The sequence below is a fragment of the Sinorhizobium psoraleae genome (assembly GCF_013283645.1).
In the GTDB taxonomy this organism is placed as follows: domain Bacteria; phylum Pseudomonadota; class Alphaproteobacteria; order Rhizobiales; family Rhizobiaceae; genus Sinorhizobium; species Sinorhizobium psoraleae.
The window spans coordinates 1-225,156 of sequence record NZ_JABEKV010000006.1 but is presented as its reverse complement, the minus strand read 5'-3'; the positions used below and the strand labels follow the sequence as shown (position 1 = coordinate 225,156).

Annotated in this window: 212 protein-coding genes and 12 pseudogenes (1 of these 224 only partly in view); 100 read left to right on the top strand and 124 right to left on the bottom strand. The window is 60.8% G+C overall.

Going from position 1 to position 225,156, the window contains the following annotated elements; translation table 11 throughout:
* From wecB to ILFOPFJJ_RS27840, 8 genes and pseudogenes are all read right to left on the bottom strand, one after another.
* Positions 1–828, bottom strand: partial view of a non-hydrolyzing UDP-N-acetylglucosamine 2-epimerase gene (wecB, locus tag ILFOPFJJ_RS27875; protein ID WP_173513799.1) — the 5' portion only. 297 nt of this gene lie to the left of the window's left edge; only the first 828 of its 1,125 coding nucleotides appear in the window; the start codon lies at positions 826–828; its stop codon lies off the left edge, out of view.
* A 328-nt stretch (positions 829–1,156) separates the two neighbouring features.
* Entirely contained in the window at positions 1,157–2,491 is a 1,335-nt protein-coding gene (locus ILFOPFJJ_RS27870; protein WP_173513798.1) for a KpsE/RkpR family capsule polysaccharide export protein, read from the bottom strand.
* On the bottom strand, positions 2,492–3,151 hold the full coding sequence (locus ILFOPFJJ_RS27865) for an ABC transporter ATP-binding protein (RefSeq protein ID WP_173513797.1): 660 nt from the start codon (positions 3,149–3,151) through the stop codon (positions 2,492–2,494). It abuts the gene before it with no gap.
* Positions 3,148–3,918 carry an ABC transporter permease gene (locus ILFOPFJJ_RS27860; RefSeq protein ID WP_173513796.1) on the bottom strand — a complete coding sequence of 257 codons (771 nt, stop codon included), beginning with the start codon at positions 3,916–3,918 and terminating at the stop codon, positions 3,148–3,150. The genes ILFOPFJJ_RS27865 and ILFOPFJJ_RS27860 overlap by 4 nt, the downstream gene beginning before the upstream one ends.
* 5 nt (positions 3,919–3,923) lie before the next feature.
* Positions 3,924–4,788 (bottom strand): annotated as a pseudogene (locus tag ILFOPFJJ_RS27855) (capsular polysaccharide export protein, LipB/KpsS family).
* A 1,561-nt stretch (positions 4,789–6,349) separates the two neighbouring features.
* Positions 6,350–7,192: a type 1 glutamine amidotransferase domain-containing protein gene (locus tag ILFOPFJJ_RS27850; protein ID WP_173513795.1), complete on the bottom strand. Its 843-nt coding sequence runs from the start codon at positions 7,190–7,192 to the stop codon at positions 6,350–6,352.
* 57 nt (positions 7,193–7,249) lie between these two features.
* Positions 7,250–7,552 (bottom strand): putative quinol monooxygenase, encoded by a 303-nt coding sequence (locus ILFOPFJJ_RS27845; protein WP_173513794.1) that lies wholly within the window; start codon positions 7,550–7,552, stop codon positions 7,250–7,252.
* Positions 7,553–7,564: 12 nt separating this feature from the next.
* Positions 7,565–8,356: an SDR family NAD(P)-dependent oxidoreductase gene (locus tag ILFOPFJJ_RS27840; protein ID WP_173513793.1), complete on the bottom strand. Its 792-nt coding sequence runs from the start codon at positions 8,354–8,356 to the stop codon at positions 7,565–7,567.
* Between the two features lie 97 nt (positions 8,357–8,453).
* Here ILFOPFJJ_RS27840 and ILFOPFJJ_RS27835 point away from each other — a divergent pair, with 97 nt between their 5' ends.
* Positions 8,454–9,383 carry a LysR family transcriptional regulator gene (locus ILFOPFJJ_RS27835; protein WP_173513792.1) on the top strand — a complete coding sequence of 310 codons (930 nt, stop codon included), beginning with the start codon at positions 8,454–8,456 and terminating at the stop codon, positions 9,381–9,383.
* A gap of 387 nt (positions 9,384–9,770) precedes the next feature.
* Here the strand turns inward: ILFOPFJJ_RS27835 and ILFOPFJJ_RS27830 are convergent, their stop codons facing one another.
* The 6 genes from ILFOPFJJ_RS27830 to ILFOPFJJ_RS27805 all read right to left on the bottom strand — a co-directional run bounded on the left by ILFOPFJJ_RS27830 (position 9,771) and on the right by ILFOPFJJ_RS27805 (position 16,811).
* Entirely contained in the window at positions 9,771–10,817 is a 1,047-nt protein-coding gene (locus ILFOPFJJ_RS27830; RefSeq protein WP_173513791.1) for an ABC transporter ATP-binding protein, read from the bottom strand.
* Positions 10,818–10,840: 23 nt separating this feature from the next.
* Positions 10,841–12,562 carry a glycoside hydrolase family protein gene (locus ILFOPFJJ_RS27825; RefSeq protein ID WP_173513790.1) on the bottom strand — a complete coding sequence of 574 codons (1,722 nt, stop codon included), beginning with the start codon at positions 12,560–12,562 and terminating at the stop codon, positions 10,841–10,843.
* Between the two features lie 3 nt (positions 12,563–12,565).
* The gene (locus ILFOPFJJ_RS27820) at positions 12,566–13,459 is read right to left on the bottom strand and encodes a carbohydrate ABC transporter permease (protein WP_173513789.1); all 894 of its coding nucleotides are present in this window, start codon (positions 13,457–13,459) and stop codon (positions 12,566–12,568) included.
* Positions 13,452–14,393, bottom strand: coding sequence for a carbohydrate ABC transporter permease (locus ILFOPFJJ_RS27815; protein ID WP_173513788.1), 942 nt, complete (start codon positions 14,391–14,393; stop codon positions 13,452–13,454). Before ILFOPFJJ_RS27815 ends, ILFOPFJJ_RS27820 begins: the two co-directional genes overlap by 8 nt.
* 88 nt (positions 14,394–14,481) lie before the next feature.
* Positions 14,482–15,765, bottom strand: coding sequence for an ABC transporter substrate-binding protein (locus tag ILFOPFJJ_RS27810; RefSeq protein WP_173513787.1), 1,284 nt, complete (start codon positions 15,763–15,765; stop codon positions 14,482–14,484).
* 41 nt (positions 15,766–15,806) lie between these two features.
* Positions 15,807–16,811 (bottom strand): LacI family DNA-binding transcriptional regulator, encoded by a 1,005-nt coding sequence (locus tag ILFOPFJJ_RS27805; protein WP_173513786.1) that lies wholly within the window; start codon positions 16,809–16,811, stop codon positions 15,807–15,809.
* 902 nt (positions 16,812–17,713) lie between these two features.
* On the opposite strand from ILFOPFJJ_RS27805, the gene ILFOPFJJ_RS36280 reads away from it, so the two are divergent.
* From ILFOPFJJ_RS36280 to ILFOPFJJ_RS27755, 10 genes are all read left to right on the top strand, one after another.
* Positions 17,714–18,619 carry a helix-turn-helix transcriptional regulator gene (locus tag ILFOPFJJ_RS36280; RefSeq protein ID WP_173513785.1) on the top strand — a complete coding sequence of 302 codons (906 nt, stop codon included), beginning with the start codon at positions 17,714–17,716 and terminating at the stop codon, positions 18,617–18,619.
* A 136-nt stretch (positions 18,620–18,755) separates the two neighbouring features.
* Complete coding sequence (locus tag ILFOPFJJ_RS27795; RefSeq protein ID WP_173513784.1) at positions 18,756–19,661, top strand: helix-turn-helix transcriptional regulator; 906 nt, start codon at positions 18,756–18,758, stop codon at positions 19,659–19,661.
* 197 nt (positions 19,662–19,858) lie between these two features.
* Positions 19,859–20,767: an AraC family transcriptional regulator gene (locus ILFOPFJJ_RS27790; RefSeq protein ID WP_173513783.1), complete on the top strand. Its 909-nt coding sequence runs from the start codon at positions 19,859–19,861 to the stop codon at positions 20,765–20,767.
* 191 nt (positions 20,768–20,958) lie between these two features.
* The gene (locus ILFOPFJJ_RS27785) at positions 20,959–21,609 is read left to right on the top strand and encodes a hydrolase (RefSeq protein WP_173513814.1); all 651 of its coding nucleotides are present in this window, start codon (positions 20,959–20,961) and stop codon (positions 21,607–21,609) included.
* A gap of 86 nt (positions 21,610–21,695) precedes the next feature.
* Positions 21,696–21,986 (top strand): XapX domain-containing protein, encoded by a 291-nt coding sequence (locus ILFOPFJJ_RS27780; protein WP_173513782.1) that lies wholly within the window; start codon positions 21,696–21,698, stop codon positions 21,984–21,986.
* On the top strand, positions 21,986–23,968 hold the full coding sequence (locus ILFOPFJJ_RS27775; protein ID WP_173513781.1) for an amidohydrolase: 1,983 nt from the start codon (positions 21,986–21,988) through the stop codon (positions 23,966–23,968). The genes ILFOPFJJ_RS27780 and ILFOPFJJ_RS27775 overlap by 1 nt, the downstream gene beginning before the upstream one ends.
* 13 nt (positions 23,969–23,981) lie before the next feature.
* Complete coding sequence (locus ILFOPFJJ_RS27770; protein ID WP_173513780.1) at positions 23,982–24,440, top strand: DoxX family protein; 459 nt, start codon at positions 23,982–23,984, stop codon at positions 24,438–24,440.
* Positions 24,437–26,050: an MFS transporter gene (locus ILFOPFJJ_RS27765; RefSeq protein WP_173513779.1), complete on the top strand. Its 1,614-nt coding sequence runs from the start codon at positions 24,437–24,439 to the stop codon at positions 26,048–26,050. Before ILFOPFJJ_RS27770 ends, ILFOPFJJ_RS27765 begins: the two co-directional genes overlap by 4 nt.
* A gap of 173 nt (positions 26,051–26,223) precedes the next feature.
* Positions 26,224–27,198 (top strand): MBL fold metallo-hydrolase, encoded by a 975-nt coding sequence (locus ILFOPFJJ_RS27760; RefSeq protein WP_173513778.1) that lies wholly within the window; start codon positions 26,224–26,226, stop codon positions 27,196–27,198.
* A 122-nt stretch (positions 27,199–27,320) separates the two neighbouring features.
* A complete protein-coding gene (locus tag ILFOPFJJ_RS27755; RefSeq protein WP_173513777.1) occupies positions 27,321–28,151 on the top strand; it encodes an alpha/beta fold hydrolase in 831 nt (276 codons plus the stop codon).
* 91 nt (positions 28,152–28,242) lie between these two features.
* Here the strand turns inward: ILFOPFJJ_RS27755 and ILFOPFJJ_RS27750 are convergent, their stop codons facing one another.
* The gene (locus ILFOPFJJ_RS27750) at positions 28,243–29,136 is read right to left on the bottom strand and encodes a LysR family transcriptional regulator (RefSeq protein WP_173513776.1); all 894 of its coding nucleotides are present in this window, start codon (positions 29,134–29,136) and stop codon (positions 28,243–28,245) included.
* Between the two features lie 105 nt (positions 29,137–29,241).
* Between ILFOPFJJ_RS27750 and ILFOPFJJ_RS27745 the strand changes: the two genes are divergently transcribed.
* From ILFOPFJJ_RS27745 to ILFOPFJJ_RS27735, 3 genes are all read left to right on the top strand, one after another.
* The gene (locus ILFOPFJJ_RS27745; RefSeq protein WP_173513775.1) at positions 29,242–30,444 is read left to right on the top strand and encodes an MFS transporter; all 1,203 of its coding nucleotides are present in this window, start codon (positions 29,242–29,244) and stop codon (positions 30,442–30,444) included.
* A gap of 272 nt (positions 30,445–30,716) precedes the next feature.
* Positions 30,717–32,774, top strand: a complete 2,058-nt coding sequence (locus ILFOPFJJ_RS27740; RefSeq protein WP_173513774.1) for an adenylate/guanylate cyclase domain-containing protein — start codon at positions 30,717–30,719, stop codon at positions 32,772–32,774.
* Positions 32,744–34,186, top strand: a complete 1,443-nt coding sequence (locus ILFOPFJJ_RS27735) for an ATP-binding protein (protein WP_210267601.1) — start codon at positions 32,744–32,746, stop codon at positions 34,184–34,186. Before ILFOPFJJ_RS27740 ends, ILFOPFJJ_RS27735 begins: the two co-directional genes overlap by 31 nt.
* 924 nt (positions 34,187–35,110) lie before the next feature.
* Here ILFOPFJJ_RS27735 and ILFOPFJJ_RS27730 read toward each other — a convergent pair.
* The 7 genes from ILFOPFJJ_RS27730 to ILFOPFJJ_RS27700 all read right to left on the bottom strand — a co-directional run bounded on the left by ILFOPFJJ_RS27730 (position 35,111) and on the right by ILFOPFJJ_RS27700 (position 40,902).
* Positions 35,111–36,463: an adenylate/guanylate cyclase domain-containing protein gene (locus ILFOPFJJ_RS27730; protein WP_173513772.1), complete on the bottom strand. Its 1,353-nt coding sequence runs from the start codon at positions 36,461–36,463 to the stop codon at positions 35,111–35,113.
* A gap of 94 nt (positions 36,464–36,557) precedes the next feature.
* Positions 36,558–36,842 (bottom strand): copper-binding protein, encoded by a 285-nt coding sequence (locus tag ILFOPFJJ_RS27725; RefSeq protein ID WP_173513771.1) that lies wholly within the window; start codon positions 36,840–36,842, stop codon positions 36,558–36,560.
* Positions 36,843–36,861: 19 nt separating this feature from the next.
* Entirely contained in the window at positions 36,862–37,341 is a 480-nt protein-coding gene (locus ILFOPFJJ_RS27720) for a cupredoxin domain-containing protein (RefSeq protein WP_246299819.1), read from the bottom strand.
* Positions 37,342–37,380: 39 nt separating this feature from the next.
* A complete protein-coding gene (locus ILFOPFJJ_RS27715) occupies positions 37,381–38,730 on the bottom strand; it encodes a multicopper oxidase family protein (RefSeq protein WP_173513769.1) in 1,350 nt (449 codons plus the stop codon).
* A gap of 15 nt (positions 38,731–38,745) precedes the next feature.
* Complete coding sequence (locus ILFOPFJJ_RS27710; protein ID WP_173513768.1) at positions 38,746–40,206, bottom strand: TolC family protein; 1,461 nt, start codon at positions 40,204–40,206, stop codon at positions 38,746–38,748.
* Entirely contained in the window at positions 40,203–40,430 is a 228-nt protein-coding gene (locus ILFOPFJJ_RS27705; RefSeq protein ID WP_173513767.1) for a hypothetical protein, read from the bottom strand. The genes ILFOPFJJ_RS27710 and ILFOPFJJ_RS27705 overlap by 4 nt, the downstream gene beginning before the upstream one ends.
* Before the next feature lie 91 nt (positions 40,431–40,521).
* Complete coding sequence (locus ILFOPFJJ_RS27700) at positions 40,522–40,902, bottom strand: hypothetical protein (protein WP_173513766.1); 381 nt, start codon at positions 40,900–40,902, stop codon at positions 40,522–40,524.
* 209 nt (positions 40,903–41,111) lie between these two features.
* Here ILFOPFJJ_RS27700 and ILFOPFJJ_RS27695 point away from each other — a divergent pair, with 209 nt between their 5' ends.
* Both ILFOPFJJ_RS27695 and ILFOPFJJ_RS27690 read left to right on the top strand, forming a co-directional pair.
* Complete coding sequence (locus tag ILFOPFJJ_RS27695; protein WP_173513765.1) at positions 41,112–41,564, top strand: YqaA family protein; 453 nt, start codon at positions 41,112–41,114, stop codon at positions 41,562–41,564.
* A 198-nt stretch (positions 41,565–41,762) separates the two neighbouring features.
* Entirely contained in the window at positions 41,763–42,329 is a 567-nt protein-coding gene (locus ILFOPFJJ_RS27690; protein ID WP_173513764.1) for a cytochrome c, read from the top strand.
* Positions 42,330–42,344: 15 nt separating this feature from the next.
* Here ILFOPFJJ_RS27690 and ILFOPFJJ_RS27685 read toward each other — a convergent pair whose 3' ends face one another.
* Both ILFOPFJJ_RS27685 and ILFOPFJJ_RS27680 read right to left on the bottom strand, forming a co-directional pair.
* Positions 42,345–42,866, bottom strand: coding sequence for a hypothetical protein (locus tag ILFOPFJJ_RS27685; RefSeq protein WP_173513763.1), 522 nt, complete (start codon positions 42,864–42,866; stop codon positions 42,345–42,347).
* On the bottom strand, positions 42,863–43,042 hold the full coding sequence (locus tag ILFOPFJJ_RS27680; RefSeq protein ID WP_173513762.1) for a hypothetical protein: 180 nt from the start codon (positions 43,040–43,042) through the stop codon (positions 42,863–42,865). Before ILFOPFJJ_RS27680 ends, ILFOPFJJ_RS27685 begins: the two co-directional genes overlap by 4 nt.
* A 273-nt stretch (positions 43,043–43,315) precedes the next feature.
* On the opposite strand from ILFOPFJJ_RS27680, the gene ILFOPFJJ_RS27675 reads away from it, so the two are divergent.
* Positions 43,316–44,461 (top strand): acyltransferase family protein, encoded by a 1,146-nt coding sequence (locus ILFOPFJJ_RS27675; protein WP_246299818.1) that lies wholly within the window; start codon positions 43,316–43,318, stop codon positions 44,459–44,461.
* A 189-nt stretch (positions 44,462–44,650) separates the two neighbouring features.
* Here ILFOPFJJ_RS27675 and ILFOPFJJ_RS27670 read toward each other — a convergent pair whose 3' ends face one another.
* A complete protein-coding gene (locus tag ILFOPFJJ_RS27670) occupies positions 44,651–45,208 on the bottom strand; it encodes a Crp/Fnr family transcriptional regulator (RefSeq protein ID WP_246299817.1) in 558 nt (185 codons plus the stop codon).
* A gap of 69 nt (positions 45,209–45,277) precedes the next feature.
* On the opposite strand from ILFOPFJJ_RS27670, the gene ILFOPFJJ_RS27665 reads away from it, so the two are divergent.
* Positions 45,278–45,796, top strand: coding sequence for a hypothetical protein (locus tag ILFOPFJJ_RS27665; protein WP_173513760.1), 519 nt, complete (start codon positions 45,278–45,280; stop codon positions 45,794–45,796).
* A 116-nt stretch (positions 45,797–45,912) separates the two neighbouring features.
* Here ILFOPFJJ_RS27665 and ILFOPFJJ_RS27660 read toward each other — a convergent pair whose 3' ends face one another.
* Positions 45,913–46,134, bottom strand: coding sequence for a heavy-metal-associated domain-containing protein (locus tag ILFOPFJJ_RS27660; RefSeq protein ID WP_173513759.1), 222 nt, complete (start codon positions 46,132–46,134; stop codon positions 45,913–45,915).
* A gap of 122 nt (positions 46,135–46,256) precedes the next feature.
* Between ILFOPFJJ_RS27660 and ILFOPFJJ_RS27655 the strand changes: the two are divergent.
* Positions 46,257–46,712: pseudogene (locus tag ILFOPFJJ_RS27655) on the top strand (DUF411 domain-containing protein).
* 744 nt (positions 46,713–47,456) lie between these two features.
* Here ILFOPFJJ_RS27655 and ILFOPFJJ_RS27650 read toward each other — a convergent pair.
* Together ILFOPFJJ_RS27650 and ILFOPFJJ_RS27645 are read right to left on the bottom strand one after the other, a co-directional pair.
* Positions 47,457–47,951, bottom strand: a pseudogene (locus ILFOPFJJ_RS27650) (multicopper oxidase domain-containing protein); the annotation flags it as partial.
* A pseudogene (locus ILFOPFJJ_RS27645) lies at positions 47,950–48,163 on the bottom strand (glutaredoxin); the annotation flags it as partial. The pseudogenes ILFOPFJJ_RS27645 and ILFOPFJJ_RS27650, both read right to left, overlap by 2 nt.
* Positions 48,164–48,352: 189 nt before the next feature.
* Between ILFOPFJJ_RS27645 and ILFOPFJJ_RS27640 the strand changes: the two are divergent.
* Both ILFOPFJJ_RS27640 and ILFOPFJJ_RS27635 read left to right on the top strand, forming a co-directional pair.
* Positions 48,353–48,538 (top strand): hypothetical protein, encoded by a 186-nt coding sequence (locus ILFOPFJJ_RS27640; protein WP_173513758.1) that lies wholly within the window; start codon positions 48,353–48,355, stop codon positions 48,536–48,538.
* Positions 48,539–48,600: 62 nt separating this feature from the next.
* Positions 48,601–49,584 carry a LacI family DNA-binding transcriptional regulator gene (locus ILFOPFJJ_RS27635; RefSeq protein ID WP_173513757.1) on the top strand — a complete coding sequence of 328 codons (984 nt, stop codon included), beginning with the start codon at positions 48,601–48,603 and terminating at the stop codon, positions 49,582–49,584.
* Between the two features lie 62 nt (positions 49,585–49,646).
* Here ILFOPFJJ_RS27635 and ILFOPFJJ_RS27630 read toward each other — a convergent pair whose 3' ends face one another.
* The 9 genes from ILFOPFJJ_RS27630 to ILFOPFJJ_RS27590 all read right to left on the bottom strand — a co-directional run bounded on the left by ILFOPFJJ_RS27630 (position 49,647) and on the right by ILFOPFJJ_RS27590 (position 58,643).
* A complete protein-coding gene (locus ILFOPFJJ_RS27630) occupies positions 49,647–50,918 on the bottom strand; it encodes an ABC transporter substrate-binding protein (RefSeq protein WP_173513756.1) in 1,272 nt (423 codons plus the stop codon).
* A gap of 23 nt (positions 50,919–50,941) precedes the next feature.
* Positions 50,942–51,772, bottom strand: coding sequence for a carbohydrate ABC transporter permease (locus ILFOPFJJ_RS27625; protein WP_173513755.1), 831 nt, complete (start codon positions 51,770–51,772; stop codon positions 50,942–50,944).
* The gene (locus ILFOPFJJ_RS27620) at positions 51,769–52,680 is read right to left on the bottom strand and encodes a carbohydrate ABC transporter permease (protein ID WP_173513754.1); all 912 of its coding nucleotides are present in this window, start codon (positions 52,678–52,680) and stop codon (positions 51,769–51,771) included. The genes ILFOPFJJ_RS27625 and ILFOPFJJ_RS27620 overlap by 4 nt, the downstream gene beginning before the upstream one ends.
* Positions 52,673–53,839 carry an ABC transporter ATP-binding protein gene (locus tag ILFOPFJJ_RS27615; RefSeq protein ID WP_173513753.1) on the bottom strand — a complete coding sequence of 389 codons (1,167 nt, stop codon included), beginning with the start codon at positions 53,837–53,839 and terminating at the stop codon, positions 52,673–52,675. Before ILFOPFJJ_RS27615 ends, ILFOPFJJ_RS27620 begins: the two co-directional genes overlap by 8 nt.
* Entirely contained in the window at positions 53,836–54,672 is an 837-nt protein-coding gene (locus tag ILFOPFJJ_RS27610) for a metallophosphoesterase family protein (RefSeq protein ID WP_173513752.1), read from the bottom strand. The genes ILFOPFJJ_RS27615 and ILFOPFJJ_RS27610 overlap by 4 nt, the downstream gene beginning before the upstream one ends.
* Before the next feature lie 577 nt (positions 54,673–55,249).
* Entirely contained in the window at positions 55,250–55,942 is a 693-nt protein-coding gene (locus ILFOPFJJ_RS27605; protein WP_173513751.1) for a hypothetical protein, read from the bottom strand.
* Positions 55,939–56,568 (bottom strand): HupE/UreJ family protein, encoded by a 630-nt coding sequence (locus tag ILFOPFJJ_RS27600; protein ID WP_312032739.1) that lies wholly within the window; start codon positions 56,566–56,568, stop codon positions 55,939–55,941. The genes ILFOPFJJ_RS27605 and ILFOPFJJ_RS27600 overlap by 4 nt, the downstream gene beginning before the upstream one ends.
* Positions 56,565–57,119 carry a GcrA family cell cycle regulator gene (locus ILFOPFJJ_RS27595; RefSeq protein ID WP_173513750.1) on the bottom strand — a complete coding sequence of 185 codons (555 nt, stop codon included), beginning with the start codon at positions 57,117–57,119 and terminating at the stop codon, positions 56,565–56,567. Before ILFOPFJJ_RS27595 ends, ILFOPFJJ_RS27600 begins: the two co-directional genes overlap by 4 nt.
* Before the next feature lie 360 nt (positions 57,120–57,479).
* Complete coding sequence (locus tag ILFOPFJJ_RS27590; protein ID WP_173513749.1) at positions 57,480–58,643, bottom strand: S-(hydroxymethyl)glutathione dehydrogenase/class III alcohol dehydrogenase; 1,164 nt, start codon at positions 58,641–58,643, stop codon at positions 57,480–57,482.
* 231 nt (positions 58,644–58,874) lie between these two features.
* On the opposite strand from ILFOPFJJ_RS27590, the gene ILFOPFJJ_RS34725 reads away from it, so the two are divergent.
* The 3 genes from ILFOPFJJ_RS34725 to ILFOPFJJ_RS34715 are packed head-to-tail and all read left to right on the top strand — an operon-like array spanning position 58,875 to position 59,880.
* A complete protein-coding gene (locus ILFOPFJJ_RS34725) occupies positions 58,875–59,072 on the top strand; it encodes a hypothetical protein (protein ID WP_210267600.1) in 198 nt (65 codons plus the stop codon).
* Complete coding sequence (locus ILFOPFJJ_RS34720; RefSeq protein ID WP_210267613.1) at positions 59,069–59,524, top strand: AraC family transcriptional regulator; 456 nt, start codon at positions 59,069–59,071, stop codon at positions 59,522–59,524. Before ILFOPFJJ_RS34725 ends, ILFOPFJJ_RS34720 begins: the two co-directional genes overlap by 4 nt.
* A gap of 47 nt (positions 59,525–59,571) precedes the next feature.
* The gene (locus ILFOPFJJ_RS34715) at positions 59,572–59,880 is read left to right on the top strand and encodes a helix-turn-helix domain-containing protein (protein WP_210267599.1); all 309 of its coding nucleotides are present in this window, start codon (positions 59,572–59,574) and stop codon (positions 59,878–59,880) included.
* Here ILFOPFJJ_RS34715 and ILFOPFJJ_RS27580 read toward each other — a convergent pair.
* The 4 genes from ILFOPFJJ_RS27580 to ILFOPFJJ_RS34710 form a co-directional block, all read right to left on the bottom strand.
* Positions 59,825–60,124, bottom strand: coding sequence for a hypothetical protein (locus ILFOPFJJ_RS27580; protein ID WP_173513748.1), 300 nt, complete (start codon positions 60,122–60,124; stop codon positions 59,825–59,827). The two genes, ILFOPFJJ_RS34715 and ILFOPFJJ_RS27580, sit on opposite strands and share 56 nt — an antisense overlap.
* Positions 60,125–60,286: 162 nt before the next feature.
* Positions 60,287–61,654 carry a cysteine--tRNA ligase gene (cysS, locus tag ILFOPFJJ_RS27575; RefSeq protein WP_173513747.1) on the bottom strand — a complete coding sequence of 456 codons (1,368 nt, stop codon included), beginning with the start codon at positions 61,652–61,654 and terminating at the stop codon, positions 60,287–60,289.
* 145 nt (positions 61,655–61,799) lie between these two features.
* The gene (locus ILFOPFJJ_RS27570; RefSeq protein ID WP_173513746.1) at positions 61,800–62,771 is read right to left on the bottom strand and encodes a CobW family GTP-binding protein; all 972 of its coding nucleotides are present in this window, start codon (positions 62,769–62,771) and stop codon (positions 61,800–61,802) included.
* Positions 62,772–62,853: 82 nt separating this feature from the next.
* A complete protein-coding gene (locus tag ILFOPFJJ_RS34710; protein ID WP_246299816.1) occupies positions 62,854–63,060 on the bottom strand; it encodes a helix-turn-helix domain-containing protein in 207 nt (68 codons plus the stop codon).
* Between the two features lie 388 nt (positions 63,061–63,448).
* Here ILFOPFJJ_RS34710 and folE point away from each other — a divergent pair, with 388 nt between their 5' ends.
* The 5 genes and pseudogenes from folE to ILFOPFJJ_RS27545 all read left to right on the top strand — a co-directional run bounded on the left by folE (position 63,449) and on the right by ILFOPFJJ_RS27545 (position 68,102).
* A complete protein-coding gene (folE, locus tag ILFOPFJJ_RS27560; RefSeq protein WP_173513745.1) occupies positions 63,449–64,093 on the top strand; it encodes a GTP cyclohydrolase I FolE in 645 nt (214 codons plus the stop codon).
* Positions 64,090–64,573, top strand: a pseudogene (gene hisI / locus ILFOPFJJ_RS27555) (phosphoribosyl-AMP cyclohydrolase). Before folE ends, hisI begins: the two are co-directional and overlap by 4 nt.
* A 286-nt stretch (positions 64,574–64,859) precedes the next feature.
* On the top strand, positions 64,860–64,985 hold the full coding sequence (locus tag ILFOPFJJ_RS36045; RefSeq protein ID WP_282438702.1) for a hypothetical protein: 126 nt from the start codon (positions 64,860–64,862) through the stop codon (positions 64,983–64,985).
* 565 nt (positions 64,986–65,550) lie between these two features.
* Complete coding sequence (locus ILFOPFJJ_RS27550) at positions 65,551–67,179, top strand: ABC transporter ATP-binding protein (protein ID WP_210267598.1); 1,629 nt, start codon at positions 65,551–65,553, stop codon at positions 67,177–67,179.
* 59 nt (positions 67,180–67,238) lie between these two features.
* On the top strand, positions 67,239–68,102 hold the full coding sequence (locus tag ILFOPFJJ_RS27545; RefSeq protein WP_173513743.1) for a GNAT family N-acetyltransferase: 864 nt from the start codon (positions 67,239–67,241) through the stop codon (positions 68,100–68,102).
* On the opposite strand, the gene ILFOPFJJ_RS27540 is transcribed toward ILFOPFJJ_RS27545, so the two are convergent.
* From ILFOPFJJ_RS27540 to zigA, 4 genes are all read right to left on the bottom strand, one after another.
* Complete coding sequence (locus ILFOPFJJ_RS27540) at positions 68,099–69,343, bottom strand: asparagine synthase-related protein (protein WP_173513742.1); 1,245 nt, start codon at positions 69,341–69,343, stop codon at positions 68,099–68,101. The genes ILFOPFJJ_RS27545 and ILFOPFJJ_RS27540 overlap by 4 nt on opposite strands.
* Before the next feature lie 78 nt (positions 69,344–69,421).
* Positions 69,422–69,565: a lariocidin/triculamin family lasso peptide core domain gene (locus ILFOPFJJ_RS27535; protein WP_173513741.1), complete on the bottom strand. Its 144-nt coding sequence runs from the start codon at positions 69,563–69,565 to the stop codon at positions 69,422–69,424.
* Positions 69,566–69,810: 245 nt separating this feature from the next.
* Entirely contained in the window at positions 69,811–70,533 is a 723-nt protein-coding gene (locus tag ILFOPFJJ_RS27530) for a helix-turn-helix transcriptional regulator (RefSeq protein WP_173513740.1), read from the bottom strand.
* A 297-nt stretch (positions 70,534–70,830) separates the two neighbouring features.
* Entirely contained in the window at positions 70,831–72,063 is a 1,233-nt protein-coding gene (gene zigA, locus ILFOPFJJ_RS27525) for a zinc metallochaperone GTPase ZigA (RefSeq protein WP_173513739.1), read from the bottom strand.
* 132 nt (positions 72,064–72,195) lie between these two features.
* Here zigA and ILFOPFJJ_RS27520 point away from each other — a divergent pair, with 132 nt between their 5' ends.
* Together ILFOPFJJ_RS27520 and ILFOPFJJ_RS27515 are read left to right on the top strand one after the other, a co-directional pair.
* The gene (locus ILFOPFJJ_RS27520; RefSeq protein ID WP_173513738.1) at positions 72,196–72,756 is read left to right on the top strand and encodes an LbetaH domain-containing protein; all 561 of its coding nucleotides are present in this window, start codon (positions 72,196–72,198) and stop codon (positions 72,754–72,756) included.
* 835 nt (positions 72,757–73,591) lie between these two features.
* A complete protein-coding gene (locus tag ILFOPFJJ_RS27515) occupies positions 73,592–73,753 on the top strand; it encodes an MBT domain-containing protein (RefSeq protein ID WP_173513737.1) in 162 nt (53 codons plus the stop codon).
* A 342-nt stretch (positions 73,754–74,095) separates the two neighbouring features.
* Here the strand turns inward: ILFOPFJJ_RS27515 and ILFOPFJJ_RS27510 are convergent, their stop codons facing one another.
* Positions 74,096–76,018 carry a GGDEF domain-containing protein gene (locus tag ILFOPFJJ_RS27510; RefSeq protein ID WP_173513736.1) on the bottom strand — a complete coding sequence of 641 codons (1,923 nt, stop codon included), beginning with the start codon at positions 76,016–76,018 and terminating at the stop codon, positions 74,096–74,098.
* A gap of 103 nt (positions 76,019–76,121) precedes the next feature.
* Here ILFOPFJJ_RS27510 and ILFOPFJJ_RS36535 point away from each other — a divergent pair.
* Positions 76,122–76,196: pseudogene (locus ILFOPFJJ_RS36535) on the top strand (hypothetical protein); the annotation flags it as partial.
* Between the two features lie 206 nt (positions 76,197–76,402).
* Here ILFOPFJJ_RS36535 and ILFOPFJJ_RS27500 read toward each other — a convergent pair.
* A complete protein-coding gene (locus tag ILFOPFJJ_RS27500; RefSeq protein WP_173513735.1) occupies positions 76,403–77,506 on the bottom strand; it encodes a LacI family DNA-binding transcriptional regulator in 1,104 nt (367 codons plus the stop codon).
* Positions 77,507–77,741: 235 nt separating this feature from the next.
* Between ILFOPFJJ_RS27500 and ILFOPFJJ_RS27495 the strand changes: the two genes are divergently transcribed.
* The 7 genes and pseudogenes from ILFOPFJJ_RS27495 (at position 77,742) to ILFOPFJJ_RS27465 (ending at position 85,429) form a co-directional block, all read left to right on the top strand.
* A complete protein-coding gene (locus ILFOPFJJ_RS27495; RefSeq protein ID WP_173513734.1) occupies positions 77,742–78,734 on the top strand; it encodes an autoinducer 2 ABC transporter substrate-binding protein in 993 nt (330 codons plus the stop codon).
* Between the two features lie 124 nt (positions 78,735–78,858).
* Entirely contained in the window at positions 78,859–80,373 is a 1,515-nt protein-coding gene (locus ILFOPFJJ_RS27490; RefSeq protein ID WP_173513733.1) for a sugar ABC transporter ATP-binding protein, read from the top strand.
* Positions 80,366–81,367, top strand: coding sequence for an ABC transporter permease (locus ILFOPFJJ_RS27485; RefSeq protein WP_173513732.1), 1,002 nt, complete (start codon positions 80,366–80,368; stop codon positions 81,365–81,367). Before ILFOPFJJ_RS27490 ends, ILFOPFJJ_RS27485 begins: the two co-directional genes overlap by 8 nt.
* Complete coding sequence (locus ILFOPFJJ_RS27480) at positions 81,364–82,362, top strand: ABC transporter permease (protein WP_173513731.1); 999 nt, start codon at positions 81,364–81,366, stop codon at positions 82,360–82,362. Before ILFOPFJJ_RS27485 ends, ILFOPFJJ_RS27480 begins: the two co-directional genes overlap by 4 nt.
* 2 nt (positions 82,363–82,364) lie before the next feature.
* Positions 82,365–83,213: a sugar phosphate isomerase/epimerase family protein gene (locus ILFOPFJJ_RS27475; protein WP_173513811.1), complete on the top strand. Its 849-nt coding sequence runs from the start codon at positions 82,365–82,367 to the stop codon at positions 83,211–83,213.
* A 78-nt stretch (positions 83,214–83,291) separates the two neighbouring features.
* A pseudogene (locus tag ILFOPFJJ_RS27470) lies at positions 83,292–84,732 on the top strand (FGGY family carbohydrate kinase).
* A complete protein-coding gene (locus ILFOPFJJ_RS27465) occupies positions 84,725–85,429 on the top strand; it encodes a class II aldolase/adducin family protein (protein ID WP_173513730.1) in 705 nt (234 codons plus the stop codon). The pseudogene ILFOPFJJ_RS27470 and the gene ILFOPFJJ_RS27465 overlap by 8 nt, the downstream one beginning before the upstream one ends.
* A 70-nt stretch (positions 85,430–85,499) precedes the next feature.
* Here the strand turns inward: ILFOPFJJ_RS27465 and ILFOPFJJ_RS27460 are convergent, their stop codons facing one another.
* Genes ILFOPFJJ_RS27460 through ILFOPFJJ_RS27435 form a run of 6 tightly spaced genes read right to left on the bottom strand, consistent with a single transcriptional unit; the run spans position 85,500 to position 90,483 of the window.
* Positions 85,500–86,390 (bottom strand): SIS domain-containing protein, encoded by an 891-nt coding sequence (locus ILFOPFJJ_RS27460; RefSeq protein ID WP_173513729.1) that lies wholly within the window; start codon positions 86,388–86,390, stop codon positions 85,500–85,502.
* A 29-nt stretch (positions 86,391–86,419) separates the two neighbouring features.
* Positions 86,420–87,283, bottom strand: a complete 864-nt coding sequence (locus tag ILFOPFJJ_RS27455) for an MBL fold metallo-hydrolase (RefSeq protein WP_173513728.1) — start codon at positions 87,281–87,283, stop codon at positions 86,420–86,422.
* 6 nt (positions 87,284–87,289) lie between these two features.
* Positions 87,290–88,225: a phosphoglycerate dehydrogenase gene (locus ILFOPFJJ_RS27450; RefSeq protein WP_173513727.1), complete on the bottom strand. Its 936-nt coding sequence runs from the start codon at positions 88,223–88,225 to the stop codon at positions 87,290–87,292.
* The gene (locus ILFOPFJJ_RS27445; RefSeq protein ID WP_173513726.1) at positions 88,222–89,175 is read right to left on the bottom strand and encodes a shikimate dehydrogenase family protein; all 954 of its coding nucleotides are present in this window, start codon (positions 89,173–89,175) and stop codon (positions 88,222–88,224) included. Before ILFOPFJJ_RS27445 ends, ILFOPFJJ_RS27450 begins: the two co-directional genes overlap by 4 nt.
* On the bottom strand, positions 89,172–89,825 hold the full coding sequence (gene eda / locus ILFOPFJJ_RS27440; protein WP_173513725.1) for a bifunctional 4-hydroxy-2-oxoglutarate aldolase/2-dehydro-3-deoxy-phosphogluconate aldolase: 654 nt from the start codon (positions 89,823–89,825) through the stop codon (positions 89,172–89,174). The genes ILFOPFJJ_RS27445 and eda overlap by 4 nt, the downstream gene beginning before the upstream one ends.
* Before the next feature lie 28 nt (positions 89,826–89,853).
* Positions 89,854–90,483 (bottom strand): glucose-6-phosphate isomerase, encoded by a 630-nt coding sequence (locus ILFOPFJJ_RS27435; RefSeq protein ID WP_376741461.1) that lies wholly within the window; start codon positions 90,481–90,483, stop codon positions 89,854–89,856.
* A 204-nt stretch (positions 90,484–90,687) separates the two neighbouring features.
* Between ILFOPFJJ_RS27435 and ILFOPFJJ_RS27430 the strand changes: the two genes are divergently transcribed.
* The 8 genes from ILFOPFJJ_RS27430 to ILFOPFJJ_RS27395 all read left to right on the top strand — a co-directional run bounded on the left by ILFOPFJJ_RS27430 (position 90,688) and on the right by ILFOPFJJ_RS27395 (position 99,219).
* The gene (locus tag ILFOPFJJ_RS27430) at positions 90,688–91,659 is read left to right on the top strand and encodes a sugar ABC transporter substrate-binding protein (protein ID WP_376741460.1); all 972 of its coding nucleotides are present in this window, start codon (positions 90,688–90,690) and stop codon (positions 91,657–91,659) included.
* Positions 91,660–91,761: 102 nt separating this feature from the next.
* A complete protein-coding gene (locus ILFOPFJJ_RS27425) occupies positions 91,762–93,276 on the top strand; it encodes a sugar ABC transporter ATP-binding protein (protein WP_173513722.1) in 1,515 nt (504 codons plus the stop codon).
* Positions 93,273–94,256, top strand: a complete 984-nt coding sequence (locus ILFOPFJJ_RS27420) for an ABC transporter permease (RefSeq protein WP_173513721.1) — start codon at positions 93,273–93,275, stop codon at positions 94,254–94,256. Before ILFOPFJJ_RS27425 ends, ILFOPFJJ_RS27420 begins: the two co-directional genes overlap by 4 nt.
* 162 nt (positions 94,257–94,418) lie before the next feature.
* Positions 94,419–95,921: a xylulokinase gene (locus tag ILFOPFJJ_RS27415; protein ID WP_173513720.1), complete on the top strand. Its 1,503-nt coding sequence runs from the start codon at positions 94,419–94,421 to the stop codon at positions 95,919–95,921.
* Positions 95,918–96,601: an HAD family hydrolase gene (locus ILFOPFJJ_RS27410; RefSeq protein ID WP_173513719.1), complete on the top strand. Its 684-nt coding sequence runs from the start codon at positions 95,918–95,920 to the stop codon at positions 96,599–96,601. The genes ILFOPFJJ_RS27415 and ILFOPFJJ_RS27410 overlap by 4 nt, the downstream gene beginning before the upstream one ends.
* Position 96,602: 1 nt before the next feature.
* Positions 96,603–97,376 (top strand): SDR family NAD(P)-dependent oxidoreductase, encoded by a 774-nt coding sequence (locus tag ILFOPFJJ_RS27405; RefSeq protein WP_173513718.1) that lies wholly within the window; start codon positions 96,603–96,605, stop codon positions 97,374–97,376.
* Positions 97,367–98,458, top strand: coding sequence for a glycerol dehydrogenase (locus ILFOPFJJ_RS27400; RefSeq protein ID WP_173513717.1), 1,092 nt, complete (start codon positions 97,367–97,369; stop codon positions 98,456–98,458). Before ILFOPFJJ_RS27405 ends, ILFOPFJJ_RS27400 begins: the two co-directional genes overlap by 10 nt.
* Positions 98,459–98,472: 14 nt before the next feature.
* Positions 98,473–99,219, top strand: coding sequence for an SDR family NAD(P)-dependent oxidoreductase (locus ILFOPFJJ_RS27395; protein WP_173513716.1), 747 nt, complete (start codon positions 98,473–98,475; stop codon positions 99,217–99,219).
* Positions 99,220–99,713: 494 nt separating this feature from the next.
* On the opposite strand, the gene ILFOPFJJ_RS27390 is transcribed toward ILFOPFJJ_RS27395, so the two are convergent.
* On the bottom strand, positions 99,714–100,832 hold the full coding sequence (locus ILFOPFJJ_RS27390) for a histidinol-phosphate transaminase (protein WP_173513715.1): 1,119 nt from the start codon (positions 100,830–100,832) through the stop codon (positions 99,714–99,716).
* 130 nt (positions 100,833–100,962) lie between these two features.
* Between ILFOPFJJ_RS27390 and ILFOPFJJ_RS27385 the strand changes: the two genes are divergently transcribed.
* The 9 genes from ILFOPFJJ_RS27385 to ILFOPFJJ_RS27345 all read left to right on the top strand — a co-directional run bounded on the left by ILFOPFJJ_RS27385 (position 100,963) and on the right by ILFOPFJJ_RS27345 (position 110,515).
* Entirely contained in the window at positions 100,963–101,736 is a 774-nt protein-coding gene (locus ILFOPFJJ_RS27385; RefSeq protein ID WP_173513714.1) for an SDR family NAD(P)-dependent oxidoreductase, read from the top strand.
* 133 nt (positions 101,737–101,869) lie between these two features.
* Positions 101,870–102,991: an ABC transporter ATP-binding protein gene (locus ILFOPFJJ_RS27380; RefSeq protein WP_246299814.1), complete on the top strand. Its 1,122-nt coding sequence runs from the start codon at positions 101,870–101,872 to the stop codon at positions 102,989–102,991.
* Between the two features lie 33 nt (positions 102,992–103,024).
* The gene (locus tag ILFOPFJJ_RS27375; protein ID WP_210267597.1) at positions 103,025–104,140 is read left to right on the top strand and encodes an ABC transporter substrate-binding protein; all 1,116 of its coding nucleotides are present in this window, start codon (positions 103,025–103,027) and stop codon (positions 104,138–104,140) included.
* Between the two features lie 70 nt (positions 104,141–104,210).
* The gene (locus ILFOPFJJ_RS27370) at positions 104,211–105,155 is read left to right on the top strand and encodes an ABC transporter permease (protein WP_173513713.1); all 945 of its coding nucleotides are present in this window, start codon (positions 104,211–104,213) and stop codon (positions 105,153–105,155) included.
* Positions 105,152–105,952 (top strand): ABC transporter permease subunit, encoded by an 801-nt coding sequence (locus ILFOPFJJ_RS27365; protein WP_173513712.1) that lies wholly within the window; start codon positions 105,152–105,154, stop codon positions 105,950–105,952. The genes ILFOPFJJ_RS27370 and ILFOPFJJ_RS27365 overlap by 4 nt, the downstream gene beginning before the upstream one ends.
* 47 nt (positions 105,953–105,999) lie before the next feature.
* Positions 106,000–107,322: a histidinol dehydrogenase gene (gene hisD / locus ILFOPFJJ_RS27360; RefSeq protein ID WP_173513711.1), complete on the top strand. Its 1,323-nt coding sequence runs from the start codon at positions 106,000–106,002 to the stop codon at positions 107,320–107,322.
* An 11-nt stretch (positions 107,323–107,333) separates the two neighbouring features.
* Positions 107,334–108,392 (top strand): zinc-dependent alcohol dehydrogenase, encoded by a 1,059-nt coding sequence (locus ILFOPFJJ_RS27355; protein WP_173513710.1) that lies wholly within the window; start codon positions 107,334–107,336, stop codon positions 108,390–108,392.
* A complete protein-coding gene (gene hutC / locus ILFOPFJJ_RS27350; protein WP_173513709.1) occupies positions 108,389–109,120 on the top strand; it encodes a histidine utilization transcriptional repressor HutC in 732 nt (243 codons plus the stop codon). Before ILFOPFJJ_RS27355 ends, hutC begins: the two co-directional genes overlap by 4 nt.
* 156 nt (positions 109,121–109,276) lie before the next feature.
* Positions 109,277–110,515 (top strand): hypothetical protein, encoded by a 1,239-nt coding sequence (locus ILFOPFJJ_RS27345; protein ID WP_376741459.1) that lies wholly within the window; start codon positions 109,277–109,279, stop codon positions 110,513–110,515.
* A 419-nt stretch (positions 110,516–110,934) separates the two neighbouring features.
* Here the strand turns inward: ILFOPFJJ_RS27345 and ILFOPFJJ_RS27340 are convergent, their stop codons facing one another.
* Positions 110,935–111,348, bottom strand: a complete 414-nt coding sequence (locus ILFOPFJJ_RS27340; RefSeq protein WP_173513707.1) for a Fur family transcriptional regulator — start codon at positions 111,346–111,348, stop codon at positions 110,935–110,937.
* Positions 111,349–111,550: 202 nt separating this feature from the next.
* On the bottom strand, positions 111,551–112,540 hold the full coding sequence (locus ILFOPFJJ_RS27335) for a CobW family GTP-binding protein (RefSeq protein ID WP_173513706.1): 990 nt from the start codon (positions 112,538–112,540) through the stop codon (positions 111,551–111,553).
* 144 nt (positions 112,541–112,684) lie between these two features.
* Here ILFOPFJJ_RS27335 and aztA point away from each other — a divergent pair, with 144 nt between their 5' ends.
* The 11 genes from aztA (at position 112,685) to ILFOPFJJ_RS27280 (ending at position 124,323) form a co-directional block, all read left to right on the top strand.
* On the top strand, positions 112,685–113,470 hold the full coding sequence (gene aztA, locus ILFOPFJJ_RS27330) for a zinc ABC transporter ATP-binding protein AztA (protein WP_173513705.1): 786 nt from the start codon (positions 112,685–112,687) through the stop codon (positions 113,468–113,470).
* A complete protein-coding gene (gene aztB, locus ILFOPFJJ_RS27325) occupies positions 113,463–114,329 on the top strand; it encodes a zinc ABC transporter permease AztB (protein ID WP_173513704.1) in 867 nt (288 codons plus the stop codon). The genes aztA and aztB overlap by 8 nt, the downstream gene beginning before the upstream one ends.
* Before the next feature lie 20 nt (positions 114,330–114,349).
* Positions 114,350–115,321 (top strand): zinc ABC transporter substrate-binding protein AztC, encoded by a 972-nt coding sequence (aztC, locus tag ILFOPFJJ_RS27320; RefSeq protein WP_173513703.1) that lies wholly within the window; start codon positions 114,350–114,352, stop codon positions 115,319–115,321.
* A gap of 150 nt (positions 115,322–115,471) precedes the next feature.
* Positions 115,472–116,542 (top strand): CobW family GTP-binding protein, encoded by a 1,071-nt coding sequence (locus tag ILFOPFJJ_RS27315; RefSeq protein WP_246299812.1) that lies wholly within the window; start codon positions 115,472–115,474, stop codon positions 116,540–116,542.
* Entirely contained in the window at positions 116,539–116,844 is a 306-nt protein-coding gene (locus ILFOPFJJ_RS27310; protein WP_173513701.1) for a hypothetical protein, read from the top strand. Before ILFOPFJJ_RS27315 ends, ILFOPFJJ_RS27310 begins: the two co-directional genes overlap by 4 nt.
* Before the next feature lie 283 nt (positions 116,845–117,127).
* A complete protein-coding gene (locus tag ILFOPFJJ_RS27305; RefSeq protein ID WP_173513700.1) occupies positions 117,128–117,964 on the top strand; it encodes a MurR/RpiR family transcriptional regulator in 837 nt (278 codons plus the stop codon).
* Between the two features lie 27 nt (positions 117,965–117,991).
* Positions 117,992–119,113: an ABC transporter substrate-binding protein gene (locus ILFOPFJJ_RS27300; RefSeq protein ID WP_173513699.1), complete on the top strand. Its 1,122-nt coding sequence runs from the start codon at positions 117,992–117,994 to the stop codon at positions 119,111–119,113.
* 58 nt (positions 119,114–119,171) lie between these two features.
* Positions 119,172–120,917 carry an ABC transporter permease gene (locus ILFOPFJJ_RS27295; protein WP_246299810.1) on the top strand — a complete coding sequence of 582 codons (1,746 nt, stop codon included), beginning with the start codon at positions 119,172–119,174 and terminating at the stop codon, positions 120,915–120,917.
* A complete protein-coding gene (locus ILFOPFJJ_RS27290) occupies positions 120,914–122,014 on the top strand; it encodes an ABC transporter ATP-binding protein (RefSeq protein ID WP_173513698.1) in 1,101 nt (366 codons plus the stop codon). Before ILFOPFJJ_RS27295 ends, ILFOPFJJ_RS27290 begins: the two co-directional genes overlap by 4 nt.
* Positions 122,011–122,616 (top strand): histidine phosphatase family protein, encoded by a 606-nt coding sequence (locus ILFOPFJJ_RS27285; protein WP_173513697.1) that lies wholly within the window; start codon positions 122,011–122,013, stop codon positions 122,614–122,616. The genes ILFOPFJJ_RS27290 and ILFOPFJJ_RS27285 overlap by 4 nt, the downstream gene beginning before the upstream one ends.
* A gap of 30 nt (positions 122,617–122,646) precedes the next feature.
* Positions 122,647–124,323 carry a Na/Pi cotransporter family protein gene (locus ILFOPFJJ_RS27280; protein ID WP_173513696.1) on the top strand — a complete coding sequence of 559 codons (1,677 nt, stop codon included), beginning with the start codon at positions 122,647–122,649 and terminating at the stop codon, positions 124,321–124,323.
* 81 nt (positions 124,324–124,404) lie between these two features.
* Here ILFOPFJJ_RS27280 and ILFOPFJJ_RS27275 read toward each other — a convergent pair whose 3' ends face one another.
* The 12 genes from ILFOPFJJ_RS27275 to ILFOPFJJ_RS27220 form a co-directional block, all read right to left on the bottom strand.
* Positions 124,405–124,644 (bottom strand): DUF2274 domain-containing protein, encoded by a 240-nt coding sequence (locus ILFOPFJJ_RS27275; RefSeq protein ID WP_173513695.1) that lies wholly within the window; start codon positions 124,642–124,644, stop codon positions 124,405–124,407.
* Positions 124,641–125,837 (bottom strand): TraB/TrbI/VirB10 family type IV secretion system protein, encoded by a 1,197-nt coding sequence (locus ILFOPFJJ_RS27270; RefSeq protein WP_173513694.1) that lies wholly within the window; start codon positions 125,835–125,837, stop codon positions 124,641–124,643. Before ILFOPFJJ_RS27270 ends, ILFOPFJJ_RS27275 begins: the two co-directional genes overlap by 4 nt.
* Positions 125,834–126,865: a P-type conjugative transfer protein TrbG gene (gene trbG, locus ILFOPFJJ_RS27265; RefSeq protein ID WP_376741458.1), complete on the bottom strand. Its 1,032-nt coding sequence runs from the start codon at positions 126,863–126,865 to the stop codon at positions 125,834–125,836. Before trbG ends, ILFOPFJJ_RS27270 begins: the two co-directional genes overlap by 4 nt.
* On the bottom strand, positions 126,789–127,478 hold the full coding sequence (gene trbF, locus ILFOPFJJ_RS27260) for a conjugal transfer protein TrbF (protein WP_173513692.1): 690 nt from the start codon (positions 127,476–127,478) through the stop codon (positions 126,789–126,791). The genes trbG and trbF overlap by 77 nt, the downstream gene beginning before the upstream one ends.
* Entirely contained in the window at positions 127,475–128,830 is a 1,356-nt protein-coding gene (gene trbL / locus ILFOPFJJ_RS27255; RefSeq protein ID WP_173513691.1) for a P-type conjugative transfer protein TrbL, read from the bottom strand. Before trbL ends, trbF begins: the two co-directional genes overlap by 4 nt.
* 3 nt (positions 128,831–128,833) lie before the next feature.
* Complete coding sequence (gene trbK-alt / locus ILFOPFJJ_RS27250; protein ID WP_173513690.1) at positions 128,834–129,100, bottom strand: putative entry exclusion protein TrbK-alt; 267 nt, start codon at positions 129,098–129,100, stop codon at positions 128,834–128,836.
* Between the two features lie 10 nt (positions 129,101–129,110).
* A complete protein-coding gene (gene trbJ, locus ILFOPFJJ_RS27245) occupies positions 129,111–129,872 on the bottom strand; it encodes a P-type conjugative transfer protein TrbJ (RefSeq protein WP_173513689.1) in 762 nt (253 codons plus the stop codon).
* Positions 129,869–132,322 (bottom strand): conjugal transfer protein TrbE, encoded by a 2,454-nt coding sequence (gene trbE / locus ILFOPFJJ_RS27240; protein WP_173513688.1) that lies wholly within the window; start codon positions 132,320–132,322, stop codon positions 129,869–129,871. The genes trbJ and trbE overlap by 4 nt, the downstream gene beginning before the upstream one ends.
* Positions 132,323–132,335: 13 nt before the next feature.
* Positions 132,336–132,617 carry a VirB3 family type IV secretion system protein gene (locus ILFOPFJJ_RS27235; protein WP_173513687.1) on the bottom strand — a complete coding sequence of 94 codons (282 nt, stop codon included), beginning with the start codon at positions 132,615–132,617 and terminating at the stop codon, positions 132,336–132,338.
* Entirely contained in the window at positions 132,617–132,949 is a 333-nt protein-coding gene (locus ILFOPFJJ_RS27230; protein WP_173513686.1) for a TrbC/VirB2 family type IV secretion system protein, read from the bottom strand. Before ILFOPFJJ_RS27230 ends, ILFOPFJJ_RS27235 begins: the two co-directional genes overlap by 1 nt.
* Complete coding sequence (gene trbB / locus ILFOPFJJ_RS27225) at positions 132,946–133,929, bottom strand: P-type conjugative transfer ATPase TrbB (protein WP_173513685.1); 984 nt, start codon at positions 133,927–133,929, stop codon at positions 132,946–132,948. Before trbB ends, ILFOPFJJ_RS27230 begins: the two co-directional genes overlap by 4 nt.
* A gap of 1,230 nt (positions 133,930–135,159) precedes the next feature.
* Positions 135,160–135,327 carry a hypothetical protein gene (locus tag ILFOPFJJ_RS27220; protein ID WP_173513684.1) on the bottom strand — a complete coding sequence of 56 codons (168 nt, stop codon included), beginning with the start codon at positions 135,325–135,327 and terminating at the stop codon, positions 135,160–135,162.
* Between the two features lie 659 nt (positions 135,328–135,986).
* Here ILFOPFJJ_RS27220 and ILFOPFJJ_RS27215 point away from each other — a divergent pair.
* The 5 genes from ILFOPFJJ_RS27215 to ILFOPFJJ_RS27195 all read left to right on the top strand — a co-directional run bounded on the left by ILFOPFJJ_RS27215 (position 135,987) and on the right by ILFOPFJJ_RS27195 (position 141,449).
* Complete coding sequence (locus ILFOPFJJ_RS27215; protein WP_173513683.1) at positions 135,987–136,229, top strand: hypothetical protein; 243 nt, start codon at positions 135,987–135,989, stop codon at positions 136,227–136,229.
* 563 nt (positions 136,230–136,792) lie between these two features.
* Positions 136,793–137,146 (top strand): DUF1236 domain-containing protein, encoded by a 354-nt coding sequence (locus ILFOPFJJ_RS27210; RefSeq protein WP_173513682.1) that lies wholly within the window; start codon positions 136,793–136,795, stop codon positions 137,144–137,146.
* A 175-nt stretch (positions 137,147–137,321) separates the two neighbouring features.
* Positions 137,322–137,978 (top strand): ABC transporter ATP-binding protein, encoded by a 657-nt coding sequence (locus tag ILFOPFJJ_RS27205; RefSeq protein WP_173513681.1) that lies wholly within the window; start codon positions 137,322–137,324, stop codon positions 137,976–137,978.
* Positions 137,975–140,386: an FtsX-like permease family protein gene (locus ILFOPFJJ_RS27200; protein WP_173513680.1), complete on the top strand. Its 2,412-nt coding sequence runs from the start codon at positions 137,975–137,977 to the stop codon at positions 140,384–140,386. The genes ILFOPFJJ_RS27205 and ILFOPFJJ_RS27200 overlap by 4 nt, the downstream gene beginning before the upstream one ends.
* On the top strand, positions 140,376–141,449 hold the full coding sequence (locus tag ILFOPFJJ_RS27195; RefSeq protein WP_173513679.1) for a lipocalin-like domain-containing protein: 1,074 nt from the start codon (positions 140,376–140,378) through the stop codon (positions 141,447–141,449). The genes ILFOPFJJ_RS27200 and ILFOPFJJ_RS27195 overlap by 11 nt, the downstream gene beginning before the upstream one ends.
* A 237-nt stretch (positions 141,450–141,686) precedes the next feature.
* On the opposite strand, the gene ILFOPFJJ_RS27190 is transcribed toward ILFOPFJJ_RS27195, so the two are convergent.
* The 12 genes from ILFOPFJJ_RS27190 to ILFOPFJJ_RS27135 all read right to left on the bottom strand — a co-directional run bounded on the left by ILFOPFJJ_RS27190 (position 141,687) and on the right by ILFOPFJJ_RS27135 (position 152,191).
* Positions 141,687–142,121, bottom strand: coding sequence for a CopG family transcriptional regulator (locus tag ILFOPFJJ_RS27190; RefSeq protein WP_173513678.1), 435 nt, complete (start codon positions 142,119–142,121; stop codon positions 141,687–141,689).
* Between the two features lie 8 nt (positions 142,122–142,129).
* Complete coding sequence (locus ILFOPFJJ_RS27185; protein WP_173513677.1) at positions 142,130–144,115, bottom strand: conjugal transfer protein TraG; 1,986 nt, start codon at positions 144,113–144,115, stop codon at positions 142,130–142,132.
* A gap of 705 nt (positions 144,116–144,820) precedes the next feature.
* Entirely contained in the window at positions 144,821–145,858 is a 1,038-nt protein-coding gene (locus ILFOPFJJ_RS27180) for a Gfo/Idh/MocA family protein (protein WP_173513806.1), read from the bottom strand.
* A 7-nt stretch (positions 145,859–145,865) separates the two neighbouring features.
* A complete protein-coding gene (gene aroQ, locus ILFOPFJJ_RS27175) occupies positions 145,866–146,315 on the bottom strand; it encodes a type II 3-dehydroquinate dehydratase (RefSeq protein WP_173513676.1) in 450 nt (149 codons plus the stop codon).
* 33 nt (positions 146,316–146,348) lie between these two features.
* Entirely contained in the window at positions 146,349–146,717 is a 369-nt protein-coding gene (locus ILFOPFJJ_RS27170) for a 5-carboxymethyl-2-hydroxymuconate Delta-isomerase (RefSeq protein WP_015886723.1), read from the bottom strand.
* Between the two features lie 14 nt (positions 146,718–146,731).
* Complete coding sequence (locus ILFOPFJJ_RS27165; RefSeq protein ID WP_173513675.1) at positions 146,732–147,592, bottom strand: shikimate dehydrogenase; 861 nt, start codon at positions 147,590–147,592, stop codon at positions 146,732–146,734.
* Between the two features lie 18 nt (positions 147,593–147,610).
* Positions 147,611–148,384, bottom strand: a complete 774-nt coding sequence (locus ILFOPFJJ_RS27160) for an amino acid ABC transporter ATP-binding protein (RefSeq protein WP_173513674.1) — start codon at positions 148,382–148,384, stop codon at positions 147,611–147,613.
* Positions 148,385–148,391: 7 nt separating this feature from the next.
* Positions 148,392–149,216 (bottom strand): transporter substrate-binding domain-containing protein, encoded by an 825-nt coding sequence (locus ILFOPFJJ_RS27155; protein ID WP_173513673.1) that lies wholly within the window; start codon positions 149,214–149,216, stop codon positions 148,392–148,394.
* Between the two features lie 41 nt (positions 149,217–149,257).
* On the bottom strand, positions 149,258–149,908 hold the full coding sequence (locus tag ILFOPFJJ_RS27150) for an amino acid ABC transporter permease (RefSeq protein WP_173513672.1): 651 nt from the start codon (positions 149,906–149,908) through the stop codon (positions 149,258–149,260).
* Between the two features lie 9 nt (positions 149,909–149,917).
* Positions 149,918–150,586 carry an amino acid ABC transporter permease gene (locus tag ILFOPFJJ_RS27145; RefSeq protein ID WP_173513671.1) on the bottom strand — a complete coding sequence of 223 codons (669 nt, stop codon included), beginning with the start codon at positions 150,584–150,586 and terminating at the stop codon, positions 149,918–149,920.
* Positions 150,587–150,632: 46 nt separating this feature from the next.
* A complete protein-coding gene (locus tag ILFOPFJJ_RS27140; RefSeq protein WP_173513670.1) occupies positions 150,633–151,454 on the bottom strand; it encodes a sugar phosphate isomerase/epimerase family protein in 822 nt (273 codons plus the stop codon).
* Positions 151,454–152,191, bottom strand: coding sequence for a GntR family transcriptional regulator (locus ILFOPFJJ_RS27135; protein WP_173513669.1), 738 nt, complete (start codon positions 152,189–152,191; stop codon positions 151,454–151,456). Before ILFOPFJJ_RS27135 ends, ILFOPFJJ_RS27140 begins: the two co-directional genes overlap by 1 nt.
* A 253-nt stretch (positions 152,192–152,444) precedes the next feature.
* Between ILFOPFJJ_RS27135 and ILFOPFJJ_RS27130 the strand changes: the two genes are divergently transcribed.
* From ILFOPFJJ_RS27130 to ILFOPFJJ_RS27105, 6 genes are all read left to right on the top strand, one after another.
* Entirely contained in the window at positions 152,445–153,338 is an 894-nt protein-coding gene (locus ILFOPFJJ_RS27130; protein WP_173513668.1) for an intradiol ring-cleavage dioxygenase, read from the top strand.
* 24 nt (positions 153,339–153,362) lie between these two features.
* The gene (locus tag ILFOPFJJ_RS27125; protein WP_173513667.1) at positions 153,363–154,145 is read left to right on the top strand and encodes a fumarylacetoacetate hydrolase family protein; all 783 of its coding nucleotides are present in this window, start codon (positions 153,363–153,365) and stop codon (positions 154,143–154,145) included.
* A gap of 8 nt (positions 154,146–154,153) precedes the next feature.
* Positions 154,154–154,945 (top strand): 4-hydroxy-2-oxoheptanedioate aldolase, encoded by a 792-nt coding sequence (gene hpaI, locus ILFOPFJJ_RS27120; protein WP_173513666.1) that lies wholly within the window; start codon positions 154,154–154,156, stop codon positions 154,943–154,945.
* On the top strand, positions 154,932–155,615 hold the full coding sequence (locus ILFOPFJJ_RS27115) for a transporter substrate-binding domain-containing protein (RefSeq protein WP_173513665.1): 684 nt from the start codon (positions 154,932–154,934) through the stop codon (positions 155,613–155,615). Before hpaI ends, ILFOPFJJ_RS27115 begins: the two co-directional genes overlap by 14 nt.
* Before the next feature lie 1,167 nt (positions 155,616–156,782).
* Complete coding sequence (gene amrS, locus ILFOPFJJ_RS27110) at positions 156,783–157,925, top strand: AmmeMemoRadiSam system radical SAM enzyme (RefSeq protein WP_173513664.1); 1,143 nt, start codon at positions 156,783–156,785, stop codon at positions 157,923–157,925.
* A gap of 170 nt (positions 157,926–158,095) precedes the next feature.
* A complete protein-coding gene (locus ILFOPFJJ_RS27105) occupies positions 158,096–159,037 on the top strand; it encodes a Kelch repeat-containing protein (protein ID WP_173513663.1) in 942 nt (313 codons plus the stop codon).
* A 377-nt stretch (positions 159,038–159,414) separates the two neighbouring features.
* Here the strand turns inward: ILFOPFJJ_RS27105 and kduD are convergent, their stop codons facing one another.
* The 8 genes from kduD to bglB form a co-directional block, all read right to left on the bottom strand.
* Positions 159,415–160,173, bottom strand: coding sequence for a 2-dehydro-3-deoxy-D-gluconate 5-dehydrogenase KduD (gene kduD / locus ILFOPFJJ_RS27100; protein WP_173513662.1), 759 nt, complete (start codon positions 160,171–160,173; stop codon positions 159,415–159,417).
* On the bottom strand, positions 160,157–161,239 hold the full coding sequence (locus tag ILFOPFJJ_RS27095; protein ID WP_173513661.1) for an ABC transporter ATP-binding protein: 1,083 nt from the start codon (positions 161,237–161,239) through the stop codon (positions 160,157–160,159). Before ILFOPFJJ_RS27095 ends, kduD begins: the two co-directional genes overlap by 17 nt.
* A 10-nt stretch (positions 161,240–161,249) precedes the next feature.
* The gene (locus ILFOPFJJ_RS27090; protein ID WP_173513660.1) at positions 161,250–162,302 is read right to left on the bottom strand and encodes a carbohydrate ABC transporter permease; all 1,053 of its coding nucleotides are present in this window, start codon (positions 162,300–162,302) and stop codon (positions 161,250–161,252) included.
* Positions 162,299–163,327 (bottom strand): carbohydrate ABC transporter permease, encoded by a 1,029-nt coding sequence (locus ILFOPFJJ_RS27085; protein ID WP_173513659.1) that lies wholly within the window; start codon positions 163,325–163,327, stop codon positions 162,299–162,301. Before ILFOPFJJ_RS27085 ends, ILFOPFJJ_RS27090 begins: the two co-directional genes overlap by 4 nt.
* 158 nt (positions 163,328–163,485) lie before the next feature.
* Entirely contained in the window at positions 163,486–164,754 is a 1,269-nt protein-coding gene (locus ILFOPFJJ_RS27080) for an ABC transporter substrate-binding protein (protein ID WP_173513658.1), read from the bottom strand.
* Positions 164,755–164,842: 88 nt separating this feature from the next.
* The gene (locus ILFOPFJJ_RS27075; protein ID WP_173513657.1) at positions 164,843–167,326 is read right to left on the bottom strand and encodes a hypothetical protein; all 2,484 of its coding nucleotides are present in this window, start codon (positions 167,324–167,326) and stop codon (positions 164,843–164,845) included.
* On the bottom strand, positions 167,323–168,159 hold the full coding sequence (gene kduI, locus ILFOPFJJ_RS27070; RefSeq protein WP_173513805.1) for a 5-dehydro-4-deoxy-D-glucuronate isomerase: 837 nt from the start codon (positions 168,157–168,159) through the stop codon (positions 167,323–167,325). Before kduI ends, ILFOPFJJ_RS27075 begins: the two co-directional genes overlap by 4 nt.
* Positions 168,150–169,256 carry a beta-galactosidase BglB gene (gene bglB / locus ILFOPFJJ_RS27065; RefSeq protein WP_173513656.1) on the bottom strand — a complete coding sequence of 369 codons (1,107 nt, stop codon included), beginning with the start codon at positions 169,254–169,256 and terminating at the stop codon, positions 168,150–168,152. The genes kduI and bglB overlap by 10 nt, the downstream gene beginning before the upstream one ends.
* Before the next feature lie 114 nt (positions 169,257–169,370).
* On the opposite strand from bglB, the gene ILFOPFJJ_RS27060 reads away from it, so the two are divergent.
* Positions 169,371–170,423: a LacI family DNA-binding transcriptional regulator gene (locus ILFOPFJJ_RS27060; protein ID WP_173513655.1), complete on the top strand. Its 1,053-nt coding sequence runs from the start codon at positions 169,371–169,373 to the stop codon at positions 170,421–170,423.
* 108 nt (positions 170,424–170,531) lie between these two features.
* On the opposite strand, the gene ILFOPFJJ_RS27055 is transcribed toward ILFOPFJJ_RS27060, so the two are convergent.
* From ILFOPFJJ_RS27055 to ILFOPFJJ_RS27015, 10 genes are all read right to left on the bottom strand, one after another.
* Complete coding sequence (locus ILFOPFJJ_RS27055) at positions 170,532–172,271, bottom strand: relaxase/mobilization nuclease domain-containing protein (RefSeq protein WP_173513654.1); 1,740 nt, start codon at positions 172,269–172,271, stop codon at positions 170,532–170,534.
* A 243-nt stretch (positions 172,272–172,514) separates the two neighbouring features.
* Positions 172,515–173,057 carry a lytic transglycosylase domain-containing protein gene (locus ILFOPFJJ_RS27050; RefSeq protein WP_376741457.1) on the bottom strand — a complete coding sequence of 181 codons (543 nt, stop codon included), beginning with the start codon at positions 173,055–173,057 and terminating at the stop codon, positions 172,515–172,517.
* 226 nt (positions 173,058–173,283) lie between these two features.
* Entirely contained in the window at positions 173,284–173,616 is a 333-nt protein-coding gene (locus tag ILFOPFJJ_RS27045) for a DUF736 domain-containing protein (protein ID WP_173513652.1), read from the bottom strand.
* Positions 173,617–173,661: 45 nt separating this feature from the next.
* Positions 173,662–174,186 carry a S26 family signal peptidase gene (locus ILFOPFJJ_RS27040; protein ID WP_173513651.1) on the bottom strand — a complete coding sequence of 175 codons (525 nt, stop codon included), beginning with the start codon at positions 174,184–174,186 and terminating at the stop codon, positions 173,662–173,664.
* Positions 174,183–174,698 carry a DUF2840 domain-containing protein gene (locus tag ILFOPFJJ_RS27035; protein ID WP_173513650.1) on the bottom strand — a complete coding sequence of 172 codons (516 nt, stop codon included), beginning with the start codon at positions 174,696–174,698 and terminating at the stop codon, positions 174,183–174,185. The genes ILFOPFJJ_RS27040 and ILFOPFJJ_RS27035 overlap by 4 nt, the downstream gene beginning before the upstream one ends.
* A complete protein-coding gene (locus ILFOPFJJ_RS27030; RefSeq protein WP_173513649.1) occupies positions 174,695–175,810 on the bottom strand; it encodes a replication initiator protein A in 1,116 nt (371 codons plus the stop codon). Before ILFOPFJJ_RS27030 ends, ILFOPFJJ_RS27035 begins: the two co-directional genes overlap by 4 nt.
* A gap of 12 nt (positions 175,811–175,822) precedes the next feature.
* On the bottom strand, positions 175,823–176,104 hold the full coding sequence (locus tag ILFOPFJJ_RS27025) for a helix-turn-helix transcriptional regulator (protein WP_173513648.1): 282 nt from the start codon (positions 176,102–176,104) through the stop codon (positions 175,823–175,825).
* A gap of 135 nt (positions 176,105–176,239) precedes the next feature.
* A complete protein-coding gene (locus ILFOPFJJ_RS27020) occupies positions 176,240–176,620 on the bottom strand; it encodes a DUF2285 domain-containing protein (protein WP_312032738.1) in 381 nt (126 codons plus the stop codon).
* 10 nt (positions 176,621–176,630) lie between these two features.
* A complete protein-coding gene (locus tag ILFOPFJJ_RS35240; protein WP_246299809.1) occupies positions 176,631–177,014 on the bottom strand; it encodes a transcriptional regulator domain-containing protein in 384 nt (127 codons plus the stop codon).
* A 122-nt stretch (positions 177,015–177,136) separates the two neighbouring features.
* The gene (locus tag ILFOPFJJ_RS27015; RefSeq protein WP_173513647.1) at positions 177,137–177,400 is read right to left on the bottom strand and encodes a DNA -binding domain-containing protein; all 264 of its coding nucleotides are present in this window, start codon (positions 177,398–177,400) and stop codon (positions 177,137–177,139) included.
* A 94-nt stretch (positions 177,401–177,494) separates the two neighbouring features.
* On the opposite strand from ILFOPFJJ_RS27015, the gene ILFOPFJJ_RS27010 reads away from it, so the two are divergent.
* Positions 177,495–177,713 carry a helix-turn-helix domain-containing protein gene (locus tag ILFOPFJJ_RS27010; RefSeq protein ID WP_173513646.1) on the top strand — a complete coding sequence of 73 codons (219 nt, stop codon included), beginning with the start codon at positions 177,495–177,497 and terminating at the stop codon, positions 177,711–177,713.
* A gap of 112 nt (positions 177,714–177,825) precedes the next feature.
* On the opposite strand, the gene ILFOPFJJ_RS27005 is transcribed toward ILFOPFJJ_RS27010, so the two are convergent.
* The 8 genes and pseudogenes from ILFOPFJJ_RS27005 to ILFOPFJJ_RS26975 form a co-directional block, all read right to left on the bottom strand.
* Positions 177,826–178,074, bottom strand: a complete 249-nt coding sequence (locus tag ILFOPFJJ_RS27005; RefSeq protein WP_173513645.1) for a helix-turn-helix domain-containing protein — start codon at positions 178,072–178,074, stop codon at positions 177,826–177,828.
* A 192-nt stretch (positions 178,075–178,266) separates the two neighbouring features.
* Positions 178,267–178,590: a DUF736 domain-containing protein gene (locus ILFOPFJJ_RS27000; protein WP_173513644.1), complete on the bottom strand. Its 324-nt coding sequence runs from the start codon at positions 178,588–178,590 to the stop codon at positions 178,267–178,269.
* 365 nt (positions 178,591–178,955) lie between these two features.
* Positions 178,956–179,300, bottom strand: a complete 345-nt coding sequence (locus ILFOPFJJ_RS26995; protein ID WP_173513643.1) for a helix-turn-helix domain-containing protein — start codon at positions 179,298–179,300, stop codon at positions 178,956–178,958.
* Positions 179,301–179,314: 14 nt separating this feature from the next.
* Entirely contained in the window at positions 179,315–179,821 is a 507-nt protein-coding gene (locus ILFOPFJJ_RS26990) for a thermonuclease family protein (RefSeq protein ID WP_173513642.1), read from the bottom strand.
* Entirely contained in the window at positions 179,818–180,531 is a 714-nt protein-coding gene (locus ILFOPFJJ_RS26985; RefSeq protein ID WP_173513641.1) for an SOS response-associated peptidase, read from the bottom strand. The genes ILFOPFJJ_RS26990 and ILFOPFJJ_RS26985 overlap by 4 nt, the downstream gene beginning before the upstream one ends.
* A gap of 44 nt (positions 180,532–180,575) precedes the next feature.
* Positions 180,576–180,764, bottom strand: coding sequence for an EsV-1-7 cysteine-rich motif-containing protein (locus ILFOPFJJ_RS26980; RefSeq protein WP_173513640.1), 189 nt, complete (start codon positions 180,762–180,764; stop codon positions 180,576–180,578).
* Positions 180,757–181,204: pseudogene (locus ILFOPFJJ_RS35235) on the bottom strand (hypothetical protein). The gene ILFOPFJJ_RS26980 and the pseudogene ILFOPFJJ_RS35235 overlap by 8 nt, the downstream one beginning before the upstream one ends.
* Positions 181,205–181,499: 295 nt before the next feature.
* Complete coding sequence (locus ILFOPFJJ_RS26975; RefSeq protein ID WP_173513639.1) at positions 181,500–182,426, bottom strand: ArdC family protein; 927 nt, start codon at positions 182,424–182,426, stop codon at positions 181,500–181,502.
* 670 nt (positions 182,427–183,096) lie between these two features.
* Between ILFOPFJJ_RS26975 and ILFOPFJJ_RS35230 the strand changes: the two are divergent.
* The 3 genes and pseudogenes from ILFOPFJJ_RS35230 to ILFOPFJJ_RS36530 all read left to right on the top strand — a co-directional run.
* Positions 183,097–183,318, top strand: a pseudogene (locus ILFOPFJJ_RS35230) (FimD/PapC C-terminal domain-containing protein); the annotation flags it as partial.
* A 180-nt stretch (positions 183,319–183,498) separates the two neighbouring features.
* Positions 183,499–184,179, top strand: coding sequence for a hypothetical protein (locus ILFOPFJJ_RS35225; protein ID WP_246299837.1), 681 nt, complete (start codon positions 183,499–183,501; stop codon positions 184,177–184,179).
* Positions 184,112–184,501 carry a spore coat protein U domain-containing protein gene (locus ILFOPFJJ_RS36530; protein WP_376741456.1) on the top strand — a complete coding sequence of 130 codons (390 nt, stop codon included), beginning with the start codon at positions 184,112–184,114 and terminating at the stop codon, positions 184,499–184,501. Before ILFOPFJJ_RS35225 ends, ILFOPFJJ_RS36530 begins: the two co-directional genes overlap by 68 nt.
* Before the next feature lie 121 nt (positions 184,502–184,622).
* On the opposite strand, the gene ILFOPFJJ_RS26965 is transcribed toward ILFOPFJJ_RS36530, so the two are convergent.
* Positions 184,623–184,988 carry a phosphoglycerate kinase gene (locus tag ILFOPFJJ_RS26965; protein WP_173513637.1) on the bottom strand — a complete coding sequence of 122 codons (366 nt, stop codon included), beginning with the start codon at positions 184,986–184,988 and terminating at the stop codon, positions 184,623–184,625.
* An 873-nt stretch (positions 184,989–185,861) separates the two neighbouring features.
* Here ILFOPFJJ_RS26965 and ILFOPFJJ_RS26960 point away from each other — a divergent pair.
* Positions 185,862–187,559 carry an ABC transporter ATP-binding protein gene (locus ILFOPFJJ_RS26960; protein ID WP_246299807.1) on the top strand — a complete coding sequence of 566 codons (1,698 nt, stop codon included), beginning with the start codon at positions 185,862–185,864 and terminating at the stop codon, positions 187,557–187,559.
* Between the two features lie 18 nt (positions 187,560–187,577).
* On the opposite strand, the gene ILFOPFJJ_RS26955 is transcribed toward ILFOPFJJ_RS26960, so the two are convergent.
* The 4 genes and pseudogenes from ILFOPFJJ_RS26955 to ILFOPFJJ_RS26940 all read right to left on the bottom strand — a co-directional run.
* Complete coding sequence (locus ILFOPFJJ_RS26955; RefSeq protein ID WP_173513636.1) at positions 187,578–188,264, bottom strand: GntR family transcriptional regulator; 687 nt, start codon at positions 188,262–188,264, stop codon at positions 187,578–187,580.
* Positions 188,265–188,344: 80 nt separating this feature from the next.
* Positions 188,345–189,256, bottom strand: coding sequence for a LysR family transcriptional regulator (locus ILFOPFJJ_RS26950; protein ID WP_173513635.1), 912 nt, complete (start codon positions 189,254–189,256; stop codon positions 188,345–188,347).
* Between the two features lie 209 nt (positions 189,257–189,465).
* Positions 189,466–189,873 carry a Ros/MucR family transcriptional regulator gene (locus ILFOPFJJ_RS26945; protein ID WP_173513634.1) on the bottom strand — a complete coding sequence of 136 codons (408 nt, stop codon included), beginning with the start codon at positions 189,871–189,873 and terminating at the stop codon, positions 189,466–189,468.
* 98 nt (positions 189,874–189,971) lie between these two features.
* A pseudogene (locus tag ILFOPFJJ_RS26940) lies at positions 189,972–190,372 on the bottom strand (PACE efflux transporter); the annotation flags it as partial.
* 636 nt (positions 190,373–191,008) lie between these two features.
* Here ILFOPFJJ_RS26940 and ILFOPFJJ_RS26935 point away from each other — a divergent pair.
* Both ILFOPFJJ_RS26935 and ILFOPFJJ_RS26930 read left to right on the top strand, forming a co-directional pair.
* Positions 191,009–192,616 carry an asparagine synthase-related protein gene (locus ILFOPFJJ_RS26935; RefSeq protein WP_173513633.1) on the top strand — a complete coding sequence of 536 codons (1,608 nt, stop codon included), beginning with the start codon at positions 191,009–191,011 and terminating at the stop codon, positions 192,614–192,616.
* Positions 192,609–193,547, top strand: a complete 939-nt coding sequence (locus ILFOPFJJ_RS26930) for a phosphotransferase family protein (protein ID WP_173513632.1) — start codon at positions 192,609–192,611, stop codon at positions 193,545–193,547. Before ILFOPFJJ_RS26935 ends, ILFOPFJJ_RS26930 begins: the two co-directional genes overlap by 8 nt.
* A 179-nt stretch (positions 193,548–193,726) precedes the next feature.
* On the opposite strand, the gene ILFOPFJJ_RS26925 is transcribed toward ILFOPFJJ_RS26930, so the two are convergent.
* Complete coding sequence (locus ILFOPFJJ_RS26925; RefSeq protein ID WP_173513631.1) at positions 193,727–194,371, bottom strand: GntR family transcriptional regulator; 645 nt, start codon at positions 194,369–194,371, stop codon at positions 193,727–193,729.
* Between the two features lie 266 nt (positions 194,372–194,637).
* Between ILFOPFJJ_RS26925 and ILFOPFJJ_RS26920 the strand changes: the two genes are divergently transcribed.
* The 3 genes from ILFOPFJJ_RS26920 (at position 194,638) to ILFOPFJJ_RS26910 (ending at position 197,196) form a co-directional block, all read left to right on the top strand.
* Positions 194,638–195,528: a LysR family transcriptional regulator gene (locus tag ILFOPFJJ_RS26920; RefSeq protein ID WP_173513630.1), complete on the top strand. Its 891-nt coding sequence runs from the start codon at positions 194,638–194,640 to the stop codon at positions 195,526–195,528.
* An 893-nt stretch (positions 195,529–196,421) separates the two neighbouring features.
* A complete protein-coding gene (locus ILFOPFJJ_RS26915) occupies positions 196,422–196,772 on the top strand; it encodes a DUF2934 domain-containing protein (protein ID WP_173513629.1) in 351 nt (116 codons plus the stop codon).
* A 4-nt stretch (positions 196,773–196,776) separates the two neighbouring features.
* Positions 196,777–197,196, top strand: coding sequence for an HD domain-containing protein (locus ILFOPFJJ_RS26910; protein ID WP_173513628.1), 420 nt, complete (start codon positions 196,777–196,779; stop codon positions 197,194–197,196).
* A gap of 26 nt (positions 197,197–197,222) precedes the next feature.
* On the opposite strand, the pseudogene ILFOPFJJ_RS26905 reads toward ILFOPFJJ_RS26910, so the two are convergent.
* Positions 197,223–198,100: pseudogene (locus ILFOPFJJ_RS26905) on the bottom strand (tyrosine-type recombinase/integrase); the annotation flags it as partial.
* A gap of 98 nt (positions 198,101–198,198) precedes the next feature.
* On the opposite strand from ILFOPFJJ_RS26905, the gene ILFOPFJJ_RS36275 reads away from it, so the two are divergent.
* On the top strand, positions 198,199–198,549 hold the full coding sequence (locus ILFOPFJJ_RS36275; RefSeq protein ID WP_312032737.1) for a DUF1403 family protein: 351 nt from the start codon (positions 198,199–198,201) through the stop codon (positions 198,547–198,549).
* Between the two features lie 915 nt (positions 198,550–199,464).
* Positions 199,465–200,178, top strand: a pseudogene (locus tag ILFOPFJJ_RS26895) (calcium:cation antiporter family protein); the annotation flags it as partial.
* Between the two features lie 66 nt (positions 200,179–200,244).
* On the opposite strand, the gene fabI reads toward ILFOPFJJ_RS26895, so the two are convergent.
* From fabI to ILFOPFJJ_RS26875, 4 genes are read right to left on the bottom strand one after another with little or no spacing between them, the layout of a single operon-like run.
* The gene (gene fabI / locus ILFOPFJJ_RS26890) at positions 200,245–201,030 is read right to left on the bottom strand and encodes an enoyl-ACP reductase FabI (protein ID WP_173513626.1); all 786 of its coding nucleotides are present in this window, start codon (positions 201,028–201,030) and stop codon (positions 200,245–200,247) included.
* 17 nt (positions 201,031–201,047) lie between these two features.
* Positions 201,048–202,232 carry an acetate/propionate family kinase gene (locus ILFOPFJJ_RS26885; RefSeq protein WP_173513625.1) on the bottom strand — a complete coding sequence of 395 codons (1,185 nt, stop codon included), beginning with the start codon at positions 202,230–202,232 and terminating at the stop codon, positions 201,048–201,050.
* Positions 202,233–202,236: 4 nt separating this feature from the next.
* The gene (locus ILFOPFJJ_RS26880; RefSeq protein WP_173513624.1) at positions 202,237–203,193 is read right to left on the bottom strand and encodes a phosphate acetyltransferase; all 957 of its coding nucleotides are present in this window, start codon (positions 203,191–203,193) and stop codon (positions 202,237–202,239) included.
* Between the two features lie 22 nt (positions 203,194–203,215).
* Complete coding sequence (locus ILFOPFJJ_RS26875) at positions 203,216–205,414, bottom strand: DUF3141 domain-containing protein (protein WP_173513623.1); 2,199 nt, start codon at positions 205,412–205,414, stop codon at positions 203,216–203,218.
* 321 nt (positions 205,415–205,735) lie between these two features.
* On the opposite strand from ILFOPFJJ_RS26875, the gene ILFOPFJJ_RS26870 reads away from it, so the two are divergent.
* The 6 genes from ILFOPFJJ_RS26870 to ILFOPFJJ_RS26845 all read left to right on the top strand — a co-directional run bounded on the left by ILFOPFJJ_RS26870 (position 205,736) and on the right by ILFOPFJJ_RS26845 (position 217,727).
* Positions 205,736–206,407: a CBS domain-containing protein gene (locus ILFOPFJJ_RS26870; protein WP_173513622.1), complete on the top strand. Its 672-nt coding sequence runs from the start codon at positions 205,736–205,738 to the stop codon at positions 206,405–206,407.
* A 67-nt stretch (positions 206,408–206,474) separates the two neighbouring features.
* The gene (adhP, locus tag ILFOPFJJ_RS26865; protein ID WP_173513621.1) at positions 206,475–207,503 is read left to right on the top strand and encodes an alcohol dehydrogenase AdhP; all 1,029 of its coding nucleotides are present in this window, start codon (positions 206,475–206,477) and stop codon (positions 207,501–207,503) included.
* Positions 207,504–207,560: 57 nt separating this feature from the next.
* Positions 207,561–210,023: a phosphoketolase family protein gene (locus tag ILFOPFJJ_RS26860; protein ID WP_173513620.1), complete on the top strand. Its 2,463-nt coding sequence runs from the start codon at positions 207,561–207,563 to the stop codon at positions 210,021–210,023.
* 42 nt (positions 210,024–210,065) lie between these two features.
* Positions 210,066–213,938, top strand: a complete 3,873-nt coding sequence (locus tag ILFOPFJJ_RS26855) for a GH36-type glycosyl hydrolase domain-containing protein (protein WP_173513619.1) — start codon at positions 210,066–210,068, stop codon at positions 213,936–213,938.
* A 2-nt stretch (positions 213,939–213,940) separates the two neighbouring features.
* Positions 213,941–215,260, top strand: coding sequence for a glucoamylase family protein (locus ILFOPFJJ_RS26850; RefSeq protein WP_173513618.1), 1,320 nt, complete (start codon positions 213,941–213,943; stop codon positions 215,258–215,260).
* A gap of 118 nt (positions 215,261–215,378) precedes the next feature.
* A complete protein-coding gene (locus ILFOPFJJ_RS26845; RefSeq protein WP_173513617.1) occupies positions 215,379–217,727 on the top strand; it encodes an ethanolamine ammonia-lyase in 2,349 nt (782 codons plus the stop codon).
* 64 nt (positions 217,728–217,791) lie between these two features.
* On the opposite strand, the gene ILFOPFJJ_RS26840 is transcribed toward ILFOPFJJ_RS26845, so the two are convergent.
* The 3 genes from ILFOPFJJ_RS26840 to ILFOPFJJ_RS26830 all read right to left on the bottom strand — a co-directional run bounded on the left by ILFOPFJJ_RS26840 (position 217,792) and on the right by ILFOPFJJ_RS26830 (position 219,707).
* A complete protein-coding gene (locus tag ILFOPFJJ_RS26840; RefSeq protein WP_173513609.1) occupies positions 217,792–218,043 on the bottom strand; it encodes a hypothetical protein in 252 nt (83 codons plus the stop codon).
* A 369-nt stretch (positions 218,044–218,412) separates the two neighbouring features.
* Entirely contained in the window at positions 218,413–219,423 is a 1,011-nt protein-coding gene (locus ILFOPFJJ_RS26835) for a L,D-transpeptidase family protein (RefSeq protein WP_173513616.1), read from the bottom strand.
* A complete protein-coding gene (locus ILFOPFJJ_RS26830; protein ID WP_173513615.1) occupies positions 219,414–219,707 on the bottom strand; it encodes a hypothetical protein in 294 nt (97 codons plus the stop codon). The genes ILFOPFJJ_RS26835 and ILFOPFJJ_RS26830 overlap by 10 nt, the downstream gene beginning before the upstream one ends.
* On the opposite strand from ILFOPFJJ_RS26830, the gene ILFOPFJJ_RS26825 reads away from it, so the two are divergent.
* Positions 219,688–220,452 carry a DUF899 domain-containing protein gene (locus ILFOPFJJ_RS26825; RefSeq protein ID WP_210267592.1) on the top strand — a complete coding sequence of 255 codons (765 nt, stop codon included), beginning with the start codon at positions 219,688–219,690 and terminating at the stop codon, positions 220,450–220,452. The two genes, ILFOPFJJ_RS26830 and ILFOPFJJ_RS26825, sit on opposite strands and share 20 nt — an antisense overlap.
* 172 nt (positions 220,453–220,624) lie before the next feature.
* Here ILFOPFJJ_RS26825 and ILFOPFJJ_RS26820 read toward each other — a convergent pair whose 3' ends face one another.
* From ILFOPFJJ_RS26820 to ILFOPFJJ_RS26805, 4 genes are all read right to left on the bottom strand, one after another.
* Positions 220,625–221,362 (bottom strand): DUF899 family protein, encoded by a 738-nt coding sequence (locus ILFOPFJJ_RS26820; protein WP_246299805.1) that lies wholly within the window; start codon positions 221,360–221,362, stop codon positions 220,625–220,627.
* Positions 221,363–221,700: 338 nt separating this feature from the next.
* The gene (locus ILFOPFJJ_RS26815) at positions 221,701–222,009 is read right to left on the bottom strand and encodes an EthD family reductase (protein ID WP_173513613.1); all 309 of its coding nucleotides are present in this window, start codon (positions 222,007–222,009) and stop codon (positions 221,701–221,703) included.
* A gap of 211 nt (positions 222,010–222,220) precedes the next feature.
* Positions 222,221–222,562, bottom strand: a complete 342-nt coding sequence (locus ILFOPFJJ_RS26810; RefSeq protein WP_173513612.1) for a 4a-hydroxytetrahydrobiopterin dehydratase — start codon at positions 222,560–222,562, stop codon at positions 222,221–222,223.
* A gap of 192 nt (positions 222,563–222,754) precedes the next feature.
* Positions 222,755–223,651 (bottom strand): LysR family transcriptional regulator, encoded by an 897-nt coding sequence (locus ILFOPFJJ_RS26805; RefSeq protein ID WP_173513611.1) that lies wholly within the window; start codon positions 223,649–223,651, stop codon positions 222,755–222,757.
* 159 nt (positions 223,652–223,810) lie between these two features.
* Between ILFOPFJJ_RS26805 and ILFOPFJJ_RS26800 the strand changes: the two genes are divergently transcribed.
* Positions 223,811–224,464, top strand: a complete 654-nt coding sequence (locus tag ILFOPFJJ_RS26800; protein ID WP_173513610.1) for a hydrolase — start codon at positions 223,811–223,813, stop codon at positions 224,462–224,464.
* 382 nt (positions 224,465–224,846) lie between these two features.
* Positions 224,847–225,156 (top strand): protein-L-isoaspartate O-methyltransferase family protein (locus tag ILFOPFJJ_RS26795; protein ID WP_376741455.1); only part of this gene is annotated, 310 nt, incomplete at its 3' end.

The window sequence follows — 225,156 nt, the reverse complement described above, 5'->3', positions numbered from 1 at the left end:
CACAAATGGCAGATATTCCAGAGGTTCGATTAAGTGAACATTTGGAAGCCCGTTTAGGATGCGCCCCACTGGCTCACGAACATTTGGATTGAGGTGCACGGGGTATACAAAGTCGTCAGAAGGGAATTCTTTGCTTAGTTGCTGTATAGCAGAACAGATGCGTTCGAAGCCGCCTCCGAAATTCTCTCGACGATGGCCGGTGATCAGTACGAGTCGGCGGCCGCGTAGAAAGGAGAAGCGCTCTGCTAGATCGGACGCCAGTCGCGCGTCGGTCTCCAGCCTGCGTTGAACCTGAAGTAGTGCGTCAATGACCGTATTGCCGGTAACGTGTATTTCATCGCTTGAAACACCTTCTCTTAGTAGGTTCAAACGCGATTCTTCCGTCGGAGCAAAGTGAAGTTTCGTCAACGCGCCCGTCAACTTCCTATTAGCTTCCTCCGGCCAGGGGGAATAGATATTTCCTGTCCGCAGCCCCGCTTCCACATGGCCTACTGGAATTTGGTGGTAGTAAGAGGCCAATGTGGTAGCCAGTGTTGTGGATGTGTCCCCGTGGACCAGTACCACATCCGGTGAAAAACCCTTTAGAATTGGCTCAATGCGCACCAGAATCTCGCTAGTGATCCCTGAAAGGGTTTGACCAGGCTTCATGATATCCAGATCATAGTTTGGCTCGATCTCGAACAGTTCTAAAACTTGGTCGAGCATTTGGCGGTGTTGAGCGGTCACGCAGACCCGAGCGTCTATTGTGTGCTGTTCCCTCAGCACTCTAACCAAAGGAGCCATTTTGATGGCTTCGGGCCGAGTTCCAAAAACTGTCAAAATTTTCATGCCGGTTATCTCGCAATCACTTCGTTGCTTAACTCGATGATACCCATGAGAGAAAGCGCGTCGGGCGCATCAGTATCCAAATGGATTAGCGTGAGCAACAGCTAGTGGCGCAGAGACACGGAAAATTAAAGCTTCTCGGTCCAAGATGTGCCGCCGTTTCACCCAACGAGGCCGTGAAATAGTCTACGCACAGCATCGCAACTCTCGCGTGTTTGCAAGACAGGACGCTCCGATTAAGCGCGGACGCGGCCTTGACACGTCTGCAGTGCGTCTTAACACTCGGACACAACTACTGCTCTTGGAGAAGCCTAGCGCCAGCGACTGGTCGTTATGCCCGATCTCTGACGTTGTAATAGCTCATCACGCCGATCCCCCAAGCAAAGAGCAGCCCGAGGATCACGAGCAGTGCATTCACCAGTCGCGTGGGATATTGCGCCAACTCTGATAGCGTCGGCTCGATGAAAAGTGCGAGATAGCGCTGACGGTTGTTTGCCTCGATACGTGCCTTCTCAAGAGAGGCAAGAGCGGCCGTGTAAGCACGCTCGGCGAATTCGCGCTCGGTCTCCAGTTCTTCGAACTGAGCGATGCGGCCCGCGACGTCCGGGGAGTTGCGATCCTCTGTTGCAGATGTCCTTTCACCCGTCCCCAGTCTCTGGCGTTCGACGGCAAGCTGCTGCTCAAGGCTTTCTATGCGCGTTTTCAGCACGCGAATTCGCGGCGTGTCCTCGCTCATCTGGCTTTTCGCCGTGGCAAGATCGGCGTGGAGCTGGGTTAATTGCTGTTCCAGCGAGCCGATGAGCTGAATCGCGAGCTTTGCTCCTTCTTCCGGGCTGATTTCTTGTGATTTGTCGCGATACTCACGAAGCGCCACGCGCGCCTTTGAAAGCCGCGCCTCTCCCGCCAACACCTCGTCCTGCGCGGCGCGCAGCACGTCGTTGCGCGCCGAAAGCGAGAGACTGTTCACGAGATTATCGCTCTGATCGACGATGAACTGAGCGATCTCCTGAGCACGGCGCGGGTCGAATGCCTTGACGGTCACCTCCATGATGCTGGAAGCGTGGTCGAAGTTGACGTTCACCATGTCGCGCCAATAGGCGAGCTTATTCTCGATCGGCAGGTTGGAGCCGATGCCATAGAAATAGTCGAGCCCACGGGTGGCATAAACATCCTCGAGCTTGAACTTCCGATCGGCGGCGGCCACCATCCGTTCGCTCAGGATGTAATCCATGAGTATGTAGCTGTCCGAGACGGTGCTGCCTCCGGAGGCCTGGGTGAACATGCCCAGAATGTCGCTTGAAACGCCGCCCTCGATGCTACGCACGGCGAAGGACGTCGAGCTATGATACTGGTCGGCGGCGATGAAGGCCATGTAGAGTGAAGCGAGCGTTGCGGGCACGGCGACCAGCCCGACGAAAGAGGCGCTGATGATGGCGTGACGCCAGCGCACGTTCTTGAGCCAGCGGGTCTTCCAATCCGACTTCGTGGCAGGTTCAGTCTTCTTGTGCCGCTCAGGAAGAGGAATGACAGGTGCGCTCTCGCGCCCCAATAGCCCCTCAAGAATGGCGATACCCTTGCTTTTCGTATCGCCTTTGGCGGTCGGGGTATTCTCGTCGGCGTGCGCGGTTTTTGGCCTGTTCATCGCCGCGTCGTTGCTGACCGCCATTTAATTCCCTTCCATATTTCTGTCGTGCACGCGGATCGCGTCTTCGACATTGTCATAATAGCTCAGCTTGCCTTTTTCCAGCACGACGCCGCAGTCGCAATAGGCGCGGATCGTCCCGGTGCTGTGCGACACCATAATCACATCGGAATCCTGGAGCCTGGTCTCGAAGACAGCCTGACATTTTTTCTTAAAATTTGAGTCACCAACGGCAGTGATTTCGTCGACGAGATAATAGTCGAAATTGACGCCCATGCTCAAGCCGAAGGCAAGCCGCGCTTTCATGCCCGAGGAATAGGTGCCCACAGGGGCCTTGAAGAACGGGCCGAGCTCGGCGAAATCCTCGACATAGTCGATCAGTTGCTCGGTATCTACTCCGTAGATGCGGGCGACGAAGCGCACATTCTGTTCGCCGGTCATCGAGCTCTGGAAGCTGCCCGCAAAGCCGAGCGGCCAGGAAATCTTGCCGCGCCGGATGATTCGGCCCTTGTCGAGCTTGATCGCGCCAGCAATCAGTCTCAAGAGCGTCGATTTGCCGGCGCCGTTGCGACCGAGCAGGCCGACGCTCTTTCCCCGATTGAGTGTGAGAGAAGCGTCCTCGATGATCGGCTTCTTGATGCCCTTGGTCCGGGCATATTTTGTCGCCTGTTCGAACCGGATCATTCGTTTCTCAGTGCCTTTTTGGAAAGCGTGAAGACAAGCATTCCGGCAAACAATGTCAGAAATGCGAATCCATAGAGGTATTCCATATCAAGGCCGATTGCCCTGTACTCCGGATAGAAGCCCTGCCGGAAGCCCATGATGATGTGAACCAAGGGGTTGAGCAGCACGAGGTCCTTATAGGGAGCGGGGATCGAATCAGGCAGGAAGAATACCCCGGATATCATGAACAGCGGACGGTTGACGATGTTGAAGATCTGTTCGTAGAGCGGATATTTCAAGAACAGCACGCTGTTGACCATTGCCACGCCGAGCCCGCAAAGGCACGCCAGCGCCACCGCTTCAAAGATCGCCGGCCAATGTAGGCTTGTCTCCCCCCGCATGGTCGCGACGATCGTGCCGAGAACGATGAAGCCCACGAGCGTCGTCGTGCCCACTTGGAGTACAAAGCGTGCGACGACCGTATCGATCGGCGCGACATTGGGGTAGCTGAGCAGCGCCTTGTTGGCCCTGACTGCGCTGTTCAGATAGCTGGTCATAGCCTGATAGAACTGGAAAGCGATATAGCCTGTCGCGAAAAACAGGGCGAAGCTCGTCCCGAGCGCCGGGGCGCGGGCGATCGCCTGGAAGACCAAGGTCATAAGGAGAATGTGGGCGGCGGGGTCGAGCAGCGCCCAGACATAACCGCCGGGTTTCGAGCCGAACCGCGTGGACATCTCTCTGACCAGCAGGGCGCCGACGACACGAAAATGCGTGGAAAGGTAGCTCACATCAGTCACCCGAACGGATAGAGAAGGCGGCCGATGGCCCTGAGCCGCCGGTCTGAAAGGCCGCGGAAGAACTGGATTGGGTCTGCCCTGAAATCTTCGACATCGCGGTCATTGCCACCGCGCTGGATGGCCCGGCACCAAGGCGGCGGTCAGGAGGTGGCGCCAGCCGAGAATGCCGTAGAGGCCCCACGCGCGCCACCCCGGCCCTCCAGGAGACGTCGCCTCCGGCTCCTCGATTTGCCTTCGTGTTGCTGCAACAGTCGCTTCGAATGACGTTTGCTCTCCGGTTTCGGGATCGACGTAGCGAGGATAGAGGAGATAGGCGCCCGCGAAAAGTGCCTCCAGGCTGAGCCCCCGGCCGCGGCGCGTGTTCGGTTGCCGGTCGTCCGCCAGGACTTCTTCGGTCGTTCGTATGCGACCGTTGTTATATTTGCTGATACCGCTTTCAAGTAGAAGTTTGGTGCCCGCGCGGGCACGCGCCACTAGCGATTGGTCTGCTACGAAATCATAGGTCATGAGCAGAACTTCGAGATCGGACGGCTGCCGGCAATCGAAATATGGTGTTCGGCGGTCGAGCGTCAGCGAAAGAGGAGCAGTGCGGCTGGCGCTGGGGCGCGCCGAGCGGAGAAAGCCGTCCTCCATGAACCAAACGGGGATGCTCCGCGCCGTCGCGAGCGCGGCTAGAGCGGGCGGTAGTTCCGGACCCCAGACGAAGATCTCGCTTGTATCGCGGGCGAGAATTGTTGGTTTCCAGACGTGCTCGAAATCGCGCTCACTCAAATTCTTCGGTAGGAAACGAAAGCATCTGCCAGGGAAGTACTGCTGGACAAAGGCTCTTTTCCATTCCGTGACGTGGACAGCAAAAGTCATCACCTGCCCTGATACGTTGGCAGGTGTGATGAGGCTAAAGCCGAGTTCGGCCGCTTCTGTACGTTGCCACGTCACTGTCGTCTGCGCCTAGACCCAGAAAATCCCACCGCTACCTACACGTTCAACCGCTTGTCTGTCAGCCTAATTTGTTTTGAGATCGCTAAGTACCGCGGCAATACGCGAAGACGAATCCAATCTCACCCTCGCCGCTTTTGTTCCCCATCAGGCGCAATGCACTTCGAGATCACCGAGGAAGCACTCGCTGGCTCATAGGGCGAACCAACTCTCTCACCCGGCTCTTCGGAACAATCTGTGAAGAACGACTGGCGGAATTGGAGCGCGAAGCAGCGGTCGGTCGGCTAAGATCAGCCTTGAGGCAGGACCAAGGCGCGAACTGTTGTAGGAACGAAGCAGAGCCGGTAGACAAGTCATTTAGAAGCCTAGATAAAAACGACCGCTATCGACGAAATCCGCCGCATTCGCGAAATGTTTCCTCGAGAATGCTCTCTCGCCACCCTGAGCGCATCAGCGGGAGCAGCCGCTTCGGCTCCGCGGCCGATCGTCGACCTCATTGTGCACGACGCAGGGTGCTTCGTATAACCAACTGTAAAAAAAACGAGAATACTTCCAGAGGATCAGGCCTGGGCAGGGGATTGGGGCGGTCGAAAATGACCGATCGTGAGCATCACGCTCCCTGACGTGGTTTCCCGGTGAGTCGATTTGACGCGCGGCATGATACCTTGTTTCGTTTATCCCATTCCCGAACCTCATTGACCTGATAAAGAAGCTTGGGACGATCCGCATTGCTCACCGTTTTTCAATGTTCCTACCGAGACGCTGCCGTGATAGCGTTCCGAAACTTGTTGATCGGCCATGTACATCCTTTCGTCCATCACATTTTTCTTCGCGACAGCCGCCAGGGCTCCACAGTGTGTGCCTCTGAGTAGGTCGCGAAGGTAGCTGAACTCTGGACACCCGTTCCCACGGATAGGAATGATGGTTGGTCTCTGAGAAGGGAAGGGCCATGAAGGATGGCGCAGTGGCCAAGGATATCTTCGGCCCTGGTCTGTTGGCTAGCGCACCGAAAAGACTAACGCCTCCTTTCGGCAGCAATTGCCTTCTGCCAAGGGCGATTGTCCTTGAGCCGTAGCTGCCTGCAAATTTCAGAGACCCCTTTGGGCTTAATCGAGCCATTCATCGCGTAGGCACCATTGTCCGGGTGGATCGCGGAAGTCCAACGCCGACGCGCCGGACGGCTAGTTTGCGGATCAAGCGGTCATTCGCCTTTTCCGCCTCTGCCCGCCGCATTAAGTTTCGTGCCAGTCAAGGGACCGGTGCAGTTGGGTGTCTAGCGCTTTTCCGGGAGATGCTCACTGCTTCAACTGCCGTGTTGAGCGTCAGCTGAGGGATCAGTCAAACCTCATGGGCGCCCGTGCGGCCAGCGGACTCTGTCCGCACGGGCCAGACTTCCCGAGATGCGGGCCAACGTGGGGCTGAGGACAGTCCCCGCGGCAGACGCGCACAAATGTTGACCCACACCCTGTGCTGGAGAAGTCGGCTCTCACTTCAAACGCTTAAGTAGTTCCTGGGCGACAGCCGGAGCGGAGGCCGGATTTTGGCCCGTAATAAGTTCCCGATCGGTAACGACATGTGCGCTAAAGGGCGCCTCGGACCGACTATACCGACCGCCGGCTTGAGTGAGAGCATCCTGCGGATAGAACTTCATCTCGCCCCCGCCGAGCAATCCCTTGGCCATATCCTCTTCCTCATTGCTGATGACAGTCAGATTGTAGCCTGCATAGATCCATTTACCCTCTGCTTTCGCCGCGTCTCCGGCTTCAAGCTGTGTGGTGAAAGCGTTCGGGTCCCGCAGTGTCGAGATGAGCGCGATCGGGCCATGGCAGGCAAGCGCGGTCGTTTTGCCGCGATCATGGAAATGCCTCAGCAACTTGCCAAGTTCGGGACTGACGAGAAGATCCTGCATCGGGGCGTGGCCGCCAGGCACATAGACGGCATCGAAATGGTCGTAGCCGATCCGCTCAACCCGCGCGAGACTGACAACGGGAGATGCGCTGCTCGACAACAGGCGCAATTTGTCGAGCAGCGCTTGGCTTGCCTTCATTGCGCCTTCGTCGCCGCCAAAATACATCTTGTCGATGGACGTCTTGTCGACGGACGGAGCGGTGCCCTTCGGAGTGGCAAAGGTGATCTCGTGACCGGCATCGAGCAGCGCCTTGGCCGGCTGCATTAGTTCGTTGAGGTAAAAGCCGGTCTCGAAGACCTTGCCATCCTTGAGCTCGAGGTGGTCTGAATCGGAAAGAACCACCAGCACGTTTGCCGCATGGGCGCTAGCGCCGCTGAAACTGAGGGCAAGGGTGATGGCGAGGTGACGCAGGTGTTTCATCGGCTTGTCTCTGCATGCTTCAAAAATCGTGTTGTGAATGGGAGTGACATGGCTGTTTCAGCCGGCGACCTTCACCAGCCGATGCAGCGAGAAATCCGCGAAATAGTCGCCGACGCCGCTTGCCAGAAATCGCTGCATGGCAGCGCCTTCCATGTGGGCACGCCACTGGGCTTCCGTCTTCCAGTTTTCGACGAAGATGCGAACGCGGCCGTCATCGAGAGACTGGTGCAGTTCGTACCGCAGGCAGCCGTCCTCCATGAGTGTTTCGGCGACCAGCTTTTCCTGGGCATCCCCAAGCGCCGTCTCCATGCCGGGTTTGGCGGTGGTGATGGCAATGATTGTAAGCGGGGAGTTGGACATTGAGCTCTCCTCTCAAGCGATCGTGTTGACGAGGCCGCCTTCGGCGCGCAGGGCTGCGCCATTGGTGGCCGACGAGCGCGGGCTGGCGAGATAGGTGACGAGATTTGCGACTTCCTCTGCCTCCACCATCCGCTGCAGGATCGAAGCGGAGCGCGCAGTGGCAAAGAATTCCGCCTCGATCTCTTTGATCGGAGCAGATGGATTGTTGGCTTGGCTGCGCAGGAAGGCTTCGATGCCTTCCGAACGGGTCGGCCCCGGCAGCACCGCATTGACGGTCACGTTGGTGCCGCGCGTCAATTGCGCCAAGCCGCGCGAGACCGACAGTTGCGCCGTCTTGGTGGTCGCGTAGTGGATCATATCAGGCGGAATGGCGAGACCGGACTCGCTCGCGATAAAGATGATCCGACCCCAGTTCAGCTCCAGCATGCCGGGCAGGTAAGCGCGCGAAAGGCGCACGCCGCTCATCACGTTCACCTCGAAGAGCTGGCTCCAGTCCGCATCGGTGATGGCGACGAAGTCCTTGCTTTCGTAAATTCCGAGATTATTGACCAGGATATCGACCGACGGTGCAGCCTTGGCGATGATTGCCGCGCCTTCAGCGGTGGCAGCGTCTGCGAGAACGCCGGTGACAGCCTCGCCGCCGGCCGTCCTGATATCGGCGATTGCTTTGTTGAGTTTCAGCTGGTCGCGGCCGGTGATAATCACTTCTGCGCCTTCGAGGGCGAGAGCGCGGGCGATTGCGAGCCCAATGCCGCCGGTGGCGCCGGTGACGAGAGCGGTTTTATCGGTCAGTTGTAAGTCCATAACGTGGCTCCAGATTGTGTCCGAACGCAATCTATGATCTGAGAACCAGCGGAACTATTGCCCCAGATGGACATGCACCTGTGAATGGAGATCATCAGTGCCGCGCATTCTCATGGAACGGTCTGGCGAGATGGAGGTGTTTGCGCGGGTCGTGCAGGAGGGCGGTTTCTCGGCAGCCGCGCGCAGCCTCGACATCACGCCGTCAGCGGTCAGCAAACTGATCGCGCGTCTGGAAGCAAGGCTTGGCACTCGCCTTCTAATGCGCACGACGCGCGCGCTGACGCTGACCGAAGAAGGCGAAGCTTTTCATCATGCCGCGCTCAAGGTCATACAGGCTCTGGACGATGCCGATCAGGAAGTGTCCGGTGGTGCCGTTCGTGGCCGGCTTCGGGTGAACGCCACGATTCCATTCGGCACCATGTTTGTGGCGCCGGCCATGCCCGCTTTCATCGAGCGCAACCCTGATTTGATCGTCGATCTGAGCTTCACTGATGGTATCGTCGATTTGGTGGCCGAGAAGACGGACGTGGCCATTCGCATGGGAAACCTGCCGGACAGCGGTCTAATCGCGCGAAAGCTCGGGCAGAGCAGGCGTGTCGTATGCGCCGCTCCCTCTTACCTCGAGCGCAAAGGAAGACCCGCAACGCCGGCCGACTTAGATCGTCATGACTGTCTGACCTTTAACTTTCGCCGCGAACGCCCGTCTTGGCCCTTCCTGTATGAGGGCCGGGAAGTCGCCCAGCCGGTCACCGGAAGCTTGGTCGTCAACAATGGCGAGACGATGAAGCAGATGGTGCTTGCCGGAGCCGGCATTGCCCGGCTGGGACTGTTTCACGTCGCCACCGATATTGCCGCCGGAAGGCTCGTGCCTCTGCTCGAGGAGTGCAATCCAGGCGACCTCGAATTGATCCACGCCATCTATGTCGGCGGCGGGCCACTGCCGCATCGGGTTCGAGCCTTCATTGAGTACATCATCAAGACGCTGGAGCAATCGCCGCTCCTGAAGGGGTATCCCAACGCAGCGTAATGGCGACTCCGACAGAAGTCGTCAGTAGCGCTCGAACCGCTAGGCCACCCAAAGGAGACCAGCAAGAGTGTGCCGCAGGTAGCGCTCAATTTGCTCATCCACTGTCGGACCGTCTCCTGCCTTATATGGGCGCGCGCAAGGAGGAGCAGCTTCGAGGGAAAATAAGCGCAATCGGGCGGGCTCTCTCAATCAAGCAGATCGTGGAACTTGATGCCGCCAGCGCCGTCGCCGCACTTATAGGCCGCAGGAGTGTTTTGACCGCATTGATCCGCCGGTCAAAGGATAAACAACGGGCAATGTCCCGAATAGAACCTACGTGTGCGATCTGATGGTCGATCGCACGTGGTCCGCATTAATCAGGGGCATGCGCCGTCGGTCCCACCTCGATCAGTTTGCGCGGGTGCCATGAGCTGTAAACAGGTGAATCCTTCTGATGTCGAGATTGATCTTGATGGGGTGGCCAGGCTGCAGGTTGACTCGGTCGCGCAGCACGATGTTCACGTCCGAAGATCCGAGCTTTGCAAGCACATGCGTTTCCGATCCGGTCGGCTCGACCACGACCACGCTAGCCGGTGCACCCTCATCGACGATCGTCAGATGTTCCGGCCGGACGCCGTAGACCGCTGCCGTCGCGCCTTGATAGCCCTCAGGCATTGGAAGCGCTACCCCGCCATCGGTGACGAACTGCCCATTGTTGACCGCCCCCTCGAAGAGGTTCATCGCCGGCGAGCCGATGAAGGTTGCGACGAAGATGTTGGCTGGACGGTCGTAGAGCTCGAGCGGTTTGCCGATCTGCTCGACCTTGCCGCCGCGCATCACGACGATCCGGTCGGCCATCGTCATCGCCTCGATCTGGTCGTGGGTGACGTAGACCGTGGTCGTCTTCAGCCGCTGATGCAGTTCCTTGATTTCGGCGCGCATCGTGACGCGCAGCTTGGCGTCGAGGTTCGACAGCGGCTCGTCAAAAAGGTAGACCTGCGGCTGGCGGACGATCGCCCGTCCCATTGCCACGCGCTGACGCTGGCCGCCGGAAAGCTGTTTCGGCAGCCGATCGAGCAGAGGCCCGAGCGCCAGGATGTCGGCCGCTTCGCGGACGCTCTTTTCGATCGTCGCTCTGTCCTGCCCCTTCAGCTTCAGCGCGAAGCCCATGTTTTCCGCGACGGTCATGTGCGGATAGAGTGCGTAGCTCTGGAAGACCATGGCGATGTCGCGCTCCTTTGGAGCTACGTCGTTGACGACGCGGCCACCGATGCGGATCTCGCCGCCGCTGATGTCCTCGAGCCCGGCCAGCATGCGCAAGAGAGTCGACTTGCCGCAGCCGGAGGGGCCGACGAGAGTGACGAACTCACCATCCTCGATGTTCATGGAGATGTCATGAATCACCGGGACGGCGCCGTATTGTTTGCGAACCTGATCGATCGAGACGGATGCCATGAATTTCCTCCCTTGAGTGTCTGCTAAAGCTTGAGCTGCCAGATGCTGGCGGCGGCGATGTGACCTTTTGGTGCGCTGAGGTAGGCGGAATGGACGCCTGCAAATCCGGGCAAGCGCTTGGTTCCGGTCCAGCGACCGTTGTCGGCAAAGACCTCGATCGAGCCTATGTCGAGGAATATGCGAAGGGTCGAGGGCGTTGCCCCCGACGCGAGGTAGCGGGGTAGCAATTTGCCGTCGGGAAGGTCGTAGACGATGCTCAGGCCCTCCGGATCGAGCCTTACACCGAGCTCGACGTCGGGATGATCGAATTCGAGATCGAAGGCCGCGCCGGGGGCCGCGAGATCGATGACGATCTCGACGGCTCCGTTGGCGAACTCAATCTTGTCTCCGGAAAGCAGCCGGCGCTCGTCGATCAAGTCTTGGCGCAAACCCGCGACTGCCTCGACAGGCGGCGTCAGCAACACACCGTCTTCGAGCAGTGCCCGGCGCGGGAGCGTCATGGCGGTTGGAAAATCGATCCTCTTCGAAATTTCCGTCCAGTTTGCCAGCCACGCGATGCCTACGGGGCCGGAATGGTCGACAAAGGCCTGGAAGGCATAGGCATCGGTTGCAAAGTCGAGTTCCTGCTCGAATTCCTTGACGAAGATACGGCCGTCGAAGCGGCCGACTGTCGCAAGGGTTATATTGCGTCGCGCGGTTGCCGGATCGCGGCTGGTAAGCAGTCCGAAGATCAGTGCCCAACGAGTTTCCGGATCGTCTGCGGGACCACCGAGGGGGACGATGCATGGGCATTCGGCCGCCGTCATGCCGAAGCGGTTCTCGCGGTGAAGAATGCCGACGAACCTCCAGCCATCCGCGGCGTCCGGATCGGCGGTCTCGTAGAGCAGGATCACTCCTCCCGCGTGATCGCGGCTGCCGAGCAGCATCTTCCAGCGGCCATCCGGGCCCCTGATCACATACGGGTCACGGAAATCGAGCGTCAGGTCGAGGCCGGCCGGCCGTTCCGGCAGAATGATCTCCGCCGGGCCGGCGCTGATCTGGTCACCGCTGACGGCGGTCAACTGGATCTGCTCTTCCGGCTGGCGGTCTTTGACCTGTTCGGTGAAGAAAACACGAATCCCGGCCTCCTCTCCAGCAAGCGAAATTGCCGATCCGGAGAAGGCGCCGCCGCGGCCGTCCGCGCGAGCAGAGAGTTCCGCCGACGGGAACAGGAACATCGGCAGGTGCTTCCAGTGGAGATAGTCGTCCGCGACCGCATGGCCCCAATGCATCGTGTTCCAACGCAGGCTGTGGGGATAGTGCTGGTAAAAGAGATGAACCTTGTCGCCGAAACGGCCGAAACCGTTCGGATCGTTCATCCAGCCGAACGGTGGACGGAAATGATAGCTGTCAGCGACGGCGGGTGTGGAATTGGCCTCACCGCTGTAAAGGACAACGATGCCCTTTTCCATAACGTCAGCCTCCGAAAAGGCATAGACGACCGAGAGGCTCGTGCTCGCGGCGTCGTAACTAAATGAAGTTTCGCCGGCTGTTTCGATCACCAGCGCCCGGAACTCGAACTCCTCGGTGTTTCGTGCCGTTAGGCGGCCGATTTGCTGTCCGTCCTGGCTCGCTATGAGTTCGGCCGGCGTAACCGCATCGACTGGCCTCAGCCACGCATGGAGCGTAGTGCCGGCGGGGAATGTGGCGCTCAGCGTCTTCAGGCTGCCGTCGAGGGGTGAGGAGAGGCGTGCATGACTTGTCATTGATCAACCTTTCACGGCGGAGCCAACAAAGGAACTTACGAACCAGCGCTGGAAGGCGAGATAGAGGGCGAGGATCGGGATCATCATCAGGACGGAGGCTGCCATGGCGCGGTCCCAATAGATGCTGTCCTGACCGAAGAAGGTGGCGATGGCGACGGCAATCGGCCGGGCATAGTCGGTCTGCGTCACCAGGATCGGCCAGAGATACTGGTTCCAGCTCTCGATCCCCATTAGAATCGAGACGGTGGCGAGGGCCGGCAGGCTGAGCGGCAGGAAGATCGAACGATAGATTCGAAACACCGAAGCACCGTCCATCTCGGCTGCTTCGAAGAGCTCCTTCGGAAGCTGGGCGAAGAACTGGTAGAACAGGAAGATATAAAGCGGGCTGGCGACCCAAGGCACGATCTGCACCGCGAAAGTGTCGGTCATCCCGGCACGCGACACCATGATGACGAGCGGCATGATGATGCTTTCCTGGGGAATCACGTAGAGGGCGATGACCAGCGACAGGACCAGGGCGCGGCCGCGCAACGTACCCCAGGCGAGCACGAAGCCGGCCATCGAGTTGACGATCAGACCGGCTCCCACTGTGCAGCCAAGAATGAACAGCGAGTTCAGAAGGTAGCGGCCAAAGGCGAGCTCGCCGGAGAGGTTGCTCACCTCGGCGAAGTTCGAGAGCGTCGGGTTGGATACCCAGAAGGCGCGGAAACTGCCCATATCGGCCAGAATCTGGAAGCGGTCGTCCTTCAGGCTGGCGATCAGCAGCATGAACAGCGGCGACACGATCACCAACGCAATGACGAGAATGCAGGCTGTCTGGAAAAGGCGCAGCGAACCGATCGCGGAGCGCTCGCGCTGTGCCTCGGTCTGCAGTGTGGGGATGGCGAGATCAGACATCGAAACGCCTCAGGAGCTGGCGCTGAACGAGCGCGATGACGAGAACGATGAGGAAGAGAATGACCGAGACGGCCGAGGCATAACCAAGCTTCTGTTCTTCGAAACCGGTGCGCACCATGTAGTGCACGACTGTTTCGGTGCTGCTCCTCGGGCCGCCCTGGGTCAGGATCGCAACCTGGGTATAGAGCTTGAAGGCCTGTATAGTGGTGATCACCAGCACAAAGACATGCGTCGGCCTGAGACCCGGCATGGTCACGTGCCAGAAGCGCTGGAAGGCATTGGCGCCATCAATCCTGGCCGCGTCATAGAGTTCATCGGGAATGCCCTGCAGGCCTGCGAGATAGACGATCATCTGAAAGCCATAGCCCTGCCAGGCCGACAGAAGGACGATAGAGAACATCGCCCAGTTGGGGTCGCCGAGCCAGTCGATCGGCTGGATGCGGCCGCCGGAAAGGACGCCGATCACCTGGTTAAATGGCCCGGTCGGATATTGGAAAAGCGTTCCCCAAATGACGCAGACGACGACCATCGAGGTGATTGCCGGCAGGAAGAACAGACCACGGAAGAAATTGCGGAGCGGCAGCTTCTGGTGGAGCAGCAGTGCGCTGGCGAAGGCAAGGCCGCATTGCACCGGCAGGATCCAGAAGGTGAAGCGCGAGACGTTCCAGAGCGATGTCCAGAACAGATCGTCCTTGAAGATGCGCAGGAAGTTGGTGAGCCCGATGAAGCGGACCGGCGTCGGTCGGGGCACCAGTGGCTGGTTGGTCATCGCCGTCCAGAACGACAGGAGGAACGGCACGGCGAGGAAGATCGTCAGCAGCGCCACGGCTGGCGCAAGCATGCCGATTTCCTGGAAAAGGCGGGCCCTGTCTCTTCGCCGGGCGGGGCGCGTCGCGACAGCCGTCGCCGGCAGCGCCGGTTGCTGCAGGGTCATGATCTCCTCCTCATTTCAGGATGCGTTGCTTGTCGATCGGCTGAAGCGGTCGCGCGGCATTGGCGTGCCACGCGGCCGCTTGCAAGCGCTATTGCTGCTCGTCGAAGGGCGGGTAGCCGTCGTTTTCTTCGATGTCCTCGTCGATCTTCTCGGCCGCGGCGGTCAGCGCCGTCTTGACGTCGCCGCCATTGAAGATCTCATCGACTGCTCCCATGAAGGCCGAGGTGATGATCGGATAGGCCGGATGCGGCGGCCGTGCGATCGCCGTCTTTGACGCCTGCTCGAAGGCGATGGCCATCGGGCCCCCGTTAGCGTAAAGGGGCGAATCGGCGGCGAAGCTCTTCAAACCGGGATAGGCGGAATCCTCCTTCGCATAATCGCGCAGTGCCTTGTCCTTGAGCATGAAGCTGACGAACTTGCCGGCGATTTCCGGATGCTCGGACGCGGTGGTGATGCCCCAGATCCAGGTGCCGTTCGGGCTCGCACCCTTCGGCCCAAACTTCGGCAGCGGCATGACGACGATGTCGTCCTTCATCGAAGCCGCGGCCTCGGCATAGAACCAGTGACCGCCGAGCGCGAGCGCTGCGGGATGGCCTTCCGCAAAGAACTGGTTGGTGCCGGAGGATTGCGGCACGACCCAGCCGTTCTTCACCCATTTCTGCATCATCGTCAGCGCATCGACGCAAGCATCGCTGTCGAGTGTGCCCACGGATTTCCAGGTCTTGCGTTCGATGAGGTCGCAGCCCGCAGATTGCAGGATGGGACCGTAGGCATAGGTGATCCACTCGGTCTTGATGCCGTAGCCACGAAACGTGTCGATCGGCCATTTGACGCCCTCGAGTTTAGAGAGCATTTCGAGGTAGCCTTCGAACTCCTCCCGCGTCCAGGCGTCGTCCACGCCCTTCGGGATGCGGGCGCCGATCGCTTCCAGATATTTCCTGTTGCCGTAAAGCACGACCGAAGAGTCGGTGAGGCCAACGGCGTAGAGCTCGTTGTCGATCGGATAGGTGCCCTGCGCGACGTTTGACTCGGTCATGTCGTCGATGATGTCTTGGTCGATCAAGGGCTTGATCGGCTGGAGGTAGCCCGACCAGACATAGTTAGCGAGGAAGGGCGCGTCGAGTTCCATGACGTCCGGCAACTGCTTGGACATGACGGCGGCGCTGAACTTCTCGTTATAGGCGTCGTGGGGAGCATAGATGAGCTCGATGTCGACATCCGGGTTGGCGGCCTCGAAGCGCTTGGCGACTTCGCCGTAGGTCGAGACCCAGCCGGGGTCGCCCTGGTGCATCACGTGAATGACGGTTTTTGCTTCGGCCAGGCCTCCGAGCGTGAAAGATGCCATTAGGAATGAAAGTAATCGATTACCCATTACTGCTTCTCCTCCTCAACGGGTTTTACGTGGCTACTGTTTTATACGGATGACCGCTCCACCAGCTGGAACGGAAGCTTGTGCAACTCGCCCGGTGTCGTATCGCCGGCAAGCAGGATGTCGGCGGCCAGCCGGCCCATCGCACGATGCGGAAGGGCCATGGTCGTCAAGGGCGGATCGAGGCGGGATGCAATATCGACCTGATTGTCGAAGCTGGCCACGGCGACATCGTCGGGGATTTGTGCGCCAACACGACGCAGCGCCGCATAGGCCTCCATGGCCACACGGTCGTTGCCGCACAAGATAGCATCCGGACGGTCCGGTCCACTCATCAGCTCGGTAATGTGGGAAAGAACGAGGCTGTGCGCTCTGTCGCTGTAAATCGTTCTGCGAACAGCCGGCAACACGCGGGCGCCGGCGCCATTGAGGCCCGCCTCATTGATCGCCTGTCGGAACCCGGCCTCGCGCAATTCGCCGGCGAGCAGACCGGGCAGGTTGATAAACGCGATATTCTTCCGTCCAGCCTCGACCAAGTAGCTGGTGATGTCACGGGCGGCGCCAAACTCATCCGGTACCAGTGAGGTCACCCGGTCGTTCGCTTCGCGGCAATTGATCATCACGCCGACCGTCTCAGCAAACTCCTCCGGCAGCGCGACCGTCTTGTGGTACATGGCGGCATAAGCGATCGCCCGCGGCCGAAAGCGGCGCACTTCTTCGATCACCGCGCCTACATCGCGGCTCCCGTTCAGCGTCATCGCAAAGACGGCCATGTCAGAGGCTCGCGCCGCGCCGTCGAGCCCGCGGATGATTTCCGTCGCGAAGGGCGAGGTGATCAACTCGTCGGCAACGACGCCGATCAGCGGCATCCAGCCCTGCCGCATGCTGCGCGCGGCGAGATTAGTGACGTAGCCGAGTTCCTCGGCTATCTCCTTGATGCGCTGCCTGGTCGTCTCAGCCATACGGGCCGAGCCTCCATGCAGGGCACCGGAAACCGTCTTGACGGAGACGCCCGCGCGTTCGGCAATGTCGTTGAGGGAGACAGTCACGGCTTCACCCAAGGGTTAACGATTACTCACCCGTAGCATTAGCGAAGGCTTAAGTCAAATGCCTGCCAGCAAAAGCGACGCAGGACCATGCCCGCTGGCCTGGCCTGGGCGGATCGTGGGCACCGTGCGCGATTGCGACGCTGCTCACCTATCTGATGCTGCCACCGGGGCTTTTGTCGGGCACGTTGTAAGGTGCGATGGCGGCCGCCGCCCTCGATAAGCTCCACGAAATTTGCTTCTCGTCGGAACCTCTCGGCGGATGGGTGGTGCCCAATTCCCGCCCGGAGACCCTCGAACAGGTCAAAACCGAGATGATCCTGTAGCTGCTCGGCTTCAACATGAAGCGGATGATCAATGTCTTCGGCGTCAAGCCGCTGATGGAGGCGATCGCCGGCTGACCACGCTCGGCGGACGGCGCATGCCGTCACCGCACGTGCAAAAAGCAGTCGTCATCGGCCATCACACACAGCGGTGTTTTCACACCCTCTCGATCGAGATCAGCCGCACGTCGCCAGCCTCGCGAGTAGGAGCCGCCCGAGTTCCGGCTGACGCCCTACTATTCACGACACGAGAACCTGCCGATGAGGGTCGCCAGATTCTCGGACATCTTCGAAAGATATGTTGCGCAAACTCGTCCGCTGTAGAAGTCGCACCGACCGCGCCGTCCGCTCTTTCGCTAAGGAGCGAGTTCCGGGCAAACGGGGATCAAATCATGCAAGAAATCCAGTGGTCGAGCACATATGTTGCCTGCGCAAATGGCCAATAACGCCTCTTCGGATAAGTCGCGAGAAACGCGTGTTGTTATTCGCGGGAAACTTCCGCGGAGCCGACCCGTTGTGTCGATGAGCCCGGCTATGCCCGAAGCTCGCGAACCGCCAATTGCATGATCCGGGAGGTGGAAGGTGAATTTCAGGACGATTGCCGAAGAGGGGGTGGGAGTCTTTTTCGGCGCGCCGCAGTCCCCTTGGCTGCTGGCCCGCCCAGTTCGCGACGCTCGATTTTCCGTGACCCGCCTAGAGTGCCGGCTGAACCGCAGCGCAAATCGTTCGGTGTGCTTGCCGCCTGATGACGCCTACTTTCTGATGCTCTATCTCAGCGATGCACTCCACTGCGATGTGGCGGTCGACGATACCGAAAGCGAGGTCAGGCGCTACCGCCAGGGTTCCATTTGCCTCGTTGATCTGACGCATGGCGCTCGCATCCGGCTTCTAAGCGACCTCGATTCGCTGGCCTTCTACCTGCCGCGAAAGCTATTTCGCGAAGTGTCCGAATTTTCGCATGCCCCACGAGCAACCAGGCTCAGATGCCGGAGGGGTGAGGACGACGATGTCATACGAAATCTCGGGACGGCCCTGCTTCCTTTCTTCGAGCAGCGAGGAGGTGGCCAAAGTCCGGTCCTCCAACACATAGCAATTGCAATCTGCGCCCACCTGCTTCACTCCTATGCCGATCTCAGCGAGCCCGGTGCTACGATGACGGGGCTCTCCGTCTGGCAGGAAAAGGCTGCCAAGGATTTCATGATTGATCATTACGGCGAATATTTTCCAATGGCCGCCGCGGCGTCTGCGGCCGGTCTGTCTGTTCGGGACTTCGTCAAGAGATTCAAGGCGATTACCGGATTGTCCCCGTCTCAATGGCTGTCGCGCTATCGCATCGGCCAGGCCAAGCAGTATCTCGCCGCGCGGGCCTTGCCCCTGGGGGAAATTGCCAGGCGTTGTGGTTTCATCGACGAGGACCGTTTCCGCAGGGGTTTTCGCCGCGTAACAGGCGTGACCCCCTCTGAGTGGCGAGCACGATGGCTGCAATGAGAGATCGATTGTCACGGGGAAATGGCCCGAAGTATGATAATGAGGGCATTCCCGCGACGTCGATTACAAGTAGCTGTGACTCCCTTGGTATCATTGCACGGCGTACCGGGCTACGCCGGAAATCGGAGACTCACCGATGACCTTGCATCAAGAACTGAGCGCCGCAAATGTGCCCAGCCCGGTCGTCAGATCGATCGCTTCAGGCGACATAACAGTCACCAGAACCTATTCCGACCGCTACGACCTGAAGGTTGCCCCAGCAATACCCCGAGCGGAAGCGTTCAGTGTGGTTGTGCAGCTACGTGACTTCGATGCCCATCGTTTGTGGAAGGCTGGCGAGCTTGTCTATGAAGGCGGCCATGCCCGGGCTTCGCTCGCGATTACCGACCTTCGGGATCAATGGCAGTGCCAGCATCTTTCGCCGTTCGACAATGTTCGTTTCCAGATTCCCTTTGCCCGGATGCGTGCCTTTGCGCAGGAAATGGGGCGGAACGAATACCTGACGCTCGCCTGCGTGCAAGGCCGCAATGATCCCGTCATGTACGGTCTTGCTCAGGCCCTCTTGCCGTCGCTCGACAATCAACGGACTGCCAGTCCCCTCTTTCTAGAGCAGATCAACCTCGCCGTACTCGCACATCTGAGCCAAACCTATGGCGGATTGCACTTTCCGGCGGACAAGAAGGGGACCCTCGCTCCGTGGCAGGAAAGACTGGCGACGGAATTCCTGGCGAGTCACTTCGACAAGCCATTCTCGCTTAGAGAACTGGCGAGCCTATGCGAGCTCTCGCGCAGCTACTTCAACAAGGCATTTAAGGAAAGCTTCGGACGCACGCCTTCAAGATGGCTGACCGACTATCGGATCGCGCGGGTCAAGGAACTTTTGCTTCAGGATCTGCCGATTGTGGAAGTCGCGGTCAGCTGCGGCTTTGCCGACCAAAGCCATATGACGCGCGTCTTCACTAGCTTGACAGGCGAAACGCCGGCACGCTTCAGACGGAAGAACCGGGCTGCAGGACCTGTGATGGACCAGCTTTCCAGCTGACGGTTGGCTCCGGACGCGGGTGGCTTATTCATTCAAAACGCGTGTGTCTCATACAAGAAGAATGAATCGGCTGCAGCGATGATGCAGCGACGTTTTATGATAGAAAGCTCGACTCTGCGGTCGGCGCCGGGACCTCATGGCTCGTTTGTTCCGAATCGCCCCGCCAGATCGGTTCATTTGCAAGAGGCACGAGGGGAATGACGAGTCTGTCTTCAATCATTGCCGATCCTCGACCACGCGACAGCCTCGGCTGTTCCCTGGAGAGGCTCGACGAGGACCGCAGGATCGACGGCGGCAACATGACGTTCCACCGCAAGCGTTCGGCGAGTGCGCCTCCTGGCCGAGTGAGCACGCCGGCGACTGGCCACGGCTATCTGATCGGGCTTTCGGTGTCCGGCGGCCACAGGCGTCGCATCTTCAGGGAGCGTCATTCGACGGTCCATGATTTCGAGGAGAACTCGATCTATGTGAGGAGCTTCTCGGACTCTTATCAGGCTGACCTCCGTGGTTCCTTCGACTTCATGCTTCTGGAAGTCAGCCATAGCGCGCTCGAGCGGATTGCCGACGGGGCGGATGTTAAAGGTGTCACCGAATTGCACGCCATCGCCGAGCGTTCCGACCCGGTCCTCGGCGGCATGTTGGCTGCGTTGTTTGCAACCGTCGATGGGCGCGCCGACAGGAGCGCCCTCTTCGTCGATCAACTCTCTGTCGCAATCGGCATTCACATCGTGCAGCAGTACGGGAATGCTCGCGCCGTCATGACGGGCAGGGGACGCACGCTGTCCTCGCGCTCTCAGGCGATGCTCAGGGAGCTCGCCCAAAGTCGGCTATCCGGCGACCTGACGATCGAAGAACTGGCCGAGGCATGCCAATTGTCGCAGGCAACGTTCCTCCGGGCCTTTCGGGAAACCTTGGGGAAGACGCCGCACCAATGGCTGTCGCAGCAGCGCATCGACAAGGCCAGCCATTTGCTGCAGTTCACCGAGACACCATTGAGAGAGATCGCCACCGTCTGTGGTTTTTCGGACCAGAGCCATTTCACGCGTGCCTTTGTCCAGGCCACAGGCACCACGCCGGGCGTCTGGCGAAGGCATCGGAAGTCGTGAACCGGCAACGTGACTTGGGGAAACAGAGAAGGGCCCGCCGCCCCGTTGCCGGCTCGTTCGCGAGCGAAACCGCCACGATCAAAATCTACAAAAAGGCATCTTTGGTTACAAGAACGAGACCGTTGTACTGGGCATAGTCGGGCTCTCTCCGCTGTAATTCCAGCAGTCAAAGAAAGGGCAGGACCATGACTCTGAACGCGACCCCGACACCCGGAAAACTTCTCGTTTCGCCGAAGGATCACACGCTTATCATGATCGACTTCCAGTCGCAGATGTCCTTTGCGACAAAATCGATCGACGCCGTTCTGTTGCGCAACAATGCCGCGCTGGTAGCCAACGCCGCAGCGGGCTTCGGTGTCTCGACCATCCTGACGACGGTCGCCGAGAAGACGTTCTCCGGCCCCATGTTCTCCGAGATCACCGAGGCATTTCCGGGACAGAAGCTCTTGGACCGCACCTCGATGAACACCTGGGAAGACACCGCGGTGATCGAGGAGGTCAATGGCATCGGCAAGAATCGCCTCGTCTTCTGCGGTCTGTGGACCTCGGTCTGCATCGTCGGTCCCACCCTTTCGGCGCTGGACCAGGGCTTCGAAGTTTATGTGATCGCGGATGCCTGCGGCGACGTGTCGGATGAAGCGCATGAGCGCGCCATGGACCGTATGGTCCAGGCCGGTATCCGGCCGATGACGTCGCTCCAGTACATGCTCGAGCTGCAGCGCGATTGGGCGCGGGCCGAGACCTACGAGATGACCACCGGCATCGCGAAGAAGTTCGGTGGCGCCTATGGTCTTGGCATCATCTACGCCAAAACGATGTTCGGCGCCTCCGAAGGCCACTGATCACCACTGGGCTGCTCAGCCGAGCGCCGCTCTGCCCGTGCTCGCGCGGTCGGAGTGGCGACGGTCATCCGTCAAAGGGATTGACGATGAAGATGTATCTCCTTTCGCTCGGGGCCGGGCTTCTCGTCGGCGCCATCTATGCTCTCTTGAATGTCCGCTCACCGGCGCCGCCTGTCGTCGCCCTGGTGGGACTCTTGGGCATCCTCCTCGGCGAGCAGGCGGTACCTTTCGCCAAGCGTCTGATGTCCGGCAGTCCCGTGAACGTTTCCTGGTTCCACAGCCGCTGCGTCCCGCATGTTTTCGGGAAACTGCCGACCGGGGCCGATCATTCTCACGCGGCTGCACCCGATCAGCTATCGAAGCGGGAGCTCACTTGATGCCGACGCGACGCTCGTTCCTTGGTGCGGCATCGAGCCTTGCTCTGCCGGCCCTCTTCTCACCGGCTCGAGCCGCCGATCCCCAATCGACCGGAGAGACCTCCATGACGCCCGATCTGATTCTTCACCGCGGCCTCATCACCACCCTTGATCGCGCCAATCCAATTGCAACCGCGGTCGCGATCAAGGATGGCCGTTTCCTGGCCGTCGGTGACGACAGGACGATCGTGGCCCTTGCCGGGCCGGGCACAAAGGTCGTCGACCTCAAGGGCAAACGCGTGCTGCCGGGGCTGAACGACAATCACACCCATGTCGTCCGCGGCGGTCTGAACTACAATATGGAACTGCGGTGGGACGGGGTCCGCACTCTTTCCGATGCGATGGACATGCTGAAGCGACAGGTCGCTGTCACGCCGCCACCGCAATGGGTGCGCGTCGTCGGCGGTTTCACAGAGCACCAGTTCGCCGAAAAACGGCTTCCCACGATCGACGAGCTCAACGCGATCGCCCCCGATACACCCGTATTCCTGCTGCACCTTTACGACCGCGCTCTACTCAACGCCGCTGCGCTTCGCGCTGTAGGCTTCAACAAGGAGACACCGAACCCTCCGGGCGGCGAGATCACTCGTGATGCCAAGGGCAATCCCACCGGCCTCCTGCTCGCCAAGCCGAATGCGGGCATTCTCTATTCGACGCTTGCCAAGGGGCCGAAGCTTCCTTTCGAATATCAGGTCAACTCGACTCGCCACTTCATGCGGGAGCTCAACCGCCTCGGCGTCACCAGCGTCATTGATGCGGGGGGCGGTTTCCAGAATTACCCGGATGACTACGCCGTCATCCAGAAGCTCGCCGATGAAGGGCAGATGACGGTGAGGCTCGCCTACAATCTCTTTACGCAGAAGCCGAAGGAGGAGAAGGAGGATTTCCTCAAATGGACCTCGTCGGTCAAATACAAGCAGGGCGACGACTTCTTCCGCCACAACGGCGCCGGCGAGATGCTGGTCTTCTCGGCTGCCGATTTCGAGGATTTCCGCGAGCCGCGCCCCGACTTGCCGCCTGAAATGGAAGGCGAGCTTGAGGAAGTGGTGCGAATCCTCGCCGAGAACCGCTGGCCCTGGCGCCTGCACGCCACCTATGACGAGACGATCAGCCGCGCGCTCGACGTCTTCGAGAAGGTCAACCGGGACATTCCGCTTTCAGGCATCAACTGGTTCTTCGACCACGCCGAGACGATCTCCGACCGGTCGATCGATCGGATCGCCGCGCTTGGCGGCGGCATCGCCGTACAGCATCGCATGGCCTATCAGGGCGAATATTTCGTCGAGCGCTACGGTCACGGTGCGGCCGAGGCGACGCCGCCCGTCGCACGCATGCTTGAGAAGGGCGTCAATGTCTCAGCCGGCACCGATGCCACGCGGGTTGCCTCGTATAACCCGTGGGTGTCGCTTTCCTGGCTCGTGACGGGCAAAACCGTCGGCGGCATGCAGCTCTATCCACGCGCCAATTGCCTCGACCGCGAGGCGGCGCTCCGCATGTGGACGGAGAAGGTGCAGTGGTTCTCCAACGAGGAGGGCAGGAAGGGACGTATCGAGAAGGGCCAGCTCGCCGACTTGATCGTACCGAGCAAGGACTACTTCGCCTGTGCCGAGGATGAGATCTCGTTCCTCACCTCCGACCTTACGATGGTCGGCGGGAGGATCGTCTATGCGGCGGATGAATTTACCGGCCTCGATGAAAATCCGCTGCCGCCGGCAATGCCGGACTGGTCACCTGTCCGAACCTATGGCGGCTATGCCGCGTGGGGCGAGCCGGAAGGAGCAGGCCGAAATTCGCTCAGAAGAACTGCGATCGCCTCCTGCGGCTGCGCCAACGGTTGCGGTGTCCACGGCCATGATCATGCCGGCGCCTGGACTTCGAGATTGCCCGTCGCCGACCTGAAGGGCTTCTTCGGCGCCCTCGGTTGCTCGTGCTGGGCAGTGTAAAAGGAGAGGACCGATGATGGCCGCCTCGCTGGAAGCGAAACTCGCCGCCGTCGTGCGGCCGGTCTTCACCGCGCCGATCCTGCGGTCATTGGCGCTGCTCGCGCTCTGCTCTGCCTTTATCCAAGGACCGCTCGTGAAGATTTTCGACTTTGGAGGCGCGATAGCCGAGATGGAGCACTTCGGATTGCTGCCCGCGCCGCTGTTCGCGATCGGAGTGATTCTTTTTGAACTGTCCATGTCTGCCCTGATTGTGTTTGGCGTATTTCGGTGGGCTGCGGCAACGGGTTTGGCCGTCTTCACGCTAACGGCAACGTTCCTGGCTTTTCGCTTCTGGGAGCTCCCGCCTGGCCTGGAGCGATCAATGACGATGAATGGCTTCTTCGAACATGTCGGGCTCGTTGGCGCGTTCACTCTGGTCGCATGGCACGACCTGCGTGAACATGGCCCGTCCGGAAAGGGACGAACTTCATGAGTTCTCAATCTGCGATCCAGCCGGCAGGAGGCGGGTTCACGCCGCTTCGCCAGAAGACTTTCGCCATTCTTTGGATGGCGACCATTATCGGCAATACCGGCAGCTTTATTCGCGATGTCGCAAGCTCATGGCTTGTCACCGACCTCTCGAATGCCCCTGCCGCGGTCGCGGCCGTTCAGGCAGCCGCGACACTTCCGATCTTTCTTCTCGCGATACCTGCAGGTGTCCTGTCGGACATTCTGGACCGCCGCAAGTTCCTGATCGCAATACAGCTTCTGCTTGCCGCGACCAGTGTCTGCCTCATGATGTTGTCTGCGATCGGGCTGCAGACTGTCACGTCTCTGATTGCGCTCACCTTCGTCGGCGGCATTGGAGCGGCGTTGATGGCGCCGACCTGGCAGGCCATAGTTCCCGAACTTGTCCCGAAGCAGGATCTGAAAGGTGCCGTAGCGCTCAACTCGCTCGGGATCAATATCTCCCGAGCGATCGGTCCAGCGGTCGGTGGCTTGCTGCTTGCCTGGTTCGGCGCGGCTTTTACCTATGGCGTGGACGTCATCAGCTATTTCTTCGTCGTCGCTGCCCTCATCTGGTGGAGGCGCACCCCCGATTTCGACGACGGCCTGTCCGAACACTTCTTCGGAGCATTCCGTTCCGGTCTACGCTACGCGAGGGCGAGCAGAGAGCTGCATGTCGTGCTTCTCCGGGCGGCTGCATTCTTCGCTTTCTCGAGTTCGGTTTGGGCACTTCTGCCCCTGGTCGCCCGCAATCTTCTCGGCGGCGACGCCGGTTTTTACGGCGTGTTGCTTGGTGCGGTCGGCGCCGGTGCCATTGGCGGTGCGCTGGTCATGCCGAAACTTCGCGCAAGGCTCGATGCGGACGCGCTATTGCTCGGTTCGGCGCTCGTCACGGCTGCGGTGATGGCTGGGCTGTCCTTCGCGCCGCCTCGATGGCTCGCCATTGTGGCTCTCCTTGCGCTGGGAGCTGCCTGGATCACGGCGCTCACCACACTGAACGGGGCCGCACAATCGATCCTGCCGAATTGGGTTCGGGGACGTTCGCTCGCCGTCTATCTCACGGTGTTCAATGGTGCGATGACCGCCGGGAGCCTCGCTTGGGGTGCCGTCGCCGAGGTCGCCGGCGTTCCAACGACACTTGTCCTCGGCGCCGTCGGACTTGCCCTGGCCGGGCTCATCTTTCATCTCGTCAAGCTGCCAAAGGGTGAGGCGGATCTCGTGGCATCCAACCACTGGCCCGAGCCTCTTACGGCTGCGCCCGTCGAACATGATCGCGGTCCCGTGCTCGTTACGATCGAATACCGGGTCGACGAAAACGATCGGAGCGATTTTCTGAAGGCGCTCGCCAGGCTCGCCGGGGAGCGTCGACGTGATGGCGCCTATGGTTGGGGCGTTACCGAGGACGCCGCCGATTCGGAAAGGGTTGTCGAGTGGTTCATGGTCGAATCCTGGGCCGAGCACCTCCGGCAGCACCGGCGCGTCTCGAAGGCGGACGCTGACGTTCAGCAGGAAGTCCGCCGTTTCCACAAGGGTCCGGAGGCGCCCGTCGTGAACCATCTCTTGTCGATAGATCTTCCTCATCTCGGCCGAAACTGAACGCGAACATTCGCGTGCGGCGCGGGTGCTTTATTCAAAACACAAACGGAACCGACAAGATTGATCCGGGGGCAGTCCTTAAAGTTTTAGGTGCGATGGGATGAGGGGCAGAGCTGCCACTACGGCAGTGGTCTGTCCGGCGTCGCTTAAATAACGGCTTAGGAGAGAGAAGGATGACTACTCGCAGAACGGTACTCAAGGGAACGCTGTCCCTCATGCTGGCCGCGACGGCGATGACGACGCTTGCGCCGCTCAGCGCGACGGCGAAGGCGCCGCAAGTCAAGACCGAGGCCCCAGGCTACTACCGCATGATGCTGGGCGACTTCGAGATCACCGCGCTTTCCGACGGAACGGCGAAGTTTCCGGCAGAGACCCTCTATATTGGTGCCAAAGACCAGATCGCCGCCATGCTCACGAAGGCTTTTCTCGACTCGCCAGTTGAGCTGTCGGTCAATGCCTTTCTGGTCAACACAAATGACCGGTTGGTGATGATCGATGCCGGCACCGGTACCTTCTTCGGACCGACGCTCGACAAGCTCATTCCGAACCTCGTCGCCGCTGGCTATCAGCCGGAGCAGATCGACGACATCATTCTCACCCATGCCCACGTGGATCATCTGGGCGGCCTCGTTGCGGGCGATGGGATCGTCTTTCCCAATGCGACGGTCCACGTCAACAAGCGCGATGCTGATTTTTGGCTAAGTGCCGCCAACCGCGACGCCGCGCCGGAGGCGAAAAAGGACTTGTTCGCCGCAGCCGTTAAGGCACTTGCGCCATACCGCGATGCCGGCCGGCTGAAGACCTTTGAGGATGGGGCCGAACCGGTGCCGGGCTTCACGTCGACCCTGCGTGCCGGCCACACTCCCGGCCACAGCGCAGTCGCCGTCGAAAGCCGGGGCCAGAAGCTGGTGTTCTGGGGCGATATCACCCATGGTGACGTCGTACAATTCGACGAACCGGACGTGACGATCGGCTTCGATGAGGACCAGGCGGCGGCCGCAACCGCGCGCGATGCTGCCTTCGCCGAGGCCGTCAGAGAGGGATACCTCGTTGCTGGCGCCCATACGCGTTTCCCGGGTATCGGCCACGTCGGCACGGACAGCGACAATTTCGACTGGGTTCCTCTGAATTACAGCCCCACACTCTGATCCGCGGCTTTAGCGCCGCGCCGCTTCGGAAAGCCTTCGTATTTGCCCCCTGATCGCGATTCGCGGCCACCGCGCCTTCGCGGCCGATAACTCTACCTCGAACCAAGCAAGGAAAGGTTTCCATGATTCAGAACTTCATCAAGACAGAAGACGGCGTCGAGATCTTCTACAAGGACTGGGGCTCGGGCCGGCCCATCGTGTTCCATCACGGCTGGCCGCTTTCGTCAGACGACTGGGACGCGCAGATGCTTTACTTCGTGAGCAAGGGCTATCGCGTGATTGCCCACGATCGCCGGGGTCACGGTCGCTCGACCCAGGTCAGCGACGGCCACGATATCGCGCATTACGCGGCGGACGTCGCTGCGCTTACGAAGCAACTCGATCTGCGCGACGCCATCCACATCGGCCACTCCACCGGCGGCGGCGAGGCACTCGCCTACGTCGCCCGCCATGGTGCCGGGCGGGTCGCGAAGCTTGTGATGGTAGGCGCGGTGCCGCCGATCATGCTCGAAACGGAAGCCCATCCCGGCGGGCTTTCGATGGAAGTGTTCGATGGTCTGCGCGCCCAGCTCGCGGCAAACCGCGCCCAGTTCTTCCTCGATCTCCCAAGCGGTCCCTTCTATGGGTTCAACCGCCCCGACGCGAGGGTCTCGACCGGCGTGATCCAGAACTGGTGGCGCCAGGGCATGATGGGCAGCGCCAAGGCCCATTACGACGGCATCAAGGCCTTCTCGGAAACCGATTTCACCGAGGACCTGAAGAAGGTCGAGGTGCCGACGCTGGTTATGCACGGAGACGACGACCAGATCGTGCCGATCGACAATTCCGCGCGACTGGCCGTGAAGCTCCTGAAGAACGGCACGCTTAAAGTCTATGCGGGCTACGCGCACGGCATGCTGACGACCCATGCTGATGTGATCAATCCTGACCTGCTCGCGTTCATCGAGTCCTAGCAACAAGGGACCGGCGGCCATCAGCGCCGCCGGCTCCCAAGCAGCGCTGCCTCGGCATTCGCGACCATGCAAACGTTACCGAGTCAAGGAATCACCTACCCGATCCCTTGATCTCCGTGAGTGCGCCCACAAGCGCTTCGATGAAGACGCGAACTTTGGAAGGAACGAGCCTGCTCGTCGGATAAACGGCCCAGATTGCGAGCGTTTCGGGCTCCGCGTCCGCCAAGCTGACGCGCATCAATCGACCGGACGAGAGATCGTCGGCAACGTTCCAATCCGACAGCAGTGCTATTCCCGCGCCCGCAAGGCAGGCCGCATGGCAGCCTTCGATACTCGTCGACGAAAAACGGCTCTGTAGTCGCAATGAGCTTTCAACTCCAGCCTTGAAGAAGGTCCAGTGCGTCACTCCGTAGAGAGGCAGACAATTGTGGTGCGCAAGCTCGCCGGCACTGTACGGCGTGCCGTGCTGTTGAAGATAGGCCGGCGAGGCGACAAGTGAGCGCGGGTTGTCCGCCAGCTTCTTGGCGATGAGACTGCTGTCCTTCAGCCGCGCAATTCGGATGGCGAGGTCCGTTCCTGAGGACACCAGGTCGGGCATGCTGTCGCTCATGTCGAGCGAGATCCTGAGCTCCGGATTGGTGTCCAGAAGTGGGGGAACAAGGGGGGCGATCACCTTGATCGAAAACGCCACAGGGGCCGATACTCGCAGAAGCCCCGCCGCACCCTCGTCATCTCCTCGGAGCAGAGCGCGCGCTTGCTGCTCCGTTTCGACCAGAGCCTGCGCATAGGGGAGGAAACTCTCTCCTTCGGGTGTGAGCGACAGCGATCGTGTCGTCCGATGCATGAGCCTGACGCCAAGCGAACGCTCCAGCGAAGCGAGCCGCCGAGTCGCGATCATCGGTGTTATCCCAAGGCGGCGGGCAGCCTCCGAAAGGCTTCCGGCTCCCGCCGCTACGGTGAACACGGCAACGTCATCGATGTCCATTATATCAGTTTTCGATATTCCAGCATGACACTTCTGGTCTCTAACACGTCCTTCGATAAAAAATTAGGTTTAGCACAGTTTAATCAGCGGGAAAGAGCATCAACCATGAACGTGTTCAATGAGAAGCTTCTCGGCTCTCGATCCGAACTCGGCCGCCTTAACCTCTACGCTATGGCCGTCGCCAGCGGCATTGCCGTCGCGAACATCTACTACAATCAGCCGATCCTCGGCCTGATCGAAGCCGAGTTTTCGGGCCAATCCGCGACCGCCGTCGTTCCGACCGTCACCCAGCTCGGCTATGCCTTGGGCCTGTTTCTGCTTTTGCCGCTTGGGGATATTGTTCACCGGCGGCGGCTGATCATCGGGCAGTTCTTTGCTCTAGCGGTCGCCTCCGTTCTGGCGGCTGTCGCGCCTACGGCCGGGCTCCTCGTCGCTGCCTCGGTACTCCTCGGGGCAAGCGCCGTCGTTGCACAACAGATCGTCCCCGTCACTGCGGCGCTTGCCTCGCCCGAGCGGCGCGGCGGCGCGATCGGCACGGTCATGGCCGGCGTCCTTTCCGGCATTCTGCTCAGCCGTACGGTGTCCGGTTTCGTTGGTGAGCATTTCGGCTGGCGCGACATGTTCTGGATAAGCGCACCGCTCGCGCTTGTCGGCGCAGCCATGATGTATATAGCTCTGCCGAACCTCACTCCGGTTTCCGGCCTGTCCTACGGCACGGCGCTTCGATCGCTGGCCCACCTATGGCGGCGCCATCCTGATTTGCGGGCGGCTTCGATCGTGCAGGCGGTGCTTTTTGCATCCTTCACCTCCTTCTGGACCATTCTCGCCCTTTACCTCGCAACGCCGCGGTTTAATCTCGGCGCAGATGCCGCCGGCCTGTTCGGTATTGTTGGTGCAGTCGGTGTGCTTGCCGCGCCTCTGGCCGGGAGGATAGCCGACCGACGTGGCCCCCAGTCGGTGGTTGGGCTGGGAGCCGCGCTGACACTGTTGGCGTGGGGAGTGCTCGGCTTTTGGGCCTCGATACCTGGACTTCTCATTGGCGTCATTGTCCTCGATGTCGGCATCCAGATCGCCTTGATCTCCAATCAGCACATTATTTACGCTCTCGATTCGCAGGCCCGCAGCCGCATCAACACCATCTTCATGACGAGCATGTTTCTTGGTGGCGCGGCTGGATCGGCGCTTGCCGTCGCTGCGTGGACCTACGGCTCCTGGAGCGGTGTCAGCCTGCTCGGCTTTGCTCTCGCTTCGGTCGCGCTCAGCATCAAGCTCTGCCGGCGCGACCTTGGTGCACACCGTATCCCCTGACCGCACGCTTTTATCCACGACCTGCAGTCGATGCGATTGCACTGCGAACGGTGCCAAGGGCTTTGTGTGATAGAGAGAGGAGTGCGTTCTCTACTTCTCTGCTTCGACACGATCTGGATACAGGACTGCCGGTTAGGAACAGGTGATCGGAACTACCGGGACAGGAGGCTTTTTTGGGATGAACCGATTGGCTGCAATTAAGCTGAATCAAGCCATTCCTGCACCTGTTCCCGATGACCTCAACGGGCCGAAGCGAGACTTGCGTGCCGTCCATGGCGCATGTGCCGCTATCCGCGGACCTCTGGGCGACGCAGCCGTTGCTAACCCCAGAGTGCTTATTGACGCGGAACGGCCATGGTATAATTGCCTACGGCGAGGTAGTGGTCATGTCAGACATTGCCTCTTGGCTGTCCCGCCTTGGGCTAGCCAAGTACACAGAGGCCTTCAGCGCCAACGACGTTGATTTCGACGCGCTTCGTCATCTCAGTGAAGACGACCTGAAGGAGTTGGGGTTACCGGTCGGCCCGCGCCGCAAGATTCTGGCGGCGATCGCCGCGCTGGTGGACGAGAGCATACCGTCGATGGTCTCCGGGTCCGCCCCACCGCTACCGCTGTCTGAACGCGAAGCCGAGCGGCGGCAGTTGACCGTGGTGTTCATCGACCTCGTGGGCTCGACCAGGCTGTCACAGCGGCTCGATCCTGAGGAAATGCGCGACGTCTTCCGTGCCTACCAAGGCGCGGTGTCCACGGAAATTGCACGGTATGAGGGCTACGTCGCCAAGCTGATGGGCGACGGCGTGCTCGCCTATTTCGGTTGGCCAACGGCACATGAGGACGACGCAGAGCGGGCAGTGCGAGCGAGCCTTTCAGCAGCGACGGCGACCGCGAACCTGACCACGCCGCTCGGCACACCCCTTGCAGCCCGTATCGGCATTGCCACCGGTCTGGTCGTGGTCGGCGATCTGATCGGCGAGGGATCCGCCCAGGAAGAGGCGGTCGTTGGCGAAACGCCCAACCTCGCGGCACGTTTGCAGGCCCTGGCCGAGCCAAACACAGTTCTGATCGCCGGCGGCACGCACCGACTGGTCGCCGGGTTGTTTGAAATGATTGATCTTGGTCCCAAGCAGCTTAGGGGCTTTGAAGCTCCCGTTCCCGCATGGCGCGTCATCGGCGAGTCCGATGCGGAGGGCCGGTTCGATGCGCTGCACGGCATCGCGACGCCGCTCCTGGGGCGGTCCGAGGAGCTCGACCTTCTGCTTCAACGCTGGCAGCAGGCTCGGACAGGAAAAGGCCAGGCGGCAATGGTGTCGGGTGAACCGGGCATCGGCAAGTCGCGGCTGGTTGCTGCGTTGGAAGAGAGATTGAGCACGGAGCAGCACGAACGGTTGCGCTATTTCTGTTCCCCCTACCACGTGAACAGCGCACTTTACCCGGTGATCAAGCAGCTTGAGCGCGCTGCCGGACTTGAACGGAGCGACAGCACGAGCGCGAAGCTCGACAAGCTCGAAGCATCGATGCTGCAATCGACCTCGGACACAACTGAAGCAGGCTCGCTTCTCGCAGCTCTGTTGTCGATCGACGTCACCGGGCGATATGCGCCTATGAAGCTGACGCCGCAGGCGCAGAAAGCTCGCACGCTTAACGTTCTCGTTCAACAGCTTGAAAGGATCATGAAGTCCCAGCCCGTTGTGATGGTGGTGGAGGATGCGCACTGGATCGATCCGACCACAGCCGAATGGCTCGACATGCTCATCGAGCGCCTGCACGACCTGGCTGTGCTTCTGATCGTCACCTTTCGTCCGGAATTCCAGCCGCCTTGGCAGGGACTGCCACACGTGACGGTGATCTCGCTTGGCCGTCTTGGGCGCGATCAGGGAGCAGCGATCATAGACCGGGTGGCCGGAGGCAAGGCCCTGCCGTCCGATGTCGAGAACCAGATTTTGGCTCGCACGGAGGGCATCCCACTGTTTGTCGAAGAACTGACCAAAGCTGTCCTTGAGTCTGACCTGCTTGTCGACGCTGGCGATTGCTACCGATTGAACGGTCCGCTACCCTCGCTCTCGATTCCGTCGACGCTGCAGGATTCACTGATGGCCCGCCTCGACAGGCTCTCCTCGGCCAAGAATGTGGCTCAGATCGGTGCGTGCATCGGGCGCGTCTTCCACCACCGGCTGATCACCGGAGTCGTCGGAACTGATGAAGCGGGGCTGCGGGCTGATCTTCTCAACTCGAACAATCTGAACTCGTGTGGCGAGACGGCGTCGCGCCGGAGGCCACCTACGCGTTCAAGCACGCGCTTGTGCAGGACGCGGCGTATCAGAGTCTGCTGAAGAGCCGGCGGCAACAGATCCACGCGGTCATTGCGTCGACGCTCGAGGCGCAGTTTCCGGAAGTTGCCGAGACGGAGCCCGAGATGCTCGCGCACCACTATACCACCGCCGGGCTTGCTGATCAGGCCGGGGAATACTGGCTAAAGGCAGGGCAGCAGGCGCTGAAGCGGTCGGCGAACGTCGAAGCGTTGGCCCACATCGGCAGGGGATTGCAAGTGGTCGCCTCCCTTCCCAGCGACGAGGTCAGATTAAGGCGCGAGATTCATTTGCAGAACGCCATGGGAGTGGCGGCGATGGCTGTCAAAGGCTGGGGCGCTCCGGAGGTTCTCCGCGCCTTCTCATCGGCACGCAAGCTTTGCGAGAAACTGGGCGACAGCAATGAGCTCTTCATTGCGGTACGCGGAGAAGCTTCATACCATCTGATATCGGGTCACTTGCGAGAGGCAGACGACCTCGGCCGTCAATGTCTGGGGATCGCTCAGTCCGCGAACGATTTAAGTCTTCTCCTCGAGGCGCATCATCAGTTGTGGGCGAGCAAATTCTTCCTCGGGGACTATCAAGCTGCCGAGAAGCACGCAAGCTGGGGAATCGCGACCTACGAACGTGGTCGGGATCATCGCCTGACCTATATTTATACGGGTCACGACCCTGGTGTCTGTTGCAGGAATTTCTCTGCGCAGATGCTCTGGATTCGCGGTTTTCCCGACCAGGCTCTTAAGCGTGTCCGAGAGGCGTTGGCGCTGGCCAGGCGCGTATCCCATTCCGTTAGCATGGCCACCGCGCTGAACAACTTGGCCAATGTCCACCTCGTGCGCCGTGAACCCGAGGCAGCCCAGGAAACGGCGCGGCAGCAGCTCGCGGTTTCCACCAAGTTCGACCTGCTGCTGATGGCCGGCGCAGCCCGGTTCAACATTGGCTGGGCGCTTGCCCAACAAGGGGAATTCGAGGAGGGTATCCGGGAAATGCGCGAAGCGGTTGCGGCCGTTGAGGCCACCGGCGCGGACATGGGCATGAGTTTCTGTCTTTGTGTCCTGGCGCAATCGCATGGGCAGTTCGGCGAGGCGAGCGAGGGGTTGACCGTACTGGAGAAGGCGTTCGGCATCACCGCCAGGTCCCGCTCGAAATATCAGGTGCCCGAGCTGCTGCGCACCAAGGGCGAACTGTTGTCGCGCCTGGAACCGGCTGGCGGCGCTGCTGAGAGGTGGTTTCGAAAGTCGCTGACGATGGCCCGCGCGGAGGGTGCGAGATCGACGGAGTTGAGAGCTGCGACCAGCCTGGCCAGCCTGTACCTCGACCAGGGGCGCAACGACGAGGCTCGAGACCTTCTTGGTCCCATCTATGCTTGGTTTACCGAAGGCTTTGATACGGGCGACCTTGTCGATGCCAAAGCACTGCTCGATTGCCTGCGTTAGTGCAGCCGCAACCTTTCGAGATCGCACCCGGCAAATCCTCGCTTCCTTGAGTTTGTCCGGCTCTCTGAATTGAGGAACTGAGCTCCTCAAAGGGCTCGGACGGGTGGACAGCGGAAGTACTCACCAGGGTTCGGAACGTCGACATCGTCGCGGAAGCGGTCATTCTGAAGCTAACGTCCTGATCGTTCGCGAAGATAAACGCATCAAACGGCCACTGCACTCAATGTAAATTGGGAATAGACAAGCCCCGCACAAGGCCCTTGATGATCGGAGAGGTACCCAGTCCCGCGTTCCGGCTGCAGGTTCAGGATCAGTCCGCTCGCTGTTGATGACTGCTCCCGCAAACGCCTGCGGCACAGGGGCTCTGGGTGGCTATTTTCAGCGCAAATCTGGAGAAGTTCCCCAAGGGCAAGTCGCGATGCTTCCCTGCAATTAGCCCGGTGGCAAGACACCGCTTTCTCACAGCTTTGCGAGTGCACGCCGAGTTATAGCTTAAACTCACGAACCACGCATAAGCGATAACTCTCTCGCGCTGCCTCCAGGACCCTAAGCGTCTGTTTTCTCGACTAAACAAATTCACCGACGCGGCGGGGCGTGGTCGTGGTATAGTTGGACGTCGCATGAACCACGGGAGGGGTGAATGCGTACTGCTTTGTCAGCCCTTATGATCGGAACATCGTTACTAACGTCTGCGGCCGCTACCGAACCCGTGATCTTTCACACGGCCCGCTTCCCCGACCACACTGTTGTCAGCCTGAGTCTCGTCGGAAACCAAGCTGCGGCAAGCGTGCGGTACGACTTTGATGTGTTCATCTCGCTCTCGCAAACGGGCGCCGCCGGAGCCTCGGCTTACAGTGACCCCGGCAAACACAAGGCATCGGTCCGATGCAATCCGCCGGAAGCGGTCGCGGTGAGGGGCGTCGATTATCCGATTTCAACGTCAAACGATGGCGGGACCGACTGGAAGGACGATCTCTGGAGAGCTGTTTGCAGGACTCCGGTGTCGTAGTTCTGATCGCTGGTACCCGCTGCACCGGGTTCCCGACACAGATACCAGACATCTACAGGGAGCCGCCGCCCTTGCAGGGCTGCTGACCTCAGGGGTACCCATGCGGCGGCCGGAACCGGGCTTTGCAGCCGTGCGACCAGCTCGGACGAGATCACAAGCGGAGCGTCTAGCGTCTTAGCCAGGGTCTCCAGCCGTTGCGCCACGTTCACCGCGTCGCCGATGACCGTGAACTCGCTGTGGCAGCCGCTGTCCAGAACGCCGCCGACCACCGTGCCATAGTGCAGCCCAATTGCAGCATCGAGAACAGGATAACCGTTCCGGACGCTGTGATGCCTCCAGTCGTTCAGTGCATCGACCAGATCGAGCGCACATGCGAGCGCCCGGTCCGCATCGTTTTCCGTGGGCCGTGGCTGTCCGAACACGGCCATGACCCCGTCGCCGATGAATTTGTCGACCGTCCCGCCATGGTCGAAGATCGTCTGGGAAACGAGTTGACGATACTCTGCCAGCACGAAGGCCAGCTCGCGGGCAGTGGCGGTTTCAGCAAAACTCGTGAACTCGCGCAGGTCCACGAACATGATCGCCGCATTGCGGCGCTCCAGCCCGAGAGCTTGGCCCCGTTCCTGAAGCTCCGAGACGATCAGCGGCGAGAAGAACCGCGAGAGATTGTGCCGTCTCTGGTCCGCCTTGAGGGCCTCCTTGCGCGTCCGGTCGTGATCCCTCGCAAGTAGGTAGATGGCGAAGGCGGTAAAGCCGAAGCTGACCGTCAGGCCGAGGTCCTGATTGAAGAAGGACGCGAGCAGCGACATCGCGTCCGCGGTATGGTGCCTGACTGCCGTGATCGCCAGCATGGCCACCCAGGCGATGAGGACGATGCCGGAAAAGACGAGGACGAGGCGGCGCTCGAGCTGGAGTCCCGCGTGGTTGAGCAGGATAAAGGCGACGACCAGGCTGGTGGTAGTCAGGTTGTGGTTCGCGGTGACCGGGCCAGCAAGGATATGCGCGTAAAGGATCAAGGTGACGAGCAGCGCATCGAGTACGACGAAGAGCGTCTTGAGCCAGGAGCACCCAGGAACGTATCGCGCCGTCGCCACAGAAGCGACGCTGATGACCAAATAGCCGACGACGACCATAGAGTGCGTGCCTTCCGCCCCTTCATTGCCGCCGAGTAGAAAGTTGGCGACCAGGATCGCGAAGGCGACGAACCGCAAGATGATCGAGCGGAATTCCCTTGCGAAGTCCCATTGTGGGTGAAGCGAAGACGTCATGTCCTACCGCGTGGAGGAGGGAGATGCTTGTCCAGTTATCGGATGAAGCGAGGGGAGGGACGCGGTCAACTGCCGACCGCGTCCCCTTGTTTCCTTACTTGACCTCAGTCACGGTCAGCTTGCCGTTGACGCGCTCGGCGACGAACTCAACGTTCGCACCTTCCTTCAGCTTCTCCAGGATCGCGTCGTCCTGGACGCGGAACACCATTGTCATCGCGGGCATATCGAGGCTCTTCAGCTCCTCGTGGATCAGCGTGACCTTCTTCGCCTTGGCGTCGACCTTCTTGACGGTGCCCTTTGTGAACTCCTGCGCGAGAGCGCCATAGGCTGTTCCGAGGGCCAGCGCAGAGGCGAGCGTGAGCTTGATGATGCTTTTCATGTTGGACTCCTATCGATGATCACTTCTTGGCAACGGTGACGTCGCCGTGCATGCCCGCGTCGTAGTGGCCGGGCACGAGGCAGGCGATTTTGAACGTGCCGTCGTTCGTGAACTTCCAGATGATCTCGCCGGACTCTCCGGCGGCGAGTCGGATCGCGTTCGGATCGTCGTGCTCCATCTCCGGGAACTTCTCCATCACCGCCTTGTGCTCCATGATCTTGTCCTCCTGGTCGAGCACGAACTCGTGGTCGAGCTCGCCAGCGTTCTTGATCGCGAAGCGGACGGTCTGCCCCTTGCGAACCTTGAAGGTCGACGGGGTGAAGATCATCTTGCCGTCGTCCGTCTCCTTCATTGTGACCTGGATCGTCTGAGTGGCGTTGGCTCTTTTGCCGGGTTCGCCGACGGCCACGGCCTCGCCGTGGCCGCCTGCGTGATTGCCACCGGCGAGCGCCGGGGTGGCGAGCGCGGCGACGAGAAGTCCAAAGATTCGAGCTTTCATGGTGTGGTCCTTGAGTTGGTTGAACATCGGCATGCGGGATCAGCCGTGGTTTGAATGCGTCGGCGTGATCCGGGTCTTGGCGTCCTTGGCCTTGGTCCAGTCGGGAAGCTCGCCCGTCCATTCCCAGGCCTGGGTTCCGGGCGGATTTTCGTACCAGCCGGGATCGGCGTAGTCGCCCGCCGAGATGCCCTCGCGCACCTTGACGACCGAGAACATGCCGCCCATCTCGATAGGCCCGTGCGGACCCCAGCCGGTCATCATCGGGATGGTGTTTTCGGGGATTTCCATCTCCATCTCGCCCATGTCGGCCATGCCTTTGGTGCCCATCGGCATGTATTCCGGCTGGATCTTCTTGATCTTCTCGGCGACCTTCGATTTGTCGACGCCGATAAACGTCGGGATGTCGTGCCCCATGGCGTTCATCGTGTGGTGCGACTTGTGGCAATGAATCGCCCAGTCGCCCTCGTACTTGGCGTCGAACTCGTATGCCCGCATCGCCCCGACGGGGATGTCGATGCTGACCTCCGGCCAGCGGGCCTCCGGCCGCACCCAGCCACCGTCGGTGCAGGTGACCTCGAAGTCGTAGCCGTGCATGTGGATCGGATGGTTGGTCATCGTCAGATTGCCGACCCGCACCCGCACCCGGTCGTTCTTGGAGACGACGAGGGGGCTGATGTCTGGAAACACGCGGCTGTTCCAGCACCACATGTTGAAATCGGTCATCTCCATGATCCGCGGCACATAGGAGCCGGGATCGATGTCGTAGGCGTTGAGCAGGAAGACGAAGTCGCGGTCGACCGGCATGAATTGCGGGTTCTTGGGATGGATGATGAACATGCCCATCATGCCCATCGCCATCTGCACCATCTCGTCAGAATGCGGGTGGTACATGAAGGTGCCCGACTTCACGAGGTCGAACTCGTAGACGAAGGTCTTGCCGACCGGGATATGCGGCTGCGTCAGGCCGCCGACGCCGTCCATGCCGGACGGCAGGATCATGCCGTGCCAATGGATGGTCGTGTGCTCCGGCAGCTTGTTGGTGACGAAGATGCGCACCCGGTCGCCTTCGACCGCCTCGATGGTCGGGCCCGGCGACTGGCCGTTATAGCCCCACAGATAGGCGGTCATGCCTTCGGCCATCTCGCGCTCGACCGGTTCGGCGACGAGGTGGAATTCCTTGACGCCGTTGTTCATCCGGTAGGGGAGCGTCCAGCCATTGAGCGTGACGACCGGGTTGTAGTCGGGGCCGGAGGTGGGCTTTAGCGGCGGCTGCGTCTGCGCCGTCTCCATCACCGCGGCCTCCGGCAGTCCCATGTTGGAGGTCTTCGCCCAGGCGGCGGTCGACACCAGCGCGGCACTCGCGCCGAGTAACTGTCTTCTGTTGAACATTGTCTGTTCCTTTCCTCAGTGTCCGCCGCCGCCGCTTTCGGCGGCAGCCGCAACTTCCGTTCCGCCAGCGTCCGCACCCGCGCCGCCGTAGATGGCGGGGGCGAGATTGGCCTCGGCCAGCCAGAAGTCGCGCTTGGCGTTGACGGCAAGCAGGTTCGCATTGACCTTCTCGCGGCTGTCAGCGAGCAGTTCGAAGGTGTTGGTGATCATCGCATTGTAGGTGAGGAGGGACTCCTCCTCGATTTTCGTGCGCAGCGGCACGACGCTGTTGCGGTAGTGCCGGGCGATGTCGTAGTTGGCGCGGTACGCCTGGTAGGCGGAGCGGGCCTCGGAGCGGACGTTGACGGCCTTCTCGGCGAGCAGGTTCGCCGACCGCATATAGGCGAGTTCCGCCTTGCGCATCCGGGCCTTGCCGCTGTCGAAGATCGGGATGACGAACTCCAGTTCGGCCTGGCCGGTCGTCTCGGTTTCGACATTGCCGTCCTCCTTCTCCCGTTCGGTCTCGAAGCCGGTCAAGAGTTCGAGATCGGTCACGTAGCGGGTCGCTTCGGTCAGCCTGTAGGATTTGGCCGTCGCCTCGAGGTCGAGCTTCGCTATCTGCAGGTCGACGCGCCGCTGCAACGCCTCCGCCTCGATCAGGTCGCGCTTCATCAGACCCTTCGGCAAGGAGGGCAAGCGGTTCGGAACCTGGTAGTCGATGCCAGAGCCCCAGAGCCCCATCAGCCGCGTCAGCTCTTCCTTGGCGAGCCGCGCCTCCAGGCGGGCCTTTGCCGACTGTCCCGCCAGCTCCGCGTAGAAGACGTGCTCGCGGGCTTGGGACCCCTTCGCCATCGCTCCGGATTCGCCGAGCTTCTGGGCGAGTTCGGAGGCCGCATCCGCCGCGGCCTGCGCCTGGTTAAGCTGGCCGACCGTTTCCCAGGCGGCGACGGCGTTGATCCAGGCGCGACGCGTGTCCGCGGCAAGCTGCAGGGTCCGCAGTGCCGCGTTCAACTGCGCCTGACGGAAGCGGGTGTCGGCGATGGCGATGTCGCGTTCACGGGTGGCGAGCGCCAGGATGTTGTTGGCGATCATGCCTTCGACCGTCTTGAACGCTTCGAGTCCTGGCGTGCCGATGCCCGTCAGCCCGACGGCGACGGTCGGATTGACGAACAGTGTCGACTGCCAGGCGTCGGCGGCGGAGTCGCCGAGATCGGCATAGGCGGCCTGCAGCCCCTTGTTGTTCAGCAGCGCCACCTGCACGGCGGTTTCGACGTCGACGGTCTTCTTCGCCATCAGCGTCTTCACCCGGTCGGAGACGGCGCGGGCTTGCTGCTGGTTCTGCACCCAGACGGTCTGCTTGCCGGTGGCCTCGGCCATGTTCGCCTCGACAGAGGCGAACCCAGCATTGTTCGCCGCATACTCGGGGGTCGAGACACAGCCGCCGAGCATCAGCGGAAGGCCGAGCACTGCAGTCAGTTTCAAGTTGTTTCTGATCATGACGCGCCTCCTTCCGGAGACTGCGCGTCATTCTGGTCGCGCCACGGTTTGGGATCGACCGGGACACGGTGGGTGTAGCCCGAGACCGGGCTCGTATATCTGAGGGGGCGGACTCCTGCCTGGGAGGCGGCAAGATCGCCCGAAGCAATGACATCGGGAGGCAATGTGGCGGCGCATCCGCTTGCGAAAAGCGGCAGGGCAGCCACGAAGAACGATAGTTTCATGGTGTTATCCGAATAGGAATTGCTGTGGCGCTCGAGAGCAACTTACTCGCGAACACTCCTGAGACCCGTGTGAAGAACGGGTGTGTCCTATTCAGATGTTCGGGGGTCGGTGCAGAAGCGGAAGCTCGCCCGTGGTCCGGGCGTCGTCGATGAACTCGCGGATGGAGGCTACCCGCGGTCCACCAACAGGGTCGGTTTCCGCAACAATCGCCATGCTGATGCAGAATCCCTTGCAGCAGTCGGTCTTCGCAAGCTTCTGCGTACCGTCTGGGGAAGATTTCTGGTCGCCGTCTGTATGTCCGCCGCTCGCCACCTCATGATGATGATTGTCGGACTGCGCGATTTCCGGATTGGACCAAGTGCCATGCATGGCCGCAGCCGCCGTCGGCAATGAGTAAACCGTCAGCGACATGACAATCGCCAAGCGGAGCAGAACCAACATCTTTTGCAATGTGATTCGAACCATACCCATGCCCCGAGGACTACCATCGGCCCGTTCAGTTGTCAGCTTCTATCGTCGTTCGTATTCGCGTCTATTATGTGGCACTGCAGCAAATCGGCTGATCGTCTTGCGATGCTGATTGAAAGTGTATTGGTTCCAACGATGGTAAGGTCAAGCGAGAAAGTTTTCGAAACCAGAACGACGACGACTCGATCGTTCTTGTCACTTTATGAGACCCGATGACGAGCCTCGCTGCGTATCTTGGATTGTTCTTGGTCGCCTTCGGCGCGGCGACGGTGTTGCCATTCCAATCTGAGCCCTTGCTTGTTGGCCTCCTTGTATCCGGCAAATTTTCGACCGCATGGCTCCTTGTTGTTGCCACTATCGGCAACGTACTAGGCGCAGTCTTCAATTGGGTTCTCGCCCGTTTCATCGACCGTTTCCATGACCGGTCCTGGTTCCCGGTTAAGCCGTCCTCCCTAAACAACGCTAGCGGATGGTATCGGCGCTATGGCCGCTGGTCGCTGCTTCTCTCCTGGATGCCGCTGTTCGGGGACGCCCTCACGGTGCTTGCCGGGGTGTTGCGGGAGCCCCTCTGGTCTTTCTTGCTGCTGGTGACGGTCGCAAAGGCCGGACGGTATCTCGTCCTCACCGCAGCCACGCTGGGGACTCAGTCGGTGCTGGGTGGTTAGCCTATAACAGGGTGAGCGTTGATCGCGGCTTGGAGACGCTCATCCAGGAAGGACCTGGCCCGACGATCGCAACAAGACACCGCCCCAAAACGGCCACCGATCTCTCATCATCTCGCTTGAAGCGAGGCCGCGCAGTGCCGCTCGCGTTGACCATGATCGATCGCGGGGTTCGATTAATTAGTGGAAGGGGATAGCTGAATGGGGCCAAAGGCGGCGATGACGTTCAGGCTCGTCCTCGCAGGGGCGGCCGTGGCGGCGATCCCCGCAGCGGCGACACCTGAGTCTCAGCCGCGCGACATCGTGCAGCAAAGACAGCAAGACATGAAAGCGATGGCGAATGCAGCCAAGACCATCGACGCCATGTTCAAGGGATCGTCTCCATACGACGCGAAGGCGTTCAAGGCCGCCGCTGAAACAATCGGGTCTCATTCCGGAGAGAAGCTATCATCGCAATTCGACGGGTCTATCGCTGCATCCGGTTCGAAGGCCAGCGTCAATATCGGAGCCGAACGGCAGAAGTTCGACAAACTGGCCGCCGAACTTGCCGTCTATGCTTCGGCGCTCGCGGCGGCGGCAGAGCGCAATTTGCATGTTCTCAGCCCTCAGATGCGCATGCAAGCTGGAGAGGCGATGATGGGCGGACCGCTTGCCAGGAAAGCGCAGCCGGATCGGGATGTCAGGTCAATGCCGGCGGAGCATGCGTTTCATCTGATGCTTCAGACCTGCACCTCCTGCCATGCCCAATTTCGGGTGCGGCCCGAGTAGCCGAGGTATTAGGAGTTAAGGTCGATTGGCGAGTTGTCTTTGCTGTTTGCGCCAACCGTAGCGTGTCAGCCCGCGCGGCTTGTAGATCGAAAGCGCCGTCGTCGTGATCAGCACGACTGTGCCGCCAGCGGCGTGAACCACGAGTGACCTTCTCAGACCGAGAAGATCGGCTTCCGCCAGTCCCGTCGCTGCCGCTGCCGCGACATAGCCTATCAGGTCCAACTGCAGCAGCAGGACGACGGCGGTCAGCACCGTCAGTAGGAATTTCGCAAGCACCCAGTAGTGGCGGAGCAGGCCCCAGACTGTTCCGAGTGCCTGGACGAGTCCTGTGATGAGCGATGTCAAAACCATAGGAAGTATGACGAGCCGCGCAATGGCGTCCATCGCCACATAAAGGCTTCCTGCTGTCTGGGCATCCGCGCTGCCGATGCTGACGAGCCCCAGCGCAAGGAAGCACGCCACCGCACCGAGCGAACTGACGGATGAGATGACATGCACCACGAGAGTGAACTTCCGCAGGGCAGGAGACATCGTCATGGACGGTCACCTGCTGGCGGCATTTCGCTGTCGGGCGACATGTGGCGGCCTGGGCCGTGGGGACCGCCGATATCGAAGACGACGATCATCGCCGCCAGCAATATCAGCACCGCGGCAACGATCCCGGAGGTTTTCACCCAGCGCGGCATGCCAGGATAGTCGTTTCCCTCGGCCATCTCTTTGTCTCCGCCATCTTAGCATCCGGTCCCATGGTCCGACGTTCTATCGGGAGTTTTGCAACACCTCAGAGTTTACGAAATATTTAAGTTAATTTTGTCGATCTGAAACGGCCTATTTCGATCTGAAATAAGTCATCTACAACTGTTCCTGGCACCTACTTAGGCGTGTCCAAATCCCTTCTGGTTCAGCCGCGGAACGTCACAGTGAACACTACTGCCGCTTCAAATTCTGCGTACTTCCCAACAGCACAAAGTCTCGCGGCTGGAATCATGGAGAAGGTTCAATCCAGGGCGGTTGGTCCTGATGTTCTTCGGTCATTGGCGATCCTGCTCGTCATGCTCGTGCATCTCCCCGTCGAGGCGACCCCGCCCTTTCTGGTCGGCGTCCGTACCTATGCGTGGCTGGGCGTCGATGTCTTCTTCGTACTGAGCGGTTTCCTGATTGGAACTCAACTCTTCAAAGAAGTCTCGCGGACGGGACGCGTAGACCTGAAATCCTTCTATCTCCGCCGCGCCTTCCGTATCTTCCCGGCGTTTTTCGTTGTTCTCGGCCTTTATGCCATCTTCCCCGTTATTCGGGACGCTCCGACGATGCAAGCGGTCTGGAGTTTCGCGACCTTCACCGTGAATTTCGACTTCGACCCTCGCGTCGGCCGAGCCTTTTCACAGGCATGGTCGCTTTGTGTCGAGGAGCATTTCTATCTGGTTCTGCCGCTCCTCGTGTTGCTCCTGTATCGTCAAATCAGCATGGGTTGGGCGCTTCTGATCGCAGGGGCGATGGTGGTCGGGGGGATGATCCTCCGATACACGATCTGGGAAAGCCAGGTCGGCGTCCTCGTCGCAGCCGACAAGCTGAGGGATGCCTTCGCAGTATATCTCAGGGACGTGTACTACCCGACTTACACCCGCCTGGACGGCCTCATGTTCGGCGTGATCCTTGCCGCGGCGAGATTTTTCAAACCGGAACTCTGCAAGCGCTACGCGCCTCCGCGAATTGCGTTTCCGATCGGCGTCGTCTTGATCGTCGCAGCACTTGTGCTGTTCTCGATCCGCGGTCCGCTTGCGGAAACGAATCTCTTCCTCGTCTTTCAGGCGCAATTCGGTGCAGTCGCCGAGTTCCCGCTCATCTCGATCGGAATCGCTCTGATCCTCGGCGCTATGCTCGACTTGGAGCATGTTCTGAAACGGTGGCCGATTCCGGGTGCTGCGACCGTCGCCACCTTGTCCTATAGCCTCTATCTGACTCACAAGTCGGTCTTCCACATCGATGGGCTTATCTTTGGGGAAGAGAACCTTCAGGACGGTCTCGGCTTCGCGGTCTACCTGGCGACCAGTTTCGCGGCCGCGACCGTGCTGTGGTTCTGCGTGGAGAGAACGTTCCTCCTCGTTCGGGATCGTGTTCTCCCTCCGAAATGACCCCCCGCGAAGAAAGGCGGATGCCGATTTCAACGCGTCACAAGCCGTTCAGGCCGAAAACGCGCGTTGACGCCGGGGGCTTCTTGGCATCGGCCGCATTGGCGATCTCTTCGATGATCGGGCATTCCGGCCGATCGGCGCCTGACAGTGGTTGGCGTCAAGGGGTGATGGCTCGTTTGCTGCTGGGCTTCATCGATCGACCTCCTGTAGGAGCAGGTGTCGGCGGCAGGACAATTCCCGATAGAGCGCTTCGGGAGATACGCCGATTTCCTCGGCCAGTCTGCGCCATTCACCCTTGGCTGGGAGCTGCCCGTCGTTCCACGTTAGCCAAGCGTCGAGCCTGGCTCCCACCGTGCGCAACGACACGATCTCGGCTCGTTTCCTGGCGCTCTGAAGCTCGTGCGATAGATGCCGTGCCCAAGCGCGGGCAAATGCGGGCTCTTTGTCCAGCAGGTCACGAACGACGCCCACGGGGACAACCAGAATGTCCGTCTGCGTCGCCGCCACGGCATCGCAGTGATAATGATCCGAAAACACGGAGGCCTCCGCTAGAATCGAGCGGCCCCTTGAACGCTGTAAGACAGCAGGGTTGCCGTCCTCCTGGTAGCGCAGGAGGTTGACGCACCCCTCCGTTACGAGGAACAACGCCTGAACGGGGTCGCCTCGATGAAAGAGGTGCTCGTTCTTTTCGAGCGACTTTTTCGCGACCGCTTTCGGCTGGAGATGGACGAGAATTTGATCCGACATGATAGCTATCATGTCCAGGACGATCATCGTTTGGCAAGCTCGAGGCCTCGAACTCGTGAACGGTGACTCATGAAAAAGCTTGTCCCTGCGCTCGCAGTTTTGCTGCTTCCAGTTTCCGCTGCTGCGGAGGGCGAACACGTCCATTCTTCGCCCTATGCCGGACAGGAGCATCGCGACATAAAAAGCCTATCGGCGGACGACATTTCCGAGCTGGAGACTGGAGGAGGCTGGGGCTTGGCGAAGGCCGCCGAGCTGAACGGAATGCCCGGGCCGTCACATGTGTTAACGATGAAGGCCGAGCTTCATTTGACTGGCGAACAGGAGGATAGAACGCGGAGCATTTTCCAGAGAATGCGCGCCGAAGCGGTTGCGGAAGGCAAGAGATTAGTGGCCGGGGAACAGGCGCTCGAGATCGCTTTCCGCGAGCGCTCGATAAACCATGGTGGGCTGCGCGAACGTCTCCGGCGGATTGAGGCGAGCCGCGCCAATCTCCGTTACATCCATCTGGCAGCACACCTGCAGATGCTGAAGGTTCTAAGCGCGAGCCAGATCGACCGCTACAATGAGTTGCGCGGATATTCTCGGTAGGACAAGGCCTGTTAGGGTGCCCCGTCTTCCCTGGACAGCAGTCGTCTGTCACCGTGCACTTGCTTTCGATCTTTGTTCACCAACAACACGCGCCGTTGCGACGGCGCCTGTTGAGTTCATGCGACTTGGCTGCAGCAGGACTTCGCGAACGAAGCCTTGTAGCCAGCGTCTCCAATCGCGGCGACGAACGCTTCGGAGGAGGCCTGGGAGTCGATTGAAGCGGTCCTTGCATCGAGAGTGACCGCTACTTCTGCGTTGGGATGGACAGATTTGACCGCTTTTTCCACCGTGCGTACGCAGTGTCCGCAGGTCATTTCGGGTATCTTCAGATGATACATCGAGGTCTCCTTGTAGGTTTTGACACGATCCAATGTGGCGTTTCCAACGGTGGTAAGGTCAATACCCGGCGAGAAAAATAGCAGACGATCGTCCGTCCATCTCAGTGCATGGAGAGCAAAAGATGCGAAGAAGAGAGTTCCTGTTGTCGGTCGCCGCTGTCGGATCAATCTCCCTGATCGCACGGGCCCGGGCGGCGATTAAAAAGATGGTCGTCTACAAGGGCCCGAACTGCGGCTGCTGCCGTGCATGGACCGAGGCGATGAAGGCGGCGGGGTTCTCGGTCACCACCGAGGAAGCTGCTGACCTTGCTGCGCTGAAGGAGCGCTACGCCATCCCCGCAGAGATGCAGGGCTGCCATACGGCAATTGTCGCCGATTACTACGTCGAAGGTCATGTGCCACTGGATGCCGTCAACAGGCTGCTTGGAGAACGCCCGGACATTGCCTGACTTGCGGTACCCGGAATGCCCAAGGGATCGTTGGGCATGGGCGAGGATCCTCGCGCAGCCTATGATGTCTTTGCCGTCAACAGCGAAGGGTCCAGCACGGTCTATCAGGCGGTTAGACTGAAGAGTTGATAAAGGTCGTGCCGTGGGACGCATTCAGAACGTGATCATTTGGTCGGGAGCTGCTTTCCTCCATGAACGCCAGGGCTTTGGCCCGCGCCGCGATGTCTGGTCTGTTTCGCACCGCTCCGCCGAACTCGTAGAGCGGTTCTCAATGTCTCGAAGCGGGAACCCCTCCGTCAGGAAAGCCTCTGCTACGTGACTTAAAACCAATGGTGAAATACGAAAGCCTCAGAAACGAAGCGCGGGCCGATCGGTTTGCAGGCAATGTTGGGACGACGAGGATTGGTCATGCACAGCTTCAGCCCTCAGGTCGGTTGTCCTCCACATTTACAGACCCCGAGTCAGGCGTGGGATGCCGCACGAACGTTGTCGAGCTTACTCCTGGGACTGATCGTTGGGGTGTGTTTCCCCTTGAAGGCGGCTGCGCATAGCGCCCCTTCAGGATGGTACTATCCATACCAGTGTTGTAGTGACCGCGATTGTCAGCCGGTTCACGGTACCGCGATTATTGAAGGGCCGCACGGATATGTCGTCGAAGAGACAGGCGAGATCATCGGCTACAAGGACTCGCGACTGAAACCCTCCCCCGATGATGAGTTTCATCTATGTTTGCGACCGGGTAAAATCCGCTCTCGAGCGATATGTCTGTTTGTGCCCCCGCGCTCTTTCTAGCACGGATGCGCGTTCGCGCAGCCGAGCGTCTGTACATCCAAGTTCTCGAATTCAACGCGGCAGGGACACGCATGCCAAGGATCAACTCTGCACATCGGTCACCTGCATCAACCCGCCGCCTCCCTGAATCTCGACATTGTTGTTCGTGGTGTGATGGGAGATATGGCAGTGAACGAGCCATTTTCCGGGACGCTGGTCTTTCCACAGAACGTCGAACCGCTGACCAGGGCCGACATTTACAGTATCCGCGAGATAGCGGGCACTCTGTCGAAGTGTCACGCCGTCGACTGCGGCAACCTCGAAAGGCCCGCCGTGGATGTGCATCGGGTGGATTGCCGTCGTGTGCAACCCGACGAAGCGAACCTTGAGCGTTTGCCCGACCTTCATTCTGATCGCGTCGGTTGCCGGATACGATTTCCCGTTGATCGTGAAGAAGTTCGGGAGCGCGCCCTCCATCGGCATCGCGGGGAAGGTTAGCCACTCGCGCTTTAGCCACTCCTGAAGCTGCATAGTATATTCCAGATCGGCGGGAATATCGTCGGAGAGGTCATTGGGATCGATGATCAAAGCTCCGTACGTAGCTGTATGGCACCCAGCGCTTTGCCAGGAGGTCATAGTTCAGGAACATGGTCGCAAAGGTCTCGACGTTCTGGAGTTTCATCATCGCCAGAACCACCATAGAAAAGGCGATGAACCATTCGGCTGCGCGCAAGGTGAATGGAGTTCCGTTGACGGCTCGCCGCCATCGCAGTGAGTGCGGTCAGCGTGAACAACACGATAACCGGGCGGTCGTCATTCCCGCATCTCCTGAATGTAGATACCGGTAGTTAAGCGCGCGGAGCCGGCCCAAGCCAATTTGGCGGGTTGGTCATAAATGACTCTCTCTTTCGCTAATGCAGCATCAAAGAGCATCACGAGCCGGGCACCCACGAGCGCTCGCAGCGTCCTTCCGCACTGCTGCACTGAGAGGAGCGCTGATGTTCGCCAGAGGCTGTTCCCAGCGTCTTGCGAAACTGGCGGGCGAACTGAGCTACAACGGCTGCGACGACGATCTTTACTTTGTCGCGCATGCCAAGCTCTACGCGAATGAGAAGGTGGAGGGGCTGCGCGACCTGACTGCGGCTTCGATGTCCCTCCCTGAAGTCGCGGCCCAGTCCCAATGAACATTGCCGGGACCTGGCGGCCGGACCAATCCGCTGTCACAAAGTCGCGATAGGCGGAATGGATGGTGACCTTGCAGCAAATAGCCTTTCATGCCGGTTGCTCGTTGGCGACGGTTTCGCGCGTTCTCAAAGGGGAGGGAACAGCAAGCGACGAGATGGTGCGCCGTGTGCGGCGGGCCGCGGCGGAGCTCGGTTACCGGCCGAAGTCTCCGGCGAGCGCCGGGGGGCGCAACAGGCCGGTCGTCGGAGTGCTTGTTCCGAGCGTGACCAATCCCGTCTTCGCCGCCTCGCTCGCTGGCATCCAGCATCGGCTGCAGGCCGCCAAGCATGGCGTCCTCATTGCGCAGTCGAATTACGATCCGGGCTCGGAAACAGCGGCGGTCGGCGCGCTCCTGGAGCAGCGGCCGACGGGGCTGATCCTGACGCTCTGCAATGCCGAGACCAGTCAGGCGTTATCCGCAGCCCTGCCGCCGACGGTCCTGCTCAACAATCGGCCGGTTGCGCGCTTTCCCGCCGCAGTGACCGTTGACAACCATCGTGCCGGCTACGAAATCACCCGGCATATTCTTCAGCATCGGCATAGCCGCATCCTCTTCGTTTCGGGTCATTTCGCGTCTTCCGACCGCGCGCGGCTGCGCTATGAGGGGTATTGCGTGGCAATGCAGGAGGCGTCGTGCGAGCCTTTGCCGGCATTGGAGATACCCTTTGTCGACGGATACGAGCACCTGGAACTCTCAGAAACGATGGAGCAACATCGGCCGACCGCAATAATCGCTTCCAACGATCTGCTGGCGCTCGGCGTTATCGCGGCACTTAGGCGTGAGGGCCTGATGGTTCCCGGTGATGTCTCCGTTGCTGGCTTCGACGGCATCGCGATCAGTCGTCTGATCGCGCCTTCGCTTACGACTGTGGCGATGCCAGACGGCGATATGGGAATCGCGGCCGCCGCCATGCTGCTCGACATCGCCGAGAACGCCGGGGAATGCCGACATCTCTGCCTCCACCACCGACTCTATTTGGGCGCGACCGTCCGAACCGTGCCATGACCACAGACGAAGGCCACCCGCCGGTCTCCCAACAGGTGGCCTGTTCACACTTTTTACGCCCGTCAGCTCCGGGGCAGCAGGCTTTCCACCTCCACGGCGGCATCGTCGAGCGCTTCCTCGGGTGTTGCCGACTGTTCGACGACGCGTGACAGGTTCTCGACGATCGTCTGGGTCACCTTGACGCCATTGGTGCCGGGGAAAGCGTACCACGGGATCATCCGGGGCATCTGCTCGAGGCCGGCGCGGAAGAGCGGGTGCTCCTTATAGAAGTTGGCGAGGTATTCCGGCGACTTCGCTGCAAGTTCGTTGTTCGGCACATAGCCGGTGCCGGGAACCACGACCGAGGCGCCGTAGGGACCGGCGGCGAATTTCGCGAATTTCCAGGCCGCCTCTTGCTTCTCGGTGTCGCGCGTCAGGATGACGACGGCGTTGCCGCCGGTCGGCAGCTTGCCGTTCACCGGGTCGATCAGCGGGATATGCGCCGTGCGCAGGTCGAACTTGCCGCCGACATTCTTGATGGTGTTGCGCAGCGCCCCGGTCGTCTGGAAGGCGAAGCCGACCTTGCCAGCGACGAAGGCCTGTTCGCCGGCCTGTTTCGTCAGCACCGGCAGGCCGCCTTCCTTCACCATGCGGTCGAGGAGTTCGATTGCCTTGCGCCCTTCCGGGCCATTGAAGGCGACCTTCGTCTCATCTTCATTCAGCATGTGGCCGTCGGCGCCGAAGAGGAGGGCAGAGAACATCCAGTCGTCGCCCTGCCAACGGAAGTCGATGCCTTCGACGCCGTCGCCGAGCGCCTTGATCTTGCCGCCGAGCGCGATCACCTCGTCCCAGGTCTTCGGCGGGTTTTCAGGGTCGCCGCCGGCTTTGCGGACGAGATCCGCATTGTAGTACATGATCGGGTTCGAGGTCGCGAAGGCAAGGCCCACCTGCTTGCCGCTAACCTGGGCGAGCTTCAGGATGTTTTCCGAGAAGCCCTGCTCGGTCATGTTGCCGTCTTTCTCGACGAACGGTCCGAGATCAACCGGGATGTCGCGCTCGTTGACCATGCGCAGGCGGTTCAAGCCGATGAAGGTGATGTCGGGCATCTCGGCCGTTCCGGCCTGGCGCATGATCGTCTGGATGCCTTCCTCGTAGGTCGCCGAGGGATTGGCGAAGGTGATCTTGATCTCCGGATTTTCCTCCATGAACTTCTTCGAGATCGTGTCCATCACGTCCTTGAAGAAGCCGGGCATCGGATAGTGCACCGTCAGCACCGTTTCGGCGTGAGCCGGAATGGCCAAGGTCATCGACACCGCCGCCGCGGCGGCGGCGAGAAGTTGCCTGAAATGTTTCATGACGCTCTCCTGGTTTAAACCGGTCAGCCCTTGAGACCGGTCATGGTGATGCCCTCGACGAAGCGCTTCTGCGCGATGAGGAACGCGGCGACGAGGGGAAGGGTGATGATCAAGGTGGCGGCCATCAGTGCGCCGTAGTCGTCGCCGGCTTCGGCTGCACGGAAATAGAGAAGGCCGAGCGGCGGAGTGGCAAAGTCTTGGTTGGTGACGACCACCAGCGGCCAGAACAGGTCGTTCCAGTGCGCCACCGCCGAGAAGATCGCGAAGGCGGTGATCGCCGGCCAGGCGTTCGGCACGACGACGCGCGCGACGATGCCGGCCTCCGACATACCGTCAAGGCGCGCCGCATGGATCAGGTCGTCGGGAATGGCGCGGAAGAACTGCAGGAACAGGAAGATCGCGAAGACCGAGATGGAGAAGGGTGCGACGAGTGCCGTGTAGCTGTTGAGCACGGAAAGCCGGTCAAAGGCGACATAGAGCGGCAGCGCGGTTGCATGGATCGGCACCAGCAGCCCCAGCATGACGAGCACCATCATGAAGCGCGCGGCGCGGAACTTGAGCTTTGCCATGGCATAGGCGCAGGGGATGGCGACGACCACCTGGACGACGAAGATCAGCGCGCAGACGATGACGCCGTTCAGGAGCAGGGTCGTCATCGAGACGCGCGACAGCGCCTTTGTGAAGTTCTCGATATAGGACCATTGTTCGGGAATCAGCGAGAGCGAGGAGGTAAAGATCTCGCTCTGCGCCTTGCCGGCAGTCGAAATCATGAAGATGTAGGGCGCGATGAAGATGAGCGCGCCGAGCGACAGGACGCTGAGCCGCAGGACGCGGCCGAGAGAAAGGCTGGTCATGCGTAATGCACCTTCCGGTCGAGAACGCGGTACTGCAGGAACACCAGGATGACGAGGATTGCGAGGAAGACGACCGTCATCGCCGAGGCGTAACCGACCCGGAGATAGACGAAGCCTTCCTGGTAGATCGTGAACAGCAGCACCTCGGAGGCTTTGTTCGGCCCGCCTTCGGTCAGCGTCTTCACCGTTTCGAAGACCTTGACGGAATTGATGATGCTGATCGTGGTGACGAAGAGCGTCGTCGGTCCGAGCATCGGCCAGGTGACGAGCCGGAAGCGCTCGAACCAGGATTTTGCGCCGTCCACTTCCGCGGCCGCGTAGAGGTCGCGCGGGATCGCGGTGAGCCCGGCGAGGAAGAGCACCATGTTGAAGCCGACCGACTGCCAGATGCCGATGATCGCAAGGCCATAGAGCACCGTGCCGGAGGCACCGAGCCAGTTCGGTCCGGCGATGCCGAACTCCGCAAGGAGGGCGTTGATCGGCCCGATCGTCGGATGGAACAGGAACTGCCAGACCGTCGCCATGGCGACGACAAGCGAGGCGACGGGAAGGAAATAGACGGTGCGGAAGAACGCCTTGGCGCGCGTCTCCGCCTCGATCAGCATCGCGATCGCAAGCGCCAGCACGATCGATACCGGTGTGACAATTGCGGTGTAGACGGCGGTGTTCGAGAGCGAGCGGCGGAAGGTGCGGTCACCGATGAGCTCCGCATAATTCTCGAAGCCGACGAAGCGGAAGCCGCCGAAGCCGAGCTCGAAATCGGTGAAGCCGAGGACCAGCACGGCGAGCGTCGGCAAGAGGATGAAGAGGAAGAGGAGTAGAATCGCCGGCGCGGCGAGCAGCCAGGCGATCCGCGCCTCGCGCCGGTCGGCAAGCGCAATCGGCAGATCGGTCGCGATGCTAGCCATGGGCCTTCTCCAGCGTCGATGCGACGGCGACCGTTCTCGCCGGCAGCCGTTCGCCCCTGGGGGCGAAGAGCATCACCCGATCCGGATCGAGGTCGACGGAAACGGGCATGCCCGGAGAGAGCTTCGCCGCCTCGGCCGGGGTGGCCTTGGCGACGATTGCCTCGCCGAGGGCGTCGAGGCGCGCATGCACGATCACCTCGGAGCCGAGGAACTCCGTCCGCTCGACGCGGGCCCTTAATATGCCGTCCACCCTTGCACTGAGACGGACGAATTCCGGCCGCACGCCGATCATGACCAACGTCTCGCTTCGCAGCGCGTGTTGCGCAGCCAGCGTCAACACGCCGAAGCGCACCGTGCCGGCCGCATCCATCCGCGTTTCCATGACATTGATGCGCGGTTGGCCGAGGAAGCGGGCGACCTCGATATGCGCGGGATCGTCATAGATCTCCTGGGGCGAGGCCAGCTGCAGCAGCGTGCCGCCGATCATCACCGCGACGCGGTCGGCCATGGACAGCGCCTCGGACTGATCATGGGTGACATAGAGCGTCGGCACGCCGGCGCGCCGGTGAAGATCGACGATCTCGCCGCGGGCGTGCACGCGCAGATTCGCGTCAAGGTTTGAGAGCGGCTCGTCCATCAGGAAGACGCTCGGATGGCGGACCATGGCGCGGGCGAGTGCCACGCGCTGGCGCTGACCGCCCGACATCTGCCCCGGTTTGCGGTCGAGCAGATGGTCGATCTTCAGCGATGTCGCCATTTCCCGGACCTGACGCTGGATGTCGGCGCGGATCTGGCGCTGGGCGGGAAGGAGGTTGCTAATGAAGGGAAAGCGCTGGGCGGCAGTCAGGCGCCGCATCGCGAGAGGCACGGCGATGTTCTGCCCGGCGGTCAGATGCGGATAGAGCGCGTAGGACTGGAACACCATGGCGATATTGCGATCGGCGGCGACGACCGGCGAGACCTCGCGGCCGCCGATGACGATCTCGCCGCTGTCGGCATGGTCCAATCCCGCGACGATGCGAAGCAGCGTGCTCTTGCCGCAGCCGGAGGGGCCGACGAGGGCGATGAATTCGCCTTCCTCCGCCTCCAGGCTCACGCCCTTGAGGATCGCGTTGTCGCCAAAGGACTTGGTGATGTTGCGGAGCGACAGGATGCTCATTGTGCCGCCTCCGCGAGCTTCTTGGCATGGCGCGGGTAGACCTCGTCGATCACGTGATCGATGAAATAGGATGTCAGCCCGGGCAGCGCCACGATCTTGCTGTCGATCCATTCGTCGCCAAGGTGGTGGAGAACCGCACCGACGAGGCGCTCGCCAGGCATTTCGCGCTCCAGCGTGTCGATGATGAAGGACGTCGGCGGCCCCCAGACGAGGTCTGTGCCCTCGTGGTGACCCTGCCAGGCCCAGTGCAGGTGACCGCTGGCGTGGAGCGCGACGTCGTGCTCCGCCATAAGCTCGTAGAGACGCCGGCGCTGCTTCGGCGTGACGCTCCAGTAGCCGGTATCGCCTTCCATCGGATCGTCGACGAAAAGCGGCTTGTGCGCGAAGATCGCGACGCGCCGGCCGTCGCGGTTGGCAAGCGCCTGTTCCAGCCATTGGAATTGCTTCTCCTCCTCCGCATTTTCGAAGCCGAGAAGCAGACTGTTGAGACCGATCAGCCGCCAAGTGCCGTGGTCGCAGACCCAGTAGTCCGGGCCGACGAGCGTGCGCCAGCGGACCAGCCGGTCAGCGTCGACCGGCTGGTCCGAGCCGGGCAGGTGGCCGACATCGTGGTTGCCGGGCACGATCAGCACCGGTACCGGCAGCTTCCGCATCAGCTCCATCGAAAAGAGGATGTCTTCCTCGTGGTCCGCGCCGTCGATGGTGAGATCGCCGGTGTGGATGACGAGGTCGGCGCCGGTGGTTTCGATCCAGCGGGCGACGGGCTCCCAATTGTCGTTGAAATGGGTCTTGGAGGGGCTGAGATGGGTGTCGCTGATCTGGACGATCTTCATGGGGCATGGCTCCGGCGATTGTCATGAAAGCGCCGTGCCGGAGGCCTGATTTCCCCGCCCAGCGTGGCTGGCGGACTCTTTAGGGGGCTCCTATGTCAGTTCGGTAACAGGCATTCTCAGCTGTTTTTCAGTTTCTCCATGAAAGGTTCAAACTTCCGCTGGCGTGGCCCGAGACCTGCACAACAGGATGGATGGCGTCGGTTCCGGTAGGGGGCGAAATGACTCCCTAAGCAACCATGCCGACTCACACGATGGGGATTTCACCCCCGTCACTCTAGCCCTCCGGGCAACTCCGCTGAGCAAGGGTCAGGGGTGAGCCCGGTAGACAAGCCTGTGTCGTCGTGCCGACGACCTCATGAAAAGAGAATTCGCGACAACCCGGGACGATGAAATGCGGCCATGCCTTGCCGGGACGCCGCCGGGCGTGACCGGCCGGTCCACCGTCGTCTTCCTGCAAGCCTCCGCTAAAGGCCAATTGGCGCGAGCACGGCGTCATAAAAGCGCGCGAGCGTATTGAGACCGCGTGTGCCGAGAATGATGTGGCTGAAGATGTGAGGATTTCCTTCTGGATGATGTTTCATTCTTGTTGGACCGAGGTTCCATCACTGAGTGGCGAATTGGTCCCGTCCGTAGGCACTTGCTCCCGGGCCGGAAGCAGGGCGGTCAGGAACACGATGAGCCCGATCACAAGGAGCCAACTGCCGAGAATCCGGGCGGCGATGCGCAGCGGGCGCGCGGGAATGAAGTGGCGCGCGAGTAGACTGGGCGCGATCAAGCACCACAGCGCGGAGGTAATGGCGCCGCAGATGAAGGAGAAGATGGCGAGATCCTCCAGGCCGATGAACAGCCCGAGTGTGAAACCTAGGAGCGGCGCAACGGTCAGGCAGGCTGCTCGGCGCCAGCGATCGGGAGCCCAGAGACCCAACCCGGTCAATACAACCGCAGACGGTGGAAGCGCGTAGAGGTTGCCGTCGATCGCCAAGCGCTCGAGGAACCGAAGCAATGGCTCCGTAAACTGGACTGTCGGCAGAAGGGCGCACAGGAAGAGTGCGATCAGTGACAACGAGAAGCGTATGTCAGGCACCTGCGCGGAATTCAGGCTGAGCCCGACCATTGCGAGCGCAACATCGTAGACCGAGAGCGTGAAAAGCGCCCCCATCTCCGGGAAGAAGAAGTCGTGCGGGATGAGTTGCGATGCCGCGATCAGCGCTGGCAGCACCACGAACAAGGCGAGCGTTCTGATTTGCGTCGTTGAGAGCCGCGTGGTCAAAGGCCACCTGACGCGAAGAGGAAATAGAGGCCGCATGCCGTGATGGCGCCACCGACACCACGCGTGGCGCCGCCGCGATAGAGCCGTTCGACGGCGAGGCCCAGGAGAAGGCCGAAGACATGGATGAGGCCGGTGGCAACGACGAAACCGACGGCATAGGCGGCAGGGTCGGCCGCCTGCGGAAGTTCGACACCATGCGCATAGCCGTGGAAAATCGCGAACACCGCGACGACGATGAGTGAGAGCGCTTCCGGCGGTCGCCAGCGCAGGGCGATCGCGATACCGAGCGTGACGACGGACAGCGCGATGACGGCTTCGACATAGGGGAGCTGGAATGCGCCCAACATGCCGATCACCCCACCGATGCACATGATCAGAGGGAAGGTTACCGGCAGCGTCCAGACCGATCGGCCGCCGAGTTGAGCGCCCCAGATGCCGACGGAGGCCATTGCGAGAAAATGGTCGAAGCCGAGGATGGGGTGCTGAAAGCCGCTACCGAAGCCGCCAAAGGAGCCGCCGAGGACATGGGCGTCGGCAGTGCGGGTGCTGAGGATCGATGCCAGGAGAGTAAGCGCAATGGCGCTCGGAGCTCGCCAGCGCGAGTTCCAGATGGATCGAGTGTTCACGTTGATTTCCTTAGAAATGACGACTGAATGCGAGGTGCGCTGTGGGACGCGCCGCTGGAGCGAGGCTGGTAGGCCAGGCAGGAGTGGGCCGAGCAATAGGTCGCCCCTGGGGTGATGCGGGCGCCGCAGAACCGGAAATCGGACGAGCGCGGATCGCCGATCGGCCAGCGGCAGGTCGTCTCGCCGAGTTCCATGAGCGTCAGGCGCCCATTGATAGGAAAGACCTCGGTCAGCTCGACCGTAGATCCGAGGCGAAGCGGCTCGGCCTCAATCTCATCGGCAGGGAGTGCGAGCACCGTATTTCCAATTATTCGGGCACGGACTGCCTGCGATCTGGGATGAGCCGGCGCTTGATTATTGGCCCGGCTTTTCTGGCGCACAGGTTTGGCCGACCCTTTGGCCCGCCCGGACAAGCCGAGGCGATGGACCTTGCCGATGACGGCGTTGCGGGTGACGCCGCCCAGTTCGCCGGCGATCTGGCTTGCACTGAGCCCCTCGGCCCAAAGGCTCTTGAGCCTCTCGACACGTGCCTCGGTCCATGTTGCTGGCATCCGACATACGACCTTTCTTCAGGGGCGATGCGCGCGGTCTCCATCTCCGCACATCTTCCTGACTCCGAAATGTTATAACATTGCATCCATGATAGTCGTGTATGCCGTGAGGCTCAAGGCTCGAGGGTTGATCGATAGGGCTTTGTCCAAAAGGAGTTTTGACCTCAGGGCATCGCAGATCAAGATGTTGGCCACAAGTCTCGCTCTGCGGGTCGCGACCGGCCTCTCCAAGCCTCGGGGTGTCCAGGACTCATGCACGCGGGTGGGGCCCAGTAGGCCTTGTGACACAACATGCCTCGGACAAAAAAGTCCGAGGCATGTTCTTGAAGGCTCATGCGCGCATCGGTCGTTGGTCGCGTGTTATGCCGTCACGATCTCCCCCGGGACGTCATTTGCCAGCATGGTGCGCTGTGGCTGATAATGGATGACAGAGCGGATGGATTTGCCGGCGTGGAGCAGGTCGAAAGCGGTGTTGATGTTCTCGTGCGTCATATTGTGCGTGATGTAGGGATCGACACTGAAATCGCCGCGCAGCCATTCATCCACCATGCCGGGCAGTTGGGAGCGGCCACGGACACCGCCAAAGGCAGAGCCGCGCCAAACGCGACCCGTCACGAGCTGAAACGGTCTGGTTGCGATCTCCTCGCCTGCGCCCGCAACGCCGATGACGGTGCATTCACCCCAGCCCTTGTGGCAGCATTCGAGCGCCGCCCTCATGACGTTCACGTTGCCAATGCATTCGAACGAGTAGTCGACACCGCCATTGGTCATGTCGATGATGACCTGATGGATCGGCTGCGAGAACTCCTTTGGGTTCACGCAATCGGTAGCCCCGAGGCTACGAGCAAGCGGGAACTTGTTGGGATTGGTGTCGATGCCGATGATGCGGCTGGCGCCAACCATCTTAGCGCCCTGGATGACAGCCATGCCGATGGCACCCAAGCCAAAGACGGCGACTGTGGCACCGGCTTCGATTTTGGCGGTGTTGCGCACGGCACCAATTCCGGTGGGTACCGCACAGCCCATCACGCACGCCTTTGTCAAAGGGGCCTCCGGCGAGATCTTCGCTACGGCGATTTCGGGCAGAACCGTGTATTCGCTGAAGGTGCTTGTGCCCATGTAATGATGGATCATCTTCCCCTTGTAGGAGAAGCGGGACGTGCCATCGGGCATAACGCCGCGTCCCTGCGTTTCACGGATGGTCTGGCAGAGATTGGTCTTGCCCGACTTGATGTAGGGGCAGTTGGGATCTTCCGGTATATAGAGCGGGATGACATGGTCGCCCGGCTTGACCGAGATCACACCGCGGCCTACTTCCTCGACGACGCCGCAGCCTTCATGGCCGAGGATCGTAGGGAACAGCCCCTCCGGATCTCGTCCCGAGAGCGTAAACAGATCGGTATGGCACAGGCTGGTCGTAACGATCCGGACCAGCACCTCCCCCTCCTTGGGGCCTTCGAGGTCGATTTCTTCAATCTCGAGAGGGCGGTTGGGCTCCCAGGCGATCGCAGCGCGCGTTTTCATTCGACGATATCTCCGTTCATTGAATCTGAGGCGCAATGTTATATCATTGCGCCTCATGTAAAACTGAGCGATCCGGACGTTTTCGGACAATATGGGCGTCGAAGCGGTCAGGCATCGACGAGCCCGTCCCACCTGCTGCGGTGAATCGGTAAGGGGCGAGTTTCAGGAGGGAAGACGAATCCAGATGACGGACAACAAACATGTGGCGTCGCACGGCGTGGGATCCATCCTTTGACGGTTGAGAGGGAGAATTCCTCCATCCAGGTCCACGTCATCATCTATCCCGGCTTCAAATCGATGGAGGCAGTGGGACCGATCAATGTTCTGACCTATGCCAACCGACATCTGGCGGCACGCGGAGATTCGCGGCGCTATCAGATCGATCTTGTAGCGCCCTTTGCCGGCCAGTTCCCTCCAATACCTTTCTGACGCTGGATGCTTCGATCGCGCTTGAGGAATGTGATCCGCTCTCGACGGTGATGATCGCCGGCGCGGTCGACATCGAGGCTGCACTGAGCGAGCAAACGCGGCTGGTAGAGTGGTGTCGGACTCGCGCGTCAGAAGCCGAGCGCTTCGCAGCGCTTTGTTCAGGAAGCTTCTTTCTGGCTGCGGCCGGGGTGCAGGACGGGCGGCGCGCAACAACGCACTGGAGTGTCGGCGAACGGCTCCAGCGTCGGTTCCCGAAGGTCCTTGTCAATTCCGATGCGATCTTCCTGCAGGATGGGAACCTATGGACCTCAGCTGGCGTGACAGCGGCGATCGATCTCGCGCTTGCCTTTGTCGAACAGGACTTCGGCCGCGACCTCGCGCTGGAGGTGGCGCGGGATCTGGTGATCTATCTCAAAAGGCCGGCGTCCAATCGCAGTTCAGCGCTTTGCTGACGAGCCAAATGACCGCCCAGCCTGAAATACGCGATATCCAGGCATGGATGTTCGCCAATCTCGACAGGCCGCTTAACACCGCTGATCTCGCAAACCGCTTCGGCATGAGTGTGCGCAACTTCGCAAGAGTGTTTTCAAAAGAGACGGGGATGACTCCCACGGACTTTCTCCTGACGGCGCGTTGCGAACGGGCGATTTCACTTCTGCTCGACACGGCGCTGCCTATGAAATCAATTGCGCATCGCGCCGGGTTTCCGTCTGACGAACAGATGCGCAAGGTGTTCGTGCGGCGCTTTTCCCTCACGCCGCGCGAATATCGCGAGCGTTTTGCCACGTCGCGTGCTGCGGACACCTGAGAGGCAGGTCGGCCGGCGTGAACGGCTCTTCACGGGCGAAATCGTAGAAGAAGCCGTTCTCGATCACGGGGCCGATCGTAACCTGTGTATAGGGATAGAGTTCTTGCACGGCCTGGGCGAGGACATGCGCGTCAGTCGTGACGGTGAGATCGAGCGCACGGGGATCGCTGCGCGTGACGATCTCGATCGACGCATCGGTTTCGATGACATCGCTGAGATCGAGAAGCGCGCTGTCAACCAGCATCGCGACAGCTTGCTGCGCAGAGTTGGCGCGATGGTCGCCGGCTACCGGACACGAGCGAGTCAAATTTCCGGCTGGCACCATCGACAAGCGTGACACGGATCATAATAAAACCTCGAGAAGCAAGGGTGCGTGAAGGCGCGGCGCGGCGGTTGTTGGTCGTCGTCACGCCGGCGCCCTTCGCCAGATTGTGCGGTCGGATCGATCCTCGACGACGACGCCGAGCCCATGGAGCCGGTCACGGAGCTTATCTGCGGCGACGAAATCGCGTTTTGCGCGAGCGGCGTTGCGTTCGGCGATCAGTCGCTCGATGTCGGCCTCATCGACGGTGTGGCCGTCGTTGCGCTCGAACCATTTGGCGGGCGGTTGCTGGATCAGGCCGAGCAAAGCGCCAGCGGTGAGCATGGTCGCGCGCAAGGATGCGCGGATGCGCGGCGACCGCTCGACTTGCGCCATGCGCGCGAGACGGAAGAGTTCGGCGATGGCCGCGGGCGTGTTGAGATCGTCATCGAGCTTGGCGCGGAAGGTCTCGAGATATGGTCGCGCATCAGCGCCGTCATCTGCGACATCACCGAGATCCCGGAGAGTCGCGTACAGACGGTCGAGGCTGCGCCTGGCCTGCTGGAGAGCACGAGCGCTCCAGTCGAGTGGCTGGCGGTAGTGCGCGGTGAGAAGGGCATAGCGGATCGCCTCGCCAGGCGCCTGGCTGAGGAGATCCCGCACGAGAAGCACATTGCCGAGCGACTTCGACATTTTCCGCCCGTCGACGGAGACGAAGCCGTTGTGCAGCCAATACGTCGCCCTGGTCCCCTGCGCGATTTCGTTTTCGTGGTGCGGGAAGATCAGGTCCTGGCCGCCGCCATGGATGTCGATCCGCGGGCCGAGATGACGCTCGATCATCGCCGAGCATTCGATATGCCAGCCGGGCCTGCCACGCCCCCAGGGACTGTCCCATCCCGGCAGGTCGGGCGCGGAGGGTTTCCACAGGACGTAGTCGGCCGGGTGCTTCTTGAAGGGCGCGACCTCGATGCGAGCGCCAGCGATCATTTCATCCAGCGTGCGGCGGGACAGCGCGCCGTAGGGCGGGAAGGACGGGACGTTATAGAGAACGTGGTTTTCCACCTCGTAGGCATGGCCTTTGCCGATCAAGCGACTGATCAGGTCGATGATCTCCGGGATGTGCTCGGTGACACGGGGTTCGACCGATGGCGGGAGGACACCGAGCGCGGCCATGTCGGCGTGGTAGGCTTCGATATAGCGCTCGGTGATTGAGCCGATGGCCTCGCCTGCGGCGCGGGCGGCATCGTTGATCTTGTCGTCGACGTCGGTGAAATTGCGGGCATAGGTGACCGCCGGGAAGCGGTCGCGCAGCAACCGAACGAGAACGTCGAAGATCACCGCGGGCCGAGCATTGCCGATATGGGCATAGTTGTAGACGGTCGGCCCGCAGACATAGATGCGGATGTGTCTTGGATCCCGCGGAACGAAGGACTCTTTTTGGCCTCCGAAGCTGTTGGTGAGGACGAGTGACATGATGTTTCCTTGTCGAAAATGCTGCGTGGGCCTTACGAGAGGCGGCAATCGAGGTCGCAACAGTTCGTCTCGCCAAGGAAATGCCGAAAGCGGCGGAAGCCCCCCAGCCGGTGCGGCGGGGTTCCTGAATGGGTTCTCGCAGTGATTACGCCCGGCATGCGTTGAAGCCCGTTTCGATGACGTCTTTCGGGAGGTTTCGGCCTATGAACACGAGGCGCGTGACCCGTTCCTCGTCCGGCTTCCACGGGCGTTGATGGGCGCCGTCGAGGAGCATATGGACGGCCTGCACCACGAACCGGTCATCATCGTCCTTGAATGAAATGATGCCCTTCATACGCAGGATATCCATGCCGAAATGCTGTACGATCACGCTGAGCCAGCGCATGAATCTCTCGGGATCCAGCGGCTCCTTGGCGACGAGCGCGAAGCTTGAGACATGGTCGTCATGCTCATGCTCGTGGAACTCGTCGAGGAAGTCCGGCTCGATCTCCAGTACGCGATCGAGGTCGAATGCGCCGCGGCCGAGCACTTGGTCTAGGTCGATATCACAGCGCTGGGTTTGATGCATGGTCGCCGTCGGATTGATCCGGCGGACACGTTCTTCGACCCGCTTCAACTCGTCTGCGGAGACCAGATCGGTCTTGTTGATCAGGATCGTGTCGGCGAAGGCGAGCTGCTCCTGGGCTTCGTGAGCGGAATCGATTTCGCCGAGCAGGTGCTTGGCATCCACGACCGTGACAATGGAATCGAGCTTGGTCTTCAAACGGACGTCGTCATCGACGAAAAAGGTCTGCGCGACTGGCGCGGGATCGGCGAGGCCGGTCGTCTCGACAAGGATGGCGTCAAAGCGATCACGGCGGCGCATGAGTCCGTCGATGATGCGGATCAGATCGCCGCGCACGGTACAGCAGATGCAGCCATTGTTCATTTCGAAGATCTCTTCGTCAGCGTCGACGATAAGATCGTTGTCGATGCCGACCTCACCGAACTCGTTGACGATGACGGCGTATTTTTTGCCGTGGCTCTCAGTGAGGATGCGGTTGAGAAGGGTCGTCTTTCCCGAGCCGAGAAAGCCGGTGAGCACCGTGACGGGAGTCTGAGGCGAAGCGGGCTGCATTTTTGAGGAATCTCCTTTTTGGGTTTGTCTGGAGCCCGCATGCGGGTGCAGCTAATCACCGGCTGCGCCGTCGGGCGGTTTCCTACGGGTGATGGGAAGGGGCAGGATCGCCGGTCGAGAGACAGGTCGCGCAGGTGCCCTGCAGCTCGACGACGCGGCGAGCGACTTGAAATCCGATAAAGGCGGCGTCGCGGGCGACCGCGCGATCCTCGAGCTCGGGGGAGGCGCCGCAATTGTCGCAGATGAAGAACACGCAGGCGTGCGGATGATCGGGATGAGCGCACGGCACGAAAGCGTTCCGGCTCTCAATGCGAGAGACGAAGTGCTGCTCTTGGAGATACTCGAGCGAGCGGTAAACCGTCGGCGGCGTGAGACGCCGGGCGAGGGTTCCAGTAGAGCATCTATCAGCTCATAGGCGCTGAGTGGTCGTTCGGAGCTGATCAGCGTCTCAATGACCTGGCGGCGTATCGTTGTGAACTGGAGCCCGCGTTCTCGGCATGTCTTGGCGGCGGCTTCGAACGCCGCAGCAATGATGCTGTGGGAAGCGGGGCTGCGGTGATGCGCCGTCATGCGCTCTGCCATGGATGTCTCCAACAAGCTCTTGTCGAGACGACAAAGTCTCTTGAATGATACGTTATAACATTGCATGATGATGCGCAATCTGTGCTGGAGAAATCATGAGTGACGTTATGCTGAGTGAGCCCGTTGCGGGCTTGGCGCCGCCTGTTGCCCCTCGAAAGCGCCCGACGCGCGAGGCTGCTGAGTTAGCGGTGCGAACGCTGATTGAATGGGCGGGTGACGATCCGGACCGTGAAGGTCTGGTCGGCACACCGGACCGCGTGGTGCGGGCCTATGAGGAGTTTTTCGAGGGCTATCGCGCCGACCCGGTCGAGCTGCTCGGCCGCACCTTCGAGGAGACCCAGAACTATGGCGACATGGTTGTGCTGCGCGACGTTCGCCTGGAATCGCACTGTGAGCACCACATCGTCCCGATCATTGGCAAGGCGCATGTCGCCTATGTGCCTTCGAATCGCGTCGTCGGAATCAGCAAGCTCGCCCGGCTGATCGAGGTTTATTCCAAGCGCCTTCAGATTCAGGAAACGCTGACGGCGCAGATCGCCGACACGATCAACGAGGTGTTGAAGCCGAAGGGCGTCGCGGTGGTGATCGAAGCGGCGCATATGTGCATGACGACACGTGGCATTCGCAAGCCCGGTGTCACCATGGTGACGCGCCGGTTGACCGGCGCGTTCGAAACGGATGCGGAGCTCAAGCGAGACTTCCTCTCCCTGGTCTCAGGATCGCGGGAGACGTTCGGATGACCAGCCCACTCAACACCCGCCGTCCTGTTCAATTCGGGCCGCGGCTCTCGGTCGAAGCCGTCGAAGAAGGTGCATTTCTTGCGCCCAGGTTCGACGCGGACGGTTTGATCCCTGTGGTGACGACAGACGCCACATCGGGCGAGGTCCTGATGATGGGCGTGATGAATGCGCACGATAGAGACGGGCGAAGCCCATTATTGGAGCCGTAGCCGGCAATGCCTATGGCACAAGGGCGCTACGAGCGGGCTGTCTCAGAGAGTCGTGCAGATCCGCGTGGACGATGACCAGGACGCGATCTGGCTCAGGGTCGAAGTCGCGGGTGACGCGAGTTGCCATGTCGGCTACCGATCCTGCTTCTATCGCTCCATCCCCGTTGAACCTCTCGGGGAGACCCCGATCCCCCTCGCCTTCGAGGAGACGGAGAAGGTATTCGATCCAGTGGCCGTCTATGGGGACGCACCAAACCCCACCCGCCTCTGAAGGGTTGCGAATGAATATATCCGCACCAGCTTCGCGGCGAGCCAACTTTTGGGATGCTGGCTAACCCGTCCCACACAATGAATGCCTCACCATATCTTCATCCTCAACATTGAAATTTCAGCTAAACCATCATCGGGAACCATCGGGAAATGACCACATCACCTCCCTTTCTCGTCCCACCAAGGGGAGCCTGGCAAAGGGCTGAGAAACCGCTGGAATATGTCTGCGAGGCAATCAGAGCGTCGCCGCCGCCCGCCGCCATCTCGATGACCTTGCCGCCCGGGCCATGACCGAGCAGCGCTTCGACGATCGCGCCGCTCTCTTCGGCAAGGCCTCGCGCTTGGAGGCGGATTTCTGGCAGATAGCGCTGGATGCGGCGGCGCGCTCCGCCGCCGTCCCCGTCGAGACCTGACGTGCGGGACGAAAATCCCCAAAGCTAAAATCCATCTAGATTCCAGATTGGATCTAACTTGATTGAATTGTCGTGCATATGAGAAGGAGTAGTCAACGCAAGAGCGAGGAAGAAATTTCCAGCGTTATGTGAGTAATTATCTCTGAGTTTCAAAGGACGCGCGATGTCAAATCATTTCGTGATCGTAGGATTTGGGCCTATTTCCGGACACAAATATTCACGATGCATTCGTTCTTCCATCAACTCTCTCACCTCGATCTCGGGTTCGCGGGGGGGGCCTTCGGATGACGAAGAGCGTGTCTAATCCTGGCCAAACGATTCAACTTGCGCGGCGGCTGTCCGTCGAAGCGGTCGAAGCAGGCGCGCTTCTCTCGCCGAGATCCAACGCCGATGGTCCGATCCCTGTCCTGACCACCGACGCCGGATCGGCGAGGTCCTGATGATAGCGTGACGAACGGGGAGGCTCTGTTTCACGATCATGAACCAATCGAGGCAAACGGTCACTTTCAACGCCCCGATTTCCGAGATACTTCGCGCGTATTGGACGTCCGATCGTTGGACCCTCATGGTGGTTGCAGCGGTGGTCTTTCTTTCAAGTGCCTCGAGTGTGGCTGCCCCGTACCTCTTCTCACGTCTTGTCGACAGCCTGCCGCATGTTGGGGCCGTCAGCGCGTTGATCTGGGGATTTGTTACTTACGCTGTGCTACTCGGCGTGTCGTCGGCGCTCCAGCGCATGGTGCAGTATCTCTCCTTCATGAGCGCTGAGAATCTGGGCTTTATCACCAGCAGGCGCTTTTTCGAACGCCTGCTGAAGAAGACCGCCGTCTTCTTCATCGAGAATAACCCGGCCGAAATCCAGGCAGCGGGCGAGAAGGGGCGCGATGCGTTGACGATATTGGTGCAACTGGCCCTCATCGTCTTCATTCCGGGCGTCACCCAGATCCTGCTCTCGCTTATCACCCTCGGCGCATTGATCAAAATTGAGGTGGTCGCAATCGTCATTGCGTATGGAGCAGGCTCGATCGCACTCACCATCCTTGCCAACCGACGCACTCGCGCGCTCCTCAACGCCGCCGTCGCAGCTGGTCAGGAGAATGCTCGTTTCGTCGGCAATGCTATGAACGCCATGGAGACGCTGAGATATTTTAGTAGCCATGGCTGGCTGAGCGGACGCTTTAACACGAAAGCAAAAGAGGTGCGCGACAACTGGCGTGCCTATGCGCTGAGACGCGTAGGCTATGTCGCTATTCTCGGCCTGGGTCTGACGATCCAGTTTGCCGTCACGTTCCTGCTACTGCTACCGCGCTACGCGACCGGTGAACTGACAATTGGCGGTATAGTGCTGTTCAACACCTTGTTGCTCCAGCTCAATATGCCCTTTGAGATGATCGCTCATGCCATCGACGATGTCACCAGATCGCGCGCATCGCTGGCACCGCTGGCCGCCATGTGGGACGCTCCGGAAGAGCGACAGGGCGCGCATGCACCGACTTTCGTCCCCAGCGAAGGACGCATGGACTTCGAGGATGTTGCCTACGCCTACGACAATGCCCGAGGTGTCAACAGCGTCAACTTCACGGCACAGCGCGGCGGCATTACCTTCATCGTCGGCGAAACCGGCTCGGGCAAATCGACTCTCTTCAAGCTCGCATGGAGGTCGATCGAACCTAACTCAGGCCAAATCCGCGTAGACGGCGTCAATCTCGCCTGCATCGAACGCGCCGACTGGTACAGCGCGGTCGCCGTCGTGCCACAGGACGTCGTGTTGCTCAATGAAAGTCTGGCGGACAACATTCTGCTCGGCCGCCCACGGGACGAGACGCGATTGCGCAGTGCCATCGAAAAGGCTGCGATCCTATCCTTCATCGAAGCCTTGCCCGACGGTCTAGAGACAAAGGTCGGCGAGCGGGGTTTGAAGCTGTCGGGTGGTGAGCGGCAGCGTGTCGCCATTGCCCGTGCGCTCTACGGCAATCCGGCGATCCTCTTTCTCGACGAGGCGAGTTCGGCGCTCGATGAGGCGACGGAGCGCGACATCATGGATCACATCCGCATGCTTAGTACTGCCGTGACGGTCCTCGCGATCACACATCGCAGAACGGTCATCGCAGATACGGATACGGTCATCGAACTCGACCGCAAGACCACAGACCCGCAAGCGAACAGCAAGACGCAAAGGAAAACATTCGTTCGTTAGCCAACGGACTGCTCAAAGCGAGATTCAGGTTGTCTCGCTCTCTGGAAGAGGTGGTATTCATGGGTAAGAGCTTGAATCAGATAGTTAGCTACAATGAAGACCTGCATGCTGCGGCAGTGCTGGAACTGATCAATGCCGATAGGCTCATCGGCCAACCATACTGCGATCTTAGCATGTTGCGGTTGGCGCAAAGTGGGCGGTCCGAGGTGGACTCGGGCTGGTGGATGGAACTGAAGTCTCCGGTCATTGAGGTTCTTGAGCGCGGATCCAAGGTGCCCGGCGTCATGTCATATGCAGAGCATCAGAATGGAGAAATAGCCCACCTGCTCTGGCTTCACGCCCGCGAGAACGATGACGCCATCTCGGCCTTGGTCGACAAGTTCCTTTCGAGCACGACGGCACCGACGATCCAAGCTTTTCAATTCGCCACCGCGCTCACCTCTGGTTTGGAGGCTCTACCCGTCGCCGCGCGACCATCGACACACGCCACTTTGGTCGGCAAAGGGTTCTCAGCGACGGACCTTTGGCGATACATGCATTTCACGACTCCCTCGAGAGAACTCTCCACACTGGAGGGTGCAGTCATCAAGGTCGATGAATCAGTCCATGGTTGGCGTATCAGCGCCCAAGAAGGGGACAAGGAGATCGGTTTTGTAAGCGCCGGTTCGCTGTTTCAAGGAATCGGCGTAATCTGGCTCATAGAGGTCGAGAAAGAATACAGAGGACAAGGTGTTGGAAGGAAGCTACTCGGAACAGCGATAAAGCAACTTCGTTCGCATGGAGCAGGCGAGATAATCCTGTATGTTGACGACGACGATAGAGTCCCCGGCAGCGAGAGGAACAGGACAGCAGCAAACCGCCTTTACGACAGCGTTGGTTTCAAGGAGATCGATCGTCTGTTCTCCTATGATTTCAAGCGTTAGGTGAACAATACGCCTTGTTCGGACGCGTCTCTCAGCCAGCGTTCGACTGAGCGTGCCAGTTTTCTGGTTGCCGTGTCTGTCTCTCGTTTGAGCGCATTCTGATCAAACAGTCCCAAATCGACGGCAAAGGGTGCGTCGCCGGGTACATCATCAATCTCGGCGGCCAGAGATTTGAAATACTGCTTTTCTCTGGGAAGATAGCGGCGATCGTCTTCATCGAACAACTCGATTACAGACACCTTAAATCGATGGTATTCCGTTAATGGAGCTGGTGAGTACTTTCTTGCAAGCGGCTGACCTAAAGCGGTAGCGACAAATGCCTCGTGCAGGAATGGTGATCCTTCCTCCAGATCGTCTGCTGGCGGCAAATATGGTTGAGGCCACCAGGCATCATACGCCTCGGCCTCTGCCCAACTCCGTCTATTCAGCACATGATCCTTGAGTGTCGCTTTCGACCAATCCGACGCCCAATCCGTCGCTACACTTCGATAACGTGGCGTCAAAATTGCAGCAGCCCTTGGTTCGCACCAGTCCGGCCAGTTGACTGCCCAGTACATTTTAATCCGCGAACGCGGGGGCGCAAAATTTGCCGCAAGTGCAAGAATCTCTCCAGCAACGCCTGGTCCGGTATGTCGGGCGTCCCGCAGATATTGTAGAGCCGCGCGGAGCCCCAACTGTTGGCCGATTTCCTTAGTCATGAAGCGGTGGGCAGCGACCAATTCGTCCGAACCGTCGCCCGATAAGAGTGTGGTTGCTCCCAAGCGTTTTGCGCAGGCAACCATCGCCATATGAGCTTCCGGCGAGGCTGTGCGAAATGGCCCATGGGGAGACCAGGCTGGCCAGCGAGTCCAATCTTTGCGATGTACGGCAACAAGCTCGCAGGTCAAACGAAGGCTCTTTATCAGTTGCTGAACAACAGCGAGCGTCGAGGTCCCGTTGTCATCGAGCACGTCGCCGCAAACGGAAATGACACGGCGATCAGGAAACAGCCTGCAAGTGTGGTAGAGGACGGCAAGGCTATCGAGGCCACCTGATGTTTGAACGGCGATCGTCGAATGACCAAAGCAAAGATCGCTGAGAGCCAGTTGAAACGCTCGCGACAGTGATCCGGGCGTCTCCGTAGCGGTCGGATTTGGCCATTCTAGCCATGTATCCTTCCACAAATGTTCGGGGGTGACTTCCCCGAGAAGCGAGGGATTTGCTAATAGACAGGCGGTACCGTCGAGACTGATCGTGGGCACCCCGCTAGCGGCGAGGAGGGGATCTCTGTAGAGACGCCCGCACGCGCCACGATAGCGGGGTGCGATTGTTCGCACTGATTACTTCCAGTGCCAGACCCGGGCTACGCCGGCGATCAAGTTGCCAACAGTCGCTGCAACGGACACCTTGTCCGCTCCGCCCGGGGACATGCCTTTGACGCCATTGGCGAACGTTCCATCGCCGGGACTTGACTTCTTGCTCATTGCTCATTCCTTCGATGTTGGTTGTGATGCAAGTGCATCGTCTCGCCGCCAAGCCATCGGATCGGTAACTTGCATGTCCGAAGGATGCTGACGGCATCTCGAAGAGTAGGGAATTGGGCCGTGCTCTCAATATCCCAAACTTGGGATCAATCGGCTTTACGCAGTTGAGCAAGCCACTCGATTTGCTTGGAGGATGGCCATCGGAAGTGATCCAAAACCGCGTCGGGCAAACCGCGAGGGGTTTTCTAACGGCGATATAGATTCTCTATATGCCCATTCTGGAGAGATCTACTTACGGCCTCGGTAATATTTCTTGAGCTGAGCTTTCTACGTGCACGTTTCAAGTACAAGCGAACCGCATGCTCCGATATCTCAAGATCACCCGCAATTTGCTTGGGCCGTCGACCAGCCGCAACCGCCTGCAAGCATTCCCGTTCTCGTGGAGAGAAAAGCTGCTTCCGGTTGTTCCCAACGAACGAGGCCAGCTTGCGATGCGTGATGCTGGCGATCACGTAAAGGTCTCGAAGATAGATTGCCTTCAGTAGATCCCACTCTCTTTCTGAGAAATCAGTGGTTGCCAAGAAGGTGGAGATCGTGCCGTCCAATTCACAAAGGCGAAATCGCAAGCCCATTCGCCCAATCCTTCGGCTACCCGAGATGTCGGTGAAGAGATTGAGGCGAGCTCGCCTGAATTCCTGCCCGCCGAGGGCCAACGTCGGCTGGTCCGTGCCCGTCATCGCAGATTGGCTCTGCAATAGGCTCGACGAAACGGCGATGTGGGGGGAAGATATTGCTATGTTGGTCTCACCCCACGAACTTACGCAGGTCACCTGCTGTAAGTTATAAGCCAAAAGAACGCGCCCAAGAATATCCTCCAGGTCGTAAACACCGCGTGCCTTGGAGAAATCATTGAGTAGTCCTGCAAAATACTCGGCCGTCGCTCTTCCGGCATAAGAGATCTGGTTCATCTCCATCCCATCGCGCTTTGGCGCAGGACACCGCCTCTATTTTCCCATTGCCAAGCGCGCGAGAAAGAACACGTCGTTGAAGAGCCAGTCGCGCAGCCATGTGGGCTCAAGATCCATCTCGTTGAAATGGCGTAGCCGTGAAGAGTTGGTCGACAGGCACTCTGTCGAGCGCCGAAGAGACATCCCTGTTGAGCGTCAGCTGCAATATGCTGCCGGGACTGTCGAGAAGGGATGTCACGGGCTAGGCGCTTCGCGGTCCGGCAGCGAGGCGGCGGCGATGGCGGCACGATGCTGGGTTCAGGTCGCATTGGCAGGCTCCCATGCCGGGAACGGATCAGGGCGGTTCCGCCAAGCCTTCGGTTCGAAGCGCTCGTTGTCGGACTCGCCAACAAGGCAAGCATTGAGCGCGGCGCGGATCTTGGCCTCATCCATGCCGGTGCCGATGAAGACCAGCTCCTGGCGGCGATCGCCCCATATGTCATGCCAGTTGCGCTTGAGAACGCGCTGCCACTCCGGATGATCGGGCCAGCGATGTTTCGGAACCGCGGCCCACCAGCGCCCCAGGGGAATCGAGCGGGCGATGGCGCCGGCGAGCGAAAATTCGCCGACCCAGTCAGGTCGAGTCGCAAGCCAGAAATGCCCTTTTGCGCGGATCAGGCCTGGCCAAGTCTGGTTGATGAAGGTGTTGAAGGTCATGGGATGGAATGGACGGCGCGCGCGATAGACGAAGCTCTGGATGCCGTACTCCTCGGTTTCGGGGACATGGTCCTTGAAGCCATAAAGTTCCTTGAACCAGAGCGGATGACGGTCAGCCTTCTCTTCGCTGAACAGCCCGGTGTCGAGGATGTCGCCCAGTGGGGCGCGACCGAAATCGGTTTCGACGATCCGGGCATCGGCGTTGAGGGCCGTCACCACCTTGCGGATCAGGGCACGCTGTTCGGGGGAAACCTCGGAGACCTTGTTGATCACGATGACGTCGGCGAACTCAATCTGTTCGACCAGGAGATCGACGATCGTCCGTTCGTCGCCGTCGCCGGCGGTTTCGCCACGATCGCGCAGAAAGTCGTTTGAGCCGTAGTCCTTCAAAAGGCTTGCCGCGTCGACGACGGTCACCATTGTGTCGAGTCGGGTGATGTCGGACAGGCTGCGGCCCTCCTCGTCCCGGAAAGAGAAGGTGCTGGCGACGGGCAGCGGTTCGGCGATGCCAGTGCCTTCGATGAGAAGGTAGTCGAAGCGCCCACTCTCACTGAGGCGGCGGACTTCCTGGAGCAGATCGTCGCGAAGTGTGCAGCAGATGCAGCCATTGGTCATTTCGACCAGCTTCTCGTCGGTTCTGGAGAGATTTGCGCCGCCCTGGCGAACGAGATCGGCGTCGATATTCACTTCACTCATGTCGTTGACGATGACCGCGACGCGCCGGCCTTCGCGATTGTTGAGGACGTGATTGAGAAGGGTCGTCTTGCCGGCGCCAAGGAAGCCGGAAAGAACGGTAACGGGAAGGCGGTTATCGATCGGATTCGTTTGCGACATGGAGCGTTCCTGCGAGCAATGAAACGTTATAACATTGCATTCTTGTAGCGTTTATGGCAATTCCAAGTCAAGGGTCCGAGTGATCAGCATAGTGTGGTCCGGGGCTCCGACCAGGAAATGGGAGTGAACTGCATGATTCGCCGTAATCCGCGGGGCGATTGGCCACGTGTGGCCGAGAGCGCCTTTGTCGATCCAACCGCAATCATCTGCGGGCTAGTGATTATTGAGGATGACGTGTTTGTCGGCCCCTACGCCGTGATCCGAGCGGAAGAAACGGACGAAGCCGGCAACCTGGAGCCTATTCGCATCGGAAGGGGTACGAATATCCAGGACGGCGTCGTGATCCATTCGAAGTCAGGAGAGGCGGTGACGATCGGATCGCACTCGTCGATCGCGCATCGGTCAATTATTCATGGCCCCTGTACGATCGGCGACGAGGTGTTCGTCGGCTTCAATTCAGTCCTGTTCAATTGCACTGTCGGGAATGGAGCGGCGGTCCGGCACAACTCTGTGGTCGAAGGCTGCCATCTCCCGGCTGGATTCCACGTTCCTTCCACCACAACTGTGCACTCCGATTCCGATCTCGCCGGCATTCCGCAGGTGACAGTCGACGTCACGGCATTTTCCGAGCACGTCGCGCGGACGAATGTCGGCCACGCTCGGGACTATCGGAAGCTGAGGAATGACTTCTGAGAGGATGCGAACGCAGTTCGATCAGGGATTTTCGACGGTCGAACCGGTGGCTCGTCCTTTTTCGGCGAATGGATTCAGCGAGACATCAGGAGGGTTTCACCCAGGGCATTGGGGGGAGCGTCGCAGCATCGTCGCAGAGGTCGAGCATCGCGCCTGGACCGACGATGGTAGGTTCAGGCATTCTTCGTTCAAGGTGATCGGGGAGCGGGCGGATAATGCGACGTTGTTTGGTTGGGCTACGATTCAAGAAAGACCCCGCTCGACGGCGGGGCAAGTTGCGCATCCCGTTGGCTCATAGATGCGGGGAAAGATGTAGTTCCCAGAGAAACCACGCCGCGACGCTACTGGCATCCGCTGGCGAAAGGGAAGGTCGGATTCCTCAATTCCGGTACGCCTCTGCAAATAAAGCCGATGCGACGTTCTGCTGATGAAAGTTCCAATGCCGGCTTGTGTTCACCGCGTTCCTATTCTCTTGCCGTCCGTTCATCGTGGGAGTTTGGAGCATATCGGCGCCGTGATCGTCGGCTTCTAGTCCATGTTTCCAAATCCTCCTCTCCATCAGCCCAGTTGGCACGATGACCTGCCCGATGTCATGGACACGATCGCGCCCGAGGAGGCGCGCGTCTTACGTTTGAAACCGGCGGCTTTGATTGGGATTTGCAGATGCGTGAGCGACACTTCCCCGGACCGGTCGACCGGATCGGAAGCCCGCGCAGCAAGAAGGTGACGGCCAGAAACTGGCGGCTGCCGTGGGCGCAGAGCTCGATCGTATGGATCAAGCCAACATCTATCCCTGCCTGCCTACGCGCTATCAGGGCAAGCCCATGGACTGCCGATGACTTTCCAGGCCGAGCCGCACTCGATCGTCGTTAATCGATTAGGCAAGCGCTTCGTGAGCGAAAACGATTTTAACATCGGCGAGGCGATTGATGCCGTGGACCGGACGGCGCCCCAATTCATTTGCCCTGCCATCTCGTCGGCGATCATCGGTTCCTGAAGGCGTCCTTGCCCTTCCGCTGGAATGCCTCATACGAGCGCGACTGGGTACACAAGGCTGGCACGGCGGGACTTGCAATGTCCAATCCTTTCGGAACTCGAGCCGTGGGCGCAGGCACAACCATAGGTCCAAACATGACCTGGGGCTATATTTCTGCGGAAACGATCCTGCAGCAAAACCGCTAACGCAAAGTGCGACCGCACTGTACGCACGACGCTGCATGGAAACGCTGCAATCGCCGGCGAGGTCGGCTCATCGAATGTGGGAGGTCGGCGGGGTGGTCTGCGACAATCATCTGATCTCGTGCCGGCTAGGCAGCGGCTTTAGCCGCAGTAGCCAAGTTTAACCGGCCATTGTATTTGGCCGCAAGACAACGAGTGCCTCCATTGCTGGTCGAGCGAAGCGTACTCGGTTGCGGCCATCGGCCTTCGCCCGATAAAGTGCCTCGTCGGCTGCCGCCACAAGCTCCTGCCATTCATCGACACCGCGCCTGCCGTGGGCCACTCCCAAGCTTGCCGTTAACTTGAGCGGCAGTCCATCGGGTGTCGTGAAGCTATGATTCTGCAGCGCGATCCGAATTTTCCGCGCAACCGATATGGCGCCACGAAGAGTGGTGGGAACGAGAACGGCGAATTCCTCGCCGCCGAACCGGGCCACGACGTCGCTTTCGCGCAGAATGGAGCGAAGCAGTTCTGCCGTCTGGATCAGCGCCCGGTCGCCGGCCAGATGGCCATGCGTGTCGTTGACAGCCTTGAAATGATCGATGTCGATCAGGATCAGTGAGACATTCTTGTCGGCGAATCCGCCCTCGGTCTCGTTCTGGGCTATGCGGTCGAGCGCGCGACGGTTGGTGAGCGCTGTCAGCCCATCTGTTTCTGCCTGCGCCTTTAGCTGGTTCATCAGGAATGCACGTTCCTGCAGCCGTCCGCGCACCAGGTCGATGGCATTGAAGATGCGCAGCATTTCTTGTCTGGCGGCGTGGTCCGACGCTGGTCGCTGGGGACCATCGTCGGCGAGCCGGATGACCTCGTCGTGGACGTGCATAAGAGGGCCGAAGACGTGGATTCTCGCGACAAAGATGAGCCCTGCCAGGATGGCGAGAATGACGGCTGCGACCAGTGCGGCGGTGAGTAGCAGAATGAGGGACCAATTGCGGGCCCCATTGTAGTTTGCGATCGCGGCGTCAAGAAACGCACTGCGATAGGCTTCGAGCGGCTTCATAGTGGGTACATAGCGGTCGGTAAGCTCAGTCGCGGTGAGCGAGTACGTCTCACCCCGCCGGCTCTCCGCGATAAGTTGCTCGATGAGGCTTCCGCCTTTCCCAAGGAACTGCTGTTCAGTTTGCCGGCGCAGTTCGGAGAGCCGCCCGTCAGTATCAAATGCTGGCTCGCCCTCGGTGAGCGTCCAGAGTTCGAGAATGCGACCCTGGGACTGGCGCGTACTAATCACGTTTTTGAGCGGCAGTTTCTCACCGACAGCGACCGGGGCGATAAGATGCGAAGCGAGCCTTCCACCATATTCTCTAAGCTCGCCCAGCATGCGTCCGATCAGCACGGGTGTCGACAATCCGCTGTCATGTTTGACGAGTTCGTTAGCGCGCCAAGCGATCACGCTCTGGTAGCGATCAACGACTTGGAACATGTTTTCAATGGCATCCTGCATTTCCAACGCGCTCACCCTATCGCGAGGTATGGGTGCGATGCGATCGACCTTCCTGCGGGCGACGTCGAGCTGTTCGCGGACGTTGGTGAGCATTGTGGGTGGGATGGAATGATTATGTAGTCCCCACGGGCCGTCACTCGGAGCCGCCAGTCGGGCAAGGGCAGCATCGGTACGCGCTCTTGCTTTTGCAAGCCGCCGGGCCCCTTGGCCCGTAGGTGCCGGATCTTCGGACATGACGATATTGGAAGGGCCTCGCTCCGCCGAAAGATGGTTGGCAGCATCGAGAACAAGTCGGTATTCCTCAAGGTCATAGAGGTTCTGGCGTGCAACGGCAAAATCCTGATACGACCGCTGAATGATCATCAACGCAAGAATGCTCGTGCAGACACTTGCGACGCATACGCCGATTGAAAGGCTGCGGCTAAGCGTCTGATCCGCTCCGGCCCGCCGGTCCGAAGTGGCAAAGTGGAAGCGGTTCCCTCTCAATGACTGCAGTCGCGAGACGATCATCGTGAACATGACGTTCCAGTATTTGGCTGTCGTTACCTCGATGGCAGCTTTGCGCCCAATTGAAGGCGCTATGACCTCAACCTTCGGTTTCATGACGGAAATTAGTTAAACGATCGCAAATCAAAGCATGGAGGAGCTCGACTCTCTCGGTTCGCTCTGCCGAACGGTGTAGGATGCCTCACCGACATAAGGCCGTATGAACCTCGATGATCCCAAGGTCCGCAAGACCTGGCGGGACAAGATCGCCATGCGCCGCATCGGTGATCCGGAAGACGTAGTCGGCGCCGTCGCCTTCTTCGCCTCGGACGACGCAGCCTTTATCACGGGGCCAGACGCTGAATGTCGATGGCGGGATCGTGTTGAGCTAGAGCCGGGGGCAGACGGCGCACTACACCCACGATGCCGCATAGCGCGTGTTCGAACGGCTATTGTCGTTTGCGACCCTCCGTCGAACCCGACCTATGGCTGGGTCTTGCCCTATGCGGATCGGCTTGCGGCGGAGTCCGAGTCCTGGCCGCCTGACAAGTCGATGTCTTTGAGCGCGTCGAGGGGGCCAGTGAGCGCCGTCCTTGGTGGCACCAGCTCCGGCTGGACCAGGTGAACTTTCGGCGGCGGCCGCAGTTCCTCGATCACCTCGAAGGCTTTGGCGATCATCTCCTCGATGTTTTGCCGGATCATGATGACGGGGAAGGGGAGGAATGACGCAAAAGGATCGTAGTCGTAGCAGCCGACGACGAGGTCGGCGAAATTTTCATGCGGATGCCCCGCCATAAATCGCAGTAACCCCTCGAAGTTGATTGAGGAGTTGACGAAAAGGCCGCGCGGCAGCTTGCCGTGCCTCATATAAAAAGCTTCGAAGGCTTTTTGCGCATTATCCGCAGCGTAGCCGGTCGGCTGAATGCATTCATCCGGATCGCTCCGGAGCAATTCCGTCTTCACGGCGCGAAAGCCGCGGATACGCTCGCGGCTGGCATGATCATTGCGGCCGCCGAACAGGTAGAGATCATCAGGCTGGAGAGGCCGGTCGGCCGGAAAGTGGCGGATGATCGCCTCGGTCAGCAACCTCCCACCTTCATAGTTGTCGCTGATGACTGACGACACCTTCGTACCGGGCAGATCGATGTTGATGTGTTTCAGGCCTGCCGCTTCACAGACCTCGTGGACGCCGTCGGGATCGGTCGCGCCGCAGATGAACAGCTCGTCGATGGAATAGGAGATCAGTGTCTCGGCCGTCTTGCGCTCCTCCTCGGGATCGCGGCTGGCGCTGACAACAATTGGGCATTGGCCTTTGCTGCGCACACGCGCCTCGAAGGTTTGGGCAAGCGAGGAGAAATACCGGTTGTCATGTACGGGCAACAGCAAGCCGACGAGGCCGGAGCGGGAGCTTCGCAATCCCCGGGCTTGGCGGTTCGCCGTGTATTGATGCGTCTCGGCAAGATTGCGGATGAACTCGGCGGTGCTCTCCTTGATGCGTCGTTTGCGCCAAGTCCCGTTCAGGACTGCGCTGACCGTTGAAGGCGAACTGCCCGAGAGCACGGAGAGATCGTAGATCGTCGCCTTTTTCCTGCTGCTATTCGCCATCCGAGCCTCCTCGAATCTCTTAGAGCCGATTTCCGCTTGACGAAAGATTAAGTCTGCAGGATAGTCTTTGCACCATCGATTGTGCAAATAAGAAATATCGATTGTGCAAGTCTTTGGGTCGTCTGAGGAGGCGGCGAACGGCGGCGGGAACTTCCTTCCGCCCGAGGGAATTAACTGGAGGCCGGCGCCAAGCGCCCGGGAGCGTTCCCTTTGCGGGAACATGTGGAGGAGAGAGATGATCAGGAAAATTCTTGCCGCCGCTCTGGCGGCGTCGCTTTCGCTTGCCGGTGCCTTTTCCGTCGCGGCACAGGACGCAGCCAAGGTGGGTGTCGTCGTCAAGATCGGCGGCATCCCGTGGTTCAACGCCATGGAAGCGGGTATCAAGGAGCGCGGTGAGAAGCTTGGCGTCGACGCCTTCATGGTCGGGCCGACCAGCGCCGATCCAGCACTGCAGGTTCGCGCCATTGAGGATCTGATCGCCCAGGGCGTGAAGGTCATCGGCGTCGTGCCCAACGATGCCAAGGTGCTGGAGCCGGTCCTGACTAAGGCCAAGGAAAAGGGCATCATCGTCATCACGCATGAATCGCCCAGCCAGAAGGGGGCCGACTGGGACTTCGAACTCGCTTCGTCTACCGGTTTCGGTGAGGCGCATGGAAAGCTGCTCGCCGAGAAGATGGGCGGCAAGGGCGAGTATGCCGTATTCGTCGGCTCTCTAACGGTGCCGCTGCACAATGCCTGGGCGGATGCGGCGATCGCCTACATCAAGAAAAACTATCCCGAGATGACGCTCGTCGGCGAGCGCTACGGTGTTGCCGAAGACGTCGACAAGAGCCGCTCGACGGCGCTCGACCTCATCTCCGCTCATCCGAATCTCAAGGGCTTCCTGGCTTTCGGCAGCCAGGGCCCGATCGGCGCCGGTCGTGCCATCGAGGAGCGCCGCAAGGTGGGCCAGATCTTCGTTCTCGGGCCCTTCTCGCCGGGACAGGGCCAGAAGCTCGTGAAGTCCGATGCGATCTCCGGCGGCTTCATGTGGAACCCCAAGCAGGCCGGTGAGGTGTTCGTGACACTCGCCGACAAGCTGATCAAGGGCGAGGAAGTCAAGGACGGTGACGAGATCGAAGGTCTCGGCGTTGTTCATCCAGACTTCGAAAATCGCAACATCATCGTTGACCAGCTTGTACCGATCAACAAGGACACCGTCGCCGATCTCGCCGCCATGGGTCTCTAGATAACAAACGTTCCGACGATATGCGGGGCGCATCCCACGCGATTGACGGGTTCTCCCGGCTGCTGGGCCGGCTCCGGCCGGCCTGGCAAGTCTTCAGAAACGAAGTTCGACGGGCGCAGGGTCCATGCATCAAGTAACGAGCGCGACGGCTGGCGAAATGCCGCTTCTGTCCCTTCGCAACATCAATATGACGTTCGGCGGCGTCAAGGCACTGAAGAACGTAAGCTTCGAGGTGCGCCCTGGCGAGGTGCACTGTCTTGCCGGCGAGAACGGATGCGGTAAGAGCACGCTTATCAAGGTGATCACCGGGGTCTATCGGCCGGCAGACGGCGCGGTCATCGAATATGACGGCGAGACCTACGCGCACATGTCGCCGGTCACCGCGCAGGATCGCGGCATCCAGGTCATCTGGCAGGACCTGGCGCTTTTTCCGGAAATGAGTGTGGCGGAGAACATCGCCTTTCATACGGTACTCGGTCGTGGTCCGCGTCTCGTGGATTACGGCCGCATGCGACAGATTGCCAATGACGCCCTTCGGCGGCTTGGCGTCACACTCGATGTCGACCTGCCGCTTAAGGAGTATGCGATCGCACAACGGCAGATCGTGGCGATCGCCCGCGCGCTCATCGGTGAAGCGAAGCTCGTTTTCATGGACGAGCCGACCGCATCGCTTACGCAATCGGAAACCGACCATCTGCTCGACATCGTGCGCAATCTCTCAACTTCTGGTGTCGCGGTCGTCTTCGTGAGCCATCGCCTCGCGGAGGTTCTTGAAATCTCGGATCGCATTACGGTGCTGCGCGACGGCGCGCTGGTCGGCGTCTACCCGGCCGAGGGCATGACCCAGTCGCGTATTACCGAATTGATGACCGGCAAGACCTTCGACCAGAACGTCCGCGCCCGGTCGAAGAAAGACCAGCCAGTCGTGCTTGAGGTTCAGGGGCTGACGCGACCGGGGCAGTTCGAGGACATTTCCTTGACCCTCCGGCGTGGCGAAACACTCGGCATTACAGGTCTGCTCGGCGCCGGACGGACCGAACTGGCGCTCTCGCTCTTCGGCATGCTGAGGCCCGCACGGGGCGTCATCAGGATTGAGGGCAGGGAGGTCCGCTTCTCGTCCAACCGCGATGCGATCAAGGCCGGCGTCGCCTATCTCTCGGAGGACAGGCTGTCCCTGGGGCTCATCCAGCCACAGTCGATCGCCGACAATCTCGTCATTGCCTCGCTTCGCAAGATCCTTTCCGGAGGGCTGCTGTCAGAGGATCGCAAGCGTAGCCTCGTTTCGCGCTGGATCGCCGATCTCGGCATCAGGATTGGGCGGCAGGCCGACGCGATATCGACGCTTTCCGGCGGCAACCAGCAGCGCGTCGCGATTGCCAAGTGGCTCGCCATCGATCCGAAAATCTTGATTCTCGACTGTCCCACCGTCGGGGTCGATGTCGGCGCCCGCGCCGGCATCTTTGACATCGTTGCGAAGCTCGCCGAGGGCGGCCTTGCGATCATCCTTATCTCCGACGAGGTGCCGGAGGTCTATTTCAACGCCGACCGGGTCTTGCATATGGCGCAGGGCCGCATCGTCGGCAGCTACGATCCGCGCGAGGCGCGGCTTGAAGAGATCGAGGCGGCCGTCTATGCGTAGCTTGATCCGCACTCACGCGACCGAATTCTCGTTATTGGCGGTGATTGTCGTCATCAGCACGGTGCTTTCCGTCGCCACGGCGAATTTCTTCTCGCTCAGCAACGCCTTCGACCTCCTGAACATCAGTGCGGTCAACATCATCTTCGCGGTCGGGCTCCTGGTCGTTCTGGTCGCGGGAGGCATTGATATCTCCTTTGCCGTCGCCGCCTCCGTCGTCCAATACGGAACGGCGATCGCGCTCGGCTGGATCGGCGGCGGCAGCTGGATCTCGGGGTTGCTGATCGCCGGCTCGCTCGGCATCCTCCTCGGCTGCGTCAATGCCTTCCTGATCCATCGCTTCCGGATCATTTCAATCGTCGCAACGATCTCCACGTTCAACATCTATTTCGGGCTGTTGATGTTCTTCACCAGAGGCGTGTCGATCTACGACCTGCCCGATTGGCTGACCGACCGTGTCATCCTTTTTGAACATGAGATGTCTGACGGAACCTGGATCGAGATCACATTGCCTGTTCTCGTGATGATCCTCTGCGTCATTGCGACCTGGACCCTGATTACCCGCACGACGACCGGCCGCCAGCTCTACGCCTTCGGCGACAATCCGGAAGGCGCGCGCCGCTTCGGCATCAATATCGGCGCGATGCAGTTCATCGCCTTCGGCTGGCTCGGCCTGATGGCAGGGATCGGTGGGCTGATCCAGGCACATTACGCCCAGGAGGTGGTGCCCAACGCCCTCTATGGACGCGAGCTCGACGTGCTTGCTGCGGTCGTGCTGGGCGGCGCGCGCCTCGGCGGTGGAAAGGGCACGGTGCTCGGCTGCGTCCTAGGCGTGCTCTTGATCTCGATCACCCAGAACGGCCTCAATCTGATGGGCGTCTCGCCCTTTGCCTTCAAGATGATCGTCGGGGCCATTATCCTGATCGCCATCACGATTTCCAATACCCGGATAGAGCGGCTGCTGCCCTTTATCGGGCAGAGCGGAGGGGCACGATGATAACTGTTGCCGATCGCGTCAAAGCGGTCCTCGGGCCGGAGATGGCCGGTCCCGGCCTGGCCTTTCTCGCCGTCGTCCTCGTTTTCGGTGTCGCCTCGCCACAGTTCTTGAGTGCAGCAACGTTCGGCTCGGTCGCCTTCCAGCTCCCGGAACTGGGGCTCCTGACGCTTGCCATGCTGCTGCCGATCCTCACCGGCGGGCTCAACCTTGCGATCACCTTCACGGCAAATGTCGCCGGACTTACGGTGGCCTGGGTCTTGAAGGCGAATGGCGGGCTCGATGCGAGCTTCGGCATCTTCGTCGTCGGCTGCATCCTGGCGCTGATGGTCGGGGCGGCGAGCGGCGCAGTCATGGGGCTGGTGATTGCCTTTACCCGCGCCCACCCGATCCTCGTTTCGCTCTCGATGATGATCTTTCTCCGCGGGCTCGGCGAGTTCCTTACGCGCGGCGGCGATATTTCCGGGTTTCCGGCCTTCGTAGGGCCGCTCGGTCATGGCTCGATCGCCGGCATTCCCGCGCCGCTGATCGTCTTCATCCTTTGCGTGCTTGCCTGGCACTTGCTTCTTGGCCGCACCAAGCTCGGCTTCAACACATATATGATCGGCTCAAATCTCGAGGCGACGCGCTATTCCGGCATCAACACGCGCAAGGCCATCGTTCTCGTCTATACGCTGTCCGGCATCATGTGCGCGGTCGCCGGTATCATCATGCTGGCCCGGTTCAACTCCGTGCGCATAGGTCATGGCGAATCTTACCTGCTGATCACCGTGCTTGCTTGCTTCCTCGGCGGCGTCAATCCGTTCGGCGGATTCGGCCGGGTGATGCCGGTCTTCGTGGCGCTCGTGGTGCTGCAGCTTCTGTCGTCCGGCCTCAATCTCATCGGAGCCAACCAGCATCTCGCGACTGCCGTCTGGGGTATCCTGCTTGTGGGCGTGATGATCCTTCGTTGGGTCGCTTCCAGGATCAAGATTTCAATTGTCAGAAGAGGATCATGACCATGCAGGGTTTTGGCGTCCATACGAGCATGTGGACCATGAATTGGGACCGTCCCGGCGCGGAGCGGGCGGTAGCGGCCGCGGTCAAATACAAGGTGGACTTCATCGAGATTCCGATGCTCAACCCGCCGGCCGTCGACACGGAGCACACCCGTGCGCTGCTCGAAAAAAACCGGCTGCGGGCGCTCTGCTCGCTCGGTCTGCCCGAACGCGCCTGGGCGTCAGTGCGGCCGGATGCGGCGATCGATCACCTGAAAGTCGCCATCGACAAGACGGCCGATCTCGGCGGCGAGGCGCTCTCCGGCGTAATCTATGGCGGAATCGGCGAGCGGACGGGCGTTCCCCCGACGCTGGAGGAGTATGACAATATCGCCCGCGTTCTGGAGGCAGCAGCCAAACACGCCAAGTCGCGCGGCATCGAGCTCGGTGTCGAGGCGGTGAACCGCTATGAGAACCATCTGATCAATACCGGCTGGCAGGCGGTCAAAATGATCGAGCGCGTCGGCGCCGAAAACATATTCGTGCACCTCGATACCTACCACATGAATATTGAGGAAAAGGGGGTCGGCAGGGGCATTCTCGATGCCCGCGAGCACCTCAAATACATCCATCTGTCGGAAAGTGACCGCGGCACGCCGGGCTACGGCACCTGCGGCTGGGACGAGATCTTCTCGACCCTTGCGGCGATCGGCTTCAAGGGCGGGCTTGCCATGGAGAGTTTCATCAATATGCCGCCGGAAGTCGCCTATGGCCTCGCCGTCTGGCGACCGGTCGCGAAGGACGAGGACGAAGTGATGGGCAATGGACTGCCGTTCCTGCGTAACAAGGCGAAGCAATACGGGTTGATCTGACGGACCGTGTCCGCGACGCGGGCAAGCGAGGAACGACACGTGGGTGTTTTGGTGAACGGTCGAGAGGGCAGAGCGGCGATGGTCGCCGTCCTCGACGTCGGCAAGACCAATATCAAGCTTAGTGCCGTGGGCGCGGACAGTGCCGTCATGGAGACCATCAGCGTTCCCAATCCCGTTCTGCCTGACCCGCCCTGGCGTCACCATGACCTCAAGACCCTGGGGGAATGGGTCTTCGAGACCTTGGCGGTACTGTCACGGCGTCATGACTTTTGCACAGTCGTGCCGTCGGGGCACGGTTCCGGTGGCGTTCTGACGGGCTCGGATCCAGATGCCGGCGATGGCGCCGTGCTGCCGATGATCGACTACGAGCAGTCATTGCCCGAGGAGATCCGCGATGGCTATGCGCCGCTATCCGGTTCCTTTCTCGACCGCGGCAGCGCCACCATGCATGGCGCGACCCACCAGGCCCGCCAGCTCTATTGGATGCAGGAGCGGGAGCCGCGCGCCTTTCGCAAAGCGCGTTGGTACCTCGGCCTGCCGCAATATTGGGCGTGGCGGCTCTCCGGGGTTGCTGCTTCGGAGGTAAGTTTCCTCGGCGCCCAGTCGCATCTGTGGAATGTTGCGGAACGCCGCTGGGCGCCGATCGTCGGCACTCGCGGCTGGGAGCCGCTGATGCCGCCCTTCGCCAGGGCATGGCAGAGGCTTGGGCCGATCCGACCCGAACTCGTTCATCGCTACGGCCTGCCAATAGAAATGCATGTGCTCACGGGAGGCCACGACAGCAGCCTCAACCATTATCGCTACCACGCCGCGGGACTCAGGAGTTTTTCGGTCATCTCGACCGGGACCTGGATCGTCGGCTTTTCCGGCTCGACCCCGATCGAGCGTCTCGACGAACATCGCGGCATGACCTTAAACAGCGACGTGTTCGGTAATCGCCTTGGCGGCATCCTGACCATGGGCGGCCGTGAATTTTCGCACATCGCTGGCAGCGATCCGCCCACCGATCCCGTGCCGCTCGAAGTGCTTGCGCGGCTGTTGGCACGGCGTACCATCGCGGTTCCTTCTTTCGGCGACGACGACGGTCTCTTCCCGGGCAGCGCCGGAAGCGGCCGCATCCTCGGGCCGCCGCCCGAAACAGCAATGGAACGCAAAGCCCTGGCGCTGCTTTATTGCGTGCTCTTAACGGTGGAATGTATCGATACGCTTTCCGACGACCGTTTCGTCGTGCTCGACGGGAGCTTCCTGCGCGATCCGCTTTATGCGAGCCTCGTAGCGTCCCTGCTACCGGGGCGCAAGGTGCGTTTCAATCTCGATACCTATGGCGTAGCCGCCGGGGCTGCACTGCTCGCCAGTCACGAAGCGCGCGAGAGGCCGGCGCCACTTGGTTTGAGCGACCCCATCGAGCTCGGCGCGCTCACGCGCGAACTTTCCCGATACGCCGCCGATTGGCGGAGCCTCGCCCGCGCAGCCCCAGCGAGATAACATCCAGAACATGAAAGGACGATTTAATGGCTGAACCCGCGACAACCGACAAGCTGGCGCTGAGGCGCGAGATGGTTGATATCTGCCGGCGGATGAACACGAGCGGTATCAATCAGGGCACGGCTGGCAATCTCTCCGTTCGCACGAGCGATGGATTCCTCATCACCCCGTCTTCCATGCCCTATGAGACGATGCAACCAGAAGATCTGGTGGAGATGGGTTTCGATGGCACCTATGTCGGGCGTCGTCCATCCTCCGAATGGCGCTTTCACCGCGACATCCTGCGCGAACGCGTCGACATCAACGTGGTGCTGCACTGCCACTCGATCTATGCGACGACGCTCGCCTGCCATCACAAGACCATCCCGAGCTTTCACTACATGACAGGCGTTGCCGGCGGCACCACCATCCGTTGCGCCAAATACGCGACCTTTGGCACGCAGGCGCTCTCCGACAATGCGCTCGTCGCGCTCAAGGACCGGTTGGCCTGCCTGCTTGGCCAGCACGGCCAGATCTCGCTTGGCAAAACGCTCGAGTCCGCACTCTGGCTTGCGATCGAGGTCGAGACGCTGTCGCGGATGTATGTTCAAGCCCTGACGCTCGGCGAACCGCCGATCCTGCCCGATGACGAGATGGAGCGCGTCATCACGCAGATGCGGCGCATGAGCTACGGCCAGGCGCCCGATGCGGAAGGCGTGAACGACATCGCCCGCCCGCGTGGTGTCTTATAAAGTTCCTTGCGGCCGCTTCATCTCCGAAAATCGAGAGTAGCGTTGCCGACGTCAACAAACTGGATACCGCTCAAAGAGGTTGCATGCGCCTCATATCGGACAATTGCCGCTTCATTTGATGGATGCGCGCCTGATACTCTGAGGGTCGCCGCATTGCGACACTTGTGGAAAGAATATCAATTACGACCAGGGCAGCGATGCGCGAGGTCGTCGGCGTGTACATGTTCGTGTTTTCGAGCGTCTCGACGATCAATGAGACGTCGCAATAATTGGTCAGGGGGGAGTCCGATCCAGTCAGACAGATAACGGTCGCCCCATTACCGCGCGCGATGCGGGCGATCTCGATAATCGAACGCGTCGTGCCGGTGTTGGAAATGACGAAGGCGACCTCTCCCTCCTTCATCATTGAGGCAACCATGACTTGCTGATGCGAATCCAGCTCGGCGCCACAAGGCACGCCAAAGAGGGGGAATTTCTGCTGGGCATCTCGCGCGACGATGCCTGATGCGCCGAAGCCAAAAAAAACGATCGACTTGGCCGCCGTAAGGATATCGACCGCCTTGTTCATCGCCTGCTTGTCCAAGCGGGAACGGGCCCAGTCGAGGCTCGTCATCGTGTAATCGAAGATCTTCTCGGCCACTGTCTCAGGTTGGTCGGTATCCAGCAGCACCGAATGCGTCGCGGGAGTGCCCAGCGCGAGACTTTGCGCCAGGCGTATCTTGAAATCGGGAAAGCCATTGCAGCCAACGGCCGTCGTGAATCTCAGAACAGTTGGCTGGCTGACCTGGGCTAAAGCCGCTGTCTCACCGACTGTCGCATTCAGAATGCGACGCGGATCCTCTAGGACGACATCGGCCACCTTTCTATCGGATTTACGCAGTTCGGGACGCATCGTCCGGATGACTTCTACGATGTTTCGTCCGCCAAGGCCGCGCCCTTCGATGCGCGAATCGGTATCCATGAGCAATGTCCTTTTAATCGGCTCCTATGCTAAGACGCAGCCCATTCGAGAGCAATTGCTTCTCTTGCCCTGAGCAGACGCGGAAACACTGTTGATCGCGCTACGGAATCGATGAGTTCCGGACCGATCGTGTTGAAATCGAATAGGCCATAGTGATGGGCGACGATCGTACCCGCGCCGATAGCGCTGCTGAGGTCAACCGCTTCGGGCAGCGTGAGATTGCCCGGTACGCCTCGGGACGAGAGCTCTGGCCGGCGGCCGTTTACGGGCATGAGCGCGATATCAGGCTGCATTGCTTTGACCTCCTCGACAAGACCGTCGAAGGGAATGGTGTCGCCGGAATGCCAGATCTTCACGTTGGGGCTCTCGAGCATAAAGCCGAGAAACCGGTGATTGCCACTGTTGTCCTGTTCCAAGGTTTCGTGGGCGGAGCGGGTGGCAACGAGACGAAGACCCTCCGCAAGGTCAAGCGTCTCGCCAGCATTAACCAGGAGAATGCGCTCCTCACTAAGCCCAGATCGTTCGAGCGCCGCTGACCGCACTGCCCGTGGAGCCACCAGGCGCGCCGACGGATTGGCAGCGAACAGGCCCGGCAGCGTTCCCGGATCCATATGATCGGTATGGGCATGCGTACAAAGAACATAGTCAACCCCGATCAGACCTGTCGGCTCGATCGGCGGCGGCATCATACGCTGATGCGGATATTGCGTTCCCCGATATTTCTCCGCCAGGGAATCGGAAAGATAAGGGTCGATGACCACGCGGCAGCCCGCGATATCCACGACGAAACCGGCCTGTCCCAGCCAGAGGAGGCGCTCCGCGCTTCCGGACGGCTTTGCCAATTGCTCGGCCAGCGAACCGTTAAACCGCCTTTCCCTCAATCGACCCGTCATCGTTTGTCAACCCCTGAGCGCCGAAAGTAGGTTGTCGGCGGCGATCCGGGTCGCGCGGTCGATACTTTCTGCCGTGAAGCCCCCGATGTGACTCGTTGCAATGACCCGTTCGTGGCCTGCCAAGCGCAGGGAGACCGGAGGCTCGGGTTCGAAAACATCCGTGGCATAACAACCAACCTGTCCGGCGTCCAACGCTTCGATCAGGGCGTCTTCATCGACGAGCCGTGCTCGCGCCGTATTGACGAGCACGAGCCCGGGACGCGCCGAATGCAGGCGCTTGCGGTCGAGTAACGAGGAGCCGTCCTTCGGCAGGGGGCAGTGCAAGGAGAGGACTTCCGCCTCGCCCATGAGGTCATCGACGTCGGCATACTCAAAAGCGCTCGACGGCAGGTCGAGATTAGGCCTCGCCGGATCATGGGCGATGACTCTTGCGCCGAGAGCGACGACCATGCGCGCCACCTCGCGTCCGATCGCGCCGCATCCGATGATGCCTACGGTCCGGCCGCGGATTTCCATGCCGCGCATGCGCGGCCAGTCGCCCGCCTTGATGCCTGCATCGGCGCGCGGGATAGAGCGCAAGGCGCTGAAGACGAGGCCGATGGTGAGTTCGGCAACGCCAAGCGCGTTCGCCCCCTCGGCAATCATGATCTTGACGCCCTTCTTTGCCAGCATGTCGACAGGAAGATTATCGACGCCAACACCATTGCGGCTGATGACCCGCAGATTGCCAGCCGCTTCGACGACCCGTGGGGTCACCGGTTCGACACCCGCGAGCCAGCCGACGCAATCGGGGACAAGCTCAAGAAGCTCGTCTTCGGTGGGCGTGGCGCCGGCGCGCGAATAGACGACGTCGAACCCGCCATCGCGCAGGCGCTCCACGTCCGGATGCGGTTCTGCAGTGAGCGAGCGAGGCGTTACAAGGATACGGGCGGTTGTCGTCATCGTCCTGCTGCCTCGCGTGCTATTTCGGAGATGCGATCGAAGGAGGGGCCGGATGTCGGAATTTCAACATCGAAAACCTCGGCGATGACCTGCGTCCAGCCGTGAATGAAATAGGTCCATCCATCCTCGACCTGCAGCGCGCGTTGTTTCTGCTGGCCGCGTGCTTGGTCGAGAAACATGAGTTCGCCGCGATAATTGAGATCCCAGGCGACCGCCTTCTCGGGAAAACGTGCGGCACCAGACAAAGGCGAGCCCGGCGCGTCCTTCCCAAGGCCCGTGGCATTGATGACAAGCGAGCCGGGCTTCAGGCCGGCAAGCACGGCATCGTTGTCCTCGGGTTTCGGGGCAAGCACGTATTCGACGGGCACATCGCTTTCGACGCTTTCATGAATGCGCTTTATCTCGTCGAGTCGATGCTGGCTCCGGTTGGAGACGACGATACGCCCGGGCACGTCCCTGTCGCGCGAACGGCGCATCAGGTGCCAAGTGATCGCGATTGTCGATCCGCCGGCGCCCATCGAAAACAGGTCGGCTCCCGTCCGGGCGAAATAGCCCTCACCAAGGAAGCCATCGATTGCAAGGCCGGAGGAAATCGGATCCTTGGCATGGCAGACAAACTTGCCATTACGTTTCGAGATGCAGCTCGTCTCGTCCATGAGCTTCGCGTGGGGATCGATAACGTTGAACAGGTCCTTGCAGGCCGCAAAGAGGTCGATCTTGTGCGTCGTCACCAACGCGCCCATGGAAAGAGGATCGTCGCGGATGAATTCGACGGCGGCACGGTAGGCGGTCGGGTCGTCGTGGAGCTTGAAGTCGATACCTTCGATGACGGCGTCCTTCAGGCCGAGATGCTCCGCCCATGCCGGGAAGACCTTCATGATCGAGCTTTTGGCCGTTGTCACGCCGATGAAATAGAGCGTCGCCTGCTTAGCTGGCTGATAGAGGGTCACGCGCGCTTCTCCAGGGCTTCCTTGGCTGCCTTCACGGCTTCTGCCGCGTTGCGGGAGATATCGGCGAAGCGGCCCTCCCGGATATCCTCCGTCTTGGCGATCCAGGTGCCGCCAACGGCAACGACGTGCCTGACCGCAAGCCACTCGCCGATCGTCGCCTGGGTGACGCCACCTGTAGGGATGAAGCGGACATCGAGGTGGGCGAAGGGAGCGGCGATGCCGCAGAGTGCCTTCGGGCCGCCCGCAACGCCCGCCGGGAAGAACTTTGCCAGCCGGACGCCATGCGCGGTGGCAAGAGTGAGGTCCGTAGGCGTCATGATTCCGGGGCAGAAGGGAAGGGTGGCGGCCTTCGCAGCGTCGACGATCTCAGGGTCGTAGCCGGGTGCGAGAGCGAATCGGGCGCCGCTTTGGATCGCGCGATCCAGACTCTCTTTGTCGAGGATAGTGCCGGCGCCAATGCAGAGCTCCGGTCGCGCGTCACGGATCGCCGCCAGCACATCGCCGGCGGCTTGCGTGCGGAAGGTGATCTCGGCCACCGGCAGTCCGCCTTCCAGCAGGGCATCGGCGAGCGGCACTGCGTCGGAGACACGCTCGATCGCGATGACGGGCACGACGCCGAGGCTGGCGATCAGGTCGATAGAGTTGTCCATAGGGCTTTTCCTTGCGTCCGTTCGGTTCTTACGCGTATCGTTTCATCAGGTCTGCGATGTTTTCGCCGCTGCGCGGACGGTAGTCTTTGTTCTCGACAAGGCTCCAGCCACCGTTCCCATCAGCCATGACGCGATGGCGCATGCCGTTCGAGGCTTCGATGATCCCGTAGTCCTGGCCGCTGTCGGACGGGTAGGCGAAGACCATGACGAGGTCGTCTTCGCCGACATTGATGGATCGGTGGATCCAGTAGGGCGGCACGTAGCAGATTGTCTGCGGACCGATCTCGACGATACGCGTCTCGCCCTCGGGCGATTCGAGCTGCATCAGCCCCTTGCCCTTCTGGCCGTAATAGATTTCCGGGCGGTCGGCCTTTGCGTGAATATGGCCGCGCGTCAGGAAGAATTCGCGGCCGATCAGGCCCGGCATCATCCGCGTCACACCATAGATCAGGTCGCCGGCATGATCGCCCGGACGAAAGTCCTCGACCGCGTAGACGACCGGGTCATCGAGGCGGCGGGTGAGGTCTGAATGGGCGGCGGCGTCCTCGTAAAGGCCTGCGAGGTCGCTCAGCCGCTTTTCATAGCGCCCGGTGTTTCCACTCATTCCGCCTCTGCTTGCGTCGACGACGCTCGTGACCGGTTCTCTCAACATTTCAATCTCCGCAGTTACGTAGGAAAATTACATAAATGACTGGCAAAAATCTGACAAGTGCAAAAATACGCCGTTTTGCAGCGCATTAAATCGCCCTGTGCCCGAAATTTTATGTTGACGGAAAAAAAGTCTGTAACTACGCTACATTTCAGCCAAGAAAAACTGGCTCGCGATCAATCGCGTCCACCCGGAGGAGAAATCATGACCCGCATACCAAGGACCGCCCTGAAGATCGCATTGGCGGCTGCCGCCTCGCTGCTGGCCATCGGCGCCGCCGCGGCCGCCGATTGCAAGATCGGCATTTCGATGAAGACGCTCGACGCGCCCTATTTCGCCGCCCAGGAAGTTTCTGCCAAGAAACATGCCGAAGAGCTCGGGTGCGAAGTGATCTCGGCCGACGCGCAGAACGACCTTAACAAGCAGATCGCCGACATCGAGGACATGGTCGCCCAGGGCATCGGCGCACTGATCGTCAATCCGCGCGACAGCAAGGGCATGGTTCCGGCGGTAAACGCCGCCTCCGCCGCCGGCGTGAAGGTCTTCGTCATCGACTCCACCCTCGACCCAACGGCGAATTTCGTGACACTGGTGCAGTCTTCCAACAGCCGCAACGGCATGCTCGTCGGCCAGTGGCTGGCCGACCAGACCAAGGGCAAGGACCTGAAGATCGCGCTGCTTTCCGGCGACAAGGGCAATGAGGTGGGGCAGGAGCGCCGCCTCGGCGTGCTGGCCGGCCTGCTCGAGGGCCAGCTGCGCAACGAAGGCCGGGCCCGCTTCGAAGTCGTCGGTCAGGGCTGGGGGCTGTGGGGGCACGAGGGTGGCCTGAAGGCGATGGAAGACCTTCTGGTGGCCAATCCGGACATCAACGTTGTGCTCGGGGAGAATGATTCCATGGTGCTCGGCGCCCGCAAGGCGCTGGAACAGGCGGGCCGCGTCGATGACGTGCTGCTGCTTGCCGCTGCCGACGGGCAGAAGGAAGCGCTCCAGATGATCAAGGAGGGCACTTACGGCGCCACCGGTCTCAACGATCCGGCGCTCGTCGCCTCGACGGCCGTGGACCTCGCCAAGAAGGCACTCGACGGAGAGCTGCCGGGCGACACGTCGAAGATTACCTACACGACGCCCACGGCGATCACCAAGGACAATGTCGACCAGTATTACAAGGCCGACGCGGTCTTCTGATCAACTGATCCTCCCAGGCCGGCGGGTCCTTCGCGGCTCGCCGGCCACCACCCGACGGTGGTCGCCAGGAAGCGGACCCCTGCGTCGAAGAGACATCGCACTATGGAAAATCTCGTAGAACTTTCGGGCATCCGCAAATCCTTCGGCGGCGTTCATGCCCTGCAGGGCGTGGATTTCGCGCTTCGGCCAGGCGAAGTCCACGCGCTTCTCGGCGAGAACGGCGCGGGTAAGTCGACCCTCATGCGGGTGCTCGGCGGCGAATATATCGCCGAGGCCGGCATGGTGAAAGTCGTGGGCGAGGAGCCACATTTTCGCTCTCCGTCGGACGCCATCTCGAAGGGAATCGCGATCATCCATCAGGAAATGGCGCTCGCGACGGATCTGACCGTCGCTGAAAACATCTTCCTTTCCGAAATTCCCTCCGTCATTTCCTGGCGCGACCTCAACCGGCGGGCGCGCGAGCTTATCGACAGCCTCGGCTTTTCGATTCACCCGGGCGCGACCGTCGGCGACCTTTCCGTCGCGCACCAGCAGGTGGTCGAGATCGCCAAAGCGCTGTCGCGCAACGCCCGCGTGATGGTCTTCGACGAGCCGACGGCTGTGCTTTCCGTACAGGACGCCGAACGATTGCTCGGCATCATCCGCACGCTTCGCGCCCGCGGTGTCGGTGTCATCTATATTTCCCACCGTCTCGACGAGGTCTTCCGCATCGCCGACCGCATTACCGTCATGAAGGACGGAGCGTCTGTCGCGACCGTGGACCGTTCCGCGGTCGAGATCGATGACGTCATCCGTATGATGGTGGGTCGGTCGCTGAAGGCGCTTTTCGGCGAAGGTGTCGAGCGCCGGCCTGGCGCAGAGGTGCTGCGCATCGAGAACCTCTCGGATGGAGACCGCATCAAGGGCGTGTCGCTCAGCGTTCGCGCGGGCGAGATCGTCGGGCTCGGCGGGCTTGTCGGGGCGGGCCGAACGGAATTCGTCCGACTGGTTTTCGGGGCGGAGCGGGCGCAGTCCGGCCGCATTTTCGTGCATGGCAAGGAAAAGTCGATCCGCTCGCCGGGCGACGGGGTCAAGGCGGGCATTGGCCTTGTCCCCGAAAACCGCAAGGAGCAGGGGCTCATTCTCGACTTTCCGATCCGGGTGAACGCGACCATGGCGAAACTCGGGCCCCTCGTGAACCGCTTCGGCTTCGTGCGCCGCGCCGTCGAGCGGGCGGCGGTCGAGAACCTCGCGAAACGCTTGCGCCTTAAAGCCGGCAGCCTCAACGATCCGGCGTCCAGCCTGTCTGGCGGGAACCAGCAGAAGGTCGTGCTCGCCAAGTGGTTCCATGCCGATGGCGACATCATGATCTTCGACGAACCGACGCGCGGCGTCGATGTCGGCGCGAAGACCGAGATCTATTCGCTGATCAAGGCACTCGCCGCCGAGGGGCGGGCGGTTCTCGTCATCTCTTCCGAGCACCTGGAGCTCTTCGGGCTCTGCGACCGCATCCTCGTCATGCGGGAGGGCGAGATCACGGGCGAACTCGGACCCGAAGACTACACTGAGGAAAATCTCCTGAAGCTTGCGATGGTGAACACCGTCACCTCGCCCGAAAAGATGGTTGTGAACTCATGAGCAGCACCATGTCAGACCTAGCCGAAACCACTCGCCCGTCGCTGAACGTCAGCCAGATCCTGCAGCGCTACGGCACGATCGCGATCCTGGTTGCGCTGGTCATCGTGGCGGCCTCGATGTCAGACGTGTTCCTGACCGAGCGCAACATCTTGAACGTTCTGCGCCAGATCTCCGGGACCAGCCTCATGGCGATCGGCATGCTATTCGTGATCCTGACGCGCGGCATCGACCTTTCAGTCGGCTCCGTCGCCGCCCTCGGCAGCGTCCTTTCCGCGATCCTGATCCAGCAATACGGGACCGGCCTTTCGATGACAGCAACTCTATTTGCCGGCGCGGCTTGCGGTCTGGTTTCAGGCGTGCTTGTCGCCTTCCTGAAGCTGCCGCCCTTCGTGACGACACTCGCGATGATGACAGTGGCGCGCGGGGTCTCGCTGATCATCTCGGCCGGCCAGCCGATCGTGATGGGCGACAGCGGCGCAGCGATAACTGCGTTCGGCTCAGGCGCGATTGCGGGCGTTCCGTATCCGGTGATCCTGATGACGTTCGTGTTCCTGGTTGCGGGCACGGTGCTGATGTTCACGCGGTACGGCCGTCTCGTGAAGGCGATCGGTTCGAACGTCGAGGCGGTCCGGCTCTCGGGCATTCCGGTGGCTTGGTATACCATGTCGGTCTATGTCATCTCTGGCGCGCTCGCCGCCGCCGCCGGTGTCGTTTCCGCCAGCCGAACCGGCGTTGGTTCGGCCAATATCGGGGTCGGTGCGGAACTCGACGCGATCGCCGCCGTGGTCATTGGAGGCGCGAGCCTGATGGGTGGGCGCGGGGGCGCGTTCAACACCTTTATCGGCGTCATTGTGCTCGGCATTATCGCCAATATGATGAATCTCGCCCGTGTGCCCGGCTATCATCAGCAGGTCTTCATGGGTTGCATCATCATTGGCGCCATGCTCCTGCAATACGCATCCAACTGGCTGCGCCGCTAGAGCAATTTCAGGAACAATGTGTAATCGTTTTCCGTCCGGAATTGCGTCGCTTCAAAGAGTTAGATCCTCTCATTGTCTCTATGAAACAGTGAAGTGATCCAGGGCCGCAGCACACCCGCCCGGGCGAGTGCCCGGGTGGAGGACGCGGAGATGGGTGGGTTCATGTCTGAAGACTTGTTTTTGACGATCGACGTTGGAACTGGCAGCGTTCGCGCGGCCCTCGTCGACCGGCGCGGCAAAGTGGTCGAGATCGCGGCGCGCGAGCACGAGCAGATCGTGCCGCAATTCGGCTGGTCCGAGCAGCGGCCGATCGATTGGTGGAACGGCGTCATTGCCTCGATCCGCGAAGTTCTCTCCAGTGAGCCAGACGCCAGCCGCCGAATTGCAGCCATCTCGGCCTGCGGCCAGATGCACGGGACGGTGCTGGTTGACGACCGCGGCGATCTCGCCCGCGAGACAGCGCCGCTGTGGAACGACAAGCGCACGATCGGCCATGTCGCGGCCTTTGAGAAGGTACACCGGCCAGACAGCTATCTCGCCGACAGCGCAAATCCCGCGACGCCCGCCTGGCCCGGCTTCAAGCTGCAATGGTTGCGCGACAGTGACCCGGAAGCCTGGCGCCGGACGGCTGCCGTCCTCATGCCCAAGGACTGGATCAACCTGAGACTGACCGGCGAGGTCGCGATGGATCGCACCGACGGTGGCGCGAGCTTCCTGATGGATCCGCGCACGGGCGAATGGTCCGAACGGATGATCTCTCTGCTTGGCCTCGACATGGCGAAACTCGCGCCGCTGCGCAACCCCGTCGAGATTTTGGGCCACGTAACCGCCAAAGCGGCGCGCGAGACGGGCCTTCGAGAAGGAACACCTGTGCTTGTCGGTGGCGGCGACTATCCGGTTGCGTTGCTCGGCTCCGGGGTTTGCCGGCCCGGTATCGGCTCGGAGGTGATGGGCACCTCGGCAATCATCACAGCCATCGCCGAAAAGCCGCTGCTCGATGCACGAGTCTCGAACGTCGGTACCGTCGAGGGTAATTGGGGCGCATTCATGCTGCTCGAATCCGGTGGTGACGCCATGCGCTGGGCGCGGCGTGCCATTCACGAGAAGCAGGTCGGCTATGAGGAGATCGTCGCCAAGGCAGCCGAGGCGCCAGCGGGTGCCGACCGCCTCTTCTTCATGCCTTACCTTAGCGGCGAGCGGCTCGGCGACCACCGCAATGCTCGGGCGCAATTCTTTGGTATCGGCGCGGCGCATGGGCTCGCGCATATGCACCGCGCGATCCTCGAGGGCGTTGCCTTCGCGGTCAAGCGGCACATCAACACTCTCGACAGAATCTCGGGCGCGCCGATCGAGCGTGTCATTGCATCAGGCGGTGGCGCCAAGACGAAACTCTGGATGAAGATCAAGGCGAGCGTCTACGGCATTCCGATCCTCGTGCCGGCCGAGGCCGAATGCGGCATCGTCGGTTGCGCGGCAATGGCGGCAACCGCTACCGGGCTCTATTCGCGGGTGGAAGATGCGGCCGAGGCCTATGTCCGTTACTCCGAAGAAATCCTGCCGGATCGCCGATGGGCGGAGACCTACCGGCCGATGCAGGGCTTCTTCGAAAGGCTCTATTTCCACAGCCAATCGCTCTACGATGATCTGGACCGGTTGCCCTCATGAGCCGTAAAGCAGTTCTCTTCGACATGGACGGAACGCTGGTCGACAGCGAGTTGCTGCATTTCGAGACGATGGCGGCGGCTGTCGAAAGCTTCGGCTATGCGCTGCCAGAGGGGTTTGGCGAGCGCATCACGGGAATGGCGATCGGCGACTGCCATAGGTTGCTCGTCGAGACGATCGGCTTTGCGCCGGGTGTAGGTGAGCTGGTCGGGCGGAAATATGCCGCCTATATCGATCGCGCCAACGGCCTAAGAAAGCGCGCGGGGGCCGATGCGGCAATGGCGTTCGTCCGCGCGTCGGGAGCGGCCATGGCTGTCGTCTCGAATTCCGATCGCATGCTGACCAGCGCCAACCTCTCAGCCATTGGCCTTCAGGCGCCTGGCCTGGTCAGCGTGACGCGCAACGATGTTCGCTACGGCAAGCCGGACCCGGAGCCCTATCTTCGGGCCGCCTGGCTGCTCGGTATCGAGCCCTCCGACTGCATCGTCGTGGAGGACAGCGCGCCCGGGGCCTACGCCGGACTTGCGGCGGGCATGACCGTCATCGGCTGGCCCGAGCCACATCGCCCGGACATCGCCTTTCCTGCCGGAACGATAGTTGCGGAGGCGGACAGTCTCGTCGCGACGCTTCGGCCGCTCCTCTCTAACTCATCTGAAACCCTTACCGTCCCAAGGATCGCCTGACATGTATCTCGATAAATTCAAGCTCACCGGCAAGGTCGCCGTCGTCACGGGCGCCGCGCGCGGTATCGGGCTCTCGACAGCCGAAGCGCTCGCCGAAGCTGGCGCCACTGTCGTTTTGACCGACATGAATGCGGATGTGCTTGCCACCGCAACGGACGGCCTGAAGGTCAAAGGTTATTCCGTGGAGAGCGAGATCCTCGACGTGACGGACGCGAAGGCCGTGCAGGCCGTGCACGACACGATCGTCTCCCGCCACGAACGCGTCGACGTGCTGATCAACAACGCCGGAATCGCGATCTCCAATCATCCGGCCGAGACGATGGCGGACGAGGTCTGGAACAAGGTGATTGATGTCAACCTCAATGGCGTCTTCTGGTGCTGCCGCGCCTTCGGCAACACCATGCTGAAGCAGGGATCGGGCTCTATCGTCAATGTCGGCTCGATGTCGGGTTTCATCGTCAACCGCCCGCAGGAACAGGCAAACTACAACGCGTCGAAGGCGGCAGTGCATCACCTGACGAAGTCGCTCGCGGCCGAGTGGGGCGCGCGCGGGGTGCGCGTCAACTCCGTCGCGCCGACCTACATCGATACGGAGATGAACAAATATGTCTACGAGGACGAGGAGATGTATCGCCACTGGGTCGGCGGAACGCCGATGAACAGGCTGGGCCGCACCGACGAGGTCGCCTCGGTCATCCTCTTCCTCGCAAGCGACGCGGCGAGCCTGATGACCGGCTCCATCGTACTCGCGGATGGAGGCTACGTATGCTGGTGAAGGCCGATCAGGCTGGCGCCGTGCGCGGCGCGCGTTTTCCCGGACGCTATATCCAGGGCGCCGGCACGATCGCGCGGCTCGGCGAGGAGGCGAGGGGCTTTGGCGAAAAGGCGATCGTCCTTCTCGACAATGGCGTTTTCGACCTGTTGAAAGCGGATATCGAGGCGTCCTTCGCAAACGGTCCGGATATCGAGATCGTCCGCCATGGCGGCGAATGTTCCGAGTGGGCGATCGCGAACCTGGCCGAGGCGGCAAGGATCGCCGGGGCTTCAGTGATCGTCGGCGCTGGCGGCGGCAAGGCGCTCGACACCGCGAAGGCGGCCGCGCGCGACGCAGCGCTTCCCGTCATCGTCTTTCCGACAATCGCGGCCTCCGACGCGCCATGCAGCGCGCTCGCCGTGGTGTATAATGAGGACGGCACCGTTGCCTACGATACCTTCCTGCCGAGCAATCCCGATCTTGTGCTGGTGGATACAGCATTAATCGCCAAGGCGCCCGCCCGATTCCTCGCGGCCGGGATCGGCGATGCGCTTGCCACCTGGTACGAGGCGGAATCCTGCCGCCGAAGCGGCGCCTTCAACTGCATGAAGATGCCGGGCGTGCCGCTCGCCTATGAAGTCGCCCGTTTCTGCCGGGACACCGTCTTCGAGTTTGGCGCGTTAGCGCTCGGAGAATGCGATGCACGGGAGGCCGGCCCCGCGCTTGAACGCGTGGTGGAAGCGAATATCCTCCTTTCCGGCATCGGCTTCGAGTCTGGCGGCGTTGCAACGGCCCATGCTGTCCATCACGGCCTCTGCGAACTCGATGACGTCCACCACCACCTGCACGGCGAGAAAGTTGCAATCGGTGTGCTCGCCGGACTGAAGCTGCACGGGCTGGAGGAAGACTATGAGCGCGTCCGGCAATTCTGCCTTACCGTGCGTCTGCCGACGAAACTCGGCGACATCGGAATCACGGAAGCGACGCCGGAAAAGCTTGCGATTGTCGCGAAGCGCGCCTGCCGGTCCGGCGAAATCATTCATAACGAGCCGATAAAGGTGACAGAGAATATGGTCGTCGAGGCGCTCAAGGCGCTCGTGTGACTTCGGAGGAGAAGATGAAGGAAGTGGACACATTCCAGGCCGGACTTTTTGTCGGCAAGACGGTGGTTGTCTCCGGCGGCACGAGCGGCATCGGTTTGTCTCTCGCCAAGGGTTTTGCGGAAGCCGGCGCGACTGTCATCGCAACCGGTAGCTCGGAAAGCCGCCTCGTCGCGGCAAGGGCTGAGAGCGGCAGCGGACGTGACTTTCAACGTCTCGACGTGCGCGACAAGGCTGCCGTTGCCGCATTCTTTGCCGGGCTCGACCGCCTCGACGTACTCGTCAATTGCCAGGGGGTCGCCCGGCCGGATGCGGAATGGAATGAAGAGACCTTCATGGATGTCATGGACATCAATCTCTCGAGCGCCATGCGGCTTTCGCGCGAGGCCTTCCCGCTGCTCAAGGCGACGCGGGGCAGCATCGTCAACATCGCGTCCATGCTGAGCTATCTTGCCGACGAGACAGTGCCGGCCTACACGGCCAGCAAGACCGGTATCGTCGGCCTGACGCGGGCACTCGCGCACAAATATGGCCGTGATGGTGTGCGCGTGAATGCGATTGCGCCGGGTTATCATCGCACCGACATGACCAAGCCCTTGTGGTCGGTACCTGAAAGCGAAAACAAGATCAGCGATCGATCCGCGCTGAAGCGCTGGGGTACGACGGAAGACGTGGTCGGGCCCGTTCTCTTTCTTTCCTCGCCCGCAGCTGAATTCGTCACCGGTGTCACGCTGCCGGTGGATGGCGGTTATCACGTCGGTTAAGCGCGGATCACACACATTCGGCGCCTGCTGCCCGCGCTGACGGGCTACGGCCGGGCCTAACGGCGACGGGGGTTCAAAGTTGGGCTTGGGCTCCCCGGTTCCGGGGATCGCTGAGCCAATATCACCGTCGCTGGGCCATTCTAATTGCTAAAGGCACGCGGTATGGCATGGCGGAACCGACACACTTTAGCGAGATTGAAACCGTGGTGCGAGAGGTGAGGCTAGGGTCTACAGCGAAACCTCTACCGGACGCGAAGATTGAGGATGCCGAGGTGACGAAGCCAGCGCCATGGGTTTAATCCGAATGTCAGTTCCACGAGATGATGCAATTGATGCGGTTTTGTCTGGGACGGCGCTGGGGGCCCCTTCTACACAAAAGGCTCCAAATTCTGGTGTCGAGCTTTGCGTCTGACCTGACGCTGTGAAAAACCTCTCATTCCATGGTGGTGGAAAGAGACGGCAATGATTGCCGTTGCCGTGCTTCGATTAGAGAGTCACGACGAATGGTCGCGAAGGGCACTGGCCAGGGCCGTGGTGAACAGGTCATTTTCTTCGGACGTTCCGATGCTTACGCGAATGAAGTTCTCATAGCCCGGCTGCTTCCACGGCTTGACGATGACCCCCTGCCTCAGCAAGGCCTCTGCGACTATTGAGCCATTTCGTCCAACATCGATGAACAGGAAATTCCCCTTCGACGGCGCGACACGCAGACCGCGCTGGAGCAGGGCCGTTTTTACCCGCTCCCGTTCACGCGTGGCATGCGCCACTGTCGCATGGAGATGATCGGTGTCGCCAAGCGCAAGCACGGCAGCGGCCTGGGCGATGGCGTTTGTATTGAACGGCGTTCGGGCGCGGTCGAGATAGGAGCGCAATTCCGGATCGCTGACTACACCAAAGCCGATGCGCAGCCCGGCAAGGCCGTATGCCTTCGAGAAGGTGCGCAGCACGACCCATGGCTTGCCCGACCTCTCCAGAAGTGGCAGGGCGGAAGAATAGTCGTTGCCCGCGGCATATTCAGCATAGGCCTCGTCGATCACAATGAGGGCGTTGTCGTCAACGGCAGCTATAACCTGGCCGAGTTCACCGCTTGTCAGCCAGCTTCCGACCGGATTCATGGGATTGGCGAAGATGACCATTCGCGCCGGCCCCGCAACCGCCGCAAGCAAGGCCTCCGTGTCGATGGACAGGTCTGCTCGAAGACCAACGCGATCAACCTTCGCCCCCATGAGCGTGGCATAATCTTCGTGGAGGGGAAACGAGGGGTAGAGCGTTATGACCCGGTCTCCCGGGCGCAGGACTGTTCGCGCTACGACAGCAATGAGATCCTCCGAGCCGTTGCCGAGGATGATGCGGCTGTCGCTGACGGCGAAGTCAGCCGCCAGCCGCTGCGCAAGCTCGCGTCCAGAAGGATCGGGATAAAGGCGGAACAACTCGATGCTGTTTGCAAGCGAGGCCGCGACGGCCGGGGAGGGACCAAGCGGATTTTCATTGGAGCCAAGTTTCGCGATTTGCGGAGGATCGAAGCGGTCACGAACCTCCTGGAGTGTGAGACCGGCATTGTAGGGCAAAATGCTCCTTATCTCGGGGCGGACCAGCGACACGGATTTCGGCATTTCCATCAATCTCCACTCTAGCTGCGGCACATCATAAGCGCAGTCGGCGCAATTTGTACAGATATGTATAGACATTTAATATCAAACGTGGTGTGCTGTATCCTATGCCGTTCGAAGGGAGATCGAGACCATGGAAGTTTCCACCCTTTTCAGCCTTTCCGGCCGCAAGGCGCTCGTAACGGGGGCCAGCCGCGGCATTGGCCAGGCGATCGCGGCAGCGCTCGCCAGCGCTGGCGCGGATGTCGCCATCACGGCCCGCGAAGCCAGCGCGCTGGAGGAAACATGCGGCCAGATCACGCAGTTGGGGCGCCAGGTCGTTCCGCTTTCTCTCGATGTGCGAGACATTTCGGCCTGCGCAGAGGCTGTCGCGGCTGCCGATGAGAGGCTTGGCGGCCTCGATATCCTCGTCAACAATGCCGGCTACGAGGAAATCCGGCCATCGGTCGACGTCGATGAAGCCCTTTGGGACAGGATCGTTTCGACCAATCTCAAGGGGGCCTTCTTCTGCGCGCAGGCTGCCGCAAGACAGATGTCTGCCGCAGGCAGGGCAGGGGCGATCATCAATCTCTGTTCGCTGACTTCCTATGTCGGCGTGCCAACGGCGGTACCCTATGGCTCATCGAAGTCGGGCCTGCTCGGAATGACCAGGGCGCTTGCCGCCGAATGGGCCCCTCTCGATATCCGTGTCAACGCGATTGCGCCCGGTTATTTCCGCACGGCAATGACGGACGTCTTCTACGAGGACAAAGCATGGCAGGAAGCAATGCTCACCAAGATTCCGCAGCGCCGGTTTGGCGCAATGGAAGATGTCGCCGGTGCTGTCGTCTTTCTGGCGAGTGGCGCGTCAGCTTATGTGACGGGACATTGCATTCCACTCGATGGCGGCTATCTGGCCTCCATATAAGTGGCTTTCAAGTATTCAATAGATTAAAAAATAGGCAGAAAATAATAGTGCCCAGAAACTGTTTGACAATAATGTATGTAGATGTATAGACAATAAGAAAACGGATTGCACAAGCCGGTATCGAGGGGAAGTCATGCAGCATGTGACCGGAAATACCAGCCCGATCGCGGTATCCGTCAAGAATGTCAACATGGTCTATAACGGCATTCACGCCGTCAAATCCGCCTCTTTCGACCTGCCTGCAGGAAAGTTCCTCACGATCCTCGGCCCCTCTGGCTCGGGCAAGACGACGCTTCTTAGGATGATTGCAGGGTTTCAGGCTCCGACAAGCGGTGAAATCGTCATCAATGGCAAAGCCGTGAGCGCCGTCCCAGCCCATCACCGTTCCATCGGCATGGTATTTCAGAAGCTGGCATTGTTCCCACACATGACGGCTGCCGAAAACGTCGCATTTCCCCTGAAGATGCGCCGGCAGGATGCTCGCACCATCCCGGAGCGGGTCGAGCGCTATCTCGATCTCGTCAAGCTCGGCGGCTATGGCGGCCGGCGCATCCATGAACTTTCCGGGGGCCAGCAGCAGCGCGTGGCGATCGCCCGCGCGCTTGTCTTCGAGCCCGATCTCTTGCTGCTCGATGAGCCGCTCGCCGCACTCGACCGAAAGCTGCGCGAAGAAATGCAGCTCGAATTCCGCCGGATTCAGCGGGAGCTCGGCGTGACGACCATCAACGTCACCCACGACCAGCGAGAGGCGCTGGTCGTCTCCGACGAAATCATCGTCATGGACGCGGGTGAAATCCAGCAGAAGGCGCAGCCGACGCGGACCTATCGAAACCCACGCAATGCCTTCGTCGCAAACTTCATCGGGGTCACCAATTTCATTTCCGGCGCGGTGAGCAGAGTCGACGGTAGCGGTGCTGTCATTGCCCAGGATGCGATAGAGATTGCCGGCATTGTGGGCGATGAGCGCAGTCCACCGCGCGTCGGGGAGCGGGCCTCCGGTGCCATTCGGGCAGAGCAGATCCGCATCGCGGCCAATGCGGCGTCTCTCTCCGGTCTCGAAACCGTGCTCGAAGGCACGGTTTGCGATGCGATTTTCGAGGGTGAGCGCATCGTCTACGAGGTCCGCGTTCCGGCGCTTGCCGGCGAGGCGCTCAGGGTCTTTGATCACGATCCGGTCGACCACATCCAGTATGAGCCGGGTGCTGTGGTTTCTCTCGGCTGGAACAGCCGGGACGTCCTTGTTTTCAATAGCTAAACCGGTTCACCGGATAACCAGAGGAGAACGAAGATGAGCAGACAGAATTCGATTTTGCCGGCGTTGCGTCGGCGCAGCTTTCTCCAGGGCGCGGCCGCCCTTGGCGGTGCGGCAGGCCTCTCAGTGCTGGGCATGCCGCGCGCCTTCGCACAGGAGCCGGAAAAACCAAGCGAAATCATCGTTCGCGCCTGGGGCGGAAGCTGGGTCGACAGCCTGAAGGCCGGCGTCTCCGACAGCTTCACCAAAATGACCGGCATCGCCGTTCGGCATGACCTGACCGAAGACAACGAGATCCAGCCGAAGGTCTGGGCGGCCGTCGCACAAAAACGCGTGCCGCCAATCCACATCAACTGGGACACGACCACGAACGCGACGAAATCGGCGCTGCGCGGCGTGACCGAAGACCTTTCCGACCTGCCGAACCTCAAGAATGTCACAGAGCTGGCAAAGCCCGTCGGCCTCGAGGGATATCCGATCGTCAATACCTACGGCTACGTCTATGTTCTCGCCTATCGGCCGTCTGCCTTTCCGAACGGGGCGCCTAAGTCGTGGAAAGATCTGCTCGACCCGAAGTTCAAGGGCCGCATCGCTTTCTACAACGACGGCATCGGCTTCCATTTTCCGGCGCAGGTTGCCGGTGGCGGCAAGCTGGAGGACATACCGGGCAACATGCAGCCGGCCTGGGACTTCATCGCTAAGATGAAGGAGCAGCAACCGCTGCTCGGTGAAGATCCGGATTTCACCACCTGGTTCCAGAAGGGCGAAATCGACGCCGCTTGCACCATTTCCACCAATGCTCGAGAAGCACGCAAGAACGGTATCGAGATTGCGTGGGTCATTCCTGAGGAGGGCGCCAAGTTCGACACGGATGGCCTCTGGATTCCGAAGGGCCTCCCCGAGAATGAGCTTTACTGGGCGAAGCAATACATCAATCACGCGCTGACCAAGGAGGCGCAGCAGGTCTGGCTCGACGGTCTCGGCCTGCCGGGCGTGGTGCCTGGCCTCACGCCGCCCGCCGATCTCGTCAATGATCCCTCGTACCCGACAAAGGAGGAGGACTTCAAACACCTGATCCGGATTTCCTCGAAGATTCAGGTGGAGAACGAGAGCGACTGGTTCGCGAAGTTCAAGGCGATCATGCAAGGCTGAGTCTTTTTGACGAGCCGCCGCATCTTCGGCGGCGGCTCCGTTCAGCCTGTTCAACTTCAGGAATTCTTCCATGCGAGCCGCTCGAACAGCCTATCCGATGACATGGCGCATTATGGATGCGCTGGAAGCCTTCGCCGCCTTCGTCTGGCCGGCAAGTTTCAAGCGCACGATTCCATATCTCATGCTGGCGCCGGCGGTACTGCTGGTCGGCCTGCTCGTTCTCGGTCTCATCCAGATCGGCGACTCGAGCCTGAGGACGCTCGACACCAGTACTTTCCTGCTCTCGGAAGAGTACACACTGGAAAACTATCACAAGGCGGTCACGGAGCCGTTCTTCGCCATCGTGGCGGCGCGCAGTCTTATCGGGTCTCTGATCGTTACCATCGTGACGCTGACATTCGCGTTTCCCTATGCCTACATGATGGTGCGTACCCGTTCGGCGGGCCTGCGCAAGCTGCTGCTGATCGCGCTATTTCTACCCTTCTTCATCGGTCAGGTCGTGCGTGCCTATGGCTGGCTGATCATTCTCGGCAACCAGGGGATGGTCAACGAGGCTCTGGGCCTGGTCGGTGTCGCGCCGCTTCGCTTGCTCTACAATTATCCGGCAGTCCTCTTCGGTCTTGTCCAATACATGCTACCCTTCGCGGTGCTGATGCTCGCTCCCGCGCTGACGGCAATACCGGAGGAACTGGAAACGGCGTCGGCGTCGCTTGGTGCCAACTGGGTGCGCAGCTTCATCCATGTCGTGTTGCCGCTTGCGCGCCCCGGCCTCGTTGGCGCCGGCCTCGTCGTCGTGACGCTGTCGCTGACCGACTTTGCCATGCCCGCGATCCTCGGCGGCGGCTCGCAGGATTTCATTGCCAACGCCATCTATGACCAGTTCTTCCGCACGTCGGATCAAGGGCTTGGCGCGACGCTGGCCCTCATGCTCGTCGCCGTCGGCTCGTTGCTCGTCGGCATCGTCTTTACGCTCTTCGGCGCGGGAACACTTGCCATGGGAAGGGCGCGCCAGTGAACGCCTCAATCAGCAAATCCATCGTTCTCTGGGCTTTCGTCTCCGTCGCCCTCATCATGCTGTCGGCGCCGACCATCGTCGTGCTCGGAGCCTCCTTCACTTCGGGCAACATGATTACTTTCCCGCCTGAAGGCCTGTCGCTCAAATGGTATGCGGCGATTTTGCAGGCGACCGATCTTCGCGATGCTTTCCTACGCTCGGTCTTTGTGTCGGGCGTGTGCACCCTGGTCGCGATCCCGGCCGGAACATTCGCCGGAATAGCACTTGCCAAATATGCGGTGCGCTTCGAAAAAGCGATCCAGGTCTACCTGCTTCTGCCATTCACCATACCCTTGATCGGTTCGGGTATCGGTCTGATGCTGATCTTCGGCAATGCTGGCATTCTCGGCCAGCTCTGGCCTGTCGGCATCGCCTGCTGCGTGATCAATCTGCCCTTCATGATCTGGGCGGTGACGGCAAGCGCTGCAAGCCTCGATCCCGATCTGGAGCTTGCCGCCGCCAATTGCGGCGCGGGCCCGCTGCAGACGTTCCTTTTCGTGACGCTGCCGGCCGTCATGCCGGGGATCATCAGCGGATCGCTGCTGATGTTCATTCTGGCGCTCAACGAGTTTCTGGTGAGCCTGCTTCTGGTCGATGCGCGCATCGTCACCTTGCCGGTGCAGATCTACAATTCGATCCGCTCGATCATAACGCCCGACTTGGCCGCGATTTCCGTCGTCTTCATTGCCTGTGCGGCGGCCGCCATCTTCCTGCTCGATCGCCTGGTCGGGCTGGATATCTTCCTCAAATCGAAGTGATAACAGGACGCCGGTAGCCACACGCCGCCAACTACAAGGAAACTCCAATGACGAATGTCTCCTTCCACGAACTCGACAAATTGGATTCAGGCGCGCGGGCGGCGCTTCTCCGGCGCTCGGAAACCGACCTTTCCGGTTTCATCGAAAGGGTAAAACCGATCATCGAGGCGGTGCGAACCGAGGGCGATGCAGCACTAGTGCGCTTTGGTCGCGAACTCGACAAGGCGGATATTGAGGATGGAAAGCTGAAGGCGACGGAAGCCGAGTTCGACGCTGCCTTCGATCTGGTCGAGAAGGACGTCATTGAAGCGATCCAGTTTGGTATCGACAACATCAGGCATTTCCACGAAGAGCAGAAGCCAGAGGCCATGTGGCTGAAGGAGATGCGTCCGGGCGCCTATGCTGGTGACCGCTTCACACCGATCAAATCGGTGGCGTTATACATCCCGCGCGGCAAAGGCGCGTTCCCGTCGGTCACCATGATGACCGCCGTTCCCGCCGTCGTCGCCGGCGTGCCGGAGCTTGCAATCTTCACGCCACCGGCGCCTGACGGCTCAGTCGATGCCGCGACCTTGGTCGCCGCCCGGCTTGCCGGCGTGGAAACCGTCTACAAGTGCGGCGGCGCTCAGGCCGTGGCAGCTGCTGCCTATGGTTCAGAGACGATCAAACCGGCGCTTAAGATCGTCGGTCCCGGTAGTCCCTGGGTCGTTGCGGCGAAACGTCTGCTTGCCGGCGTCATCGATCCAGGCCTACCAGCTGGCCCGTCCGAAGCAATCATCTTTGCAGACGATACTGTCGACGGCGGCTTGGCAGCGCTTGATCTCCTCATCGAGGCCGAACACGGCCCCGATTCTTCCGCCTATCTAGTAACCCACAGCCGTCGTGTTGCCGACGAGGCCCTGAAGGCGCTGCCGAAACACTGGGGACGCATGACCGAACAGCGCGTGCAGTTTTCGAGCGCCGTGCTCGGGGGCAAGTGCGGTGGTATCATTCTTACCTCGTGCGTTGAGGAGAGCTATCGTTTTGTCAATGACTACGCGCCCGAGCATTTGGAGATACTCTCCACCAATCCCTTCGCGCATCTCGGGCATATCACCGAAGCTGCCGAAATTCTGATGGGACCGCATACACCGGTCAGCATCGGCAATTTCGGCCTCGGTCCGAACGCCGTCCTGCCCACCAGCCGTTGGGCGCGCACCTTTGGTCCGCTCTCGGTGACCGATTTCGTCAAGCGCTCCTCGATCGGCTATGTGACCGCATCGGCCTATCCCGAATTTGCCAAGCATGCGCGCACGCTTGCCCGCTACGAAGGGTTCTCGTCGCACGAGAACGCGGTCTCGGATGTGCGCAACGCCTACCTCCGGACTTGAGAGGAAAAAGTATGAAGGCGGCGAGACTCTATGCGGCCGGCGATCTGCGCGTCGAGGAGATCGAAGCGCCGGGCGCGCCAAAGCCGGGCTGGGTGCGGCTCGCCGTCACGGCCGCCGGGATTTGCGGTTCGGATCTTCACAATTACCGTACTGGACAATGGATCAGCCGGTCTCCGTCGGTTGCTGGCCATGAGTTCGCCGCCATTGTCACAGTTACGGGGGCGGGCGTGGCGGGGTTCGCCCCCGGCGATCCCGTGGTTGCCGACAGCCGTTTCTGGTGTGGTGCATGCGCCGCCTGCGGGAGTGGACGCCAGAATATCTGTGAACGGCTGGGCTTTGTCGGCGAGGTTTGCGACGGCGGCTTCGCGGAGGAAACTGAATTGCCGGCACGTCTCCTCGTCAAGCACCCTGTTTCGCTAGATCCCGCAATTGCGGCGATGGCGGAACCTCTCGCGGTGGCCTTGCATGCGGTGCGCAAGCAGACCATTCCTAGCCATGAACCGGTGCTGATCGTCGGGTGCGGGCCGATCGGCGGATTGGCGGCGGTTCTTCTTTCCCGGTTCCACGACGGCCCCCTTCTCGTTGCTGACCGCAACGAGGCGCGCGCCGCGCGTGTCGCCGAGGTGACCGGGGCGAGAGTCGTGACACTCGAACGAGGCCCGATTGCCGCGGCTTTGGGTAACAGGGTCCTCCGCTATGCAATCGATGCCACCGGCAATATCGGCGTGCTTGCCGGGCTTGTCGATCTCCTCTCCGGTGGCGGTTCGATTGCGCTTGTCGGCATTACGCATGGGCGGATCGACCTCGATCCGAATATCCTTGTCGAGCGCGAGATCTCGCTCGTTGGCTGCCATGCTTTCACGGACGAGCTGCCCGAGGCCGTCTCCCTGCTTCCATCATTGGAGACGGCGTTGCGGCTCATCATCGACGAGGAAATAACGATCGACGATATCCCGTCAGCCTATGAACGGCTGCTCGGCGGATCAACATCCGGACTGAAGACAATCATTCGCATTCGCACCGATCCGGAGCGGACGGATCGAACAAACGTGGAGAGCAATGGGCTATGACCAATCTTCGTTCCACGGCCGGACCGCTCTACGAGAAGGTCAAGGACTATGTTCTCGGCAACATCGGTAGCGGCAAATGGGGGCAGGACCACAAGCTGCCCTCGGAACACGAGCTCGTTTCAAAACTGGGTGTTTCGCGCATGACCATCCATCGGGCATTGCGCGAATTGACGTCGGACGGACTTCTGATCCGTATTCAGGGCGTCGGCACCTTCGTTGCGCCGCCGAAACCGCTATCCACCCTGATTGAGATCAACAATATTGCGAGCGAGATACGCCAGCGCGGTGGCCGCCATGCAGCGAAAGTTGTCGTGCTGGAGTCGACCGAGCCGGGGCCGGAGTTGCTCGCGGCCTTCGAGTTCGGGACACGGGGACCCGTCGGCCACTCGATGGTTGTGCATTTCGAGGACAACGTGCCGGTGCAACTCGAAGAACGTTTCGTCAATACGGAACTGGTGCCGGATTACGAAAAGCAGGACTTCACCAGGATCACCACCTATGACTATTTGCAGCAAAGCACGCCGCTGACCGAAGTCGAACACGTCATTGCTGCGGTCGCGGCGGATGAGGACACGGCACGCCTTCTGATGATCCGCCCCGGCGAACCCTGCCTGCTCCTCCATCGCCGGACCTGGTCGGGTTCGACGGTCGCTACGGTCAACAGGCTCACCTATAACGGCAGCCGCTACACGCTCGGTAGCCGCTATTCGCCTGGCTCGGTGCGTTGATACGGTGGGAAGCAGGATCGTCGCGCGCCACGGTGCAAGCATGTCACTTGTCGATCCCGGTCGCCCCGGGTGTGAAAGGGGTTAATGATGTCCTCACCGAGCAGAACCGCGGAAATCCGCCGCGTGGCCCTCACCGACGAACGGGAGGCGGCCAGCATGCTGGCCTTGCTGCTCAAGGACATCTTCGATCTCGACGCGGAAAACGTCATCATCAATCGTGACCGCTACAGCCTCAATTCGCTCAACGGCTTCTTCGAGACGAAGGCGGGCGAGTTCTTCTTCAAGTTCCACCAGGAGGAGGGCGAGGAGGCGATGTCCGGCGAATATTACCGCGCCGACATCCTCGCGAGAGCGGGCATTCCCGTGGATCAGCCCATCCACATGTCCGCGCTTCCCGGAGAGCAGATCCTGATTTACCGCCGTCGCAACGACCGGCGATTTTCCGATGTGCTCAGGGATCTTGATCTCAATCCGAACCTCGACGAGGAGGCGATCGCGGTCGCCGCCGAGCGCCGCCTCTCTGCCGAGCTTCTCTCCGTCTATCGCCGAACGCTGCACTCGGTGACGGCCGAGGAGGTGGCGTCGGAGCCCATTCACCGACTTTTCTACGAACGGATGATCGATCCGGAAAGCCGGACCATGCCCGGCGGCCGTTACGCGAACTTCTACGTTGGTCGAACCTTCCGTTTTCCTGATGTGGAGCTTGATTGGGAGGCCTTCTCCAGGGCCCGTTTCGTCATCAACGGCCTGCGATACCAGCGGACTGTCGGCGAACTCTTCGCCGCCGCGGCCGACCGGCTGCGCCCACAAAAACTCGCCGACGCCGGGGGTGTCACCGCGCACGGCGACGCCCATAACGCCAATGTCTGGTACGCAAGGAGCGGCGAGGAAGCGGTGCTTTCGTTCTTCGATCCAGCCTTTGCGGGCACGCATGTTCCGACGCTTCTCGCAGAGATCAAGGCGACTTTCCATAACATCCTAGCCCACCCCCTCTGGCTGTACGATCCCGCTGAGGCCGAGCGTCGGTATCGCGTGCGCGCTGAATATGGCGGTGGCGTCCTCAACGTTGAGACCAATTGGGCCCTGAGCCGCGTGAGACGAAGCCTGCTGGAGGTGAAGGCCCGTCTCCTCTGGCGGCCACTGCTTGCTGAGTTGAAGGCGCGAGGCAATCTGCCTGCAGACTGGCGAACGGTGCTGAGGCTCGCCCTGTTTCTTTGCCCGACACTTGTCATGAACCTCAGGGCAGGTGCCAGCACCCACAACCCGTCTTCGTCGCTGCTCGCGTTTTCCGTGGCCGTAATGGCCGGCAGCGAGCCGGAAAGCGGAAGCGATGACATGAGGCGTTTTCTGGATGGAATAGACCCTGAGAGTTCAGCAGGTGTTTCTTCGATATGACGAAGTGGCACTACGAGCTCTCTGAGTGACTGTCGTGCCGCAAGTGCTCGAGCCACAATGCGGTTAATTCGTGATCTTACTCAGGCCGCTCGCTGAATCCGGGAGTCGCAGAGTTTATCGCAGCAATTGAGCCATGGCACGAATGATCAACACCGTGGACGCAGTTCCAGGTCGATATGACCGAGCGAGTGCTCTCCAGCCTTGGCAGCATGGTCGTTGATTGCTGCCATTCAGCGTGTCGTGCTGTCTCCGTCTCAGCGGCACCAAATACGGAGTGATTTTTGTTAAAGGCGACGAGGCGCTATGGACAGACGGGCGTGGACGTCGCCGGCGGCAACTCCATCTTGTCTTGCGGGCTTTGTTGCACGCCGATTTCCGTGAGCTCCGGAAGGTCTGACAGAGGCGGCCCGTAAATCCTGCTAGCGACCTGCGGAACAAAGGCCACGTATTTCGATTGTGGTACGCTTCGCCAGGAAGCCATCGCCGCGAACGTGTCTACCGAGAGCCAATTCGAGGTTCTCATTGTGGAACTCGTTGACCGAACCGCAGGCTTCACAGATTTCGAAGGCAGTAATTGATGGGTGGATGTAGCCGTGTTCAGAATGGCGGCAGCGAACGAAGGCATTCATACTCTCGACCCTATGGATCTTTCCGAGTTCGATAAGCTTTTCGAGTGCCCGATAGATCTGCAGCGGTGCCTTGAGGCCGTGCTGTCGAAGACGATCGAGAATGCTGTAGGCGCTTAAAGGTACCTGTGATGCCTCCAGAACCGAAAGCACAAGCGTTTGATTGCGCGTGAGGGCTGAGGTTGTATAGCCCGTCCGTCGTGTCATCTGTGTGCCTCCATTCACGGATCTGAAGTGATACGGGGCTGCCGCGTCAGCCCCGTATTGTGCGATGTGCCCGAACGATCGGCAGCGGACTATGGCCGCGGTGTTCCTCGATCGAAGCGCCGGCCACCGCCAGTCGTTGCCGTGAGGCGAGTGGGGGTCGTCTGTGGCATATTCCAGCACTATTCGTCCGGGAAGCTCCGCGCTATACGGTCGCTGTCGGGAGTGCGCGGCATTTCACGAACCCCTCCGAGATGATGTCCTTCGGCAGGTTGCGGCCAATGAAGACAAGCCGCGACACGCGCTCCTCCCCGTCCTTCCACCGGCGCTGGTGGTCGCCTTCCATCAACATGTGGACGCCCTGGACGACATAGCGGTCGTCGTCGCCGGCAAAGGCGATGATGCCCTTCATCCGCAGCATATCCAGGCCAAATGCCTGGGCGGTCGTTTGGAGCCAGCGGAAGAATTTTTCTGGATCGATCGGCTGGCGTTCGATCAGTGAAAAACTCGTGACATGATCGTCATGCTCATGGTCGTGCTCTTCTTCGAGAAAGTCAGGCTCGACTTCGAGAATGCGGTCGAGATCGAAGGCCTTGCGATCGAGCAAGCCGGCGATATCGAGATCGCAGCGCTGTGTCTGGATAATGCTGGCCGTCGGATTGATGCGGCGAATGCGATCCTCGACAGCTTTCAGTCCGGCGACCGATACAAGGTCGGTCTTATTGAGGATGATCGTGTCGGCGAACGCCAGTTGCTCCTGCGCTTCATGCGCGTGATCGAGTTCGCCGAGAAGATGTTTGGCATCGACGACGGTGATGATGGAGTCGAGCCGTGTCTTGGAGCGGACGTCCTCGTCGACGAAGAAAGTCTGCGCGACGGGGGCGGGATCCGCGAGCCCGGTGGTTTCTATGAGGATTCCATCGAAGCGGTCGCGGCGCCGCATCAGCCCCTCGATGATGCGGATCAGGTCGCCGCGCACCGTGCAGCAAATGCAGCCGTTGTTCATCTCGAACACTTCCTCGTCAGCATCGACGATGAGGTCGTTGTCGATACCGACTTCGCCGAACTCGTTGACGATGACAGCGAACTTCTTCCCATGCGGCTCTGAAAGGATCCGGTTGAGAAGGGTGGTCTTTCCTGCGCCGAGATAGCCGGTGAGCACAGTGACTGGCGTGGGGGCAATCTGGTCTGACATGGGCGAAACCTCATTGTTGCGATGCATGCCGAGCGCGACGGCGGCACCCGGGCCAGCATCGAAGTTGATATGTTATTACGTAACTTTTCGTTTGACGAATGTAATAACGTAACATATGCAGGGGTTGTCAACCCCGGACCTGCCATGACCAATCATTGCCTTCGTTTTGAAAACTTGACCCTTGGCTATGCCGGCCACCCCGCCATTCACCACCTGAGTGGCGGTATCGAGCGCGGCGCGCTGACCGCGATCGTTGGCGCCAATGGATCTGGCAAGTCGACCCTGATGAAGGGGATCGCCGGCATCCTGAAACCCATCAATGGGGCTTGCTTCGCGCACTATCGGCGGCTCGCCTATCTGCCGCAGCAGTCGGAGCTCGACCGCAGCTTTCCCGCACGCGTGATCGATCTCGTCTCGCTTGGCTTCTGGCAACGACGCGGGTTGCTCGGGCGTCGGACGAAAACAGACAGGGCGAACTTGGCGGGCTGTCTTTCTGCGGTGGGTCTCACCGGTTTCGAGGATCGCCCGTTGGACAGCCTTTCGGGCGGCCAGATACAGCGAGTCCTGTTTGCCCGCGCCATGCTGCAGGACGCCGATCTCATCCTCTTGGATGAGCCCTTCAACGCAGTGGATGCCCGCACGATCGCCGACCTCGTCCAACTGGTGCGGCAGTGGGCCGCGGAAGGCAGGACGGTGCTTTGCGTGCTGCACGACCACGGTCTCGTTCGGCAGCATTTTCCGCAAACGCTTCTGCTTGCGCGAAAGGCGGTCGCCTGGGGGCGAACGGACGCTGTGCTGACGCCGGAGAATCTCCTGCGGGCTCGGAATTTTCAGGAAGCCTGGGACGAGACAGCAGATTGGTGTGAGGACAGTCCGGCGGGATCGACCGCCAGCAAGGGCGCTGTCGAGAAGGCATCGGCGAATGTATGACTATCTGATCGCGCCGTTTCTTCAATATGGCTTCATGCAGCGCGCCCTGTTCGGCTCGCTGATCCTGGCCGTAAGCTGTGCGCCCGTCGGCGTCTTTCTGATGCTGAGACGCATGAGTCTCACCGGCGACGCAATGTCCCATGCGATCCTGCCGGGAGCGGCGCTCGGCTTCGTATTCTTCGGTCTCGATATCGTTCCGATGACGCTCGGTGGCCTCCTCGTCGGCCTCGTTGTCGCTCTTGGGGCAGGCGCGGTGTCGCGCCTGACGATCCAGAAGGAAGATGCCTCCTTGGCGGCATTCTATCTGATCTCGCTGGCGCTCGGCGTGCTACTCGTGTCCTGGCGTGGCTCCAGCGTGGATCTGATGCATGTGTTGTTCGGCTCCGTGCTGGCACTCAACGATGCTGCCCTGACCCTGATCGGCCTGATCGCTGCCATCACGTTGCTGGCGCTTGCAATCTTCTGGCGTGCCCTGGTGGCCGAGTGCCTTGATCCGCTCTTTCTGCGTTCAGTGAGCCGCGTCGGTGCGCCGGTCCATTTTCTTTTCTTGACGCTTGCGGTGCTGAACCTTGTCGCCGGTTTCCAGGCGCTCGGCACGCTGCTCTCGGTGGGCCTGATGATGGTGCCTGCTGCGGCGTCTCGCTTCTGGTCCAACCAGGTCGGTCCGATGTGCCTGGTGGCTATTGCGATTGCCGCCGTCTCGGCCCTGGGTGGCCTGCTGCTTTCCTATCACGCGTCACTGCCGTCGGGGCCTGCCATCATCCTGACTGCCGGCGGCATCTATTTCCTTTCCACTTTGGCTGGCCGGCGAGGTGTTCTGCGCAACGCCTTCGCGCAGCGCCGCCACCGAGTAGCCTGATCAACAAAAAGGAGATCTCCATGTTCAGAACTTTGCGCATTGCGACCTGTGCGAGCCTCGTGACGTTGTGCGGTGGCTTTATTGCGACCGCCTCCGCAGCCGACATCAAGGTCGTTGCCAGCTTCTCCATCCTTGGCGACTTCGCCAAGAATGTGGGCGGCGATCGCATCGAGGTCACGACCCTCGTTGGTCCTGACGGGGACGCTCATGTCTATGAACCACGTCCGGCTGACGCGGCCGCGCTCGAACAGGCGAATGTCGTTCTGGTCAATGGCCTCGCCTTCGAGGGCTTCATGTCGCGGCTCATCGAAACGAGTGGCACCAAGGCGGCGGTCGTCGAGGTCAGCAAGGGCATCGAGCCGCTGAAGGCGAGCGAGGAGGAACACCATGAGGGTGAGGGCCATGAAGATGCCGGGAAACAGGAAAACGATGGTCATGAAGATGAGGGGCATGATCATGGCGAATTCGATCCACATGCGTGGCAATCAATCCACAATGCCGAGATCTATGTGAAGAACATTGCGGACGCCCTCTGCAAAGCCGACAAGGCGGGATGCGCAAGCTACGCGGCCAATTCCGAGGCCTACCTCAAGAAGCTCGCCGAACTGGAGGCGGAGGTGAAGGCCTCGCTAGAGGCAATTCCGGCCGATAAGCGCACGGTCATCACCTCGCACGACGCGTTTGGCTATTTCGAACATGAATACGGGCTGAAGTTTATCGCGCCCGAAGGCATCTCGACCGAGGCGGAGGCCTCCGCGTCTGACGTCGCCAAACTCATCGACCAGGTCAAGGAGGACAAGGCGTCGGCGATCTTCCTGGAGAACATTACGAACCCGCGTCTTGTCGAACAGATCGTAACCGAGACGGGCATCAAGCTTGGCGGGACGCTCTATTCGGATGCACTCTCCGCAACGGACGGCCCGGCTTCGACCTACATCGACATGTTCCGTCACAACCTCGACACCATCAACGCTGCCATCCTGGGTAGCTAAACGCATTGGGACTCGTCCGGCAGTCACGGGCGAGCCCCTTCGTACGTCAAAATTGAGCTTTCCGATCACCCATCGCAGGGGGCTGGAGGGTGAGCATGCAGCCCGTCCAGGCATTGGCGAATGTCGGGCGAAGCACCGCTGGAGTTTAAGTTGATTGTGCGTTATGAACCCGTCCCGGTGACACTGCTGACTGGATTTCTGGGATCCGGCAAAACCACATTGCTCAATGATCTGCTCGCCGATCCCCGCATGGGGAACATGGCCGTCATTGTCAACGAATTTGGAACGGTGCCCGTCGATCATGATCTCGTTCACGCCGGGTCGGAGCGCTATTTCCAGACGACGACCGGATGCATCTGCTGCACGGCGAGCAGCGATATTCGTGCGTCCTTGTTCGAGCTGCACGAGGCGCGCAGCCGTGGCGAAATACCGGCCGTGTCGCGTGTCGTTATTGAGACGACGGGCCTTGCTGACCCTGTTCCGATCATCAACAGTCTCGTTGCCGGTGGCGCCCCTGCCATGGGCCTGCGCGATCATGTTGTGGCGCGGCATTACTATCTTTCCGGCGTGATCACGGCCTTCGATGTGTTTGCCGGCCGCGCAACGCTCGACAGTTTCATGGAGGGGTGGAAGCAACTTGCTTTCGCGGATCACATCATTCTCACCAAGACGGACATCGTAGAAGAGCGTTTGTCCTGGACCGAGGAACTTTGCCAACTGAACCCCGCGGCGATGTTTCATGACCGGCACGCCGCTAGCTTTGATCTTGCGTCGCTCTTCAGCGAGCGGCCTTATTCCATCCAGGGCAAGGCCGACGACGTCCCAGGCTGGCTTGCGATGGAGGCATTTGCGAAGCACGCAGATCATGCTCACGATTCAAACCGGCATGGCGATGAGGTGGAGGCCTTCAGCCTTGTCCACGACGAGCCTCTCGATCCACCGTCCGTCGAGACCTTTCTCCATCTGGTCACGAGCAACATCTCCTCGGGTCTGCTCAGGCTGAAGGGCATCTTCGCGCTCGCCGACGACCTGGACAGGCCGCTCGTCGCCCATGCGGTTCATCGGCGGCTATATCCGCCCCACCGTCTTGACCGCTGGCCGAGTGGTGACCGGACCACTCGCGTCGTACTCATTGGTCAAGACATGCCGGCGAAACCGATCCGTGACCTATTTGAGGTTCTAACGCCCCGATCCTCTCGCAAGACGAGGAGGCAGGCATGACGGGGCCGTTCATAAATCCTCTCGCGCGACAGGCGCCGGGCGTCGTCAACAGTGCGCGCACCATCAAGCAATGGACGCGGACGATTCTTGGGCTCGATGACGCGACAATCGTTTCAGTGAATGAACTCGTGTGCTCGTTGCCTGATTGCCCGCCGAAGGAAACGGTCATTCTCGTTATGCGTCCGGAAAAGCAGACGCTCCAGGCATCCATACACAAGCCAATGCGCGCCATAACGTTCGAGGATGTCTCGGTTGCGTGGGTTGCGAAGTCGGAAGATTCCTTCCGAGCTGAAACGCCGTGATACTGCTGCACAAGGCAGGCACCATCACACCGCTTGCCTTTCTTTTGCGGCCCCTTGCAAAGATTCTGAGACGCGAAACGAGAAGTGGTGTCTGCATCACGGTGGCCGCACGTAAAGGTAGATTCCAGCGTGCAATAGCCTGGTTCGGCTCGATGTCCGGGTCGATTACGTAAGTATTCGGGCAATGCTTTGCAGAGTCTTGCAAGGTTTCTTGCGGCGCCCGTATTGACGACATGGAAATTTGCAGAAACGATGTGGCCTGCAAACGAACTTGCAGGATGTCATGACAATACTCGATCGGATAAAAGCTCACTCCAGGCGACTGACGGATGCGGATCAGAAGCTGATCGCGACCATCCTGGAAAACCGCGCCGAAGCCGCTTTCCTCTCGGGCCCGCAACTCTCGCAACGCGCCGCCGTCCACGAAGCCACTGCGACACGGCTCGCTCAGAAGTTGGGCTACAAGGGCTTCCCAGACCTACGTGCGCAATTGCAACGCGAAGTTCTGGATGATCAAGACGCCGCCAACCGCATGCGCCGGTCGGTGTCGAAGGTCGAACATGGCGACTATCTGACTGATCTGATTGCGGCTGAAATTGCCGCACTCGAGACGCTGGCTAGATCCGTCGCTCAGACAGACGTCGATATTGCTGCGGACATGGTTTTCGCTGCACGACGCATATTCATCTTCGGTCAAGGGCACGCCCAATCGGTGGCCGGCTTCTTGCACCGCCGTCTCGACCGGTTCGGCATGACCATCATTGCATTGACGGGGCGCGGACGAGACATCGCAGAGCGCATGGTTAGCATGGACGCCGGGGACTTGGTGATCGCTCTTGCGTTCCGCAAGCAGCCACAAAGCTACGGACCACTCATGCGGCATGCTGCGCGTGTCGGCGCTCAAACAATTCTCATTTCCGACCTTGCTGGCCCGCTGATGGAGCCTGCCGCAAATCTCATGCTGTCGGCGCCACGAGGCCGCTCGGGGAGTGAGTTCCAGACGCCGACAATTCCGTTCGCAATCGTCAACGGCATCGTCCTGACGATCGCCGGCCGCCATCAGCGGGAGATCATCGGCAGGTTGGAGAAACTGTCGGAGTTGTTCAACGACTTCGATTGATTGGGGAAATGTTGGGAGGAGGAAGACATGTTCAAAAGACTAGCCAAAGCCGCGCTTGCTGCGTGCGTTATTTTGCCGTCGATAGCGGCGGCTGGAGATCTCGACAAGATGACGCCGGAGCAGTTGTTGCCGCTCGCACAGAAGGAGGGGAGCGTTACTATCTTCTCACTGTCGAGCCGCATCGCCAAAATCGAGAAGGCATTCGAAGAGACCTATCCCGGCGTGGACCTGATAGGGGTTGATATGAGCTCGACGAAGCAGATCGCACGCCTGGAGGCGGAACAGCAGGCTGGGATCCACGCCGTCGACGTGCTCTATATTGCCGACACACCGGTGGTCTTCACAAAACTGCTGCAGGCAAAAAGGGTCAGCAATTATGTGCCGCCCCGTGTGACTGGCGAGATCGATGATCGCTACAAGGTCCCGCTGCTTGCGCAACGGCTGTCGACCAAGGTTCTGATGTACAACGAGGCGGCCTTTTCGAATGGTTCGCCAATCAACAATCTGTGGCAACTCACCGATCCGGAATGGCGCGGCCGAGTGCTTATGGTTGACCCGAGCCAACGGGGTGAACTCCTTGATCTCTTGACCGAAATCGCACTCCACTCCGACGAAATGTCAAAGGCTTACCAGGCACACTTCGGAAAGGAGATAGAGGTGGATCCGGACGTTCAAGGTGCGGGCGAACAGTTTATCAAGGATCTCTTCGCGAACGACCTCATCCTCGTGCCGAACAGCGACGTCCTCAACAAGTCGATCGGTGACATCAATGCTAAGGAGCCGCCCGTCGGCTTCGGCACCTATTCGGACCGTCGCGACAACAAAAAGGAGGGGTGGGCTCTCCAGGTTGCGAATAAAGTCGAGCCCGCCAACGGCATTCTCTTTCCTGCGATTCTGACAATTGCGGACAAGGCGCCCCATCCTGCCGCCGCGCGGCTGCTGATCGACTTCATGTTTGGCGATGACACGCCGAGCGGTGGGCCCGGCTTCGAGCCCTTCAACGTCCCTGGCGACTACGCGACACGCAAGACGATCGCCGGCCACCCGGACTCGGTTAAGCTCGAAGACTTGCAGGCCTGGACAATTGATCCGCAAAAGACGGCCGCCGCTCGAGGCCGGATCGCGGATCTCATCATCACCCTTCAATGAGGGCAGGCTGTTGTCGGCGCGGATCTTGGCCCGCGCCGATACGCCTCGGAGGCATTTAATGACATCGACATCTATCGTCATGCCATCGGGCAGCCGACTGCTCCGATCGGCCTTTCTCATGCCGGCAATATTGGTGGCGATCATTGCCATCCTCGTCGTCGCGCCGCTGCTTCGCATCCTGCTTTCCACACTGACACCTGAAGGCCTCGCAGCCTGGGAGACCGTTCTTTTCAGCCCGCTATCAACCAATCTCTGGTGGCGACCGCTGTTCAATACGATGGCGCTGGGTTTCGGTGTCTCTATCGGCTGCCTTCTGCTTGGAGGCTTCCTCGCCTGGCTCGTGATCCTCACCGACGTCCCTGGCCGCAGGGCGTTGGGGTTGATGGCTACCTTGCCTTACATGATCCCGAGTTTCGCCGCGGCGCTTGCCTGGGGCACTGTGTTCAGGAACGCCCGCCTCGGGGGCTCCGCTGGCTTTTTCGAAACCAGCGGACTTGCCATCCCTGATTGGCTCGCCTGGGGGCTCGTGCCGACAGCCATCGTGCTGATCGCGCACTATTATTCTCTCGCCTACACGATCATCGCTGCGGCACTGAGCTCCGTTGGGGCCGATCTCGTTGAAGCCGGCCAAATGGCCGGTGCGAGACGTCCGCGTATCTTTTTCGGCATCATTCTGCCCGTCGTGACACCCGCGTTGATCGCGGCTGGGTCGCTGACCTTCGCCGGCGCCGTCGCCAACTTCGCGGCGCCAGCCCTGCTTGGTCTGCCGGTGCGAATGCAAACGCTTTCGACCCGTCTTTTCGGCATGATCGAAACAGGTCAAAATGAACGCGGCTTTGTCATCGCGCTTTTGCTCATCGCCGTTTCGGCGGCGTTCCTTTGGTTGTCCGATCGGATCGTTTCAGGGCGCAAGGCGTTCATCACGGTGACCGGCAAGGGTGGACGCACGAAACGTTTCCCCCTCGGCGTCTGGCGCTGGCCGCTCTTTGGCTTGGCGCTGGTGGTTGGTCTGCTCACCACCGTCGCCCCGATTCTGATCCTTGCGGCGTCAAGCCTAGCCCCCCAAGGCGGCGCACTGTTTTCGAACTGGACGTTGCATTTCTGGATCGGCGAAGGCGGCGGTGCGATCGCCCAAGGTCAAGCCGGGGTATTCCGCAACCCCATCCTGCTTGATGCGCTCTGGAACACCATCCAGCTTGGCCTCGTCGTGGCGTTCACGACCATGCTTCTGGGATTGGCGCTCGCCTATACGATTGTTCATCGCCGCGGCAGCCTGCTCGCGTCCGTGCTCAGCCAGCTCGCTTTCATGCCGCTCCTCATTCCGAGCATTGCCTTTGCGGCCGCCTACATCGCGCTATTCAGTGCGCCGATTGGGCCGATGCCCTCTCTCTATGGCACCTTCGCACTGCTGGTGGTCGCTGCTTCCGCACATAATCTTCCCTTTGCGGTTCAATCGGGACGCTCGGTACTTGGCCAGATTTCGGCTGACCTGGAGGAAAGTGCGCGGCTGACCGGGGCAGGGCTCATACGGCGGCTGTTCGCCATCATCTTCCCGCTGGCGATCCGCGGGCTGTTTGCCGGAGCGATCCTCGTCTTCGTCAAGATGGTGCGCGATCTGTCGCTAGTGGTCCTGCTCTTCACCGCGACTTCTCCGGTGTTGAGCATGGTTGCCTACCGCTATGCGGCCGAAGGCTTCATGCAGTTCGCCAATGCCATCACCCTCATCATTCTCGTGGTCTGCCTCGCGGCCTCGCTCATCGCGCACAGCCTGCAGAACCGCGTTCAGAAATGGAAAGAGTCATGAACGCCATTGTTTCCAGCGCCGCGGACGCCATCCAAATCCGCAATCTCGCAAAACGGTTCGGCGCTTTCACAGCGGTCAAGGACATCAACATCTCTGTGCCTGCTGGTTCCTTTCTGGTGCTTGTCGGCCCGTCCGGCTGCGGCAAGTCCACATTGTTGCGCATGCTTGCAGGTCTCGAGGCCCCAACCGAAGGCGAAATTGCCTTCGTCGGCGAGACGGTTTCGAGTGGCGCAGGGGGTGTCATCTCCGATGCCGGTAGACGCAATGCCGGCCTCGTGTTTCAGAGCTATGCCCTCTGGCCGCACATGACGGTGGCTGCCAATATTGCTTGGCCGCTGAAAGTCGCAAAGTGGTCGAGGGAGCGGCGGGACCGAAGGGTCAGGGAAGTTCTGGCGCTACTCGGCATCGACGCTTTGGCGAAACGATATCCAGCGGAAATCTCGGGCGGCCAGCAACAGCGTGTGGCGATTGCTCGCACGATCGCGCCGCAGCCGAGCATTCTTCTGTTTGATGAACCCCTTTCCAACCTCGATGCCAAGCTCCGCATCGAGATGCGGAGCGAACTGATGCGCATCCATCGCGCCACCGGCGCCACCTCCGTCTACGTGACCCATGACCAGGTGGAAGCGATGACAATGGCAACTCACGTCGCCGTGCTGAACAATGGTCGCGTCGAGCAGTTTGGAAAGCCGATAGATCTCCTTCGGCAACCAGCCACGACCTTTGTCGCCACCTTTCTCGGCACCCCGCCGGCAAACCTGCTTCCGGCAGTTCGCTCCGGTGACTTCCTGATGTTCGGCGATGTGGATCTTGCTTTCTCAGCCGCGGCACGCGGTCACGAGAGCGTGCAATTGCTTTACCGCGCGGAAGACCTTTGCGTAGGCGCCGTCGCGGGCAGGCCCTCCGTCGAGGCCCGCTTTGCCGAGGCTGCCCCGATCGCGGGGCGGACGATGGTGACGGCGATGATTGGAGACCTCCGCGTCACAGGAATGACCGATGGGTATTTCAGCGCGACGCCGGGCGAGGCCATCACCATGTCATTCATTCGAGGTCCCGACGCAATATTTGCCGTCTCTGGAGAAAGGATCGATCAATGAGGCTCATTCTCATGCGCCACGGAGAAACCGAATGGAACGCTGAGCAGCGCCTCCAGGGCCAGGACAACTCCGTGCTTTCGGAGCGCGGCGTCGCGCAAGTCCGCCGTTTCCGTCCTTACGCCAAGGCGTTGAAACCCGTCCGTGTGATTGCTTCGGATCTCGGTCGGACGCGACAGACAGTTGCCCTTATTGGCCACCCGGAAGCACCCACTGACGTCCGACTGCGCGAGCTTGACATGGGCGATTGGACAGGCAGGCGCAAGCCCGAACTCATCGCCGAGCGGCCGGAGGAGTATGCTGCGTGGCGTGCCGGAACATTCACACCTGCACGTGCCGAAAGCTGGTCGGCGTTTCGCCAAAGAGTGGCGGATAGCATTCGCGAGTGGATTGCGAACACCGAGGGTGATCTTCTCGCGGTCGTGCATGGCGGCGTCATCCGCGCCGTTTGCCATGAATTCTTGGACCTTCCGCCTTCGCGGGTGGTCCCGGTGACCCCAGGGACTGCGACCATTCTCAACTTTGCCGCACCTGACCGTGTGACGGCGCAGCTCGAAGCCTACAACATTGGATCTGTCGCTCCCGACGTGTCCGTGGCCGACTGACTATGCCTGAGGAAGGGGACCGCACGCGAAATGACGTCCGGAACATCTGTCATAATAGAGCTTCTTGGCGGCGTGGCGCTGCTGTTGTGGGGCGTGCGCATGATCCGCACAGGCGTCATGCGGGGATGGGGCGAGCGTTTGCAGAGATTTGTCGAGCAGCGTTTGTCGAACAGACTGGCAGCATTCGGCGGCGGCGTCGTTGCCACGGCCATGCTCGGGAGTGCCACAGCCATGGCGCTCATTATCGCGGGACTCGCCGGGTCGGGGGCGATCGGCGGCACCACTGGTTTGGCGGTTCTGCTCGGCGCTGATGTCGGTTCGGCCCTCGTGTCTGGGCTCTTCGTCTCGGGCTCATCGCTTTCAATGAAACTCGCGCCCTTCTGCCTTTTTGCAGGATACGTCACCTTCGGTCTTTCGAGTGAATTCAGGCTTCGCAGCGCAGGGCGGATCATGCTCGGGCTTGGCATGATGCTGCTTGCCTTGACGATGATCGTGGCAGCGACGGCGCCGCTTCGGGGCGCGACACTGTTCCATGAAGTCTTGGGTGCGATTGCCGGGGAACCGATCCTCGGATTCTTGGTAGGAGCAGTCCTCGCTTGGCTCTGCCATTCGACGCTAGCCGTCATTCTTTTGGTCTCTTCACTCCTCATCAACGGCAGTCTGGAGGTGGCCGGGGCGATTCCCTTAATTCTAGGCGTCAATTTCGGTGGTGGGCTACCGGCCGTCGCTGCGACGTGCGAACAACCAATGCCGGCGCGCTGGCTTCCAGTAGCCAATCTCTTCTGCCGCGGCTTTCTGGCGCTTGCGGGCCTGCTGCTTGGTCGCACGATAGTCGAAATTGCGGACACATTGTCGATCGAGCCGTTACACATCGCCGTCGGTCTGCATGCGGTATTCAATGTTACCGTCGCAACAGTCTTCCTGCCGTTTTCCCCTGCGGTTATGCGCCTCTGCGAAAAACTTATGCCCGATGCGGCCGCAGCGGACGATCCGTTCGCTGCTCCGCGTTATCTTGACCGGCTGTCGCTCGAGACGCCGACGATCGCGCTGTCCAATGCCGTAACCGAAACGGTCCGCATGAGCGAAATCCTGGAACGGATGTTCCGCCTCTCGTTGATGGCTCTGAAATCCAGGCGTCTGGAAGACCTGAAAGACGTGGCTGCGATTGACGTCAGGCTTGGTAACTATCTGGCGTCTGTCCACGTCTATCTCGGTCAGCTTCCCGCAGACAGACTAACGAGCAGTGACAGCCGACGGGCTTTCGAGGTACTGCATTACGCGAGCAACCTCGAACATGCCGGCGACGTCATCAAGCTCAGTCTCGCCAATCGGATCCGCGCCACAATCAAGCAGGATATCCGGTTCTCGTCGAGCCAGACTGCGGCGCTCGAGGCGCTCTGTGAAGTCATCTCCCTGTCGCTGCGGCTCGTTCCGGCTGCGCTGACTTCACGGGATGTCACGGCTGCGGCGCGCCTTGCCGCACAAAAAGACCGATTTCGTGAGCTTGAGGACAGCATTGTGAATGAGCACCTCGGCCGCGATCAGGTCGACTCAGGAGCCGATGGCAGGGGGAACACGCTCTTTATAGACCTCGTCAGGGATCTTCACCGCATCAACTCTCATATAGCGGCTGCCGGTTATCCGCTGATCCAAGCCGCTGGCCTGTTGAACGCAAGCCGTATTCGCCACGTTACCGAAGCAAGATAAGGGCTTTGTCGGAAGATGTCGTCTTTTCTCGGAACCCGCGGCCTCGGCGAGTCAGCAGTATGCGAACGATGGCAAAAAAGGCTAGTGCTGCGCGTCCGGTGAAGACAAAGACTTTCTCGCTTTTGCAAATCCACGATCCGAAGCAATGAAGCGCTCGAGCATCGGAACGATCAGCTTCATCGGGTCGCTGACTGGACGGCCGGTTTGGCGGCCGAGCTGTTCCGCGTAGTCGACTAGACTGCGATGCAGCGCCGCGGGCAGCTCCAGACTGACCTTCACGGGCTTGTCGTCTGCGATCGGGCCGAGTTTCAGCCTGGTCATGGGGGTCCTCCATATGGCTCGAGTGTGAGGTCGCGGGTGACGATTACGCGAACCGGAAAGCCCGGCCGAATTGTGAGCGTCGGCTGCACATCGAGTTGGCGGCGAACGATCTCCTGGCCCGCATCATTGACGGTGTCCTGGGCACTATCGCTGAGTGCCCGCCTGAGCCGATCGTTATCGTCGGCGGCGAGTTCCGCACCGATCCCGAGCAACGTCGAAAGGGCGGCCGCCTTAACGAGATCCCGCCAATGATAATCGACCCGATCCTCGAGGCCGGCATAGCCCTCCGTGTCCGTCCCCGGCTGTCGCTCGAGACCAATGGAGCGTCCGTTGGGCATAATCAGCCTGTTCCAGACGAGAAGGACTCGACGCTGGCCAAACCCCAAGCCGCTGTCATATTGACCGACGAGGCGTGTTCCTTGCGGCACGAGCAGGAATCTGCCGGTCGGGCTGTCATAGACGTTCTCGGTCACTTGAGCGGTGATCTGACCGGGCAGATCGGAACGAATGCCGGTAATGAGCGCTGCGGCTATGACCGAGCCCGCCTGCAGCACGTATGGCGATGCCGGCGCCGAGATCCGATCCGGCGAAACGGTACGCCTGGCCGGCGGTATATTCAGGAAGGCGAGCTGCCGTTCCTGTGTCGCGGCTGAGCCGGGCTCGCCGTCGGCTCCAAGCGCGGTGATGCCCGGCATGAATGACGCGTCATCCGGCGCGGTCGAGTTCGTCGCAGCCTCCATCTCAAAAAAGATCCGGCTCGTGCGCGCCGCTTCCGCTTCCGCGAGACGGCGTTCTTCTGCCGGATCGACGGCGGATGTCTCGATGGTCGGTGGCACGACCGGCTGACCGCGGCTTTGCGCGTCGAGGATGGGCCTGCCGAGATCCCCCGGCAGCGGGGGACCGAGGATGGGGCCGGTATAGTCTTTGGGCAGGCCTGCAAGACCGTCGGCGGTCGGCCGATTATCGGTCGAATAGAGTTCCTCACTATTGACGCCTGCGTCCGGTGTGCGCAGCGCGTAGATCAGCGCACCGCCGACGCCGAGTCCCATGGCGAGGCCCAGCCCAGCTAAGACCTTGCGCGAGATCCGCGTCACCCGTGGGGGTTCGGGGCGCAGCCGCATGGGGGAGACGAACGGGGCCCCGGAGTTCGCCAACTCCTGTTCCGCTTGATTTCCAGCTTCCATGTCGCTCATGACGACCGCCTCCCATCGGTGCGCAAGATTCGCACGGTCTGCTGGTTGTTGCCGCCGCCGAGGCGCAACTCGGCGGCGCCGAAGAGCCGGTCGACGATCAGGATGTTCCCATAGACGCGGGTGTTGACGATCTGAGGTTCGCCGTCGGCGCCGATGACGAAGAGTGGCGGCATCTCGCCCTGGACGATCCCTCGCGCGAACTCGACATAGACCCGCCTGCCATCGTCATAGACGGTTACCGGACGCCAGGGCGGGTCATCGCCGCTGAGGCCATAGCGATAGTTGCGCGCGGAGAGGGTAGGAATGACGGGCGTGAGGGGCGCGTTGCGCCGCTTTATCGCGGGCGGTTGCGGATAGGCCCAGGCAACGGCGGGCATGTACTGCTTTTCGACCGCGCGCAGTTCGATCATGTAGGTTCGGCGGTCGGTCGTAATGAAGAGATTGGTGGAGATGTCGGGCCGTGTCGGTTTGACGAGGACATGGACACGGCGTGTGCTGCCGCTGCCGCTTTCAGTGTCGCCAATGATCCAGCGCGCGGTATCGCCGGCGGCGAGCGCTCCGGCGCCCGTCAGGTCCTCGCCGGGTTCGAGCGCGATGTCGGTGATCTGGCCGGCAGCGGCGTAGACCTGGTAGAGAGCGCCCGGGCTGTAGGGATAAACCTGGACGGCGTTGTAGTAGCCCTCACGACGAGGCTCGACGCGAGCAGCGGCATTGGCGTTCGCAACGCGTGCGATCGGTTTCGACGCCGCCATGCCGCCGCGGCCCGGAGTCCACGGTGGCGGCACGTGAAGTGGCCGCGGTCGCTCGTCGATCTCGGCTGCGGGAGGCGGGGCAAGGGGTGGGACATTGGAATCGTAATCGATCCGCGGCGGCCTCGGCGCGGTGGCGCAGGCTGCAAGGGCCGAGGCAGCAACCAGGGTGCCGTAAGCATGGCCATACCGAAAGCCGCTTTCATTGACCCATCTCCTTCGACCAGTTGATGGCGTTGACATATATGCCAAGCGGATTGGCACGGAGCTTCTCGGCATCGCGTGGGGGCTGCACGGTGACCGTCAGGATCGCCGTCCATCGCTCTGTGCCAGCAAGCGATCCTTCCTGATAACGCCGCTCCGTCCAGGCAACCCGGAAGCTGTCGGGCGAGGCCCTGATCACGCTTGAGACATCGACGGCGACCTGAATGCGGCCGACCTTGGTGAAAGGGTCATCGGTGCGAGCATGGTCGTTGAGCGCCGCGGCACCACGGTCCGTTGTGAACTCATAGGCGCGCAGCCAGTTCTGTCGGACGATGATCGCGTCGGCCGGGATGCTTCTGACCTGCTCGATGAAGCGGGCAAGATGCCAGGCGATCTGTGGATCGGTCGGACGGTAGTCCGCGTCGGCGGGTGCGATGGCCTGCGCCTGGCCGAGCTCGTCGACCTGAACCACCCAGGGAACGATGGTGCCGCGCGCCGATTGCCACATGAGCGCTGCCGCAAATCCAGCGGTGAGGATCAGCGAGCCGAAGGCCATCAGGCGCCAATTTTTCGCTTGCACCCGGGCCGAGCCGATGCGCTCGTCCCAGATTTGGGCTGCTCGCTGATAGGGCGTCTCGGGCGGGGGTGTCTTGCCGTAATGGGTGGACGGTCGTCGAAAAAGATTCATGAGCAGTCACTTTCGGAAAGATTGACGGAGGAGCCGCCGCCATGAGCGTCTCCGGAACGGATGGCGTGGGCGGTGGTCTGGAGACCATGTGAGACTTGCTGCGATCGCTTCATGCGCCTGGCCCAATCAGGAGGGGCATTGCTGATCGTCGGTGCAGTTGTGGCGGAACTGTCTTGGGCGGTTTCTGCGGAACGGCGGAGCGTCCCTACCGTCGAAGTGCCGCCGGTCTCTTCGACTTCAGACTTGGTGCCGGCGGGATGGCTCGATTTGAGGCTGTTCACCGCGCGGGTTGCAGCGCGCCTGAGGGGCGAGACCGCGGAGCTGGTACCGGCTGTCGCCGTGCCACCGGGGCCAGACGCCGTTGACGCAATTCCGCTTTCGCCGGCCGCGCCGAGGCGATAGGCCGTGGCCGCGCCGCCGCGGGCGGCTGCTGCGGCACCGCCGAGAAGGGAGGCCCCACCTGATATGGCGGCTCCGACGGTCGCCGCGCCGAGTGCAACGACCCCGCCAGCGGCAAGGCTTGTACCGACGGCGCTGCCGGCGCCGAGCTGCGGTCCGCCCGAGACGATGCCATTCGCGATGCCGGGACCGAAAATGCCGAGACCGAGCAGCGAGAGGGCGGCGAGCACGATCGCCATGGCCTGATCAATCGTCGGGCCCTGACCGCCAAAGCCTTGCGTGAACTGGGAAAATAGCGTCGAACCGATGCCGATGATGATGGCGAGGACGAGTACCTTGATGCCGCTCGAGACGACGTTGCCGAGCACGCGTTCGGCCATGAAGGCGGATTTGCCGAAGAGACCGAAGGGGATGAGCACGAAGCCCGCGAGTGTCGTCAGCTTGAACTCGATCAGGGTGACGAAGAGTTGGACGGCGAGAATGAAGAAGGCGAGCAGCACCAGCACCCAGGCGAACAGCATGCAGGCGATCTGAATGAAGTTTTCGAAGAAACTCCAGTAACCAATAAGATCGGAAATGGATTCGAGCAGCGGCCTACCTGCATCAAGACCGGTCTGGGCGACTCTTCCGGGCCGCACCAGGTCGGTGGTCGTGAAGCCCGTGCCGGATGCCTTGAGACCGAGGCCGGCAAAGCTTTCGAAGACGATGCGGGCGAGCTTGTTCCAGTTGGAGATGAGATAGGCGAAGACGCCGACGAAGAGGGTCTTCTTCACAAGCCTGGCGAGGACGTCATCATCGGCGCCCCAGCTCCAGAAGAGCGCGGCAAGCGTCACGTCGACCACGATCAGCGTGGTCGCGATGAACGTTACTTCTGCGCCAAGCAGGCCGAAGCCGGAATCGATATAGCGTGTGAATACCTCGAGGAACTGGTCGATGACGCCGGTGCTGCCCATGAGCTATCGGGCCTCGCTCGCGGACGACAGAAAGCGCTTACGGTTCTCCGCCCAGGTCTTGAGGCAAGCCGGGTCGCCCGTCGCCGCCGCGCCAAGCCCGAGGCAGCGTTTGAGTTCCGCGCGAAAGGGGTCCGGCGCTGCACTGTCTCGCACGACACGCGCAGCAGGCTCCGCCTCATCCCCATTCCGGCCAAGCGTCATCGCCGTCGCGGTGATTGCCACCGCCACAAGCCCCGCGGGGGCGGTTCGGGCAAGCCATTTGCAAGCCATGACACGCCTCTCAGTTGTGAAACATCCGGGCGTTGCCCGGCTGATAGGCCGCTCCCGGTGCAAGGAAGCGACGACGCTGTTCGCGTCCCTGTTCGGCCGCGGCCGCGCGCTCGGCCTCGCTCAGCGCTTGCGCGCGGCCGTTTGCAACGACGACGGCGGTGAGATCGATGAGCTGCTGGGCTTGAAGGGCGAGGATCTGGTTGCCTGCCTGGGTCGCCTGGAGCGCGCCGACCGCGGCCTGGCTCCGGCCGACGAGCGCCGACATCTGCGTGCGATTCGTGTCGATGTTTTCGATGACGGTGGCCTGGATACGCATGGCGTCCTGCAGGCCGCCGACCGTGTTCCTCCAGCGCGAGCGCGCTCCGGCCACGAGCTGCTGGTCCGTCGCGGTGAGGGAGACCTTGCCATAGGTGGTCTGGAATGCTCGGTCGACCTCCTGGACATCGAAGGCGATGTTCTGGGCTCGGGAAAGGAGCGCTTGCGTGCGGCGAACCGACTGCTGCAACTGCTGGAGTGAGGAATATGGCAAACTCGCGAGATTGCGGGTTTGGTTGATCAGCATCTGCGCCTCGTTCTGAAGCGAGGTGATCTGATTGTTGATCTGGTCGAGCGCTCGGGCGGCCGAGAGCAGGTTCTGAGCGTAGTTTTTCGGATCGAAGACGATGAGTGCCTGTGCCGGCGTCACGAGCAGTGGGGAACTCACTGCCGGCGCGGCAATGAGCGCCGCGGCAAGTCGAAGCACGCGCGCGCGAGGGCGGGAGCGAACGGTCATTGCTGTACCTCCGTGGCTTGTGGGATGAAGTTCGCGAGGTGGGGAATGAGATCAGCGGCCCAGGCGACGCGGCGGTGGCGCAGCCAAGCGTCGAGAAAACCGTGTCGGCCGTACTTGGCGAGAATGCTCTCAATTGCGGTCTGGTCTGTCTTTCCCGACGCCGCGCACAATGCCAGCGCGACCTCGGAGAGACCGAGTTCGAAGAGGCGATTGCCGCGTCGCGACTGGCAGTAGTAGTCGCGTTTTGGCGTGGCCCGCGCGAGGATCTCGATCTGGCGATCGTTGAGCCCGAAGCGACGATAGATGGCCGCGATCTGCGGCTCGATCGCGCGTTCGTTGGGAAGAAGGAGCCGCGTCTGGCAGCTTTCGATGATTGCCGGTGCGATTGGCGAACCGTCGATGTCCGAGAGCGACTGGGTGGCGAACACGACGGACGCGTTTTTCTTGCGTAGCGTCTTCAACCATTCGCGAAGCTGGCCGGCGAAGCCTTCGTCGTCGAGCGCGACCCAGCCTTCATCGATGATAATGAGGGTAGCGCTGCCGTCGAGGCGGTCCTCGATGCGATGGAAGAGATATTGGAGCACGGCGGCTGCCGCGCCGGTGCCGATGAGGCCTTCGGTTTCGAGGGCCTGAACGGAAGCCCGACCCAGATGTTCGCATTCCGCGTCAAGGAGCCGGCCGTAGGGACCTCCGACGCAATAGGGCCGAAGTGCCTGCTTTAGATCGTTCGATTGGAGGAGAACGGTGAGGCCGGTAATGGTTCGCTCGAGGACTGGGGCGGAGGCAAGCGAGGTGAGCGCCGTCCAGATGTGGTCTTTCTCCTCGGGCGATATGGCAACACCTTCCCGGTTGAGAATGGCGACGAGCCAGTCGGCCGCCCAGACGCGCTCGGCGATGTCGTTGATGCGGGCGAGCGGCTGAAGTGACACGGAAGTCTCGGCGCCTTCGGTGAGGTCGCCTCCGAGATCGTGCCAGTCGCCGCCCATGGCGAGTGCCGCGGCGCGGATGGAGCCGCCGAAGTCGAAGGCGAAAACCTGAGAGCGTTCATAACGGCGGAACTGCAGCGCCATCAGCGCGAGCAGCACCGACTTGCCGGCGCCGGTGGGCCCAACCACGAGCGTATGACCGACATCGCCGACATGGATGGTAAACCGGAACGGGGTCGAGCCTGCGGCCTTCCCGAGGAGCAAGGGAGGTGCTTGCAAGTGCTCGTCCCGTTCCGGCCCTGCCCATACGGCGGAGAGCGGTACCATGTGGGCGAGGTTCAAGGTGGAGATCGGCGGCTGCCGGACATTGGCATAGGCGTGACCCGGCAGGCTGCCGAGCCAGGCGTCGACCGCATTGATGGTTTCCGCCATGGCCGTGAAATCCCGGCCCTGAATCACCTTCTCGACGTGGCGCAGTTTTTCGTCGGCGGCGCGTGGATCGGCGTCCCAGACCGTGACGGTCGCCGTGACGTAAGCCTGTCCGGCATAGTCGGCGCCCAGCTCCTGCAGGGCGAGATCGGCATCAGCAGCCTTGTTCGCAGCGTCGCTATCTACAAGGGCCGAAGCTTCGTTGGTGATCACCTCCTTGAGGATGGCGGCGATCGACTTGCGCTTGGCAAACCACTGCCGGCGAATCTTTGTGAGCAGCGTCGCGGCGTCGGTCTTGTCGAGCATGATCGCTCGCGTCGACCAGCGATAGGGAAAGGCAAGACGGTTGAGATCGTCGAGAATGCTAGGCGTCGTTGCGGTCGGGAAGCCGACGATCGTGAGCACCCGCAGATGCGCGTTTCCGAGGCGCGGCTCAAGACCGCCCGTGAGCCGCTGATCAGCGAGGAGCGCATCAAGATAAATCGGGGTTTCGGGGACGCGCACGCGGTGACGATTGGTCGAGACGGTCGAGTGGAGATAGGTGAGCGTCTCGGCGTCATCGAGCCAGGCGCATTCGGGCATGAACCCTTCGATCAGCTGCAGGACGCGGTTGGTTCGGTCAGTGAAGGCCTGCAGGATCTCGCGCGGATTGACGCCCGCTTCGGGCTTGCCCTCGTAAAGCCAGTTCTCGGCACAGGCCTTCCCCTCAGCCGGAGGCAGGTAAAGGAAGGTCAGGAAGTAGCTCGATTCGAAATGCGCGCCGGCCTCCTCGAAGGCCGCTTTGCGTTCGGCATCGACGAGAGCCGAGGCCGCATCGGGAAAATGGCTGGCCGGATAGGTGGCCGAGGGATGCCGTTGCCCTTCCACGAAGATGGCCCAGCCCGAACCAAGCCGGCGGAACGCATTGTTAAGACGGCCGGCGACGGCAACGAGCTCGGCCGGCACGGCCGAATCGAGGTCTGGACCGCGGAAACGCACGGTGCGCTGGAACGAGCCATCCTTGTTGAGGACGACGCCTTCGCCGACCAGGGCTGCCCAGGGCAGAAAGTCGGCGAGGCGGGTGCTTTTGCTGCGGTATTCGGCGAGGTTCATCACGGCGATTGCTCCCTCAGAGCGACAGATGGCCGGGGATGCGCAGATGTCGGCGCACGACCCCGACGAACTGCGGGTCCCGCTTCGCCGCCCAGGCGGCGGTCAGATGGCCGGCAAGCCAGAGGCCGAGGCCGACTAGCCAGAGCCGCAAACCCAGGCCGAGTGCCGCGGCGAGCGTTCCGTTGAGGATGGCGATGGCGCGGGGTGCGCCACCGAGCAGGATTGGTTCGGTCAGCGATCGGTGTACCGGGACCGAGAAACCCGGCACGTCAGCGGCAGGAGAGGGGGAGTCTGTCATCAGACGAGCGCCCCGCCGCCGAAGGAGAAGAAGGAGAGGAAGAAGGAGCTTGCGGCAAAGGCGATCGAGAGGCCGAAGACGACCTGGATGAGGCGCCGGAAGCCGCCCGAGGTGTCGCCGAAGGCTAGCGTGAGGCCGGTCGCAATGATGATGATCACCGCGATGATCTTGGCAACCGGACCTTCGACGGACTTCAGGATCTGCTGGAGCGGCTGCTCCCAGGGCATGGAGGAGCCGGATGCATGCGCTGCCGGTGCAAGCGCCAAAGCCAGAACGGTGAGGGAAACGGCTGAGAAAAACTGCCGGCAAAGTTGATGAAAACGCTGCATCATGCAGAGGCTCCTGGTTCGGTAGGGGTGACGGGATTGATCAAATAGTCGCCTGAAGGGCCGAGCCCCTCGACGCGAGTGAGCTCGGCGAGGCGGCGTGAGGATCCACGGCCGGAGAGCACCGCGACGAGATCGATTGTTTCGGCGATCAGCGCCTTAGGCACTGTGACGACGGCCTCTTGGATCAGTTGCTCGAGGCGGCGCAGCGCTCCGATCGCGCTGCCGGCGTGGATGGTGCCGATGCCGCCGGGGTGGCCGGTACCCCAGGCTTTCAGCAGGTCGAGGGCTTCGGCGCCGCGCACTTCGCCGATCGGGATCCGGTCGGGACGCAGACGAAGTGACGAGCGAACGAGATCGGAGAGGGATGCGACGGCATCCTTGGTGCGCATCGCGACGAGGTTCGGCACGGCACATTGTAGTTCGCGTGTGTCCTCGATGATGACGACGCGGTCGGAGGTTTTCGCGACTTCGGCGAGAAGAGCGTTGGTGAGTGTGGTCTTGCCGGTGGACGTACCGCCGGCGACGAGAATGTTCGCACGGGACGCTACGGCCTCGCGCAGCGCCGCGGCCTGGCCGGCCGACATGACGCCTGCGGCGACATAGTCCTCGAGCGTGAAGATGGCAACCGCTGGCTTGCGGATTGCGAAGGCCGGCGCGGCGACGACCGGCGGCAACAGTCCCTCGAACCGCTCACCCGTTCCGGGGAGTTCCGCGGAGAGGCGGGGTGCGCCGGCATGAACCTCGGCGCCAACGTGGTGAGCGACGAGCCGAATGATGCGCTCGCCATCGGCGGGCGAGAGGCGCTCGCCGCTATCGGCGAGGCCAGTTGACAGCAGGTCGATCCAGAGCCGCCCGTCGGGGTTGAGCATGATCTCGACGACGGACGGGTCCTCGAGAAATCCCGTGATGGAAGGGCCGAGAGCTGTGCGCAACATGCGCACGCCCCGCGTCACTGCCTCTGATTTCGGATGAGATGTCGCCACGTCGTCCCCGTTCGCTCGCGGGCTACATGATGTACGGCCCTCGATCGGGGATGATTAAAAGAGCCATAAGCCCAACTGCCGCAACAGGCACGATGGCGTAGTAGCGCCTTGGCGTAGAAAGACAGGCAATCGGTAGAGCGTTGATAGGCGGTGGGCAGGGCAGTGGGGGTCGGCAAACGCCTCGCCGCAGGCAGGACGACCGAACTGACAATTGAGTCGCTTAAGTCCGCAGGCCTGCCGGATGCCGTTCGGCGACGTCGCACGGCGAAAGCCCGAGGAGAGGAGTCGATCGAAGGTGACGGATGATGAGAGGCTGTAACGAGGCAGCAGAGATTCAAATCCTCGACGATGAGCCTCTCAATGCGTGCAAGGTTGCCCGTGCGATTGGATGGCATACTTGGCCAGCTGAGTGTGGCTCAGCGGGTACGGAGTAGCAGGCGCTCCTGCTTCAAGACGGCTTCTCGCAGAAGACGCGATTCTGGCGTATGCTGACAATCATCGGCAGCAAATAGCAAGGGCGCTGCTGGCTGCCGGTGGGACTTTGGTCCTACGTCCACAAGCCCTTAGCGAACCAAAGGTCCGATGCGCCGCATTGCCCGACCCGCTATATTTACCGAATATGGCTCCTGCCACCTCATGGCCGCAACAGTCATGGGCGGGTCCCAGAGCGACACCCCGCGCAAGACCTCTAACTGCTCGCTCTGGGACCTCACCAATCCCGCCAGGAGCTCCTGCAAGAAAAGCAATGATGAAGGGCCCGCTGAAGTCCAGCGGGCTCAATCGAAGTCGGGAACTTCGCTGGGGAGCGTCATCTAAAAGCCCCTACTTCTTGGCGAGATAGTCCATCACTTTCTCACGGCTCGGCCCGGCTTCGCGGATCGCTTGAAGGCGCTGCTACCAGTTACTCCGACAAGAACCTTTATGACTTTGTCCTGAAGCGCTGCCCCAAGACGTCCAGCAAAAGCTTGTCCGCGCCCCGCTGCTGGCTCTGACAGACCCTGATTTCATGGTCCGGAACATTCTCAGCACCGTCTATGCCCTGGCAATCAAGCAGCGCCTCGATGACGAAGACATGAACGAGCTGGCGCCTTTGATGTCTGCCAACGCGCCGCCGCAACAACCGTCTGATCAGGATATATCGGCATGAGGCTCAGGCGCACGACTGGGAACCGGCGGACACGAATTCGGCCTTGGTCCTGATCTCATCAGAGATCTGCATGGCGGCAACGGTTATTCTGAACCTACTTCAGGATTATCGTCAGATTCGAGCGATGTTGAAATCGGCTTTTCGGCTAAGATCTTGATGTCCTCGGCGAGGGCGGCGAGTTGTGCAGCAATTTCCAAGAGATCCGAAACAGGTTTCGTCTTGCCGGTGCTTGTCGCCTCGCGTTCGTCCATGTCCAATCCCTAAGTACGGTGGTCGGTCTGCCGTGGTTGAGAGTGACAGAGGTCGAACAGGTCACCATGTCGCGTGAAGAAACTAGCATCACATCTCCTTGCAACTATAGACCTTGGTCCGAGTCCGGAGAGCCAAAAGTCCTACACCATTGCGGGAGCGCATGGCTCTTATATTGGTGATCGCCGACGGAATGACGGCTATCCCTCAATTCAACACGGGTCCACCAAGTGCTTCACAATGGCTTCGCGTGAGCTGCTTTGGAGGGGAATCGTCGACCGCCGCGAGGCCAGCAGCTGACGAAGATGCAGCTCAGGTTGCATGTTTCAATATGTGGCAGAGGGAAACACTCGACCGCGTGACTAGGACCTTTGGCTTTAGCGAGTCGGGCCAGGGCCCAGACCGGCGGCGAACTACGAGCGCCGGAGGGTAAGGGGTGGCCTAGCGCTTAAGAACCGACTTGCTCACTCATCAAAGCTGCTCGAAACGTGCGTGGACAGGCTGCCGGAGTTACTAAAGGACCGTCGCGAGCCCTCATGCTCCTCGGCCTGTTCCTATCGAACAAGGAAAGCTGCGGCAGTGGCAATCTGGGAGGATCGAGTTCTCCTCCGATCGGAACCATCATCCCTGGTTACAGTTTCGTGCTTTTGGAGAAGCCGCGATGGTCAAACATCTACGAAGAGGAAAGCCACCGACAAAAGCAGCTGAGGCCGCGCTCGTCGAGCAGGTCGTCGCCGATTGGTGCGACCTGCGGCGGGTGGACCCGATGAGCCACGCTGCCGTGAGCGAAGGCCTGAGGGTTCTGTATATGATCCGCGAGTTCGAGCTGACCGATCGACAGGAGCTTTTGAAAATGTTGTTGGCTGGCGACGAGGGAAGCCTTCTTCCTACTGCTTCCCCCTAGGCCATGTGAGAACGCCGCCGCCGCAGAGCGTCCGCAAGGTTCGGCAGATCGAGCACCTGATCGGCCTCGTCTGGAGTGGCCCGGAGGCAAGCCTGTCATCCCAATCTCTCGTCCAAAATTGCCGGTGGAAAGACGTCGAAGACCGTCCAGCTCCCGCCGCAAGTCGTACCTTCGGGCGATCATGTGGTGGGCGAGATCCGGACAGTTTGGTAGCTTTTCTAAGGCTAACGGTTTCACAGAATGCTTGGAGACTCCCGTAGCACTTCGCCGATCGACGCTTCTCATGTACGGGCCCGCGTTATGGAAGAAAGGCCCCAGCACGGTTGGGTTCGACAATCGCCAAGGCGCTGAGACTTCCATTCATACCCCTGCGCTGACGAGATTGCCGCCGAGGTCGAGGGAGTATGGACCAGGGCGAGTAGCGTTCAACCCGCTTAGGGCCCTTGCGCTTGGGTATCCAGACCAAAGTCCGACACGTCTCGTGGGCGCTGGACGCTCTTTGGAACAAAGCTCGGGGCGACTTTTTTCTATCGGAAGGGACGCTTCTGTTGGAGAAGCCGGCGATGACGGGATTCGTGGTCGCTGTTGGGTTGATTTTCTTGGTGGCCGCGCCTGCTGTAGCCCACGATACATCTGAGAACCGCGTAGCGACCGTCGGGGTGGCGGAGGACGCCACTGAAGCCGCGGGAGCGACGGGTGGTGCGGTAATCGACCCGCCGCCGAGGGTCGTCGACTTTGTTGTGGCGCAGCCGCTTCCATCGCATGCGCTCGTCGTTCAAGAGCGGATTGCGATCGGCGTGCCGGTCCCGGACACGGTGTTTCTCACCGTGGTCCCCGCAGGCTCTGCGCTGGTGAACGACAAGCGCGTGATCGCTGACGTAGGGACCCGCACAGTTGTGGAACTGGTCGATAAATGAGGAGCCGAACCAGGACGGGAGGCCTCGAAAACGGCTTGTTATGCTTCGACAGACGAGCCGTTTTTCGAAGAACTTGACGATCGAAGAGCTCTGCATTCGCATCGCCTCACCGTAGGCCTTTTCAGGCGGCCGCAGAGAGTTACATAAGTGCAATCGTCCCGTTCATGGCCGCCCCATGGTGATCGCTCTCCGCAATCTTTGGAAATCCTATGAGACTGCCGAAGGGCGGCTTGACGTGCTGAAAGGGATCAACCTCGATCTCGGAGCCGGAGACAGCGTTGCCCTGACGGGGGAGTCTGGTAGCGGAAAGAGCACTCTCCTGCATCTCGTAGCCGGCCTTGACCGCCCGGACTCAGGCGAGATCGTGATCGGGGGTCGAGACATTTCCAAGCTGAACGAGCGGGAACGCGCCGCTTATAGGCGAACAGAAGTCGGCATCGCGTTTCAGCAGTTCAACCTTGTCCCGTCATTAGACGTGGCCGCGAACATCGCTTTCCACGCCAAGCTTGCGGGACGCCACGATACAAAATGGGAAATTGAACTCGTGGAGCACCTCGGAATAGGGACATTGCTGACCAGATATCCCGAGCAGCTTTCCACCGGGCAGCAGCAGCGGGTGGCGATCGGGCGAACCCTTGCCGCACGTCCCGGGTTGATTCTGGCAGATGAACCCACAGGAAATCTGGACGAGGCCAACGGAGACGTCGTCCTGGAACTGATGCTCTCACTTTCGAAGGAAACCGGATCGACGCTGCTCCTGGTGACACACTCGCAAAGACTGGCGGACAGGCTCGACCGGCAGGTGCATTTGCGATCCGGGAAGATCGAATGACAATGTGGACCGCAGCCACGGCACTTCTGTCTCACTGGCGACAACGGCCGCTGCAACTTGGCGCTCTCTTGTCGGGCCTGGCGCTGGCGACGGCCCTGTGGTCCGGAGTGCAGGCGATCAACGCAGAAGCCCGCGCGAGCTACGCCCGCGCCGCGGCTGTGCTCGACCAGAACGGGTTGGCGAACCTGGTGTCTCCAAACGGCCTCGCGATTCCTGAGTCGGCGTTCGTGCGGCTCAGACGTGCGGGTTGGAACGTGTCGCCAGTCTTGGAAGGGGAATATCGGTTCGGAGCCACCCGGTTAAGGGTGATCGGCATAGAGCCACTGACGATGCCCGCGGAGACAAACAGCGTCGATCTGGAAAATGCCGGGGAGCTGTTTTCCTTCATCACGCCTCCGGGCATGCTGGTCGTCTCTCCTAAAACAGCGGAGAAGATCCGAGGGCAGACCGGCCTCGCATTGCGTGTTTCGGATCGGATGCTCGACGGCGCCGCGTTCATCGATATTGGCTTGGCCCAGAGGCTATTGAGAAGAGACGGCGAACTCAGTCGGATTGTGATCGCCGAAGAGCAACGTCCCGGTCTGGAGCCGCTCGGAAGGCTTGTTCCGGCGCTCTCGGTTCGCGAGCCGAATGCACAAACCGAAGTGAAGCATCTTACCGAGAGCTTCCATCTCAATTTGACGGCCTTCGGTTTTCTCGCCTTCGCGGTAGGGTTGTTAATAGTGTACTCGACGATCGGTCTCGCCTTCGAGCAACGGCGGCCGACCTTCAGGACGCTTCGCTGCCTTGGCGTTTCATTGAGCAGGCTTGCGGTCCTGCTGCTCGCTGAGCTTGTCTTCTTCGCCGTTGCCGCGGGGGCGGTGGGTATCGCAATTGGATATCTAGTCGCGTCGCTGCTGCTACCCGGAGTGGCCGCAACCCTCGAAGGTCTCTACGAAGCCAGCGTGCCCGGCACGCTTTCTCTACGGCCGGAGTGGTGGGTATCGGGCTTTGCCATCGCATTGGCCGGAACATTGGTTTCGTCGACACAGAGCCTGTTGCGCTTGATGAGGGTGCCCCTGCTGGCGGCGGCTCAGCCTCAGGCCTGGGGGCGATCGTCGGAAAAGGGGCGGCGGTTTCAGGTGCTCGCCGCTGCGGCTTTGCTCGCCCTCTCGGGAGCTCTTCTTCTGTGGGTCGATGGACTCCAGGCGGGCTTTGGCGTGCTTGGCTGTCTGCTGCTCGGCGCGGCGCTACTTCTCCCCGCCGTGCTCTCCGGATTTCTCACCTTGATGCAGCGGACGTCTTCGCGTGCGCTCGTCACGTGGTTATGGGCCGACGCGCGGCAGCAGCTGCCGGGACTTTCCCTTGCGCTCATGGCATTGCTTCTTGCGCTGGCGGCAAACGTAGGCGTCGGAACGATGGTGTCGAGCTTCCGTCTCACGTTCGTCGGCTGGCTCGACCAACGCCTCGCCGCGGAGCTTTACGTCGCCGCCCGGGACGAATCCGAGGCAGACAGGCTCAGGGCATGGCTCGCGACGAGGGTGGAATCGGTGCTGCCGATCTCCAGCGTAGACGCCGAGATCCGGGGGCAGCCGGTGCAGATCTTCGGTGTCGTTGACGATCCGACCTACAGGAAGCACTGGCCGCTGTTCGTTGGCACGCCGGACGTCTGGGATCGGGTAGCGTCCGGTGACGGGATATTGGTCAACGAACAGTTTTGGAGGCGGGAGCGGCTCCGCATCGGCGATGAGCTGGATTTGGCGAGCGACTGGAAGGCGGCGGTTGTCGGCGTCTATTCGGATTACGGAAACCCAAAGGGCCAGGTCATCGCCGGAATAGACGCCCTGACCTTTCGCTACCCGCAAGTCTCACGCCTGCGCTACGGTCTGCGAGTCCAGCCTGATCAGGTTGCGGATCTGCGTTCGAGCCTCTCGGACGAATTCGGGCTACCACCGGAGAACATCGTCGACCAAGCGGCACTCAAGGAGCAGTCACGGCGGATCTTCGATCGCACATTCTTGGTTACCGGCGCGTTGAACATATTCACGCTCGGGGTCGCAGGACTGGCTATGTTCTCGAGCCTGCTCACGCTTTCGGAAATGCGCCTCCCGCAGCTTGCACCCGTGTGGGCCACGGGGGTCACAAGACGCGATCTCGCTCTTCTCGAGCTTCTGAGGACGCTGGTGCTCTGGCTGGCGACATTTATTGCCGCTTTGCCACTCGGCCTGGCGCTGGCGTGGGTGCTTCTCGCGGTGGTGAACGTCGAAGCCTTCGGCTGGCGCCTGCCGATGTATATCTTTCCTTACGAGTGGGGCAGGCTCGGTCTCGTTGCGCTCGCCGCTGCGGTCGTTTCGGTATTCATCCCCCTTCGCCGGCTGGCGGGAATCGCGCCGTCGGAACTTCTGAAGGTGTTCGCCAATGAGCGTTAGATCGATAGCGATCGCTTTTGCGATAACGACCATGGCCAGCTTGTCCGGAAGCCAAGCGGCCTACCAGGGTTTTGCTGGCCTCGGCTCGGCGGCCGAAGGGTTTTCGGTGCCGAAGCCCGGCCTACTGTTCCGTTTCCCTGCCGACCACGGCCCACATCCGGACTTCCGGATAGAGTGGTGGTATCTGACGGCCAATCTTGAAGCTCCCGACGGGACTGAATACGGAGCGCAGTGGACCCTTTTTCGGTCAGCGCTTGCGCCAACGGAGGCCAACGGATGGTCGAGCCCACAGCTCTGGATGGGTCACGCAGCCGTCACCACATCAGAGAATCACTTCGCCGCCGAACGCATTTCACGCGGGGGAGTGGGGCAGGCTGGTGTTGTCACGGGGCCCTTCTCGGCTTGGATCGACGACTGGCAGATGACGGGACATGCCGTCCCGGGAGCGGATCAATTGGCCGACATCCGCCTGACTGCGACGGCAGAGGAATTCGGCTACGAACTCCGCCTATTGGCCACGGGCCCGCTGGTGCCGCAGGGCGATAACGGCTATTCAGTGAAATCAGCGACGGGACAGGCCAGCTACTACTATTCGCAACCGTTCTATGCGGTGACTGGCTCGCTTTCGCTGCCGACCGGGAATGTCGCAGTGACGGGGAAGGCTTGGCTTGACCGCGAATGGTCGTCACAGCCGCTCGCGGAAGACCAGACCGGCTGGGAGTGGTTCTCGCTGCACCTCGATACAGGGGAGAAGCTGATGGGCTTCCGTCTCAGAGACGAGGGGGAGGGATTCACCGCCGCCACCTGGATCACTGCCGACGGGCGACCGGACCCCTTACCGCCGGCAGCCCTGAAGATCGTTCCCGCGCGTACCGCCAAAGTCGCGGGGCGTCAAATACCGGTCTCCTGGAACGTTCGGATTCCAAGTCGCGGCTTTGACGTCACAACCCAGCCTCTGAACGACCAAGCATGGATGTCAACGTCCATACCGTATTGGGAGGGACCGATCGCCTTCGAGGGCAGTGTCCGTGGGAGGGGCTACCTTGAGATGACCGGGTACTAGCCCAAGGCTCTGAGTAGCGGGAAACGGTAACGCTAATGCTGGACATGGACGATGTGTGGGCCCTCGTCGAGATGAGTTCTGCGCTCGTGATCGGCGAGATCGTGTCGACACCGCGGACCAATCGCGGGCAGGTTCACGCCGAGCTGTTCGGCATTCTCCACTTTTCCAAAGCCGAAGACGGAAACCGGCGCAACGGCGTTTTTATGCTAGCCGTTGAAACCTGCCCCGCAGCCAGTCCTAATCCTCTGTCGGCAGCGCCGCGACATCCTCTGAAATCTCCTGCCTCAGCTGAGGGCCCTTGGCGAGACGGCGCCCCAGGGCAGCGACGAAGGCATCGTAGCGTTCGCCCGCTTTGGCTCGCGCGGCGGCTTGCGCCGGTTCGGGTAATGGGGGATTGGTGGTCAGCCAGAAGCGCACAAATACAGCGAGCGTCTCGACCGCTATGCCGAGATCTCGTTCCAGCCGGGTCATACGTCGATCGAGCTGATCGAGCCGCCGTGTGGTCGCGGCCTCCTGGCGCTCCGCCGCATCGGGAAAGAGGAAGGAGGCGATGGAGGCTTCGGCGACGAGCGAGCGCGATTGATTGCGGCGCGCCGCATATTCGACAAGTGCCTTCATAACGGGTGGGTCGAGATAGACGGAGAGACGCTGTTTCTTGGGAGCTTTCGTCATCGCGTGTTTCACAACTCCATTCCGTCATTCGGGTCGAGTGCAGCCTGACGGGCAACACCTTGCATGAGCCGGCCCATGCGACGGTTTCGGTCTGCGTCTTCCTGCGCATCCTCCGGCAGGTCGTAGTCGAACTCGTTGTCAATCGGCTCTTGCTTCTCGATCGTGCGGGTGAGATTCAACTCGGGCTGCTGGCGGCGCTCTGAACCGGTCGCATCCTCTCCATTGCCATTTACTTCCAAGGGAGCGGGTTCAACGCTGAACCGGCGCGGAAGAGGTAAGGTGCTCCAGTCGTCGGGACTTGGGCCGTTGCCGCCGTTGAGTTGGGGTGGCGGCAAGATGCGCTCCACAAGTCGAGGATCTTCATAGTAGCGGACCTTCTTGGCGCGGATTGGCGGTGTCCCTGCAACCATGATGATCTCATCGGCAGGCGGAAGCTGCATCACCTCGCCGGGTGTCAGGAGGGGACGGGCCGTTTCCGAACGCGAGACCATCAGGTGGCCGAGCCATGGCGAGAGGCGGTGCCCGGCATAGTTCTTCATCGCACGCATCTCGGTGGCGGTGCCCAAGGCATCGGAGACACGCTTTGCTGTGCGCTCGTCATTGGTCGCGAAGGAGACGCGCACATGGCAGTTGTCGAGGATCGAATTGTTGGGGCCGTAGGCTTTCTCGATCTGGTTGAGCGACTGCGCGATCAGGAAGCTCTTGAGGCCATATCCCGCCATGAAGGCGAGGGCGCTCTCGAAGAAGTCGAGCCGGCCGAGTGCCGGGAACTCGTCGAGCATGAGCAGGAGACGGTGGCGGCCGGTTTTTGCTTGCAAGTCTTCCGTGAGGCGCCGGCCGATCTGATTGAGGATCAGCCGGATGAGCGGTTTCGTCCGGTTGATGTCAGAGGGCGGGACGACCAGGTAGAGGGTGGTGGGCCGATCGCCGCCAACGACATCGGCTATTCGCCAGTCGCAGCGTCGCGTCACTTCGGCGACGACCGGGTCGCGATAGAGCCCGAGGAACGACATGGCGGTCGAGAGCACGCCGGAGCGCTCGTTGTCCGACTTGTTCAGCAACTCGCGTGCGGCACTCGCGATGACGGGGTGGGGGCCTGCCTCGCCGAGATGCGCGGTCTTCATCATAGCGGCGAGGGTGGACTCGATGGGCCGCTTCGGATCGGATAGAAATGCGGCGACGCCGGCGAGGGTCTTGTCGGGTTCGGCGTACAGGACGTGGAGTATAGCGCCCACGAGCAGCGCGTGACTGGTTTTCTCCCAGTGGTTTCGTTTTTCGAGTGAACCTTCTGGATCGACAAGGATGTCGGCGATGTTCTGGACATCACGCACCTCCCATTCGCCCCGACGTACTTCCAGCAGGGGGTTGTAGGCAGCGGATTTCGCATTCGTCGGATCGAACAGCAGCACTCGACCGTGTCGAGCCCGAAAGCCGGCAGTGAGCTGCCAGTTCTCACCTTTGATGTCGTGGACTATCGCCGAGCCTGGCCAAGTTAGAAGCGAAGGGACGACGAGACCTACGCCTTTGCCGGATCGGGTGGGGGCGAAGCACAGCACATGCTCTGGCCCATCATGGCGGAGGTAATCCGGTTCCAGGCTGCCGAGCACGACGCCGTCAGGCCCGAGAAGGCCGGCGGCCTTAACTTCATCGGTGCGCGCCCAGCGGGCGGAGCCGTAGGTGTCGACGTCCTTCGCTTCCCGTGCCCGCCATACCGACATGCCGATGGCGACCGCAATGGCGATGAAACCGCCGGAAGCTGCGATGATGCCGCCTTTCCAGAAAACGTCGGGCGCATAAGCGTCATAGAAGTACCACCACCAGAAAATCGAGGGCGGATAATAGACGGGCATACCGGCGAACGCGAACCAGGGTCTACCAAGCTGCGGCTGAAAGCCGAGCTGCCACGCTGTCCATTGCGTTGCTGCCCAGGCCATGGCGAGCACGATCAGGAAGACGGCGAGAATCTGGCCCCAGAGGATCTTGGTCGCGGACATGCTCCGACTTTCTTGACGGCACTTGGCGCCAAGATCGGAAATATTGATCGGCGTGTTCAAGCCGCCAAAGGGGTAGGGAGAAGAATCGGTGGACTAGGCGCATAAATACAGGCCGTCGCGCAACTTGATCATCATCCCCGTACGAGCTTCAGGCGCAAGTGGCGGCGCCGTGCATGTACGGGCGGTGATGACCGTCGGGCGTGCCAAGGCACATTTCCAGCATAACCGTGCGGCCTTCGAGAAGGTCGCGTTTCGACCCGTTGCGGACATCCGGACCCAAGTACCGAATGACAAAAGGTACGCTCAAGGCGGACATTGATTTCTCGCCTGAGTCGGCTCCAACCAGTCACCCAGAAATTCGATGAAGCGTTGCGTCGTTGCCGGAAGCGGGCGCGTTTCGATGGCGGCGAAGACAGTGCGGCAGCACGTGACGCAGACGGCCATCGGCCAAATCCTCGGCGACGATTTCGTCCGCCAGAAGGGCGATGCCTAAGCCGAGCGTGGCCAGCTATCCGACATGCGGCGCATGCAGCCGATTTCAGGAATGTCGAAGTGGCTTAACTGCCAGCGATCTCGAACAGAAGCGCTCGAAAACAGGACCGCCGCAACTGCTCGTTCGTCGGTGTTGAGCCGGCGTTCTCCTCGCATCGGATGCAAGGAGACGCGAAGGGCGAGCAGGCCGTTGCGTTACACATTGCTCAGGCGTCAGTTCAACTCAATACGTTCTCCCGTTGCCGCCGAGCGTTTTACCGCATCGATTACCCTTAAGGTTTCGAGCCCCTCACGCCCGCTGACAAGCGGCGGTTCGGCTCGGCGGATCACCTTGCAGAATTGCCGGATCTGCAGGACGAGCGGGTCCTCGTCGTCGACCTCGATACGCTTTTGGTCAAGTGGCTCCCACCAGCTGCGTTTACCAGGATTGCGCCAGACCTCGAGCGACGGAACAGCCAGCGACCCGTGCGTTCCTCCGATCATGTAACAGGATTGCTCGGTTCTAGGATAGGCCGGATTCTCTCCCGTTGTCATCTCCCAGCTCCACGGTGCGACCACCGAGTCCGAGACTGTTGCAGTTCCCAAAACTCCATTCTTGAACTCGATCAGGATCACAGCCGTTTCCTCAACTGCGTTGCCGCGCACTGCGTTGGACTCGCGTGCCTGAACCGCGGCCACATCGCCGAAAAGGTAACGCAGATTATCGACATCGTGGATGAGATTGAGGAAAACCGGCCCCGCACCGCGCTCACGACGCCACGAGATGTCGAAGTAATCGTCGGGCTTGAACAGCCAGAACATCGCATTGACAACAAGAACGCGGCCGAGCTTCCCGCTTTCGATGATTTCCTTTGCCTTCTGCATCACCGGATTGTGTCGGCGGTGATGGCCGGTCAAAAGAGGAACACCTTTTGCCTCGGCAGCTGCGATCAGCTTTTCCCCGGATATAATGTCGTCGGCGATAGGCTTCTCGATGAGTGCGGGAACGCCGGCTTCAACGGCTTCCAACCCGTTCTGGACGTGAGCCTGGTTGGGCGTAGCCACGATGATCCCGTCAGGTCGGTCTGCGGCAATCATCTGTGCGAAGCTTGTAAACCACTTCACGCCGGCTTCCCTGGCAATGGTCTCGCCAACCGGGGTGGGATCGACCACGGCACTGAGTTGCGCCGAGGGCTCGGTCAGGACGTGCTGAATATGGCGCTTACCGATGAGGCCTGCGCCAAGTACGGCCAGCTTAACCCGCTGGGTCATGGTCACCTCAGCCCTTGCTCGCCGCCTTGATCATTGTCGCCGCGCGCCGGATGCCAAGCTGGTATCCTTCTGTTCCAAGGCCGCAGATCACGCCGTCCGCGCGGTGCGAAACGAACGAATGGTGTCGGAAGCTTTCGCGCTTGTGCACGTTGGAAATGTGGATCTCGATCACAGGCCCTTCAAATGTGTTCAGAGCGTCGAGGATGGCGAGTGAGGTATGGGTAAAGGCTGCCGGATTGATGACGATGCCCGCACCGTACTCGCGCGCCTCATGAATCCAGTCGATGATCTCGTATTCCCGGTTGCTCTGATGAAAGCGGAGTTCATGGCCGAGTTCGGCTGCCAGTTTGCGGCAGTCCGCCTCTACGTCTGCGAGCGTTTCATGCCCGTAGATGTGCGGCTGGCGTTTGCCAAGCAGATTGAGGTTCGGTCCATTGAGAACGTAGATCAGGCTCATAGTATAGTGTCCTTCTTGAGCACGTCGTCCTGGTCAGACGAACGCGATTGCTTGAACGGCAAAATCAGGGTCCGACTCGTAGAGATCTGCGCGCAAGCCGAGCCTTCCCGCTTCGAGAGCAGGCGCGGCGATCGCCCGCGCGGCGTCGAGAACGGCAGTGAGAAGCTTCTGCTTGGTCTCTGCGGTACGACCCGGTGCCATCCGCACGATGATTTGGATGAAATGATTATCGACATGCTCATCGCCCACGCAGGAGTATGTCGCCTCCCGCGCAAGCGTGCGCACGGCGGAAGGTTTCACCAGGCCGCCATCGCGAACGCAGCGATGCACGGTGAGCGTCAGCCGGTCCATGGCTACATGCTCGCCTGCGCCCCGGCTATAATCGATGATGATATGCGGCATTTGGGATCTCCCCATCAAGCCGACAGGCGGCACAAGTCCATAAAGTGACGGGACATGCGCTCTGCGTCGGGTGCGATCCCGGTGAACAATTCGAAAGCCGCTGCTGCCTGGTAGACGGTCATGCCGCCGCCACGAAGGGTCCGGCAGCCTTTTCTTTCGGCGAGAGCAAGGAGCTCTGTGACGAGCGGCATATAGACGATGTCGGCGGCCCAATGCCGTGGCAGAAGCCATTCCGCGTCGATCGGCAAACCAGGATGGCTCTTCATGCCCGTCGGCGTCGCGTGGATGAGGCCGTCGGCGGAGCGCAGGGCGCTGCCGACATCCGTTGTGGCACGAGCACAATCCCTTGAGAACCGATCGTTCAACTGCCCAGCCAAGGTTTCTGCCCGTTTCGAATCCTGGTCGAAGATCGATAATCTCTCAATACCGAGCTTGATTGCGGCATGCGCCACGGCGACACCGGCGCCGCCGGCGCCAAGCAGGACGGCATGCGACTTCGCGACGTGCGGAAGGCCGCGCTGGAAATTCTCGTAGAAACCGTACCAATCAGTGTTGTGGCCGATCCTCTCGCCGTCACGAAAGACCACGGTGTTGACCGCACCGAGTATCTCCGCATCCTCGGAAAGGCGACTGAGGTGGGCGATCACCGACTGCTTGCACGGATGTGTAATGTTGCTCCCGGCAAAACCGCGCCGCGATTCCTCGTCGAGGAGGTCCGGCAGCGCCGAGGCGGGAAGGCCTCGCTCGGCCAGGTCGAAAAGCTCGTAGCGGTAATCGAGGCCCTGATGTCGAGCCTCCGTTTCGTGGAGCGCCGGGGACTTTGACATTTGAATGTCGGCACCGATCAGTCCCACGAGGAATTTCTTGTCGTGCATGGGCATCGCTTTCGGAGGTCAGTGGTGGGCCAGGATTTCGCCGAGGAAGGTTTTCGTGCGTTGGTGCTTGGGAGACTTGAAGAAGACCTCCGGTTCGGCCTCTTCGACGATTTCTCCGGAAGCCATGAAGATGACGCGATCAGCGACCTGACGGGCAAACCCCATTTCGTGCGTGACACAGATCATCGTCATGCCGTCACGGGCGAGCCCGATCATGGTGTCGAGCACTTCCTTCACCATTTCGGGGTCGAGGGCAGAGGTTGGTTCGTCGAAGAGCATGACCTTCGGCTCCATGCAGAGCGCGCGAGCGATGGCAACGCGTTGTTGTTGTCCGCCGGATAGCTGCGCAGGATACTTTTCCGCCTGATCAAGGATTCGAACGCGCTCGAGATATTCTCGAGCCAGTCGCTCTGCGTCAGTCCGGCTTGTGCCTCGAACACGCATCGGGGCGAGCGTACAGTTCTGAAGTACGGTCATGTGGGGGAACAGATTGAAGCTCTGGAAGACCATTCCCACTTCGCGACGTATCGCATCGACGGATTTGGTGCTTCCGTCCAGTACCTGACCCTCGACGACGATCTTGCCTTCCTCGATCGTTTCGAGGGCATTGATGCAGCGGATTAACGTCGATTTCCCGGAGCCTGACGGCCCGCAGAGGACGATTTTTTCGCCTTTGCGGACCGACAGACTGATGGATTTCAAGGCATGGAAAGCGCCGTACCACTTCTGCACGTCCTCAAGGGAAATCAGCGTCGGTTGATGGTTTGCGGAATTGAGCACGGAACCCTCCATTTGGGCTTTAATTGACGGTGAACGGGATGTTCGGAATGGATTCCGGGAACTGCGGCAGATCGATCGCCATCCACTTCTTCGTGATGGCGGCAAGCTCACCATTGGCCTTGATCTTGTCGAGGAAGGCGTTGACGGCTTCGTTCCAGTCCTTCTCGCCGAGACGGGTCCCGACGCCGTTGTAGGTCGTCAGAAAGTCAATCTTGCGCTCATAGGTGCCGGGACTCGCCGCATCCAGACGCTGACCATAGAACTGGTTGCCGCCAACCGCCTTTACCTGGCCGGAGATGAGAGCCTGGATGGTAGCGGCGTCGTCATCAAAGCGGCGGACCGTTGCGGTGGCTCCGACGGCGTCCGTTACTGCCTTATCCTGCGAACTGGACTTCGGAACGGCGATCTCCCATCCCGCAACTTCTTCAGGCTTCGTAACCGTGTCGGACTTCGCGGCATAAAGCGAAATCGTGTTGGCGGCGTAGGGCTTGCTGTATTGAATTGATTTCGCGCGTTCTTCCGTCATCGCCATCGTTGCGAACAGGATGTCAACTTTGCCGGTCGTAAGCGCCGGAATTCGGTTGGCAACGGCGAGCGGCTGGAATTGAACCTTCACGCCCAATTCCTTGGCAAAAAGGTTGGCGACGTCAGCGTCGAAGCCGTCCTGCACGCCGCTTGTGTTGACGAACCCCCATGGCGCATTGTCGCCCTGGATGCCGACCACAAGCGTGCCCTTGGCCTTGATTTCCTCCACAGTTGCCGCAGAGGCGGTGGCAGCGCCAACGGTTGCGAAGGCAACGGTTGCCAGTGCAAGCCCGAGAAAATTCCGACGATTGTTATGCATGCTTATTCTCCTCCTCAAGAGTTTTGCTTCGAGCGAAGCGGTTAGCGGGCAGCTTTCGCCATCCGTTTTTCGAGGCCACTTCCGGCATGGGAGAGCGGCCAGCAAATGATGAAGTAGATTGCGCCGACGATCCCGAAGACGAGCAGCGGACGATAGGTCTGGTTTGAAATGATCTGACCGGCGCGAGTGAGTTCAATGAAGCCGACAATTGCTGCCAGCGACGTGCCCTTGATGAGCTGGACAAGGAAGCCGATCGTGGCCGGCATCGAGATTTTCAGGGCCTGCGGCAGGATGACGTCTTTCATCCGCGAGACATAATGCAGACCGAGGGCGCTGGCGGCTTCCGTCTGGCCCTTCGGCACAGCCTCGATGGAGCCGCGCCAGATTTCGCCCAGGAAAGCACTGGCATGGAGCGTGAAGGCGATTGCGACCGCGATCCACGCGTTGACCTCGACGCCCACCAGCGCAACGCCGTAATAGACAACGAAGAGCTGCATCAGAAGGGGCGTGCCCTGGAAGACGCCGATATACCCTGCGGTGATCGTCCGGGCGACCTTCTTCTTCGAGGTGCGCAGCAGCGCGATCAGGATTCCGAATATCCCTCCACCGATAAAGCCCACGATCGCGAGCAGCACGGTCCACTTCAAACCCTGCATCAAAAAGAAGAATTCATTTTCGCCGATGGGACCCATGGCTGCCTCCTATCGCGTCGGGTAGTTGAAGTAGTGGCGAGAAATGAGGGCAAAGAGGCCCATCATCAGGGTCGAGATAACCAGGTAGACAGCGGTCACCGTGAAATAGACTTCGAAGCTGCGGAAGGTGTCAGACTCAATGCGCTGAGCGGCCGAGGTCAGTTCGTAGGCGGCGATTGACGTGCAGACAGACGTTGTCAGTGTCAGCATGATGAACTGGCTTGTGAGCGAGGGATAAATCGCCCGCAGTGCCGGCTTGAGCACGATGAGCCGGAAGACGTCCGCCTTGTGCAGTCCAAGTGCGAAACCGGCCTCGATCTGGCCGCGCGACACGCTCTCGACCCCGCCTCGGATGATCTCGATTGCGTACGCCCCACCATTGATGCCGAGGGCAATGATCGCCGTAACGGTCGGATTGAGGCGTATGCCCATGAGAGGAAGGGCAAAATATATGAAGAAGATCTGCACCAGGAATGGCGTATTACGCACGACCTCGACGAAGACGATCACGGGAGTGCGCGTGATCTCGCTCTTGGAAGTCCTTGCAACAACGCCCAGGATTCCGATGACGAGTGCGAGGAGCATCCCGGCCAACGCAAGGCCAAGCGTTCCAAGCGAACCCCATAGCAATTCCGGGGCGCGGTCGAGGACCGCACCGAAATCGAACGTATAAGTCATGTAAGACTTCCTCCCTCCGACCGGCTTACGCCGCGTCGGCGCCGGATCAATGATCCGGTTTCAAAATCCCCAGTGCGCTGTCATGCAGATGTTTTAGATGTGCCTCCGGGTCCACCGGCCCGACGAGTGGCACTTCAACCGAGATAGCAGCGCCGTATTCGGTTGCTGCCCAGAGGTCCTTCAATGGCAATTCGCCTTCTCCAGGAGCGAGCCTGCCGCTTCTCGCCTCGGCGATCATTGCGTCCGATGTTTTGGGAGCGGGCCCGCGGACGTCGCAAAGCTGGACGTGTTTTACCTTCCCTGCATTTGCGCGAAGCTCGTCGATCGAGGCTCCGTTTCGAAAGAAGTGAATCCCGTCAACGAGGGCACCGGCGTTCTCTGCTCCACAGGAATTCACGACCGCTACGCTGTCGCGAAAGGTTCTTACCGTCCGCCAGCCCATGTTTTCGATGTCGACTGACATGCCGTATCGCGCCGCGAGGGCGCAAAACTCAGAAAGGTTTGTGGCAAGACGGCCGCCGTCTCGATCATCGCCGCAAACACTCAGCCGGCGCGCCCCTATGTTCGCAGCGGCTGCCACGGTCGCCTCGTGGGAGGCCGCAACGAAGTTCTCGTCGATCACGAAGAACTCGATATCGAACGCCTTGACGCCTTCGCCATCGGCAATTGTCTTGAACTCCTGGGCACTCTGGCTGCCCACCGGCAACTCGTAGAAAGGGGCTCCGGGAAAGGCGGGGTGCAGACGCAGGCCTATCGACGCAAAACCCGCCCGAGCAGCTATCACGGCGAATTCCTTGGGCGGCAGCGCGATGGATGAAAAATGCGCCACGCCCAGTTCAAGGCCCGGTCCTGGCGTCGCGACGGTCATCACAAGATCCCCTTTGTCGCGAGGTGATTGCGCAGATTGGTTCCCGTGCGGTGGATATGCTGACGCAACATGTCGCACGAATAGTCCAGATCCCGCGCGACGGCTCCCTGAGCAATCTCACTGTGCTCCTGGCTGACGTTGCGGTCACCCGACGTGCGGGTCAGAAACACCCGGCGATAACGGTCGTTGAGATTAAGAAGCAATCTGCAGAAATGGAGCAGGATCGGCTTCCCGCAGCCAGATATGAGTGTCAGATGAAATTCGCGGTGGAGCTCTTCCCAGCGCTCCAGTGTCTCTGGCCGAGCCGCGTCACGCTCGGTGCGGTTAAGGCGATGCAGCGCGCGCATGACGTTGCCCTCCCACTCCACATCGCCGAGCCGCATGGACTCGCGAAGCGCAAAGACTTCAAACTCTTCGCGCAGGGTGGTGACCTCTTCCAGATTGGCCAAGGAAATTGATGAAACGCGGTATCCGCGATTGTCCTCGAACTCCACCAGGCCGTCCGATATCAGCCGCGCCAACCCTTCACGCAGCGGACTGAGGCTTACGTTGAACGTTTTGCGCGCCTTGTCGAGATTGATCTTGCTGCCGGCCTGAAGCTCACCGGAGATGATCGCCTCACGAAGACGGGATGCAAGCTGGCTCCCAATTGTGTTTTTGCCGTCGTCAAGAAAGCCAGAAGACGACGGAGCATCTTCTGTCGTCGGAGCAAATGCGCCGTCGTCATCCGGTACCATTGTTCCTCCCAAAGCTCCCCGAACTAATTGTCGATGATCGATACAATAAACGATTATTCGTGTCAACTTGAGAGCGCTCGAATCTGCACAAAGTTAAGCCTCAGATTCCTCTTCGCCGACGATATGCAATTTATTCAACGGGTTGTATGCCGACCTCCTGTTTCCTTCGGCTTATTGGCGCCGCGAGAATGTACGGCGGCCTTGACAGATAATCGATTATTTGGATAGTCGGGGAAATCGGGAGGTAGCCCACATGGTGATCAAAACTGAAAGCGATCTGACGCCAGCCGTCCTCGCTGTGATGAATCGCACTGAAGACCCCCGCCTGCGACAAATCCTCGTGGCGATGGTCAAGCATCTTCATGCCTTCGTGCGCGAGGTTCGACTGACGGAGGTCGAGTTTCGGGAGGCGACAGCCATGCTGAATGAGATCGGGAAGCTGCATACTGATCACCACAACGAGTTTGTGCTGATGGCCGGTTCTCTTGGCGTGTCTTCACTTGTCTGTCTGCTGAACAACGGCGACAGCGGACAGACTGAGACCTCCCAGTCGCTGTTGGGTCCATTCTGGCGCCTCAACTCTCCGCGAGTCGAAAATGGCGGATCGATCATCCGATCCGAGACGCCGGGCACTCCCTTGTTCGTGCATGCCAAAGTCGTTGACCGCGACGGTAAGCCAATTGCCGGCGCCGAAGTGGATGTGTGGCATGCATCTCCCGTCGGTCTTTATGAAAACCAGGACCCGGACCAGGCCGAGATGAACTTGCGCGGCAAATTCATGACCGACGAGCAAGGTCGGTTCTGGTTCAGGACCGTCAAGATGGTCGGGTATCCGATACCGGTCGATGGCGTGGTCGGACGCCTGCTCAAAGCTCAGGGACGCCATCCGTACCGACCAGCGCACCTGCATGCACTGATCTTCAAGCATGGATACAAGACGCTGATTTCCCAGGTCTTCGACCCCAGCGACCCGAACATCGACTCCGATGTTCAGTTCGGTGTCACGGCAGCGCTGACCGGCGACTTCATTCGTCATGAGGAGTCCCATCCGACCGAAGCGGATATTCCTGGTCCGTGGTTCTCGCTCGACTACACCTATGTCATGGAGCCCGGCGAAGCCGTTTTGCCGCGTTCCCCGATCAAATAAATCACGATCAGCAGAGCAAACGATATGATCACCGAAGAAGAACGCCGGGCCGCGGCAGACGCGCTGCTCAAAGCTCAAATCGAGCGCAAGCCGATCGTACAACCTAGCGAGACCTACCCGAACCTCGAACTCGAGGACGCCTACCGAATTCAGGCTTTGTGGGCGGAGGCGAGGGTAGCCAAGGGCGCACGGATCGTCGGGCATAAGATTGGCCTGACGTCACGCGCAATGCAGATGGCTTCGAAGATGACGGAGCCGGACTACGGCTGCATTCTTGATGATGCGCTTTACAACGACGGAGCGCAGATCAGGGCTGACTTGTTTATCAAGCCGCGCCTCGAGGTCGAGCTGGCCTTTGTTATGGGTGAGGATCTCGTCGGGCCCGGCACCAGGATATATGATGTCATGCGTGCGACCGAGTTCGTTGTCCCGGCGCTCGAGATTATCGACTACCGGACCGAAGTCCCTCGAGCGATCACCGACACCATTGCGGACAACGCAGCTTTCGGTGCCCTCGTCGTTGGCGGGCGTATAATTCGCCCGATGGACATTGATATCCGTTGGGTCGGAGCGACTCTTTCCAAGAACGGCATCATCGAGGAGTCGGGCGTGTCGGCGGCGATCATGGGACATCCGGCAGCCGGCATCGCGTGGCTGGTCAACAAGCTTCATGCTGTGGGCGGTGGCCTGAAGAAGGGACAAATAGTCCTGGCCGGCTCCTTCACGCGTCCTGTCGATATCGCGAAAGGTGATGTCATTCAGGCCGACTATGGCCCTGTTGGCTCCATCGGCGTGTCGTTCGTGTGAGGTGCTAGATGGAACATCCTGTCAATCGGTTCAAGCAGAAGCTTCTTGCTGGTCAAAGTCAGATCGGCCTGTGGTGTGGGCTGCCGGGAAACTACGCCGCGGAAATCGTCGCGCCTTCAGGTTTCGATTGGCTCCTGTTCGACACGGAACATTCTCCGGGTGACGTTCTGACCGTCCTGCCGCAATTGCAAGCGGTCGCACCATACGACGTTTCCCCAGTCGTCCGCCCGGCCATCAACGACCCCGTTCTCATCAAACGTTTCCTGGATATTGGCGTTCAGACACTGCTCATTCCCTACGTTCAGAACGCAGAAGAGGCGAAAGCCGCCGTGGCGGCCGTGCGATATCCTCCGGATGGAATTCGTGGGGTTTCCGCCCTGACGCGCGCCACTCGTTTCGGCCGAGTTGCGAACTATGCGCAAAATGCGGAACTGGAAATTTGCCTATTGCTGCAAGTTGAGACGCGGGAAGCGCTTGGCAACCTCGAGTCGATTGCGTCGGTAGAGGGAGTGGACGGCATATTCGTAGGACCGGCAGACCTGGCAGCGAGTTTCGGACACAGGGGCCAACCGAGCCACCCGGAGGTCGTCGACGCAATTGTCGACGCGATTGAACGCCTGAAAGCGTTGGGCAAGCCTGCGGGCATTCTTACCCCGGATGAGAAGTTCGCGGCACGGTGCCTCTCGCTGGGGACGCTATTTACTGCCGTTGGTGTCGATGTCGCTATTCTGGCAAGGGGATCGGAAGCACTCGCGGCACGATTTGCATCTCAGGGAGCGTACCACGATGTCGCAACGTGATGAGCTCCTCACTGAAATCGCCCCGACGGGAGTCATCAGAGCGGCGGTCAACATGTCGAATGCCGCACTTGTCCAACTCGATCCAGTGACAGGCTCTCTAACGGGGCCGAGCGCGCAGATCGCGATCGAACTTGCGGCAGAACTCGACTGCGGTTTGTCGCTGGTTCAATACGGATCGGCCGCTGACATTCTTGCGGCTGCCGAAGGCAACGAGTGGGACGTTGCGTTCATTGCTTCCGATCCATCACGTGCCGACAGGTTCTCCTTCTCGCCCCCCTATACCGCGGTAACCGCCAGCTTTCTGGTGTCAGACGGTAGCCCGCTAGGCAGCGTGGAGCATGTTGACGTCGAAGGGGTGCGCATTGCCGCCGCAAGAACCGCTGCGTATACAAAGCAGCTTGAGCGACAGGTTAGAAATGCAATTGTCCTCCATACCGAAAGTCCCGCCTCCGCCCTGGACATGCTTGTATCCTCCCAGTGCGATGCGGCTGCGGGATTGACCGAGTCCCTGTCACGTTTCTGCGAAGAGAATCCAGGTTTCCGCATTGTTGAGGGGACATTCTCGAAAGTGCCTCAGGCGATCGCTGTGCATCGGAGGTGTGTTCACGCTTCAACCTTCCTGTCGGACTTCATCCAACAGCATTGCAGTGCGGGTAAGCCGAGCAACTGAATCAGTTGGCGGCACATGCGAGGGAGCCAGGTCGAGCGGACGCGACACGTTAATTCCCGAATAGTCAATTGGAATCCTCTTCTCTCTCAAGCGTTCCAACTCGGAAGTTCATGTTTCGTCGAGCCTAGCGTACGATGTCGAGCAACTCTTGTTCCGAAGGTCGTGGTGCTGGCGCAGCAAGTCTTTGCCGTAGTCGTTGCCATTCGGCGTCCTGACGACCGTGTGGATGTGCCCGCGCGTCGGCCACGCCCCGCCGCCACCGCGAGATGGCCCAGATCGGCGCTCCTCCCCCAGCACCATGACCGCCAGAAAAACTGCGAGCGCGATCGCGACCGACTGGGTGAGCATCATCAGGCGGCGCGGAAGCCGGTCGGCGGTTTATTGCCGGGTGGTACGACTGCGCAGCCTTGTGCCTGGGACTGAACATCCCAAATGATGTCAGCATCGTCGGCTTCGACGATTTCCCATGCGCGGAAGCCTGAGCTTACCACAGCCGCCTTGCCCTACTACGACCTGGGCTATTGCGGGGCCGAGCGGCTGGACCGGCTGCTCGAGGGCGAAGACCTCGGGCCGAAGCACGCCATGCTCTCCTGTCGCCTCTCCCGAAGGGCTCGTGGCTGTTCTTGGCTTTTGACACCAGAGTCCGCTTACCGGGCGCGTACCAGACCTGAGCCGGGGAGACGAAGACCTTGGCCCCGATCCAGCTCCCATCCCTCCGCTCCCTTAGGCGCAAGCTGGCCACACGATCGTGCTGTTTACGGATTTTCGGCCCTCGGCCACATCCTGGAACGGGCCAGAACGTTCAGTACCCAGTTGCCGAGTGGCGCGTTCTGGTACGAGAATTCGAACGGGCTGGCCGAGGTCGCCGTCAACCGCGGACGCGGATCGCGAGCTTGCCCTTTCGGTCGGTAGCCCCATCGAGATCGCCCCTTGAGGACGTGGGCCGGAATGCCAAAACATAAGAGACGGCATCAAAGGCACGGAGCAGCCGAAGCCGCCAAAAATGTTCCGGCAAGCCGCAGGAGAGCGTCAAGATACCGAGTGCGCTGGCCGGAACCGACCCCACAGACCTGCGTGCCGTCGGCGATCGCCGAGGGGGCACGTGCTCCCCCGGGAGCGGTCCATCATACCCATTGAACGATACCATGACAGGTCTATCATGCCAGCATGTCCTCAATCCCCAACGCCACGACCGCAGTCCGCCCGGAATTGCAGCCGCATGACGCGTCGATTGTGCCGGGCCGCTATTGGCATGCGCTTGCCGACGGGCGCATCCAATGCGACGTCTGTCCGCGATTTTGCAAGTTGCATGAGGGGCAACGGGGGCTCTGCTTCGTCCGCGCCCGTCAGGGCGACCGGATGGTGCTAACGACCTACGGTCGCTCCAGCGGCTTCTGCGCGGATCCGATCGAGAAAAAGCCGCTCCACCATTTTCTGCCGGGCACCGCCGTCCTGTCGTTTGGCACGGCCGGCTGTAATCTCGCCTGTCGGTTCTGTCAGAATTGGGACATCAGCAAGTCTCGCGCGATCGACACACTCGCCGACGCCGCTTCTCCCGCGGCGATCGCCCGGGCGGCGGCCGATCTCGGCTGCCGCAGCGTTGCCTTCACCTACAACGACCCTGTGATTTTCCATGAATACGCCACCGACGTGGCCGATGCGTGCCGCGAGCTGGGGATCAAAAGCGTCGCGGTTACGGCCGGCTATGTCTGCTCCGAACCACGCACCGAATTCTACCGCCACATGGATGCGGCCAATATCGATCTCAAGGCTTTCACCGAGCGCTTTTACCAACGCGTCTGCAGCGGCCAGCTCCAGCCGGTGCTCGACACGCTTGTTTATCTCAAGCGCGAGACCTCCGTCTGGTTCGAGATCACGACGCTGCTCATTCCCGGCGAGAACGATTCTGAGGCGGAGATCGAGGCCCTGACGCAATGGATCATGGAAGAACTAGGCCCGGATGTACCGCTTCACTTCACGGCCTTCCATCCCGACTGGAAAATGATGGACAAGCCGCCCACCGCGCCCGCAACGCTGACACGGGCGCGCCGGATCGGCCTCCAAAACGGGCTGCGGTACGTCTACTGCGGTAACGTGCATGATGACATCGGTGGCAGCACCTGGTGCCATGCCTGCGGCGCATGCCTTATCGCTCGCGACTGGTACAGCCTGTTGACCTGGGCACTCGACGCCGAAGGCCTCTGCCACCGCTGCGGCACGCCTTGCCCCGGCATCTTCGAGCCGCACCCGGGTGACTGGGGCGCCCATCGCCGGCCGGTGCACATCGCGCCAATGACGGCACCGGCTTGACCAGTCAGCGAAAACGGCCGAACGCCGGATCAAGGAGATAACGGCGATTTCCAGCCGAGCTTTCTGAGCTTAGGGTCTGTGGCTGCCGTAACCTTTCAGGTATTCTTCGGCGGATGGTTCTCTGTGTCCCGCCTTTGGCCCATTTTTTGGCACCGGCGAAGAGGCTCAATATGCCATTATCCCAAACATACCCCTTCCTCACGCTCCTGTTTGTTTGGCTGCTGCTGAGCAGCGCGGCGACGGCGCAGCCGGGTGCCGGCCAGTGGCGTAGCGCCGCGCCGATGGCCTCCGAGCGGTCCGAGGTCGCCGTCGCCGGACTGGACGGCAAGATCTATGTGGTCGGTGGCTTCTCCGGGGCCAGTGCGCTTGAGATCTACGATCCGCGCGCCGACCGGTGGAGCCGCGGCGCGCCACCCCCGCAGCCGCTGCATCATGCAGGGGCGGTCGGCCTGAACGGCAAGCTCTATGTGGTCGGCGGCTATTCTGACGGCTGGACGCCGGTTGCCACGCTCTATGAATATGATCTGGCGCACGATCGCTGGCGCGGCCTGGCATCAATGCCAACAGCACGAGGTGCGCTTGCTGCAGCGGCGCTCGACGGCAAGATCCACGTCGTCGGCGGCGCCGGAGACAGTCGGCGCAATACGCCTGCGCATGAGGTCTATGATCCCGCCAGTGACACTTGGTCGAGCCGTGCGGCTCTTCGAACCGCGCGCGACCATCTGGCAGTCGCCGTGGTGGACGGGCGGCTTTATGCCATCGGTGGCCGCATCGACGGCAGCTATGCCAGCAACCTCGCCGCCAACGAGGTCTATGACCCGGCGAGCGACCGCTGGGAACGCCGCGCCGACTTACCGACGCCACGCAGCGGGATCGCTGCGGCCGTCATCGACGGACGCATCCTTGTGGTTGGCGGCGAAGCGCCCCAGGGCACCTTCAACACGGTCGAGGCCTACAACCCGGTGAGCGACGACTGGCAGCGCCTTGCAGCAATGCCGACGGCGCGGCACGGCCTGGGGGCGGCCGTGGTCGATGGCCGGATGTTCGTCATCGGCGGCGGACCGACGCCGGGCGGCTCGGCTTCCCCCGCCAACGAGGTCTTTACCCCCTAGACACCGTCAGTTGGGAGAGCAAAAAATACGGCGATCGCGGGATTTGAGCCTTCTGTGTTTGAGGCTGGGTTGCATTTCCGCGGCATCATTCTGCGGACGGTTCGGTGGTATGGCCTGCGCTGTGAGCCACAGCGACCTTGAGGACATGCTGTGCGAGCACGGGGTATGCTCGTCAATAGAGAGCCGAGCGCCAACGATCTAGTGGTGAAAATCTGACCCATAGCGATCCGATACAGACGGATATACGATAGCAAGATCAAGAGGCAAACAATGGCCCTAGCGTTCAATGGCCGCCTCGTAAGCAGGGTCGCGGAAGCGTGGATTTGCGCGAATGCGGTCTTCACGATTCCCGAGCAGTACTCCGGTCAACGCAACACTTAGCGCACCAGCCAGCCGCCGTCGACCGGTAGCACAGCACCGGTCACATAGGCGGAGGCAGGGGAGGCAAAGAAGAGGACCGCGGTGCTCAGGTCGTCCGGGCTGCCCCAGCGCCCCAAAGGGATGCGTGCCAAAATCTGGGCGTTGCGCTCGGCGTCATTGCGCAGCGCCTCGGTGTTGTCGGTCGCCATGTAACCCGGGGCGATGGCGTTGACAGTTATTCCATGCAGGGCCAGTTCGTTCGCCATGGCCTTGGTGAGGCCCGCGACGCCGTGCTTCGAAGCGGAATAGGCCGGGACGCGGATCCCGCCCTGGAACGTCAGCATGGAGGCGATGTTGATGAGCCGCCCGGCGCGTCCGGTCGCAACCATGTGCCGCGCGACTGCTTGCGACAGGAGGAACGCAGCCTTCAGGTTGACATTGATGACGCTGTCCCAATCCTCATCGGTATAGTCGAGGAGGCCGGCACGACGAATGATGCCGGCATTGTTCACGAGGATGTCGATGCCGCCGAAGGCCGTTGCGACCTCGTCGACAATCGCGGCTGCGTCAAAGGGCTTCGACAGGTCAACCTGCAGGGCACGGAAGCGTACGCCCGCTTGCTGAACCAGCTCTGCTGTTTCTGGCATCGGCGAGGAGCCGAGCGCTGCGACATTGGCGCCCCCCCGTGCCAGCGCCAATGCCATGCCCTGGCCGAGGCCCGTCCGGGCGCCGGTCACGAGTGCCGTCTTGCCGGTAAGATCAAACGGCGCGTTCAAGGCGAAGCCCTCTTTCGTTGAAGAGATGGATGGGCGCGGCCGATAGCGACAGGTCGATGTCGGCACCCGGCGAAAGGTCGTACTGGCCGGGAGCGACGACCAGAACCTTCTGTCCGGCGACGTCGGCATGCAGCACCGTTTCCGAGCCGAGCGCCTCGACGAGCCTGACCTTTGCCGGAATGCTGTTGTCGCCGGCGCCGAGGGCGATGTGCTGCGGCCTGACGCCGAGGGTGATGCGCGATCCCGTTTCGATGTCGGCGCCGATCGGAAGCTCCAGCCGATGCCCCCCGGCGAGTGTCGCGATCGCCTTCTGTGAAGGGACCGCTTCGACCGTACCTTCGAGGAAATTCATGTGCGGCGAGCCGATGAAGCCGGCGACGAAGCGATTTGCCGGCCGGTTGTAGAGCTCCAGGGGTGTGCCGACCTGTTCGATCCGCCCGGCGCGGAGCACGACGATGCGGTCGGCGAGCGTCATCGCCTCGACCTGGTCGTGGGTCACATAGATCATCGTGGCCGAAAGGCGAGCGTGCAGTGCCGCAAGTTCGGCGCGCGTCGAGCCGCGCAGCTCGGCGTCGAGGTTCGAAAGCGGCTCGTCGAGCAGGAAGGCGACCGGCCGGCGCACGATCGCGCGGCCGATTGCGACACGCTGGCGCTGCCCGCCGGAAAGCTGGCCGGGCCGGCGATCGAGATAGGGCTCGATCTCAAGCATGCGCGCCGCCTCGGCGATACGCGCGGCGATCTCGTCCTTCGGCATCCTGGTGTTTTCGAGGCCGAAGGCGAGGTTCTGGCGCACGCTCATATGGGGATAGAGCGCGTAGGACTGGAAGACCATGGCGAGCCCGCGATCGGCGGCGGGCACAGTGTTGACCACCTTGCCGTCTATGGCAAGCTCGCCGCCCGTCGGCTTTTCGAGGCCCGCGATCGTGCGCAGGAGCGTGGACTTGCCGCAGCCGGACGGTCCGACGAAGACGACGAACTCGCCGTCCTTGATCTCCAGGTTGATGTCATGAAGCACGTCGACGGCGCCGAATGACTTGGTTACGTTGGTGAGCTTGATGTGGCCCATGGTGCCCCCCTTATTTCAGTCCGGTTCCGGCAATGCCGGTGGTGATGAAGCGCTGCAGGAAGATGAAGACCAGAACGACGGGGATCATGGTCACGACCGTCATGGCGAGAATGAAATGCCACTGCACGTTGAGTTCGCCGGAATAGATGCTCAGGCCCACCTGCAATGTATAGAGCTCCTTGCGCGACAGCACGATCAGCGGCCAGAGGAAGTCGTTCCAGCGCCAGACGACGGAGAAGATCGCAAGAACGGCGAGGGCAGGTGCCGTCAGTGGCAGGACGATGCGCCAGTAGATCTGCCATTCCGAAGCCTTGTCCATGCGTGCGGCGTCGATTAACTCGTCGGGAATGGTGAGCATATACTGGCGGAGGATGAACACGCCGGTCGGCGTCGCTACCGTCGGCAGGATCACGCCCCAGAGATTGTTGAAGAGGCCGAGTGCCGAGACGATCGAATAAAGCGGCACCATGATGACGGAAAGCGGCACCATTAGCGTCGCGAGGATCAGGAGCATCGCGACGGCCCGGCCACGGAATTCGTATTTGCTGAGCGCGAAGGCCGCCATCGAGTTGACGACGAGGGTGATCAGCGTTGCGGTCACCGTCACGAACACCGAATTCCAGAGGTAGCGCACGAAGTCGAAATGGATGAATGGCTCGGTGTAGTTGGTTGTCGCGAAAGCCATGGTCCTGACTGGCGTGCGCTGCGCTATGTTGACCTTGATGATTTCTCTGGGTTTTTCCGGATCGACCATCTGGCTGATGATGCCGATGCGGCGGACTTCGGCCAGAACCGCCTTGCTGCCGTCCGGCAACGTCGCGTCATAGAGATAGAGCGGCTTGTCATAGCCTTCGACGGTTACCTTCTGAGTGACATAGGGCAGGAGCGTCGGAGGGAACTCGGCGAGCGCCGCCGGCGACTTGAAGGAGGACCCGACGAGCCAGACGGCGGGGCCAAACATGATGAGAAGGCCACCGACCAACCAGATCCAGGTGACGATGTCCGTCCAGTGCCAGCCGTTGCCTCCCTTGCGTCGGAAGATGAATGCGGCAATCCGGCTCATTTGCGGCTCCCTTTCTTCTCACTGGAGCGGCCGAGTCCAAGCTGGATCAGCGTCAGGACGATGAGCACGCCGCCCATGAGGATCGACGCGGCCGCGGCAAGGCCGGGGTTTCGCAACTGCGTCGCAAAGCCGGTCTCGTAGATGTATTGGGTGAGATAGAGCGTACTGGTGCCCGGACCGCCGCCGGTGAGGACGTAGACCTCGTCGAAGATCTGCACGGCTCGGATGAGGACGAGCACGATGACGACGAGCAGGTTGGGCATGAGCAGCGGCAAGGTGATGCGCCAGAAGGCGCGCGCCGGGCGGGTGCCGTCCATTTCTGCCGCCTCGTAGAGGTCCTTCGGGATCGCCTGCAGGCCGGCAAGCAGGATCAGTGTATAGAAACCCATATGCGCCCAGATCGAGACGCCGACCGTCGCTGCAAAGGCCCAGTTGCGGTCGTTGAGCCAAGTATAAGGCTGGAATCCGAAGCCGTAGAGCCCGAAGTTCAACAAGCCCTGCCGCTGCAGGATCCACTTCCAGATCAGGCCGACGACGACGGGGGACAAAAGGACGGGAAAGAAGAAGACCGCTCGCCAGAAACTGCGCGCCGTCAGCTCGCGATTGAGGATCAGCGCGGTGACGAGCGAGAAGAGGATCATCAGCGTCACCTGGAGAACGACGAACCAGGCAGTATTGCCGACGGCGGTCCAGAAGGTGTCCTCGGTGCAGCTATTCGGGTCGAGATAGTTTGAGCAGTCGAAAAGCCGGGTGTATTGATCCGTGCCGACGAAGGTTCGGTCGTCGAGGAAGAGTGCCGTTCCGCCGGTCATCGAATAGGCGAAGTTGATGAAGAAAGGCAGCAGCACGAAGATGCCGAAGATCAGCATGTTTGGCAGCAGGAAAAAGGCCGCCATGCCGCCAAGGCCGAACTTCCGCTGCACCCAACGCAAGGGGGCATCGACCAGGCCCATCGCGAGACGGACCGGGACCATGATCGCTTCGCCGAAACCGGAGCCGGTCGATTTAGGAGTTTCTGCCTTCATCGTTTGCCTTCCTGACGACGCAGATAGCGAGTGACTATAAGTTGCGGCACAGCCCGGTTTCTGGCGCTTCAACGTGCTGTGGAGAGCGGATGGCGCGGGGCCGACGGCGCGCTCCTCCTGGAGCCTTGGTGCCGTCGGCCGCGTTTTGGTGACTGTGTCTAGAGGCCTGAGTCCTTCACCTTGGCCGCAATGTCGGCATCGATGCGGGTGACCGCCTCGTCGAGCGGCATCTCGCCGGCGGCTGCCTGGCTCACGCGGGTGACGAGGGCGCCGTAGACCGTATCGGACCAGTGCCAGCCGGGCAGCTTGCGCGCGAGATCGGACAGCGTCTTGCTTGCGTCGATGAATTCGGCGAGCGCAGCTTTCGCCTGGGCGTCGTCGGTCTTGAAGTCGAGCCCCTTGGCCACGACACCCTTATGCGCGGGCAGGAACAACGTGCGCTCGGAGAATTCCTTCACGATGTCCTCCCGGGCGAGGTAGTCCATCACCTTGGCGACTTCCTTGGGGTTCTTCGTGTACTTGACCGCCACGAGCCCGGCCCCGCCGGTCATGCCGGTGCAGTTCGCCGGTCCGCAGGGGCTGCCCGTCGCCACCCAGTCGAAGTTCGAGCCGATCTTGGTGGAGAAGTTCGGAATCTGCCATGAGCCGGAATAATAGTAGACGAGTTGGCCGTTGATGAAGTCGTCGGCGGCGGCGCGATAGGTGGAGCCGGCGGCCGACACCCAGACGTCCTTGCTCATGGTGCCATCGGCGATCCAGCCGACGAACTTTTCGAGGAAGGCCTTCGAGCCTTCGTCAAGCGGCGCCGGCTTGCCGTCGGCACCGATGTAGTTGGCTCCAAAGGAGAGGTTCGGTCCGCTAAGCCGATGGCCCGAGCGGTCGAGCGCCATCGGGAAGGGCACCTGCTGGCTCTCTGCAACCTGCTTCGCCGCCTTCGCCCACTCGTCCCAGGTCGCATCCTTGCCCGGGATGGCGACACCCGCTTGGTCGAACAGCGTCTTGTTGGCGAAACCGCCGGCGATCGTGATCTGCGTCATGAAGCCGGAAATCTGGTTGGAGCCGTCCGGGCGCATCCAGTCAGCCTGGTCGCCGAAGTTCGCGTCCCAGTAGGCGGGGTCGCCAACAAACGGGCGAAGATCAAGCCAGTGCTGGCTCTGGGCCTTCAGGTTGGTAACACGCGCAATATCCGGGCCGTTTCCGGCCTCGAGTTGCACCGGCAACTGTTCGCGAACGACGCTGTAGGAGACGTTGTCGAGGATGACGTTGATTCCCGGATTCTCCTTCATGAAGCGGTCGAGCAGATCCTTGAGGACCTCGCCTTCGACCCCGTCCGAATACCACATGATGCGCACGTCGCCGGCCGTTGCGGCCGTGGACGTCAGAAGCCCAACCGCGAAAGCCGCGAGCATTGTCCCTGTCTTGGTCATTATCTTCTCCTCCTCCTCTTCATGCGCGAGCCTTCTCCCGCTCGCCTTTGGGACCGGCGCCGGTTTCTCCCGACCGGCGCCCGGTTCGTCATCCTGCGGTCAGCATGGCGACCTCGCCGGCGACCGGGAAATCCAGCGGTGCGATTGTGCGGCCCTCGGCCAACGTCGATCCATCCTTGCGGAACACCACACGACCATAATCGGGGTCATCGATGACAACCGTGCCTTCCTCGGCCTCCTCCACCGAAAGGCCGGCAAATCTCGTTTCGACGGATTCGATCCTGGTGGCGTCGCAGACCCGGACGATCCAGCGTGTCATGCGGCCGTACTGGCGCAGTTCCACCTTGGCCGAGGGGCCTACTTGCACCAGTTCCAGGTCACCGCTGCCGATGAGGGCGACAGCGCCGCGTCCACTACGCGCGAAGGCGCGCTTGCCTCTTATTGCGCTCTCGTCGAACTCGGCGATCGGGAACCAGGCGTGGGTGAAATCAGGCTGCTCCTCGAAAGTCGAAAAGTCGAGTACGGCCAACCCTCTGTACTGGTGCGCGCGAGGGAGGGCGCCGCAACCACCCCAAAAGGAGGGTCGGCCGTACCCGAACTGGATCGTCTCGCCCGGATGATTGATCCAGACCGCTGCTTCCGGACGCTCGCCGATCCTGAGATGCAGAACGGTTTCCTGATAGCCCCACTCGCGCCAGCGGTAGTGGCTGGCAGAGCCCATCGCGAAATTCCGTCCCTTGTAGTGATAGAGCGCGGCGAACCGGTTTTCGCCCTGGGCAAACCGCCATTCCTGGTGCTCGTCGCCCTGGTGGCAGGCAACCGCTGCCAGGCTTTCCGGCACGACGAGGCCGTGATCGCGCAGGCAAACGGCAAGCTGCGGCAGCGCGTGCACGCGGCGGCCGTACCAGCCCTTGCCCCAGAGCAGGCGCGCGATGGCCGAAAGCTCGAGCGAGCGGCCGGCGCAAAGTGTGTGTTCGTAGGAGCGCCCCTGGGCGGCGGTGATCATGCCGTGGTGGGCGGAGCGGGCAATTATCTCGCAGAGTCGGACGATACCTTTCCTGGCACGCTCGGCGATGTCGGCATCGGGCGAAATCGCTGCAAGCGCCGTCAGGCCCTTAAGATCGATGGGGAAATAGGGCGCGGAGTTGAATTCCGCCATTTCCCAGGCTTCGAAATGGTCGAGCCAGGCCCGCACCCGGGCGGCGCCGACTGCCCTTTGCTCCTCGCCCTTGCGGCGGGAGCGGCGGAACGTGGCGCCCGGAAGAAGGTGGCCGGCAAGATAGGCCGAGGTATGGAACAGCAATGCATGGTTTTCGGAGAAGTACCACTGCACATCGTTGCCTGGCTCGTCCATCCAGTAGCGGAAGTTGAGAATGGCCTGATCGATGCGGGCGCGCGTCCGCTCGCCGATATCCTCGCCCCAGACTGTGCGGGACCAGATCAGCGGCACGAGCGAGAAATCGGCGCAGTCGTGGCAATCCTCGATCGACGGCAGGATCTCTTCGATCATCGCGTCGGTGTCCGCGCCCGTGCGCCCGCTCGCCAGCCGCGCGAAGGCGCGCACTGTGTCGCGCTCGGAGAATTCGGAAATCTCGTCGAGCGTTTCAGTGATGCGAGCCGCAAGCGACGACGGTGCTTCACCCTGTCGGCCGGCGTGGCAGATCTCCACGCCGAGCGAGCGCGATGCGACGAAGCCGCCGGCATCGAGCGTGATCCGAAAATGGCGGAAATCGGCTGGCGCCTGCTCGGCCGGGCCAATGACGAGGCGCCGTTCACCGGCCTTCAGAACGAAGTCGTGGTCGAAACGCTCGGTCGACATGAAATCGCCTTCGACGGTGATATTGACCCCGACGTCAACCGGGAGTGGTGTGGCGAAAAGCAGCGTGATGTCGCCCTCGAAATAGGCGGGGCGGTCGAAGTGCATGCCGTCGAGCACGTCCTCGATCCTGCTTGCCGCCTCGCTCTCACAGGGAACGGGAAGCGCCACGCTGGCCTTGGGACCCGAGAGGTAGTCGAGCTGGAAGAAGTAGCGCGCGTCGCGCTCGGCAAGGTCGTCGAAGAAGATCTCGATCTTGTTGAGCCCGGCCTTCAAGGGCAGGTCGTACTCGGCCCGAGCCTCGAGATTGCGGCTATAGGGGGCCATCCAGCCCGCTTCGGCATCGTTGATCCAGAGGACCGCGCCGCCGCAGGTGCCGAGACGGACCTTCGCCGTCCCGGCGGTTGCCGCCTCGATATAGGTCCGCGCCCAGGTCGACAGCCGCGTCGGACGGAACCAGAAGCCGGAGAGATCGAGCCGTGGCGAGCCGAACGGCAACCACCAGCGCGTGGCTTCGAAAGTGCCGCGCACGTCCGGCCGCTTGCCGCGATAGCGCTCGGCAAAGATCGTGCGGCAGGGATATTCGTGGGGAATGAAGTTCTTGTGCTTGGTCAGGAAGAAGAAGGGATCCATCTCGCCCTTCATCGGCTGGTCCGGCACGTCGAAACGCTCTTCGGCGATCGCGCCAAGCTGCCAGTAGCGGATGGCTTCGCCCTCGGCGAGATTCTTCTTCAGGTGGAACGTCGTATCAGTCATTTGAGCTCAGCCACGGCCACGGGGTTCACGTCGTTGTATTCCTGATTTTCTCCGGTCATGCCCCAGACGAAGGCATAGGGTCCGGTGCCGGCACCCATATGGATCGACCACGCGGGCGAGAGCACCGCGTTGCCGTCCGCGACGACGAGATGGCGCGTTTCCTCGGGACGGCCCATCAGATGGATGATCCGGTCTTCGCTTGCCATGTCGAAATAACAATAGGCCTCCATGCGGCGCTCGTGCAGATGCGGTGGCATTGTGTTCCAGATGCTGCCTTCGGCCAGATCCGTGATGCCCATCAGCAGCAGGCAGGAGGGAGCCACTTCCGGATGGATGTACATCGCGAGGCGGCGTTTGTTCGACCGCCTGGCGTCGCCGAGCTCGAGCGGCTTGGCTTCCTGCCTCGGGATCAGCCGGTGGGGCAGGTCGGTGCCGGCCGGAACGGAGTTCATGTAGTAGCGCGCCGGCGCATCGGCGGACTGGCTCGCTACGGTGATTTCCTTTGCACCCCGTCCCACATAGAGAACGTCGCGGTTTTGAAGGGTAAATTCCTGCCCGTCCACGATGACCGTGCCGCTGCCGCCGAGGTTGGCGATACCCATCTCTCGTGCCGAAAGCAGATAGGGCGTGCCGATTTCGGCGCCGGATCCGAAGGTCAGGATTTTCGCTACCGGCACGGCGCTGCCGATCAGCAGACGATCGACATGGGTGTAGGTGAAGTTAACCGCATCCGGGGCAAAGAGGTCCGTGATCAGGAACTCGCGACGCAGACGCTCCGTATCGTAGCCCTTGATGTCCTCGGGGCCGGCCCCGTACAAAACTCTCATCGTGATGCCGCCTGTCCTTCTGCGCCGACATGCTGAAGGGCTTCGGAAAGGCACAGGATCGCCAGCGCCTGTCCGTAGCCGGTCGGCTGGATCGGAATGTCCTTATAGAACTGGAGATCATGGCCCATGCGCGTCCCGTAGGAGACGTTGAGCACGGTGCCGTTCTCATCGATATTGTTCATGACCGCCTCGAGCGCCTTCAAGCCGGCAGTCTGCCAGGCGGGTGTGCCGAGGCCGAGGCGATGGCCCTTGAGCAGCCCGTAGCCGATCCCCGCGGTGGCCGAGATCTCCTCGTAGGAACTCGAGTCGTCGAGAAGGGTGCGCCAGGCGCCAGATGGGGTCTGCAGCGGCAGAAGCGCGTCGACCTGGCTGACAAGGACTCCTTCAAGGAAGGTCCTGACCGGGTTGGCGATCTCGGCGAGGTCGAAGAAATCGAGTATGCCGGCGGTGATCCAGGCATTGCCGCGTGCCCAGCGTGCCCGCGCAAAATTGTGCCGCCCGTCGAAGGTCCAACCATGGAACCAGAGGCCGGTCTGAGGGTCGGAGAGATAGCGGGCATGGACGAGGAATTGTCGCGAAGCTTCGTCGACGAGCTCACGCCGGCCGCTCGCCTGGCCGTAGGAGGCGAGGAAAAGCGCCACCATATAAAGTGTGTCGTCCCACAGTTCGTTGTCGTTGACTTTGTCGGAGACATGATGCTCGAAGCCGCCTTCCGACGTGCGCCCCATTTCCGCAATCACGCGGTCCGCCCAACCGTCGAGCACCGGTTTCCACCGCGGATTTCCGGTCTTTGCCCAAAGCACGGAGAGGCCGAGCATCGGCGCCGTCGTGTTGACGTTGAGCTCGGGCAGGCCCGCTGCAAGCCTTGCTTCATACCAGTTCTCGACGAGCTGGCGCAGATCGTCGCGGCCGGTGAACAGCCAGAGCCTGATCAGGCCGTAGAGACCGACGCCCTGTGGCCATTCCCAACTGTCGAAGCTGATGTAGTCACCCGCGGTCCCGTCGAGGTTCGGCTCGTGGAAACGACCCTCATGCCTGAGGCCGGTCATGCCGGCGACAAGACGATCGAGACCAACGCGAATATCGCGGGCATTCGGACCCATGACGTTCCTCCCATATTTACCGCCTGCGCGGCTCCTCGGAGAAGATAAAGGCATGAGGTTTTCTCTTGCGCAATCTGAAAATTTTTCTCATGATTGCGAAAAAGGAGCAGCGAAGTGATCGCCAAACCGCCGTCCGGCAAGCGTGGCAAGAAAAGCAAGCGTGTCCGTCTCGAGGACATCGCCGAGGTATGCGGTGTTTCTCTCAGCACGGCATCACGCGCTCTGGCCGGCGAGAAAGGTGTTCGCCCGGAGATCCGCCATCAGGTCCTCGAAGCGGCAAAGAACGCGAACTATATCATCCCGACGGCGGTCGCCGGTCAGAAGGTCATACTCGCCGCATCGAGCGCGGCAATGATTGACTATGTGCGCAATCAGTTCACCCTCTACGTGCTGGAGGGGCTGAAGGATCGTGCGCAGACCCTCGGCCTTGAGATCGTCACCCGTCCGATCGCGGATCGGGACGAGGAATTGGCCGTGCTGAAGGAGGCCCAACAAGACGACCAGGTCGCCGGCCTGCTGTTCCTCACCATTGATGACGAGGGCATGCTTGCCGCGACGCGCGACTTCGACAAGCCGGTGGTCCTGCTCAACGGTGACGACCCGTTCATGAGGCTATCGAGCGTCACCCCCTGCAACCGCTCGAGCGCACGGCTGGCAACCGATCATCTCATCGATCTCGGCCATAGCCGCATCCTCTTTCTCATGCGGCCTGGCCGGAGAACCATCGAGCGGCGCTTCGAAGGCTGGCGCGATGCACTGCTGGCGAAAGGACTGCCGGCAACGGATGATCTGATAGTTCCCGTCGACGACTGGCTACCGGAGCTTGCCATGCAGGCTATTGCCCAGCGGATTTCGGCCCGCGGGCTGGATTTCACGGCCGTTCTGGCTGCAGGCGACAGCCTCGCCGTGGGCGCGATGATCGGCATTCAACAAATGGGGTTTTCGGTACCCGGCGATGTCTCGGTGATGGGCATGGACGACCTGCCTCAGGCGGTTTTCCTCAATCCTCCGCTGACGACGATGCATATTCCGATGCGGGAGATCGGGTCGGTCGCACTCGATCTCCTGCGCGACAAGCTTTCCGGTTTGCCTATGCCGCCGCGACGGGTGGAACTCGCCTGTCATTTGGTCGAGCGACAATCGACGGGAAAGGCGCGGGCCAGCTAATCGGCGATGTGAAGATCCTCTGAACACAACTGATCCACCCAAAACGATCACTTAGTCGACACCTCGTTTCCACCGTCGCTCAGTAACTCCGGCACAAAAAGACGGGTGCTAAAGGCCGATCCCGCGCTGGCGGCCAAAGCCCCAATCGACCCCGCCGTCGCCACGAGCGACACCGGAAACATGGCGGCCGAGGTGCATTTCGAGCGAGGGCGACCACGGTACGAGCTGAAATCCAAGACCGTCGTCAATCATCGCGAAGCGGCCGGAGGCGAGAGAAAAGCGCTGGCGGTAGGTGCCGGCGATATACTCGCCTGAAGCGGCCTTGTTGAATGATCTGTGCATTCCCGTGGCGAGTTTCTCTCCGAGCGCATCGAGTTCCTGCCGGCGCAGGGTCTCGATCAGGTTGCGCGCGAAAATGACACTGCGCCCCTGGCGCTCGGCAAGCCGGCGCTCAACGAGCACTTCGGCTCGGCGGTCCATCGCGTCGCGCACCTCGGCGCCGAAACCGCCGGTTCCAAGTGAGACCAGTTCGCGAGCAATTGCCTGCCGGTCGAGCCAGGTGGCGCCACTCGCCGTGATTTGCTGTTCGATGCTCAAGTCAGATCGGACAGCGAGGGCAACACGACGACGACCGTGAGCATCATCGAACTTTCTCAGTTCGACGATGGATCCGGATGGTCCGTCGCCCGCCGCGTCGAGATCGGGAAGCTTGATGTGGTGAGTGCGTCCGTCGACGCCGTCGATTACTGCATAGGCCGTGCCCTTGAGCTCGTCATCCAGACCACGGTCGACGAGCCGCCCGATGACGGGCATGTCGAGGCTCTCGCCCGCGAGGACATAGCTGGCGGTGCTGCGTTCGATGCCGCGTTCCGATAGGCCGCGATGAATACGTCTGATGATATCGCCGCGTTCGCCGAGCTCGCGTAGCGTTGCTTCCGCATTCTCGGCGATGACCCATTGGCCCGGGCCGACCTGATCGGCGAGGCCGAGGCTTTCGAGCTTGCGCAGGCGACCGATCTTGAGGGCTTGGAACTCGTCAGGCTGTCGATCGGGATAGGGTGCGAGATCGATCATGCCGGTGCGGTCGCTGTCGCGCGCGAGCTGACGGTCCAATCTGGTCCAGCGTTCGCTTTCGATTTGGCGCTCGAGCGTCTGGCGGATGTCGTGATCGGTCCGCGGCCCTAGCTCCTGGGTGATGAGGTCGCGGCCGCGGTCGCCCATCCCTTCCGTGATGTAGCTGCGCGAGATGACGAGATTCTCGCCATCGTCCCGCACACCGCGGACGATCAGGTGGATGTGGGGATGCCCGGTGTTCCAATGATCGACCGCGATCCAGTCGAGGCGAGTATTGAGATCCTTCTCCATCTGCCTGACGAGGTCGCGCGTGAAGCCCTTGAGGTCGGACATCTGGAGCGCATCGTCTGGCGACACGATGAACCTGAAATGATGCCGGTCATCCTCGCTGCGTTCGGCGAACGCCTTCGGGTCCGCATCGTCTCCACCAGGGCCGAACAGGCGCGCCTTCTCCCCGTCACGTGTCACACCCTCGCGGCGGAGATAGGCGAGGTGAGTGGCAAGCGGTGCGCGGCGGCCGCGGAGTTGGACGACGCGCGCCTTTACGACGGCGCCGCGCGAACGCGACGTGATCAGGCGATTGGCCTGGACGGAGGCGCGCCGGCCACGGCCGAAGTGAGATCGTTGGCCGGAATTGATCGCGCCACCGCGCGACACAAATCCCCCGGCGCGCTGGGTAGCGGCAAGCGCCTGGGCGATGAACGGGCGCGCACGCTCCGCCTTCGACGAGCGGATGCGGCCAGGCCGGATGCGGAATTCAATGTCATCGCTCATGGAATAGTTCCGCACATCGTCATATCGTATTGAAATAAAGCGATAATCGTTGATATAGCGAGGCGTGGCGCCCCGGCGCACCTCGCGAATTCATACTGCAAGCCATTGAAAAACCACGTCCGTCCCAAGCTGCACATCGCGGCCCTTTATCCTGCCATCGCCCGTCCGTGGCCGCGGCTTCCCACACCAACGCCCGCCGATATGCGCCGGACCCCTCAGGGATACGCTTCGCTCAGGTGGCGCTCATGGCGCACCACCTGAATCATTTCGTGCAACGAAAAGCCCGTCCTGGCGCGGTCTCGCCGCAGAAAAATCGCGCGGTGATGCCATATTTTCTGCGCCGTCGGTGCGCGACGGCTGCGGGATTGGTTTGGCGTCGAACGCCACGCCGGTTCGGGTGAAGAAGATCGGCGCCTGGCGCCAGGATGGTTCATCCGCCGCGCTCGACGTGTTGAAGACCGGGAGACCTCCGGTGCCGAGGAGGGGAGCAATCGCCGCGATATAGGCGCGTGTCTCTTCCGGCAAGGCGCGACCTGACGCGAGGTACTCGTCGTAGCGGGCCGGTCCCGCGTTATAGGCGGCGAGAAAGCCCGGGGCACCGTAGCGATCATGCATTTCCTTAAGGTAAGCCGCGCCCGCGAGGATGTTGTCGTGTGGATCAAAGGGATCGTTGCCGAGACGATACCGGTTACGCAGTTCGGTCCAGGTTTCAGGCATGATCTGCATCAGACCCATGGCGCCGGAGTGGGAAAGCGCGTGAACTTCGGCTGCGCTTTCAACGCGCATCACTGCGCGTATCCACGACGTCGGAATGGCGAACCGGCGGGCCGCCTCATTGATGTGAGCGGCGTATGCATCCCCGGCTGCTGGTTGTGTTTGCGCGGAGACGCTAACGTCGATGGTGGGAGCAGAGAGCACGCCGGAAATGAGGAGGAGCCGTCCGAGGCGGACTCCACGAGGCAGCCCGAGTGCGGGGAGGGTGAAGCGGGCCGATGGATTGAAATGCATCGGCTTAGTTCCGCTCGGCGCGTCTCTGCGGACGGTTCCAGTAGAGATCCCACGCTCTTCTGTCCTCGCCAGACTGAAAAAGGTTGGCGCGGATCGGTGCTGCGAAAGCGGGATCGTTGATCAGCAGCGTCACGTATTCGCCTGCCTTTTCGCCGGTCCGTTTCCATCCGGCGCCAATTTCTGGCCCGTCTTCCCCGATGCGGACGCGAAAGTCCGGAGCCTTCTCGGCATCAGTTGGCTCGGCGCGCTCAAGCACGAGTTCAACGTTGAGCGAGAGGGTCCGCAGCGTGCCGGCATAGCCAGTGTTCGTGCGTAAGAATTGACCGATCTGGGGCATGGAAGTCTCCTTTCATGTGTGAGGATGGAAGATTCAGTGCACCGACTAATGCTCGCTGAAGCCGCCTTTGCTGGTCCAAAGCGTGACCGCGCGGCCGAGAACAAGACTGGCTGGGATTTGTCCGAAATAGCGACCATCCAGGCTGTCCTGGACCTGCCAGTTCATGAGGAAGAGTTCGTCATCAGCGATGAGGCGGCAGCCCTGCCAGACGGGCAGATTGCGGCCCAGGCGGTCGCGATTGAGCGCGGCGCCAATGAGCGCGCCATCGACGATGATCATGCGACCGAAGCGGCAGACCTGTTGCTTCGGCAGGGCAGCGACGTGCTTGATCAGCGGCACGCCGCGCGGCAGATATCCACGGTCGGAGAGGAAGGTTGCAAGCGACTCGGGCGCAGAAACAGCGACCAAGTCAGCCACTTTGAGCTGCTCAGGAGCCTCGATCACATAGAGACCGATCGGCGCGCTGGCCGACGCGTTCCAGACAAGCTTCAGCGGAATTGGGAAGACGGACGTGAACAAAATCGCGGTCGTCGCGAGATGCGCCGTAATGAAATAACCGAAGCGGGTCATGACGTCGTTTTCCGGCGCAGGAGGTATGCCTGGTGTTGCTCGCCTGTGTAGGCGCGAGGCTCATGACCTGCGGCTAACCGGTTATGGATGTGACGCCAGTGATCCGGAGAGACGTCAGGCGCGGCGATGTCGAGCGCCTCGATGGCATCGATCCTGCGAAGCACCTGCTCGACTTTCGGCCAGCCTTCGACCTTGAGGAGAATCTCGCCGCCGGGCCGCACGAAGGGGAGCGTCTGGTAAGCCTCGCCTGGTGCAACTGTGCGAACGATGTCAATCCGCGAGATGATGGTGCCGAAGTCGTTCGACGCCCAGCGGACAAAGGCAAATATTGTCGCCGGGCGAAAAGACAGGATACGCCGGCTGCGACTGAGCATCTTTTCGTGCGCGGGTTCGCCGAAGCGGATCCAGTTTTCGATCTTCTTCTCGATCCAGGTCAGTTCGACGCGGGTCAGGTTATCGGATGTGCGGGCGAATGGCGTCGAACGCCCGCGGCGCTTCGCGGTGCCGGTCATGAGTTGTCTCCGATTGATGCTGGGAATTCACAGGTCTGGACGTCGCAAGGATGTCCGCGATTGTCCGGGTGTTGTTCGGCGGACGTGCTTTCCACATCGCCGCTGCCAGAAAGAAAGTTAGATTCCTTGTTAGATTCTACGTTAAGCCCGGGAACGGTCGTTTCTGGCCAAAGGGTTGGTTGCGATCCATGCGCCCGAAATCCCGATGTTGATGCGCCCGAAATCCCGATAGCCATTGCGCCCGAAGTCCCGAGTGGTTCCACAGCGTCGTCCACAGGGCACTTGGGTCGAGTGGCGGGGAGGATCCGCAACAACTCGCGCGGGCCATCTCGGTCGATCCGCAGGTGATAGCCAGGAAGCGGTTGTCGCCTGACTATGCGCCGGAGATCAAAGGCGAAATCGGAAACGCGAGCGAGGCTGCCGGACTTCACGTGGAGGTGAGCGATCTCGAAGATCCAACCATTGATCTGTCGGCCGGCATGTTTGCGGGCAACACGATAGAGCCAGCGCTCGATGCCGCCGGTCAGGCGGAAATAGGCCGGGTCGATCGCGAGCACGAGTGAGCGGTCGATGACGCCGCGGTAGAACCAGTCGGGCAGGACAAATTCCATACCCTCTGTCCGCCCGTCATGTGTGGTGCACTCCTCCCATTCGTTGATCCAGGAGAACTGATGCCGGCGCCAATGCTCTCCCTGCCGTATGGTTGTCCGGATCGCAGTGGATTGAAGCCGTGTCAGAGCGCCCTTGAGGAGCTTGTACTCGCGAGCTCCGGTATCACGGCCGATGGCTGTCAGGAGCTGATACGGCGTAAAGCGCAGAAAGCGGGACGTCTTCAGTCCGATATTTTCGGCCTCGACGATCTGGCCCGCGGCCCAGATGAGAACGTCGGCGTCCCATATCGTGGCCATGCCATGCTCGGCTAAGGCAAACACCTCTACCTCTACGTCCCCGGCTTTGTAGAGGATTGGCGTAACCCGCTTGGCCTTGGCCAACGAAAAGAAGGGGCGCTCCATGAGGTCGCGCTGATCGCGCGGACTGGCGACGCCTGTGGCGACGATGAAGGGGTCAAGCTTGGCCCGTTCGCTGAGGGCAATGAGACGCGGTCGCTTCATGAGAGGGCGGCCTCAACGTGATTGGCGGCTGGTGTATGCCTGCGCGACGGCGCTATGGCGCTTCGCCGGAAGGACGCTGCCTCCTGGGTCGGAGGTCGAAGTCACCATGCCGCGATCGGCCCAGGCTTGCAGATCCTCGATCGAATAGACCACGCGGCCGCCGAGCTTCCTGTAGGCCGGCCCCGTTCCGTAGGTTCGGTGCTTTTCGAGAGTGCGGCCGGACAAGCCCAGGAACCGGGCAGCCTCGGGCGTCCGCAGATAGCGTGGCGGTAAGCCGGCGGTATTCGATGCCATGTAGAGCCTCCGTGGATGTCGATGGGGCGCGCCGGACGTGAGCGGCGGACGAAGGGCAGGGTGGCGAAGAACACCCGGCGGAGGGGAGTGCGAAGATAAGAAAGCCAAAAGTCCCACCCCTGCGGAAGGGTACCCTCACCGGCGGCGGCGGTGGCGCAAAAGGGTTCGGTAGCCGCCGGCGACCATGGCGAGGCCGTCCTTCACGAGATCGATGGTCGCGTCACGCAGAGCCGAGGTTTTCCAAGGCTCGGAGGCCACGCGTTCTCGTCCGTAGATAACACCAGCGATTTCGCGGTAACTGGCGCCATTTGTGCGCGCGTCGACGGCTTGCAGCATGCGTCGCACGCGACGACGTTTCTGGTGCGTCAGACGCGTGTCCTCTGAGACGCGTCGGCCCAAAAGACTCTGGACCAATCGAAGCAGCGCCTCGATCCGATCGAGCGCGTCTAAATCGAGGGGAATGAGGGCGGCGAGGGGTTGATCGGCCCCGACCCCGGCGAGACGCAGGAGCTGCACCGCGTCCCCGTCAGGCAGGACGAGGCGGGAGAACGAGCCGAACTCGTCTGTTTGAGCTTGGGTCTGGTCGAGCAGATGGAAGAGGTTCTGCTCCGTCGGCAGGACGGTGGGGGTGGATGTCAGCAGAACTGTGCCGGTATTCAGTTCCGGCGACCACGTTACGATCGTTTGAGTGGCTTTGAGTGTCGGCGCAATTGCGAAATTGCAACCCCCATCGCTGACGGAGCGCTAATAAGAGCGCTTTGCGGTCCGCGGTGGTTTGTTGCAGTGCCAGGAAATCTTGCTGGTAGCCCGGGTTACGACGCAGGAATTCCCAAGCGAGGTCGGGGCAAGAAAGGTCATCGACATAGTCGTATGTCGATGAGGATCGCCATTGTGACGTATCTGGGCGCATCCGCTTCCTCCAAGCGCATGCAACCTTTCCGCATGCGCTCTGAGGATGATTCCCGGGCTAATTGCCTTGCGGAAGTCCCCGCGAGGGGGCCACGTGTTGCATTTCATGTAACACAAAAAACATCAGCGGTTGCCTTCCCCGATAAGCTGTCGGTAGCCGCTTTCGCTGACCCATCGGGCGCGAGCCAGATGACCGTCATGGACTTTCCGTGCACGCACCGGCTCCAGTAGTGGATCTATCCCGAATAGAACTGCCGCGGCTTCCTGCCAGGTGGCCCCGTCCGCTGCGGCGTCGAGAAGGCGCGTGTAAAGTTTCATGTGCTCGCGGTCGTAGGTCGTAAGCGCCGGGTTTTGCGGCGGCTCGTCCAGAAAAGATGGCTCGGTCACTTCAATCCTCCTGATCACCGTACTCGTCACGCCGACCACATTTACATACTATAGTTGATAAACTTAAAGTGTGTAAATTACGATCCTCCGGCGCATGGACATGCGCAAACTGGTCGGTCGTAACTTCGCCCGCCTGCGTCGGGAGCAAGGCCTGACGCAGGAAGAGGTCGAAGCACGTTCCGGCTTTAGCCAACAATACCTTAGCAGCCTCGAACGCGGTCGGCGAAACCCAACTGTGATTACGCTTTACGAGTTGGCCCAAGCCCTGGGTGTCAATCACGTCGAACTGGTCATGCCTGACGACAATGTCTGATCGACGCGCCTGCGAAACCGTGCCTTTGTTAGTGATCGGCGGCGCGATTGTTCGTGTTCGCCGGCCTTCGTCCTTACATCTGCATGCCAAGTTGAATTCGGCATATCCCAAGTCAGTCGCGGCTCGTGTGTTTCCGACGTACAAGCATCACTCCTTCACCATCGCTGGACTGGATGAAGACGATGCCGGCGGCCTCGAGCGTGCGACGAACCTGATCACGCGTGGACTCGTAAACCTTGAGGTCACTTGGTGACTCAAGGCGCTTGAGTGCAGTCAGGGATATTCGGGCCTTATCAGCGAGCGTCTCCTGGTTCCAACCGAGCAACGCGCGTGCGGCCCGCGTCTGGCGGGCGGTGATCATGAACGATCACCTCCCACTGACGGGAGCGCCTGCGCCACAACTACGGCTATAATAGTCGTTCTTCGCCGAAATGAGCAAGCATTGTAGCCCCAATTCGCCTGAGAAAGAGCAGTTTGGCGCGAACTGATTCGGTCGTTTAAGGGTCATCGCCTCGCCCGGTGAGTTTCGGGCGAGGCGAGGGTGATGTGGGGCTCAGTCGACGGTTTGGCGGCTGGAACGGGACCATATGAGGGACCAGCCCTTGCCGTCCTCGTCATTGAAGAGGTTGGCGTATATCGGAGCGGAAAAGCTCGGATCGTCGAGCTTCAGTCCGAGATAGTCGCGGCCTTCGTTGGAGCGCTTGGTCCAGGCGGCGCCGATTTCGGCACGACCCACGAAGACCCGGTGGCTGGGCGCGTTGTTGCCGACGCTGCCGGCTTCGGGGGCGATCCGAACGTTCTTGGCCTGGACCGAGAGGGTGACGATTTCGCCGACGAATTCGTTGCCGGACTTCTTGAAGGTGCCGATGGTCGTCATGGTAGTTCTCCTTGATCTGGTGTTTCGAGCCCGCGCCATTGCGGTCTCGATGGCGATCTTTCGGCCGGAGGCGAGCGACGACGCATCGCTTGCGACCGCAGCGTCAGCGGAGGATGGCGCGGAGGCGACTTTGTTATTTCGCGAGGAATGGGCGAAGCCCAGGGGAAGAAAGTCGCTGCCACGCCATTGCGTGCCAGGCGATCGAGGTGACAGCCGACCTTCGGGCAGATCAGGCCATTGAAGAGGTCGCAGGGGAGCGGGAGGACTGACAGCTGGTCTTAAGGAGAACATCGCGACAGTCGGTGATTCGAGACTCGGGCGCCGTCCCCGGCATCACAGGCTTCGCGCCCGCTCCAGCTCGGGCACTATTCGTCCCGCAGTGCCCGTCGGACTCCGGCAAGTTTTCGCTCAGCTGTCAGCAGCTTCTCCTGCAATCGGTCCATGCGGTCGCCGCTTGGCCTCTCGAGCGGGAAATACATGCCAATGATCTCCATCGGACTGATGTTCAGCGATTGGCAGAGCCTGATCAACGTCGCCGTGGAGATGCGATTGATACCCTGCTCGTACTTTTGGATTTGCTGGTAGGTCACGCCGAGCTTCTCGGCGAGCGCTTGCTGGCTGACGCCCAGCACCTCTCGCGTTGCCCGGACCCGCGCTCCGATTTCCTGGTCAATCGATCGACGATCGTTCTTCGTTTCTTCTGTCGGCATCCATTCGGTCCCAGTCAGCAAGCCGGCTCTTGTCCGGCCCGCTCCGCCCGCGCCTGACACGGCAACTGGAACTTGCCGCGCCAGATGCCGGCTCCGCGTGCACGCGCGAGCTGTTCAGCGCCTACATAGGCGCCTTTGCTGTATTTTTCCCAATTCACTGCATTGCCGCTCCTGACAAGCCAACGATTGACCTCCGGCCCGTCGGCGCGAAAGCAGACGCCGACGAACCGCTTATACCGATCGCGCTCAACGAACTCACAGCGCGTAGGGCGGGACTCGGCGAGAAACTGATCGAGCGCGAAGGCTGCCTCCTTGCCGCACCGGTAGGTGCCGCCGTCGCCATCCTCGCAGGTTTGCCAACTCTCTGGAGCATCGACGCCGTGCAGTCGAATGCGCTCGCCTTTGATTTCGAGCGTGTCGCCGTCGATGACGGTGGCGCGGCCGATGATCGGACCGGCAGAGTGGACGGGCAGGGCGATCCCGAGGGAGACCGCGACGAACAGAAAATGCGAAGGCTTCATGGGACGGGGTCGGCTGGGTCGAGGATATCGGCGGTGTCGTTCCTCGGCGAGCCCACCTTTCGTTCAATCGGCCACATGGTCATGAGTTCTGCCGGGAACGGTTTCATCAGGTCGAACGGGTCCGGTTCTGGCGACAGCCAGCGTTCATAGTCCTCTCGGTGCAGAATGACAGGCATCCGATCATGAATCGTCGCCATCATTTCGTTCGGTGGGCAGGTGATCACGCAGAAGGTGCGGATGTCTTGGCTGGTTTGCGGATTGCGCCAGATCTCCCAGATACCGGCGAGAGCAAACGGCTCGCCCGACTTCATGGCGATGGCATAGGGCTGCTTGTTCTTACCCGTGCCGTAGATGTCCTTCCACTCGAAGAAACCGTCGATCGGGACGAGACAGCGCCGGCTGGCATAGGCCTTCTTGAACATGCCGTTCGTTGCAATGCCCTCGCGTCGGGCGTTGACCGGAGGCGGGTGGCCGGGCCTTTGTTCCCTGGCCGAACCCGGTATCAAGCCCCAGCGTGCGCTGACGAAGGTGGGTCCGAAGACATCCGGATCACGAACAACATCTCTGATGATGATCGGATAGTAGAGCGAGGGCGCGCCGTTGTAGCGCGGGAACTGGTTTGAGAGCCCCTCGACGCCTCCGCGCTGTGCGAAAGAGAAATTGCGCAGCAAGTCTCCAAGCGTGCTCTTGATGTAGATGCGTCCGCACATGGCCTTCCTCCCCGGCGGCAAAGGTATCGCGGCGAACAGCGCCGTCAACACGGTCTGGTGGTCGGTCGGGCTTTCCAGTCCGGGCGGTGCTCGAAACAAAACCAGTTCGGCTCGGCCCGTCCAACTGCGAAGCCAAAGCTGCCCCACTTCGTGCAGCCTGGGTTCTCGCAATAGTGGACGAAGAGTGCCAGGTCCGGCCGGGGGTTGGCGGTGGTGCTCGCCTCATCACTCATGTTTACGCTCTCCTCGGCAAGAGCCGAACTGTTCTTCGAACGCCTGATCCCAATTGGGATGGCCGGAAGTACCCACATGCTTCAGAGGCTCAAAGTGATATCTTTTCAGCAGAGCCTCAGAGATCATCCGCGCTATCTCATTCCGCGCCCGCTCTGCTTTCAACCGGTCGCGGTCACAGGCCGCCCGCCGGACCTCGATCGGAACCGAGTAAAGGGTCTGGGTCACGAAAGGCGCAATCGCGGCGGAGCACGGTCCCGACGTCGAAAATCGCGAAAGCCCCAAAAGACTCTGCGATCTTCCGGGCGAGTTCCTGGACTCCGCGCACCTCGACCGGTCGACGGTATTGATCAAGCCCGGCGTAGGCTCGTCTCTGATGGGGCTCCAAGACTGCAAGATCGACGGCGACGGCGGCTTCGATTTCATCCCTAAGTGTTCGCATGGCACGCGTCTCCCTCGACTGCAAAGACAGTCCTCATGACCTCAGTCTGTCGGATTGGCGCGCCGCAGCGCCGATGAATGTTCTTATTATGTTCTCATCGTGCGGGGAGTCAAGATCCCGAACTGATCGCCTACCGCTGCAGTCCTACTTTGTCCCTGTCGAAGCGGTTGCGGCCCCGAAAATGCGCGGCCACATCGTGCCGCCAACTCGGGGAGGGCTAACGCAATGGAATGCCGCCGGGTTGCCGATGGAGACCACCGCGTGAACCAGAACACCGCTGTGAGCTCCGGGGTGCCTATACGGCACCCGAGAGCTTGTCTCGCTGGGCGTCAGTCTGCTGTGCATGCATCCAATCGGCAATCTCCTGCGCCCTGCTGGCGGCGGTGAAGATGGCGCGCTTGTCGATGCGCAGCACCTCGAGCCAGGAGGCAATATAGCGGGCGTGGTCGGGGCGCGGCTCGGGGCTGAGGTTGAGATCGGCGCAGATCATCGCGCTCAATAGCTCAACCGTGCATTCCTCCATTGCGTAGGCGGCCGAGCCGAACCGTCCGGAGAGATCGCGATCCAGGCGGTGCTTGGCTCCGGAGGCGTGCCCGCATTCGTGAAGCATGACGGCATAATAGGCGACGGCGTCCCGGAAGCAGGCGAAATCGGGCATCTGCACGTGGTCGGTAGACGGGCGGTAGTAGGCCTGTGATCCGCCGTGTCGGATGTCGATGCCCAGCGCCGCACAGAAACGATCGGCTCGCTCGATTCTCTCGGCCTCCGGCAGCACCGGCGTCACGGGCGGTGTGTAGCCATCGACCTGTGCACTGTTGAAGACCGTGTAGCTGCGAGCGAACATGCGTTGGCCGGCCTCATCGCGATCCGTGTCGCCGTTCCGGTCGTGATCGTCGCTGCGGCGATCGGCGACCTTCCAGAACACGACCAGGTGGCCGCGTTCGCCCTTGCGGACTTGGGCGCCGAGTTCCTGCCACTGCCGATAGGTGCCCCAGATGCCCGCAGGGTAGCCCGCCATGTGTGCCGCGGCCCAGAGCGCTATGACATTGACGCCGCGATAGGCCTTGGACGAGGCGACGTTGATCGGCGTGGTGATAGCTGATCCGTCATGGTGCCAGGGCATCCGGTAGTCGCCGGCGCCGGCCTCAATGGCGGCGATGATCTGGCTGGTGACGCGCTCGTAGATGTCGTTCCGGGTGTGAGGGATGTGATCCGTGGTCATGGCTACCTCCTTAAGTTCGCCTCTTCGTCGAGGGCGAGGCGACAGGGGCAGACGCGATCGGCCGGCCTGTCACACCCTGTTCTCGGTGCTGGTGCGGAACAGGGTTGAAGGGTCGGCAGCGTCTGCCACATCCGAGACCCACCTCGACGGGCGAGCACGGGAGGCGCCGGCCATGATCGGCGCGCGGGGACCGGACGCTATGAGGACTGTGGGCGGCTTTCAACCGGCGCCGTGGTGAAACTGACGCCGCAGTGGAGTGACTGGCGTCCAACGGATCGGGGGCGCAGTCTGTCGATCCCGGTGATCCCGCTCGGCGACGCGCAACGTCAGCACCTGGACATGCGGCACGAGCGTACGGGCGAGTGCCCGCAGAGGCAGGTGTCGAACCGGTCTGAGGCATGAAACGCGCCGCTGCTCGGGTCCCTACGGCTGAATCTAGGAGACCGACCGGCTTCGAGTTCGGCAATGATCTTTTTGGCGATCGTCATCAGTTCGTCCGGCCGGGTCCGGAACGGGCGCGCTTGGAACTGCATGCGTGATCAGCGCGTCCGAAACACGCGCGGGCGGGAACCAAAGCTCTCAGAGGTCGTGGTTGTGCTCGGTAGACCAGAGGCGGCTTGGACTGCTGTGCTAAAGGCAAAAAAATGGGGAGACCAACCTGCCGCTCGACATGCAGCCGGAAGCGACACAGACGGTGGTGGTGCCGGCCGACCGCTCCGGGGCCGTGGTTGATTTCGGGGTGAGGAAAGTGGGGGCCGCCATCGTCACCCTGACGGGCCCCGATGGATCGCCACTACCCGTTGGGTCGGTCGTTCAGCTTGACGGCTCCGACCAGGCCACGGTGGCCGGCTATGACGGCCGGGCTTATTTGACCGGCCTCGCAGGGCGAAACACGGTCACTGTTACGCTTCCCGAGGCGGCCGGTACTTGCCGGGCCAGCTTCGATTACGATGCCGAACATGGGCGCTCAGCCCGAGATCGGTCCCGTCCCTTGCCAATGAGAGAGGAGGGAGCGATGCGCCCGTGTCGCCTGTTAGGACCGGCTCTTGATGCAAGTTGGCGGTCTGCGAACATGTTGACCGGAGATGCGTGGTTCGGCTCGCCGGAACCGACGCGCTCCGTCGCTGCATCTTCTGTGCGTCGGTATCCGCTGCCACGAGGAGCCGCTCAAATTGCACGACGTACCCTTCAAAGACGTTCGGCTGTGCGCTTACGTCGGAGTAGCCAACCGCGACCAGGAGGTCCCAGCGACTACGCCTTCTATCAGACGAAGGATGCCGATTCCCGGCTCGCCTGGCAGACGACCGATCAGTACAACCGCCGCTATGCCCGCGACGGCGGCGGCAGCATTTCGACCGGCGGCTTGAAGATTCTTGAGCGCAACGGCGGGTGGATTACGAATGGCAGCGGGCAGAATTTGCTGACGCTCACCTATCTCGACCGCCAGCAGCAGGACCGCGTGCGGCCCGGCCCGTACACCAACACCTACCAGCTCGTAACGAAGTACCTGTTCAACTCCGGCAATGCGACCTGCGACACGGGCTTGCCCAACCCGACCGGCACCATCGTCACCAACTTCACCGTCACCTCGGGTGTTCCGGAGAATTGTCAGTTCGAAAACTTTGAAAATATCGATTTTCGGGTCCTGGGGCTCTGTCGCCGCAGCGCGGGCCAGTTCGACGGGAGTGCGGGCCTTCGGCAAAGTCGGGATCCGCTGCACCTACGAGACGGACTACACCATCACCATCGATGACGGACAGAATGCCAGCGGTGGTGTGCGACAAATGAAAAGCGGCACCAACTTCCTCGCCTACCAGCTGTTCCAGCCGGGCTGCAGCATTCCCTGGAGGGCAACTAACCACACCGTTGCCGCTGGCACCCGCCGCTGGCACCTACACCGATCTCGTCGTCGTGACTGCGACCTTTTCACGGCGCGAGCGGCGCCGGGACGAAGCCGCTGCCCGGCACAGGTCGCATCAAGCACTTCCGGCGGCGCCGGAAGTCTGCTCAGTCTCACCTCGTGGGCTTCCCGGGACGGGAAACTGGCGCTGGATTGCCGGGACAGTTCCAGATAGCAACTATAAGGAGGGATGCGTCAGTTTCATGAGCAACGGGTCAAGCGAGCGCCGTCGCCCCGCCTGGCGCCTCCCGACGGGCGGAAAACCGGGACGGTCCGACCGTCCCGGTGCAGCGTGCCTACCACCAGGATGTGTAGAAGACAACAAAGCCTGCTGCCAGCGCTTCGCGGGCTTTGGCGACAAAGGCGAGATCATCGTTGACTTCGCTGCCGTCGGACACGCCGAAGAAGAAGCCTTCGGTCGGCGGTAGGGTACGATCGCGGATCGCCGTTTCCAGGCGATCGAGATCGTCGGCGGTTAGCTGAAGGTTCACGCAATTGAATTTCGCGTCGTTGCCGCCCTTCTCGCGGTAGAGCCGCTCCATCCAGCCGTGAAGGTTCGGATGCTTGCGCCAGTAGTGGAGCGCCGTGGCCTCTTCGACTTCAAAGTCGACCGGCGCGGCAGGCGGTTCGCGAAGAGTGCAGGCGTACATGTCGAGTCCCATGACTTTCTCCTTTCGTTGCTCTGTCCTGAAGGACGCGGCGTGAAAGGCCGGGCGGCATCGGCCGCTGCCGTCATGGCCAACACGGGCCTTCGCCGTGGCGTCTCGCCCACGAAGGCCGGCGCGGGCAGGCCATTGACGGCAAGGCGCCGTCCGGCAGAAGCGCGAGAACCGAGGGGCCGCAATGGAAAGGAGCCTGGGACGGGCCTTGTCTTGCACCGGCCAGTGGCATCCCGCGCAAGGACGCGTCGCCCAGCGGCGAAGAGCAAGCTCAGGCAGGCGGTTCCTACGCCACAAGACCATCCGAGCTTGATGTCGCGCGCTGCAAATCCGCGAGATCGGCATCCGCACCTACGAGACGCCCTACCGCATCACTCACGGCCGGGACCCACAGTGTTTGCGTCGTCGTCACATCTATCTTCTGAGCACGAGTGGCCGCGGTAAGGCGCGTTTGGACGAGTGCAACGGCCAGCCGATGGTGACGGCTCGTGGCTTTGTTGGATGGGGCAAACGTAGACACGGCCGAAAGCGAGGACGTCGTTATGCGCGCACCGCGTGATCTTTGAAGCGCAGAAGCAGGGCGAAACCAGCTCTTTGACGTTGGGGAGACCAGAACGACAGAGTGAAGGCGGCTGATATTGCCAGAACGTCAACAAGCCATCTCAGCCGCATCATCTATAAAGCACGTTTCCTGCCGTGATGGCGTCGTCGCTCCGTGTCAGTCGTACGTTATAATCGAGGTATATTTCGCTTATTACGCTCGGTGGGTCCCTTCCTATTAACGTTAGCCCGTAGTCGCGGCGTCCGGGCATCTTTCAGATGCTTGTGGCGACATGACCCGTGTCGACGCCGCTAGCCCGAAGGAAATCATTAGAGATGCCCACTTCGGAAAAGCCGAGCGACTGGCGCATTGTGATGGCTCCGCTCGGCGGGATCCTTCTGAGCTTCTGGAAGGCCTCGCGGGAGACGATAGTGCTCGCTGCTGCCGTCGTGATCGGCGCGTCTTTGGCCTCGGTTTTCGCGCCCTACCTCTTCTCGCGGCTTGTCGATCGCCTGAGTGTTGATCGCTGGCTGGAGACGATTTCTGCGGGTCTTTTGATTTACGCCGTCGTCATTGGGCTCTCGCTCGCGCTGCAAAGCATCGTGAATTACCTCGCAGCGATGAGCGCCGAGGATCTGAATTTCATCGCCGACACTCGCTTTTTCGAGCGCTTGGTCAAGAAGTCACCTCGGTTCTTCGTTGAGCACAATCCCGCGGAGATTCAGTCCGCGCAGATGCAAGGGGCCCAAGCCCTCATCGTCGTGGTGGAACTGGCCTTGATGGCCCTCATACCCGGATTGGTGCAGCTTGCTTTGACCCTGGCCGTGTTGAGTGCCGCCATTGATGCAAGGGTCGTCCTTGTCGTCCTCGTATACGGGGCGGTGTTCATCCCGCTGACGTATTTCTCCAACAAATGGACGCGGCCGCATCTCGAAAAAGCGACAACGGCCGGGCAAGCCAATGCGCAGTTGGTGGGTAACGCTATTTCCTCCATGGAGACTCTGCGCTACTTCGCAAGCTGCGGATGGATGAGTGACCGGTTCAGACGCGGCGCTGAAGAGGTCCTCCACAACTGGCGGGGTTATTGTCTCAAACGGATCGCCTATGCAGGCATCTACGGTCTTGCTCTCGCGCTTCAGTACGCGGTCACCTTCGCCATTCTCCTGCCCAGCTACCGACAGGGGATCGTTTCTGTCGGCGACATCGTGCTGTTCAATGCACTCCTCATTCAACTCAACCAGCCTTTCGAGATGGTTGGTTCGGCGATCGAAAGCCTGATGAGATCCTATGCGCAATTCAGGCCCTTCGCCGACATGTGGGCATATCCGGAGGAGAGTGATCTGACTGCCGCGCGAGGCGAATTCGCGACAGGCGACGGACGGCTCGAATTCGAGAACGTCAGCTTTTCCTACGAAGACGGGCGTGGAATAGCGGACGTAGGCTTTGTCGCCCAGCGGGGGGCCATTACCTTCATCACTGGCGAGACCGGCTCGGGAAAATCGACGGTTCTCAGGCTTGCGTTGAAAACACTCGAACCCTGCAACGGTCAAATTCGTGTAGACGGAGTCGACCTGCGCGATGTTAACCGCCAGGATTGGTATGGAGCGGTAGGGGTTGTTCCGCAGGACGTGATGCTGTTGAACGACACCCTCGCAGCCAATATCGCTCTCGGGCGGCCGATAATTGAGCAGCGACTGCGCGAGGCCGCTGCAAAGGCGGCGATCCTCGATCGGATCGAAGAGTATCCCGCGGGGTTCGCAACGATCGTAGGGGAGCGTGGCCTGAAGCTGTCTGGTGGCGAACGTCAGCGAATTGCAATTGCCAGGGCGCTCTACGGTGAACCGAAGTTTCTGTTCCTGGACGAGGCGAGTTCCGCCCTCGATGAGACCACGGAAGCGGCTATCATGGACCATATTCGGAAGATTGCAGGCGAAGTGACCGTCCTGGCGATCACCCATCGCAAGAGCACGATCCATCATACAGACAACGTCGTCGATCTACACGATCGGGCAGGCGTAACTGAATGCGTATAGAGCAGCGGTAATTTGCCATCACATATAGGGCGAAGGGCGCGGGTTGGCGTCGGCCAATGCCGCGACGATTCCGGCCAGGCTTGCGTATCGCCTGAACACCTCGTCGACAAAGCACGCGACCTCGTCCCAGTGGCTGGGCTGTCTGGTTACATTTGGCTCCGGGGCGGCGTAGAGGTCAAAGTTGCTGTAGATGTAGTATCGATAGTGGATCGTTTTGCCCCATATGTAGCGCACGATCGTCCAATCGACCTCCGCCATCCTCTTTGATGCCACCGCAAGGAATTTACTATCGAAATCAGCGCATTGCCCCCTCTCAAGTGAACTGTAGCTTGAATGTGCGGCAACCCACTCAAAAACGTCCCAATGCCAGGCCAGTAGCACGTTCTGCACGATGGCGTCCTTCAGTTCGGCTCGAGCGTCGTCCGAGGCGGGTCTGTCCTGCTTGGCAACGAGGTGGCGCGCAATATTGAATGCCTGCTCGATGTAACGCGCCTTGAGAGGAGGAATAAAGAATCCCTTCGAAGGAATGCTGTCGAGCGCGTCTTGCTGGGCGAGGCGGATGAGGGCCTCGCGAACCGGCATGACGCTTGTTCCGATATCGTGCGCTAACGGTTTGGCAGCAACGCCCCCAACAATGAAGTGAGGGCGAGCGAAGATTTGCTCGCACACCTGCTCGTAGACTAAATGGTTGATAAGAAATCCCACCATTCCTCCTTCACTACCCCAAGGGCTGTCCTGTCCTGATCTGTCCAGGAGGCGAATGCCGCCAAGCATCCTTATGGCCGCTAGGGGAGACAAAACGGCAGCGCAAAGCGATCGCGCACGAAGCCAAGAAAATTCTTCAACGCCGGATTGGAGTTGTCTTCGCGCCAGTATCCGGAATATGCGATCAAGCAGAGTCCGTGAGAGGTGCGAACCTCCCGTAAGACGACGTTCGGGTACTGCAATCCAGCGGCGCCTTCGCAGGTGATGGTTACGCCAACCCCAGCGCCGAGCATGTTCATGATCGACTCGCGGCTGACCGGTTGCATCTTGATTTTTGGACGCGCTCCGAATGCCGATAGACGACCCAATAGCATGTCGCGAGTCTCAGGCCCCGGATCATTTGCAGTAAGCCAGAAAGTTTCGTCGCGCAGGTCCGACCATTGCACCGACTCGTATGCAGCGAGCGGGTGGTCGGCCGCCATCGCGACCAGCACCCGCTCACTCCAGAAGGCGGCCCGTTTGATCTCAGAATAGCTTACCTCGCCGGGTAATATGGCAATATCAACGGCGCGCTTGTTGAGACCGTTCACGAGATCCGTGCGTTGAGCTTCAACGGCATCGATCTCCACGTCGGGATTGCTTTCGCGCCAGCTGAGCAGTGTAGCGTGCAGGTTCCCGGCAGAAACGGGGACATTATAGCCGATAGTCAGGCCCCCGACGCGTCCTTGTCCGGCAGCATGCATGTCCGCAACGAGTTGATCGACTTTGTTGACGATGTGGCGCGCCTCGCGAATGAATTCCCTGCCAACCCGGGTGGGCGAAATCCCGGAAGGCGTCCGCATGAACAACGTTACGCCTAAACAATCCTCCAAGCGGAAGATGCTTCGGCTAAGCGTCGATCGCTTGATGTTGAGTGCCTCCGAAGCGCGATGGAAGCTGCGACAGTCCGCAGCCGCGATTGCATGCCGAAGCTGGCGGATATCGAAAGGCATGTTCTTTCTCCCGTCGGCGCAGAGTCCCTGCCCAAATGGATTTGCGACATGCAAGGCGTGGCTTCGGCAGGGGCAGAGCGGTCGGCGGCGATAGCGCTCGCGGTCCTTTGCACTCGCTTCAGAACCGTTGAACCTTCCGTTTCCCAGAGCCCCGGCCTGCGGCGTAGCCTTCTCCTACGTGGGTCTCGGCACCTCTCCGGCCCGGCTTCCTAGGTGCGCCTCTTACCCAGGCCCAGTTGCTTCGCCAAGGCTGACCGCTTAGACGCATAGTTCGGCGCCACCATGGGATAATCCGCCGGAAGCTCCCACCGCTTCCGATATTCGTCAGGTGTGAGACCGAGCTTTGAAAGGTGCCGTCGCAGAGACTTAAACTTCAGCCCGTCTTCCAGGCAGATCAGGTAGTCAGGCGTCACGGAGTTGCGAATGTCGATGGGTGAGGCAGGCCTCCGGACTGGAGACGAACCTCCATTCCGCAATCGTTCGAGCGCATCGCCAATATTGTGAATTAAGCTCGACAGCTCACCAGTCGAAACCTGATTGCTGGCGACATAACTGGCGACAATGCGGGTAGCGAGTTGAGCAGTCAGTGTTGCAGTACGGTCCTGGATGCACTTCATCATTCGTCCTCGGTTGTTTTGGCGACCGGCTGGTCAACTACAAGCGCCCCTTGTCCAAGATGCAGCATCATGAATGGCACGCAGCCGCCTCGTCGCTGCGCAGCATCCGCAGCACGATGAACGGGCAAGGGGAAGGTCCGATCATAGGTAAGATTAAAGCCGACAAATCCATCACGAGTGTGTCCCAGAGCGACATGCCGAGATACCAAGAGACCGGGGGGATGAGCATGATCAGAAAGCCGATCTCGAACAGCGCAGTGTGAAGGATCCGGAGCGCGTAGGTCTTTGTCGTATTACCGACGAGGCGCAGCATTGCGTGGTCAAAGCCGAGATTGAATCCGAAGTTCCAGATCGTCGCCAGGGTCGAAGCGAAGACGCCGACGACGCTCATGTGACTTGCCGGCTGGCCGAACACGTAAGCCCCGACTGGCGTGACAATAGCCAATCCGAGCCCCTCAAACAGAACTGCGTGCCGCATTCGGTCAGGGAAAGTGCGCATAGTGGACACGCTGAAATCTTCCTTCTGCGAGTTGTGTTGATCGCGCCTTTTCTATCTGCAGCATGAGGTGCATCAAGTTAGATAGTATCTGCTAGATAGATAGATGCCGTTTGCATGGATCAGGCGGAAGGCCTTCTGCAGCCGGGAACACGGGTGTTTTGGCCCGGGCTCTGCGACAAGCGCAGTCGCCCGTCAGCACTCAGTCGGAAATCTTGAGCAGGATCTTGGTCTTGAGCTGTTCAACGGATCAGGACGCAACCCGTTACTTCGGCAGGGGCTCCTGCCAAAAAACCGCAAGCTAAAGCTCGATCCTCGAGACCACCGGATCGACGTCCCGCGCAATGAAGTGACGGCTATAGCGCGCGCACTGACAAGACCCCTGGAATGGCTGGTGTATGTGCAAATACAACCGCTTATACCGATATATTCAGAAATAAACTGAAATACTTGGACATAATCGCGAGGGCAACCGCAGATTCTGGCGTCAGCAACGGTCATCGAAAGGAAAGACCATGATCACCTTCAGGTCGATCGCGCCCCTGAAGCGCATCAAGCGGATAGCCCGCGCCACCAAATTTGTGATGCAGGGCGACAGCAACCGCTTCCGCTACTGATACTGGCGCGCGGAGGCTTGCCATGGTCACCTTCGAGCTGCAGCTGCATGAGTGCCCCCGCGCGCCGCTCCTGAATGGGACGATGTGCCGTTTGGGTGATCGATCGTTTGTTGAAGCTTTTTCGCATTCAGCGATATTGATGGAGCTCTTCTTGGCCGAAGGCCGCTGGCTGATCGTCGTTTATGAACGCGGTAGTCAGGAAGGCTCCGGCACGATCCCTCCTTCCGGAGAGATGTTGTCGGAAGCAGCCTTCGAAAAGGTCTTTCGCGAAATCGTCGGATTTCCGAACGAGTTCTTCGCGATCGAATGCTCCTACAGCGCCGGCGGGACCCGTGTAAGGCTCCTGTCGGGATCGAACGGAACCTGCCCGATCTACGTCTCCGGAGAGGGGACGAAGTTAACGGGCAGCTGGGACATCCTGACACTTGCTCGTGGTCGGTCGAGCAAACGCTTCGACGAACAGTTTCTCATTCATGCTGCATATCGGGCGGTCTATACGACCCGCACCCCCTATCATGGTGTCGCCATGATGCCGCCCTGTTCAGCCATCAACTGGGACGGCGGCTCGCCCACGATAACGGGGCCGGGACCACCAGACCCCGACATCGACACGGCCGTCGACATCGACGAGGGACGCGCTCTATCCGAGTTCAGCCTGTTGTTGGAGGACGTCTGGAATACTCGAGCGCTTGTGCCAGCCGCGGCCGCGATTGAGCTGAGCGGGGGCTACGATTCGGCGGCCGTCGCGTTGTCGTTTGCGAGACGCGTTGGGCAGGGTGCTGGTCATCTGTCGATCCTCGTGCCCAATCCAAGCCTTTCTGCAAGCCAGAAGGAGCGCATCGCCGCTGTTACCTCCGCGTGTCGCGCGAATTGCCGGTTCTTATGGATGCGGGATTACTTGCCGAGTTACGCGAAACTGGCGCGATTTCCGAGCCTCTACTACCAGAGCGAATCCTACTACGCGGCATTCCAAGAGCTGTGGGCTGGTGCCCGACGCGCCGGAGCAGACACTGTCATCAGTGGCCATGGCGGCGACGAACTCTTCCCGACGTTTCAAGGCGAGGAATTTGAAACCGATCGGCTGCGGGATGCGGTCGGGCCGGATCCGAGCTTCGTCGAAGGTCAGTTCCTGAGTTGCCTGACGAAATCAGCGAGGGAGCTGGCTGAGGCACCGCTCTGGAGCGCGGTCGCGGTGGCACCGAGCAGGATATCGGCGCTCTCAGCTATGGCACGTCACACGCCGCTGGTCATGCAAGAAGGCCTGTGGCCGCTCTATCCGCTGTGCAACGTCCCGTTGGTTCGCTTCTGTCACGCGCTGCCGTTGGAGCTTCGCTTTGAAAAGGCGCTACTCCTATCCTACATCGAACATTCGATCCCGAGGACACCGTTCTTCCGGAACTATCAGAAGGAAAATTTCCTTGACGGTGACATTGCTGGATTGCTGAAGGAAGAAAACGAAATCAAGATGTTGGCGCGAGATATGGCGGTGTATGACCTCGACATCGTCCTGTCACAACAATTTCGAACGGATGTTGAGCGGTTTTACGACACAAAGTCTTTTGAGCTTCTGCACCACATTTGCTCGATCTTACATCTGGAAGCCTTCCTTCGGGAGAGCGCACATGCGTGACGTTGAAGACCTCCGTAATGCCGAGCGCACCCTGGCCAAGGTTCTGGGGCAGGGTGAGCTTCATTTGGAACTCGTGCTCAACGGAGTGAATAAGACTCTCGCCGGCCACTGCGAGCAAGGCGATTTCTATCTTCGACTGTCCCCGGAAGGTCTCCACTCGTCCCTCGAGTTAAAACGCGAGGCGATGATCTTGAAATGCATCGCGGGGCACGACCCATCCATCGCAGCAAAGCCATTCATGGGTCCGAAACATGCGGGAACCGCCTTCGTGTGGGATGGCGAGCGCTATTATGGAATTGCGACCACCGTCGCGGCGGGAGATCCGTACGATGATTCAGCCGGTCGGTTGAGGCAATTCGGGCGGGCGCTTGGGAAACTGCACGCCATTCCCGTAACCGAGAAGTTCGAGCGAGTGGAGCGTGCAACCCACCTGACCGCCACGGCAAAACTGGCGGAAGAGATTTCGCTGGTCCAACGTGCGGCCGCCCAATGGGCAGATCGCGGCGAGCCGACCAGCTCTGGCAAGACTTCCATCCGACACGGCGATGCCTGGCCAGGGAACGGCCGTTTTAGCGGCTCCAAAGTAACGCTCTTCGATTTCGAGCACACCTCCGTTGGAGATCCGGTGGCAGATGTTGCCAACGTCGCTTGGTGGCTGACCGGTCTTCAACAGCCGTCCGCGCTCAAGTCCGAACTGTGGAGCGCATTCCTGGAAGGCTATGATGAGATACAGGATGGGGAGAGAGCGGACCTATCGAGCCTTCCATACCACGTCCTCTCGGTCGAACTCCGATCGTTGATCTTTCTGCGGGACTTCATCAAACTCTCGCCGGAAGTGGAGAAATGCGTTCTCGCCGGGACGCACCATCTCGTCGGCGTGTGGCGAGACCGTGCCGTCCCGGAAAGCGGATTTTTGAAGGATGGCTGGTAAAACGCGGATCGGTGCTCACGAAGTCTGCGCGGCCCGATGGGAACGCGCTTGTTGAGATCTATCTCAGCAGTCACGCTCAGGCGCCAATGCCGGACCAGTCGTTACAGCACCCTGGCTTTGGCTTCCGGTCGAAGCTGGAGAGCGGGTGAGTGCAGGAATTTGCAGAGGCACTGCCTCACTCAGCTCTCCTTGAAAACGAGTTTGGCTGCGTTCTGTGTGTGGGCAAGCGATATCATCCGCTCCACCGTGGAAGACATCTGATTGACCTGCGTCGAGATCTCCTCGACATCGCCGGCACCGACGATAAGCTCAATTATCCTATGGACGATCGCCTTTAGATCGGTGAATTCCGCCTCACACTCGATGGGCGGGGTGAGCAACAGATGGTCCAGTGCTATCGAGAACAGAAGATACTCGATTCCCGAAAGGCTGAACTTCCCAATGGCGTCGACGAGACGGAAACAAAATACGGAGGGATGGAGTTCGTCCTTTTCCGCCGCAGCGGCCTGAATGCTCGCGATCAGGAACTCTCGGTCCTCTCGCAGCAGGAATTTTCGTACCGCCTTCTGAAAGAGCGATCGCGCCCACGTGAGCGCATCGAGTTGTTCGTGCTGCGAGGGCTTGTGAACGTGATAGCTTTGCTTCGCACCGCCGCGAATGAAACGTCGCTCCGCCAAGCGGATTAGCGCCTCCCTCACGGGGACCGCACTGATTTTTAAGGCCTGGGCAATCTCCGTTACGTCTATTCCCGAGCCGGCAGCAAGCCCCCCGGTCAAAACCTGATTCCTGATATGCGCTCTCGCGATTACGGACTTCGCATCCATTTTCCATCTCCACGAAATTGGCAGAACCGAGATAGGAACAAGCTGTCTTTGCAATTCGTCTGATGGGCGACAGCCCCGACACGGCAGGGCGCCTATATGCTTCGCCTATCGGTGCCCGTTCGCGCACACACTCCGCCACCATTACTTATTCGGCACGGAAAGCCCCGGCCAAATGGAAACTTTCCGTTCTCATGCTGCGTTGACCGCGCCGTTTCTATCTGCATGATGGGGTGAAGCAAGTTAGGTGGTATCTGGATTCTAGATAGATGTCCGTATCCATGGATCAATTGGAAGCCTTCGTTGCGGCCGCTGAACACGGTTCGTTCTCTGCCGCGGGCCGTGCCTTGCGAAAAGCGCAGTCAGCCGTCAGCACCCAAGTCGCAAATCTCGAGGAGGATCTTGGTCTCCAGCTTTTCGACCGGTCGGGGCGGACTCCTTCACTTACATCGGCTGGGGAACGGCTCCTGCTCGAAGCCAAGGTGATCCTGGACCGTCGAGAACACCTGATCGGGGTCGCCAGCAGCTTCGAGGCTCATGTCGAGACACGCCTGGTCGCCGCAATCGATGAGCTCTACCCTGACCGCGAATTGGGCGTGGTTTTCTCGGAATTTGCGTCTTGTTTTCCGCATGTCGAACTCGAGGTCCTATTTCCGATGATGGAAGACGTGGGCCGCCTCGTGATGGATGGAAAGGCCGATATTGGCGTGACGTGGCGCCAGGAGGCACCGCCTGCTGAGCTTGGATTCCGGACGCTTGGCTGGGTTCGGCTGAAAATGGTGTGCTCAAAGGATCACCCTTTGGCGAACGCTCTCGTAGACTGGGAGGACCTCAAGCGCCATCGCCAGATCATGGTTGCCGTTCGGAACGGGGGTCCGGAAAAACAACGCTTGCGAAAGGCCGCGAAAGTCTGGTGGGTGGAGAGTCAGTGGGTCATATTGCAATTGGTCAGGCAAGGCATCGGCTGGGCGCTTGTTCCTGACCACGTCATCGCATATTCACCGTATGCACCGGATCTTGTTACTCCGGCGCTGCAGTTTGGCGACGGACAGTTTCCCGTCGCATTGGAAATGATTTGGCACAAGCAACGCGCTTGCGGGCCAGCTGCGAAGTGGCTCCGTGAGCGCTTCGCTGCTACGAACATCGATGCCGCTAAGTGAAGAAAGCGTTCATCGCACACTGCGGTTTTTTGGCTGGCCGGGTTGCATGAAGTCTGGGAAGCAGCCTTCGATGGCCTGATGAGATGCAGACGCGTCTACCGTCGGCAGTTCTCGTGGGGTGTCAGGCTGGCAACGTCCGCGGAATGCAGAGCTGTAACATGCCCACTTAAAAATCCCCTCCGTTCAGGCCTGTTCCGGTGCCGCGTCGCAGGGTGCAAGTGATCTGTGGACCAAGCGGGCCAACGAGGTCATTGACACGGACTGTGCGGAATGCGCTTGCATCCAATATTGACACTGAAGTTGTGGCCATTGGTGTCTGCTTCGAAAGGTATAATAGCGGCCATGCTCACGCCGGTCTGATGAAGTATAGAAGTATATACTCTTAAACTCATAACAATATTTGCTTTATTGGTCCGCTGAATATTGAAAAGATGACTGCGTAGTCTGCCCGTCGCGATGGACTAATTGAGGAAATGCATTGGTCGCTAGGCGAGGTTAGCGGGGATCATTACTATCGATACTTGATCCCTATCGATAGTAAGGTGCCGCGGAGATCGGCGTCCGGGTGACGGAAGATAATTGGGAAATAGCTTCCGAGTAAAGAAGTATTAACAATGATTTCAGTCGCTTGCAAATTGCCCAGAGCCTGCTGCGACCCATGTCCGACGCCGGCACCGCGCTCGCGCTGTGGCTTTTACTTCCCGATTTCAGTTGAAGCTCTAAGCTGAAAAACCGGCACGTAGATTGGCTTAACGGCTTCATACTTGGCCGGGGAGGGCCTTTCAGCTGCCGGATTCCACAAATAATCGGCTCTGTGACGAACGGTATCGACGCGACCACAATCCTCTCTACATCTTATCGAAACGAGCCCATTGCCTTCGGAGGAAAGCATCATGGTCGCTAACAAGCACGAGCAGATCCGACGTCGCGCTTACGAAATTTGGGAGAGCGAGGGGCGTCAAGAGGGGGCGAACCTGCGACATTGGCAACAAGCCTGCGAAGAATTGGGTGGCAACAGCGACCACGAGACGCCGCAAGAGCTGGACGAAGTCGATCGGGCTGATGCTGCCCCACTTCAGGGTGCGGAAGGGAGTGGCGATATAGATCTGGGCAGCGGAAAATCTCCACGTGCCAGGAAAAAGCCCAACAACGCACCGTCCCCCAAGCCCGCTGTGCCGGAGGTAGAGATAACGACGGGAGAAAAGCCGTCGCGGCAGAAGATCAAGAAGACCGAAGGGCCGTGATGCCATGCAGCATCTCGATCATGCCATTCAGGTCGCTCTCGAGGCACATGAGGGCCAGGCAGACAAAGTTGGTCGACCCTACTTCGAGCACTGCCAGCGGGTCGCGCTCCTCGTTTCCGGTGACGAGGCACGAACGATCGCCTATCTCCATGATATCGTTGAGAAGGGAAGAGGGTGGACGCTCGACCGGCTAAAGGAGGAAGGCTTTCCTTCGCCGATCATATCTGCTGTTGACGCTTTGACGCGGCGGTCGGGCGAGTCCGACGACGAGCTTGTCAGGCGCGCGGCCTCCAATCCTTTAGCCCTTCCCGTCAAGCAAGCCGACCTGGAGGACAATCTTTGGCAGGTTGATCAAACCGGCGGCGATGCGGAAAAGTATCGGCGTGGCCTCGATATTTTGCGGGACAGCAAGCACAGACGCTGACGAGTTAGCCAGGCCGGAAGGGGAGGGGCTGCTTTGGTGAGATTGACACGGAAGCGGTCGCGCCGGCGCTGATATCGTAGCGTCATCTCGGCGCTGGCATGGCCGAGCTGCTTCTGAACGTAGCGTTCGTCAACCTCGGCCGAAGAGGTGAGCCCGGCGCGCAGAGAATGGCCTGAGAATTTTTCGGCGCGCTCGCCTTCGCTGAGATAGCCGCGAACACCGGCGGCAAGTACCGCCGCCTTGACGAGGCGGGCGACCTCTTTGTCGTTGAGGCGGTCTGTCCTACGTCCTTGTCCTTTCCGGTAACACGGCGGAAGAGGGGATCCTTGGCGAGTCTTGCCAACCTGATCCAGATCTCGACGGCAACGACCGGTAGGTTGCGTCGACGGAGCCGCGGCCGATTTCCACCTCGCGCCAGCCGGTCTTGCCGCGCAGTGTCACAAGTAGCCCCTTGTCGAGGATTTCGATCCAGCCGCCCGTCCTCCGTCTGGTCGCGGCCAAGGTCGAGCCCGGTGATTTCGGAGCGGCGCAGGCCGCCGGCAAAACCGATCAGCAACATCGCGCGATCGCGCAGGCCGCGCAATGTGCCGCGATCCAGCGTCTCCAGCATGGCGATCAGGTCTGCCGGCAACACGGCCTCCTTTTGCCGCGGCGGGGCGGCGTGGCGGTTGCGGATGCCGGCGAGCACGGTTGCAATTGCGCGATCCTCGCGGTCGAGCGGCATGCCGCGCTGGGCGCAGTTCCAGCCGATGGCCGAGAGGCGCCGCTCGATCGTGGAGACGGAATTGGCCCTCATGCCGCGTTCCGCCGTGCCGGAGGCGCAGGCGGTGATGTAGAGGCCGACGAGGTGCGGATCCGGGGGGAGGGCTGAAAGGTTCTGGCGCCGGCAGCAGGCGGCGAAATGCGGGTCTGATCGACCGCACCGAGGACGAAAAGGCGCTGCGCGATGCCGTGCTGCTTACCGCTGCGGGCGACGATCCTGGGCCGGCCGGAAAGGTGTTTTTGGCTACAGAAGGCTGGGCGGTCGAAAACCCAGCATTTCTTCGAAGGGTTTGGCCGAACTGGCTGGCCTGGGCGCTGGCCGACATGCTGATCGCCGCAATGCTGAAGTGGGACCGTCCCGTGCCGCTGCTGACGGCCGAGCGTTACGGCTCGGCCTTCCGCACACTCGGGGGCAGGGGCCGGGTGCGGCCGGGTGAGCCCGGTTTCCCGCGCGTCGTTCCGGATTTTTGGGTTGTGACGGTGCCGGGAGCGACTGCAGCAAAGCCATCGCGTGGCAGGAGGTCAGGGGGAAAGGTCCTGTTCGATCGCGGCAGAGCTGCGCTGACGCGAATGGTTGCCCGCGGCGGATAGAGCGGCGCCGAGCTTTCACCCGCCCTTGTCCGAGAGGAGCGCGGCACCTCCTCCGGTCGATCGAGCTGTCGTGCGCCCGGCAATCGCAATGCCCTGATGCGGGAATTTATGGCAGCCGACGACAAGCTTGCCCGCGAAGAGATCATCGCCCGAAACCGAGCAGCGACTGCTTGATACCGAACCTGAAATAATCGCTTAAAGATAAACGACCACGCCCCGCAAACCTTCTTTCTGCACGACGTAGCCGGCCGTTTTAGGATGTGGCCGGAACTTATCTTCGCCGGGACAGCAGGAAGGAGTTGCGGCAGGGAGCAGTGACGGCTCCTGTCCGCAAACGCCGCCTTTCAGGACTGTATCCACCAAATTCCCGATTCCACTCAGATCGGCATTCCGGTCCGGGTACCAGGCGCGATTTTCACCACTAGCTCTGGCCGTAGGCTCTAAGCATGTCTGCGAGGTCCACAGTCGGCCAACGGTCGTTGGTCGCAATCGGCCGCCCCCTTTTTCGCACGAGAGCATCCGCGAGCGGCCCAATCAGCGCGCTGTGATCACCCGCCGGCGGAATCAGACGTCGCCACTGGCCAACTGCCCCGTCATCGTAATCATCCATCAGCCGGTCACTGGGGTCGCCTGTAAGCCGTTCGATACAACGCGTGCGCGCCGATGTGGACAGGCTGGTCAGGATCGTCCTCGGATAAAGGCCAACACGGCTGGGTATGCTCAGAAGACGCCGAACGAGGGCGCCGCCGGAGGGGCGAGCCACTCATTGAATCCAGTCCGCGAATATCGTCGATGCACCGGTCGAGCCGTTTTGCCGCTGGACACATGGCGATGATCGATGCGCGACGCAAATCGTAGCCGCAGCGGGCACAGTAATGCTGCGGGACGAATGCAGTCTGGTCGAAACCGGCAATCAATCGGGTGAACGCACGTTTCCAGGCGAGCCTGCTATTCCTGGCGACGATCGCAATTCTGGTTCCTTCCCTGATCAGCGAAGTGGGTCGGACCCCCGCAGTTGCCTTCTCTCAGAAGCTGAGCTTGGGATTGGCGGTCCTTCTCATCGCTGTCCATGCATTGGGCATGTTGTTTTCCTTGAGGACGCACCGGGAGCTCTTTGCGAGTGCCGGCCATGCCGATGTCGACGAGAAATCATGGCCGCTTCCGGTGGGGATCGTCGTGCTGATTGTCGTCGCGCTATTGGTCGCGATGATCAGCGAGATATTCGTAGGCTCCGTGCAAGTCGCCGCGCAGCATCTCGGGATGACGCCCGCCTTCGTCGGCTTTATTGTCGTCGCGCTCGTGGGGAGAGCCGCGGAGATGACCAGTGCCTTCTCGGCCGCGCGTGCCAATCGTCCCGACCTGAGCGTCGGCATCGCCCTCGGCAGTGCAGCGCAGATCGCTCTCTTCGTCGCGCCTGTCCTGGTGCTCGTCAGCTATTTCATAGGACCGGAACCGATGTCCCTGCAATTCTGGCCGGGCGCGGTCGCAATGATGCTAATCGCCACTATGGCGGCAACTCTCTTGTCCAATGGTGGGCACGCGGCATGGTACGCGGGCGTGATGGCCCTGGCCGTTTACGCCATATTCGCCCTCACGCTCTTTCTCTTACCGCCTGGAACGGGACAATGAGCGAAAGTGGGACAACGGAGGCATAAAGCGGATCTTCAATGCTTCCCTTGAGACGGCTGCCTGATGTCAATCGATGATGTGATAGCCGCCATCGACGTAGAGCACCTGACCGGTGATGAGCCGTGCGGCGTCATGCGCAAGAAACGCGGTCGCAACACCGACGTCATCGATATCGACCAGGTCACGGGTCGGCGATTTCGCTTTCGTCTTCTCCAGTAGCGCATCAAACTCGGGAATGCCGGAGGCGGCGCGGGTCGCAAGGGCGCCTGGAGAGATCGCGTGAACGCGAATGCCCTTCGGCCCCAGCTCGGCGGCGATGTAACGCACGGCGCTCTCGAGTGCGGCCTTGGCCACGCCCATGATGTTATAGTTCTCCACCACGACCTGAGAGCCGTGGTAGGTCATGGTAAAAAGCGTGCCGCCCCTTTTCATCAACGGTTCGGCGAGGTGCGCCATGCGGATGAAGGACCAACAGGAAATTTCCATCGTCGCCAGGAAGCCATCCCGCGGCACGTCGGTCACGCGCCCGCCGAGCGCATCCTTCGGCGAAAAGGCGATCGAGTGGACCAGGAAGTCGAGCTCTCCCCAGGTCTCTGCGATGCGTTCGAAGACCGCCTCGATCTGGCCGGACACGGCAACATCCAAAGGCAGGAAGATCGGCGCCTCGAGCTCGCGCGCCAGCGGTTCCACATAGGGCTTCGCCTTTTCGTTGAGGTAGGTGACCGCGCATTCCGCTCCGAAAGCACGGAATGCGCGCGCGCACCCCCAGGCGATCGAGCGTTCGTTGGCGATGCCGACGATGAGACCCTTGCGGCCGTCAAGCAACTTGGCTTTCGCGGCGGGAATTGACATGGGTGTATCTCCGTTGATCAGGAAGCGCTGCTGCGGATGAGCGCCAGCGTATGGCGCGCGATCATCAGTTCCTCGTCGGTCGGGACAACCAGGAGCTTGACGCGGCTCGCCGCAGTCGAAATCAGCGCCGCGCCGGCGTCGTTCGCCGCCGGGTCGAGTTCCGCGCCAAGCCAGGCGAGGCCCTCGGCGATCCACGCGCGGATCGGCGCTGAGTTCTCGCCGACCCCTGCGGTGAACACAAAGGCGTCGATGCCGTCGAGCGCTGCCGCCAGCATGCCGGCGTTGAGTCTGCAGCGATGGACGAAATGCTCGATCGCGAGGGAGGCACGCGGGTCATCACTCGCCAGAAGTTCGCGCATGTCGTTCGAGATGCCGGAAAGACCCTTGAGACCGGCCTCATGATAGAGGAGTTCGGAGACGGCGTCGGCGCTCATGCCCTTCTCCGAAATGAGATAGAGCACGACGCCGGGATCGAGCTGGCCCGGCCTTGTGCCCATCGGCAGGCCGTCGAGCGCCGTGAAGCCCATCGTGCTCTCGACGCTGTGGCCGTCGCGCAGCGCGCACATCGATGCACCGCTTCCAAGATGCGCGACGATGACCTTGCCGAACGCCTCTTCGGACGCGACCTTGCGAAGGTGCTCGGCGACGTACTCGTAGGAAAGCCCGTGAAAGCCGTAGCGCCGCACGCCTTGATCGTAAAACGCTCGCGGCAGCGCATAGCAATCGGCATGATCGGGGTGTCCGCGATGGAAGGCGGTGTCGAAGCAGGCGACCTGCGGCACGTCCGGGTTGATCTCCATGGCAAGCCGGATCGGCGCAAGATTGTTGGGCTGGTGCAATGGCGCAAGATCCTGGTAACTAGCGAGACGGTCGAGGACGATTGCATCGATCAGCACGGGTTGCGCGAAGTCGGGGCCGCCATGCACGACGCGGTGACCAATCGCGCGTAGCTCGAATCCCTCGAGCGTAACCAGCCATTCACGTGCTGCCGCGATTGCGGCTGGCAGATCGCGAACGGCTTCTGCGGCGTAGCTCCGATCGACAAGCGCGCTCCCGTCGGCACCCTTCGCTTGCAGCCGCGGTCGCGTACCGATACCGCCGATCTGGCCACGCACCTGGCGGTAGAGATTGGCGCCTTGGATGCCGAAGACCTGGAACTTGAGGCTCGACGAACCGGCGTTGACGACGAGGATCGCGTCCATGGCTCTAGACCGCCGCGACTTGCATGGCGCGGCGCCGCGCTGCGAAGAGTGCGGCGACCGCGCAGGAAGCGAGGCGCGTCCGCACTGAATCTGCTCGCGACGTCAGTACGATCGGCACGCGCGCGCCGAGCACGATGCCGGCCGCATCGGCATGGGAAAGGAACGTCAGGTTTTTCGCTAGCATGTTACCTGCCTCCAGATCCGGCACGACAATGATCTGGGCATGGCCGGCAACTGGTGAGCTGATGCCCTTGATCCGGGCCGCCTCCGGATCGATCGCGTTGTCGAACGCCAGCGGTCCGTCGAGCAGCCCGCCGGTGATCTGGCCGCGCTCGGCCATCTTGCAGAGCGCCGCCGCTTCGATCGTCGATGGGATCTTGGCGGTGACTGTCTCCACGGCCGAAACGATCGCGACCCGCGGCTCGCCGAGCCCGATCGTCACCCAGAGATCGATTGCGTTCTGGACAATGTCGCGCTTGGCATCAAGGTCCGGGAAGATATTGATGGCCGCATCCGTGATGAAGAGCGTCTCTGGATGCCCCGGGACGTCCATGACAAAGACGTGGCTGATCCGCCGGTCGGTCCTGAGGCCGGTGGCAGAGGAGGCGACCTCATGCATGAGTTCGTCGGTATGAAGGCTTCCCTTCATCAAGAGTTCACCCTTGCCTTCGCGAATGAGCGCGACCGCCTTGGCCGCGGCGGCGTGACTGTGGGGTGCATCGACGATCTCCCGGTCGGCGATTTCAAGTCCGTGCTCCGCCGCCACGTAACGGATCTTCGCTTCCGGTCCCACGAGCACTGGTTTGATCAGCCCCATTTCCGCCGCTTCGAGGGCGCCGCGCAAAGAGGTCTCGTCGCAGGGATGGGCGACGATCGTCACCGCGGGCGTTTCGGCCTGCGCGGCGGCGATCAAGCGGTCGTACTTGGACGGCTCCGCCGTCAGTTCAGTCACTTCGGACACTTGTGGGTCCCCTCAGGTTGGATCAGGACGTCTTGCGCTCCTGTGGAGTCTTGCGCGCCACGAACGGCACCGGCTCGCTTCCAAAGCCGAACAATCGCTCTATGCGCTGCATTCGCTCGGCGGCCGGCCCGGTAATGGCTCCGGATGCTTCCAGCACGTCGCGCAGGACATCCAAGGCGGGACGCCGCTCATTGGGGTCTTCCGGCAGCAGCTTCGGAATTGCAGCGAGCGCCGCTTCCTCATCGATCAGCAATATGAAGTACTGCTTGCGCAGCAGCGCCTTGAACTGAGGAAGCGTCAACTGGTTTGCGCTCGGATGGGCGCGGCGCAACCGGCGAATAGCCTCGAACCCCCGCTCGTCGGCGCCGCCGCGGGCTTTCCCGACGAACAGCAAGGCCCTGGCCATAGCTTCGCGGAGCCCGCCCTCGGCGATCTCGGCTTTGAGCGAAGCGATCCGTTGGTTTACGACTTCATCGTGCAGATGGCTCTTCGCCGGTTTCCGAGGCCGGTTGGATTTGCTGTCGATGCCAAGCGCTGCCTGCAGGGCGGCCGAGCCATAGACGGTACGGAAGGTTTCCTCCGAAAGGCGTTCGACCGCTTGGCGCCACGCCTCTAGGCCGTCGACGACCTGCCGCGACATATTCTCCTGAAGCGCTAGGAACGGATTCTCGGCGGCTGCCGGCTTGCGGTTTTCACGGGCATGCTCCGCCGCCGCCCTTATCCAGGTCATGAAGGCATTGGCCGGACCGAAGAACTCGTATTGCAGGCGTAGCGGATGCATGCGGCGCATGGCTTCGGCAAACGTCGGCGTGACCATGGCCCTGACCGCAGGCTGTAGGAAGGTTCGATACAGGGCGAGATTGATCTCCGAGAGCTTTGCCGCAGCGGCAAAGCGGTGTTCATCCTCGATATCATTCCCACCGAGGGCGCGGATGTCATCCAGCGTTCGGGCTTCGCAGCGCATTACCCACTCACCGTCGACCAGTGTCCTGCCGTCCACGACCTCGCTCGCAGGTTCGAGCACTGCCTCGTAGAGGCCGGGCGGCAACACGTCGATCAAGTCGATGTTGGATGCAAACTCGTCGTGTTCCTTGCGGGCAACGCCGGCTGAGACGAAGATGCCGAGATGACCTACCTTCTCGTGCACGGCATAGACGATTGTCTGGCCATGCGCTCGAATTTCATCGACGCTGTCATAAAGGTCGAGGATCCAGTCGAGCGCCTGTTGCGGAGGAGTGATGTTGTCGCCCCTTGAGCAGAAGACCACGATCGGAGAGTGAATGTTGCGCAGATCGATGGCCGTGCCATCGGAGGTGCGGATCTCGCCTGCAGCAAGCTTGTTGCCGACGAAGAGTTCATCGACGATGAACTGCATCTCCTCGGCGTTCAGCGTCACATGACCGCCCCACCAACGCTCGAAGCCGAGGTAGCGCTCGGCCTCCGTGTCGATCTTCGAGTAGAGATTGTACCGCTTCGTCCAGAGCGTGTTGGCGGGGTTCTGATTCTCGAAATTCTGGACCAGCCAGGCGCCGTCGAATATGCCGGCGCCGAGATCGCTGGTCAGCGCCGTCAGCCAACCGCCGCCAAGCAGGCCCCCGGAATAGCGCATCGGATACTGTCCCTTGACCCCAGCCCAATAGGAAAGGGGCGTTCCGGCGATGATGATCGGACCGAACAGTTCCGGGCGCAGCGATGCGAGGATCATCACCGCCCAGCCGGCCTGGCAGTTGCCGATCACGCAAGGCTTGCCGTCGGCGTCCGGATTGCGGGCAATAACCGTCTCGAGGAAAATCGCTTCGGCGCGGGCGATGTCCTCGATCGTTTGGCCGGGCACCGGTTCAGGAAGGAAGCCGATGAAATAGCACGGATGGCCGGCTTTCATCGCGACGCCGATCTCGCTGTCGGCCTTGAAGCCGCCGATACCGGGCCCGTGCCCCGCGCGCGGATCGACGACGACGAAGGGCCGCTTCAGCCGATCGACAACGACGCCTTCCGGCGGGATTATCCGGGCGAGCGCATAGTTGACGGGTTTGTCGAGTGTGCGACCGTCGACGACGAGTTCCGCGTCGTAGTTCAGAACGTGCGGAGCAGTCTGCGCGCTGTGTTCCTTGTACTGTTGACCACGCTCGCGCATGACGTCGAGGAACAGGATAGAACGCTGCCAGGCGTCGAGCGAATAGGCGAGGGCGTCTGCAAGTGACGGGATGGTCGGCTGAGGCATTCAGTCTACTCCTCGGCTTAAACGGAGAGCGGTCCCAGTCTCTGATCGCACATACAGCAACACTGTCTTTCGAGCATTGATCTCTGTCAACTATAGGCGACCGGGTGCGCTTCCTAGCCGTTGATGTGTTTATTGACCGCGGTCAATGCCGGTCGCTTTTTTTTGGTTTATCGTCTCGTTCGACCAAGTTGGCGGTGACGTTGGAGGCACCATCCGGCGTGAATTCGCTTGAGTTAGCTCGGGATTTTTGTGGGATGGCTTGAAGCAGGTTGAGCTTTGTTTCGCTATTGACCGAGGGCTGCTTCCTGGAGTTTGGCATATATGCTTGTCAAAGATGTGATGACGACGAAGGTCATTAGACTGTCGCCTGACAACAGCGTCAGACAGGCGGCCAAGCTCATGTTTGAACATCATGTCAGCGGCATACCTGTCGTTGACGATGAAGGTAACTTGCTGGGCGTCATCAGCGAGGGCGACCTGATCCGGCGGACGGAACTCTGCAGTGAAGCATCCGTGTTAGTGGCCGACATGGCGCTTGAAGCCGATGACCGAGCCAATGCCTTTGTAAGGCGATGCTCGTGGCGCGTTGGCGACGTCATGACGGCCAACCCCGTTACAATCGAGGAGGATGCGCCCGTTAAGCAGGTTGCAAGGCTCATGCAGGAACGCGGCATCAAGCGCATCCCGGTAATGCGTGGCGGAGAACTGGTCGGCATCGTCAGCCGCGCCGATCTGTTGCAGGCAATTTTTTCAGCAAGGCAGGACGAGACGGCAGCGGGCGACGAAGCCATTCGGCGCAGCATCCTTGTTCGGCTCGGCGAGAACACGGGTCTGGAAGGAATGGATGTGACAGTCATGGTCACCGAGGGGATCGTGCACTTTTGGGGGAAAGTCGAGACCGCCGCTTGCCGGAGGGCTGCGCGGATCGTGGCAGAAAGCGTCCACGGCGTCCGGGGCGTGGTAGAGCATTTCCCGGATACTTACCCTCAATAACGCACCCGCGTGCATCCCGACCCCGAGGAGCGTCTCTGAAACCATACGAGATGAAGGGGAATGAAAAATGGCACAGATGATGAAGGCGGCTGTCGTTCGACAGTTCCGCGCTCCGCTTACCATCGAGGAGATGGAGGTTCCAACTCCTGGGGCGGGCCAGATACTCGTGAAATATGAAGCGACGGGCGTGTGCCATACCGATCTGCATGCGGCGAATGGCGATTGGCCGGTAAAGCCGACGCCACCTTTTATTCCTGGGCATGAGGGAGTGGGCTTCGTCTCAGCCGTAGGAACCGGCGTGAAGAGAGTGAAGGAAGGTGACAGGATTGGAGTGCCGTGGCTCCACACCGCATGCGGCTATTGTCCTTATTGCCGGACCGGATGGGAAACGCTGTGCGCGTCGCAATCGAACACCGGATACTCGGTGAACGGCACCTTCGCGGAATTTGGACTGGCCGATCCCGAGTTCGTCGGCAAGCTTCCCGATGGATTGGAATTCGGAGCCGCCGCTCCGGTTCTCTGCGCGGGAGTGACCGTCTACAAGGGGCTGAAGGAAACGGAAGTCCGTCCCGGTGAATGGGTGGCGATCTCGGGCGTCGGCGGTCTGGGCCATATGGCGGTGCAGTATGCGAAGGCAATGGGAATGCACGTCGTGGCCGCCGACATATTCGAAGACAAGCTAGCGCTGGCCAAGCAACTTGGCGCCGACATCGCGATAAACGGCAGGGCAGACGATGCCGTGGAGCAGGTAAAGAAGGCCACGAACGGCGGCGTTCACGGCGTACTTGTGACTGCTGTTTCTCCCGCTGCGATGGAGCAGGCCTTCGGATTCATGCGGTCGAAAGGCACGATGGCCCTTGTCGGCCTTCCCCCCGGAATGATGTCCCTGCCGGTCTTCGAGACCGTCCTCAAGCGCATAACCGTGCGCGGATCGATCGTCGGCACCCGCCAGGACCTTGAGGAATCGCTCATGTTCGCGGCGGAAGGCAAGGTAAAGCCTCATTTCTCCTGGGAGAGCCTCGAGAGCATCAACGACATCTTCCACCGCATGGAAGCGGGCAAGATCGACGGCCGCATAGTCATGCGACTGCAATAGCTTGCATCACAGCAAGCCGGAAAGATTCAGGAATGTCATTATGATCGGGAGGTTCAGATGGCTTCGCTTGAGAAGGCAGCGATGAACGAGACAACATCAGGCAAGTCACCTGCAGCGGCGTCGCTGTCCTCAGAGGAACTCCGCCTGATGGACGGCTACTGGCGGGCCTCGAACTACCTTTCGGTCGGCCAGATCTACCTGCTCGACAATCCCCTGCTCAAAGAGCCATTGAAACGGGACCACATAAAGCCACGCCTGCTCGGCCACTGGGGGACGTCGCCGGGCCTGAACATGCTTTACGTCCACCTCAACCGGATCATCAAGCGCGACGACCTCAATATGATCTACATCATCGGTCCGGGACACGGCGGGCCGTCGTTGGTGGCTCATGCTTATCTGGAGGGGACGTACAGCGAATTCTACCCCAACATCGGCCAGAACACCGAAGGGATGCAGCGGCTTTTCAAGCAGTTCAGCTTTCCCGGCGGCATTCCGAGCCATGTAGCCCCTGAAACTCCCGGTAGTATCCATGAGGGTGGCGAGCTCGGATACGCGCTGAGCCATGCCTATGGCGCTGCGTTCGACAACCCCGATCTCATCGTTGCCTGCGTCGTTGGCGACGGCGAGGCCGAGACGGGGCCTCTCGCGACCGGTTGGCAAAGCAACAAGTTCCTGAATCCGGCTCGTGACGGCTGTGTCCTGCCGATCCTACATCTTAACGGGTACAAGATCGCCAATCCGTGCTTCCTCGCCCGAATCCCTCACGAGGAGCTCAGGAAGTTCTTCGAGGGCATGGGCTACAAACCCTTTTTCGTGGAAGGGGACGAGCCGGAGAGCGTTCATCAGCAACTGGCCGGCGTGCTCGACACGGCCGTCACCGAAATTCGCGAGATCTGGGAGGGTGCCCGCACCAGAGGCAATCTCAAACGCCCGGCCTGGCCGATGATCGTCTTCCGCACGCCAAAGGGCTGGACCTGCCCGCAGGAGATCGACGGCAAGAAATGCGAAGACTACTGGCGATCGCACCAGGTGCCGATGGGCGAAATGGACAGGCCCGAGCACATTCACATCCTCGAGCAGTGGATGAAAAGCTACCGTCCCGAGGAGCTTTTCAACGATGAAGGCCGCCTCAGACCCGAACTGGCCGCACTGGCGCCGACCGGGCGTCGCCGGATGAGCGACAACCCGCATGCCAATGGCGGGCTGCTGTTGCGCGACCTCAAGATGCCGGCTTTCAGGGACTATGCGGTGGAGGTGCCGCGCCCCGGAGCGACGACGGTCGAAGCCGCCCGTGTCATGGGCAAGTTCCTGAGGGACGTGATGAAGCTTAACATGGACAGCCGGAATTTCCGCCTGTTCAGCCCGGACGAAAACAACTCGAACCGCTGGCAGGACGTGCTCGAGGTCACAGATCGCTGCTACATGGCCGAGATCCGACCGGAAGACGACCACCTCTCACCGGATGGCCGCGTCATGGAAGTCCTCAGCGAACATCAGTGCCAAGGTTGGCTCGAGGGCTACCTGCTCACCGGCCGGCATGGATTCTTCTCCTGCTACGAAGCCTTCATCCACATCATAGATTCGATGTTCAACCAGCATGCCAAGTGGCTGAAAGTATGCAACGAAATACCCTGGCGCAGACCGGTCGCCTCACTGAACTATTTCCTCAGTTCCCATGTCTGGCGGCAGGATCACAATGGGTTCAGCCATCAGGACCCCGGCTTCATCGACCACGTCGTCAACAAGAAGGCCGACGTTATCCGCGTCTATCTGCCGCCGGACGCCAACACGCTTCTTTCCGTGACTGACCACTGTCTGCGCAGCCGCAACTACATCAACGTCGTCGTGGCCGGCAAGCAGCCCGGACCGCAATGGCTGACCATGGAACAGGCGGTACGGCATTGCAGCATGGGCCTCAGCATATGGGATTGGGCGAGCAACGACAGGGACGGCGAGCCCGATGTGGTCATGGCCTGCTGTGGCGACGTTCCGACGCTCGAAACATTGGCGGCGGTCCAGTTGCTGCGCGAGCACCTTCCGGAGGTGAAGGTTCGGGTCATCAATGTCGTCAACCTGATGAAACTGCAGCCGGTGGAGGAGCACCCCCACGGTCTCTCGGACCGGGATTTCGATGGCTTCTTCACGAGGGACAAGCCGATCATCTTCGCCTTCCATGGCTATCCCTGGCTGATCCATCGATTGACGTATCGCAGGACGAACCATCGAAACCTTCACGTGCGCGGCTACAAGGAAGAAGGCACGACGACCACGCCATTCGATATGGTTGTCCTGAACGAGCTCGATCGCTTCCATCTTGTCAGTGATGTCATTGATCGGCTGCCGCAGCTCGGTGCACGCGCGGCCTACTTCAAGCAGGCAATTCAGGCAAAGCTGATCGAGCATCGAGAATATATCGAGAAACATGGCGACGACATGCCATCGATCAGCGGATGGACATGGGGCATCAAGAGCGCGGAGCAGGTGAGGGGAACGACTTCCACGGAAGGTGACAACACCTAGCTGGCGAAGGAGCGCATCCGCATCGATTGAGGGATCAGTCTGATGGTCCAGTCCATTGACAAAATTGAAGACGTCAGTGCTGCGCATCCTGTAGGCGTGCCCCCCGACACCGCCCTGCTTTCGAACGGTCGATACAGCGTACTCGTTACGGAGGCTGGTTCCGGCTACGGATCTTGGCGCGGCCTCGATGTGACGCGTTGGCGGGAAGATGGCACGCGCGATTGCTGGGGCCAGTTCTGCTACATCCGAGATCTTGAGGACGGAAAGGTCTGGACGATCGGCCGGCAACCGATCTATCGGGCGGATGCCGTTTACGAGCACGGCTTTCGCGGTGACCGCGCCGAGTTTCGCTGTTCGGCCGGGGACATCGACATCTGGTGGGAGGTTTGCGTCGCAACGGATTGCGATGCCGAAGTGCGTTTGCTCCGGCTATTCAACAGGGGAACCACGGCGAAAGAACTTGAGCTGACGAGCTGTTCTGAAATCTGCCTGAATGGACGACGCGCCGACAGCGCGCATCCGGCCTTTGCCAAGCTTTTCATCGAAACCTGGTTTGACGCTGAATCCGCCGCACTGTTTGCCCGGCGTAGACCACGTAGCGGCTCGGAAAAACCGATCTGGGCGGTGCACGTTTCGGCCTCAAGCGAAAACGACTACCCTTCGGTCGAGTACGACACCGATCGCTGCAGGTTCCTCGGCCGAGGACGGACGCCATCGAACCCCCGCGCACTCGAACCTGGAAGCCGCCTGTCAGCCACGGCGGGTCCAGTGCTCGATCCCGTCTTCAGCTTACGCAGAAGAGTGCGTCTAAAACCCTCTGGAACGGCGCGGGTTGCATTCGTGACGGGCGCGGCTGACATCGAAGAGCAGGCCGAAGCCATTGCAAAGCGATTTGCGAACATCGACGCGGCCGGCAGGGCGTTTTCGGAGACGATGGGAAGCTATGTCCAGGAACTTGCATCCTCGAATCTTTCTCCGAACAAGGTCGCCATCTACAACCGGCTCGCCGGAAGCTTGGCGTTTTCTGATCCCCGCTTTCGCGATGGCGGCACTGTCGCCGAAGAACGGCTGAACACGGAGAGCCTGTGGTCGGTGGGGATTTCCGGAGATCTCCCTATCTTGCTACTGCGCGTTGATAACACGGACGAGAAGCATCTCATTGAGGATGTCATCGACGCCCACGCATTCATCACCCGTCGCGGCCTTCCTTTCGATGTTGTTCTTCTGCACGCCGGCGAAGCTAACGATGACATGCAGTTGAGCAACAAGGCGAAGGTCCAAGTGAAAGGGATACTCGGCAAGGCCGGAGGCATTCATGTCTTGTTCACGGCCACTCTTGCGAACGGCTCAGCAGATGCAATCGCCGCTGCGGCGCGCGTCGTCCTTTATAGCAGTCGAGGATATCTTGGTGATCAGCTCGGGGCGAGGTCGACCACGACACGCGCGGATCCAAAACAAACGAAGACACATCTTCGAGGCGCTCGCGAGAGGCAGCGCGGGGGTGTAGGGGCTGACCTGCTTTTCTGGAATGGCCGAGGGGGATTCACTCAAGACGGGCGCGAGTATGTGATCGCCACCGACGGCGATGCCGAGACGCCAATGCCATGGTGCAACGTCATAGCCAATCGCGAGTTTGGCTGCCTGACCAGCGAAAGCGGGCTTGGCTATACCTGGGCGGGCAACAGCCAATTGAACAGGCTTACGCCCTGGGCGAACGATCCGGTTTCAGATTCTCCGAGTGAGGTCATCTACCTGCACGATGAAGAAACCGGAGAGCTCTGGACGCCGACGGCCTTGCCACTTGGCCAATCTTTTGCAATCGCGGTCAGGCATGGGCAGGGCTACAGCCGCTACGAGGGCGCTCACGGGTTTCTGCACCACCAATTGACGGTTCACGTCCCAGCCTCCGACCCGATGAAGATCGTTCGCCTTGCTATCCGCAACGAGGGAACAGAAGCGCGCGTCCTTACCGCCACCTATTTCCTCGAATGGGTTCTTGGCACGTTGCGCGAGAACGCGTCCTCAAGCGTCGAGTGTGAATTCGACAGCGACGTCGGTGCGGTCATTGCGCGCAACGTCTGGGAAAATGCCTTCTCTGGGAAACTGGCATTCGTTGCCTCAAGCGTGCCGCCGCGGTCGTTCACCTGCGATCGGCGTGAGTTTCTCGGCCGAAACGGTTCAATTTTTCAGCCGGTGGGTTTGGACGGCTCGGCTCTCTTCGGGAGGGTCGGCACTCTGGCCGATCCCTGCGCTGCGCTCATGGTCGAAATTTCAATTCCTGCCGCCGGAACCGTCGAACTGGTGTTTGTGCTTGGCCAAGCTGCCAGTCGTGACGAAGTTCACCGGCTCGTGCGCGAATATGCCGAGCCAGGAAATGCCCGACACTCTGAGGAGGTAGCCTCTCGCCACTGGGACCGGAGGCTGAGCGCGGTTACAGTTCGCACGCCAGACACGGCCTTTGATCTCATGATGAACCGCTGGTTGCTATATCAGGTGTTGTCTTGCCGCATCTGGGCGCGAACGGGCTTCTACCAGTCCGGCGGCGCATACGGATTTCGTGACCAACTCCAGGATGTTGCCGCCCTGGTGCATTGCGCGCCCGATGAGGCGCGGGCCCACGTCCTTCGCGCCGCTGAGCGTCAGTTCACGGAGGGGGACGTTCAACACTGGTGGCATCCTCCTTCGGGCGTCGGAGTGCGAACCCGCATGACCGATGATCTCTACTTCCTGCCATACGTCGTCCAGCACTACGTATCGACCACGGGAGACTATGGGCTTCTAAGTGAGCGCGTTCCTTTCATCACCTCGCCGCTCCTCAATGAAGATCAGGAGGAAAGCTTCGGCGTTCCGCGGGTCAGTCAGGAAAGCGGGACCGTCTATGACCACTGCTGCCGTGCACTGGACCGGGGCCTTCGTCTCGGTTGCCACGGGCTTCCGCTCATGGGAACGGGCGACTGGAACGACGGCATGAATCGGGTAGGTGCGGAGGGCAAAGGCGAGAGCGTGTGGAACGGTTGGTTCTTCCTCACTGTGCTCAGCTCTTTTGCCACGATCGCATCGGCAATGGGTGACGAAGAACGGGCAGTCTGGTGCCGCGAGCGCACGGAGGCGTTGCGCGCGTCATTGGAGGCACACGGTTGGGACGGCTCGTGGTATCGCCGTGCATATTTCGACGATGGCTCTCCCCTCGGCTCCCGCATCAATGATGAGTGCCAGATCGACGCCATCCCGCAGGCGTGGGCGGTGATTTCCGGTGCTGCTGATGCCAACCGCGCTTCCAAGGCAATGCGGGCGGTTTGGGAGCGGCTCGTTCGTCCCGAAGACAGGCTGATCCAGCTATTCGATCCACCCTTCGACAAGGGGCCTCTGCAACCGGGTTATATCAAGGGCTATGTGCCCGGGATTCGAGAGAATGGCGGCCAGTATACCCATGCGGCCGCCTGGGTCGTCTGGGCAACCGCATTGTTGGGCGATGGCGATCGGGCGTTTCAGCTCTGGAGCATGCTCAATCCCGTCAACCATGCCCTGACGCCCCCAGACACGGAGCGGTACATGGTCGAGCCATATGTTGTCAGCGCGGACGTTTATGGAGCATTTCCACATACCGGCCGTGGCGGCTGGACCTGGTATACGGGATCGGCCGGCTGGCTGTACCGCGTTGGCCTGGAAGCTATCCTCGGCATTCGGAGGCGAGGTGAGAACCTTTTTATCGAGCCGTGCATACCGAGAGAATGGCCGGTGTATGAAGTCCACTTCCGATATGGAGCCGCCACCTATCGCATTAAGGTGAGCAGGGATGGCCAACCTGGAGGCACGCGGCGCTCGCTGATGGTGGACGGCGAGACCCTCGCCGAGCGGAGCGTTCCACTTGTGGACGACGGACGAGATCACGACGTCCAGCTGGCGGTTGCGTAGTCATGTCAGAATTGCTGTCGACCGATCCCGCGCTGAGCCGAATGCCGACCGATCAGGATCTCGCTCGACTTCAGTTCACGACGCTGCTGTATTACCTGCATTGCACCAACCCGGACAACGGGCTCGTTCGCGACAAGACGCAAGTCGACGCTCCCGCGAGCATCGCCGCGATCGGCATGGCACTTGCCACCATCCCCGTGCTCGTGGAGCGGGGCATCATCATTCGCAAGTTCGCCGCGAAGATAGCGCGCCGACGGCTAAAGTTTCTCCTGGAGTGCCCTCAGGGACCTGATCCGAGCGCGTCCGGTTACAAAGGTTTCTTCTATCACTTCCTTGACATCGAAACTGGCAGACGGGTGTGGGAGTGCGAATTGTCGACGATCGACTCGGCATTCCTCTTCGCGGGAGCGCTGACAGTCGCCGCCTTTTTTGACGAGGATGCGGAGGAAGAGGCCGAAATCCGCCGCCTGGCAAACGCTCTTTACGAACGGGCGGACTGGAACTGGGCCTGCGACCATGGCTTGACGCTCACCCACGGCTGGCGGCCGGAAAACCGGTTCATTCCCCATCGATGGCGCGGCTACGACGAAGGCCTGCTCCTGTACATCCTTGGCCTCGGTTCGCCGACCCATCCTTTGCCGACGGAATCTTATACTGCGTATACCGAGAGCTACGAGTGGCGGAACCTCTACGGCCGCGAACTGCTCTATTCGGGACCGCTTTTCACGCACCAGCTTTCGCACATGTGGATCGACTTTCGCAGCATCCGTGACGCATTCATGCGCGAGCACAACAGCGACTACTTCCAGAACAGCCGGCACGCGGCTTTTGTCCAGCAGGAATACGCCATCCGCAATCCACTGAACTTTGTTGGCTATGGCGAATACTGCTGGGGGTTCACGGCCAGCGACGGCCCCGGTTGGACCAGACGACACATAGACGGAGTCGACAGGGAGTTCTTCGACTACATCGCCCGCGGTGCGCCATACGGGCCGGATGACGGAACCGTATCCCCGTGGGTGGTCGTCGCTTCACTGCCATTTGCGCCAGAAATCGTGATCCCGACGGTGCGCAACTTTGCGCGTATGGATCTCGGCATGACGCGGCTTTACGGGTTCAAACCGTCTTTCAACCAGACCTATGCCGCGGAAAACAGCGAGGCCGGATGGTGGGTCAGTCCATTCCACTTCGGGATCGACCAAGGCCCCGTCGTGCTGATGATTGAAAATTACAGGACCGGCCTCTTGTGGAACATCATGCGTCGTTGCGAGCCGCTGGTGGTCGGACTGAGGCGCGCCGGGTTCACGGGTGGATGGCTATGAAGCAACTGAAACTCCGGTGGCACGCACGACATGGATTTGCGGGGCTATCGACACGCGGCGGTAAGCCCGTTCGACAAATTGCCCATTGCGCTGAACCTCCTACAGAAAGGAATTGGCCATGAGCAAGCGCTTGTTCTCTCATCGGCGTGACGGGCTTACCAGAAGAGATCTCCTGGTAATGGCGGGAGCCACCGCCACGCTCGCAAGCTACAGCCACATTGCCAAAAGCGCTACTGGCGGACGCACCATCGTGATCGATGATGTGAAACACGGCGAGGATGTCTTTGCTTACATCGGCAGGACAAAAGGTGGTTTCGATCAAGCTGCTTATCAGCAGGTCATCGGCGCTGCGAATGAGTTCAAGGAGGGAGATCAAGCAATTGGAGTGGGAGCCGCGGATGAAGCAAATCGAAGAAACGCTCGCGCTCTTCTTGTAAATACCAAGATCAAGGATCTCTACCAGCGCCCGCTGTTTGAGGACGACCTCCAGAAACTGATTTGGCAGACCACGGACCAAGCTCAGTATGAACAGGTCAAAGACTGGACAATGGGCCAGTTGAAGGAATTCCTCATCACCGAAACAGAAGAAAGGATTAAAGGCGTTATGGGTGGCCTGACCAGCGACACAATCGGCCTGGTCCCGAAACTGATGAGCAATGACGAGCTGATCTCCCTAAGTCGGAAAATCTTCAATGTGATGCCAGGCACCAAGATGGGTTCAAAGGGATACATGGGGGCCCGAATTCAGCCGAATTCTCCCACGGACCATCCCGACGACATCGCCTGGCAGGTCTTCGATGCATTCTCGTACGCGACCGGCGACATTGTCATAGGTACGAACCCGGTGGACAGTACTGTAAATAGCGTCGTCGCGGTTGAACGTGCGCTCAAGGACATCGTCGATGCTTTCGAGCTTGGGGAAGTGATCCCGTGGTGCGTGCTCGCACACATCGATGTCCAATCCGAAGTGAGTGATGGTTTTCCGGGAACGGTTTCCACGATGTTCCAGAGCCTCGCTGGGACAGATGACTGCAACAAAATTTTCGACATTACGAACGAGAAAATCCTGAGGTACGCACGCGCGAAGGAGGGGGAGAGATATGGCCTTTACTTCGAAACGGGCCAAGGCTCCGAATTCACCAACGGCGCGGCCAACGGTGTCGACATGATGGTGCTCGAGTCGCGGAAGTACGGCTTCAGCAGGGCGGTCGGCATCGAGCTCGCGAAGGTGCAGCCCAAGGGCGCATGGCTTCATGTCAACGATGTTGCCGGCTTTATTGGGCCGGAGGTTTTCAAGAGCCGGGAACAACTGGTCAGGTGCTGCCTCGAAGATATGGTCATGGGCAAGCTCCATGGGCTGACAATCGGGTTGGATATCTGCACCACGCTGCACATGACAGTCAGCCTTGAAGACTTGGATTGGTGCCAGGATCAGATCATGCCGGCCAACCCCGCCTACCTGATTGCTCTGCCCACCAAGAACGACCCGATGCTGAGCTATCTCACCACGTCGTTCCAGGATCACGTGCGAGTGCGGGACAAGTTTGGCTTCAAGGTCAATGATGCGATGTGGGATTTCTACAAGCGCATCGGGATAGTTGGCGAAGACAACGGTTACACCGCGAATTACGGAGATCCTCTTTGGGTATACTACCAATACCGCCTCGCAAAGGGGGATGAACGGTCCAAAGACGCGATCTACGTCGAGGGTGGCCAGAAGATGCGGGAAGTTGAAGAAAGGGGCGTCGACCTCGCGACCGGCCATGGGGCCAATTTATGGGATCTCAATCCATCGCTCGCAGCTAAGGTCAAGGGTCTGTACGACGACGCGAAGCAGTCTCTTTGGGCCGAACTTACTCCCGAGTTTATTTCTGTCATACCCGATGTCGTGCCGGTCCGCACTTTGTCCAAGGACCGCAACGATTACATAGCCCACCCGAATACAGGTGAATTGCTCAGTCCGGAAGGAATTCGGGAAGTCGCAAGAATAAGAGACTCTTGGGGAGACGACTTGCCGAAGGGCCAGATTGTGATCTCAGACGGGCTGAACGCCAAAGCAATTATGGACGACGGCCATCTTGCACCCTACCTCGAGGAGATGCGAAGGTTGCTTGCCGAAGCGGGTGTCCCCATGAGCGATAAGAACATAGTGGTCACCAGCGGCAGGGTGCGTGCCGGCTACCGCATCGGCGAATTGCTGTTCGAAAACGCGGATCCCAGCACTTTCAGGGGAATTCTCCATATCATCGGTGAACGGCCCGGAACGATGCACCACGCGTATTCAGTCTACATCACCATCGCTAAAGGCAAGCGTTGGTCCGAGAAGAGTATCGATCACGATATCACAAAGCTGGTGAGCAACGTTGCCGATACGGCTCTGCCGCCGAAGGAAGCCGCGAGGGAAACCCTGACCATTATAAGGGAAATCGTAGGCAAAGAGGTGCACGGCAGCCGCCGTTACGGCTAGGCATAAAATCCATGGATACGGCGCCCGACGTGAGCACTTGACCGGGGGTATCCCCGCATCAAACTCAATCTTCCGGAATCGTTACACCCGCCTCGCGCAAACCCTCGATGAAGTGCTGCTGGTCCTCAGGACGACGAATTCGCAAGGCGACCTCCTTTCGGATGTTCTCGAGGACCAGCGAGTCATTCACGGCGCCGACGCGCCGTGGCTGGATTCCTGTGACGAGCACAGGAATGAGGGAGGGTGTTGTCGCGGCGCGGCAAAAAATAGCACGGAGTATTCGGGCGGCTGCTTGTGGCCATTGGCGGTCAACCACGCTCCCCTCATTCCTGTGCTTGTCGTAGAAATGGGGAGGGTGTTGTCGTGGCGCGGCAAAAATAGTGCGGAGCATTCGGGCAGTTGCTTGTGGCCATTGGCGTTCAACCCACGCCCCCTCATTCCTGTGCTTGTCACAGGAATCCAGCAGCGTCGCGTCGGCGGCGCGGGAGAATCCGCCGTATCGATGATGCCAGCGACCTCGCATGGCCCGCTGGAGGCACCACCGGCATCTCCTCCGCCGCGTCTCCAGCGAGTCATTCACCGCGCCGACGCGCCGTGGCTGGATTCCTGTGACAAGCACAGGAATGAGGGAGGGTTTTGTCGTGGCGCGGCAAAAATAGCGCGGAGTATTCGGCGGCCGAATGATCTAATCCGTGAACTCGACGATGACCCCCGGCTTGACCATCGCCGCCAGTTCCTCCGCGTCCCAGTTCGTCAGGCGCACGCATCCGTGCGAGCCGAACTTGTCGATGTGTGACGGCTCCGGCGTGCCGTGGATCCCGTAGGTCGGCTTCGTCAGATCGATCCAGACGGTTCCCACCGGGCCGTTGGGGCCCTTGGGCAGCGTCAGAATCTCGCTGTTGTCACCCTGCTTGAAGTTCACCTTGGGATTGTAGACGTAGGGCGGCATTCGCGCGACGCCTTTCACCTTGTGCGTGCCTGACGGCGATGGCGTCTCGTCGCTGCCGATCGTGGCGGGATAGACCGCAAGCGGCGAGCCGTCTTCGGCGAAGGCCAGCACCTGCCCCCCTCGCCTGCGCGCCTCTATCCGCTTGGCCTTGCCCTCCTTCGCGCCGCCGGGCATCGCGACCGACACCGTGTCACCGACGGCAAATGCCGAGCCCGGATTGAGCGCCTTCAAGAGGTCGATGTCCATGTGAAACCGCTCGGACAGTCTTTCCGCGACGCTCGTATATCCGAGGTGCTTCATCTCGGCCTGTTCGGAATAGTCTTCGGGAATGCGTTCGACGAGGTCCCTGGCATCCTCTTCGGAGATGACATAGGGCTCGATGACGGGGGGCTCGATGACGGGCTTGTCGCCCGAAAGCCGGCCGAGGAACTCGGGGTCCAGCTTTCCATCGACGGGGAGATCGTGCAACGCCTCGAAACCGGCAATCGCCTTGGTGACATTCTCGCCGTAATAGCCGTCGATCACGCCCGGAGATGCCCCCGCGCGGTCGAGAAGAACCTGCAGACGAACGATGGCGGGCTCCGGCCGAGGCGGGGTCTTGGGCGGCCGTTCCGACGGGATGGAGGCGAGCGAAGCCTTGTTGACGGCTTCGGGCCGAAGCTCCTCGGCACCGGCGGCGCCACAAGCGCCCGATGCCAGTGATGCTGCCAAAAATGCTGGTAAAAAAACCATGTTCTTCATGAACATAAAAATCTGCAGCGGCCAGCTTTGTTCCACGGGCCGGTTTCGGATCGCGTTCCGTAAGCGGCCGTGCCGGCGCGGCGCGGATCACCCGCATCGAGCGCACGCGCTGCGGCGGCAATCAGCGGCTTCGTCGGAATACCGACACACTTGTTACTCGCACGATCCGTTTTCCGCTGCCAGACTGTCCAGCGAGCGATGAACAGCGAATGGAGTTGCGCCTCGGCCACGAGGCGCGGCCGCTCGCGCAAATCTGGAGGTTCCAAAGCCATGACGACATCAAGCACCATGCACACCCCGCCGGTCGTATCGCCCGAGGCGTGGGAGGCCGCCCGCCAGCAGATGCTCGTGAAGGAAAAGGCGCTGACCCGCGCTCGCGACGCGCTCGCCGCCGAGCGCCGGCGGATGCCGTGGATGGCGGTGACGAAGGACTACATGTTCGAAGGCCCCAACGGCAAGGTGAGCCTTGCCGACCTGTTCGAAGGCCGGCACCAGCTGATCGTCTACCGCGCCTTCTACGAGCCGGGCGTATTCGGCTGGCCGGAACACGCCTGCCGGGGCTGCTCCATGGTGGCCGACCAGGTCGCCCACCTCGCCCATCTCAACGCCCGCGACACCACCCTCGTCTTCGTCTCGCGTGCGCCCCAGGCGGAAATCGAGCAGCTGAAGGCGCGGATGGGCTGGGACATTCCGTGGTTCACCATCACCGACAGCTTCGATGCCGATTTCGGCGTGGACGAATGGCACGGCACCAACGTGTTCTACCGCGACGGCGACCGCATCTTCCGCACCTACTTCATCAACAACCGCGGCGACGAGCAGATGGGGAGCACCTGGAACTACCTCGACATCACCCCGCTCGGCCGGCAGGAGGTCTGGGAGGATTCGCCCGAGGGCTATCCCCAGACGCCGACCTACAAGTGGTGGAACTGGCACGACAGCTACGTCGCGGATGCCGCGCCCGACAAGAAATGGGTCGAGGTGTCGGACGCCGGAGAGGCGGCGATGCGCAACCAGGACACGGACAAGCGATAAGCGAGGCTTGGTCCGGTAGTGACGACGGTCGGTCGCGTGAGGGCGGCCCCGGTCGCGCCGCCCACACTGGCCGGGCCGCGATGAATGCTGCTTGACGGCGTGCGGGCGGTTACCGGCGTGATGAGATCAACCGGCACCGCTGGGGTCGGACAAGAACCCGTCGACGCAGCGTTCAGTAGTACTGCTGCTCGATTTGCTCGTAGGCGTTCGGCCGCCCACCGGGCGTGAGATCCAGGAGGGTCCACATCGGCTCGACCGTGCCGACATGGCGCGGATCCTGTCCCGGCTCCGGCGGCAAGAACAACAGCTCGGAGGCCCAGCTCAGCCTCACCACTCCGTCCGAGCCTTTGTGGAACACTGTCAGGATCGGCACCTGCTGTCCGTCGTCGTCCTCGCCATGGTAATCGCGTTTGAAGCTGTTGTTGGCGGCTGAGAGCAGCTTCAAATTGCGCCAGCCACGATGCGCGGCGAAGGCCGCAACCTGCTCGATCGGCGCTTTCGCCACGGCCGCAATGTTGGCTCCGAGCCCCTCGACGTGCGGGACCGCCCCTTCCCAGTTGTCGAGCAATGCAGTGCAGGACGGGCACGGTCCCTCTTCAGGGGGAAGATCTGCCATCGGGCCATTGCTCGGACCGCGCCGGTCGTCACTGCGATGGCGCGGGAACATATAGTGGTAGAGAATCAAGGTGTTCGTACCGGGCCGGAACAGCTCCGACAGTCGTATCTTGGCAGGAACACCGTCGGCCCCAATGTGGTCGAACTCGTAGTCCTCGGGAACGGCCCCACCCGGCGGGAGCGCACGGATCTCCGCGGCCACGGCCTCCATTTCACGCCGGAGGGCCACCTCGCGCTGCAGCAGCCTTTCGCGAGCGGCGCGATATTCAGGAGTTTCATTTGGAAAGCTTACCATGGACGCCTCCATCGAAGCGGCTGCGCAACTACAGCGCCGCGCGTCCTATCAGACGCGCAAAGGACGCTGTAGCACTTTGAATTGCTGCATGTTTTTATCCTTAAATCGGCGACGATTTAAGGAAACATGCAGGAGCGCCGCGTGTCCTATCAGACGCGCAACGGGCGCCGTAGCACTTTGAATTGCTGCATGTATCCTTAAATGGCGACGATTTAAGGAAACATGCACTATAACATAGTCAGCCGCGCCTTCCTCGTCGGCGACTAACCGAAAACCGACCCCGCCACCGTTACTGGCTCGCGGATCTTCTCGGTGCCCCGGCTTTCCGTGCAAATGAATCAAACCTCTTCGCTATCAAAGAAATAAAGATCCACACCGCCGTCTGCGAAATTCGCCAAATCTCCGGCCGTGGCCTGACCCTCCGGTGACGCGAACGCGCGCTGGATGTCGGCTATCGAATCGAAATGAAGTGTAGCGACAAGATGGAGATCGGCCGCGCTGGCCGGGGTCGAGATCGCGCCATTGCTGATTTCGTACTTTCTGAGACCAGGCAGCTTCCGCGCCAAGGGAATGTGCGTGGAGCGATAGTATCGGTCGAACGCCGCTGTGTCCTTGGGCATTCTGTAAAGCACGAGAAGCTTGGCCATCAGTTCCTCCTTGAATGGGGGTTCCAATCAAACCCTGACGCCCAAGCTTAGACCGTGATGAACCTTCGCGTAAGGTCCCGTGCCATGTCACTGCTCGCGCGGTTCCTTGAGTCGGAATCGATCGAAGGACGAAATCATCCAGCATTTCAAAGGTCGCCGTAGTTCGGCGCGCTGGCGAGGCCGACATTCGCAAGCCCGCCTCACCTGAAATTCAGGACGCGCTCGGCAACTGGTTTATCTTGGCCGCCATAATGAAATCGTTCTCGTGCAGGCCCTTGATCTTGTGGGTCCACAGCGAGACCTCCGCATAGCCCCAGCCGAAGCGGATGTCGGGGTGGTGCCCCTCGTCCTCCGCCAGCCGGCCGACCTCGTCGACGAAGGCCAGCGCCTGTTTGAAATCGTCGAACTTGAACTTGCGGCGAATCTGGTGCCCGTCGTCCAGGAGGTCCCAGCCTGGTGTCTGCGAAAGATAGCCGGCGGCTTCGTCCCTGGTCAGCGGTGGTACGCCGCCGCGGCAGGGCGTGCAGGACTTCTCAGCGATATTCTCCGTCATAAGTTCCTCCTTTCCGGAGCAGGCTCCGGTTCGCACATTGCGCGCTCGTTGCGGATCTGGTCGGCAAGATGTTTGTCGACGCCTCCTGCGGCTTGCCAGCGGCTTCGAGCTGACTCCGTCCCTTATGTTTCGGCGTTCCGGCCCGCTTCCTCAAGAGGCGATCTCCACACGAGAGATGGGGAGCACCTGGAGCTACTTCTCCCGGCTCGCGACGGGTGCCGGAGCTTGTTCGAAACACTCGATCAGCATTTCGGTAAGGACACGTATCTTCCTTGCGGGATGCTGCCCCGGCGGGCGGATGACATATATGCCTGCCGGAGGCGGGGGATAGCGTGTCATGACCGGAACCAGCGCGCCGGACGCCACATATTCATGGGTTACGCCGTCGGGAATCCAAGCTATGCCAACCCCCGCCAATGCGGCGGCGGCGAGAGCCAGTGCGTTGTCGGCCTTGAAGCGTCCCCGTGGATGAACCGTAATGATCTCGTCGCCATCCATGAATTGCCAGGCTTCCGTTCCTTGCATCAGCGCCTGGTGGGTGACGAGCGCCTCCGGCGTCTCGGGAGAGCCATGCCTGCTGATATACTCCGGGCTTGCGACCAGCCTTCCGTAAAGCGGACCGACGCGTTTTGCGATCATGTTGGAGTCCTGCAGATAGCCAACCCGGATGGCGCAATCAAAGCCTTCCGCGACGAGATCAACGAAACGGTCGCTGTAGGACGTATGGATGTGGAGCTGGGGGTGACGTCGCGCCATGTCCGCGAGCACGGGAGCGAAGTGGGTCGGGCCAAAGGAAAGCGGCACGGCAATTCTCAAGCGGCCGCAAAGGTCACCGGCGGGCAGGATCGTTTCCCTGGCTATGTCGATCTCGGCACAGACTCTTGCTGCATGGTCCCGAAATGTGATCCCGGCTTCTGTGAGTGCCGCACCGCGGGTCGTTCGTGCAAGTAGCTGGACGCCAAGTTCCGCTTCAAGCCGGACGAGCCGCCGACTGACCATTGACTTGGAGACGCCGAGCCGCCGCGCGGCGGGCGAAACACCCCCGGCATCAGCCACTTCCACGAATGTCCGCAGTTCCTCGATGTCCACGTTGGCGTTCCTGGTTTCGCGACACAGCTTGGCACAAAGCAAGGCTACCGTATCACAACCGGGAATGACAGTGTTCGTTTCGCAGGCGGCGCGCCGCTGTCAGCGCATGTCTGCCGGTAAACCGATCTCACGCAAAAAACGTCAGCAGAGGATTTATACATGACCTTTCGTAACGGCCTTGACTCACTACTCCGCCCCGAAGACTCCGTCCTCGTTCTGATCGATCATCAGCCTTACCAGCTGGCGAACCTGAACAGCCATGATCCGCATATGGTGGTCAACAACACGACCGCGCTGGCGAAGCTGGCAAAAGCCTTCAATGTTCCGACCATTCTCACCAGCGTGATCGCGGCGCGCGGTGGACTTCTCTTTAAGCAGATCACCGACGTGTTCCCTGGCCAGGAAGTCATCGATCGCACCTGGGTGAACACCTGGCAGGACGAGAATGTGGTGAACGTCATCAAGGCGACCGGCCGCAAGCAGCTGATCATCGCCGGCCTGTGGACCGAGGTCTGCGTCGCAATGCCTGCCATCCAGGCTGCCGGCGAAGGCTGGGACGTGACCGTGATCACCGACGCGTCGGGCGGGATTTCGAAGGAGTCTCACGAAGTTGCCATCCAGCGAATGATCGCGGCCGGTGCGAACGTGATGACCGTGATGGCGCTGGCGGGCGAATGGCAACGCGATTGGGCGCGCACCGAGCATGTCGAGGAGCTGACCGAGATTCTCATCCAGCACTTCGGCGGCAGCGGCATCGCGTATCTTTGGGAGCAGCAGCTTCTCAACACGCCGGTGCCGAGCAACGCAGGCTGATTTGAGCGGGGATGACGAGAACCATGAACGAAGCGATGCGAACAGTGCATCGCTTTCCATACTCGTCATCCCATTCGCTGGATGCGAAGGCACGATGTTTCGTTTGGGCCGGCACCGGAAATTCCGGTGTTCTCCGCGAATGACCAAGGGGTCGAGGGCGGACACGGCCGTTTTGGGATAACGCTTCTGGCGCATCCAAGACGAACGCCGACGACCGCTCTGGCCCGAGCGAGACGTTGCACGTCAGAATGCCATGGTCCGCATCGGGCCGTTTTCTGCCCTTGATGCACCCTCCCCAACCCTGCTCAGCAAAGCCGGTCGAGCTTTGTTCAAAATTGCCACCGCCGCCCTATACTCTTGCGTGATAGCCGGGAGAGAGATCATGCGTCCTCTAGCCCAGTGCCAAGCGTTACTGGCCGCGGTTCTGGCGAGCGCTGCCGCCGTGGTTTCGACATCCGCGCCCGCTCAGGATCGCGCCGGCGAACGTGCAGCGATGATCGAGACGATCAAATCGCACGCCCGCTCAGCGCCCTCAGCGGTCGAGGGCCAGGGCATCGATCCGGCGGTGCTGGCGACGATGGCGAAGGTGCCGCGCCACCTGTTTGTGCCCGAGGAGCTGCGCGGTGCGGCCTATCGGGATCGGCCGCTGCCGATCGGATACGGTCAGACCATCTCGCAGCCCTTCATCGTCG

Coding starts and splice junctions, on each gene's coding strand:
- ILFOPFJJ_RS35240 (WP_246299809.1), bottom strand. CDS start 177,014: ATGCGCCCAGATACGTCACAATGGCGATCCTCATCGACATACGACTAT.
- ILFOPFJJ_RS27755 (WP_173513777.1), top strand. CDS start 27,321: ATGATTCAGAACTTCATCAAGACAGAAGACGGCGTCGAGATCTTCTAC.
- ILFOPFJJ_RS26835 (WP_173513616.1), bottom strand. CDS start 219,423: ATGTTCATGAAGAACATGGTTTTTTTACCAGCATTTTTGGCAGCATCA.
- ILFOPFJJ_RS27815 (WP_173513788.1), bottom strand. CDS start 14,393: ATGACCCTGCAGCAACCGGCGCTGCCGGCGACGGCTGTCGCGACGCGC.
- ILFOPFJJ_RS26830 (WP_173513615.1), bottom strand. CDS start 219,707: ATGGTGCTTGATGTCGTCATGGCTTTGGAACCTCCAGATTTGCGCGAG.
- ILFOPFJJ_RS27660 (WP_173513759.1), bottom strand. CDS start 46,134: ATGTATCATCTGAAGATACCCGAAATGACCTGCGGACACTGCGTACGC.
- ILFOPFJJ_RS26855 (WP_173513619.1), top strand. CDS start 210,066: ATGGTCCAGTCCATTGACAAAATTGAAGACGTCAGTGCTGCGCATCCT.
- ILFOPFJJ_RS27215 (WP_173513683.1), top strand. CDS start 135,987: ATGGTCAAACATCTACGAAGAGGAAAGCCACCGACAAAAGCAGCTGAG.
- ILFOPFJJ_RS27700 (WP_173513766.1), bottom strand. CDS start 40,902: ATGGGTATGGTTCGAATCACATTGCAAAAGATGTTGGTTCTGCTCCGC.
- aroQ (WP_173513676.1), bottom strand. CDS start 146,315: ATGAGCCTGATCTACGTTCTCAATGGACCGAACCTCAATCTGCTTGGC.
- trbL (WP_173513691.1), bottom strand. CDS start 128,830: ATGGGCAGCACCGGCGTCATCGACCAGTTCCTCGAGGTATTCACACGC.
- hpaI (WP_173513666.1), top strand. CDS start 154,154: ATGGAACATCCTGTCAATCGGTTCAAGCAGAAGCTTCTTGCTGGTCAA.
- ILFOPFJJ_RS27480 (WP_173513731.1), top strand. CDS start 81,364: ATGATAACTGTTGCCGATCGCGTCAAAGCGGTCCTCGGGCCGGAGATG.
- ILFOPFJJ_RS27690 (WP_173513764.1), top strand. CDS start 41,763: ATGGGGCCAAAGGCGGCGATGACGTTCAGGCTCGTCCTCGCAGGGGCG.
- ILFOPFJJ_RS27770 (WP_173513780.1), top strand. CDS start 23,982: ATGATGGCCGCCTCGCTGGAAGCGAAACTCGCCGCCGTCGTGCGGCCG.
- ILFOPFJJ_RS27530 (WP_173513740.1), bottom strand. CDS start 70,533: ATGAACCAGATCTCTTATGCCGGAAGAGCGACGGCCGAGTATTTTGCA.
- ILFOPFJJ_RS27510 (WP_173513736.1), bottom strand. CDS start 76,018: ATGAAACCGAAGGTTGAGGTCATAGCGCCTTCAATTGGGCGCAAAGCT.
- ILFOPFJJ_RS26915 (WP_173513629.1), top strand. CDS start 196,422: ATGGTCGCTAACAAGCACGAGCAGATCCGACGTCGCGCTTACGAAATT.
- ILFOPFJJ_RS27045 (WP_173513652.1), bottom strand. CDS start 173,616: ATGCCCCAGATCGGTCAATTCTTACGCACGAACACTGGCTATGCCGGC.
- ILFOPFJJ_RS27620 (WP_173513754.1), bottom strand. CDS start 52,680: ATGGCTAGCATCGCGACCGATCTGCCGATTGCGCTTGCCGACCGGCGC.
- ILFOPFJJ_RS26870 (WP_173513622.1), top strand. CDS start 205,736: ATGCTTGTCAAAGATGTGATGACGACGAAGGTCATTAGACTGTCGCCT.
- ILFOPFJJ_RS26885 (WP_173513625.1), bottom strand. CDS start 202,232: ATGGACGCGATCCTCGTCGTCAACGCCGGTTCGTCGAGCCTCAAGTTC.
- ILFOPFJJ_RS27475 (WP_173513811.1), top strand. CDS start 82,365: ATGCAGGGTTTTGGCGTCCATACGAGCATGTGGACCATGAATTGGGAC.
- ILFOPFJJ_RS27010 (WP_173513646.1), top strand. CDS start 177,495: ATGGACATGCGCAAACTGGTCGGTCGTAACTTCGCCCGCCTGCGTCGG.
- ILFOPFJJ_RS27205 (WP_173513681.1), top strand. CDS start 137,322: ATGGTGATCGCTCTCCGCAATCTTTGGAAATCCTATGAGACTGCCGAA.
- ILFOPFJJ_RS27820 (WP_173513789.1), bottom strand. CDS start 13,459: ATGTCTGATCTCGCCATCCCCACACTGCAGACCGAGGCACAGCGCGAG.
- ILFOPFJJ_RS27210 (WP_173513682.1), top strand. CDS start 136,793: ATGACGGGATTCGTGGTCGCTGTTGGGTTGATTTTCTTGGTGGCCGCG.
- ILFOPFJJ_RS27865 (WP_173513797.1), bottom strand. CDS start 3,151: ATGATCCGGTTCGAACAGGCGACAAAATATGCCCGGACCAAGGGCATC.
- ILFOPFJJ_RS27715 (WP_173513769.1), bottom strand. CDS start 38,730: ATGTTCAACAGAAGACAGTTACTCGGCGCGAGTGCCGCGCTGGTGTCG.
- ILFOPFJJ_RS26990 (WP_173513642.1), bottom strand. CDS start 179,821: ATGAAGCCTTCGCATTTTCTGTTCGTCGCGGTCTCCCTCGGGATCGCC.
- ILFOPFJJ_RS27725 (WP_173513771.1), bottom strand. CDS start 36,842: ATGAAAAGCATCATCAAGCTCACGCTCGCCTCTGCGCTGGCCCTCGGA.
- ILFOPFJJ_RS27695 (WP_173513765.1), top strand. CDS start 41,112: ATGACGAGCCTCGCTGCGTATCTTGGATTGTTCTTGGTCGCCTTCGGC.
- ILFOPFJJ_RS27370 (WP_173513713.1), top strand. CDS start 104,211: ATGCGAGCCGCTCGAACAGCCTATCCGATGACATGGCGCATTATGGAT.
- ILFOPFJJ_RS26985 (WP_173513641.1), bottom strand. CDS start 180,531: ATGTGCGGACGCATCTACATCAAGAGCACGCTTGGAGACTTGCTGCGC.
- ILFOPFJJ_RS27640 (WP_173513758.1), top strand. CDS start 48,353: ATGTTCGCCAGAGGCTGTTCCCAGCGTCTTGCGAAACTGGCGGGCGAA.
- ILFOPFJJ_RS27765 (WP_173513779.1), top strand. CDS start 24,437: ATGAGTTCTCAATCTGCGATCCAGCCGGCAGGAGGCGGGTTCACGCCG.
- ILFOPFJJ_RS27125 (WP_173513667.1), top strand. CDS start 153,363: ATGATCACCGAAGAAGAACGCCGGGCCGCGGCAGACGCGCTGCTCAAA.
- ILFOPFJJ_RS27495 (WP_173513734.1), top strand. CDS start 77,742: ATGATCAGGAAAATTCTTGCCGCCGCTCTGGCGGCGTCGCTTTCGCTT.
- ILFOPFJJ_RS27410 (WP_173513719.1), top strand. CDS start 95,918: ATGAGCCGTAAAGCAGTTCTCTTCGACATGGACGGAACGCTGGTCGAC.
- ILFOPFJJ_RS27050 (WP_376741457.1), bottom strand. CDS start 173,057: ATGCGCGTTGAAAGCGCAGCCGAAGTTCACGCGCTTTCCCACTCCGGC.
- ILFOPFJJ_RS27035 (WP_173513650.1), bottom strand. CDS start 174,698: ATGACCGGCACCGCGAAGCGCCGCGGGCGTTCGACGCCATTCGCCCGC.
- ILFOPFJJ_RS27825 (WP_173513790.1), bottom strand. CDS start 12,562: ATGACAAGTCATGCACGCCTCTCCTCACCCCTCGACGGCAGCCTGAAG.
- ILFOPFJJ_RS27170 (WP_015886723.1), bottom strand. CDS start 146,717: ATGCCGCATATCATCATCGATTATAGCCGGGGCGCAGGCGAGCATGTA.
- ILFOPFJJ_RS27190 (WP_173513678.1), bottom strand. CDS start 142,121: ATGACGAAAGCTCCCAAGAAACAGCGTCTCTCCGTCTATCTCGACCCA.
- ILFOPFJJ_RS27730 (WP_173513772.1), bottom strand. CDS start 36,463: ATGACGTCTTCGCTTCACCCACAATGGGACTTCGCAAGGGAATTCCGC.
- ILFOPFJJ_RS27105 (WP_173513663.1), top strand. CDS start 158,096: ATGCCATTATCCCAAACATACCCCTTCCTCACGCTCCTGTTTGTTTGG.
- ILFOPFJJ_RS27355 (WP_173513710.1), top strand. CDS start 107,334: ATGAAGGCGGCGAGACTCTATGCGGCCGGCGATCTGCGCGTCGAGGAG.
- ILFOPFJJ_RS27345 (WP_376741459.1), top strand. CDS start 109,277: ATGCTGGCCTTGCTGCTCAAGGACATCTTCGATCTCGACGCGGAAAAC.
- ILFOPFJJ_RS26965 (WP_173513637.1), bottom strand. CDS start 184,988: ATGGGACTCGACATGTACGCCTGCACTCTTCGCGAACCGCCTGCCGCG.
- ILFOPFJJ_RS27545 (WP_173513743.1), top strand. CDS start 67,239: ATGGGTAAGAGCTTGAATCAGATAGTTAGCTACAATGAAGACCTGCAT.
- ILFOPFJJ_RS27025 (WP_173513648.1), bottom strand. CDS start 176,104: ATGGCATCGAATACCGCCGGCTTACCGCCACGCTATCTGCGGACGCCC.
- ILFOPFJJ_RS26845 (WP_173513617.1), top strand. CDS start 215,379: ATGAGCAAGCGCTTGTTCTCTCATCGGCGTGACGGGCTTACCAGAAGA.
- trbK-alt (WP_173513690.1), bottom strand. CDS start 129,100: ATGGCTTGCAAATGGCTTGCCCGAACCGCCCCCGCGGGGCTTGTGGCG.
- ILFOPFJJ_RS27130 (WP_173513668.1), top strand. CDS start 152,445: ATGGTGATCAAAACTGAAAGCGATCTGACGCCAGCCGTCCTCGCTGTG.
- ILFOPFJJ_RS26875 (WP_173513623.1), bottom strand. CDS start 205,414: ATGCCTCAGCCGACCATCCCGTCACTTGCAGACGCCCTCGCCTATTCG.
- ILFOPFJJ_RS27420 (WP_173513721.1), top strand. CDS start 93,273: ATGAGCAGCACCATGTCAGACCTAGCCGAAACCACTCGCCCGTCGCTG.
- bglB (WP_173513656.1), bottom strand. CDS start 169,256: ATGGGTCCGAATGCCCGCGATATTCGCGTTGGTCTCGATCGTCTTGTC.
- folE (WP_173513745.1), top strand. CDS start 63,449: ATGAGTGACGTTATGCTGAGTGAGCCCGTTGCGGGCTTGGCGCCGCCT.
- ILFOPFJJ_RS27515 (WP_173513737.1), top strand. CDS start 73,592: ATGACTTTCCAGGCCGAGCCGCACTCGATCGTCGTTAATCGATTAGGC.
- ILFOPFJJ_RS27635 (WP_173513757.1), top strand. CDS start 48,601: ATGGTGACCTTGCAGCAAATAGCCTTTCATGCCGGTTGCTCGTTGGCG.
- ILFOPFJJ_RS26960 (WP_246299807.1), top strand. CDS start 185,862: ATGCCCACTTCGGAAAAGCCGAGCGACTGGCGCATTGTGATGGCTCCG.
- ILFOPFJJ_RS27055 (WP_173513654.1), bottom strand. CDS start 172,271: ATGAGCGATGACATTGAATTCCGCATCCGGCCTGGCCGCATCCGCTCG.
- ILFOPFJJ_RS27400 (WP_173513717.1), top strand. CDS start 97,367: ATGCTGGTGAAGGCCGATCAGGCTGGCGCCGTGCGCGGCGCGCGTTTT.
- ILFOPFJJ_RS27485 (WP_173513732.1), top strand. CDS start 80,366: ATGCGTAGCTTGATCCGCACTCACGCGACCGAATTCTCGTTATTGGCG.
- ILFOPFJJ_RS26935 (WP_173513633.1), top strand. CDS start 191,009: ATGGTCACCTTCGAGCTGCAGCTGCATGAGTGCCCCCGCGCGCCGCTC.
- cysS (WP_173513747.1), bottom strand. CDS start 61,654: ATGTCACTCGTCCTCACCAACAGCTTCGGAGGCCAAAAAGAGTCCTTC.
- ILFOPFJJ_RS36045 (WP_282438702.1), top strand. CDS start 64,860: ATGACCGAGCAGCGCTTCGACGATCGCGCCGCTCTCTTCGGCAAGGCC.
- ILFOPFJJ_RS26980 (WP_173513640.1), bottom strand. CDS start 180,764: ATGAGTGATGAGGCGAGCACCACCGCCAACCCCCGGCCGGACCTGGCA.
- ILFOPFJJ_RS27760 (WP_173513778.1), top strand. CDS start 26,224: ATGACTACTCGCAGAACGGTACTCAAGGGAACGCTGTCCCTCATGCTG.
- ILFOPFJJ_RS26920 (WP_173513630.1), top strand. CDS start 194,638: ATGTCCGTATCCATGGATCAATTGGAAGCCTTCGTTGCGGCCGCTGAA.
- ILFOPFJJ_RS27750 (WP_173513776.1), bottom strand. CDS start 29,136: ATGGACATCGATGACGTTGCCGTGTTCACCGTAGCGGCGGGAGCCGGA.
- ILFOPFJJ_RS27395 (WP_173513716.1), top strand. CDS start 98,473: ATGAAGGAAGTGGACACATTCCAGGCCGGACTTTTTGTCGGCAAGACG.
- ILFOPFJJ_RS27095 (WP_173513661.1), bottom strand. CDS start 161,239: ATGGGCCACATCAAGCTCACCAACGTAACCAAGTCATTCGGCGCCGTC.
- trbG (WP_376741458.1), bottom strand. CDS start 126,865: ATGCCGAGAAGCTCCGTGCCAATCCGCTTGGCATATATGTCAACGCCA.
- ILFOPFJJ_RS27580 (WP_173513748.1), bottom strand. CDS start 60,124: ATGCTGGTTGACAGCGCGCTTCTCGATCTCAGCGATGTCATCGAAACC.
- ILFOPFJJ_RS27465 (WP_173513730.1), top strand. CDS start 84,725: ATGGCTGAACCCGCGACAACCGACAAGCTGGCGCTGAGGCGCGAGATG.
- ILFOPFJJ_RS27155 (WP_173513673.1), bottom strand. CDS start 149,216: ATGCATAACAATCGTCGGAATTTTCTCGGGCTTGCACTGGCAACCGTT.
- ILFOPFJJ_RS27665 (WP_173513760.1), top strand. CDS start 45,278: ATGAAAAAGCTTGTCCCTGCGCTCGCAGTTTTGCTGCTTCCAGTTTCC.
- amrS (WP_173513664.1), top strand. CDS start 156,783: ATGTCCTCAATCCCCAACGCCACGACCGCAGTCCGCCCGGAATTGCAG.
- ILFOPFJJ_RS27005 (WP_173513645.1), bottom strand. CDS start 178,074: ATGATCACCGCCCGCCAGACGCGGGCCGCACGCGCGTTGCTCGGTTGG.
- ILFOPFJJ_RS27000 (WP_173513644.1), bottom strand. CDS start 178,590: ATGACGACCATCGGCACCTTCAAGAAGTCCGGCAACGAATTCGTCGGC.
- ILFOPFJJ_RS27290 (WP_173513698.1), top strand. CDS start 120,914: ATGAACGCCATTGTTTCCAGCGCCGCGGACGCCATCCAAATCCGCAAT.
- ILFOPFJJ_RS27375 (WP_210267597.1), top strand. CDS start 103,025: ATGAGCAGACAGAATTCGATTTTGCCGGCGTTGCGTCGGCGCAGCTTT.
- ILFOPFJJ_RS26995 (WP_173513643.1), bottom strand. CDS start 179,300: ATGCCGACAGAAGAAACGAAGAACGATCGTCGATCGATTGACCAGGAA.
- ILFOPFJJ_RS27380 (WP_246299814.1), top strand. CDS start 101,870: ATGCAGCATGTGACCGGAAATACCAGCCCGATCGCGGTATCCGTCAAG.
- ILFOPFJJ_RS27385 (WP_173513714.1), top strand. CDS start 100,963: ATGGAAGTTTCCACCCTTTTCAGCCTTTCCGGCCGCAAGGCGCTCGTA.
- ILFOPFJJ_RS26810 (WP_173513612.1), bottom strand. CDS start 222,562: ATGACGGAGAATATCGCTGAGAAGTCCTGCACGCCCTGCCGCGGCGGC.
- ILFOPFJJ_RS27340 (WP_173513707.1), bottom strand. CDS start 111,348: ATGACACGACGGACGGGCTATACAACCTCAGCCCTCACGCGCAATCAA.
- adhP (WP_173513621.1), top strand. CDS start 206,475: ATGGCACAGATGATGAAGGCGGCTGTCGTTCGACAGTTCCGCGCTCCG.
- ILFOPFJJ_RS27235 (WP_173513687.1), bottom strand. CDS start 132,617: ATGACAGACTCCCCCTCTCCTGCCGCTGACGTGCCGGGTTTCTCGGTC.
- ILFOPFJJ_RS26910 (WP_173513628.1), top strand. CDS start 196,777: ATGCAGCATCTCGATCATGCCATTCAGGTCGCTCTCGAGGCACATGAG.
- ILFOPFJJ_RS27135 (WP_173513669.1), bottom strand. CDS start 152,191: ATGGTACCGGATGACGACGGCGCATTTGCTCCGACGACAGAAGATGCT.
- ILFOPFJJ_RS27630 (WP_173513756.1), bottom strand. CDS start 50,918: ATGAAACATTTCAGGCAACTTCTCGCCGCCGCCGCGGCGGCGGTGTCG.
- ILFOPFJJ_RS27305 (WP_173513700.1), top strand. CDS start 117,128: ATGACAATACTCGATCGGATAAAAGCTCACTCCAGGCGACTGACGGAT.
- ILFOPFJJ_RS27850 (WP_173513795.1), bottom strand. CDS start 7,192: ATGAAACACCTGCGTCACCTCGCCATCACCCTTGCCCTCAGTTTCAGC.
- ILFOPFJJ_RS26850 (WP_173513618.1), top strand. CDS start 213,941: ATGTCAGAATTGCTGTCGACCGATCCCGCGCTGAGCCGAATGCCGACC.
- trbJ (WP_173513689.1), bottom strand. CDS start 129,872: ATGACCGTTCGCTCCCGCCCTCGCGCGCGCGTGCTTCGACTTGCCGCG.
- ILFOPFJJ_RS26975 (WP_173513639.1), bottom strand. CDS start 182,426: ATGACCACGGATCACATCCCTCACACCCGGAACGACATCTACGAGCGC.
- ILFOPFJJ_RS27145 (WP_173513671.1), bottom strand. CDS start 150,586: ATGACTTATACGTTCGATTTCGGTGCGGTCCTCGACCGCGCCCCGGAA.
- ILFOPFJJ_RS27595 (WP_173513750.1), bottom strand. CDS start 57,119: ATGCCAGCAACATGGACCGAGGCACGTGTCGAGAGGCTCAAGAGCCTT.
- ILFOPFJJ_RS27675 (WP_246299818.1), top strand. CDS start 43,316: ATGGAGAAGGTTCAATCCAGGGCGGTTGGTCCTGATGTTCTTCGGTCA.
- ILFOPFJJ_RS27180 (WP_173513806.1), bottom strand. CDS start 145,858: ATGACCCAGCGGGTTAAGCTGGCCGTACTTGGCGCAGGCCTCATCGGT.
- aztC (WP_173513703.1), top strand. CDS start 114,350: ATGTTCAGAACTTTGCGCATTGCGACCTGTGCGAGCCTCGTGACGTTG.
- ILFOPFJJ_RS26945 (WP_173513634.1), bottom strand. CDS start 189,873: ATGAAGTGCATCCAGGACCGTACTGCAACACTGACTGCTCAACTCGCT.
- ILFOPFJJ_RS27165 (WP_173513675.1), bottom strand. CDS start 147,592: ATGCACGACAAGAAATTCCTCGTGGGACTGATCGGTGCCGACATTCAA.
- ILFOPFJJ_RS26825 (WP_210267592.1), top strand. CDS start 219,688: ATGACGACATCAAGCACCATGCACACCCCGCCGGTCGTATCGCCCGAG.
- ILFOPFJJ_RS27520 (WP_173513738.1), top strand. CDS start 72,196: ATGATTCGCCGTAATCCGCGGGGCGATTGGCCACGTGTGGCCGAGAGC.
- ILFOPFJJ_RS27810 (WP_173513787.1), bottom strand. CDS start 15,765: ATGGGTAATCGATTACTTTCATTCCTAATGGCATCTTTCACGCTCGGA.
- ILFOPFJJ_RS26950 (WP_173513635.1), bottom strand. CDS start 189,256: ATGCCTTTCGATATCCGCCAGCTTCGGCATGCAATCGCGGCTGCGGAC.
- ILFOPFJJ_RS27830 (WP_173513791.1), bottom strand. CDS start 10,817: ATGGCATCCGTCTCGATCGATCAGGTTCGCAAACAATACGGCGCCGTC.
- ILFOPFJJ_RS27870 (WP_173513798.1), bottom strand. CDS start 2,491: ATGGCGGTCAGCAACGACGCGGCGATGAACAGGCCAAAAACCGCGCAC.
- ILFOPFJJ_RS34715 (WP_210267599.1), top strand. CDS start 59,572: ATGTTCGCCAATCTCGACAGGCCGCTTAACACCGCTGATCTCGCAAAC.
- ILFOPFJJ_RS27610 (WP_173513752.1), bottom strand. CDS start 54,672: ATGAAGATCGTCCAGATCAGCGACACCCATCTCAGCCCCTCCAAGACC.
- ILFOPFJJ_RS27200 (WP_173513680.1), top strand. CDS start 137,975: ATGACAATGTGGACCGCAGCCACGGCACTTCTGTCTCACTGGCGACAA.
- fabI (WP_173513626.1), bottom strand. CDS start 201,030: ATGTCAATTCCCGCCGCGAAAGCCAAGTTGCTTGACGGCCGCAAGGGT.
- ILFOPFJJ_RS27490 (WP_173513733.1), top strand. CDS start 78,859: ATGCATCAAGTAACGAGCGCGACGGCTGGCGAAATGCCGCTTCTGTCC.
- ILFOPFJJ_RS27460 (WP_173513729.1), bottom strand. CDS start 86,390: ATGGATACCGATTCGCGCATCGAAGGGCGCGGCCTTGGCGGACGAAAC.
- ILFOPFJJ_RS27795 (WP_173513784.1), top strand. CDS start 18,756: ATGACCTTGCATCAAGAACTGAGCGCCGCAAATGTGCCCAGCCCGGTC.
- hisD (WP_173513711.1), top strand. CDS start 106,000: ATGACGAATGTCTCCTTCCACGAACTCGACAAATTGGATTCAGGCGCG.
- ILFOPFJJ_RS27615 (WP_173513753.1), bottom strand. CDS start 53,839: ATGAGCATCCTGTCGCTCCGCAACATCACCAAGTCCTTTGGCGACAAC.
- ILFOPFJJ_RS27740 (WP_173513774.1), top strand. CDS start 30,717: ATGGCGCATGTGCCGCTATCCGCGGACCTCTGGGCGACGCAGCCGTTG.
- ILFOPFJJ_RS27570 (WP_173513746.1), bottom strand. CDS start 62,771: ATGCAGCCCGCTTCGCCTCAGACTCCCGTCACGGTGCTCACCGGCTTT.
- trbF (WP_173513692.1), bottom strand. CDS start 127,478: ATGAATCTTTTTCGACGACCGTCCACCCATTACGGCAAGACACCCCCG.
- aztA (WP_173513705.1), top strand. CDS start 112,685: ATGACCAATCATTGCCTTCGTTTTGAAAACTTGACCCTTGGCTATGCC.
- ILFOPFJJ_RS35225 (WP_246299837.1), top strand. CDS start 183,499: ATGTTGACCGGAGATGCGTGGTTCGGCTCGCCGGAACCGACGCGCTCC.
- ILFOPFJJ_RS27405 (WP_173513718.1), top strand. CDS start 96,603: ATGTATCTCGATAAATTCAAGCTCACCGGCAAGGTCGCCGTCGTCACG.
- ILFOPFJJ_RS26800 (WP_173513610.1), top strand. CDS start 223,811: ATGACCTTTCGTAACGGCCTTGACTCACTACTCCGCCCCGAAGACTCC.
- ILFOPFJJ_RS27455 (WP_173513728.1), bottom strand. CDS start 87,283: ATGACGGGTCGATTGAGGGAAAGGCGGTTTAACGGTTCGCTGGCCGAG.
- ILFOPFJJ_RS27300 (WP_173513699.1), top strand. CDS start 117,992: ATGTTCAAAAGACTAGCCAAAGCCGCGCTTGCTGCGTGCGTTATTTTG.
- hutC (WP_173513709.1), top strand. CDS start 108,389: ATGACCAATCTTCGTTCCACGGCCGGACCGCTCTACGAGAAGGTCAAG.
- ILFOPFJJ_RS27745 (WP_173513775.1), top strand. CDS start 29,242: ATGAACGTGTTCAATGAGAAGCTTCTCGGCTCTCGATCCGAACTCGGC.
- ILFOPFJJ_RS27335 (WP_173513706.1), bottom strand. CDS start 112,540: ATGTCAGACCAGATTGCCCCCACGCCAGTCACTGTGCTCACCGGCTAT.
- ILFOPFJJ_RS27670 (WP_246299817.1), bottom strand. CDS start 45,208: ATGTCGGATCAAATTCTCGTCCATCTCCAGCCGAAAGCGGTCGCGAAA.
- ILFOPFJJ_RS27535 (WP_173513741.1), bottom strand. CDS start 69,565: ATGAGCAAGAAGTCAAGTCCCGGCGATGGAACGTTCGCCAATGGCGTC.
- ILFOPFJJ_RS27270 (WP_173513694.1), bottom strand. CDS start 125,837: ATGAGCGACATGGAAGCTGGAAATCAAGCGGAACAGGAGTTGGCGAAC.
- ILFOPFJJ_RS26930 (WP_173513632.1), top strand. CDS start 192,609: ATGCGTGACGTTGAAGACCTCCGTAATGCCGAGCGCACCCTGGCCAAG.
- ILFOPFJJ_RS27425 (WP_173513722.1), top strand. CDS start 91,762: ATGGAAAATCTCGTAGAACTTTCGGGCATCCGCAAATCCTTCGGCGGC.
- ILFOPFJJ_RS27310 (WP_173513701.1), top strand. CDS start 116,539: ATGACGGGGCCGTTCATAAATCCTCTCGCGCGACAGGCGCCGGGCGTC.
- ILFOPFJJ_RS27160 (WP_173513674.1), bottom strand. CDS start 148,384: ATGGAGGGTTCCGTGCTCAATTCCGCAAACCATCAACCGACGCTGATT.
- ILFOPFJJ_RS27590 (WP_173513749.1), bottom strand. CDS start 58,643: ATGAAAACGCGCGCTGCGATCGCCTGGGAGCCCAACCGCCCTCTCGAG.
- ILFOPFJJ_RS27295 (WP_246299810.1), top strand. CDS start 119,172: ATGACATCGACATCTATCGTCATGCCATCGGGCAGCCGACTGCTCCGA.
- ILFOPFJJ_RS27085 (WP_173513659.1), bottom strand. CDS start 163,327: ATGAAGGCAGAAACTCCTAAATCGACCGGCTCCGGTTTCGGCGAAGCG.
- ILFOPFJJ_RS27550 (WP_210267598.1), top strand. CDS start 65,551: ATGGTGGTTGCAGCGGTGGTCTTTCTTTCAAGTGCCTCGAGTGTGGCT.
- ILFOPFJJ_RS27705 (WP_173513767.1), bottom strand. CDS start 40,430: ATGAAACTATCGTTCTTCGTGGCTGCCCTGCCGCTTTTCGCAAGCGGA.
- ILFOPFJJ_RS27150 (WP_173513672.1), bottom strand. CDS start 149,908: ATGGGTCCCATCGGCGAAAATGAATTCTTCTTTTTGATGCAGGGTTTG.
- ILFOPFJJ_RS27140 (WP_173513670.1), bottom strand. CDS start 151,454: ATGACCGTCGCGACGCCAGGACCGGGCCTTGAACTGGGCGTGGCGCAT.
- ILFOPFJJ_RS27230 (WP_173513686.1), bottom strand. CDS start 132,949: ATGATGCAGCGTTTTCATCAACTTTGCCGGCAGTTTTTCTCAGCCGTT.
- ILFOPFJJ_RS26925 (WP_173513631.1), bottom strand. CDS start 194,371: ATGGATGCGAAGTCCGTAATCGCGAGAGCGCATATCAGGAATCAGGTT.
- ILFOPFJJ_RS27450 (WP_173513727.1), bottom strand. CDS start 88,225: ATGACGACAACCGCCCGTATCCTTGTAACGCCTCGCTCGCTCACTGCA.
- ILFOPFJJ_RS27275 (WP_173513695.1), bottom strand. CDS start 124,644: ATGACCAGGCTGAAACTCGGCCCGATCGCAGACGACAAGCCCGTGAAG.
- ILFOPFJJ_RS27280 (WP_173513696.1), top strand. CDS start 122,647: ATGACGTCCGGAACATCTGTCATAATAGAGCTTCTTGGCGGCGTGGCG.
- ILFOPFJJ_RS27195 (WP_173513679.1), top strand. CDS start 140,376: ATGAGCGTTAGATCGATAGCGATCGCTTTTGCGATAACGACCATGGCC.
- eda (WP_173513725.1), bottom strand. CDS start 89,825: ATGGACAACTCTATCGACCTGATCGCCAGCCTCGGCGTCGTGCCCGTC.
- ILFOPFJJ_RS27285 (WP_173513697.1), top strand. CDS start 122,011: ATGAGGCTCATTCTCATGCGCCACGGAGAAACCGAATGGAACGCTGAG.
- ILFOPFJJ_RS27680 (WP_173513762.1), bottom strand. CDS start 43,042: ATGGCCGAGGGAAACGACTATCCTGGCATGCCGCGCTGGGTGAAAACC.
- ILFOPFJJ_RS27840 (WP_173513793.1), bottom strand. CDS start 8,356: ATGGACTTACAACTGACCGATAAAACCGCTCTCGTCACCGGCGCCACC.
- aztB (WP_173513704.1), top strand. CDS start 113,463: ATGTATGACTATCTGATCGCGCCGTTTCTTCAATATGGCTTCATGCAG.
- ILFOPFJJ_RS27790 (WP_173513783.1), top strand. CDS start 19,859: ATGACGAGTCTGTCTTCAATCATTGCCGATCCTCGACCACGCGACAGC.
- ILFOPFJJ_RS27040 (WP_173513651.1), bottom strand. CDS start 174,186: ATGACCCGCTTCGGTTATTTCATTACGGCGCATCTCGCGACGACCGCG.
- ILFOPFJJ_RS26860 (WP_173513620.1), top strand. CDS start 207,561: ATGGCTTCGCTTGAGAAGGCAGCGATGAACGAGACAACATCAGGCAAG.
- ILFOPFJJ_RS27220 (WP_173513684.1), bottom strand. CDS start 135,327: ATGGACGAACGCGAGGCGACAAGCACCGGCAAGACGAAACCTGTTTCG.
- ILFOPFJJ_RS27780 (WP_173513782.1), top strand. CDS start 21,696: ATGAAGATGTATCTCCTTTCGCTCGGGGCCGGGCTTCTCGTCGGCGCC.
- ILFOPFJJ_RS27080 (WP_173513658.1), bottom strand. CDS start 164,754: ATGACCAAGACAGGGACAATGCTCGCGGCTTTCGCGGTTGGGCTTCTG.
- ILFOPFJJ_RS27845 (WP_173513794.1), bottom strand. CDS start 7,552: ATGTCCAACTCCCCGCTTACAATCATTGCCATCACCACCGCCAAACCC.
- zigA (WP_173513739.1), bottom strand. CDS start 72,063: ATGTCGCAAACGAATCCGATCGATAACCGCCTTCCCGTTACCGTTCTT.
- ILFOPFJJ_RS27720 (WP_246299819.1), bottom strand. CDS start 37,341: ATGAAAGCTCGAATCTTTGGACTTCTCGTCGCCGCGCTCGCCACCCCG.
- ILFOPFJJ_RS27775 (WP_173513781.1), top strand. CDS start 21,986: ATGCCGACGCGACGCTCGTTCCTTGGTGCGGCATCGAGCCTTGCTCTG.
- ILFOPFJJ_RS27710 (WP_173513768.1), bottom strand. CDS start 40,206: ATGATCAGAAACAACTTGAAACTGACTGCAGTGCTCGGCCTTCCGCTG.
- ILFOPFJJ_RS27185 (WP_173513677.1), bottom strand. CDS start 144,115: ATGTCCGCGACCAAGATCCTCTGGGGCCAGATTCTCGCCGTCTTCCTG.
- ILFOPFJJ_RS27090 (WP_173513660.1), bottom strand. CDS start 162,302: ATGAGCCGGATTGCCGCATTCATCTTCCGACGCAAGGGAGGCAACGGC.
- ILFOPFJJ_RS27075 (WP_173513657.1), bottom strand. CDS start 167,326: ATGACTGATACGACGTTCCACCTGAAGAAGAATCTCGCCGAGGGCGAA.
- ILFOPFJJ_RS27115 (WP_173513665.1), top strand. CDS start 154,932: ATGTCGCAACGTGATGAGCTCCTCACTGAAATCGCCCCGACGGGAGTC.
- ILFOPFJJ_RS26815 (WP_173513613.1), bottom strand. CDS start 222,009: ATGGCCAAGCTTCTCGTGCTTTACAGAATGCCCAAGGACACAGCGGCG.
- ILFOPFJJ_RS27030 (WP_173513649.1), bottom strand. CDS start 175,810: ATGAAGCGACCGCGTCTCATTGCCCTCAGCGAACGGGCCAAGCTTGAC.
- ILFOPFJJ_RS27415 (WP_173513720.1), top strand. CDS start 94,419: ATGTCTGAAGACTTGTTTTTGACGATCGACGTTGGAACTGGCAGCGTT.
- ILFOPFJJ_RS27390 (WP_173513715.1), bottom strand. CDS start 100,832: ATGCCGAAATCCGTGTCGCTGGTCCGCCCCGAGATAAGGAGCATTTTG.
- ILFOPFJJ_RS27500 (WP_173513735.1), bottom strand. CDS start 77,506: ATGGCGAATAGCAGCAGGAAAAAGGCGACGATCTACGATCTCTCCGTG.
- ILFOPFJJ_RS27625 (WP_173513755.1), bottom strand. CDS start 51,772: ATGACCAGCCTTTCTCTCGGCCGCGTCCTGCGGCTCAGCGTCCTGTCG.
- ILFOPFJJ_RS27685 (WP_173513763.1), bottom strand. CDS start 42,866: ATGACGATGTCTCCTGCCCTGCGGAAGTTCACTCTCGTGGTGCATGTC.
- ILFOPFJJ_RS26820 (WP_246299805.1), bottom strand. CDS start 221,362: ATGGTAAGCTTTCCAAATGAAACTCCTGAATATCGCGCCGCTCGCGAA.